Origin of the sequence: Streptosporangium sp. NPDC000396 (assembly GCF_042898655.1) — a bacterium.
GTDB lineage: Bacteria > Actinomycetota > Actinomycetes > Streptosporangiales > Streptosporangiaceae > Streptosporangium.
In genome coordinates this window covers 1-176,296 of sequence record NZ_JBIAZA010000021.1, presented here as the reverse complement: position 1 = coordinate 176,296, position 176,296 = coordinate 1, and the positions used below count along the sequence as shown (strand labels likewise).

Below are 176,296 nucleotides of genomic sequence, written 5' to 3'. Positions count from 1 at the left end.
GACCTTCACCTCCAGCGAGGAGCGGCCGCTGGGGAACGCCGTCGCGACGGAGGCGACCTTCACCCCCGAGCCGCGAAGCGCGTCGACCGCGACGGGCACCAGGTCGGGGTAGACGCACACCGCGGCCACCTGCGGCACCGACGGGTCGGTCGGGTCGGGGCGGAGCGCCTTGGCGCACATCGCGCGGACCTTGCCCGGCGTGTCGGCCCCTTCCAGGGTGGTCAGGTCGACCATGCGGATGGCCAGGTCGATGGCCTGTGCCTTGGCGGTCGTCTTGATCGATCGGGTACCGAGCGCCGCGGCTCGCTGGTCGGCGCCCACCCGGTCCACACCGGGCAGGCCATGGAGGAAGGCTCGCAACGTGGCGTTGGAGGCAGCCACGTCAGCGAACGAAGTCATAGTTGACACCTCTCCAGGATGCCTACTGGTGTGATTAGTTCCAAACTGGACACTGCCCAGCCCCGTCACTCGTTTTCGTCAACATTCGCCGAGCTCAGCGGCAGGGCAGGAGAAGCCGTCGCCGACTTGCCTCCCGCGATCACCCGCATCCGGGGCGCACCGGGCACACCGGCCCGCCCGGCAGGCACCGGCCGGGCCGTACAGGGCCCTGCGTCTAAGGCGGCCCACCGGCGCCCAGAGCCCTCGTCAAAGGCGGCTCACCAGCACGGACGCCACATACCTATGCCGCCGGAGAGCCGTAGGGCACCTGCCTAAGGCGGTGACCGGGACGACTTAGGCAGTCCTAGGGCGAAGGCCACCTCGCAGATAAGACATCCGCCTGATGTGGAGGCGGGGGCCTTAGGACGAACCTTAAGTGTGTAAGGAAATCGCACCTTGCAAGACCGCAACACCCAAGGAGGAACCCGAAATGGGTCCCGAGCTTCACTTCCAGATGATCATCAACCGCAGCGCCGAGCTTCGCGAGCAGGCCGCCGACCACCGCCGCGCCCGCGAGGTGGAGAAGGCCAGGAAGAGCCAGGCCGGTGGCGTACGCCGCCGGAGCCTCTTCGGCAAGATCAGCGCGGCATGACCCGTTCACGAGAGCCCGGCCGTCTCCTCCCGTCCGGCCGGGCCTCTCAGGGACCGTGAGACCGCTTTCGCCCAGCGATAAAGAGGGCGATATTCACCCATAAGGCATGACATGCTGGACGACATGATTGGTCGGGCAGTGAGCCCCGTCTTCGTGGGACGGGAGGCGGAACTAGCGAGCCTGACCGTGGCTTTCGAGCAGGCACGCAACAATGCCGCTGCGGCGGTCCTGCTCGGCGGCGAGGCCGGAGTCGGGAAATCCAGACTGATCGGCTGCTTCGCCGAACAAGCCGCCCGTGACGGGGCGCGTGTTCTCATCGGCGGCTGTGTGGAACTGTCCACCGAAGGTCTCGCCTACGCGCCGTTCACCGCGGCGATCCGCCAGCTCGTCCGGGAGTGGAGCGCCGACGAGGTCGCGGCCCTGCTGCCCGAAGGCGCGGCGCGCGACCTGGCCCGGCTGTTACCCGAGTTCGGCGAGCCGAGCGGCGACGTGGAGAACGAAACCGCCCGTGCGCGGCTCTTCGAGCAGATCCTCACCCTGCTGGAACGGCTGGCCGAACGCCATCCGGTGATCCTGGTCATCGAGGACATCCACTGGGCCGACCGCTCCAGCCGCGACCTGATCGCCTTCCTCAGCCGGAACCTGCGCACCGCGCCGGTTCTGATGATCCTCACCTACCGCTCCGACGACCTGCACCGCCAGCACCCGCTCCGGCCCGTGCTCGCCGAGCTGAGCCGGGTGGACGGGGTCCTCCGGCTGGACCTGCCCCGGCTCACCCAGGACGAGGTGGCCGCCCAGATGGCCGGAATCCTCGGCACCGCCCCCGAGTTCGCGCGAGTCAGCCAGGTCTTCCAGCGCAGCGAAGGCATCCCCCTGTTCGTCGAGGCATTGGTCGAGTCCGGGAGCGGAAACTCCTTCCCAGACTCCCTGCACGACCTGATCATCGGCTCCGTGGAGCAGCTTCCCGACGAGACCCAGCGAGTGCTGCGCATCGCCGCCGCCGGTGGGATCCGGGTCGGCCACGACCTGCTCGCCGCGGTCACCGGCCTGTCCGACGTGGATCTGGAGGGCGCGCTGCGGCCGGCCGTCGCGGCCAACGTGCTGCAGGTCGCCGACGGCCGCGCCTACGCCTTCCGGCACGCGCTGATCCGCGAGGCCGTACACGACGAGCTCCTGCCCGGCGAACACGTGCGGATGCACGCCCGCTTCGCCGAAGAGATCGGCAAGGATCGGACGCTGGTCCCGCCCGGCAGGGCCGCCATCGAGATCGCCCACCACTGGTACTCCGCACGCGACGACCTCTGGGCCCTCATCTCCGCCTGGGAGGCGGCGGGCAAGGCCGCCAAGACCTTCGCCTACAACGAGAAAGTCCAGCTCCTGGAGCGGGTCCTCACGCTGTGGAGCAAGGTCCCCGACGCCGCGGAGCGCATCGGCGTGGACCACACCACGGTCCTGGAGCATGCCTCGGAGGCGGCCAACGCCTGCGGCGAGCTCGACCGCGGCATGAAGTTCGTCAAGGCCGCGCTGGACGAGCTGGACGAGGAGGCCGAGCCCGCTCGGGTGGCCGAACTCCTGGTACGGCGGTCGCTGCTCAAGCAGTCCAAGCGGAGGCCCGGGGCGCTCGACGACCTCCGCTACGCCGAACGGCTCGTCCCCGAACCGGGGTTGGAACGCGCCTTCGTGCTGTCCAAGCTGGGCTCCTTCCTGATGTTCAGCGGCGAGGTGGCCGAGGGGACCGCGCTCACCGAGGAGGCGCTGGAAATCGCCCGCGAGCACGGGGACGAGTGCCTGGAGGCCGACCTGATGATCAATCTCGCCCTGGGCCACTCGATCGCCGGACATCTCGACGCCGCGATCGCCATCAACACCACCGCTCAGGAGATCGGCGAGCGGGTCGGCTCCGGCCGCATCATCCTTCGCGCCATGGCCAACAACGTCGACGCGCTGAACAACATGGGCCGCTCGGCCCATGCGGCCGAGCTGGCCCTCGAAGGCGAACGGCTGTCCAGAAAGTACGGCCGCTATCGCATCTCGGGCACGTTCATGGCCAACAACCGGGCCGAAGCGCTGGAGACACTGGGCCGCTTCGACGAGGCGGCCGAGGTGCTCGATCGGGCACTCGCCATGGACCCACCCCTGCGCACCCGGCATCACCTGCGCCGGATCCGGGCGGACGTGGCGATCGCGCGTGGCGAGGTGGATGTGATCAAGTCCGTCCTGAACGAGGTGAACGACTTCGCCATCCAGGAGGAGTTCACCCAGGAGTTGACGGCCAACGCCCGGCTCAAAATGGGCCTGCACCTGCTGAGCGGCGAGCCGCTGACCGCGCTGGAGGTGGCCGAGGAGGTCGTCCGCACGGCACGGATCACCAGCAAACCCATGCTGGGCTGGCGGATGCTCGCCCTGCTGGCGGGGGTATGCGAGATCGCCGGGGTGGTGGCGCCCGAGCGTGCCGCGGAGCTGCGCGACCAGATCGAGAGAACCGCGTCCGCGATGACCGTGAACAGCCCGGTCTCCGAGGCCTACCGGCTCTGCGTCAACCGTGACCACGACGCCGCGGCCATCGCATGGGAGCGGCTGGACCGTCCCTTCATGCGCGCCAAATCACTGCTCTACGCGGGGTGGGCGGCCGCCGCCGCGGGCAATCGCGACGGCGCCGCGGTACGGCTGCGCACGGCCTACCCGATCGCCCTCGCGCTGTCGGCCCGGCCGCTGGTCACCGAGATCGAGTCCCTGGCCCGCCGGGTCGGCGTCTCCCTGACGGAGGAGGAGACGCCCAGCGCCGAGCCCCTGCTGACCCCGCGCGAGCAGGAGGTGCTCCGGCTGGTCGCCCAGGGACGGTCCAACCGCGACATCGCCGCCGAGCTCTTCATCTCCGCCAAGACGGTCAGCGTTCACGTCTCGAACATCCTGGGCAAGCTGAACGTCGCCACCCGGGGCGAGGCCGCCGCGGCGGCCCACCGCCTCGCCCTGATCGGCTGACCTCCCGGACCATCCCGCGAGAAGACCCCTGTCCCCACTGAGAGGGAGGGCGGTGGCTCGCGGTGGGGAGGTCCGCGGGCTTCCCGGCCGGTCGCCGAAGAGAGCGGACACGGCGCGCCGTACCGGATGAGCTGGGCCGGAAATCCTCACGAAATCCACGGACATGTACGGATCGAAACCCCAAAACGATCCAGGGAGCCTTGATGAGGGTGACGCGTGGATGAGGAAGTCCGGACCCATTTCGAGGAGGTGTACCGAAACACCTACGAGCAGATTCTCGGCTACGTCATGAGACGATGCGCCTCTCCTGAGGACGCCGCCGACATCGTCGCCGAAACCTACATGGTCGCCTGGCGGCGGATAGGTGAGCTCCCGCGCGGAGAGCGGGCCAAGCTCTGGTTGTACGGCACGGCCCGCCGCGTCCTGGCCAATCACCGTCGCGGGGAACGACGCCGCGAAACCCATCACGCCGAGTTGCGGGCCGAGACCGAACGCCTGTACGCCATGACGGTCGCCGAAGCCGGCCCCGGCACGCAAGCCGTGAGCGAGGCCTTCGAGCGGCTCGGCGACGATGACCGCGAATTGCTCTCGCTGGCCATATGGGAAGACCTGAACCCCGGGGAGATCGCCGGGGTCCTGGGCTGCTCGCGCAACGCCGTCCGCATCCGCCTGTACCGGGCGCGCAAACGCCTGGCCCGGGCGCTGGAGGAAACCGGGGTGCGATCCAGCCGTGAATCGTCTCCGTCACGTATGCCGCTTCTCAAGGAGGAGTCGCCGTGAACACCAATGATCAGCTCATCGCGAACCTGGCGAGGGTTCAAGACGAGAATCTGTCCGGCCAGGCGTCCGGCGCGGGGGCCCGGACGCTGCTGGATGAGATCGTCGCGACCGGACCGGCCACGCAACAGCGCCGTCGCCGGTTCCTGCCCGGCCTGACCTCCCGGCGCCTCGTGATCGCCGCGGCCGTGACCATGGCCCTGGCGGGAACGTTCGTCGTCGCGCCGACCCTGTTCAAGGTCTCCGGCCAGGTGTACGCCAACCAGGCGGTGACAGTCGACCGCGACGGCGACGAGTACGTCTTCTACGTCACCGACACCAAACCGGAAGATCTTCAAAAGGCCTTCCGGGAGCTGGGACTGAACGTCTCAGTGACGGAGATGCCCGTTTCGCCGCAGGATGACAGAGACATCCTGGGAGTCGACAAAGACCCCGATGTCGGCAAGGTGAGCTTTGGCTCGACTGGCTGTGCCTATCGCGTCAAGGGGTGCACGAGCACATTCCGCGTCCCTGTGGACCTGAAGGGGCATGTGAAGTTCCAGGTGCCCCGGCCCGCCAAGCCCGGGGAGAAGTACGCCTATCCCGCCGACCCGAGCTGGCAGGGCGAGGCGATGGCCGGGGTGGACCTCACGGGCCGCTCCGTGGCCGAGGCCGTGAAGATGGTGCGCGACCGCGATCTTCGGGTGGCATACGAACTGGCCTGGCGTCTGCCCGAGGGCCAAGAGGGAGAGCGTTACGAACAGGACGTTCCCGAAACCCGGATCGATCCGGGCTGGAAGGTACAGAATGCGGGGACCTACAACGACGGTGTCATCATCTTGACCGTGACCCCCGGGCCCGGGGCCACGCCCCCGCCCGGTTACTGACGCTCCACCCGCAGGCAAGCTTCACCGCACCATGACCGTGGTGCCACCGGCCGACCGGTGGCACCACGGTCACCCCGTACGTCCTCGTCGAGCTGCGGTCCTACTGGCGCAGGGCCTCGACGAGGAGAATCACGCCGAAGAGGGCGAACGCGGCGGCGGCGCCGTACCGGATGAGCTTCTCGGGCAGGTGCTTGCCGAGCATCCTGCCGACCGCGATGGCCAGCGCGTCGGCGGCGACCATGCCGACCGTCGAGCCGAGCCAGGTGCCGAACCAGCCGTGCTGGGTGGCCAGCGTGATGGTGGCGAGCATGGTCTTGTCACCCAGCTCCGCGAGGAAGAAGGCGACGGTCACCGCGATGAGCGCCGACCGGGTCGTGCGCCGCGCCTTCTGCGCCTCCTCCTCGGTCAGCTCGTCCCCGCGCAGCGTCCACACGGCGAAGCCGAGGAACGCCAGGCCCGCGATGATCGTGATGGCCGTGGTGGGGAGGAGATCACCGGCCAGCCCGCCCACGGCGACGCTCACCAGGTGGACCACCGCGGTGGCCAGGGTGATGCCCGCGAGGACCGGCCACGGTTTGAACCGGGTCGCGAAGGTCATCGCCATGAGCTGGCTCTTGTCACCGAGCTCGGCGACGAAGATCACAGCGAGACTGATCCAGAACGCTTCCAACGAGATCGCCCTTCCGCACGCCATCGGGCCGGAAGGCGGCACCCGGGGAGTCGGGCACGGCTTCGGCCCGGCGGCATCGACGTATGCCTGCCAGGCCGAAGGTCTCGTCCGCCTGGATGCTTGGACTCCAGGCCCGCGCGACCGGGCGCCAGGGGCGCCAGTATGTCGATCACGCGATTGGGACTACTCCCCCTCGGGTGTTTCCACCTGACCTTAACAGCTGGAACCCACCCGTTGATTCCCCAGCACAGGACTTTCCCCGCACCGGGTTTCCCGGCTTCGGCCGGAAGCGGGCACCGACCACGGTGGCCCGGAAGTCAGAGGAGGGTGCCGACTATGACGGGTTCGTTGACGAGGGTGACACCGAACTTCTCCCGCACCCCGTCGCGAACCTCGCGCGCCAGATCGAGGAGGTCGGCGGTCGTCGCCGCCAGCTCGGGATTGGTCATGGCGAGGGTGTGCTTGGTGGAGATGCGTGCCGGACCGCGCCGGTAGCCCTTGGGGAATCCGGCGTTCTCGATCAGCCAGGCCGCCGGAACCTTGAAGGAGCCTCCGGGCATGTCCCAGCGCGGGAACCCGGGGACGCGCCGTTCCAGCTCGGCCGCCTCCTGCGCGGTGAGGATGGGGTTGGTGAAGAACGAGCCCGCGTTCCGGGTGTCCGGGTCGTCGGGGTCGAGGACCATCCCCTTGCTCCTGCGCAGCTCCAGCACCGTCGCGCGGGCCTCGGCCAGCGGCACCCGCTCGCCGAGGGCGACCCCCAGCCGGGTGGCCAGCTCCTTGTAGGCGATCGGACCGGACAGCCCGTCCTTGGCCAGCTCGTAGGTGACCGCCAGGACGACGCGCCGTCCGGGTTCCTCCTTGAACACGCTGTGCCGGTAGGCGAACCCGCACTCCCGGGCGGTCAGGTCACCCACCTCACCGGTCCTGCGGTCGTACACCCGCACCCCGATGATCGTCTGCGAGACGTCCTGCCCGTAGGCCCCGACGTTCTGGATCGGTGTGGACCCGACCAGCCCCGGGACCCCGGACAGGCACTCGATTCCCGACCACCCCTCCGTCACCGTCCGGGCGACGAGCGCGTCCCAGTCTTCCCCCGCCTGCACGGTGATCCGGTCACCGTCGACCTCGACCCCCCGCGAGGCGACCCGCACGACCAGCCCTTCGAAACCCTCGTCCGACACGACCAGGTTGCTGCCGCCGCCGAGCACGAGCACCGGCTCGCCCGCCCGGTCGGCCTCCGCCACCAGCTCGACGATCTCCTCCGCCGACTCCGCCGCCACGAACGCCCTGGCCGGTCCGCCCAGCCCCAACGTCGTGTACGGCGCCAGCCGTACACCTGCCACCCGATCAGTCATGCGCTTCCCTACAGCCCGGTGCGAACTCCGGCGACCACCCTATGTGGCGCGCAGCAGCCTCAGCACGCGGTCATAGGTCCTGCGGGACTCCCTGTCGCGATAGTCGGGGTCGACGTCGTGATAGCCGCGGTGCCGTTCCTGATGGACCGGGAGGTCCTTGCCGAAGGCGACAAGGGTGCCGGGGAGCAACAGGGAGAACTCCAGATCGGCGTTGCGGTAGTAGCGGGCGTCCTCGGGGAACCCGCCCACGGAGAGCGCGACGTCACGCCTGACCGCGAACAGGTGACCCAGCAGCCCCCGGACGTCGCCCGGCTCGGCATCCCGCCAGTCATGGCCGTCCTGGGTGGGGTTCATCCCCTTCCACCCCGCCGCGGCCACGTCGTCGGCCAGCGCCCTGACCAGCGGGGTGATCGCGTCACCGTCCATGACCATGGAGGTGTCCATCACGACGTGCACCTCGGAGGTGTCGAGCTTCAGCAGCTTGTTACGGCTCTCGCCCCAGCCCGCCGTCCCTCCCCGCCAGTGCGGGGTCTCGGCCACGTGCCAGGCCTCCACCTGGTGGGGATACTCCTGGGCCAGCTCGTGCAGAACGGCTCCGGCGCCGTCCATGTTTCCCAGATCCAGGCCCAGGACTTTGGCCCCGGTGCGGGCGACCAGGGCGCGCACGCACCTTCGCAGATCGTCGGGCCAGCCGTCCACCACGAGCCCGACCGTCACGGTCGGGGGCGGGACCGGCTCCTCGGCCTCGACCGGGGTGATCTCCTCGTCGAGTCGCGACACCGACAGGCTCGCGTCCCACAGCAGCTGGGAGAAGAGCATCCGTTCGGGAGTGCCCTCGATGTCGTCCGCCCGGCCGACGAGCTCGGAGCCCTTGGGCTCGGGCAGTGGCGCGGTCTCGGTGCGGGCGACCCGTTCGGCCTGCACGGGGTCGAGTCGCTCCGGCCCGGCGGCCGGTTCCGCGGCCTTGGCGACCTGCTCGGTGTCCGCCTGGACGTCACGCTTGGCGGGCTCGGAGCCCGCGACCGGCCCGGATGAGCCGGTGACCGGCCCGGACCATCGGGCGCCCGTTTCGGGCGGAGAGAGGGAGCTCACTGTGGGCCACACCTTGAAGGGTGGCCGTGGAACGAGCTCGAACCCGTCTCCGACGTCGCGGACGAGCCAGCCCTCGGCTTCGATCTCGTCGCGGAGCGCGTCGGCCCTGGCCTGGTCGCGGCCGGTTCGCGCCTCGGCCCGCTGCTCGGCGAGCACCTTCACGTGAGGTGGTACTTCGCTCATCCTCGGACGTTACCCACGGACCGGGGAGAGTATCAGTCCCCGGCCCGCGAGCTGCGCCTTAACACGCTCTGTGGATATTCGCTTACGGTGCGGATCTGCTCGGCGCCCCTAGCTGAGCTGGACCACCGCACGGGCCTTGGAGAGCACACGGGAGTCACCGGACCTGGCGGTCAGCGCGACCACCACCCGCTTGTCCTCAAGCTTCTCCTCGACGACACCGCTCACCGTGATGACGGCACCCTGGTCATCGTCCGGGACGACCACCATGGAGGAGAACCGCACCCCGTAGTCGACGACCGCTCCGGGGTCGCCGGCCCAGTCGGTGACGAACCTGCCGCCCTGAGCCATGGTGAACATTCCGTGCGCGATGACGTCGGGCAGGCCGACCGCCTTGGCGAAACGCTCGTTCCAGTGGATGGGGTTGAAGTCGCCCGAGGCCCCGGCGTACATCACCAGGTTGGCGCGGCGGACCGGGTAGTCGACGGCCGGGATCTCCTGGCCGGTCTCGACCTCGTCGTATTTGACAGTCGCGGCCATCAGCTCGCCCCTCCACGCTCGACGATGGTGTTGTAGGTCGTGCAGACGGGCTCACCCTCGACGGTCGTGACGTCGCTCCTGACGGTGATGAGCTCGTTGCGGCCGACGCTGCGGATGGCGGTCACGGTCGAGACGCTGACCAGCTCGTCACCGGCGTGGATCGGCCGGTGGTATTCGAAGCGCTGCTCGCCGTGGACCACCATGGCGAAGTTCAGGCCGAGCTCGGGGTCGGCGAGGATCGTCCCGCCCGCCAGGCTGAACACGATGGGGAAGGTCGGCGGGGCGATCACGTCGGGATACCCGGCGGCCTGGGCGGCCTCCCGGTCCCGGTAGATCGGGTTGTTGTCGCCGATCGCCGTCGCGAACTCCTTGATCTTCACGCGGCTGACCTCGTAGGGCGTGGAAGGCGCGGACGCCCGCCCGACGAAATCACGATTCAGAGCCATCGTGCTCCTTTGCGGATACCGAGCTGGTGAAGCCGACATTAACAGAACAATATTCGGGAGGCATTCCCCCCACCGGCCACCAGGAAACCGTAGCCCGGCACGCGTCCGGCACCGGCTGTCCGGCATGGTCAACGCCCGGACAAGAAACCTGTACAAACACAACAAACCGGCGCCCTAGAGAGGGGCGCCGGTCTGCGTTGAGTATGCGGGTCCTACTGAAGTACCCATCTCCCGCCAAGGGCCGGGAGGCTTCGCAGAGACTTAGCGGGTCTCGCGGTGCGCCCGGTGCGTCTTGCAGTTGGGGCAGTACTTCTTCAGCTCAAGCCGATCCGGGTCGTTACGCCGGTTCTTCCGCGTGATGTAGTTGCGGTGCTTGCACTCCTGGCAGGCCAGCGTGATCTTCGGCCTAACGTCGGTGGCAGCCACTTGGGAGTGCCTTTCTACGTTTGGGACTGTGGACAACCCGCACCGGCCCCCTTGAGAGGGGCCCGGAAGGGTAGTAGCGGAGGCCGGACTTGAACCGGCGACACAACGATTATGAGCCGTTTGCTCTGCCTGACTGAGCTACTCCGCCTTGGGGCCGGACAGAATCGACCGACCCCGCAAGGATACCCGACCCTTGGAGCGCCTGCGTACTTGCGCAGGTCAGGGCGGCCACTTCCGGGTTTCCCCAGTATGCCCGCGCTCGTGTCGGGAACCTTGAGTATTTCTGGTGGCCTCCACGGCCCACCCAAGCCGAAAGCCCTAACCGGATGGTTAGGGCCTTTGGCTATCGAGCCCCTTTACGGAATCGAACCGTAGACCTTCTCCTTACCATGGAGACGCTCTGCCGACTGAGCTAAAGGGGCCTGTCTGCTTTGCTCTCGCGCTGCGGACAGGTGTAACCATACACGGCTTGGGAGCGCGATGCGAAATCAATCAAGGACTGCCCGGATCGCGAGCTCACGGCGTGGGCAGTGCTCCGGACAGTGCGTCGGCGGGCTCGTCGGGCTTGGGGAAGTCTCCGTCGATGTCGAACCGGGTGAAGTACTTCTCCCCCCGCACCTTCTTCACCCTGCCAAGAGTGACCGTCGCGGTGTACGGCTCGGCCAGGCAGCCCGGCAGGCACCAGCTGCCGCGCAGCTTGCCCACGCCGACCGCCGTACGCGGCCCCCAGCGCCGCCAGGTGAGCCCGCCCAGCGAGCTGAACTCCGAGACGACCAGGTTCGACGGCCGCTGGTCGGCCCGCCCTTCCTCGGCGCCGTAGAAGTTGATCACATAGATCGGCTCCCGTGCCGTGGCGCAGGGCTCGGCGACGGCCGTCCCCGATCCCGCGGTCAGGACGACCGAACCGAGCACGGCCAGCGCGGCCACAGTGGTTCTTCGCACTCTTCCCCCATTTTTCGCTGTTTTCCCACTTGGCGACAGCTGCCCCGCTTCGATGAAACGATCGGTGGAGACCGTACGCCCGACCGAGGAGCACAATGCTGCAGGACCGTCGCAGAGACGCGATTCGCGCGCTCGACGAGAGCGACAGACCGCATTGGTACTGGCACGGCGTGGACGGCGACGGCCACGTGTGGCTGTTCGAGACCGTCATCGACGACGGCGGGGAATACTGGCCCATCAGGCACGCCGAACTGGGGCCGGACGGCCTGGCCCGCCGATACTCGTGGAGCCACATCGAGGACGAGCACGGCTTCCTGGCCGAGGGCCCGATCTATCCGGACGACTTCGGCCTGAATCCCCTGACCGCCGAGGAGTTCGCCACCCTGTGGGCCGCGCTCAGTCGATGAGGGTGCTCTCTTCGATGTTCCCCACCCGGCCATAGAGGACCCGTTCGTTGATCTCCAGGTTGTTGATCAGTTTGAGTGCCGCGGAGACGGCGTCGCCGACGCGCTCTCCGGCGATCTCGCCGTACCCGATCTGAAAGATCGTGTTGGCGGCCCGGTCGTCGCCGGCGATCCGCCGGGGGTCACGCCAGGTTCCCTCGGCGCCGAACTCGGTGGCCGCGCGGAGCACGAACGCGACGGCGTGGGCCTTGGCACGGGGCACCGTCAGGGTGAGCAGTTCGCGCTCGACCCGCGTCAGCCGTACCCCCTCCTCCTCACCGCCGAGCAGAAGCCCGTACAGCACGTCTTTGACCTCGCGCAGCAGGATCTCTCCCCGCGGCGAACGGTATTCGGCGGTGATGAGCGCGGCACCCTTGGGGGGAGGGTCGAGCAGATATCCCCTGGTTTCAAGGCCGAAACGATCCAGTGACAGATATCGCCCGACATAGCCGGACAGAGAATCCTCATCCAGGCTCAGCTTCCGTAGCCGGGCGACCCTGGCGGCACACTCCTTCGTCTCCTCGGGAGCCTCGGAGCTCTCGGAGAGCCCGGCCTGAGCCTGACCCACGATCTGCGTCACGTCCCGCACGCGAAACCCGCTTTCGGCCTGGAACCTGCTGCGACTATGGCATCCGGAGGGGGCCTCGACCAGAGAACCTTCCCGCCGATCGGCCCGCCTGTCCGATCTCGGACACGAGAAACAGGATGAACGAGCTTGAGAGCCGAAATGATCGAAACGTCGCCTGAAAGAAGACATGTGGTGGCATAACCTGCGCCCCTCGAAAACCGGCCTCAAAAACCAGCCGTCGAAACCCGGCCTGGGAAAGCGACCGGACTCGCCCCACCGGGTGGAGCTTGAAGTCCTTCCCCCGCTCCCTTGAGACTTGAGAACAGCCTGAAAGTCGGTGGGAGTCGATGGAAGAGGAGGCCGCCGCCAAGCGGGCCGCAGCCGGAGCCCGCGAAGAACGAGGAGGACCCATATCCATGAGCACCCCCATTCCAGAAATCGATCACGAGCTGATCCGCGCGGCGTCCGACGTCGCGAAGAGATACTGCCGCGGCGACAACCACACCGTGGCCGCCGCCGCGCGCGCGGCGAGCGGCGAGATCATCACCGGCGTGAACGTCTATCACTTCAGCGGCGGCCCCTGCGCCGAGCTGGTCGTCATCGGCGCCGCGGCCGGACGAGGCATCTATGACCTGGTCACCATGGTCGCGGTGGGAGACGGCGGCCGTGGAGTGATACCGCCCTGCGGGCGCTGCCGCCAGATGATGCTGGACTACTTCCCGGCCATCAGAGTGATCGTTGGATCGACCGAGTCCCCGCGCTCCCGCCCCATCACCGAGCTCCTCCCGGAGACCTACGTCTGGGCGCATCAGCAGTCCCACACCCAGTGATCCACGGCTCGTCGATCCACCGGCTCACGGCTGGGAGGCCGGCGGCGATCGGGCTCATCCGGACGGGGCCGGGAGCACCGGACCGGCTTCGGCGACTCACCTGGACGGGGCCGGGAGCGCCGGACCGGCTTCGATGACTCACCTGGACGGAGTCGGCAGCGCCGGACCGGCCTCGATGATGACCAGCGGTGCCTGGCCGTATTTCTTCGGCAGCTCCGCGGTCGCCCTCGCGACCTCGTGCGTGCCGACCTCGACGGCGGTGCCGTCCGGGCGGACGGCGACCGAGGTGATCGAAAGCCCCTGCCTCCGCCAGTCTTCGGCGTCGCCGCGAATGCGTTTGGCGAGCACCTCAAGCTCCCGGGCCGCGTACGGAGCGTCGCGCAACTCCACGGGGACGTCACCGAACCACTTGCGGAGGGCCGCGTCCAGGGCGGTGGAGGTGCGCCGATAGATGATCAGTGCGGGTCTGGCCGGGTCAAGCACGATTCCCGCGTAGTGGCCGGGAAAGCCCTGCCGCAGATAGGCGTCGATCTTTGTCGCCGCGGCGTCGAGTTCCGCCTGGCCGTACTGCCGGGAGTCACCGCTCCCGGTGGGGTCCGGGACGTCGTCGCCGGCCGTACCGGACGTGGCACAGGCCGCCATGGCGGTGAGGAGACAGCCGAGGAAGGCCGTGGCGAAGATGGCGGCCGCGGGATGCGTGCGAGCGGTCGGGTGCATGATGTCGCCTCCAGCTGTCGGGCTTACGCGGGCTTTTGCGGGCTTACGCGGGCTTGTGCTGGCTTCTGCGGGCTTAGGGGGATTGGGCGGGCTTATCGCTTGCCGACATAGGTGTGACGGATTCGGTCCGCGTTCTGTTCCGCCGGCGTGGAAGCCGGGTTTCGCGCCGAGGTGAGGCCGGCGCATCCGCGCCGGCCTCACCTGTCTTGCCAGATCGAGGTCCCGGTCCTGGACGCCGTGCCAGGACCGGGATTCAGCGTCCGGGATTCAGCGTCCGGGATGTCAGGCCGGGGCCCGGCGTCCCGGACGCCGGGCTCAGCCCAGGACGATCGCGATGCCGGGGAACGAGGCCACCGCGTTGCTCCACGGGGTGTAGTACATCCGCCACGCGCAGGTCCGGCCGGTGGTGACGTAGCCGGTGCACGGCACCGCGGTGCTCGTGTCGATGGCGGTGTTGACGCCCGCCGCGTACACCTGGCTCGTGTTGGAGGCGTTGATGACCTCAACCGAGCCGCCGCTGTCGCCCTGTCCCACGGCGTTGGTGTGCGCGGACTGCTCCGCCCGGACGGTGCCGGTGATCCAGTAGCCGACGTTGATGCTCACGCCGGTCTGCTGGACCTGGATGCTGCAGTTGGTGCCCGAGTAGGCGCCGGAGGTGCACACCCACAGGCCGACATAGCTGCCGGAGGTGCCGATGACCGGGTTGTTGAACTCGTTGGCGGTGTTGCCGATGGCGTTGTTGAAGACCCGGCCCTGGGATCCCGCGTTGATCAACAGCACGTCGCGGCCGTTGTCGTCCTGGGAGATGCCGCCGATGACCTGACCGGTCGGGTCGGTGGCCGTGTTGCCCACCGCCCCGCAGTGACCGGCGGAGAGCATCTTGGTCACGCCTCCGTGCGAGACGGCGAAACCGGTGGAGCAGCCGCCGCCACTGGTGTTCCGCCAGGCGCCTCCGCCCCACCACGGCGGGGAGTCGTCCCACCGGGTCGCCAGCGCCGGGCGGACGCCGGTTTCCACGGTGACCGGCACCGTCACATCGCTGACCGCGGCGCGGGCCGCCCTGGCGTCCGCACCGGTCACGGTCAGGCCGGAACCGTCGGGCTGGGGTGCGACCGAGGTGATCACACCGCCGGGCTTCCGAGTGATCCGGGCGACCTCGCGTTCCAGTTCGCGCGCCGAGTGCTTGGCCGGGAGAACGCTGATGGCGACGTCGCCGCGCAGTTCACCGATGAGACCGTCGATCGACTGGGGGGTGTTCCCTTTCCAGTAAACGCGCAGTTCGTGGTTCTCCGGCGCGGCGATGATGCCGGCGTAGCCGCTGGCGCCCTGCTTCTGGGCGGCCGCGGTGATGCGGTCCGCGGCACTGACCAGTCGCTCCTGGGTGGCCAGGAGTTCCTTCCATGAATCGAAGCCGCCCGGTACAGGACCGTTCTGCTCTATGGCCTGCGTGCGGGTGTCCTTGTCCGGATCCTGCGCGGAGGCGGCCTGCACGCCACCGATCGACGCGGCGATCAAGGTCGCACCCAGCGCGACCGCGAGGCGGCGGGTGAATCGGCTCGCGCCTTCGAGGGGTGGGGGGACTTTCACCGGGGTTTCCTCCTTGCCCGTGGTGAGCTGAGGAACCTGGTATTTCATGAAGCCATAGGCGGATCAATATATTGACATACACCTGTAAAGCCAGTAACACGCGATTAAACATCGCTCATATAATGCATTTCCAGCTTGCAGCTATTAGCCCGAAATAATTTCGCCCGGCGGCGCATCCAAGCCCCTCGCCTGCAAGGACGAGCCCCTCCGCGTCCGAATCAAGTCATTCGGACACAAGGGAATCGCTGTCCGCTTCCGGACGGGGAGTATGCGATCGTTCGAGACGATCGGTGATGATTCGACTACGGAAGGAGACTTTCCGAAACTCGTTCGGCTGGAAAGATCGCACACCCGACCACGGTCATCTCATCCGCGCGGAATTCCCGCGCGCAGAAATCAGGCGATCTTAAAAATGAATCACCGGCACCGGATCGAGCCGGAAGGACGAGCCGATTTCCCTCCCGGCAGCGGGCTGAACCCGCCAGGCGCACAGGACCATGAACGCGAAAGAAAATGGGCGTTACTGGTTGTCGAGGAAAGCCAGTACGGCGAGCACCCTGCGGTGGCCTCCGTCGGAGACCGGCAGGCCGAGCTTGGCGAAGATGTTGCCGATGTGCTTGTGCACGGCGTTGTCGGTGACCACCAGCCGCTGGCCGATCTCGGCGTTGCTGAGGCCCTGCGCCATCAGCGACAGCACCTCCCGTTCCCGGTTGGTGAGCGCGTCGAGGGCGTTCCCGCCGCCGCCTGTCATGAGCTGGGCGATGACCTCGGGGTCCATGACGGTGCCGCCTTCGGAGACCCGTAGCAGGTCGTCGATGAACTGCCCGACCCGGCCGACCCTGTCCTTGAGCAGGTAACCGACCCCTCCGGAGCCGTTGGCGAGCAGCTCGCGCGCGTAGAGCTTCTCGACGTACTGCGACAGGACCATGACCGGCAGGCCGGGATGCGCCTGCCGGATGGCCACGGCCGCCTTGATCCCCTCGTCGCGGAAGGACGGCGGCAGCCGCACGTCGGCGATCACGAGGTCGGGCCGATGCCGGTCCACGGCCTCCAGCAGGCCGGGTCCGTCGGTGACGATGGCGGCCACCTCGATGCCCCTGGTGCCCAGAAGCAGTTCCAGGCCCGCCGAGAGCAGGACGTTGTCCTCAGCGATCACGACGCGCACGGCAGCTCCACGGTGATGGCGGTCGGCCCGCCGACGGGGCTCTCGACCAGCACGGTGCCATCGAGCGCGGCCGCCCTCCTGCGGACGCCCCCGATGCCGGTGCCCCGGCTCTCGTCGATCCCGCCACGCCCGTCGTCGGCGATCTCGATCCGCAGCCTATCGTTCTGCCTGGCCAGCCGTACGGTGACCCGGGTGGCGCCGCTGTGCTTGGCGGCGTTGGTGATCGTCTCCGCCACGATGAAGTACGCGGCGGCCTCGACCGCCGCGGGTACCCGTCCCAGGTCGTCCAGCGTCACTTCGACGGGGACACCCGCCCGTGCGGCCACCGCGGTCACCGCGCCCGGCAGTCCCCGGTCGGCGAGGATGGGCGGGTACATCGTGCGGATCACGTCTCGCAGCTCGGTCATCGCCTCCTCGGCCCCCTCGTGCGCCTCCTTGAGCAGCTTGGCGAGCATCCCGGAGTCCTCGGGGATCGCCTCCCTGGCCACACCCAGCCGCATCGCGATGGCCACGAGCCTGGCCTGGGTGCCGTCGTGCAGATCGCGCTCGATCCGGCGCAGCTCGGCACCGTGGGCGTCGAGCACACCCGCCCTGCTTTCGGTCAGCTCGCCGACCCGCTCGGCGAGCTGATCCTCCGCGGACGGCTCCAGCGCCGCCAGGCACCCTCGCGCGTGCATGGGACCCAGCTTCGGCAGCGCCCACCAGCCGAGTGCCCCCGTAACGGCGATCTGCACGGCGCCGAGGCCGAGCGCGCTCACCCATCCGGTCACCGGGACGGCCAGCACCGTCAGCGGCTGCCCCGCGGGGAACAGCCACCAGAACGGGACCACGATCGTGGTGCTCACCAGCCCGCCGAGGGACACCAGCGCGATCAGCCCTGCGGGGATGCCGGTCACGACGTGCCGGAGCATCCACCACAGGTCGCGCCTGATCTCACGATCCTCCAGGACCTGCCGCCACTGCGCGCGAACCCCCTGGGGCAGGTGCGCCTCCCGCTCGGAGATCGCGACTCCCAGCAGCTCGGCCGCGCGCCGGCGATGCCATTCGGCCCACTGCCGCGTGCCCACCATCATGCGCGGGACCACCACCAGCCCCAGCCCGCCCAGCCCGGTGGACATCACACCGACGACCAGAAGCGGTAGGAGGATCATCGTCGCGATCGCCGTCATCAGGCCCACCAGGAGATAACGAGCATTGCGCCACAAATGTGTCAGCCGCACTTATCGGAGGATCTTTCTGGCGGGGAGTTCAACGGCAAGCCACACTACCAATGCCACCACCAGTACGGATGCCGGCGCCAGCCACAGCGGCCCGGCCGGAACAGAACGGCCGAGGAAGCCTATGCCGAGCAGGACCAGCGGCACGGCCGAGAGCACGAGCCCCGCCCCCGACGCCCCGGCGCCGATCATCGCCGCCTCCCAGCGGATCATCCGCCTCAGCTGGCCCGGCGTCGCGCCCAGCCACCGCAGCGCGTTCAGCTCATCGCGCCGGGCCGTGGTGGTCGCCACCAGCCGGTTCGCGACGGCCACCAGCACGTAGGCCAGCAGTACGGCGAGCACGGCCATGTTCACCATCGCCTGGGCCGAGGCCGAACCCGCCTGCGGGCCCTCCGGCCGGGTCGTGAGCTCGACCCCGGGCCATCTGCCGAGCAACGGGCCGAGCTCCGCGGGCCGGGCGAGGATCGCGGCGTCGAGACCGGTTGTGGTGTGAACCGCGGCCAGGTCGCGGGAGATCACGATCGGACCGAATCCGAGCCCTCGCCGATAGGTCGCGACCACCCGCGCCCGCACTCGCGCGCCGTCACCCATGGTCACGTCGAGGAACTGGCCGACCTGGCCCACCCGCTCGTCAAGCGCGATCGCGTCGCCCTTGAGCTCGCCCAGTCCGCCGCGCACCACCTCCAGATCGACCAGTCCTTCGGCGTCCGGTCCGAGCGCCATGGCGGGTCTGGACATGAGATGCGGATCGTCGCCGAACAGGAGCGGTCCGGTCACCACCGTGGTCGCCCCCACCCCGGCGGCCTTGGTGGTCGCCCGCACCTCGGCGAGCAGGCCGTGGGGAATGCCGCCCAGGCCAGGAGCGGTGATGGTGACGAGGCCTCGCATGCCCAGCGTGGCCTGATCCGACATGGCCGTGGTGATCGTGGTCTGGGTGAGCACCACGCTGAGGCCGAGCGTGACCGCCATGCCGAGGGCGGCGACCGCGCCCGCGGTCCTGAGCGCATGCCCGTGACAGTTGTTGACCGCGAGCCAGGCAGGACCCGAAAGCCGAGCCATGAGCCGCGACCCGGCCAATGCCCCCGCCGTCCACTGGACCAGCCGGGGGCCCGCCAGCGCCAGGCCGATCACGGCCAGGAGTGCGGCCGTGGCCGGGCCGATCGCGGCCGCCTCGGTCCGCACGAAGAGCGGCGCGGTGGCCAGCACCAGGGAGGCCAGCATGAGCAGCAGGCCGGCGTTCGTGCGTGCCCGCGAAGGGGGTCGCGCGTCGGCTATGCCGGAGACGACCGACATGCGCGAGACGCGAAGCGAGGCCGCCCACGACGCCACCCTCACGACGCCGAGCAGCAACAGCGCCGCCGCCACCGCGGGCAGCGGCCCGTACACCAGCGGCTGGTCGGCACGGAGTGCCCCGATGCGCACGAGCAGTTCGCCGAAGCGGGCGGCCAGGTGGTAACCCAGTGCCGCGCCAGGAGCCAGTGCCAGAACGGCGGCCACGGTGCCCTGGACGGCGACCATCCGGCGCACCTGGCGCGGAGTCGCTCCCGCCGCCCGCAGCAGGGCCAGCTCGCGGCGCTGCCTGTTGATCGAGAGCGACAACCCGCCACCCACCACGAAGCCGACGATCATCAGGCTGATGCCGCCGATCGAGCCGGGAAGCACCAGCAGCAGCCCTCGGCCCGCCGCCGCACCCGGTGATTCCGCATCGGCTCTGAACCGGCCGGTCGCGATCTCGTAGCGCTCGCCGAGGCGACCCTCGAGCCTCTCGGCGAGGGCTTCCGGGGCGACACCTGGCGCGGCCCGGACCGCGACGAGGTCGACGGTGCCCGCTCGCGCGCCCGCCGTCCGGCCCGCCAGCTCGGCGGCCCTGGCGTCGGCGAAGTAGAGGCCGGGGGCGTCGACCAGCGCCGTCACCCGGTAGGCCGCCGGCCTGCCGCCCGCCACGACTCGCACCTGCTGTCCGATCCGCCCGCCGTTCACGGCGATCTCGTTCGATGCGCGCGGGGCGCGCCCCGCCGTGAGCCGCCCGCTCAGCGCGAGCGAAGACCACCCGTGCCCCGCCGTCGCCGGATCGGCCGTACGGCTCGCCGTACCGGACAGGACGGCGGCGGGAAAGCTCAGGTCACCCACCGCGGCCGCCACCCCGGGAACACCGGAGACCGCACCGACCAGCGAACCCGGCACGGCCGCCCGCTCGGGCAGCGCCACCGGCAGATCCTCCTTGCGCGGGATCGACTGCCGCGCGGAGACCACCACATCCGCTCCGGCCAGCCGTACGGCCGGCTGCGAGCGAAAACCCGAGTCCACCAGCACCCCGGTCGCGGCCACCAGCGCCATCCCGCCGAGCACCGCCACGAACACCACCACGAGTCCGCCGACCCTGGCCATGGCCAGCGACATCCTGATCATGCGACGGACTCCCGGCTGAGCCGCGCGAGCCGTACCGCGAGATCTTCCGGGGACGGGGCATTGAGCACGTCGACCACTTTCCCGTCGGCCAGGACCAGGGTGTCGTGCGCGCAGGCGGCGGCGGCCGGGTCGTGTGTGACCATGACGACCGTCTGGCCGAGCTCGTCCACCAGCTCGCGCAGCAGTTCCAGCACCTGCGCGGCGCTGCGCAGGTCGAGAGCTCCGGTGGGCTCGTCGGCGAACACCACGTCGGGCCGCGCGGCCAGCGCGCGGACGATCGCCGCCCGCTGCTGCTGGCCTCCCGACAGCTCGGTGGGCTTGTGGCGCAGCCGCCCCCTCAGACCCACCCGGTCCACCAGCTCGCCGAGCCAGGCCCGATCCGGGCGAACGCCCGCCAACCGGAGCGGCAACGTGATGTTCTCCTCGACCGTGACGGTCGGCATCAGGTTGTAGGACTGGAAAACAAAGCCGACATGTTTCCTGCGCAGCTCCGTACGCCTGGTCTCGGACAACCGGCTGACATCGACGTCGCCGATCATCACCGAGCCCGAGGTGGGCGGGTCGAGCGCGGCCGCGCAGTGCAGCAACGTGCTCTTTCCCGAGCCCGACGGCCCCATCATCGCCACGAACCTGCCGCGCGGGAAGGCCAGCGTGACCTCATCCAGCGCGACGACCTCGCCGTAGGTCTTCGTGACCCGATCCAGGGTGACGACGGGAGTCACGAGCGACGCCGGCTGATGTAGTGCACGGCCAGGCCCACGGCGCTCGCGGCGCCGACCGCTCCGCCGGTCAGCCCGACCGGCGTGAGGTCACCCTTCATGGCGATGTTGGACACCAGGTTCACCGCCGCGCCCAGGACAAGCAGGATCCAGAGCGACGCGCGCAGCGCGGAACCACCGCGCTGCTTTTCAGGGGCGGACGGACGGGCAGCGGGATCAATTCGATACAGATCACTCATGACGACAACGCTAGAAAAGTGATCTATCCGGGAGAATCCCACTCGCTACCCACCGGAAGGTACAGCCTGCTGTAGTACGCGCCACGGGCCAACCGCGCCCCTGGAGGGGTCGCTTGGGAACCGGCGCGGATGACGCGGACGCGGGCCCTGGCAGGAGCGGGGCTCAGGCCGTTCCGCGCGGGTATCCGGCCAGGGTGTCCCTGTCTCGCAGCGCCTGCAGCTCGCCGCGCGACAATGCCGTGGTGAACAGGCCCGGGCCGGTTCCGGCCTGGCTCAGCCGCCTGCCGTCCGGATGCCAGACACCGCTGCCCCCGCATGACTCCCACCCCGGCCCCGTGCCGGCGTAGTTCGCGGCGACCGCGAACATGCGGTGGTCCATGGCCCGGGCCGCGAAGTGGACATCCAGGCGCCGTGCCTCCTCCCGCGTGTACAGGACGGACCCGGCGTACACCTCGGCGCCCTGGCGGGCCGCGTCCGCGGCGTGCGCCGGAACCCCGGCGTCGTAACAGATGGCCAGGGCGACACGCCAGCCACCGACGTCGAGCAGCCGGCCCTCACCACCGGGCTGGAAAAGGTCATGCTCCTTGCCGTGCAGGTTTCGTTTACCGTGCACCTGGATCTCCCCGTCGGGGCGCATCGCCAGTGAGGCGATCCAGGCCGTGCCGTCGGGCCCGCGGTACGCGGCGCCCACCACCGCGGTCACGCCGTACTCCTGGCCGGCCTGACGAACGGCGTCGAGCCTCGGATCGTCCTCGATGACCCAGGTCGACGGGTCGGTGAAGAGGGTCAGGTCGTAGCCCACGAGTGACAGCTCAGGGAACATGAGCAGCTTCGCGCCGGTGTCCGCCGCACGGGGTATCAGATCCGCGGCCGAACGGGCGTTCGCCCGCACGTCGCCAGGTTCGGCCGATATCTGGGCAACTGCCACGATCAACGTCTCTGGGAGCATTGCCGCATGGTATCGCCCGGCTTTCCGGCCGCCTGGAGGATGATCGCCCCGGAGAGGCCGGGCTTTGAGGCATGCCGTGCAGCGCTCGATCACTGCTTCTCCCCGGGATTGACGGTCCCGACGCCCGGCAGTCCGAACGGGGGATCCCTCGTCGTCCCGTCCTCGGGGCCGTCGCCGGGTCCCGTCCTCAGGATCGTGGCCAGGTCTCGTCGCCGGGACCATGGCCGGGTCCCGTCCTCAGAACCGTGGCCGGCCGCGTCACGACACGGCCGGTCGGCACGCTACCCCGGTATCCGGGCACGCAAGGCCTGGATGAACCAGTCCAACACCGGCGTCAGGCTTTCCGGGGCCGGCCAGCCGTTGATCACTGCGAGCAGCCGGAGGTAGAGCTCCCGGCGGGGGTCGTTCACGGCCTCCAGCTGGGCCAGCAGCCCGTGCCGGAGGCCGGCGTCGTCGGGGCGGCCCATGTCGTGCGCGTATTGAGCCATGACCGCTGCGACGACCGGATCGGCCTGGGACGAGGCCGGGTCGATGCCGGCCGTCAGGGCCGGGCCGACCTGGTCACGGACCATCGCGACGGCGTCGCGGCGCAGGCCCGTGGCCTCGCCCTGGGCACGCTCGACCGCATGCCGCTCGGCCGCATGCCGCTCGGCCATGCGCCGCACGCTGGCGCGAAAATCCGGATCCTGGGACAGCTCGGCCAGCTCCACCCACGCCTCGACCTGCTCGGCCTCGGGGTTGCCGGGCAGTTCGGGGGTCATCGAGCGCATGATTCCCGCGAATCCGGGGGTGGCGTCCAGGCCGCCGAAGGCGGCGTCGAGGAAGTCGCCGATCAGACGTCGGCGTTCGTCCTCGGAGAGCTTGGCCAGCTTGTGCATGAGATCCATCTCCTCAGGGGTGGACCCGCGCCTGGCCACCGCCGTGAGCACCGCGCGCCGCAGGCGCAGCGTTCGGATCTGCACCGCCAGTGCTTCGGCGTGCGCCGCGGCGACCTCGGGAAGCGAGATCTCCCGGTTCACGACTTTCCGGATCGTGGAGAGGCCCAGTCCCAGGTCGCGCAGCGTCCGCACGAGGTCCAGGCGTGCGACGGCGTCGATGTCGTAAAGGCGGTAACCAGCCGGGCTACGGTCGGTCGGCGGCACGATCCCGCGGTCGGAGTAGAACCGAATGACCTTGACCGTCAGCCCGGTCCGCCGGGCCAGGTCACCGATCGAATAGAGCGTGCCGCCGTCCATGCCCTCACCCTCGCGTCTCCCCCTGGCGGAGACTCAAGCCCATTCACCTGCCGTGGGCAAACCGCCCCCACCCACGAGTTTTCAACGATCCCTCAGCCGGCGGCCTTGGAGCCGACCCGAAATGGGCAGGGCCTGGCCTGGCAGTGAACGGTGTGAATGCCGACGTTCCGCCCTTCAGGAGGAGGGCGGCTGTTCGATACGGGTCGCCCAGCGGTTGGCCCAGTGCTCAAGTCGCATGAGGTCAGCGCTCAGACCCTGGCCGTCGGGGGTCAGGGCGTAGCCGCGGTCGGCGCGCTGGACGAGACCCGCCTCGCCGAGCTCCGCGAGTCGCTGGGTGAGCACGCTGGAAGAGATGCCGTCGCATCGCTGCTGGAGCTCGCGAAACGTGGGACCGGGGGCGTGGGTGAGCTCCCAGATGATGCGCAGCGCCCAGCGTCGGCCGAGCAGATCGAGCAGGGCCATGATCGGCCGCCCGGTCGTCGAGCCGCGGACCGGCCTGCCAGGGAGCGGCGTCGGCGAGTGGGTGTCTGAGTCGCGGGCCATCGATGTGTGTCCCCTTACGATCAAAGCGCTTCTATTTTCGAAGCACGCATGTTAGCGTCCCCGACATGCCTCGATTTTCAAAGCAAACGCTACCGCCGCGTCTCCAGCCTGTCGAACCTCCGTACGACGTCGAAACCGCCGAAGTCCTCAAGGCGCTGGGCGCACCGCTGACCCTGTTCCGGATCTTCGCCCGGCGGCCGGAACGGGCCCGCGGCATTCACGAGTGGGGGCGGTACTACATGGCACGCCGGTCGGCGCTGTCGTTACGCCACCGCGAGCTGGTGATCGACCGGACCACCGCACGCTGTGGAGCCGAGTACGAGTGGGGCGTCCACATCGCGGTCTTCGCGGAGAAGGCCGGTCTTGACGAGGACCAGGTTCGTTCCATCGTCGCGGGGAGCCCGGAAGACGCCTGCTGGGCCGAACCGGCCGACCGTGCGGTGCTCCGCGCCGTGGACGAACTGTGCGACACCAACGATCTGTCGGACCACCGGTGGCTGGAGCTCACCACCGCGGTCGGCGCCGAGGCCGCCGTGGACCTCCTGCTGGTGTGCGGGTGGTATCACGCGATCTCCTTCGTCGCGCGCGTCCTGCGCCTGCCCGCCGAACCCGGCACCCCCGCCTTCTCCGACTACCGGCACTGAGCCTGGGCGACCCGATGGAGTCACCCGGACTCCCGGCCTTCCCCGCCAAGAGCTTCCGACGAGATGAGGTGGTGCGTCCCCGGCCGGTCCGCTCCGGTCATCCACGTGGCACGCACATGATGCCGGCCCTCTTACTGGGTTGACCCCGTGGCTAATACATTGATCGTTTACCCCCACAATGGACCGAAAAAGTCCTAAAAGGGGGGATGTGGCCATGCCGGACCTCGCGTCCTTACGGCCTGGGGATCCCGAGCGGGTGCGGGAGTACCGAATCACCGCGCGGCTCGGCCAAGGCGGCCAGGGCACGGTCTATCTCGGTGTGTCACCCACGGGGACCCGGGTGGCGGTGAAACTGCTCCGCGCCGACCTCGCGCAGGACGAGGAGGCGCTGGAGCGCTTCGTCCGTGAGGTCAGCACCACCCGGCGGGTCGCGCCGTTCTGCACCGCCGCGGTGATCGACACCGGGGTCGACCGGCATCGGCCCTACATCGTCAGCGAGTACATCGACGGCCCGACGCTGGACGCCGTGGTGGCCGCCGAGGGACCGCGCGAGGGCGCGGCCCTGCACCGCCTGGCGATCGGCACGGTGACCGCGCTGGTCGCGATCCACCAGGCGGGGATCGTGCACCGCGACTTCAAGCCGTCCAACGTGCTGCTCGCCCCCGACGGCCCCCGGGTGATCGACTTCGGCATCGCCAAGGCGCTCGACCGCACCTCCACGCTGACCGCGACACCGATCGGCACGCCCTCCTACATGACTCCCGAGCAGCTGGCCGGGGAGACTGCCGGGTCGCCGGCGGACATGTTCGCCTGGGGCTGCACCATGGTCTTCGCGGCCACCGGCCGGCCGCCCTTCGGCACCGACAGTCTGCCCGCGGTCTTCAACCGGATCATGAATGTGGAGCCCGATCTGCGGGCGATCGCCGATCCGGCGCTGCGTGAGCTGGTCGGGCAGTGCCTGGCCAAGGATGCCGCCCTGCGGCCCGCGGCGGGGGAGGCGCTGTTGCGGCTGCTCGGCCACGCCGGCGGCGTGTCGGGCGTGTCGGCGCTCGGCGCGCCTCAGGGGATCCTCGCCGAGGGCTCGGCCGCCGCCGCACAGCAGACGGATTCCAGCACTCATTCCTCTTCCGGGCAGACCGGGCCGGGCAGTTCTTCCGGGCAGGCCGTGCCGGGCGGTCCGCAGGAGGAGTCGGACTCTCAGCAGACGGTTCCATATCTCCATGACGACCCCTCGTCCCGTCCCTCCCCGCTCCCCTCGCCGGAACCGGTGGAGGGAGCGGCCAGGCGCGGACGCGGGGTCCAGATCGCGATCGGAGCGGGACTCGCGGTCACGCTCGTCACGGCCGCCGGGATCGCGCTGGCGTCACGCGACACCAAGCCCGACCGGGTCGTGTCCGCCCAGACGACCGGCACCCCACAGGCCACCGCCTCCCAGCCGGGTAGCCCCACACCCACGGTCTCCGCCCTGCCTCAGGCGAGCAAGACGATCAAGCTTCCTGGCAGCTCGATCACGCTCCACGAGAGCGACGCCGACCCGATCAAGGTCAGCGCCTACACCCTGGACTGGGGCAACAAGCTCTACGTCCGCACTCCCGGCACCGACGAGTTCACCATGAGCGACAAATACCTCGATTACACGGTGAACGCCTCCGGCACCCACGCGCTGGCCACCGACAGGAGCCCCGACGACAGCTCCTACTCCCTTGTCTCCGTCGTCGACCGGATAACCGGCTCGGTAAGCAAGATCAAGATTGCCAAGGCGCCGGTCTACCCGTTCGAACCCCAGTGGTCTCCGGACGGCAGCCAGGGCCTGGTGACGCTGTACGAGGTGGGTGAGGACACCAGCAAGAAGGGCCAGTACACGTTCAAAAAGTACGGCTACGCGATCATCGACATCGCCGGGAAGAAGGCCGAGATCGTCAGGATGCATAAGAAAGACGAGAGCGACGGAGGGGCCTACTTCTGGAGAAGAGACGGCCAGGCGGTCGGCACCTGGGCGATGAGCGACACGACCCAGAACATTCGCTTCTACGACCTGCATGGCGCCGTACTGCGAACCCTGCCGAACGTCGGCGTCCCGCCCAGCGGGAATGGCGAGATCATCTCCCCGTCGGGCACGTTGCTCCTGACGCACTGCAAGGAAAACCCGGGGGAGATCTGCATCTGGTCAACCGACGGCGCCGCGCAGACCCGGATCAGGTTCTCGTTCGGGGCCGGTCAGTTCATCGGCTGGTACGACGACCAGCACATCGTCGGTTGGCGGCGCGAGGGTGACAAGTACGAGGCGGTAGTGATCGATTTTCAGGGGCAGGTGAAACGCGTGCTCGCCGTCGTCGACGCCGAGGAGTACGACAAGAATTCCCTGCGCTTCTCAAGAGGGCACTGAGGTGAGGGACTGGATTCACGCCTAGGTCGCGGGCCCCGGACGCGCCGATGCGTTCCTGGGGCACCGACCGGCACCACGGTTCCGGCTACGACGTACACAGTCACACGGAGCCCCTGGAACACGCTGCCGCCTCGACGCGGATCAACGGCGCCCTTTCGCCGAGCGTGCGAGGCGCAGTATGAACGTTCTCGTACGTGTCTACGCGAAACACCTCGACGGACACAAAGAAATCGCCAGCCAGTGGATCGGTGACGTGCTGACCATATGAGACTCACCGCGCACGACCAGGGTCCTGGACACCCTGGGACCCCGGCGTCTTCCCCACTCCTGGGCACCAAAGATCATCTCGCGTATATCCCGCGCACCTGATCCGCTACCTTGGTGATATGTCGGACGGCGAACGTCATCTATCCGCCGAGGAACAGGCCGTCATTCTGGCATTGCTCGCGCAGGACTTCCCCGGCGCAGAAGAATTCCGAGCTCAGGTGTCCTCGGCAGTCGTCGCCGGGCACTGCGGGTGCGGATGCGCAACCGTGGATCTTCACCCAGGAGCAGGACCTCTCGCTCTCGGCTCCTCCGTACAGAACGGCGTGCTGATCTCCGCCTCCACACGAGCACGCGGTGACGGTGTGCTGCTCTTCGTCGAAGACGGGCATCTCTCGTGCCTGGAGGTCTACACCACCGAAGACGAACCCGCCCCGCTCCCCCACCCTGAAGATCTCATCGTGGATCCGGCGGGTTCCTGGGAGTGATGTCCGCCAAGAAGACCTCGCGGGGAACCGGCGGACTAGAAGTGAATCGACACTCCTCTTTCGAAATGCATCGTCTCTTGAAATTCACTCGGCGAATGGTCAACCAATCGACACAAATGCGGTTCGCTGCTCTAGTATCTTAAGCACGCATGGATGAAGCGATTCAACTTGATCGGCATGATTTTCTCACCTCAATGGCTGGAACGCCTCCGTCACTGTGGTGAGCGTTTGCCCCCCTCCGCAGGGAACGACCAAGAGGAGAAGCGCGGTGAGTGTATTTGCGTGGACTGTGCTGGTGGTGCTTCTCGGGGCGGGCGCGATCTGGATTTGGGACATCGTGAAGTCCAAGGGCCGGCCCCGCCGTACACGGGTGTTCTCACGGCCGAGCCTCTGGACCGGTGCTTACCTCGATCAAGCCCATGGCAACGTCGAGGGGGTCATGCTCCTGGACCAGGAAGCCCGGCACGCTCGCGAACGCGAGACCAAGAACCCAGGGGATTGAACCCCTGATCATCGAGTGACGGCGGCAACCTGGCACCGAATCAACGCCGCCCCGACGACCGCCATGTGATGGCCGAAACCGCCGGATTAGGATGCGGGCATGGGTCACCACATCTGTGCTCTCGTCGTGGCCGGACAAGTCGACGCCGAGCGGGTCCACTCAGTGGGACTGCGTACCGAACTCGTGCACGACGGCGTCAGTGTGTTCCCGATCGATCACTACTTTTCGGCCTACTGGGCCGCGAGGCGGGGCAGTAGCGCGCAGCTTGACCTGCCCGACGGCCTTCCCACCACATTCCCGGGAGAAGCGGTACTACGTGACCTCGTTCGTGAGATGACCGGCACGGATGAGCCACGGTTCGCGATCATCCAGACAGAGTATTTCGCCGGTATCGGCGACCAGTGGGCTGTGGCGTTCGCCGGTGAAAGGCGACTGACGGCCGCTCAGGCATCGATCAACGACGCGCTTGCCGCACTTGGCGTGCGGGCGTCCGCTTCAGCGGACGAGTTCGACGTGATCGGTCTCGGCGAGTTCCGGAGCAACCCGGATTATCTTGACCACTACGTCGACCTGTGTGACGAACTCGGCGTCTAAGCAGCGGTTTGCCCGCGCGGAGCAACCGGATGAGCGGCGACGCAGAGGTCGGCGAGTATGTCCGGCGACGGCGGGCGTGACGGTCGGCGGACGGCCCGGGTCACCATCGGCCGGGTACGGCGATGCGGCGCGCCGCCTGATCGCCAGGCGTCTGGCGGGTGAGACCAATCGGCGAGGAGTGCCGCGGCCTCGGGAGCGAGAGGGCCCAAGGTCCCCGTCGGGGCGCACGAGGTTACCGAGAGACAAATCATCGCTTTGCGCCCGCAATCCGGTCACGGCTACTGTCTGCGAGCACGCGGAAAGACGACACCATCGGAGAAGACCGCTGACGCAGCGCATCAGACTTGCCGTGCGGCAAGACGCCTCGGCCCTGGCCAGAGTCCAGAGGGCGTCATGGCAGGCGGCCTTCCGCGGGCTTCTGTCGGACGAGTATTTGAACGACCTCGACCATGAGGTGCTGACGAAGACGTGGGAAGGTTTGCTGACCCGCTTCGAGGGGCCGTCGGCCGGCACCCTGATCATTGAGCATGCGGACCACGTCGTCGGATACTCGCGCTTCTACCCCACGGACGATGAGGACGACGACTCCACGCAGGTGGGCATGATCGGCTCGATCTACACGCTCCCCGACGTATGGAGCACTGGCGTGGGTAAAGCACTGATCACCGCAGCCCTCGACACTATGACATCGGCCGGATATGCCCAGGCAACCCTCTGGGTCCTGGAAGGCAACACCCGAGCACGCTCCTTCTATGAGCGAAACGGCTGGCATCACGACGGCGCGGTCGTCGTTGACCGCAGCGACATCCTGCCCATCACCAAGTTGCGCTACCGCAAGGACCTCAACCGCTGACCGACGGACGCACGACACACTGCCCGAATGCGGTGCTGTGAGCGGCGAGTCCGTTCGTTACGGCGTTGTGGGCGTACGGCGGGCGGCCCGGGGTCCTGCACACCGCCGGGACCGGCCCCAGGCCGCACGCTCGGAAATTCGCGCGGCAGAAGAAGCCTCGCGTTCAAATCTCATTCACATGGCTGCTACGGCTTGATGCCTTAGGCGGATCGGATGTCTGCATAGGCTGAGCCGACGATTTTACAGAGGACTGCGTTCCGAGTGACGACAGGGCTTCTGACCAGGGCAGGCGTACCTCTCCAGATTTTGACGACGAAAGATCACCCCACGCATATCCTGCGCAGCCGATTCGGTGAGCCTGTTCGAGCATGGCACTCCCCGACAACCACGTGCATGACTACTCAAGAAACCCAGATGAATGTCCCCACTTGAACTGCAAAAATCTCTGATTATGAGCATGAACCAGGTGGGCGAGAGCCTGAAGCGGGCACTACGATCCGGCAAGCCTGTCAGGGTCGGCCGCGGCATCAACCATGTCGACCGGCTCGACGCCTACGTGGTGGGCATCGGGCGAAAGTGGGTGATGCTCCATACCATCTCCGATGCAATACGTCTCGATGGCTATTCGGCCGTACGGCTCCGCGATGTCGCGCATGCGACGCGTTCCGGCTGGAAGGGTGCAGATGTCGCTCACCGCGCCCTCATTTTGCGCGGGGAGCATGCCCAGGCCTTGGCAGCTATTGACCTCGACACGACTGCCGGCCTGATCGACACGATGACCAAGGCGTTTCCACTGGTAGGCATCTATATCGAGGAGATCGATCCGGATGTCTGCTATATCGGCCGCCCCCGTGGGATCACCAGGAAGAAGAATCTGCGGCTCCAGGAGATCAGCCCCCGAGCAACCTGGGGAAATACCTGCTTCAAGAACCGGACGGCCGACATCACCAGGCTTGATGCCGGCAGCGGCTACCTCAATGCCCTGCATGCGGTCGGTGGAGATCCTCCAGAGCTCTGATGCTCGACAGCGGTAGTCGCCCAAGCCGCACGCCCCTTGCCGATCGCCCTGTTGCCGCCGGGCAACCTGAAGGGCAGGTGCACCGAAGCCGCAGGAGATTAGACGGAATACCCAGGCTGCAACCCTGAATCCGCGGATTAAAAGATCGACCTTGCGCTGTTCCGGATCGTTCAATGCAGCTCAGAGGGCGTACGAGGTCCATCTTGAACGGCTCTGAACGCCCCTGTACTGCAACAGGAAATGCAACTGCTCAACAGCCCGATCACTTCTCCCTCCTGGAGTCCGTAGCCGTGAAGTCGTTCTGAGGGGCAGCGCTTCGAAGCTCTTCGATCAGCGGCCACAGCGGGCTGTCCTTCTGACCGAAGGTGTCGACATCGATGCGCTGATCTTTGTCGATGATCTTTGCGTTCGATGCGTCGTCCTCCTCGACCAGCGTGGTGACTGATCGACTCATCTTCTCCGGGTCATCGCGGCGGGCCAGATGGACTCCGACCACGAGAATCAAAGCAATGCCCGAGACGGCCATCAGCCAATAACGCCATACCCGACCGGACCTGGACCGCAGCGGGTCTTCCATGATCACCCGTCTCCTCCAATACGCACGGACAAGTCTGGCGTTTCACGAACAAGGCCGCGAGAACAGTAAGGATCTGATGCCTTGTCGCCAGTTTGGAAGATCTCGGCGCATGATCCCGCGACCTGCTACGCCCAGGTCAGGGACAACTTCGTCTTGTCCGCGAGTCCCCGTGGCTCCCCCTTGATGACCCTCCTGACGGGCACGCAGGGGGGGTACGGGGTCAACGAGCCGACCTTCTCTTTATCAGCATGATCATTCAGAGTGTCCTACGGCTGCCGTCTAGTTTGGGACGCTGCTCGGCGATCGAGACTAACTGACAATGTTCGGGGATAACGATGTCACAGCTAACGTCCATGCTCTCGAATCGCTGCCTCGATTCGTAAGCCAACGCCGAGCACAGTAAAGATCAGCGTTCCTGTGAGAGCCTGGTCGGGCAGTTCGCCGTCGTTGGCGATAAGGAGCAAGAGGGCCAAGGCTGCCCCCAACGCGAAGGCCGCATTCCCGCAGCCTCTCACAGTCTCCACATCGTTCTTTGCCTTGCGGGGTGTGGTGTCCTCCGGCTCATTCACAGCGAAGATCATTCCACGTTGGCAGATTACAGCGAAAGAGCGAGAAGACGCCATCCGCACATTTCTCCCGCCGACTCTCAACCACTGCGAACCCGGTCCCTGCCCCTGGCGATCATTCCGGAGCCGGAGACTTCCACCGGAGGCAATAGACGGCGTGGGGATGGATCGGGCAGGCTTGATCGAAATCATCATCGAGATGCTGAGGACAGGGCCGGGTGGGCGAGTTGAGAGAACTGTTTGTGTGGCTGGGGGGAGTGCTTTCGTGGTTGTTCTCGCTGGCGGTGCTGTTCCTGGTGATCTATGGGGCGATACGGCTGGCGCTCAAGCATGATCGTCGGAGTCAGATTCCGCGTCCGCGGGAGGTGGCGGATGCGGAGCTGCGGGAGCGCGTGGCGGCGGAGAGAGCAGCGCAGAAGCGTGAGGCGGAGGAACGAGCGGCTCGACGGCGTGAGGCGGAAGAAGCTGACGACGTGTAGCGGCGGCGGGCCGGTGGTCGGCGCGTTCGTTGGGGACGGCGGGTGCGTGGTACGGGTACAACCCGGGCGCCACCGGCCGGGACCGGCGCCCACGCCGCATGCCCGGGCGGCGGGCGGCGGGCGGCGAAGGGCCGGGTACGGCGGCGCGGCGCGCCGCCGCTTGATACCTACGAGAACAACTCGGCAATACATCGGGACTGTCTTCGGTCCTGCTTCGATGCCTGGTCGACAAACATCTGGCGGGTGGGTCAATCGGCGAGGAGTGCCACGGCCTCTGGGGTGAGACGGCCGAAGGTTCCGCCGGGATGCACGAAGTTGCGGCAGCCGTCAAGCTCGACGTAACAACTCGGGGAGACCCACTCAAAGCCCGACACTGAAATGATCTTCGCCTGCACGATGAGTACCCTATCCCTGTGTGCACATACGCGATGGTCACCTACAAGGTCCACTACGTGTGCGTTGCTTGCCGCCAGAGCCACAAGCTGCCCTGGGACGGCACGGAACACCTCTGCACACGTTGCCGGGCACCGATGCTCTTCGCCGGCCATGACTTCGCCGCACCGCGCAAGACCAAAGACCGCCATTGGACGGCAGTCGAGGCCGTCCTGAGGGCGGGCCTCCGATACGAGGGATTCGAGACCTGCGGCTGCACCCGGGAGCCGAAGTACCGTCCCCGTACGGGCGCGCAGGTCCGGGCGCGGCGCAGAGTCGCAGCACGCGAAGAACTGACCGAAGCCGAAGCACTCGCGCTACGCGACCCTGCCGATGCGTAACACGCCCTGCAGGTAGTCAGCCTCTGACCGTCGGATTAGAAGTGAAGCGCATCCCATGCATCGTGAAGTGCTGTGGCCTAGGCTCTCCTACCCCTTTGATCGAGGTTGGTTGAGGTTATTCCGCACATGTTCCGGATCATTGTGAGGTGTGATTCGTCGCGAGTAAGGGCCGAGATGATCGGTTGATCCGACAAGACGGGGCGGGCGTAGCGCGGGTGTCTGGCCGGCTCACGCGTCCTGACGTATGTCGCGTGTGGGTCAGCGATACCCACCGTACAAAGAGACTCGCTCGTCTTTATCGTGGTCCACCTTCTCCGCCAGGAAAAGTTCGCGCCGCCATGACTCGTGAGCGATGTTGACGGTCCATTGTTCGTAGTACCACTGGGTGCTATAGCCGCTGAAGCGGAAGTTGGCCCGGTAACGCGCACGCTCTCCCAGGTGGAGCAGGAACACCCGGCTGGGGTGACGGTTGGTCGGATACGCGGCCCATATCGGGGTTCGCTCCACTTCGACCGCTGCTCCAGACAGCTGGAACCGCAGCCCGTTGAGCTGCGCTGGGAATGAATGACTGTCGACCGCAACGGTGGGCACGTATCCGATCTGTTCGTCGGCGAGAAGATCGTGGACGATCAGCGGCGCGTCGGGCATCGGCGGCAATTCGAACGCCGAGGGAATTTCGCGTCGACGCGTGGCCTCCTCGGCGCCACGCGCTTGCTTGGTCCACCGGATCACGATCCGCTGCACGACGCCGGATCGCAACTAAGACTGCAACTAAACCAGGGAGTGACCTCCTCACGATCGAGGCCCCGTCCACCATTCGCGATCCTGCGGATTAAAAGATCGCCCTTGGGCTGTTCCGGACGGTTCAATGCAGGTCGGAGGGTATGTGTGGTCCATCCTGAACGGCTCTGAACGCCCCTGTATTGCAGCCCGAAGTGCAGCCCAGCGGCTACCAGATCATCATTCTCTTCAGGCGGTGGCTCCCGTCCCTTTCCGCGGGGAAGAAATGCGCAGCCTCGGGGCCATGAAGACTGTCTTCGTCCAGCGGGACGGTGAGGATGGCTTCGCTGAAGTCGATGATGATGTGCTCATTGGGCTTGATGCTGACAGCTTGGACGGTTCGTCCAATGAGAGTGCACAGGGCGTCTCGTGATCCCGGCTCGGGGAAGATCCAAGTTTGGAGGCCGATCTGTATGTGGGGGTCCGTGAGCGCTGTGAGTTTTGGACCATTGAAGTGGAACTCGACGTAGTCCATCACGAACGCGACGATGTTCAGCTCCTCGCCGACGAGCCCGGTGGGGTCGTCTATGTCACAGGCCATCCGCTTATTCTTTCGCCACGGACCCCGTGCTGTCAGCGTGGAAGTCATCTGCTGATGTTGCGGTGCTGAGCTGTGAAAACAGATGTGTAGGTCAGAGCGGGGTGGTCGGCTGTGGATTCTCCTGGGCGACCGTGCTTCCCCGCCTGTTCTGGCATGTGATCAAGCTCGACGTCTGGAGACGATGAGCATGGAGCGGCGTCGACGGCGCGTGAAAGCTGACCGCAGGCAGACATCCGGGCGAAATCACCGATGGACGCAATCTGCAAGATCAGGCATGCTGGTTCCCCCTAGGTGGAGGATCAGATGGCGATCGGGCTCACCGAGATTCTGCTCTTGCTGGTGGTATGGGGCGTTCCGGCGGTGCTGTTGTTCTTCTTCCTTTACTGGGCGATCCGCCTGGCGATCAGACATGAGAAGCGGCGAGTTCCGGGTCCTCGCGAGATCCTGGATCAGAAGCGACGGGAACGTATGGCGGCGGAGCGCGCCGAGCACTATCGCACCAGAGGACGTCGACCCAACTGAACAAACATCCGAAGGCATTCTTGTTCCAGAGGACTACTTCAGAAGTCGGTTAAGGCTCAGGCTCGGGAAAAAATTCCTGACCTGAGCCTTCTCCCTTGGAACGGGCAATGGGAATCGATCCTGCGCTGTCAGCTTGGGAACCGGCTACTGATCTCACCGCTCTGAGCTGCGAGAACAGGGATAAAGGTCAGGACGGGGCGAGTGCCCGCGAGTCCCCCTGAGTGATCGTGGTTTCCCGCCTTTTCTGGCACGCATCTGGCACGTGATCAAGCTTCGGATCATGCGCGAACGCGCACACTTCTCCCATCGGATCTTCCCGTCTGCCTCGTCCCACCCCGGAGGGGCAACAGCTCGGGGACGGAGGGTCAAGGCCGTCTTCGCGTGTACGTCAGCCGGTAGGCGTTCCTCGGCCATTGGATGCCAACGGTCACAGACGGCCTTGATCCGGAGGAGTCGAGATGTTGAGTTTGCCTGGGACGTGGCAGACGGGAAGATCCGGCTTCCACCTCAGCCAACCACGGCTCCATGATCGGCAATCGCGATCATCCCGGAGCGGAGTCCCCCGCCGGAGGTGTCAGCTTCGAAAGAGCCGGATAAGCGCGATGGCTATCACCACGGGGATGGCGACTGCTGCTACGAGCATGAGAAGAGTGAAGATCGCGAATGGATAGAGGGTCATGGCCTGCTCCTGCCGACAGGTTGATCATATGCATGGCTAGGAAGCGGAGCGGCGACGGGCCGGTGGTCGGCGAGGGCATCGGTTACGGCGGGCGCGCGGGTCGGCGGACGGCCCGGGGCGCCGCCGGCCGGGGCCAGCGCCCACGCCGCGCGCCCGGTCGGCGGGCGGCAGAGGGCCGGGTACGGCGGCGCGGCGCGCCGCCGCTTGAGTACGCGGTGGAGTTGGACGAGCTGGCAGCCAATCCTCTGCACAAGGTCAGGTGGAAGCCGCCCAAGACCACCGAGACCGTTGACCCTCGCGTCGCGGTCGATCCGCGGCAGGCTCGGGAACTCCTGACCATGGTCACCTACGTCGGCGGGCGTGGCCGGGGCCGGCGGCTCATGGCGCTGTTCGCCTGCATGTACTACGCGGCATTGCGCCCCGCTGAGGCGATCGGCCTGCGGCTCCAAGACTGTCACCTGCCCGCCAAAGGCTGGGAACGGCTGACATCGACATCTCCCGACCCGAGGTCAACACGCAGTGGACCGACGGCGGGGACGCGCACGAGGAACGGGGCCTCAAACACCGGGGCCGTGCCGACGTGCGACCGGTGCCGATCCCGCCCGAACTGGTGAAGATCCTCCGGCAGCACATCGCCGAGTACGGGACCGGTGAGGACGGGCGCATCTTTCGAAGCGAGCGCGGCGGGGTGGTCGCTTCGACGGCCTACACCGAAGCCTGGCAGGAAGCTCGGGTCCTCGCCCTCACTCCTGCCCAGGTCGCCTCTCCCCTGGCACGCAGGCCGTACGACCTGAGGCACGCGGCGGTCTCCCTCTGGCTCAACGCAGGCGTCTCGGCTCCCGACGTGGCCGAGCGAGCAGGACACGGCGTAGATGTCCTCTTACGCGTATACGCCAAGTGCATCGACGGACACAAGGAGATCGCCAATCAGCGGATCAGTGACGCGCTGACCACATGAGACACACCCCGCACGATCAGGGTCCCGGACACCCCCGGGACCCTTTGGCGTTTCACTGTCGGCTCTCACTCGCGAACCGCTCCGAAAGCCCGACGCCACCTGGGAAAACGCCCTCAAGATTGCATGGCCCGAAAACGCAAAAGAGGCCCCGTAGGGCCTCTGAGCTGCCAGTTTGGCTGGTGGCAGGTGCAGGACTTGAACCTGCGTAGGCTGAGCCGACGGTTTTACAGACCGCTCCCTTTGACCACTCGGGCAACCTGCCGCGTCATCCGCTCGAAGCGGCGACAGGAAGAAGAATAGCGGACTTCCGGGCGTGACGTGACATCGAAGGAGATCGCCCGCCGTCAGCGTGCCGCATCAGGGCCTTCATGTTCTGTTTCCGCACGTCACACCGTTTTTCGGGGGAAGGCCGGGACGAGGACCGAAGGAGGGTCGGCGTTCATCTGTATGGGGAGCCACGGCTTTCCGGTTCGACGTCGAAGGGGGCGCACATGACCTTCGGAGCAGTCGTAGCGATCATTGTCTGACATCGGATGCGCGAGCCGATGCCGATCCATAGCATCTTCTCGTTCCCTTCAACACCATCATCTTGGTGTTGACGGTCACGTTCATCGTGAGCCGATAGACGAAGCGCTAGGGTCGACAAGAGAGCTAGAAAGGATAGTCGAGGCATGGCCGACAGCAGTTTTGACATCGTCAGCAAGATCGACCACCAGGAGGCCGACAACGCGCTGAACCAGACGGTCAAGGAGGTCGGGCACCGATTCGACTTCAAGGGCACCGGTGCGTCCATCTCCTGGACCGGTGGACAAAAGGCCGTCGAGATCAAGGCCAACAGCGAGGAGCGCGCCAACGCCGTCCTTGACGTGTTCAAGGACAAACTGATCAAGCGTGGGCTCTCGCTCAAGATTCTGGACGCGGATGAGCCCAAGCTGTCCGGCAAGGAGTACCGCCTCGTGGTCAACCTCAAGGAGGGCATCGACCAGGAGCACGCGAAGAAGATCTCGAAGATCATTCGTGATGAGGGGCCCAAGGGTGTGAAGGCCCAGATTCAGGGTGAGGAGCTGCGGGTGAGCTCCAAAAAGAGAGACGAACTGCAGGAGGTCATCGCCCTGCTCAAGGGCAAGGATCTGGAAATCGCCCTGCAGTTCACGAACTACCGCTAGCGGACGGGTGATCGAAGCCCCGGCCTGGGGTCAACGCCTTACTCCTTCGGGGGCACATCCGGGGCGTCCGGCCGGGGCAAGAGGTCTCCTGTGCCTCGGCCGGACGCCCCGGTGCCTCGGCCGGACGCCCGCTGACGAGACACTCCCCCGACGGAGCCGGTCATCCGCGAGGCGGGCGAGACGCGCTGCGGAAATAGGCGTTCGCCGCCGAGCTGAACATCAACGCCATGGCCGACAGGACAGCCGTGAGATGCACGATCCGGCTCCCGGCGAACACGAGCGTCATCGCGTCGGCGTCCGCGATGGCCTCGCCGACCGAATGCCCCTCAAGGAGCCACCGGATCGGGTCGATCACCAGCGAGAGGGTGCCGAAAACACCGAGGGTCAAAGCGAGAGCGATGCGCGCCCAGTTGCGGCCCTGGCGTAGGCGCACGGCCATGAAGATCGCCGCAGCGAAGACCGTCAGCCGGAAGCCCAGTCCCGCAGCGAGGCCGGTGAGGGAGGCCGACCCGTCGGCCAGCATGCCGGTAACGGCCAGCGCAGCCTCGAAGACGCCCGCTCCTACCGCGATGAACCAGAGTGCGGACGCGGTCTTGACGGTTTCGGGAATGGTTTCGGGAACGGTCAACGGACGGTTCGAGGGTTGCGGAGCGTACTGCGTTGACATGGATGACTCCCTGAGTAGCGGTGAGCGGTAATCCAGAGTCTTCACCGCACGCCGGGCCGGATCATGCCCGTCCGCACCCTGGTTTGAGGTAGGGCGGGCCTTACCGTCAGCCACTGCCGCTCAACCGCGAATCCGTCACAACTCAGGTCTGAGGGAACCGGCTCCGCCCGCGAGCGATCACCCCGGAAGTTCAGGCAACGGCCTCCTTGGACACGTGCCCGGCCTGGACAGCGTCATCGCTGCGTTTTCACAGGTCACCGCGTCGTTTCCCCAGCCTGTGGATGACGAGGTGCCTGGACGGACCATCACTGATCAGTGCAGTCTCCTCTGTCGCGCCAGGGGCCGCCCCGCGGAGGATGTGGCTGATTCGTGACACAACCTTTCGCATTCGAGCCGCATCTATCCGGATGACGAAAGGAACCTCAATGAAACCCCTGCGCGGATTCGCCGCACTCGCAGTCGCCGCAGCGGCTGCCACCATGATCGGAAGTCCGTCGGAGGCGAAGACGGGAGCCGCCTCCGACGACTCCGTCCGCTACGCATGGCTCAAGAGCTGCCCCAAGAAGGATTACACGATCCCCTGTGGCGACTGGACCTTGACCATGCGCAGCGGGAAGACCATCAAGCTGACCGACGCGCGGGTCTTCCCCAAGAAGGCCAACGGCAAGGTGGACAAGGAGACCAGCACCTCGCTGTCGGTCAGCGGCGACGGCCGTTTCGTGAGCTACCTCAGGGGCGACAAACTCGTCGTCCGCGATGTGAACAGCGGAAAGGTCCGCCCGCTCCCCGGTAAGGCCGCCAGCCTGCCCAAGCGGCTCGCTCAGGGTGCCCTGCACACCTTGTTCTCCCCCGACGGCTCGATCATCGTGATCGACTACTACGACGAGAACGACAAGCTTCCCACCCTGGTCGTCAACCTCAAGACCGGCAAAACGATCAAGCTGTCGTCGAAGAACAACGTGATGAGCTTCAGCCCGGATGGGGAGCACCTGCTGACCACCCGGGCCACCGATGACAACACCACCGTGTTCGCGGTCTTCGACGCCGAGGGCCATGAGACCGCGAGCCAGGTCGTTCCGCAGATCGTGTCCAACAACGCGCCGATCGCGCTGGCCGACGACGGGTCCACGGTGGCACTGATCGTCACCGGGGGGTCGAACAAGGCTCGCCTGCGCACCTACGACCTGTCCTCCGACACCGTCTCCGACGCGGTCCCGCTCAGCGTCCCCAAGGACGAGGGTCCGCAACAACTCGACTGGGATCCGGCCGGCACCCTCACGCTCTGGACCAACCGTGAGGGCTCGAAGGGCGATATCGCCTCCATCGTGAAGCGGACGGTGAACGCCGAGACCGGCGCCACCCACAAGCTGGACTCCTTCAGGGTCAAGAACGAGCCGTGGACCTGGTCACTGCCCGGCGCGTGACGACCATCTATCTTCCCTTCTATGGGGAAAATTCATGACAGGATCAACGACCGGCTGCGCACCTTCATCGAAGCGCAGCCGGTCTACTTCGTCGCCACCGCTCCCGAACAGGGTGGTCACGTCAACGTCTCCCCCAAGGGGTACGCCGACACCTTCGCCATTCTCGACGACACCACGGTCGCCTACCTCGATCTGGACGGCAGCGGCGTGGAGACCATCTCCCACCTCCGCCAGAACGGCCGCATCACGATCATGTTCTGCGCTTTCTCCGGTCCGCCCAACATCCTCCGCCTGTACGGCACCGGCCGGGTCGTGGTTCCGGAGAACCCCGACTTCCCTGAACTGATCAAGAAGTTCGGCTCGCATCCCGGCGTCCGATCGATCATCGTCGTCGAGTGCGACCGCATCTCCGACTCCTGTGGCTTCTCGGTGCCCTTCATGTCCTTCGACAAGGACCGGACCCTGCTGGACGAGTGGGCGGAACGCAAGGACGTCCAGCAGAAGCGCGCCTATCGCGCCAAGAACAACCGCGAGAGCATCGACGGCATCCCCGGGCTCTCCCCGGAAGAGACCAACCCGGTCGCGCAACATTCCTGACGATTCCCTGCGATCCCCGCGGAGGGTTCCAACCTCCCCGGCCCTCACCCGCGTTAAGACGTGTGAGAGGAGGCCGAATTGGATCGCTACGACGGCTTCCGTGAGTTCGTACACGCCCGCCAGCAGTCGCTGGTCCGGACCGCATACCTGCTCACGGGAGACGCCCACCTTGCCGAGGACCTGTTACAGAGCGTCCTGGTCAAGGTCGCCGGGCACTGGCCGAAGCTCCTGAAGCAGGGGAATCCCGAGGCTTACACCCGCAAAGCACTGATAAATCAATACATCTCCTGGCGGCGCCGTATCCGCAAGGAGTTTCCGAGCGCCGACCCACCCGAGCACGGGCACTCCCACGACGACTCCACGGTGAACCGGATCGTCCTGTGCCAGGCCCTCGCTCGCCTGACCCCCAAGCAGCGCGCCGTGATCGTCCTGCGCTTCTACGAAGACCGGAGCGAACGCGAGACCGCCGATCTGCTCGGCTGCTCGCTCGGCACGGTCAAAAGCCAGACCCACCATGCCCTCGGCCGTCTGCGCGTGCTCGCGCCCGAACTGGCCCATCTGCTCGACGAGGTCAAACCCCAGGAGGTGAACCGATGACCCGGCTACACGATGCACTGACCGAGATCGCAGGCGACGCCCCGATGGTGAACCTGGCCGACCGCGCGATCAGCGGGAGCAGGCGCAGGCGGCGGACGAACGCGATCCTGGCCGCCGCTGCCACGGCTCTCGTGGCCGTGCTCGGCACCGGAGTGGGCACCGGCCTGCTGCCGTCGCCCCTGTCCCGGTCCATCGCCGCTTCCCAGCACGGGCCGTACTGGTGGGAGATCGCATCCTCACCGCTACCGGACAGGGGCGTGACCTCGCTGAGCTACGCCTACCTCACCTCGTGCGAGTCAGCAGCCCCGCCGAAATGCAAGGGCCGCACGTGGCGGGTGGTCACCCGGGACGGCAAGACCTACGACGTGCCACAGGCGGCGGGGTCGTCCGGGTCCGCCACCGCCCCGCTGACGATCACCCCGGACGGCCGGACAATGGCCTACTACAGCCGCCAGGAGCAGACGTTCAAGGTGCGCGACCTGAAGAGCGGAAAGGAACTCACCGCTCCCATGAAGGTGCCACCGCGGCAACTGGACACCGAGACGTTCCTTCGGCTGTCGGACAACGGGCGCTACCTGGCGTTCACCGCGTTCAGAGGCGATAACCAGCCGGGCCTGCTGGTCGACATGCGCAACGGCGGAACCTCCACGCTCCCCGCCGGCTGGATGCCGGTGAGCATCGCCGACGACGGCGATCCCGCGGTGATGGTCAACTGGAAGGACACATCATCGCAGATCCTGCTCATGTCCCCTGGAAACAGGAAGCACACGGTCACCATCCCCCGCTGGAGCCAGGAGTTCAGCGCGCTCGCCCCTGACAAGCACACCATGGCCGAGATCGGAATGGACACGAAGACCAGGCCCATCAAGCAGGACGGCACGCTCCTCGTTTTCGACGCCGTGTCAGGCAAGGTCACGGCCAAGGTCGCGGCGCGTGGCCTGCCCGAGGACACCGTCATGCTCAGGCTGGGCAACTGGCTGAACGACACCGAGGTCGTGGTCCTGACCATACCGTCATCGGAGCCCCCCAGCCGGGAAGATTCCAGGACCGCCTACGCGATGAACATCAAGACCGGCCAGGTCCGCAAGCTGCAGACCTACCAGGTCCCCGGCGCTTACTTGACAGTCGTCCCGGGCATCGTCTGGTAACGGTACGGCCCGCCCCGGGCATCGCCAGGTGGCAGCATGACCCGCCCTCCGGGCATCACCAGGTGACGGTACGGCTCGCGCCCCGGCACGAGCCGTCTGCCGTTTCCTCCGGTCCACGGCCTGATGACACTCGCGGCGGCACCACGGACCAGGTGCCGGTGAGGCGTACAGTGGCCCGTAACCGATGGCCCCCCTGTCCGAGAGGGGGGTCTCGATGAGGTTGTTACGCTGGCCGGCTGCTCTCACCGGTGCGGCGGTCATGGTCGTGACTTCTTCGCTCCTCGAAAAGGACGGGTTCTCCCTTTCTCCGGTCGCGGCGGGGTCCTCGGTCACGATGAAGTCCCCGGTCACAGCGGGGACTCCCGTCACGACGGGGTCCCCGATCCCGGAGAGTCCTCCGGTCGCGGTGAAGGCCCCGATCACGGCGGGATCCCCGGTCGCGGCAGAGGCCGCGGTTCCGGCGGAGTCCCCGGTCGCCGTGAAGACCCCGATCGCGGCGGGATCCCCGAATGCGGTGGAGTCCCCGGTCGCGGCCGATGACGGGCAAGCCTCGCCTGTCTCGAACGCGAAAACGCTCTCGGAGCGGCGGTTCCCCCGCCGGGCGGCCCTGACGGCTCCCGCGCTGGATCTGCTGGAGGCCGGAGCTTCGGCGGTGGCTGGATGGTCTCCCGTCCGTTACGCGGGGCTGGCCGGATGCGTCTGCGCTCCATGGCGGCTCTGGACACAGGACGGCCGGATGGTCAGGCTCACCGACGCCCGGGTGTTCTCGAAGGGCAAGCAGCGGGTGCCGCTCGCCCTTTCCCCGGACGGGCAGCATGTCGCCTATTTCCTGCGGGAAGGCGGGGCCCTGGTCATCCGGGAGATGTCCACTGGGAAGGTACGCGAGGTGCCCGGGGTGACGTGGTCACCCGAGCTGCGCGGCACGCGGATCGATCTCGCTCCGGCCAGGCGCTACGTGGTCCTGGGCAGCGGGCGGGACAACACGGTCCTCGACGCCTACAGCGGCGAGGGCGCGGCGGTACCACCGGGGCTACGGCCGTGGAGTTTCAGCCCCGACGCCAGGTTCATGCTGGCCGTCGACGACGCCTTCAAGGCGGGGATCTACTCGACACCCGCCTTGATCGAGGTGGGACGCGTCCCGACAGGAGGCGCGCTCAGTCCGGGTGGCACGACCGTCGCCCATTTCACGAACGGCGACTCGGCCATCAGCCTGTGGGACGTGACCGACGGCGTCGCCGGGCGCGGGCCCATCGCGCTTCCCGCGAAGAAGACCCCGACCCGGCTGCGCTGGGACAGCAGCGGCAACCTCGACCTGCAGACGGTCGTTCCCCGCGCGACCGGGAACAGGCGCAGCGCCGTCTACGCGTGGTATCGGGTGGACCAGGAATCGGGCCGCCTCCAGAAGGCCGGCGCCTTCACCGTGCCCGGCTCCGTCTACAGCCCGATCGTCGCCGGGTTGAACCCCTGACCGGCGTCAACGGCGGTAGCCGGCCATCCGTTCCAGCCGGGCGACGCGGTCGGCGGTGGGCGGGTGGGTGGAGAACAACCGGCCGAGCCCGGCGCCCCGGAAGGGGTTGGCGATCATGAGGTGGGCGGCGGAGGCGATCCGGCCGTTCTCGGGGAGCGGCAGCTGCCGGGCGCCCATCTCGATCTTCCTCAGTGCCGAGGCGAGGGCGAGCGGATCGCCGGTCAGCCGAGCTCCGGATTCGTCCGCCTGGTACTCGCGCGATCGGGAGATGGCCATCTGGATCATCCCGGCGGCGACCGGGCCGAGCACCATCATGAGCAGGGCGCCGATGAAACCGGGCCCCTCGTCGTCATCCCCACCGCCGAAGAACAGGCCGACGTAGCCGAGATAGGTGATCATTGTGGCGAGCGCGCCCGCCACCGAGGAGATCAGGATGTCCCGGTTGTATACGTGGGACAGCTCGTGCCCGATGACCCCGCGCAGCTCTCGCGCGTCGAGGAGCTGGGTGATCCCGTAGGTCACGCAGACCGCGGCGTTACGGGGGTTGCGTCCGGTCGCGAAGGCGTTGGGCTGCATGGTCGGCGAGACATACAGCCGGGGCATGGGCTGGCGAGCCTCCGTGGAGAGCTCACGCACGATCCGGTAGAGGGTCGGCTGCTCGACCTCCCCCACCGGCCGGGCGCGCATGGCGGACAAAGCTATCCGGTCGGAGAAGAAGTAGGCGACACCGTTGGTGACCAGCGCGATCAGGATGGCGATCTGCATGCCGGCGCCACCCCCCAGCCATGCTCCCACCGCGATGATCACCGCGGACAGTGCGCCGAGAAGGACCGCGGTACGCAGACCGTTGTGGTGCACTGCACCCCCCTTTCGGTTGATGCCGATTCACCAATGCCAACGTCTCTGGCCAGGCTTGGCGTTCCCCAGAGTGTTCAGCCGGTAGCGATGAAGTCACCCGGCAGGAGGTCGAGCACCACCTGGGGGGCGATGGAGAACACCACCGCGACGACTCCCGCCAGCGCGATCGCCACGCCCACGGGCACCCACCCGGTACGGCTGCCGCCCGCCTCCGGGGTCACCCCGGTGCCCGCGACCGTCGGAACCGGAGTGAAGATCCGGGCGGTCCAGGCGATGTAGTAGTAGAGACCGATGACCGTGTTGACGGCCATCACCACGGCCAGCCACGCTCCGCCGCCGTCGACGATCTCGCGGAACACCACGATCTTGGCGAACAACCCGGCCAGGCCCGGCGGCAGGCCCGCCAGGCAGATCAGGAAGAAGGCCAGCGCCAGCCCGGCAGCCGGGCTGCGGAACACCAGCCCCCGGTAGTCGTCCAGCTCGCCCCGGACGCCGCGCCGCGACACCAGCATGACCACCGCGAACGCTCCGATGTTCATCGCCGCGTAGAACACCAGGTAGGCGATCGACGCGCGCATCGCCTCATCACTCCTGACCCCCAGGGGGGCGAGGATGTAGCCCGACTGCGCGACCGAGGACCAGGCGAGCAGGCGAACGGCATGGCGCTGGCGCAGAGCCAGGAGATTGCCGACGGTCATGGTCAGCGCGGCGATGATCGCGATCAGCGGAGCCCAGACGGCGGCCTGGCTCCGCAGAGCGTCCACCAGGATGAGGATCAGCCCGGCGAACCCGGCGGCCTTGGAGATCACCGAGAGCAGGGCCGCGACCGGAATCGGGGCGCCCTGGTAGACGTCGCCCGCCCACGCGTGGAACGGCACCGCCGCGACCTTGAAGGCGAATCCGGCGAGGACCAGGACCACGGCCACCGTGATCACGGGCGGCAGGTCATAGTCGATCGTGAGAGACGAGGCGTAGGCCTCGGAGGGTGCGCCGACTCCGAAGCTCGCCTGGTTCGGACCGGGGCCGCTGACGGACCAGGGAGTGCGCTCCCGCAGGACCTGGGCCAGCCGGTCGAGATAGACGGTCCCGGTCATGCCGTACAGGAGGGAGACCCCGAAGAGCATCACCGCGGTGGAGACCACGGAGACCAGGAAGAGCTTGACCGCGGCCTCCGAGCTCCGGCCGTCGTAGCGTTTGAGCGCGGTGAGCGCGAAGACCGGCAGGGAGACCAGTTCCAGCGCGACCACCAGCATGACCAGGTCTCGGGAGGCCGGCAGGGCGACCGCGCCGGCCAGCGTGCAGAGCAGCAGGAAGTACCACTCGCCGGCGGGGATGTCACCGGAGGAGAGCTCGGCCATCGACAGCAGCACCACGACGACCCCGGCGGCCAGCGCGAGCCCCGCCAGGACCAGTGTGAAGTCGTCGACCACGAACGAGCACGGAACCGCGGCCGTCCCGGCGCTCCCCGACGCGGGGGCCTTGAGGTCCGGCATGCCGTGCCCGGCGGGACTCAGCAGCCCGCCGGGCACGCAGAAGGTTCGTAGCGGATCTCCGGCCCGCATGGCCTGGGAGATCACCATCCCCAGGGCGCCGAGCACTCCGGCCATGGTGGCCGCGCCGAGCACGGGGCGGGTGGAGGGCCTTCGAGGCAGGAAGACGTCCAGAAGCAGCACGAGGCCCGCGGTGAGCGCGAGGATCACCAGCGGCGCGATCGCGTAGTAGTCGATCGACTGGATCACGGCGCCCCCATGAGGGTCTGGACCACCGGGTCGGTGACGAGGAGGAGCGCTTTCGGCCAGAGTCCGAACAACAGGATCAGCCCGACCAGCGGCACCCAGGCGGCCAGCTCGTAACCGGTGACATCTGGCATGCGCGCCGCCCCGGCACCCCGCTTGACCACCGGCCCGCTGCCTCCTCCCCCGCCCACCGCGGCGAGCACCGGGGCCTGGATGGTCTCGGTGGCCCGGCCATGGGTGACGCGGGAGAGCATCACCAGGAAGTAGGCGGCGGTCAGGACGGTGCCGAGACCTCCGACGGCCATGAAGGTCAGGTAGAGGGAGCGGGACAGGCCCTCGGCCGGCTGGAAAGCACCGAGGAGGGCGAGCATCTCGCCCCAGAAACCGGCCAGTCCGGGCAGCCCGAGGGAGGCGATGCAGGCGAAGGTGAGCAGGGAGCCGAGGTGGGGCAGGCGCGCCAGCATGCCGCCGCCGAGCGCGGGTATGTCGGCGGTGCCGTAGCGCTCCTTGATCGCTCCGACGATGAAGAACAGCAGGCCGGTGATCAGGCCGTGGGCGATGTTGCCGAACAGCGCGCCGTTCATCCCGACCGGGGTGAGCGTGGCGAAGCCCAGGAGGACGAAGCCCATATGGCCCACGGAGGAATAGGCGATCATCCGCTTGAGGTCGCGCTGGGCGAGGCAGGCGAGGGAGCCGTAGATGATGCCGATCACCGCGAAGGCGCCAAGCCAGGGAGCCACGGCCGCCGCACCGCCGGGCAGGATCGGGATGGCGATACGGGCGAAGCCGTAGGTGCCCATCTTGAGCAGGACACCCGCCAGGAGGACCGAGCCGACGGTGGGCGCCTCGGTGTGGGCGTCGGGCAGCCACGTGTGCAGTGGCCACATCGGGCTCTTGACCGCCAGGCCGAGGCCGACGGCCAGGAAGGCGGTGATCTGCACCGCACGGGACATGCCCGTTCCCTGACCCCGAGCAAGAGCGATCATGTCCAGGGTGCCGGTCTGCGCCCAGATGAGGAGCAGGCCGAGCAGAAGGACGACCGAGCCGAGCAGCGTGTAGAGAATGAACTTGATCGCCGCCGCCCGCCGGCCGCGTCCGCCCCAGATGGCGATCACGAAGTACATCGGGATGAGGACGACCTCGAAGAACACGAAGAACAGCAGCAGGTCCAGTGCGAGGAAGGTGCCGATCATGCCTACTTCGAGGATGAGCAGCGTGAACACCAGGGCCCGGGGACGGTTGCCGCCGGTCTTGGAGCACAGCAGCTGTCCCGGCCCGTCGGCGCGGCCCCAGCACAGGTAGACGAAGCAGAGGAAGGTCAGCAGCGTGGTCAGCACGACCAGAGGCAGCGAGATCCCGTCCACCCCGAGGTGGAATCTGAGATCCAGCCCGGTGGCCCAGGCCAGATCCGTCGAGAACTGCACCCGGGCCGCGGCGCCGTAGTCGAATCCGGCCGCCAGCACCACGGACAGCGCGAACGCGATCCCGGACACGGCCATGCCGTGGATCCGGAGCAGTCGCCCCCGCGCCGCGGCGTCCGGCTTGGACGGCGCGAGCAGCACGACGGCTCCGGCCAGTGGCACCGCGAGCAGCGCGATCAGCACCCAGTTCATGATCCGGCCACCTCACCCGGTGTCAGGGTCGTGATCCGGCCGGCCTCGTGCAACGCGATGAAGATCGCGTCGGCCGGCGCGTCACCGCGCGGCGTGACAGAGGTCGCGCGCATCGACGCGTCACCGCCGGACGGATCACCGGTGACATCGCGACGGCCGAGAACAGCGGCAGGGCTCATCCGAAGATCACCGCCCCGATCGCGATGAGCAGCACACCCGCGAAGAGACCGGTGAGGTAGAGCTGTGCGTTGCCGTTCTGCGCCAGGCGCGCCAAGCCCGCCAGGCCCACGGTCGCCCGGCCTGAGCCGCGCACCGCACCGTCCACCACCCTGTCGTCGGCGCGGACGACCAGGCGCGCGAGGCCCAGCACCGGCTGGACGAACAGCGTGCGGTAGACGGAGTCGACGTAGAAGGCCCGCTCGCAAGGGGTGCGGAAGGGGCCGAGCATACGGGCGGGGTCGCTCAGGGGGTCGCTGCGCCACACGGCGTAAACCGTGCCGGCACCCAGCAGCGCCACCACGACGCTGAGGGCGGCCGTGCCCCAGTGGACGTCGGCGATGCCGAGAAAGCCCAGGAGCAGGGCGGGCACGGCGAGAACCACGATCGGCCAGCGCATGGTGGCCGGAGCCTCGTGGGTGTCGATGACGTGGGCCGTGCCTGGCGCGGGCTCGGGGAGGGCGACGGCGGGACGCTCTCCGAAGAAGGTCAGCAGCCACGCGCGAGTGGCGTAGGCGCCGGTCGCCGCGACCGTGGCCAGCGCGCAGCCGTACAGCAGCAGCGCTGCCGCGTCGGTGAGCGGCCCGGCGGACAGAGCCCGCTCCATGGCCACCAGCACCTCGTCTTTGCTGAAGAAGCCACTGGCCGGGGGGAGCCCCATCAGGGCGGCCAGCCCGATTGTCATCGTGACGAAAGTGACGGGAAGCTCCCGGCGGAGACCCCCCATCTCTCTCATGAGGTTGGAGCCGACCGCGTGGATCACCGCTCCGGCGCAGAGGAAGAGCAGGGCTTTGAACGCACCGTGGGTGATCAGATGGAAGATCGCGGCGTTCCGGGAGCCTGCGGCCAGGGCTCCGGCCATGTAGGCGAGCTGGCTGATCGTGGAGTAGGCGAGGACGCGTTTGATGTCGTCTTGCGCCAGGGCGGCCAGGGCGGCCCCGAGCATGCCAAGTGCGGCGATGACCGCCAGCACGTCCAAAGTGGGGCGGGAGCCGAGAAAGACCGGGTAGAGGCGGGCGACGATGAAGATTCCGGCCGCGACCATGGTGGCCGCGTGGATGAGAGCGCTGATCGGGGTCGGGCCCGCCATCGCGTCGGGAAGCCAGGTGTGCAGCGGCACCTGGGCGCTCTTTCCGGCGACCCCGGCGAGCAGGAGCATGGTCGCGGCGATGATCGTGCCGGAGGACATCTCCGGGACCTTGGCGATGACGTCGGTGATCCGGAAGCTTCCGGCCGCCGTGCCGAGGACGAAGATGCCGAACAGGAAGCCGACGTCGCCGATCCGGGTGACCAGGAACGCCTTGACCGCCGCCCGGGAGTTGGCCCGGTCTTCCCACCAGTGCCCGATCAGCAGGTAGGAGCACAGGCCCATGATCTCCCAGCCCACGTAGAGGACGAGGAGGTCGGCCGCGTAGACGACCAAAAGCATGGCGCTGGTGAACAGGCTGATGAACGCGCTGTAGGACGGGTAACGCCGATCGCCGCTCAGATAACCGATCGAGTAGATCTGCACGGCCAGTGCGACCACGGTCACCAGCACCGCGACCGCGGCGGAAAGGCCGTCGACGAACAGCCCGACCGAGATCGGCACCGACCCCGTGTCGATCAGTGTCCAGGTGTCGGTGATCGCACCGTGGAGGAGACCGCCCTCGGAAGACGGGTTCGGCCCGGGAGACGGGTTCAGGGCGGCGGGCACGGAGCCGTCGGGGGAGGTGGGAACGCCTTGGCGAAGGAAGAACATCAGCCAGATCGTGAGCACCGTCGAGATCGCGGTGGGCACGACCGCGATCCAGGCGGCCCGGCGGTTCGCGGCCAGGTCGGCGGCTCCGCCCCGGAGACCTCGGGGGAACCGGGAGCCCAGAAGCCCGGCGACCGCCGCGGCGAACGGGAGCAGGATGACGAGTGCTGCCACAAGGATCATGGTGTGTCACCCGGCCCGGTCGCCGGTCCGGCCACGGCCTGGGCCGGGTCTGCGGTGGCATCGTGTGACCCGGCGGGGGCCGGATCCTGATCCTGATAGTCGCCGGTGGGTTCGGCCAGGGCACGGAGACGGTCGAGGTCGACGGTCTGGCGGTTGCGGTAGAGCGCGAGGATGATCGCGAGGCCGAGGCCGACCTCTGCCGCGGCGATCACGATGACGAACAGGGTGAGGACCTGGCCGCCGTGCAGCCGGTCACGCAGCCACACGTCGAACGCGACCAGGTTGAGGTTGACCGCGTTGAGCATGAGCTCGACGGACATCAGGACGAGGATCGTGTTGCGGCGGGCGAGCACGCCGTACACACCGATGGAGAACAGCAACGCGGAGACGATCGCCGGATAGACGACGTGCACGTCAGTCCCTCCCCCGGATGTCGGTGCGGGACAGGACGATGGCACCGATCAAGGCGGCCAGCAGGAGGACCGAGAGCGCCTCGAACGGCAGCACCCACGTGCGGAAGATGCTGGAGCCGAGCTCTCTGGCCGAGCCGTTGCCGGCTTCCAGATGGGCGTAGGCCGTGCGGAAGCCGTCGACGACCACAGTGATCAACACGACGGCGGTGGTGAGCGCCACGATCGCGGCGGCCGGCCGGTTACGGCTGTCGAGGTCGGCGGTCCTGCCGATCGGGGCGCGGGTGAGCATGATGCCGAACAGGAGCAGGACGATGACCGCGCCCACATAGATCAGCACCTGCACCCAGGCGACGAACTCGGCCGTCAGGACGAGGTAACACCCGGCGAGCGCGCCGAAGGAGACGACCAGCCAGAGGGCGGCGTGGACGAGTTGTTTGGTGGTCACCACCAGCAGCGCCGACCCGACGGCCACCGCGCCCAGCAGCAGAAAGACGATCTCCTGCCCGGTCGGTGACAGATAGGACGGCACTTCGGTCACTTCTCCTCCTCGGGCTCTCCGCTGGGCTCCGTGGAAGGAGTCTGCCCCGGCGGGCCTGCCGCCGGGGGCACGCCACCTTCACCTGTGGACAACTTTTCGACAGATGGCTTGCCTGTGGATGAGCCGTCGTCCTTCTTGGGAAGGGCGCCCGGTGGCCGGATGGCCCGCACGCTCGCGTGTCCCGCCGAGGCCCTTCGCTCCGGTCTCGGCGGCCTCCGGTCGGAAGGCGGCTCGGCCGCGCCGCCGGGCCTGCCGGTCACACCTCTCGCGCCTCCCGCCGCGGCGGCGCCCGGCGCGACATCGCCTCGCGCGGTGCCGCCCTCCGTGCTCTCCCCGGACGTGGTGCCGACCTCCCCGCGTTCCCCGGACATGGTGTCTCCGGGGGACGCGGTGTCTCCGGGTGTGGCGGGTGAGCCGGGGGCGGTGCCGGAAGAGGCCGGGGCCGGGCCGGTCGAGCCGGAGGGGGCGTCAGGCACCGGTTCCGGTGCGCCAGGCCCGCCTTGCCCGCCTTTCGTACGGCCCGCCGCGGCGCCAGCGGCCGGTGCGGAGGACGTGTCGGAACCCGGGACGGCCGGTGCGGAGGGCGCATCGGAATCCGGGACGGCCGGCGCAGAGGACGCGTCGGCGGACCCGCCCGAGGCCGGAGAAGCCGGACCCGCGTCCGCCGCACCCGCGCCGGGAACCGGACGAGTCACACCACGACCCGCCCCACCGGGCCCGGCCGCCGGACGAGTCACGTCGCGGCCCGCCCCGCCGTTGCCGGGACGGAGGGGGCGGGAGGCGGCCGCGAGTTCCTTGGGAGGGTCGGCGTTGGGCTCGTGGGCCGGAGGCGGGGGGACTGTCTGGGCCCAGGCGGCCAGCTTGTCCTTCTCATGGATGAGGTTACGGATGTCGCCTTCGGCGTACTCGAACTCCGGAGACCAGAACAGGGCGTCGAACGGGCAGACCTCGATGCAGATCCCGCAGTACATGCACAGGGAGAAGTCGATCGCGAAGCGGTCGAGCACGTTGCGGGCCCGAGGACGGCCGCCCTCGGGAGCGGGAAGGGTCTCCTTGTGGGAGTCGATGTATATGCACCAGTCGGGACACTCACGGGCGCAGAGCATGCACACCGTGCAGTTTTCCTCGACCAGACCGATCACTCCCCTGCTCCGAGGGGGCAGGTCCGGCCTGACCTCGGGATATTGCTGGGTCACCGACCTGCTCAGCATGTGGCGGAGGGTGACGGAAAGCCCCTTCGCCAACCCCACTCCTGGTATCCGTGCCACAACTCAACATCATGACGCATAGGGATGCGCTCGGGAATGCGGCGGTCCCGGGAACGTACGATCCCCAGACATCCCAAGTTATCCACAACAGTTATCCACAGTCTGTGTGTTCGACTACCGGGCCTCAACGGCGGAATCGATATGGAAGGAGACTGCAGGAGCCACAAGAAATACGTATTGTTCGCGACATGTCCCACCAGTACGGCCCGACCTGGCCCCCGCAACCGCCCTCACGATCCAACACGGGCTGGAGCGTGGTGTGGACATTGGTGCCCCTGTTCACCTGCGGCATCGGGACACCGTTCATCATGGCCCACGCCGCCCACCGGCTGCGGAGCCCGGCACTGGTCTTCGCGGCCGTCATCTACGGTCTCGGCATCGGGCTGTTCGTCGCCAGCACGGGAATCGACGAGAACATTCATCCGGTCCCGGTCTGGCTGGAGGCCACGTCGTCGATCGGGCTCTTCGGCAGCTGGCTCGGCGGGCTGGGCCACGCGCTGATCATCAGGGGAGCGGTGTTCCGGCAGCACACGCCCCCGGTCCCCGGCCCTCCGCCCATGCCGGTCCCGGCCCCGGCCCCGGCTCCGGCTCCGGCGATGCCGTACCCGGCCACCCCCACCATGCCCTCGCAGATGCACCTGCCCGCACCCCGGCCCCAGACCCACCACTCCCAGGCTCATCACGCTCAGATCCACCATGCTCAGATCAATCACGCCCAGACCCACCACACCCGGATCCAGCAGCACACCGGGATCCAGCACACCCAGTCCCCCCAGGGCTGGCTGGGGCCGTACCGGCTGATCGGCAACCTGGGCAAGGGCGGGCAGGGAACGGTTCATCTCGCGCTCACCCCTCAGGGCCAGAAGGTGGCCATCAAAGTCCTGCACGAGCATTTCAACCACAACCACGTGGTCCGGGAGCGGTTCCTGCGAGAGGTCGAGGCGACGCGCAGGGTGGCGACGTTCTCCACGGCCCGGGTGCTCGACGTGAACATCAACGATGACCAGGCATACATCGTCAGCGAGTATGTGGACGGCGTCTCCCTGGAGCAGCTGATCCGCGAGCGGGGCCCGCACAACGAGGACGGGCTGACCCGGCTGGCCCTGTCCACGGCGGGCGCGCTGGCCGCGATCCACCGAGCCGGCGTGGTGCACCGGGACTTCAAGCCCGCCAACGTTCTGATCGGCGCCGACGGGCCACGCGTGATCGACTTCGGCATCGCCCGCGCTCTCGACCAGGTCACCGCGACGTCGGGCAACATCATGGGCACCCCCGCCTACATGTCGCCGGAGCAGCTCGCCGGAAGCACCGTCGGCCCGGAGTCGGACGTGTTCAGCTGGGCCGCCACCATGATCTTCGCGGCTTCCGGCCGCGCGGCCTTCGGCGAGGACACCATCCCCGCGATCCTCAACCGCGTGCTCAACCATCACCCGGACCTGTCGGCGCTGCCCCAGTCACTGCGTCCGCTGGCCGCCGCCTGCCTGGACAAACAACCCGCCAACCGGCCCACGGCCGCCGACATCATGCTGCGGATCGTGCATTAGAACACCCCTGTCACGGCGTGCGGCGGCAGGTGGTGCAGATCCCCGCCCCGCGGGCCCTGCTAGGCGCTCAGCACCTTGCGGAGCAGCTCGCCGAACTCGGCGGGGTGTGTGCTGAGGCCCGTGTGCCCGCCGGGGAAGTGGACGAGCTCCGTGCCGAACCGCTCGGCCAGGAAGGCGGCGGGACGGTATGGCAGTTCGCCGCGCGAGTCCGCTCCGCCCGCGAGCACGAGCCGCTCCGACAGGGCCTTCAGGCGATCCACATCCGGGGCGTAGGCCATGAAGCTCGGCACGATACGCCCGAGAAAGTAGGGCATGTTCGCCATCGTCCGCTCAGCTCGCGCCGCCGCCTGCGGCGGCAGCTCGGTGGCTGCCCCGGCCTCGACGGGGTCTTCGGCGCCGGGGCGCCTGAGGCCCGCCGCGAACTCGGCCACCGCGGGCATCAGCCCGTCCCGGTGGAACGTGTCCTGGACGCGGGCAAGCAGCGCGCGATGCTCGGTGGCGTCTGGCAGCACCTCCACCACCGGCGGCTCGTGCGCCACGACGCGGGCGATCCGCTCGGGATGGGTGGTGAGCAGGTCCAGTGCGACGATCGCCCCTGAACTGCAGCCGACCACGTAGGCGGGCGTGTCCGGAGACAGCAGCTCCAGCAGCCGGAACGCGTCGTCGGCATGCTGCGCGACCCACTGTCGGGCCTGCGGGTCGTCCAACGGGCTGCGGGACAGGCCGCGCGGATCGTAGGACGCGACCGTGTGATCGACGGCCAGCTCGTCGGCGACACCGTCGAAGGAGGCCGCGTCGCCCGCGCCTCCAGGGATCAGCAGCAGGAGCGGGCCGCTTCCGCGCACCTCGTAGCGCAGGGTGGCGCCGTCCACACGCAAGCGGCCGATGGTCGGACTGGTCATGACGGGTCTCCTTCACGGGGTGTGGGCCAGCGCTCCAGGAGGGCGTGCAGGGCATCGAGGCAGCGGACCCACGAGTCCTCCACCGAGCGCGCGTGCGCGAACCCGCCCGCGGCCTCAAGGCTGATGAAGCCGTGGAGCATGCTGCGCACCAGCCGGGCCGCGTCGGTCAGGTCGGGCTCGTCCAGCGCGTAGGCGCGGAGCATGCTGTAGGTCAGCTCGACCGCGCGCCGTGGCCCGGACGCCCGGGCCACGAGCTCGGCATCGATCTCTATCGGGATCTGCGTCGCCGTGTATCGGCCCGGATGATCGTGGGCGTATGCCCGGTAGGCGTTCGCGAACGCCACCAGCGCATCCTTTCCGGCCCGCCCGGCAGTGGCCTCGGCGATGCGGATGGTCTTCTCGTCCGCCGCCAGCAGCGCGATCCGACCGCGCAGGTCCTCAAGGTTGCGGACGTGCGCATAAAGGCTCGCGTCTTTCACCCCGAGTCGTCGCGCCACCGCCGACATGGTCACGCGGTCAAGCCCGACCTCGTCCGCCAGTTCGGCACCGGCGAGCGTCACCCGGTCCGCCGTCAACCCGGCCCGCGCCATACGCGCACCGCCCTTCTCCTAGAGTCACTCAACTAAAACTAATACCATTAGATTATTCCTTAGGTCCTAAGGATCGCAAAACGAGTCGCACACTGAGCAAAGGGCCTGCCAGGCCGGACCGGGGCGCCCTCGGCATGCCTACCGGGGTGGTCCGATCGCCTTCGCCGCCCACCGCTACGGCGACCTCGGCCGGATATGACCAGCGCTCCCGGCAGGAGGGCGTTGGGTCGCGAAGAGTGCTACGGTGTCGGGCATAGATGTCGGATACGGATGAGAGGGAGGTGAGGTTTGATGATCGCGGTGAAGACCGCTGCCCTGTGCAGCGCCCGGACCATCCTCACGTCCCGGGCTCCGGTCTGACCCACTCCTGCCCTCCTGTCACGAGCCGCCCGGCTCACGGTGGGTGACGCCTGAGTCTTGCCGGGGTCCCTTCCCGCAAGGTATTTCACGTTGAAACCTTCCACGGATTTCTCCGTTTCCGCCGGTGTCGACCTGTCCTCGTACGGCTGGACGCCGGCGCTCGACGATGTCTTCGCCGGCCACCGCAGGGCCGGCCTGGTACCCGCCCGGATCGTGCGCGTGCATCGAGGCTCATGTGACGCGATCACCGCGCACGGCCCGGTCCGGGCCACCATGTCGACGCCGCATGCCACCGATCCCCTGGCCGCGCCGTGCACCGGCGATTGGGCGGCGCTACGCCCCGGCCGAGAGCCCGAACTGGTGGCCCTCCTCCCGCGGCACAGCACGATCGTGCGCTCGTCGGCGTCACGTACCTCCCACGGGCAGGTACTGGCCGCCAACGTCGACACCGTCGTCGTCGCGGTCTCCCTGGCCGCCCCCCTGAACGCCGCACGGCTGGAGCGCTTTCTCGCCCTCGCCTGGGCCAGCGGCGCGCAGCCGTTGATCGCCCTGACCAAGGCCGATCTGGCGGCCGACGCCGCCGCCGCGCACGCCGAGGTCAACGCGCTCGCCCCCGGTGTCGCCATCGTGGTCACCAGCGCGATCACCGGCCACAACGTCGACGTCCTGACCGCCCTGCTGGGCGACGGCACCACGGTTCTGCTCGGCCCCTCCGGTGCGGGCAAGTCCACGATCGGCAACGCCCTGCTGGGCCAAGAGCTGCTGGCCACCGGCACGGTACGGGCGCAGGACGGCAAGGGCCGTCACACCACCGTCCGCCGCGAGCTGGTTCCCCTGCCCGCCGGGGGTGTGCTCATCGACACCCCTGGGCTGCGCGCCCTCGGTCTCCATGACGCCGCCGACGGCCTGGAGCAGGTCTTCGCCGAGATCGAACGGCTCGCAGAGAGCTGCCGCTTCGGCGACTGCACCCACGACATCGAGCCCGGCTGCGCGGTACAGGCCGCCATCCAGGCGGGCGACCTGGCCGAACGCCGCCTGGCCAGCTACCGCAAACTCCAGCGCGAGACCGCCTGGCAGGCATCACGCACCGACGCCCGGCTGCGCGACGAGCGCGTCAACCGGCAGAAATCCATCACCAGCCATCTCCGCGCCACCTACAAGTTCCGGGACCGGCAGCTGTGAACGAGCGTAGCCACCCGAGCACGGGCTACTCCCCGGCCAGCCGACTCCCGACGACCGCAGAAACGGACTCCCGCACCATCATGACCACCCCTTGGATCACCCGTCCCGAGACCGACGCCGACCGTGATCGGATCCGCGAGGTCAACCTCGCCGCCTTCCCCACCCCGCATGAGGCCGGCCTGGTCGAGGCGCTGCGCACCGACCCGGCGGCCTGGCTGCCCGGCCTCTCGTGGATCGCGCAGCGGCCCAACGGTGCCATCGCCGGGTTCGCGCTGCTCACGCGCTGCCACGTCGACGGCTTCCCCGCCCTCACCCTGGGCCCGTGCGCCGTACAACCCGAGCACCAGCGGAGCGGCGCCGGTTCGGCGGCCATCCGCGCCGCCCTGGACGCGGCCCGGCAGCAGGGCGAGAACCTGGTCCTTGTGCTCGGCCACGCCGAGTACTACCCACGCTTCGGTTTCGTCCCGGCCTCGCGCCATGCCATCCGACCGCCTTTCGACGTCGAGGACCAGTACATGATGGCGCTCGTCTTCGACGACACCCGGCCCGTGCCGTCCGGCACCATCCGCTACCCGGCCGCGTTCGGAGTCTGATCCCGTCGGCCATACGGCGGGCGCCTGGCCAATGCCAAGGCCGGGCGCCCGCCCACGCCGGCCGGACTCGTCGTCGGCCAGTCGCTTACCGTCGATTACGGCCACGAAGCACTAAGACCTTGTCTTGGATGGCGTAGCAGCAGGAGGTGTTCTCCTCCATCGCGGTGACCAGGCCCGCCTCTGCGAGGCGGGCGGTGGCGGCGGTGACCTCTTCGGTGCTGACCACCTCGACGCCGAGGTGGTCCAGGCGGAACTGGACGACCCCGCCGGGCAAGGGGTGCAGGCCGTACGCCCGATCCGCGACGCGATCGAGGCCCGGGTCCGCACCCTGATCGCCAGCCTGACCTGACCGTGACGGCAAAATCCGGTCCGATCCTCCCCGAAGGCCAGTCTGTGAGATGTGCTGTGACGATACCGGGTAAGTGATCTTGAAATGTGGAGGCTGCGCCGATGAGAAGGGTGCTTCCCGGAAATCGAGCGATTACGAGCAGATCCGTTCGGCAGAGGAGGTCAGAACGCCGCCCACTGTGTCAGTGAGATCCGCCCGGCGGGCGGCTTGACCAGTGCTTGGACGGGTCTGCGATCAAGCCGGGCGCGCCTCGCCCGTCAAGCCTTCTCCCTCACCTTTCTTTTGGGTATCGCTCGGGTCTGGCCTTACGTTCCGACGTCGGCCGACCGGCAGGCACACCGCACTCGCCAGCCAATCACCCGCCAGCCGCGTACTTAACTTCACAGGACAGAACAGCTAGTGGATGACTCATCGAACTCGCCCTCCTCCAAACCCCATCGTGCTTCCCCCTCAACGAGCAGGCCTGCCGCGGGGCGGCGTAAGGCTCGGCGGAACCCGGCCACCTCTTTGGAGGCGCCGCCCCGAGTGAGCAGCACCAGCCAGCCGAACACTCTGACCACCAGCAGATACAGAAGGCGAAACAGCGCGAGAGCCGAGCCTAGAAGACCAGGTCAGCCCCTCATGGCCAGTTTCTGGCACCGGACAGGCTTTGCGAGTGCTTGGGCGGGTCTGCGGTCAAGCCGGGCGCGGCCCGCCCGCCGACCCTTCCGTCGGGCCCTTCGCTTGGACCTTCGGCGGGTCCGGCTTGGCCGGACCCAACCGACCGCGCAAACCGGTGCGTTTCGCCAATGCCGTTCGCCCGGTGGCGGCCCGAGAGCGAAGGAGATTTAGACCGTGATTTGATTGGTGATCGCTCGCTAGATCGATCATGGAAGCATTCCTAGATCGACTGGTTCCCGACGAGTTATGGGAGCTGTTTCAGCGCGTGATGCCACCGCCTCCGAAGCGGCCGCAAGGTGGTGGCCGACGGCGAGTCGACGACCGCCTGATCCTGGCAGCCATCGTGTTCGTGGCTACCACGGGCTGTACGTGGCGGCAGCTACCACCGGGCTTCGGCGCTTCCTGGCAGACGGTGCATCGCCGCTTCGCCGACTGGAGCAGGGCCCGGGTGTGGGCCAAGCTGTATCGGGTCATCCTGGATGAGCTCGGTTCCTGCGGCGAGTTGGACTGGTCGCGGTGCGTGATCGACTCGGCCAGTGTGCGGGCGGCCAAAGGGGGGGAGCTGACGGGTCCGAATCCTGTCGATCGCGGCAAGAAAGGGCCGAAGATCCACTTGATCACCGAACGGACCGGCCTGCCGATCTCTGTCGCGATCAGCGCGGCCAACACCCATGACAGCCTGGCGTTGGAGCCGCTGGTGTGCAGCATTCCGCCGATCCGCTCCAGGCGCGGGCCGAGGCGTCGCCGGCCGGGCAAGCTCCACCGGAGACAGGGGCTACGACTACCCCCATCTACGGGCCTTCCTGCGCGGCCGCGGCATCGTTCCGCGTATCGCCCGCCGAGGGATCGAGACCAGTCAGCGACTGGGCCGACACCGCTGGGTCGTCGAGCGGACCGTCTCCTGGCTGGCCGGTTGTCGCCGTCTACACCGCCGCTACGAGCGCCGGGCCGACCACTTCGGTTCCTTCGTCGCGATCGCCGCAGCCCTCATCTGCTACCGCCGACTCACCAAATGAGACGGCGTCTAAGGGACCGCGTCCTTCACCCGGGCCGTCAGATCGAGATACTCCCCGCGGCTCAACGTGCGGGTCTGGAGATCGAGCCCGTTCCGTACGGCGAAGCGGCCCACCTCCTCGGGATCCCAGCGCCCCGGCAGGTGGAACAGCCCGTCCCCGACGATCAGCCCGGTCATCCCGGGCTCCGCCGAGTAGAGCAGCAGCCTGGACGCGTCGATCTCGCGGGTCTTGCGCTCGGTCTCCAGCAGCAGCCGGCCATGGACCACCACCAGACGGCAGTGCGGTTTACCGTGCCGCCGCACCACCCGGTCGTCGGTGATTCGGTTGCGGGTGCGCCGCCGGCCGACCCCGATCATGACGACGGCTCCGGCGACGCTCACCGTGGCCAGGGCCAGGGCCGCGACCCCCAGCGGGCCCATGCCCCGGGTGACGTCGCCTCCGGAGCCCGTCATGTTGACGATCAGCAATGTCGCGAAGGCGATGCCGTAGACGAGCACCAGCCACATGAGCCCGTAGAGCAACTGCTCGCGCCACCAGATCCTCGGCGAGCCCACGGGCGGCCGCAAGCTCCTCACCCCCGGCACGCGAAGCCGCGGCAGCGCCGCGGGCGGCATACGCCAGGTCACCACGTGCCACCCCGGTGACCTGCGGGCGAGCGCGACCCTGGCCTCCTCCCCCGTGGCGAAGCTCCGGACCTCGAACTCCAGGCCGTTGTCCCGGGCGAAGGCCTCCACCTCGCCGCGCGAACGGGAACCGGGTGCCTCCATCATCACCAGGCCGGACTCGTCCAGCACCGCCAGGCCGTACCGCGTCCTGCCCCTTCCCGGATAACCGAAGAAGAGCAGCGTGCTCACCCGGTCCGGGCCGACGAGCGGCAGCCGTACCGGCGGATGCTCCGGCACCTCGACGACCAGATCGTCGTGGTCCACGGCAAGCGCGAGGGTCATACGTTCCGTCCTTGACCTGTGCTGTCACATAGGGGTATTCCTCCTTGCCCAGCGTGCACGCTTCGAACTTCGGACCGGCCCGCGAAACGAACGCGTGTCCCCAACCGGCCACGACCGTGCCCACCGGAGGTCAGGTGCGGATCGGGGGTCAGCCCATGAGGACCTTGACGACTCCCGTCAGCGCCAGCTGAAGCAGCGCCAGCGGCACCAGGCCCACCCAGGTGAGCTTCTGAAGCTGGTCCTCGCGGAGCCGGGGGTAGCTCACCCGGACCCAGATCACCACGAACACCAGGACGAACACTTTGATGAGCATCCACACGGGCCCGGGCAGGAACGGCCCGTGCCATCCGCCCAGGAACAGCACGCTGGTGAGCGCGGAGACCACGATGATCCCGGCGTACTCGGCCAGCATGAAAAGGGCGAACCTCATCCCGGTGTATTCGGTCATCGGACCCATGATGATCTCGGAGTCCGCGATCGGCATGTCGAACGGCGGGCGGCGCAGCTCGGCGAGCCCGGCCGTGAAGAAGACCACGCCGCCGATCGCCTGCCAGGGCAGCCACCACCACTGCCAGGCCTCCACGATGCCCGGCAGGGAGAGCGTGCCCGCCGCCATCGCCACGCTGGAGGCCGCCAGGACCAGGGGCAGCTCGTAGGCCATGAGCTGGGCCGCCGAGCGCATCCCGCCCAGGAGCGAGTATTTGTTCGCCGACGACCACCCGGCCATGATCGAGCCGAGCACGCCGACCCCCATCACGGCGAGGACGAAGAACAGGCCGACGTCCAGGTCCACGCCGACCAGCCCCGGACCGACCGGGATGACGACCATCACCAGGAGATAGGGGATCAGCGCCACCCAGGGCGCCAGGGCGAAGACCCGGCGGTCGGCGCTGGCCGGGATCACCGACTCCTTCTGGGCGAACTTGACCCCGTCGGCGATCAGCTGGGCCCAGCCGTGGAATCCCCCGGCGTACATGGGGCCGAGGCGCGCCTGCATGTGCGCCATGACCTTGTGCTCGGTCTGCCCGGCGACCAGCGGCAACACGAGAAAGACCGCGATGATCGCGGCGAGCCGGACAACGACGTCGAGCACCTCAGCCATCACGCCTCCCATCGGCGGGCCCCTCAGCCATCACGCTTCCCGGCCTGTGGACTCCTCAGCCATCACGCTTCCCAACCGGCGGCCCTCTCGGCCATCGCGTCCCCAGTCGGCGGGTCCCTCAGCCATCGCGTCCCCAGTCGGCGGGTACCCCGGGCGGGAGCGTCTTTCGGCGGCTGGGCGAGCCATGGTCGGACTCGCCGGGTTCCTTGGCCCCCGGCCAGGCCTTGGCGACCCGGGAGGCCAGCACGAAGTCCTTGCGCAGCGGGAAGCCCTCGAAGCCCTCGGGCAGCAGCAGCGGGACCAGGTTCGGGTGCCCCTCGAAGATCACGCCGAACATCTCGAAGGTCTCGCGCTCGTGCCAGTCGGCGCCCCGGAAGACACCGACCGCACTGGGCAGCCGGGGGTCGGCGCGCGGGACCCGGGTGCGCAGCAGGAGGTGTCCGCGCGAGGCGGGGGCGAACACGTGGGCGACGACCGAGAACTCGTCCGGCGGTTCGTCCACACCGGTCAGCCAGTCGAAGAACTCGTAGCCCTCGGAACGGGCGAACCCCAGCAGGTCGATCCAGTCGCCCGCCGGGACGTCCACCGTGATCTCGCCGAACGACTCCGACACCTGGGCGCGCGTGCCGTACCGCTCCTGGATCGCCTCGGAGATCGTCCTTCCCTCACCGCCGCTCATGGGCTCAGCTCCTCGCAAGGTCAGACATAGCGGTCGCTCAGGTTCTCGGCGGCGATCTTCTCCTGCAGCATCATGATGCCGTGGAGCAGGGCCTCCGGCCGGGGCGGGCAGCCGGGAACGTAGACGTCCACCGGGATGATCTGGTCGACGCCCTTGGTCACGCAGTAGGAGTCCCAGTACGGCCCGCCGGAGTTGGAGCAGGCGCCGAAGGAGATCACGTATTTCGGGTCGGGCATCTGCTCGTACAGCCGTTTGACCGCCGGGGCCATCTTGTCGGTCACCGTGCCCGAGACGATCATCAGGTCGGCCTGCCGGGGACCGTTGGCGAACGGGATGACCCCGAACCTGATGAAGTCGTGCCGGCTCATCGAGGTCGCGATGAACTCGATCGCGCAGCAGGCCAGCCCGAAGTTGAACGCCCACAGCGAGTAGCGCCGTCCCCAGTTGAGGATGAAGCGCATGGGCTTGGGAGCCAGGCGGGAGACCGGGCCCACGGTGGGCATCGGGAGATCAGCCATGACACGCATTCTCCCTTCAATGTCGATGGCCGCGCTCGCCGGGCCACCCGGGCCGTCAGGCCCAGGTGAGCACGCGCTTGCGCCAGGCGTACAGGATCCCGAGAGCGATGAAGCCCAGGAAGACGAACATCTCCACAAGGGTGGTCATCCCGAAGCCGGGAGCGGCGAAGATCGTCGCCCAGGGGAAGAGGAAGACCGCGTCCACGGCGAAGACCACGTAGAGATAGGTGAAGACGTAGTAGCGGATCTGGGACTGGGCCCAGCCCTCACCGACCGGGTCGACGCCGCACTCGTAGGTCAGCAGCTTCTCGGGAGTCGGGCGGGTGGGCCGGAGCATCCGGTTGACGAGCAGCGCCCCGGTGACGATCAGCATCCCGATCGCGAACAGCGCGAGGACCACCGCGTATGAGCCGAAGTAGCCGCCCATGGATCCCCTCCCGAAAGCCTCACCGCACGGAGCCCTCTGGCATCAGCTATAGCAGCATCGACCGTCCCCGTCACCCAGCGGTGGTCAAACCTTGTATAGCCAAAAGCTGCGCACCATTAACCCCAAAAAAAGGCAAATCAGCACATTACGCGCTTATTCTGACATTCATGCCCAAATCGTGGTTCGCCGGAGGGGTCGCGCTGATCGCCGCAAGCGCAGTCAGCTGCGGGGTGACCGCCTCCCCCGTCGCGGATGCTCTCGTCCCCTCGGAGCCCACGATGATCAACTACGTTGATCCCTCATGGGTCCACGGGCTGAGCACCCAGACCCTGAGCGAGGGCGACTCCGGCGACCGGCACGTGCACGTCGTCTACCCCTCGGTCGACGACGCCCCCCTTCTCACCGAGAAGCTCCGCCGGACGGTGACCGAACGGCTCGACCGGTTCATCAGGGACACCTCCATGAACAGCGCCGTGCGCCATCCGGAGTTCAACGTGGACTGGCAGCTCGCCGCCGCGTCGGACCAGGTGCTCGGGGTACGGCTGCGCATCGGCGAGTCCATCGGGTCCGGCTGGTCCGACTCGTTCACCACCATCTGGTACGACCGGATGGAGAAACGCTCCCTGGACGCCACCGACCTGCTCAGGGACGGCTCCTCACTGGCCACGCTGGCCCAGATCGTCAAGGAGGCGCTCGTCGCCCGGGGGCCGGAGGTGGATCCGTACGCGATCAAGCCGGACGCGAGGCACTTCGACTCCCTCGTCTTCAACCCGCACGGCGACCTCGTCGTGGAATTCGACGACTACCAGGTGGCGACGAAGTCCCTCGGCCGGGTGGCGGTGGCGGTGCCGGCCTCCGATGTGGAGCCGCTTCTGTCGGCCACCGGGCTGCGCGCGCAGCGGGCGGCCATGCGGAAGACGGACGCGCCGGCCTCGATGACGTCGGGCGAGTCGATGGCGGCGGCGACCACGGACAGGCCCCCGGCACGGAGTTCCAAGGCCGGCAGCGTGGACTGCGCGAAGGCCAAGTGCGTCGCGCTGACCTACGACGACGGTCCCGGCCCGGACACCAGGCGACTGCTGGACATCCTCGCCACGCAGCGCGCCCGGGCGACGTTCTTCACCGTCGGCTCCAACGCCTCCGCCCACCCCGAACTGCTGCGGCGCATGCGGCAGGAGGGGCATCTGGTGGCCAACCACACGTGGTCCCACCGCGATCTGACCGCCCTGCCCGGCAGCAGGGTCGCCGACCAGCTCACCCGCGCCCAGCGCACGATCATCCAGGCGATCGGGCAGGTCCCGGCCCTGATGCGCCCGCCGTACGGCGCGAGCAACGCCCAGGTCTCCTCCGTCGCGGGCAAACTGGGCCTGTCGGTGGTCCGGTGGAGCGTGGACACCGAGGACCGGCTCGACCCCAACCCCCGGGCCGTCGCCGACCGGGCCGTCTCCAGGGCCGAGCCCGGAGCGATCATCCTCATGCACGACGTCCACGGCCCGACCGTCGACGCGGCCCCCGAGATCCTGCGGCGCCTGAAGAAGCAGGGCTACACCTTCGTCACCGTCCCCGAGCTGTACGGCTCGAACGGGATGCAGCCCGGCAGGACCTATGATTCGGCTGACTCGAGCGGGTAGGCACGCGCGCCGGAGCCGGGGTAAACGCCATAACCAGGGGCTATGAGCACATAGCCGGAGGCGATGAGGCCGGTTTCGATGCGGGACATATAGTTAGGCATCGTGACCCTAACCGTCCTCTTCGGCCGCCTGCACGTGGATCTGTGCCGTCTTGCCGCCGGGCTGTGTCGGGCCAACTGTTCGCGATCGTGACTCCACGTCGGCCGTTCACGGCCGCTCCGCGCAACACCCACGCCCCCGCCGACTCTGCGGCCCGCCGAGGATCTGCGACGTAAGTCACTCCTCCGCCGAGTGGGCAACGCGAAAGACAACGCGTGACCCTGAGGGATCTAGCATGGAAATAAGAACGTGCCACCATCAACGGCGCCCAGTCGCGTCGAGGAGGACTGAGCTGTGACCAAACAGGTTCAGCAACTCGACCGCGTGATCATCCGGTTCGCCGGAGACTCCGGTGACGGCATGCAGCTGACCGGCGACCGCTTCACGTCGGAAACGGCGGAGTTCGGCAACGACCTGTCAACGCTTCCCAACTTCCCGGCCGAGATCCGCGCCCCTGCCGGGACCCTGCCCGGCGTGTCGAGCTTCCAGCTTCACTTCGCCGACCACGACATCCTCACCCCGGGCGACGCGCCCAACGTCCTGGTCGCGATGAACCCCGCCGCGCTGAAGGCCAACCTCGGCGACCTGCCGCGCGGGGCCGACATCATCGCCAACACCGACGAGTTCACCAAGCGCAACCTGCAGAAGGTGGGCTACGAGAGCAACCCTCTCGAAGACGACTCGCTCGCCGAGTGGCGGGTTCACCCGGTGCCGCTGACCGCGCTGACGGTCAAGGCGCTGGAGGGCTTCGACCTGTCCAAGAAGGACGCCGAGCGCTCCAAGAACATGTTCGCCCTCGGGCTGCTGAGCTGGCTCTACCACCGGCCGACCGAGGCGACGATCAAGTTCCTGGAGGGCAAGTTCGCCAAGAAGCCCGACATCGCCAAGGCCAACATCGCGGCCTTCCAGGCGGGCTGGAACTACGGCGAGACCACCGAGTCCTTCTCGGTCTCCTACGAGATCAAGCCGGCTCCGCTGCCCCCGGGCGTCTACCGCAACATCTCCGGCAACCAGGCGCTCGCCTACGGCCTGATCGCCGCCTCCGTGCAGGCGAAGCTGCCGCTGTTCCTCGGGTCCTACCCGATCACCCCGGCCAGCGACATCCTGCACGAGCTGTCCAAGCACAAGCGGTTCGGCATCCGCACCTTCCAGGCGGAGGACGAGATCGCGGGCGTCGGCGCGGCGCTCGGGGCCGCCTTCGGCGGGGCGCTGGGCGTCACCACCACCTCCGGGCCCGGCGTGGCGCTTAAGGCCGAGACCGTCGGCCTGGCGGTGACCACCGAGCTGCCGCTGATCATCGTGGACGTGCAGCGTGCGGGACCGAGCACCGGCATGCCCACCAAGACCGAGCAGACCGACCTCCTCATGGCCATGTACGGCCGTAACGGCGAGTCGCCGCTGCCGATCGTGGCGCCGTCCACCCCGTCCGACTGCTTCGACACGGCCATCGAGGCGGCCCGCCTCGCGGTGAAGTACCGCACGCCCGTCATGCTGCTGTCCGACGGTTACCTGGCCAATGGCTCCGAGCCGTGGAAGGTGCCCGGCAAGGCGGAGCTGCCGGACATCTCCACCGAGTTCGCCACCGAGCCGAACGGCGAGGACGGTGCGACCTTCCTGCCGTTCAAGCGCGACACCGAGACCCTCGCCCGGCCTTGGGCCATCCCGGGCACCGCCGGCCTGGAGCACAGGATCGGCGGCATCGAGAAGGCCGACGGCACCGGCAACATCTCCTACGACCCCGACAACCACGACCGGATGGTCCGGCTCCGCCAGGCCAAGATCGACGGCATCGCCCAGGACATCCCGCCGCTGGCGGTGGACGACCCCGACGGCGACGCCCGCGTGCTCGTCATCGGCTGGGGCTCCACCTACGGCCCGATCGCGGCGGCCGTACGGCGGATCAGGAAGTCCGGCGGCAAGGTCGCCCAGGCCCACCTGCGGCACCTCAACCCGCTTCCCGCCAACACCGGCGAGGTCCTCCGGTCCTACGACAAGGTGCTGCTCCCCGAGATCAACCTCGGCCAGCTCGCGCTGCTGCTGCGCGCCCGCTTCCTGGTCGACATCATCAGCTACAACCGTGTGCGCGGGCTTCCGTTCAAGGCCGAAGAACTGGCCGGCGTGATCCAGGACGTGATCGACAGTGACTGAACTCAGCAACGGCAGGGGGCTTTCCCTGGTCCCCAAGTCCGACACCAAGCTGGGCATGAAGGACTTCAAGTCCGACCAGGAGGTCCGCTGGTGCCCGGGTTGCGGTGACTACGCGATCCTGGCCGCGGTCCAGTCCTTCGTCCCCGAGCTCGGCCTCAAGCGCGAGAACATGGTGTTCGTCTCGGGCATCGGCTGCTCGTCCCGGTTCCCGTACTACATGAACACCTACGGGTTCCACTCGATCCACGGCCGCGCCCCGGCGATCGCGACAGGACTGGCCGCCTCGCGCCCCGACCTGTCGGTCTGGGTCATCACCGGTGACGGCGACGCGCTGTCCATCGGCGGCAACCACCTGATCCACGCGCTGCGCCGCAACGTCAACCTGAACATCCTGCTGTTCAACAACAGGATCTACGGTCTGACCAAGGGCCAGTACTCCCCCACGTCCGAGGTCGGCAAGATCACGAAGTCCACCCCGATGGGCTCGCTGGACAAGCCGTTCAACCCGGTCTCGCTGGCGCTCGGCGCCGAGGCCTCGTTCGTGGCCCGGACCATCGACTCCGACCGCAAGCACCTGCAGTCGGTGCTGCGCCAGGCCGCCGAGCACCGGGGCACCTCACTGGTCGAGATCTACCAGAACTGCAACATCTTCAACGACGGCGCCTTCGACCAGCTGAAAGACCCGGAGCAGCGTGACGACATCACGCTGCGTCTGGAGCACGGCCAGCCGATCGTCTCCGCCTCCAAGGCCGTACGGCGGGCGGCCGACGGCGGCATCGAGGTCGTCCCGCGGTCCGAGGTGAGCGAGGACGAGATCCTCCTCCACGACGCCCACCGCGCCGACCCGTCGCTGGCCTTCGCGCTGTCCCGGCTGGACGAGCCCGCCTTCGAGCACGTCCCGATCGGAGTCTTCCGCAACGTGGACCGCCCGTCCTACGACGAGCTGATGACCGCGCAGCTGGAGGAGGCCGCCGAGCAGCGCGGTCCGGGTGACCTGGACGACCTGCTGCTCTCCGGAGACACCTGGCGCATCGGCTGACGAGGCAGGACGCCGACGACGGGGCCGCTCACCCGAGCGGCCCCGTTGATTTTTTCCCCGAAACCGGCGCGCGTCGCCTCGTCTCGTCGGGCAAGGTGGAGATGCGCGGGGCGACCGGCTCCTCTGACCCGGCCACGCCCCCGAAGATCGAGATCATGAGCACGGCCTGAAGCGTCCCCCAAACTCGTCCCCCACGAGGAGAACGCCCATGCTCACCGTCCCGGCAGCTGGAGATCCACGCGCGTCGGAACAGGAAGATCCCCACTGGCACGGCTCACGCGTGCTGGTCACAGGGGCCACCGGATTCATCGGAGCCCACCTGGTGCGGCGCCTGAACTCACTCGGCGCCCAGGTGCACGCGGTCAGCCGCAAACCCCGGGAGAAGATCGACGGAGGTGAGAGCTGGCACGTCGCCGACGTCGGCGACGCGGGCGCGGTCGAGGACCTCGTCCGTTCCGTCCGCCCCGCCGTCGTGTTCCACCTCGCCAGCGAGGTCGCCGGCGCCAGGGACCCGCGACTCGTCCGGCCGATGCTGGACAGCAACCTCGCCAGCGTGGTCAATCTGCTGACGGCGGCCGCCGAGAGCCCGGGCACCCGGCTGGTGCTCGCGGGCTCGATAGAAGAACCTCGGCCGTATGAGGGTGAGTTGACGCCGTCCTCGCCCTACGCGGTCGCCAAGTGGGCCGCCAGCGGCTACGCGCGGATGTTCCACCACCTGTGGAACGTCCCCGTGACCACCCTGCGCGTCGGGATGGTCTACGGACCGGGCCAGCACGACACCAGGAAGCTGGTGCCCTACGTGACGCTCTCGCTGCTCCGCGGTGAGGAGCCCAGCCTCAGCAGCGGCACCCGCCTGCTGGACTGGATCTACGTCGACGACGTGGTCGACGCCTTCCTCGCCGCGGGCACGACCCCGGAGGCGGCCGGCCAGAGCTTCGACATCGGCACGGGCACGCGGACGTCCATCCGGGAGACCGTGGAACTGCTGAGCCGGATCACCGGCAGCTCACTGCGCCCCCGGTACGGCGCGCTCCCCGACCGTCCGCTGGACAGCGCCCGGATCGCCGACATCGCTCCCGCGGCCAAGCTGCTCCGGTGGCGCCCCACCGTCGGGTTGGAGGAGGGCCTCCGGCTGACCGTCGCCTGGTACGCGGACCGTCTCTGAAGCCGTCCCGGAGGGGCGTCTCCGGGGTCGCCTCCGGAGACGCCCTCCCGGGGTCGCCTGTAACGAAGAGCGACCGAACTCGATATCCACGCAGAGCCGGACATCGCGCACGGCGCCACTCCAGGGTCGGGGTGCTGGAGCAGAAATGAGGACGCTGGTGAATGCGGTCGTCAACCTCACGGTGCACGGCATCGGCCCGGCCGTCCGCCCGCTCGACCCCGGCGAGGACACGACCTGGGTCAGCGTCGAGCAGTTCGAGCAGGTGCTCGACGCGACGGTAGGCCGCCAGGACGTCCGCATCACCTTCGACGACGGCAACGCATCCGATGTGGAGATCGCCCTTCCGCGGCTGCTTGAGCGCGGCCTCACCGCGGAGTTCTTCGTGCTGGCCGGGCTTCTCGGCGAGCCGGGCAGGCTGGACGCCGACGGTGTGCGCGAGCTGGTGGCGGCGGGCATGCGGATCGGCTCGCACGGATGGGCGCATCGCGACTGGCGGCGGCTGGACGCCGAGCAGGCGAACCAGGAGATCACCGACGCCAACCGGCTCCTGTCCGAGCTCAGCGGGCAGCCGGTGTCGAGGGTCGCCGTCCCGTTCGGCTCCTACGACAGGCACGTGCTCGGCAGGCTGAGGCAGGCGAAGATGACACGCGTGTACACCAGCGACGGCGGGCCCGCCAGGCCCGGCTCCTGGCTCCAGCCGCGCAACAGCCTGCGCCATGACATCGACGCCACCTGGGCCCCGCGTGTCATGGACGGAACCCCCTCCCTGCCGCTTCGCCTCCGCCGGGCCGCCGCGCGAGCGTTCAAGCGCGCCCGTGGCTGAGTCCCGGAATCCTCACGGCGCTTTGGAACGTGGTAACGGCGCCCCCGACCCCGACGATGGCCCATATATGACTCCTGGTACCCCCCGGATCGCCATAGTGATCGTCACCTACAACAGCGCGGAAGTGCTCGAAGGTTGCCTGCGCTCTCTCGGCGACGGATCACGGGGCGTACACCTCGCCCACGTCGTCGTGGCAGACAACGCCTCGAAGGACGATTCGCTGAAAATCACCGGGGAAGTGACCGACCTTCCGCTTCAGACCGTCCAGGTCGGCCGGAACGCCGGCTACGCCGCGGCGGTCAACGCGGGTGTCAACGCGCTGGACATCCAGGATCTCGACGCCGTGTTCGTGATCAACCCCGACTGCAGGCTGCGTCCGGGCGCGCTCGCCCCGCTCGCCGCCGCGCTGCGAGAGCCCGGGCGCGGCATCGCCGTACCGCTTCTGATCAATCCGGACGGCAGCCTGCAGCCGTCGCTGCGCAGGATGCCGACCGTGCGCAGGGCGCTGGCCGAGGCGCTGATCGGCGGAGATCTCGCGGGCCGGATCGGCACCCTCGGCGAGCTGGTGACCGATCCGCGGGAGTACGAACGGCCCGGCGCCGCCGTGTGGGCGACCGGTGCGGCGATGCTCATCTCCACGGACGTCATCAGGGAGATCGGCCCATGGGACGAGTCCTTCCTGCTGTACAGCGAGGAGACCGAGTTCGCGCTGCGCGCCGCGGACCGAGGCTGGACGCTCTGGTACGAACCGGCTTCGGTGGTCGAGCACATCGGCGGCGACTCGGGCGTCAACCCCACCCTCGCCGCGCTGCTCATCGTCAACAAGGTGCGGCTGTTCCGCCGGCGCCGGAGCACGATGGCCTCGTTCGCCTACTACCTGACGGTCGTCTTCGGTGAGGCGGTGCGCGCGCTCGCGGGGCGCCGCACCTCAAAGGCGTCGGTCGTGGCGCTGCTGCGGCCGTCCCGCCGGATCCAGAAGCTCGCGGACTGATCCGGCCACCAAGGGAGGCGACGATGAGCATGTCCGCGAGCCAGGCGCCCAGCGGGCGAAGCGCACCCGGGCCCGCCCGGCCCGTGACGGTGCGGACGGTCGGCTTCGACGAGCTCACCACGGAGGAACTGGACGCCTGGCACCTGCTGCGGGCGGCCAACCCCCTGCTGGACAGCCCCTACTTCCACCCCGGCTTCGCCGCGGCCGTGCACGCCAGTGGCCGCGCGGTGCGGACGGCCGTGGGCAGGGACCGGTCGGGCGAGATCTGCGCCCTGCTGCCCCACCATCGCGAGCGATCGCTGATCATGCCCGCGGGCTGGCCGGCCGCCGATTTCCAGGGCCCCGTGCTCGCCTCCGGCTCCTCCTTCCCCCCGCTGGCCCTGCTCACCGGCGGAGCCCGCGGCTTCGAGTTCGACCATCTGGTCGAAAGCTGCGCGGATTTCGGGCCGTGGGTGGAGTCCCGGCGTCCGTCCCCGTTCGTCGACACCACAGGGGGTCTGGAGGGATACCTCGGCCGCGCGTCGCGCAGCGGTAAGGACAACATGGGGCAGGCCCGCCGCCGCGCCGCGAAGGCCGAGCGGACCTACGGCGCGGTGCGGTTCGTCGCCGACGCGGCCGACCCGGAGATCCTGGACCGGGTGGTGGAGCTCAAGCGCGCGCAGTACGCCGCCACCGGCGCCAAAGACTATTTCGCCGAGCCGGATCGCCATGATCTGCTGACCCGGCTGCTGCGCACTCGCGACTCCTCGTTCGGGGGCGTGCTGTCCACCCTGCACGCCGGCCCCCATCTGATCGCGGCGCACTTCGGAATGCGTTCGGGAAACGTGCTGCACTGGTGGTTTCCGGTCTACGACCCGGCTTTCGCCGGCCTGGCGCCCGGGTGGATGCTGCTGCGCGAGCTCGTCATCGCCGCTCCCGCCCTCGGCATCGCGCGCATCGACCTCGGCCGGGGCGACGACGAGTACAAACGTCGCGCCAAGACCGGCGAGACGCTGGTGTGCCAGGGGATCGTGACCAGGAGTTCGGCCCGGCGGGCGCTGCGGCGGGCCCGCGACTCTCTGGTGACCACGGCGAAGTCGTCCGCGCTCGGCCCCGGCCTGCAAAAACTCGTGCGGAAATTTCGCGCTTTCAAGGGATAACAGCATCCAGGCTTCCCGGCGAGAACCATCAGAAATCCAACTGAAGAGCAATCCGGACGAGGCTTGAAAAACGCCTCCCTCCTGCAGCGAACCGGCAAGTGACACCGATGGAGGCAGTACCCAATGAAAATCAGCGTGTTCGGGCTCGGCTATGTCGGTTGCGTCTCCGCGGCCTGTCTCGCCGCCGGCGGACACGAAGTGATCGGTGTCGACGTCAATCCCCTGAAGGTCGAGCTCATCTCCCGCGGCCAGGCGCCGGTCGTCGAGGAGCGGATCGGCGAGCTGACCTCCGAGGTCGTGCGGACCGGCGCGTTGCGGGCCACCACCGACGTCGCCGAGGCGATCGGCGCGACGGAGATCTCGCTGATCTGCGTGGGCACGCCGTCCGCCCCGAACGGCAGCCTTTCCACCACCTACCTGGAGCGGGTGGCCGAGCAGATCGGCTCGGCACTGGCCGGCAAGCCCGATCGGCACACGATCGTCTTCCGCAGCACCATGCTGCCCGGCACCTGCGCCGACCTGCTCATCCCGATCCTGGAACGGGCATCCGGCCTGGAGGCCGGAACCGGCTTCGGCGTGGCGGTCAACCCGGAGTTCCTCCGCGAGGGAACGAGCGTGCGTGACTTCTTCGAGCCGCCCAAGACCGTCATCGGCGAGTTCGACCGCGCGAGCGGTGACGCGGTCGCGGCGCTCTACGAGGGTCTCCCGGGGGAGATCTTCCGGGTGCCCATGGCGGTGGCCGAGATGACCAAATACGCCGACAACGCCTTCCACGGCTTGAAGATCAGCTTCGCCAACGAGATCGGCGCGATCTGCCAGGCGCTCGGGCTGGACTCGCACCAGGTCATGGACGTCTTCCTCGCCGACCGCAAGCTCAACATCAGCCCCGCCTACCTGCGACCGGGTTTCGCCTTCGGCGGCTCGTGCCTGCCCAAGGACCTCAGGGGCCTGGTCTACGCGGCCCGGCGGGCCGACGTCTCGGTGCCGCTGCTGTCGCACGTCCTGCCGTCCAACGAAGACCATCTGCGCCGCGCCTTCGAGCTGGTGGCCGGGGCCGGCAGCCGCCGCGTCGGGCTGTTCGGGCTGTCGTTCAAGCCCGGCACCGACGACCTGCGGGAGAGCCCGCTGGTCGAGCTGGCCGAACGCCTCCTCGGCAAGGGCTACGACCTGCGCATCTACGACGCCAACGTCTCACTTTCCCGCCTGATGGGGGCCAACCGCGACTACATCGAGAGCAGGCTGCCGCACCTGGGCGACCTGCTGACCAATTCCGCCGACGATGTGCTCTCGCACGCCGACGTCTGCGTCATAGGTTGCAAGGACCCCGCCGTACTGAGCGCGCTCGACCGCGCGGGGAGCCGCACGATCATCGATCTCGTCCGCCTTCCCGACGCCGAGGTGCGCCGGGCACATCCTGGATACGTGGGCCTTGGCTGGTAAAGCACTCATCCTCGTCGAGAACCTCTCCGTACCGTTCGACCGGCGGGTGTGGCAGGAGAGCACCACGCTGCGCGACGCCGGTTGGGACGTGCACGTCATCTGTCCCCGTGGCACCAAGCGGGACACCGAGCCGTACGTCGAGATAGACGGAGTGAAGATCCACCGCTACCCGCTACGGGCGGCGACCGGCGGCCCGCTCGGCTACCTGCAGGAGTACGGCACGGCGCTGTGGCACACCTTCCGGCTGGCGCGACGGATCGGACCGGTGGACGTGGTGCACGCCTGCAACCCACCGGACCTGCTGTTCCTCGTGGCGAGGATGCTCAAGCGGCGCGGCGCGCGGTTCGTGTTCGACCAGCACGACCTGGTCCCCGAGCTCTACCTGTCGCGCTTCGACCGCGGCGAGGACTTCCTCTACCGCGCCGTGTGCCGGCTCGAGCAGCTCACCTACCGGGCGGCCGACGTGGTCATCGCGACCAACGAGAGCTACCGCGAGGTCGCGATCGCCAGGGGCGGCAAGAAACCCGAAGACGTGTTCGTGGTGCGCAGCGCACCCGTGGTCGAGCGGTTCCACCAGGTTCCCGTCGAGGAGCCGCTCAAGCGCGGGAAGGCGCACCTGCTGTGCTATCTGGGCGTGATGGGCCCGCAGGACGGCGTGGACTACGCGCTGCGGTCGCTGGCCAGACTCCGCGACGACCTGGGCCGTACGGACTGGCACGCGGTGTTCCTCGGCTCCGGAGACACCTTCGAGGACATGGTCGCCCTCTCCCGCAAGCTGGGCCTCTCCGAGTGCGTCGAGTTCACCGGCCGCGTCCCCGACGAAGACCTGCTGCGCTACCTGTCCGCGGCCGATGTCTGCCTGTCGCCGGACCCGCTCAACCCTCTCAACGACGTGTCCACCATGAACAAGATCATGGAGTACATGGCAATGGCCCGCCCGATCGTCTCCTTCGACCTGCGCGAGGCGAAGGTCTCGGCCGGGGATGCCGCCGTCTACGCCCCCGCCAACGACGAGCCGGAGTTCGCCAAGCTGATCGCCCGCCTGCTCGACGATCCGGAGGAGCGCCGCCGGATGGGCGAAATCGGCAAGGCCCGCGTCAGCGGCCCGTTGTCCTGGGAGCACTCCAGGAGCGCGCTCCTGGCCGCCTACGAGGCCGCCTGTTCCTGATCCAGGCTTATCCCGGGCAAGAAAGGAAAAAGCACCATGAGCGTGCTTCTCGAAAGCGTGGCCACCGCGGAGATCACCCCCTTCATGGAAAGCGCCGCCGACATGGGCGCGGCGGTCGTGGGCGGACTGCTGGAGGGGCTTCGGCGCTCCTACAAGTGGCTGCGCCGTACCACCGGCCAGTTGCTGTTCGAGCGCCGGTACGGAGTGCGGACCGCGGAGGTCGTGAGCCTCGACGAGCTGGGGCTGGTCCACGAGGAGCGGGTCTACTACTCGGCGGCGAACTGGCGGACCCTGCGGCGCACGCTGCCGCGGCGCGATGTCGGCGAGCACGACGTGTTCATCGACCTCGGCTCCGGCATGGGACGGATGGTCCTGGAGGCCGCGTCCCAGTACCCGTTCAAAAAGGTGATCGGTGTCGAACTGTCCGAGCGGCTCACCGACATCGCCCGGAAGAACATCACCGGCACCCGCCTCCGCCTGCGCTGCAAGGACATCGACCTCGTCCGGTCGGATGTGCTCGAATACGAGATTCCCGACGACGTCACCGTGGTGTTCCTCAACAACCCCTTCAGGGGCGAGATCTTCACGACTGTGATCAAGAGACTGATCGCGACCGTGGACCGGAACCCGCGCCCGGTCACGGTGATCTACTTCAACCCGGTCGAGGAGGAGTTCCTCCTGAGCACCGGCCGCTTCCACCACCTGCGCACGGTGTCGCAGAGACGCAGAACCCCCCAGGACAGCCCGTTCGGCTCGATCCGGGTGTATGCGATCACCGAGCGGGCCGGTGCCTGACCGCACCGGCCACGGGGATCGCACCACCCGAGCGGACGGTACGGCGGGCGCGCGCGGGCTACCCGCGCGCCTCGGCCCGGCTGCCGGCGTCCGTGCCCCACTGGACCTCACCGCCGCGCGAGGCACGCACCCGGGTCAGTGTCCGGTCCATGAGCAGGACGGCGAGGTAGCAGCCCGCGTCGAACGGGCTCACCTTCCGTCTCTTCACGAGAGCGCCCAGGGAGCTCAGCCGCAGGCGCCCCTCGGCCGCCGACCGTCCCAGCACGGCGAGCTGCCGGTTGCCCAGCCGTACCCTCACCCGTCGTTTCAGGTGCGCCGAAACGGTCCTGGCCGGGCGCACCAGCGATCGGGCCTCGGGCACCACCGCGCGCTCGTGAGGCGCGAAGCTGCCGTGCACCCAGCCGTCGTCGGAGATGACGTCCGGCAGGGGGAAGACCCGGGCGTGTCCCTGCGCGGTGAGAACGTAGACCCCCACTCCGGCCAGCCCCCGAAACGGCGCGATCAGATGGTCGTGCACCCTGTGCATGCGGCGCGCGATCCAGCCGACACCGTCCAGATCCCACACCGGAACCGGGGCACAGGCCAGCACGCCGGGCCGCCCGGCGGCGCGGACGAGCGCGCGCACCGACTCCGCGTCCAGCTCGACGTCGGCGTCCAGATACACGCGGGGGAAGACCTCGCAGGTCTCGTCGCCGAGCCGCAGCGCGTTGGCCTTGCCCGGCACCGGCGTCTCCACGACGCGCACGCCGGCCTGCCTGGCGGCCTCCGCCGTACGGTCGGAGCACGCGTTCGCGACCACCACCACGTCGAACTCGCCGGGCGCCGTCCCGTCGAGCAGCCGGCGCAGGCCGCTCGCGACGACCGCCTCCTCGTTGTGCGCCGGCACCACGATGCTGACGATCGGCTGCCGTTCACCGGCTCGTCCGAGCCGTGGCGTAACGTCCTCGTTCCCAGCGTCGTCCACCGGAACGCCTCCCGATCGCCCTTGGAAAGGTTGACGTGATGAGAGTAGAACGAATGGGAATCGACGGGGCGTTGTTATTCGTTCCGACGCCGCACCGTGACGACCGGGGGCTGTTCACCAGGACCTTCGACAAGCTCACCGCGGAGAGGTTCGGGCTGGATCCCGCGGCCTTCGTGCAGGACAGCCAGTCCCGCTCCCGGCGGGGGACGATCCGCGGGATGCACGGCCGCTCCGGACGGGGCGAGGCCAAACTGGTGCGCTGCGCGCGCGGAGCGGTGCACGACGTGCTGGTCGACGCCCGCCCGCACTCGCCCACCTTCGGTGAGCAGGTCTCCGTGCTGCTCGACGACGAGACGTTCGCCACGCTCTACGTGCCCCCCGGGCTGCTGCACGGCTTCCAGGCACTGACCGAGCAGACCGACGTCTGCTACCGCATCGACCGGGAGCACGATCCGTCCGAGGACCTGTCCGTCCGCTACGACGATCCCGAGCTCCGGATCCACTGGCCGCTGCCGGTCTCCGCGATCAGCGACAGGGATCTTTCCGCGGGGTCGTGGGCACAATTGCGAGATCGGCTCTGTGGCCCGAACACCACTATCGGGGAGTGAACGACGATGCGATGGGTCCGTCTGCTCGCTGCCGCCTCGGCGGTCATCCTGACGTTCCTGGCAGGGTGCACCTCCTCACCGGCGGAGACTCCAGCGGACAGACCCACCGCCAAGGCGCCGACCGGTGCCGTCCGCCGCTGTCCGGGGCATCCGACCCCGGCGTGCACCGGCGTGCCGCCCGGCACGAAGCTGACGGCGAAGACCCTCAACGACGGCGGTGCGGCCTACCGGGTCAGGACTCCGGGAACCGTGCTGGACGGCGTGCACATCGCCGGTGACCTGGTGATCGACGCCGACGACGTCACGGTGAAGAACAGCCAGATCGACGGCCTGGTCATCAATGCCAACGGTCCGAGGACCTACCGGTTCACGATCACGGACTCGACCGTCGGCCCGGCCAAGGGCTGTCAGACGCTGCCGGGAATCGGTCAGGACAAATACACCGCGCTGCGCGTGCACATCCGCGGCCACGGTGACGGCTTCCGCGCCTCCGGCGACAACATCGTCATCCGCGACTCCTACGTCAACCTGTGCTCCAACCCCGGCGACCACTCCGACGGCATCCAGACCTACAACACCGGCAAAGGCCTGATCATCGACCACAACACCATCGACCAGCGCCACGCCACCGACATCACCGCACCGATCTTCCTCGTCGACAAGCAAATCGTCGACGCCACCATCACCAACAACCTGGTCATGGGCGGCACCTACAGCATCCAGCTCAGGAACGGACGCGGAAAACTGGTCATGCGCGGCAACAAACTCGTCAACAAATCCTGGGTTTACGGACCGGTCGATTCCCAATGCAAGGCCATCGACTGGGCCGACAACTCCCTGGTGACCATCGACGACGACTACCGCGTCACCTCCACCGTCGGTCCCCTGAACTGCGTAGGCTGATCTTTCTCGTTACCGGCGTATCGGGTGACGCGTCTTCATGATCAAAATGCCACGTGTCGCCATAGCCGGACAATCGTTAATTAATAACACTTATAGGCGAATACTCGCGAAACTGATGCGTATCTATGACCTCAGTCGCAACAATGGCCTCTGCGCGAGGACTAAACGGACACATTGTCGAGCCGACCGCAAATCGGCGCGGAGGTCAGAGAAATGTCCAGTACACGCTCCCCACGCCGGGGCGGAAACAGCGAGGGCGGATTACCTCCTCGCCGCCGGGTGCGACCGGCCGTGGTGGCGGCCCTGGTCGTGGCCGTCACGGCGACGACCGTCCCGGCCATCTGGATCATCACCCGCGATGACGTCGCCGTGAAGCAGGCGGCCGCGGCCCAGCCCGCGCCCACCCCCCAGCCCCGGAAGCCGAAGGAAACGAGCTTCTGGTCGAAGGGCACCGGGGTGAAGGCCACGCAGCACTCCGACCGCGCGCCCGTCGAGCTGGGCATGCGTTTCACCGCCGCGCAGAGCGGCTGGGTGACAGGAGTACGGTTCTACAAAGCCCAGGGCGACAGGGGCAGGCACGCCGGAAGCCTCTGGGACGCGAGTGGGCATCGGCTGGCACGCGTCACGTTCGCCGGAGAGAGCCCCTCCGGCTGGCAGGAGGCGCGTTTCGCCTCGCCCGTCCGTCTCAACGCCAAGCAGATCTACACGGTCTCCTACCACAGCACGAACGGCACCTACGTGGGCACCAAGGGCTTCGGCCCCGCCCGCTCCGGCCCACTGACCATGGCGCCCCGCAACGCGGGGGTGTTCGGGTACGGCGACAGCGCCTTCCCCCGGCAGTCGAACCCCAAGGGCTACAACTACTGGGTCGACGTCATCTTCCGCTGGCGTCACCACGTCCCGCCGGGGACCACGAAGTCGCCCGAACCGTCGGTGATACCGGACCCGGACGAGACACCGATCCCGAGCGAGAAGCCGAGCCCGAGCAGGACCGGCACCCCCGGCCCCAGCATCTCGATCGATCCAGACCCGGACGAGACGCCGCGCCCAAGCTCCACTTCGACCACCTCGACCGGCCCGGATCCGACCGAGACCCCGAGCAGAACGCCGAGCCCGGGCAGGACCGGCACCCCCGGCCCCAGCACGTCGGCCAGCGCGGAGCCGACCGAGACCCCGAGCCCCAGCGAGACCCCGAGCCCGAGCAGGACACCGCGCCCCACCAAGACCCCGACCCCGAGCTCCGTTCCCACCACTTCGGCCAGCCCAACCCCGAGCAAGACGCCGAGCCCGAGCAGGACGGCCGATCCCACCCCGACCGCCACCAGGAGCAGCACGCCCAGGCCCTCGCTGTCGCCGGAGCCGACGCTGACCTCCGACCCGGGTGGCGGTGGTTGCGCGGGTTACCCGACCCCGGCGTGCACCGGCGTGCCGCCCGGCACGAAGCTGACGGCGAAGACCCTCAACGAAGACGGTGCGGCCTACCGGGTCAGCACGCCGGGAACCGTGCTGAACGGCGTGCACATCACCGGTGACCTGCTCGTTCACGCGGACGATGTGCTCATCAAGAACAGCCAGATCGACGGGCGCGTCATCAACGCCGACGGTCCGAGGACCTACCGGTTCACGATCACCGACTCGACCGTCGGCCCGGCCAAGGGCTGCCAGACGCTGCCCGGGATCGGTCAGGACAAATACACCGCCCTGCGCGTGCACATCCGCGGCCACGGCGACGGCTTCCGCGCCTCCGGCGACAACATCGTCATCCGCGACTCCTACGTCAACCTGTGCTCCAACCCCGGCGACCACTCCGACGGCATCCAGACCTACAACACCGGCAAAGGCCTGATCATCGACCACAACACCATCGACCAGCGCCACGCCACCGACATCACCGCACCGATCTTCCTCGTCGACAAGCAAATCGTCGACGCCACCATCACCAACAACCTGGTCATGGGCGGCACCTACAGCATCCAGCTCAGGAACGGACGCGGAGAGCTGATCATGCGCGGCAACAAACTCGTCAACAAGTCCTGGGTTTACGGACCGGTGGAGGCCGACTGCGCCAAGATCAAATGGGCCGACAACTCCCTGGTGACCATCGACGACGACTACCGCATCACCTCCACCGTCGGCCCCCTGAACTGCAACGGTTGACGGCGGTCCGGCAGGACGGACGCCAGACCCCATGGATGTGCCCCGCGGGAGTGAACCCGCGGGGCACCGGTCTGTTCCGGTCTGCTCCGGGTCCGAACCGGCCAACCGGCCAAGGTGTCAGCCGCGCACCCCGCCGGGCCTGCGCAGCAGCTCTCTGGCCGCGTTGACGCGGGCGGGCCACCGCAGGGCGCCGAAATCGCGCGACTGCCGTACGGACGTCTCGATGGTGCTGCGCAACAGTGACCCGGCGGCTCCGATCAGGAGGAACGACAGGCCTGTGATGGTGGCGAAGGACAGCAGGTCGAAGGTCGCCGCCCCGATCAGCGGGACCACGAGGCAGGCGGCGAGGGTGAGACCGAGATCGCGCGTGCCGGGGTCGGTGCTCATATGACGGGCCCGGAGTGCGGAGTAGATCCCGCACGCGAACATCGCGATGATCGTCGCGATGCCGATCAACCCGGTCTCCACCGAGGACAGGAGGTATTGGTTGTCGAAGACCTGGTGTTTGGGGGCGTACCAGGTGCCGGCTCCGCGCCCCAGCCACAGGTGCTTGGCGATCTCGTAGGCGGCCACTTCGTAGTCGTGCGTGCGGTAGCGGACGCTGTCGTCGGTGCCGGCGTTCGCGAACAGGTTGTAGAACGCGCTGATGAGCCCCGGGACCGTGAGCCTCATCAGGACGAGGAACACAATCGTGACGACGATCGCCTGGATCCGCCGCCGGGCGGGCCAGCCGAGAAACATCACGCCGCCGACGCCCACCAGGCTCAGCACCGCCGACCGGGAGACCGAGAACATCAGGCCCATCCCGATCAGGCCGGAGCACACCCACCATCGCAGGGCGGCCTGCCCGCGTTCGCGGGCCTGGAACCCGTAGTGGACGGCGATCGGGAGGAGCATCGCGCACACGACGCCGAACTCGATGGGATGGCCGGTCGTCGCGGCGACCCGGCGGAAATCGGACCTCGCGCCGATGAATCCGTCCTCGGAGGTGTAGCGGAGGCCGGGCAGCTCCAGGTAGCGGGTGAGGTCCAGGTCCAGCAGGAACTGGCAGGCCCCGATCACCGCGATGATCGCCCCCGCCACCACGACGGTCTGGAGCACGAAGTCCAGGCGCTCGACGCCGCGGACCCCGTCGCACACCATGAGCGCGAGCCCGGCGTTGGCCACCAGCAGGATCAGGGCGTGGTCGGCGAGCTTGAGCTCGTCGGACGGCAGGTAACCGTAGGTGGCGTAGCCGAAAGTGGCCACCATCGCGGTCAGGAAGACGAACAGCGCGGTGCGCACCGGCGTACGGCCCTTCGCCATCCCCAACGTCAGGGTGAAGTGCGCGCACAGCCAGCACAGGGTGGCGAGGAGGGCGAGGAAGTTGGCCGGGGTGATCGACAGTGGCAGTCCCCGGAAGACCAGACGGGCAGGGACGATCATCAGGGCCAGGACGAAGAAGCAGACCAGGGTCGCGCCGTCGGCACGCTGGCGGCGCGGCGGGGGGAGGTCGGTCGTCACGGGTGTCAGTACCTCACAGCCGAGCCGTCGGCCGGTGACCGGCCGTTGAGAGAGGATCCCTCCAGCGGCGGCCTTCCCGTCTCCGCGGCCCCGCCACGGCCCGGGATCCCAGCCCCCTCCACGTCCTCGCCACGGTCCAGGGCCTCGCCGCGCTCCAGGGCCTCGGCACGGCGCCGGGCCCTGCGGGCGCGGGAGAAGCTCTCGGCCGCGAACGCGGCGCACAGGCTCGCCACCGCGCCGACGCCCACCGCCGCGGCGACGGCGCGCCACTTCCGGCCGCGCTGCGGGGCCGGGTTCGTCGGCGGCACCGCCTCATAGGTGGTGATGTAGGTCGCACGGGGGGCTTTCACCGCCCGCTGGCGGTTGACCAGTTCGAGCCTCGCCCGCTCGATGACCCGCGTCACGATGTCCCGGGCGCCCTGCGCCGAGGAGCTCTCACCCTCGATGAACAGATACGGACCCGTGGCCAGCGACTCCAGGTTGTTGCCACCGTTGGTGACCTTGAAGGAGGTGTCTCCCCCCTCCACCGCGCCGAGTTCCACCGCCATGTCCGGCGTCCCCATCACCGTGATGAGGATCGAGGCGGAGACGTTCAGCCCCTGGTCGAAGTTCAGCATGGGGTTGGTCAGCCCGTTGGGGACCCTCGGGTTGGTCGGCAGGCTCCCGCCGGTGGCCGGTGTCGTCAGGACGAGGACGGCGCTGGATATGTAGGTGGTGGGGATCGTGGAGTAGATCGCGGCCGCGGCGGCGACGGACAACGCGAACGTCGGCATGACGATGTACCAACGCCGGAACAGAACGAGGACTGTTCCCCAGAAGTCCATGCGCTTCCTCCCCGAACCGAACTACGGGTGACCGGACCGAGGCCCACTGACGGTCATCGCCCGGATCCGGGCGCGGTGTTACGTAAAAAAGGACTTATGGCCCCGGGGAAGTGCAAATCACGATGAATCACCCCATGCAAGGATGGTGGCTGCGAACGATCCGCGACCGCCGGGACACACGCTTCATTTCTCGTGGTCGTCTCGGCCTCCGGCGCGCATGAACACGATGGTGTCCGCACCCTGCTCGTCATGATGCGCGAACCGCTCCTCCTCATCGTCCACCACGACGACGAGCTGCACGGGTTCGTCTTGGAACGGTCCTTCGTCGGGCTCGCGCGTCTCCACTGCGGGATAGACGGTCATCACCGGCTCGTCCGCCACCGCTCCACCGTGGTCCGGTTCCCCGGCCCAACCCTTCCTCGCCGGCCGGGGATGGGATGGTCCGCCGCCGGCTCGCCCGTACTGCGTCACGCCGTACGCGATGCCGAAGCCGACGAAGAGCACGAGGAACATCGCCCCGCCCGCGGCCATCAGCTTGCCCGACATCTTGGCCTCGGGAGTGGACGAGGGCACCACGTCGACGATCGATATGAAGGTGGAGCGCGGAGCCCTGAGCGCCTGCTGACGTTTGCCCAGCTCATCGCGGATGCGCTGCTTGGCCCGGAGCACCACGTCCTGGGCCGCGGCGGCGGACCTGCTCCGGACCTCCACGTAGATGAACGGGCCGTTCGTACTGATGCCCAGCAGGTCCGGGTTGGTACGGCCGTCGTTGATCGTGAGCTGAGTGGGACCGTTCTCCACCACCCCCAGCTCGGCCGCGACCTCGGGGGTGTTCATGGACAGGATGAGGATGCCGGCGGTGACCCGGAGGCCGTCGCTGAACTGCAGCAGGGGGTTAGTCAGCCCGATCGGCCTGGTCGGGTCGGTTGAGAGCGTTCCACCGGTCGCCGGAGTGGTCAGCACCATGGAGGCGGTGGACACGTAGGAGGTGGGCACGAGGAAGAAGGCCAGGGCAGCGGCGACGAGCGAGAGAACGATCAAGGGAGGGCCAATGAGTCTCCGCCTCGCGAGGCTAAAAATGGCCTTCCAGAAGTCCATATGTTTCCGCCCCTATTTGTGGCGGGGCACTACCAAACCCCGAGACGATACAGTTACCAATCGAGATGCGCACGCTTCTCGTTACATCAGTCAGGTTGGAAACCAAACCGGTCGGCATCCACTCATGGGATGTTACGTCTGGCGACCATACAACGATAGACCCGTCGATAGGCCGAAGAGGGCAGTATGAGGGCCCGCACCGACCCGAGACGGGGATTGATCGGATGGAGTCCTCCGAAGAGAGCACGCGAGACGGCGCCGGGGCGCCCGCGGAGCGTGGCAGGCTGGGAGGGCTGGACGGAATCCGCGGCGTGGCCGCCCTGTTCGTCATGGTGCATCACTGCTGGCTGATGTCCTTCCCGGGCTACCCCGGCAACACCGGTCCCGGCTGGCTCGGCTGGCTGCTCTACGGGCACTTCGCGGTGGTCGTGTTCATCGTCCTGTCGGGCTTCTCGCTGGCAGTCTCCCCCGCCCGGTCAGGATGGCGGCTGGGTGGGATGCGCCGGTTCGCCCAGCGCCGCGCCTGGCGCATCCTCCCGCCCTACTGGGCCGCCCTGGCCTTCAGCCTGGCGATCGCCTGGGCCCTGGTCCCCCAGCCGGGAGAGGGCGCCCCCACGGCCAAGTCGGTCGTCGTCTACGGCCTGCTGCTCCAGGACCTCTTCGGCGCGCCGAGCCCCAACGGGGCCTTCTGGTCCATCGCCGTCGAGGCCCAGCTCTATCTGGTCTTCCCTCTCCTGCTACTGGTGCTGCGCAGGGCGGGCGCGGTCGTGATGCTCGGGGTCGTCACCGTGGTCGTGGCGGCGATCGGCCTGCTCGCGCCCGGCGTGCACCTGGTCGGCATGCTGATGCGGCTGACCCCCCAGTTCGCCGTGCTGTTCGCGGTGGGCGTGGTCGCCGCGGGCGTCATCGTCGCAGGTGAGCGAGTACGGCGGCTGCCCTGGCACTGGCTGGCCCTGCTCGCCGCCGTCCCGGTGTTCGCGGTGATCGTCGTGCGGGGCTCGGTCTGGACGGTGGAGCACTACTTCTGGATCGACCTCGCGCTCGGCCCCGCCGTGGGCCTGCTGCTGGCAGGGGTGGCGACGGGACGACCGGCGGTTCTGGTGCGGCTGCTGGACCTGCGACCGATCCGGAGCCTGGGTTCCTTCTCCTACACGCTCTACCTGATCCACGCCCCGATCGTCGTGGCGATCTACCAGTTGGTCATCGCTCCACGCGTGCCCGTCGGCCTGCCCGCGTTCTCGGCCGCCCTCGCGCTGGCCGTACCGGTGGCCCTGCTCGCGGCCCGGTCGTTCGCGGCGGTCTTCGAACTTCCGTTCCAGCGTCATCGCAGCTGGCCCGTGCTGCGGGTGGCGGCACGGGCCAGGTTGTCACGGTTGCGCGCGGCGGTACGGCCCGCGCCGTAAGCGGCGAACGACCGGGAAAACGGCGGGGTGAAAGCCTCGGGCCTCAGTTCACCCGGGCGAGCGCCTCGGCTTCGTACTCCAACGCCAGCTCCTCTGGCATCGGGTCGAGGTCGACGCAGCGCACGAAGTCGCGCAGGGTCGTCCCGGTGCACGCCGCGTCCACGTTCACCGCTCCCCGGCGAGCGCGCACGTCGTCGATGTGCACCGTACGGAAGTCGATGCTGAAGCGGGTCCTGCCCGAGGTGTTGGGGACCGTCGAGTGCAGTTGCGCGCCCGAGAAGATCATTACCCCGCCCGGCTCCGGCACCACCCGGACCTGCGGTTCGAGCTCCACCGGCTCATCCGGCCGGGGCTGTTCCCTGGTGTCGCTGCGCACGTGCTGGGCCGCGGTGAGCCGGCTGGTGCGGTTCCACTCGGCGTAGTCGTAGCGCGCGCTGCCGTTGCGCACGGGGTGGTCGAAATACCGGGGATGGAAGGCCATCACGTTCTCCGGCACCACCGGATAGATCGGGATCCACCAGTTGAGCTGGTTGAACGGCGCGGAGTACCAGCAGTCACGGTGCGGGTGGAAGGCGTAGGAGATGCCGGAGGTGAGGTAGTCGTGGGAGGTGGAGGTGCGCAGCCGGGGGACGTCGAAATAGGTCCGGTCAAGCGAGCAGCCGAGATCCTCCAGTACGGCGGGCAGCAGTTCCTTGCACCGGGGGTGATGGATGAACCGGGGCTTGAGCTCGGCGAGCAGGGCCGCGAACTCCTCGACCGGCATGTCGAACTGGGCGGTCTCCGGATCGTGGCCGCCGAACGCCTCGGCGATCAGCTCCTGGGCGAGGTGGACGAGTTCCTTGGAAGAGGGCGTCGCGGAGTAGGTGAACACCTTCCCCTCATAGAGAAGGCCACGCCTGGTCTCGTCATCCACCCCGCTGTTGGAAAAGACGGTGGTCATGCTGAACGCCCTCCTTGTTCACGATTGATGTGCTCGTCCGCGCACGGTGGTTCATGGTCAGCGTCCGGCCGTGGAACGCCCGGAGGCCCTGCCCGGCAGGAGCGGGCCGGTGGCCAGCCGCACGAGTTTGCGGCTGCGGTGGGAAAGGGTCCGCCGCTGACGGCGGGCGTACATCCGGTGCGCGGCGGCACGCGCGCGGCGGCGTTGCCCCTCGGTGAGGTCGGCGTCACGCAGCCAGCGCAGGATTTCGAGGTACTGCAGGGTCGAGGAGAAATGCGCCTGCCATGCGGGCACGCCGAGGCGGCGGCCGACCACCCCGATGCGCTCGTGTTTCCAGTGGCGGTGGGCGAGCACCTCGGGCACATGGCCCCACGGCCCGGCCAGCGCGAGCTTCGTGGCGAACACCTCGTCCTCGCGGAGCATGTTGCGCCGGGGGATGGTCATCACGGAAGCCCTGTGCATGAGGCCGTACAGGGGGTCGATCAGCAGGTGGCTCTCGTTGAGCATGCGCAGCATCTCGGCGAACCGGTCGACCGGGTCGTCCGACAGCAGCCCCGTGCCCTCATAAACACCGGTGCTGGTCGTCCCGTCGGGGTCGGTGTAGGACACCTGGGTGGTGACCAGAATGAGCCGCTCGTCCTCGGCGAAGGCTTGCAGGCACCGGGAGATGCAGTTGGGCTCCAGCGCGTCGTCGTCACCGACCCAGCGGAAGAACGTTCCACGGGCGATCCGTCCCGCGTGGATGAAGTTGTTGAGCAGCCCCACGTTCCGCGGCTGGCGATGGTAGGTGATCCGGCTGTCGGATCGCGCCAGGTCCCGGCAGAGCTCCTCGGTGTCGTCCGTGGAGGCGTTGTCGCAGATCACCAGCTCGACGTTCTGGTGATCCTGCGCCAGCACCGACCGGATCACCCCCTCCAGCCGCGCGGCGCCGTTGCGCACCGGCAGTCCGATGGACACCAGCGTGTCGGTTCCAGGCATCCGGTTCCCTTCTCGGTTCATCGGGAGCGTGCGGGGATCAGCTCGGTCACCCGGCCGCCCAGCTGCTTGAGCACGGCCTGCGGCACGACGACGAGGACGAAGACGAGCAGTCCCGTGCCGCCCGCCACGACCAGCTGAACGAGCGGAGCGCCGTCGACGACGTGTGCCAGCAACGTCATGACGACCCCCGCGAGCGCGCCCCCGAGCAGCGGGCGCACCAGGGCGGAGGCGATCGGGGCGAGGACCACTCCCGCCCTGTGCAGGGCCAGCGCCGCCAGCGGCAGGGCGACGACGACGGCGACCACCGCGTGCCCGATCGCCGCGCCGCGGATGCCGTCCACGCGTGCGCCGACCATCAACGCGGGCACCAGCGTCACCGCCCAGCCCAGGTTGAGCCACACTGTGGACTTGGTGGCGCCCAGCGCGGCCAGGATGTCGACCGCCAGGGCGGTCAGCATCCGCACGACCATCAGGATCGCCAGGAACCGCAGCACCTCGGCGGAGGGCGCCCAGCGCTCGCCGTACAGGAACACCACCACCGCCGGCGCGAGGGTCCCCAGGACCACGCCGAACGGCACCACGATGGAGAACAGCAGCGGCACCGCCCGCTGCACCCCCGCGGATATCGACTCCCGGCTCTCCTCGGCCAGCCGGGAGAAACTGGGCAGGGCGACATACCGTACGGCGGTGCCGACGAGACCGGGCACCCAGCTGGAGATGTTGAAGGCCAGCAGGTAGAAGCCGAGCAGGGTGAGGCCGAGGGCGTCACCGACGATGACGGAGTCGGCGTTCAGCAACACCCCCTCGATGCCGAGGCTCACGCAGAGCGGCAGCCCGAAGACCAGAAGTTTCCGGGCTGTCGCACGGTCCAGGCCGAACCCGATCCGCACCCTGGCGAAGGCGACCACCAGCACCCCGGTGACCGCGGCACCGCACAGTTGCCCCCAGGCGAAGCTGAAGGCCCCGGCGCCGTTTGCGGCGAGCACGATCGACACCGGGGCGTTCACCAGGAAGCCCACCAGGTTGGCCTTGGTGAGCTTGTCCTGCTCGAACCTGCGCAGGAGTGCCGCGCTGCGCACCGCGGTCAGGCCGTAGACGAGGTTGGTGGCGGTGAGGACGCGGATCACCCAGGTGGCGTTCTCGCTGCCGGACATCTGCGCGAAGAACGGCGCGATGATCCAGAACAACCCGTACAGGGCGGTGCTGGAGGCGATGGCCACGACCGTCGCCGTGGGTGCCATGTCCTCAAGTTTGCCCCGCCACTGCACGGTGGCCGCGATGATGCCCGCGTCGTTGATGTAGATGACGAACTGGCTCGCGGACAGTGCGATGGCGTAGACGCCGAAATCCTCCGGCACCAGCAGGCGGGCGAGGACCAGGCTCATGGCGAACGAGCCGACCTTCATCACCAGATTGCCCAGCACGCTCCAGCGGAGCCCGCGACCGGCCTGGCGGCCGATCTCCCCGACCTGGGAGGTGGCCTCGCCCGGTTGCCCGGCCTCCGCGTCCGCCACCGTCTCCGCGCCCTGTCTGTCTTCCATTGTCTTACCTTTCACCGTTCACCGGCCGGACCGCCGCCGCCCGTCGTGCCCTGATCCGGTCAGGCGGGTACCTCGACCCGCTCAAGCCAGATCTCCCGCCAGAACGGGATGAACTCCCGCGGGCAGCTGGCGGTGTACGCACCCGCGCAGACGATGCCCTCCAGGACGATGCAGGGGGACTTCATGCGGAGCATCTGGCCGCTCTTCTCGTCGATGCACCGATCGACCCTTGAGAGCACCCGTGCCGTCTGCCCGCAGTAACGCGCCATCTCCTCCTCGAACCCCATCCCGCGATTGAGCAGGTCCTGGTTGAGGGTTTTGACGATCTCCTCCTTGGACTTGATCCGGACGAGCTCTCCCGGCTGGAGGTCGAGGGTGCCGCTCGGCGTCGCACCGACGAGCCGGCCCTTGACGAACCCCCACCGGAGACCGCCCTTGATCCGCAGCCAGCTTGGCAGCACCCGCCTGCTGCGGTCCTGGAATCGGTTGAAGAGCCCGACGAGAAGGGCGCGGAACGCGAAGAACGTGCTCGCGTTGCCGGTGCGCACGTCCATGACGTACTGCCGGACGTCCTTGAGAGGCAGGCAGGTGGGCGCGGCCCGCAGCAGCTCGGTCGCCTGGCAGGAGAAGCGCTCCTCCCCGTCCGGACCGGGCTCCTTCCTGGCGGCCTTCTCAAGGATCGGCAGGAGGGGCCGGCCAGCCGCGAGACCGCGCGAGCCGTTCAGCGCCGGGTCAGGGCGTCCGCCGGAGGGCGTGGGCATCGGGGGCGCGCCGGGCTCGACCCTCTTGAGCCAGGCCTCCTTCCAGTAAAACTGGCAGGCCGTCTGGCAGCCGCCGTGCGCCTGCCCGTCGCAGCGGGCCCCGGTCAGATGTACGGCACGCTCCATCCGCCGCATCCCGCTGCGGCTGATCGTGTCGCAGAGCTTGTACGCCACCTTGTGCACGGTGAGCCGCTGCCCGCAGAAGGCCAGCATCTCCGGCATGAACGGCAGCTCGTCCAGTTCGCCTTTCTCATCCAGCGTGGCCCTGATCTCGGCCTCGCTGAGCACCTCCACCATCTCGCCAACCCGGAGGTTGAGCGTCCCGGGATCCGTGGCGGTCTGCAACCGCTTCATCTCACCTGTTCCTTGAGCAATCCCGCACCACGCAGGGCTTGTGCCGCATCCGCCACGGCGGCGAAGGGCAGGTCGGACCGTTCCGCGATGTCCAGCAGGCTGTGCTCTCCGTCGGAGAGGTTCAGCACCCACAACATCGCCATCTGCGCCTGTTTGGTGTCGCTGCGTCCTCCCAGCGACCCGTACAGGCCCCTCCTGCCCAGTTGCGGCTCGCCGTACGGGCTGAGGTTGACATAGCGGCGGTTGCGCTCCAGGACCTGCGTGATCTCCCAGCAGGTCTCCAGGGTGTCCGCCATCGCCTCCGGCGACACGAAATCCGGGTTGTCGGCCGAGGTGTGATACTCGGGGTAGCCGGCGTACGGCGTCCGGGTCAGGGAGCCGACGGCCAGGTTGAAGCCCGGTGAGCAGAACTGGCGCTCGTCGTAGCCGTACGGAGAGAAGTCCACGATCTCGTGCTCGCGCCCGGAGGCCCGCAGGACGTGTCTCGCCGCCCGGTCGATCTCGGCGTCCCCGCGCCTGCTGCGCTTGTAGGTCAGCGCGCCGCGGTCTCCCGCGCAGGCCAGCACGAGCCCGTGCCTGACGTTCCCGACGTGCTCCCGGTTACGCGCCAGCCAGGTGATCGCGCCGATGGTGCCCGGCATGAACAGGAACCGGTAGGTATACCAGGGGCGGGTCTCGGCCAGCCGCCGCGCGAGCCGGGTCGCCACCGCGATGCCCGCCAGGTTGTCGTTGGCCAGCGAGGGGTGGCACACGTGGCAGGAGATGATCACCTCGTCGGAGACCTGCCCCGGGATCACGTGCTCGCCGTAGGTCAGGTGGCCGTCGACGAGAGTCGAGTCGATCCGGACCTCGTAGCGGCCGTCCGGCAGGCTCGCCAGGGTGTTCTCGCGGAGGCAGAAGCCCCAGGTCTCCGCGTAGTAGCTGGTCCGGTACGGGATCAGGTCGGGCTGCTCGGGCAGCGTGTGCAGGTGCCCGCGCAGCTCGTCCAGTGTCATGGTGGCCGACACCGGAACGCTGTAGCCGACCACGTGGAGGTTGGACTCGGCGAAGTCGACCACGCGGGTGCCCGAGGCGTCCTTGATGTAGGCGTCGCGGATGTTCCACTCCTTGGGCACCGTCCAGTCGAGGACCTCGGTCCCCGTCGGCACCTCGTGGATCCGCAGCGGGACGGACTCCCCGACGATCTCCAGCGTGCGGCGCACCCCGTCGCCGGTGATGCTCCGGCACAGGGGGTAGAGGCGTTCGACCAGGGCGTGCATCTCACGTCCCGTGGTGTCACCCGTCACTGGCGACCACCTCGCGCGGCCGGAGCGCGTCGTCGACGGTGCCAGCCGTACGGCGGGCCGACAGTCGTGCGAGCCTGGTGAAGCGGTGCTGGAAGTCCCGCTCGGTCAGGCCGAACCGCCTGTACGCCTCCACCAGCTCGACCGCGCCCTCCTTGACCGTCCACCGCGGCTGGTAGCCGGGCAGCGCGGCGCGGACACGGGAGAAGTCCACCCGGTAGGAGCGCGGGTCCGCTCCGGCCTCACCGGTGATCACCAGCCGGGAGCCGGGAACCGCCTCGACGACCTCGGCGGCGATCTCCGCCACGGTCACGTTGTTCTGCTCGGTGCCCACGTTGAACGCCTTGGCGTGCACGGCCTCCCGGGGGGCGGCCAGCGCCATGACGAAGGCGTCCGCGATGTCCTCGGCGTGCACCAATGGCCGCCACGGAGTCCCGTCGGACATCACCCGCACCTCCCCCGACAGGAGCGCGTGCCCGACGAGGTTGTTCAGCACGATGTCCGCGCGCAACCGGGGCGAGAACCCGAAGGCGGTGGCGTTGCGCAGGAAGACCGGGGTGAAGTCGCCGTCCGCCAGCTCGGCCAGGTCGTCCTCGACCCGGACCTTGGACTCGGCGTAGGGGGTCACCGGGCGTAGCGGCGCGTCCTCGCCGACCAGGCCGTCACCACCGGAGGCGCCGTAGACCGAGCAGGTGGAGGCGTACAGGAACCGGCGCACGCCCGCCTCGCGGGCCAGCCGGGCCAGGCGTACCGAGGCGTGGTGGTTGATGTCGTAGGTCAGCTCGGGCGCCAGCGCGCCGAGCGGGTCGTTGGACAGCGCCGCGAGGTGCACCACGGCGTCCACGCCCGCCAGTTCGCCGGCGGTGACGTCTCGCAGGTCGACCGAGTGGCCGCGCGGGTCGTCGGGCGCGGGGCCCAGGACGCAGTCGGCGAACAGCCCGGAGTCCAGGCCGACCACCTCATGGCCCGCTTCGGCGAGCGCCGGGGCCATCACACTTCCCAGGTAACCCTGGTGCCCGGTGAGCAGCACGCGCATCCGGTTCATCCTCCAGCCAGATCGAGAGTCAACTTGTTCACGTGAAACGCCTCCGCGTAGCGCGCATGGCACTCGATTCCGCGGATGCGGGCCAGCCCGAGAAACGCCTCGCGGTCGTACCAGGGGCGCTGTCGTTGTGAGGGGTAATGCTGTTGGAGCAGGGTCACCTTCGCCTCGGCCACCTCGGGCGCGAGCGGCTGGTAGACCGGGGGCCGCCCGAGATCGCCGTCCCACTTGACGATCTCGTAGCCGAGCACCTGGTGGTCGCGGAAGGCCGTGGGGACCAACCGCGCCAGGCCCCGGTGGTCCTGGTGGGCGTCTCCGGGGTGCGGTGCGAACAGCAGATCGGGGTCGGTCCGGGCGCGCAGGTCCTCCACGGCGCCCTTCGCCTCGTCCCAGTGGGCGGGCAGCCTTCCGTCGGGCAGCTTCAGCACGGTGAGCCGCAGGTCGGCACCGGGGCAGAAGGCGGTCAGCGCCGCGTGTTCCTCCTCCTCCCGCTCGGTGCCGCCGCCGGAGAGCACCAGCGCGTCCACCTTCATGCCGGGATATGCGGAGCAGAGGGTCAGCAGGCTGCCGCCCGCGCCGATGGCGATGTCGTCGCAGTGGGCGGCGAGCAGCGCGACCCCCTTCGCGCTGGTCGGCCGAAATCCGATCATGCGGTCGGCACCGCCGGTTCGCGCTCCCACAGCGCCCACGGCCGCTCGCCGCGCGAGTACGCCTCATCGAGGGCGACCCGCTCCTTGACCGTGTCGGTCGGCCGCCAGTAGCCGCGGTGGGGGTAGGCGAGCATCCGGCCGCGCTTGGCGAGCTCGGCGCATCCGTCCGCGACGAGGTCTCCGCCCGGCGGGATGTGGTCGAAGATCTCCTGGCGGAGCACGAAGTATCCGCCGTTGACCCAGAGGGGCATCTGGCTGACCGGCGTGATCCCGCCGACCGTCCCGTTCTCGCCCAGTTCGACGCAGTGGAAGGTGTCCGAGGGCGGGACGACCATCATGGAGGCGCCCGCGTCGGACGCGGCGAAGCGGTCGATGATCTCCGGCAGCGGCGCGTCCGTGAGCACGTCGGCGTAGTTGGCCAGGAACATCTCGTCGCCGTCGAGGTGGTCGCGGACCCGGCGCAGCCGCTCGCCGATCGGCGACTCGATCCCGGTCTGCACGAACGAGATCGACCAGTCGGAGATGTCGGTGGACAGCAGCTCGACCTTGCCTCCGCGCAGGACGAAGTCGTTGGAGATCGTCTCCTGGTAGTTCAGGAAGAAGTCCTTGATGTGGTGCGCCCCGTAGCCCAGGCAGAGGACGAACTCCGTGTGGCCGAAATGCGCGTAGTAGCGCATGACATGCCAGATGAGCGGCCGAGGGCCGACGAGCTGCATCGGCTTGGGCGCGTCACCCGGGGTGCCGGTGCGCATGCGCGTTCCGTACCCCCCGCAGAAGAGGACGACTTTCACGGGTTCACCTCGACGATCTCCAGGCTGGGGATCGGGAAGACCAGGCGGCCTCCCCAGGCGTGGACGAAGGACAGCTGGCCGGTGAGCTCCTCGCGGAGGTTCCACGGCAGGACGAGCACGTAGTCGGGCCGGTCTTCGGCGATCCGCTCGGGCGGCAGGATCGGGATCCGCGTGCCCGGGGTGAACCTGCCGTGCTTGTAGGGGTTGCGATCCACCGTGTAGGACAGCAGGTCCGCGCGGATCCCGCAGTGGTTGAGCAGCGTGTTGCCCTTGCCCGGTGCCCCGTAGCCGACCACGGTCTTACCCTGCTCCGCGGCCTCGACGAGGAACTTCAGCAGGTCCCGCCGCACCCGGGCCACCCTCGCGGCGAACTCGGTGTATCCGGCCAGCTCGTGCAGGCCAGCGGCCTTCTCCGCGGCGAGCACCTCGTCCACCCGCCCGCCGGGCTCGCCCGCCACCTCCTCGGGTCGCGCCCACAGCCGGATCGAGCCCCCGTGGGTCGGCAGCAGCTCGACGTCCACGAGGGACAGGCCGCCGGCGGCCAGGGCGCGTCGCGCGGACGCGACCGTGTAGTACTGGAAGTGCTCGTGATAGATCGTGTCGTACTGGTTGTGCTCCATCAGGGTGAGCAGGTGCTGGACCTCGATGGAGACCCACCCGTCGTCCGCCACGAGCGCGCGAAGGCCCTTGGTGAACCCGATGACGTCGGGGATGTGCGCGTAGACGTTGTTGGCCACCACCAGGTCGGCGGGGCCGTGCTCCTGCCGTACCGTCAGGCCGGTCTCGGGACCGAGGAACGCCGTGACGGTCGGCACGCCCTTGTCTCTCGCCGCCTGACCGACGTTCTTCGACGGTTCGATGCCCAGGCACCGGATCCCCCGGTCGACCACGTGCTTGAGCAGGTATCCGTCGTTGCTGGCCACCTCGACCACGAACGAGCCGTCGTCCAGCCCCAGCCGCTCGACCGCACCGCCCACGAACTCCCGCGCGTGCTCCACCCACGACGTCGAGTAGGACGAGAAGTAGGCGTATTCGGTGAAGGTGTCTTCCGGGGTGATCAGCGGGGGGATCTGCGCCAGCCAGCAGCCGGTGCACACCCTCAGGTGCAACGGATAGGTGATCTCGGGCTCATCGAGCTGCTCAGCGGTGAGAAACCGCTCGCAGGGCGGTGTCGCCCCGAGATCGACGACGCTGGCCAGGCTCGCCGAGCCGCACAGCCGGCAGGTTGTCATCAATACACTCCCTCGCCGCGCAACGCGGCTCGACCGGTCTTTGACAAGATCAATTCATCGAGCGCGAACCCTAGGTTTTCGCCCGATCTTTCGGAGGTGTTACAAAGCACCGCTGTGGCATGCTTCGGCCCATGGAACCCCTGAGCATCGACGGAATGTGGTGTCACACACCACGCATCCACTCCGATCCACGCGGCGCGTTCTTGGAGAGCTACCGCTCCGCCGACCTGCGGGAATCGGTCGGGCATCGGCTGGATCTCGCCCAGGTCAACTGCTCGGTCTCCGGGCGCGGCGTCCTCCGGGGGATCCATTTCGCGGACGTGCCGCCCGGCCAGGCCAAATACGTCATGTGCGTGTCCGGCGCCATCCTCGACGTCGTCGTGGACATCCGCGTCGGCTCGCCCACCTTCGGCCACTGGGAGGCCGTGCGCCTGGACGACGAGTCCCGGCGCGGCCTCTACATCGCCGAAGGGCTCGGCCACGCCTTCATGGCGCTCAGCGAGCAGGCCACGATCGTCTACCTGTGCTCGCAGCCCTACGCCCCCGGACGCGAGCACGAGGTCCACCCGCTCGACCCGGCCATCGGGATCGAGTGGCCGGCCGGCCTCGTGCCCGTCCTGTCGGACAAGGACGCCGCCGCGCCCACCCTCAAAGAGGCGCTGGACGCGGGACTGCTGCCGGACTACCGCGCGTGTAAGGCCTACTACGACGGCCTCGCGGCCTCTAGCCGTTGACGAGCACATCGGATTCCCGCAACGCCTCTCGCCAGTCCCTCATCGGGGAAAGCCCCGCCCGGCTCCAGCGGTCGTGTCCCAGCACGCTGTAGGCCGGGCGCGGCGCCGGACGCGGGAACTCCTTGGAGGAGACCGGGCTGATCCGCTCCGGGTCCGCGCCGATCAGCGTGAAGATCTCCCTCGCGAAGCCGTACCAGCTCGTCTGGCCGGAGTTGGTCGCGTGGTAGACCCCCGGCGGGGCGTCGGCGCGCCCCAGCTCCGTGATCCAGCCGGCCAGGTCACCGACCCAGGTGGGCTGGCCCAGCTGGTCGTCGACGACGTCCAGGGTCTCCCTGGCCTTCTCGATGCCGGCGATCGTGCGGACGAAGTTCTTGCCGGTCGCGCCGTACAGCCAAGCGGTCCGCACGACGTAGCCGGTGTCCGGCAGCACCTCCAGCACGGCGCGCTCGCCCGCGAGCTTGGTGCGCCCGTAGGCGTTGACCGGACAGGTCGGCGCGTCCTCGGGGTACGGGTTCAGCGCGGTCCCGTCGAAGACGTAGTCGGTGGAGGGCTGGATCATCCGCGCGCCGAGGCGCCCGCACGCCTCGGCCAGTGCCCGCACCCCGTGCCCGTTGACGGCCAGCGCCTCGGCCTCACGCGTCTCGGCGTCGTCCACCGCCGTCCACGCCGCGCAGTTCACCACGATGTCCGGCCGGCACGCCGACACCAGATGGTGCACGGCCGGCGCGTCGCGAAGGTCGAGCTCGTCCCGGCCGAACGCGATGGCGGCCTCCCCCTCGGCCTTCAGGCGACCCAGCAGCTCGGTCGCGAGCATGCCGGAGGCACCGGTGATCAACCACCGGCTCATGCGGTCTCCCCGGCCCTCGGCGCGGTGCCCGCGTCCGCGAGCACGCCGTCCTCCCGCCGTCTCCCGCCTTCGGCCGCGGCCTTCCACCAGTCCGGGTTGTCGGCGTACCAGCGGACGGTGTCCGCCAGCCCCTGGTCGAACGGGACGCGCGGCCGGTAGCCGAGGGCCCGCAGCCGGGAGTCGTCGAGAGAGTAGCGGCGGTCGTGCCCCTTGCGGTCTTCGACGTGTTCGACCATGTCCCAGCCGGCGCCGCACGCCGCGAGCAGCCGGGTGGTCAGCTCGGTGTTGGTCAGCTCCGCCGTACCTGCGATGTGGTAGACCTCGCCGGGCTCACCCCGCTCGGCGACGAGCCGGATGCCCGCGCAGTGGTCGTCGACGTGGATCCAGTCGCGGATGTTGCCGCCGTCGCCGTAGAGCGGGACCTTGCGCCCCTGGAGGAGGTTGGTGACGAAGAGGGGGATCACCTTCTCCGGATACTGGTAGGGCCCGTAGTTGTTGCCACAGCGCGTGATGGACACCGGAAGGCCGTGGGTGATCGCGTAAGCGCGTGCGATCATGTCACCCCCCGCCTTGGACGCCGAGTACGGCGAGCGCGGCCGCAGCGGCGCGCTCTCGTCCCAGGAGCCGACGTCGATCGATCCGTACACCTCGTCGGTGGACACCTGCACCACCCGGGGGGTGCCCGCCTCCAGACAGGCCTGCATCAGGGTCTGCGTGCCCAGGACGTTGGTCCGCACGAACTCCCCGGCGCCCTCGATGGACCGGTCCACGTGGGACTCGGCCGCGAAGTTGACGACGACGTCGTGACCGGGCACCACCTCGGCCAGGAGCCCGGCGTCGCACATGTCACCGTGCACGAAGGTGTGGACGACCCCCTCCAGGTTCGCCGGGTTGCCGGCATAGGTGAGTTTGTCGAGAACCGTCACGGCGATGCCGTCCGCGACGAGCATGCGAACGTAGTGGGAGCCGATGAATCCGGCCCCACCGACGACCAAGACCTTCATGAACTGATCTGGACCTTGCTGTGATCGCCCAGCACGAGGCGGTGGGCTCTGGGGGTGTTGGGGGCGGGGGTGACCTCGACGTCGTGGCCGATGAGCGAGGCCTCGATCCGGGACACTCCGGAGATGGAGGACCGGGGCAGCACGATCGAGTATTCGATCTCGCTGTTGCTGATCGTGCAGCCGGCCGCGATCGAGGTGAAGGGGCCGATGTAGCTGTCCAGAATCCGGGCTCCGGCACCGATGATCACCGGGCCGACGATGCGAGAGCGCTCCACCGTGGCGCCCTCCTCGACGACCACCCGGCCGATCAGCTCGCTGACGCCGTCCACCCGGCCGTCCACGCGTCCGTCCAGGGACTCCAGGACCAGCCGGTTGACCTCAAGCATGTCGGTGACGTTCCCGGTGTCCTTCCAGTAGCCGGAGATGACGGTGGACTCGACCGGGTGGCCCGCCTCGATCAGCCACTGGATCGCGTCGGTGATCTCAAGCTCGCCCCGCCAGGACGGCTTGAGCTCGGCCACCGCCTCGTGGATCGCGGGGGTGAACAAGTAGACGCCGACGAGCGCGAGATCACTCTTGGGCTCGGCGGGCTTCTCCTCCAGGCCGACCACGCGGCCGGCGGGGTCGAGCTCCGCGACACCGAACTGCCGTGGGTCGCCGACCTGGGTGAGCATGATCTGAGCGGCCGGCCGGTCGCGGGTGAACCGCTCCACGATGTCGTTGATGCCGCCGACGATGAAGTTGTCGCCGAGGTACATGACGAAGTCGTCGTCACCGAGGTAGTCGCGGGCGATCAGCACCGCGTGGGCGAGCCCGAGCGGGGCCTGCTGGCGGAGATAGGTCACCTGCAGGCCCAGCGCGGAGCCGTCGCCGACGGCGGCCTGGATCTCGGCCTGCGTGTCGCCCACGACGATCCCGATCTCGCGGATCCCGGCGGCGGCGATGGCTTCGAGCCCGTAGAAGAGCACGGGCTTGTTGGCCACCGGGACGAGTTGCTTGGCGGAGGTGTGGGTGATCGGCCGCAGCCGGGTGCCCGATCCCCCGGCGAGCACGAGTGCTTTCACTGCTAGTAGGCCCCTTCTCCGCCGGTGACGGCGCTCCAGGTTTTCCAGAGGATCTGCAGGTCCAGGAAGAGCGACCAGTTCTCGACGTAACGCAGGTCCAGGCGGACCGACTCCTCCCAGCTCAGATCGGATCGGCCGCTCACCTGCCACAGGCCGGTCATGCCGGGTTTGACGACCAGGCGGCGGCGCACGTCCTCGCCGTATTGCTCGACCTCGTCGGGCAACGGTGGCCGCGGCCCGACGAGCGACATCTCCCCGCTGAGCACGTTGAGCAGCTGCGGCAGCTCGTCGAGGGAGTAGCGGCGGAGGAAGGAACCCACGCGGGTGATCCTTGGATCGTTCCTTATTTTGAAGAGCACGCCGTCGAACTCGTTCTGCCGCTGGAGGGTCGTCTTCAGCCGCTCGGCGTCGACGACCATGGTGCGGAACTTCACGACCTTGAACTCCCGGCCGCCCTTGCCGATTCTGACCTGCCGGAACAGCGCGGGACCCGGGCTGGTCGCGCGGATCAGCGCGCTGATGACCAGCATGGGCAGGGCCAGAACCAGCAGCGCCAGTGCCGCGCCGACCCGGTCGAAGAGGTTTTTGGCGAGCCGCTTCACACCGTTGAACTCGGGGTGCTCGACGTGCAGCAGCGGCATCCCGGCCACGGGGCTGATGCTGATGCGCGGACCGGCCACGTCCATGAGCGCGGGCGCCACGAACAGGTCGGTGCGGGCGTCCTCCAGGCCCCAGGCGAGCCTGCGCAGCGCCGCGCCGTCCAGCTCGGGACAGGCCAGTACGGCGACGGCGTCGGCGCTGACCTTGGTCACCACCTCGGCGACGTTAGAGAAGCTTCCGAGCACCGGGACCCCGTCGACGTCCAGCGTCTCCAGGTCCGACGGCAGGCACGCGGCGACCACGGTCATGCCGTGATGCGGTTGCCTGCGCAGCTGCATCACCAGGTCGAGCACCGACTCCCGGTGCCCGACGGCGACCACCTGGCGCATGTATTCGCCGAGGGACCGCCGCCGGTGGAGCCGCTTTCGCATCCTGTATCGGAAGACGACCGTGAGAAGAAGGGCGAGCGGGAACATCGCCATGACGAAACTACGGGCGATGGTCGTCTGGGTCGCGTAGGCCCCGATCGCGACGGCGGCCGTCAATCCGACCCCTCCATCGAAAACCGCCCGGAATTCCTCCGTTCCCTCGCCGTGCGCGCGCTTGCGGTAAGCGCCCGCCAGAGCCAGCGACAGTGGCCACGCCAGGGCGAAGCCGAGTCCCAGCAGTGCCTCCGTCCCGGGAATGTAGGCACCGAACCAGAGCCGGATACCCAGAACCGTCTCACAGGCGACCACCGCGCACGCGAGGTCTCCAGCCAGCAGAATCCGCGCATAGGACCGCGTCCAGATGCTCGGAGCGGTGCGCACCACACCATCGAGGAGCGCGACAGCGGGCTCCTCTGTCCCCACCCTCATACCACCCCACCCAGATGCCCCAGCATTAACAGATAACGAGACGCGCATCTCGTTTCATTGGTTGACAGCTTTCTCGAATGCACCAGGAGCGCGGATACACAGGGAAATCCTAGTGATCAAGATTCAGCAGGGGAATAGCGTCCTACTGTCCACTACTGGCCTAAGCAGGGCAGACAGAACATCTTGACGGAACGGTCCAAACATGTAGGTTTAACCGCCCTAAATCGCCGAAGAACCGCCGATTAGTCGTATTCAAAATCCGGCAGGGCGGACGGAGGTTCGGGACTGCGCCAGACGACGACATAATCGTCGCGCGCGACGTCCACTGCCGCGCCGAGCCTGTCGAGATCGAAGTCGGGGAGATATCGAAGACGGGCGAGGAAGCTGGTGTCGGTCGCCGACCTGGGCACCACACAGCCCTGGCCGTCACGATCTAGAAGAATGTACAGGATGTCCGAGTTGCTGTCTCCTACCACTCTCACCTCGACGACGTCCTCCCATGCGAGGGCGTCGACGCTGCCGTCCGCGTAGTGACGGGTCACGCCTTCTTCGGTGACATATACGTAGGAGTCCGGCACCGAGTTGCCCTGCATGGCCGCGATTCTGACGACTCCAGGGCATCCGGTGCAATAGAAACGCGCAAGTCGGGCGATCGACGCGTCTCGCGGCCGTGGTCGGCCGGCCCCGTCAGGGCTCGCCCCAGCCACGGTCGACCGGACCCGTCAGGGCTCGCCCCACCCGTGGTCCAGGTGCGCGGCGACGGCCCGCCTGGCGCTTTCCACCGGGCCGCGGCCGATCGTGTCGAGCAACTCCTCGTGCTCGGCCACCAGCACGTCCCGGTCGGCGTAGACGGAGCGCAGCCGCACCAGGCCGAGCCGCGTCTCAGCGGCCAGCGTGGAGTAGAGCCGCTCCAGCCGGGGACTGCCCACCGCGACGATCAGCGCCTCGTGCAGCGCCATGTGCTCGGCCACCACATCGGACCAGGGGGCGTCGCCGGGCAGCGCGGCCATCCGCGACAGGGCGTCATCGGCCTCCTTGACCCGCCGCCCGGCCAGAGCGGTGGCCATCAGGTCCTCCAGCGGGCGCCGGACGAACATCAGATCCTCGAGGTCGGCCACGGTCACCTCGGCCACCTGCGCGCTGCGGTGCCGTTCGCGCTTGAGCAGCCCCTCGTGCACGAGCACGGCCAGCGCCTCCCGGACGGTCGGCCGGGCCACGCCGTACTGGGCGGAGAGTTCCTGTTCGGGCAGCGCGGTGCCGGGGGCCATCTCGCCGGAGAGGACCCGCCGGCGCAGGGCGTCGGCGAGGGCGTTGACGGCGGAGACGGGACGGAGCGGGATGGTCACACCGACGACTCTATTGCCGCGGTGGCGCTCACCGCCCGCCGCTCGGGGAGGGCCACCGTGGCCAGGCTCGCGCCGATCAGCACCAGCCCGGCGACCGAGAGGGGCGTGAGCCGCTCGCCGAGCACCACGACACCGAGCAGGGCCGCGACCGCGGGCTCGGCGAGTGCGAGGGTGGAGGCGGTCGCGACGGGGGTGGTGCGCAGGCCCCTGCCGTACAGGACATAGGCCAGCGCGGTGGTGGCGCAGCCGAGATAGAGGGCGGCGACCATGCCTCGGGGCTCGGCGAGCCAGGACACGTCCGTCCACAGCAGGACCGGCAGCATGACGATCGCGGCCCCGCCGAATATCGCGCCCATCACCGCGTTGGAGGGGGCTCCGGCGCCGATCACCCGGGACGCCGTCACCGCGTAGAAGGCGTAGATCAGGCCGCCGAGGAGCGCGAGCAGGATCCCGTCCGCCCGCGCCTCGCCTCCCCCGCCGGTCAGTACGGCACAGCCCGCGATCGCCGCCGCGGTCGCCCCGGCCCAGCGCCGGCTGGGCGGCACCCGATCGAGCAGCCAGGACAGCAGGCCGGTGAAGACGGGACCGCTGCCGATGGCGACGACGGTGCCGATGGCCACGCCGGTCCGGCTGACCGCGGCGAAGTAGCAGAGCTGGTAGGCGGCCGCGGCCAGCGCCGCGGCCAGCAGCAGGTCCCGGCGAGGCAGCAGCCGCATCGCCGGGCCCACGGCGACCGCGAGCACCAGGCCGCCGACCACCATGCGGGCGGCGGCCAGGGAGATCGGGTCGACTCCCGCGACGAGCAGTCCGGCGGTGCCGGCGGTACCCCAGAGCACGGCGGCTCCGACGACGGCAAGCTTCATGGCCACATTGTCTGACAACTAGACAATGTGCGTCAAACGCTTACCCCGAGACGGTCACCAGGCCCTACGACGTGATCCGGGCCACGCCCGTCGACACCTCCTTCCCGCTCGCCCTGCTCCTGGCCGACCGGGCCGTTGCCACGCAGTGAGCACAAAAACCCCCATTCCGGCCCTCAGGACAGGTGCAGTGCCATCGCAGGACTCCGTCGACGGCCCGAAGCTCCACGCACGCGGCGCCGTCGTCCACCTCCGCGATGACCAGTGACGGGCTGAACCGGACCAGCTGGACCGCCCTCGACCTCACCAGCTCGTCTCCACGGGCCAGCGCCTCCTGCGCCGCGCGGCCCACCTCCTGCTCGACCAGATCCGCGACCCTCAACATGGGCGCCTCCCTATTCATGACATGGAAGACGCACCCCACAGGACAGAGGTTCCCAAATACCGTTAAAGGCTTTCTTAATATGAATCGCCCATATCTCTGGTCGCCGATCACCGGCGTTGCTAGGGTTTCGCCACTGCTAATCGCGCATATCTGCAGTGCGAGGTACCATGGCCGGCCGCAAACACTCGATCAAGGTCAAGATTTTCACCCTCCTGCTTGTCCCACTTGTCTCACTTGTAGCTATTTGGGCGTTTGCGGCGACTCTCACCGTTCAAAGCGGCCTGGACCTGCTCAGCGCCAGCAACGGCTATGAAAGCGGGATCCTCCCCACCAGAGCGGTGACCACCGCGCTCCAGCACGAGCGGCTCCTGTCCCTGTCCGTCCTGGGCGGTTCCGCAGCCGCCCGCACGTCTCTGGACGCCCAGCGAATCCAGACGAACGCCGCGCGGGCGGAGCTGGAACGGCGCGTTCCCGCGCTCCGGGCGAACACGACTTCGGCTGTCTGGGACCACCTGGTTCAGCTGTTGAACGCGATGGACCGGCTCACCGAGATCCGCAGCGGGGTGGACACCCGCGCGGCCGGCCGGCTGCAGACCCTCGACGCCTACAACTCGATAATCGGGGTGGCCTTCGAGGTCTACGGAAAGATCCGGATGACGTCGGACATCGACCTGCACGACCAGACCCGCGCCGTCGTCATGGTCGGGCGGAGCCGCGAGATGCTCAGCCAGCAGGCCGCGCTGATCTCCGGCGCCGTGGCCGCGGGAACCATGAACGCCGAGGATCGCGCCAGGTTCGGCGAGCTGGTCACCGGTCGCAGGCTGCTGTACTCCACGGGGTTCACCCAGCTCGACGAGGAGCTGCAGACGCCCTACGGCGAGCTGCAGGGCTCCGCCACCTACACCTCCTTCGAGCAGATCGAAGACGCCATCACCGCGGGCGGCAAACCGAACGCCTCCTGGGCGACGGTCGCGGCGAAGCTCTCCGACGCGTTCGACAAGCTCGGCGGGGACGCCGGCAAGCGCATCACCGAACGGTCCATGCCGGTCGCGGCCGGCATCCTGGTCAGGATCGGCGTCGCCGGCGGGCTCGGCCTGATCGCGGTCGCGGTGTCCATCTTCGTCTCGGTGCGGTTCGGCCGCCGGATAGGCGCCGAGCTCGTCGGCCTCCAGCAGGCGGCCCTGGACCTGGCGCACCGCCGGCTTCCGGACGTGGTCGAGCGGCTCCGCCGGGGCGAGGACGTCTGTTCCGAGGCCGGCGAGCTGAACCACGGCACCACCACCGAGATCGTGAGCGTCGGGGAGGCGTTCTCCTCGGTCCAGAAGACCGCCGTCGAGGCGGCCGTCGGCCAGGCCCAGATGCGTAAGAACGTCAACAAGGTCTTCGTGAACCTGGCCAGGCGCAGCCAGTCTCTCCTCCACCGGCAGCTCGCCATGCTGGAGGCGATGGAGCAGCGCGCCACCGACCCGGACACCCTCGACGACCTGTTCGGCCTCGACCATCTGACCACCCGCATGCGCCGCCACTCCGAGGGACTGATCATCCTGTCCGGCGCGGTTCCCGGCCGAGGCTGGCGGGTACCGGTCGCGATCTACGACGTGGTCCGCGCCGCCATCGAGGAGGTCGAGGACTACCAGCGCGTGACGGTGAACGTGCCCCCCGGCCCCGCCGTCATCGGCACGGTGGTCACCGACGTGATCCACCTCCTGGCCGAGCTTGTGGAGAACGCCGCCATCTTCTCGCCTCCGCACACCACGGTGCAGGTCAACGGCGAGGCGGTGGCCAAGGGCTACGCCATCGAGGTCGAGGACCGCGGGCTCGGCATCACCTCCGCCGAAATGGCCCAGCTCAACGAACGGCTGGCCAGTCCCCCGGAATTCGACCTGGCCGACAGCGACCGGCTCGGCCTGTTCGTCGTCACGCAGCTCGCCTCCCGGCACGGCATCCGCGTCTCCCTGCGCCCGTCCCCCTTCGGCGGAACCACGGCGATCGTGCTCCTGCCGAGCGAGCTGGTGGTCGATTCGTCCGGGCCCCAGGTCACCCACACGGCCGAGCTCGAACAGGCCACCACCGACATCGGGCTTCCCAAGCGGGTACGGCAGGCCGTACCCGAGCGGCGGACCGCGACGGACGACGCGCCGGAATCGGCTTCGAGCGCCATGCTGGCCGCTTTCCAGAGCGGATGGCGCCGCGGGGAGCAGGAGAGGGGAGCGGAATGACCGAGCGCTGGCTCGACCAGGACGCCGGGCCCATCGTCCGCCCCTACACGCTCACCCGGGGCCGAACCCGGGCCCCCGGGGCGCAGTTCGACCTGGTCGCCACGGTGGTGGTGGCCAACCCCCCTCGGGCGGACCTGCCTCCCGAACATACTCTGATCGTCAATGCCTGCCGTACGCCCGTCTCCGTCGCCGAGCTGGCCTCGGAGACCGGCCTTCCCATCGGGGTGCTCCGGGTGCTGCTCGGCGATCTGCGCGACTCCGGCCTGATCACCATCCGGCTTCCCGTGCCCACCGTCTCGCTCCCGCGCGAAAGCCTGCTCCGCGACGTGCTCGCCGGGCTCAAAGCCCTGTGACCTCGTTCCCCTCACCACCCGCGCGGCAGAGGACACCCCATCGAGGGTGCCGCTGACACGCGATCGGTCAGCCGGTCAGTCGGTGGCCAGGCGGGCGTGCCGCTCCACGTCGTACCGCACGCCCTCGTAGCACAGCTTGGCCCGCTCGATCCCCTCGGGCAGGAACCCCGCTCTGGTCGCCACCGCGCACGAGGCCGGGTTGTTGAGCCGGTGACCCAGCTCAAGACGGAACAGCCCCCGCTCGCGGAACGCCCAGTCCGCCAGCTTCCGTGCCGCGGCCACGGCCACTCCCCGCCCCCTGGCGTGCGGTGACGTCCAGTAGGACACCCAGCCGTTGCCGTGCGCGTCGATGTTGCTCACCGCGACGTTCCCCACGACCTGGCCGCCCGCCACCACGGCGAACGCCTGCGCGTCGTCCCGGAACCCCCACACCCCCATCCACTCCAGCGCCGCCTCGGGCGTCTCGATCGGCCGTGCCGCCTGCTGCGCCATGTCCGGGGATCTGAAGGCGTCGAGCACGGCGTGCGCGTCATCGGGCCGCCAGGCGCGCAGTTCCACATCAATCATGCGAAGCAGACTATTGCTCCGGCAGGCAGCCGTGAAGAGATGATCATGCTGCCCATCGCCGCCCGGGGTCGCCGCGTCGCGAGCGCGCGAAGCACGAGTTCATCCGACGCGCAGCGCCTCCAGCATCCGCGACAGGGCGATCATGGTGTCGGTCAGGTCTTCGGGATTCTCCGACCCCGCCAGCCACAGAGCCGCCTCGTTCATCGCGCCCGACAGCAGGCGGGTCAGCGGCGCGACCGGCTGCCGGGCGATCACTCCCCCCTCGATCAGGGTGGTGAGGGCCTCGGCCAGATGCCGGGCCGAGGCGGCCTCGTCCAGCGCGCGCCATTCGTTCCAGCCCAGTACGGCGGGGCCGTCGACGAGCATGATCCGCTGAACGTCCGGGTCGGTGCTGGCGGTGAGGAACGCCCGGCATCCGGCGGTGAAGCTCTCCCACGGATCGTCCTGGGCCTCGGCGGTCGCGGCCACCGTCCGGGCGACCTGCTGCTGCACCTCCGAAAGGACGGCGCGGAACAGGGCGGCCTTGCTGTCGAAGTGGTGGTAGAGCGCACCCTTGGTGACCCCGGCGGCGCGGACGATCTCCGACAGGCCCACCGCGCCGTAGCCCAGGGTCGCGAACAGGCGCCTGCTCTCACGCAGGAGGGCCTGCCTGGTCCGCTCTTTCTGCTGCGCCCTGCCGACGTTCGTCATCGCACCTCGCCTGTTGACATACCGATGGTACGCCAATACGTTACCTTCGCATACCGACGGTATGTGAAGGAGTTCGCATGAAACTGACCAGCTTCTATCCGGTTGTCTGCACCTCACGGCTCCAGGAGTCCCGCGACTTCTACACCGGGCTGCTGGGGTTCGAGACGACGTTCGAGGCCGACTGGTACGTCAGCCTGCGGCGGCCGGGGGCGTCGCCGTACGAGCTCGCCCTTCTCGACCACGACCACCCGACACTGCCCGAGGCGTATCGCGCTCCCGTGCGGGGCCTGCTGCTCAACTTCGAGGTGGAGGACGTGGACGCGGAGTGGGAGCGGCTCGTCGTCCGCGGGGGACTGCGGGCCGAGCTGGAGCTGCGGAGCGAGGACTTCGGGCAGCGGCACTTCATCGTGGCCGATCCCAACGGGGTCCTGATCGACGTGATCACGCCCATCGCACCTTCCGCGGCGTACACCGACCAGTACGTCAATCCGTGACACCGAACCGGTCGCCGGCCCCCGTATCGTCTGCGCTCATGGCCTGATCCTTTTACATATTGGCCATCAGGCCACTGTCGATCGACATCCGGTCTCGGCATGCTTTCCGGCATGACTGGAACGACGATGCGTGCGATCAGCCAAGACGTCCTGGGCGGCCCCGAAGTGCTGAAGGAGACAGCGCTGGAGCGGCCCGCACCGGGCCCGACCGAGGTGCTGGTGCGGGTGCACGCGGCCGGGGTCAACCCGACCGACTGGAAACATCGCGCCACGGGCGGCTCGCTGGGGCGGCCGCCCTTCGTCCTCGGCTGGGACGTCTCCGGTGTCGTCGAGGCCGTCGGGCTCGGGACGGCGCTGTACAAGCCGGGCGACGAGGTGTTCGGCATGCTGCGTTATCCGTACGGCCACGGCGCGTTCGCCGAATACGTCGTGGCACCCGCCCGCACGTTCGCCCGCAAGCCCGCGAGCGTCGACCACGTGCGGGCGGCGGCTCTCCCGCTGGCCGCGCTGACCGCGTGGCAGGCGCTGGTGGACACCGCGAAGGTGGAGGCGGGGCAGCGGGTGCTCGTCCATGCCGCCGCGGGCGGGGTGGGTCACCTCGCGGTGCAGATCGCCAAGGCCCGAGGGGCTCACGTCATCGGTACGGCGAGCAGCGCCAAGCACGAGTTCCTGCGCGGCCTGGGAGCGGACGAACTCGTCGACTACCGGAGCGTGGACTTCGCCGAGGCGGTCAGGGACGTCGACGTGGTGATCGACACCATGGGCGGCGACTACGGGCCGCGCTCGCTGCGCACGCTACGCAAGGGCGGCGTCATCGTGTCGCTCGTGCTGTCCAATCTGGCCGAAGGGCTCACCGCCCAGGCCGGGGAACTGGGCATCCGCGCGGAGTCCATGCTTGTCGAACCGGACTACGCCGCCATGGAGGCGATCGCCGCGCTGGTCGAGGCGGGCAGGCTGCGCGTCGAGATCGACACGGTGCTGCCGCTGGAACAGGCGGCCAGGGCGCACGAGCGCGGCGAGACGGGCCGCACCACCGGCAAGATCGTGCTCACCGTGGGAACCTCCACGGGAGAATGAAAGCCGTCGTGCCCCCATGACCCCTACCGGGCACGGTGACGCTCGCGCGCGCACCCCGGCCGGATCACACGGGTGACACCTCGATGTCGCCCGAGTCGACGGTGACATGGATCGACCGCGGTGCCGCGGGGTCGTTGTCGACCCTGATCTTCTTGACCCCACTGTCGGTCCTGGCGGTGACCTTGTAGGCGGCTTTCGGCAGCCGCACGACCCCGTTACCCGAATCGATCTTCACCTCGACGTCGTCGGGCTGCCCGGCGAACGTCAGTTTCACGTCTCCGGAATCGGCTTCGGCGACAACCCTCTTACCCGCCAGCTCGCCGCCCTCGATGTCGCCGGAGTCGGTCACCGCCTCCACCGGCCCCGACAGCGCCCGCAAGGTCACCGTCCCCGAATCGACGGCGACCTTCACCCGGAGACCGCGCGGCACCTCCACCCGGTAGTTCACACCGCATTTCGAGCCGCCCCACACGCTGTTGCCACGCGGGCAGTCGTAGGTCACGACCAGTTCGTCACCGTTGACGACGTGCCTCGTCGCGGGCTTGCTCTTCCGCCACGTGAGATCTTCCGTGACATGAATCCCCTGTCTGTCGGATTCGGTCACCACGACGTCGCCGTCGTCGCCTTGCACCTTGAGCGCGACCACTTTCTGGGACACGTCGTATGACGTCTTCTCGTGCTCCTCCGGGCCGCCCAGTCCGCACCCGGCGAGCACGAGAACGGACCCGGCCAGAGCCGCGGCGATGGTCGTCTTCTTCGTTCGCACGCCGTCAAGTCTTCAGCAGGCCGTACCGCCGCCGCCTCCGGCATGCCCCTGAGACAACCCCGAAACGACCATGAGAGACCGTCTGGGCGACCGCGGCCAGGCCGGGACGATCAGTCACGACATCAATTATATGAGTTGACAGATGATATACGTATATAGATCGTGTGCATGAGCTTATCAATTGCTAGGAGCCGCTCATGGACATACGGGAGCTGAACAGGCGCGCGGTGCACGCGAGCATGGAGCTGGTCGCCAAGGCGACGGCCGAGGACCTCGGCAGGCCGACGCCGTGCGCCGGCTGGACCCTGGCCGACCTGCTCGCCCACATGATCGCCCAGCACCGCGGGTTCGCCGCCGCGGCGCAGGGCGCCGGAGCCGATCCGGAGGCGTGGCAGGTTCCGCCGGTCGGCGACGACGCCGTCTCGGTCTACACCACGGCCGCCGAACACGTGCTGGCGGCGTTCGCGGAAGACGGCGTGCTGGATCGCGAGTTCGCGCTTCCCGAGTTCGGCAGGGGCTTGACGTTCCCCGCGACGACCGCCATCGGCTTTCACTTCATCGACTATCTGGTGCACTCCTGGGACGTCGCCCAGTCGCTCGGCGTCGCGTTCACGGCGGAGCCGGCGCTGGTGGAGGCCGCCTGGCCGATCGCCCAGGCGGTCCCGGACGACGAGCGACGCCGCAGGCCGGGCGCCGCGTTCCAGCCGAGCGTGACCGCCCCCGAGGAGGCGACCCGCTTCGACCAGATCCTCGCCCTGCTCGGCCGCTCCCCCTCATGACACACGACACGCTCCCCCTCATACGCCGGGCCGTGCCCGGCGACGCGGACCGGATCACGGAGGTCTTCCTGGCCGCCCGCGGCCGGATGGCCTACCTGCCGCGCCTGCACACCGACGAGGAGACCGCGGCCTGGATCACCGGCGTCGTGATCCCCCGTCACGAGGTGTGGGTCGCCGAACCGCACGGCCGCGTCGCCGGGTTCGCCGCGCTGAGCGACGAATGGCTGGAACACCTGTACGTCGCGCCGGACGCCCAGGGCCTCGGCCTCGGCTCAGCCCTGCTCGCCCAGGCCAAGAAGGTACGGCCCAGCCTGCTCAGCCTGTATGTGTTCCAGCAGAACACCGGCGCCCGCCGCTTCTACGAACGGCACGGTTTCGTCCTGACGGCGCTGGGAGACGGCGGTGACAACGAGGAGAGACTTCCCGACGCCCGCTACCGGTGGCGAGCCGCCGACGAGCTCTGACGGCCAGTCCGATCCCCCCGCGAACTAAATATGGATCTTCTTCGTCGAAGCCGGTGATACACCGCAAAGGGGGGCAAGTGATCTATATCGGTTCAGACGGGCGGATCGGGCGGTCAGCGGAGATCGAGCGGGTGGTGGAGGCGCTGACCTCGAGAGAGAACGATATGGGTTTCGGCCGTGTGAATCGGGTGGGCTTTCAGCTCGCCGTACGGCGAACCGGCCACGAAACGGCCGCCCTTACTCCGAGATCGTTCGCTGGGCGTCCTGGAGCTTCGGCACCGCCGCCCTCGCCGCCTGCTTGCTCAGGTCAGGATCGAACGTGGCGAAGAAGCCGTCGCTCACCAGCAGCATGACGGTGTTCTTGACTCTGATGAGCACAACGTCCACCGCGTGGATCGGCTCAGGATTCATCTCGGGGATCGTCTTGTCGTACCTGATCCCGTATGCCCAGTCCCCGAGCTTACCGACGGAGAGCCTGGTGATGGTCTCCTCAGTGTCATCCGTACTCGCGTCGACCTTGGCGCAGTCACGCACCATGACCTTGCCCACCTGCTGCCAGGAGGCCAACTCGGCGGGGGCGCCGCTTATGACGAACTGCTTGACGCCCGACGGCTTGTCCTCCTTGTCGATGAAGACCGCCGTCTTACTCCGGAGAAGGGGCCTCAGCGCCTTGACGGCCTTCGCGCACTTCTTTGTGTGGGCCGACCCGGAGTCCAGTGCCTCGCGGTTGCGCTTCTCGTTGAAGGTGAAATCCTCGCCCAGGTCCTCGGGAGCGAGAAGGGCCTCGCGCAGCTGGGCTGGAGTCAGGGGCTTGACGGGGGCTGCGGCCAGGGCGGGAGCGGCGGAGGCCAGCAGGAGGGTGGCGGCGAAGCCGCCTAAGATCGCGGAACGCATGAAACGGCATCCTAAAGTTCCACAGCTCTAATGATCAATAAGCGCGAACGCCGGGCGCCTCATCGATCACTCAGGTCGGCACGCCCGATGAGGAACGTCTCGACCACGCGGCGGACCCTGTCCCCGGCGTCCTTGTCGCCGAGCCGGAACGCGGTGTTGGCGGCGCAGAGCACCGCGTCGATCTGGAAGGCGGCGAGGCCGGCGTCCAGATCGGCGATCTCCCCCGCGTCGGCGGCGTGGCGCAGTTCGCCGGCGACGAGGTCGAGCCAGTCGCGCCGATGCCGGAAGAGCGCGTCGTGGACCCGTCCCGGCCTGCTGTCGAAGTCGGCCTGGTTCGCCGCCCAGAAGCAGCCACCTGAAAACAGCGGCGTCTCGGCGTAGGCGGTCCACCGTTCGATCAGCGCGCGCAGCCGGGCGGCACCGCGGGACACGGCCAGCGCGGGGCGGATGACCGCGTCGGTGAACGCTTCACGCGCGCACTCGACGGCGGCGACCTGCAGGTTCTCCTTCGTCCCGAACAGCGTCTGGACACCGCTCTTGCTCAGCCCGAGGTCCGCGGCCAGCCGGCCGAAGCTGAGCCCGTTGAGCCCTTCCAGCGAGGCCACGTCGACGGCATGGCGGGTGATCATCCGCCTGGCCCGCGCACCACGCAGGAGGCGCTGGTCGGACACCACCGCGTCTGCCGGATCGGGCGCGCGGCCGTCCGCGTCCAGGCCTGATCTCTGCGCGATCTCGCTCATCGACACCATCCTGCCACACCCCACATTGCACAATACGTACGGTCGACCGTATGTTTACTTCGTGACTGCGAACACGACCTTCCCCACGGAGGAATCCGACCCCTTCTGCCTGTCACCGGCGAGCGCGACGCGTCTGCTGGCCGGCGCACCCTGGCGACGCTTCGCCTCGATCGGCGACAGCCTCGCGGCCGGTACGGGGGACCCCGCCCCGGGCTACGCGAACATGGGCTGGACCGACCGGCTCGCCGGCATCCTTCGCCGCGTACACCCCGAACCGGCGTACCTGAACGCCGCGAAGATCGGGGCGACGGCCGCGAAGACGCTGGAAAGGCATGTGAGCCCGGTCCTCGAATTCGGCCCCGACCTGATCCACATCTCCTGTGGCGCGAACGACATCTGACGGCCGGAGCCCGACCTCGCCCAAGTCCAGCGGACCATGCGGCGGATATTCGAGCTGGCTGCGGGGACCGGAGCCCAGCTGACGACGTTCACGCTCGGCAGGGCCTTCGTCGTGCCGACGTTCCCGGACTGGCACGACCGGGTGCGCGCACTCAATGACATCACCCGCGAACTGGCCGCCGACCACGCCGCCGTGCTCGTCGACATGTGGGGTCACCCGGTCAATTCCCGGCCGGACCTGTTGAGCGCCGACCGTGTCCATTTCTCGGCCTCGGGCCAGGCCGTGATGGCGTCCGAGCTGATCAGGGGACTCGCGCGCGTGCTCGGGCACGCACCGCGCGACGAGTGACCGCGCCGAAAACAACCACCGAGGGCGTGAGATCGCTGCCGAGGCATGCACCGTCTCCGTCTCGGTGAACGGAATCAAGGAGATATCCGCATGACAAGCATCGACGGATCCCCCCAGACGCGAAGCGCCGAACCGCCGGCCTCGTCCCGCACGCCGTGGCGCGCGGTATCGGTCGTGATGGCCGGCACGTTCATGGCGACCCTCGACTCGTTCATCGTTGTCGTCGCCGGACCGGCGATCCAGACCGACCTCGGCGCGTCCGGCGGCGAGCTCCAGTGGATCCTGGCGGGCTACCAGCTCACCTACGCGGTGTTCCTCATCACCGGGGGCCGCCTCGGCGACCTGCACGGGCGCAAACGGGTCTTCATCCTGGGGATGGCGCTCTTCACGGCGTCATCGATCGCCTGCGCCCTGTCCGGCACGGCGATCAGCCTCATCGCCGCGCGGCTCGTCCAAGGTCTGGGCGCCGCGTTGATGGTCCCGCAGGTCTTCGCCGTCATCACGTTGCTGGTCCCCGATAAGGGCCGTCACCGCGCCTTCGGCGTCCTCGGCGTGGCGATGGGACTGGCCTCCATCGGCGGCCAGCTCATCGGCGGCCTGCTGGTCGGAGCCGACCTGTTCGGTTCCGGGTGGCGGCCGGTGTTCTGGATCAACGTCCCGATCGGGCTCGCCACCATCCTGCTGACCACCCGGTTCATCCCCGAGTCGCGGGCGGCGTCCGCGCGCGAGATCGACGTCGCCGGAGTGGTGGCCCTCACCGTCGCGTTGTTCCTGCTGGTCTTCCCGCTCATCCAAGGTCACGAGGCCGGATGGCCCTGGTGGACGTGGGCCGGCCTTGCCGCGAGCAGGCTCGTGCCGAAGTACGGCCGCCGCGTGCTGGAGGCCGGGGCGATCGTGCTCGCCGTCGGGTACGCGTCGACAGCGGTCATCCTGATGTCGGGACTCCGGTTCACGCCGGGACTGATCATCCCGACTCTCATGCTGCAAAGCGTCGGCGGAGGCCTGCTCATCACGCCCTCGCTCAACGCGGTCCTGGCGCGGATCAACCCCGACGACGTCGGCGTCGCCTCCGGGGCGCTCTCCACCGCCCAGCAGGTCGGCGGCGCGCTCGGCGTCGCGATCATCGGAAGCGTGTTCTTCAACGCCTTCCCCGCCTCCACCGGCGGCGGAGCCGAGGCCGCGGCGCACGCGCTGGCGATGTCCTCGATATTCACCCTCGTCACCGCGATCGTGGCGACACTGCTGGTGTATTTGCTGCCCACCGGCCGGCGCGCGTAGGCGAGTTCAGGCGACCGGCGCCGTCACCGCGGCCTCGACGTGTGTCCGCCGGGTGTGCTGGTGGCGTTGCGCCCAGCGGACGGCAAGTGGTGCCGCCAGACCCGTCAGGGCGAACAGCGCTCCTACGACGTACCACCCGGGGCGGCCCCAGGTGATGCAGAGCGAGATGAGCAGGCCTGGCCCGAGCGCCTCGGCCAGGCCGGCGCCCAAGCCGAACACGCCCAGATACTGGCCGGTGGCGTGCTCCGGGGCGAGGGCGAAGGACACCTCGAAGCCCGCGGCGGAGTGCCACAGCTCTCCCACCGTATGGATCACCACCGCGGTCGCGAGCAGCGTCACGGCAGCCCAAGCCGGCACCCCTGCGGACAGCGAGAGCAGCGCGCAGGAGACGAGGAAGGCCACGCCTGATCGGCGGTAGGCGCCTCCCCCAGCCGTAGGAGAGTCGATGTTACGGCTGGCTCGCACCTGAAACGCGATGACGATGACGGTGTTGATGAGCATGGTGCCCGAAATGAGCCAGCGCGGGGCGGTCGTGGCCTCGACCAGCCAGAGCGGAATGGCCACGGTGAGCACCTTGAACTGGATGGCCATGATGCCGTCGATGGCGGTGATCAGCAGGTAGGGCCGGTCCCGCAGGGCGATCCAGCGGGGGCCGTCGGCGGCGGGCCCTGGCGTGACCGGCGGCAGGAGAACCAGGATCGCCGCGGAAGCCCCGAAGGAGATCGCGTTGCCGATGACCAGAAGCTGGTAGGCGGTGTGGGTGTCCACCTGGACGGCCCAGCCCGCCAGCAGGGCGCCGAAGGAGACGCCGATGTTGGTCACGGCACGGAGATAGGCGCGGAATTCCTGGGGCCGGTCCCCTCCGTAACACCTGATGATCGGGCTGCGTGCAGCCTGTCCGGCCGCGTGCGCCCCGGTGGCCGCGCATACCGCGAGGACGAACGGCCAGAAGCTGTCCGCCAGCATGAAGCCGGCCGTCGCCAGCCCTCGGACGACAAGGGTGGCCGCGTAGACGCCACGTGCTCCGCGTGTGTCCGCGAGGCGGCCTACGGCGATGCCCGCGGCGAGCGAGACGAATCCGGCGATGCCGAGCCCGAGACCCACCTCGGTCGCGGGAAGGTGAGCCGCCTGGGTGAAGTACAGCACCCCGGCGGTCAGGTAGAGGCCGCTGCCGATGGTGTTGACGAAGTTCGAGGCGGCGACGACGCGCTGTGGTCCGGTGTCGGGAATCAGGTGGGGCATGGCGTGGCTCCACGTCCTGGGCGGGGGGTAAGGGGTACGGGTATCTTGTTGCAACTAATTCGCAATAGCAAGAGGCTTGCAACTATAGCCCTGGCCCGGCTTCACTGTGTGGTGACGTTGAAGTGCGGGACGAGGAATGCCTGATGAGGTCGCCGATATGGGCGGCAACCGGTGCCCATCGGGCGCCGGCCAACCGCGGGACGACATCGGTGCAGAGGCACTGACCACCAGAAATCCTTACCTCTGCCTCGGCTGCCAGAAGCAGAAGTCAGCTGGGCCCCTACCGGAGGAAAGCATGGTTGAGCACGTAGACCGGAACGGGTCCCCGCTGCGCCAAATACTCACGCTCGCCGTACCCGCGCTCGGCGTCCTGGCCGCCGAGCCGCTCTACCTGCTCGTCAACACCGCCGTGGTCGGCCATCTCGGCGCGGTGCCGCTCGCGGGGCTCTCGGTCGGCGGGATCGTGCTGGCACAGATCGCGACCCAGATGACGTTCCTGTCCTTCGGCACGACCGCACGCACGGCCCGGCTGCACGGCGCGGGCCGCCGGGCCGACGCCGTGGCCGAGGGCGTGCAGGCGACCTGGCTCGCCGCGATCGTCGGCCTGGTGCTGACGGTGGCCGGGCAACTGCTCGCCGCGCCGGTCGCCGGCCTGCTCGCCGGTGACGACCGGGTCGCCGGCGCCGCGGTGAGCTGGCTGCGGATCGCCCTGCTCGGCGCCCCGATGATCTTGATCACGATGGCCGGCAACGGCTGGATGCGCGGCGTGCAGGACATGCGACGCCCGCTGCGTTACGTGCTCGTGGGCAACGGGATCTCCGCGGTGCTGTGCCCGGTGCTGGTGCACGGTCTCGGCTGGGGGATCAACGGCTCGGCGGTCGCCAACGTGGTCGCGCAGCTGATCTCCGCGGGCCTGTTCGTGCGGGCGCTGCTGGCCGAGGGCGTGCCGCTCGCTCCGGTCCCGGCCGCGATGCGCGCCCAACTCGGCCTCGCGCGCGACCTGGTGCTGCTGGGCCTGGCCTTCCAGGCGTGCTGGGTGTCGGCGACCGCGGTGGCCGCGCACACCTCCGCCGCGGCGTCCGGCGCCCACCAGGTGGTGTTCCAGCTGTGGATGTTCCTGGCCTTCGTGCTCGACGCACTGGCCATCGCCGCCCAGGCGCTGGTCGGGGCCGCGCTCGGCGCGAACGACGCGGAGCGGGCGCGCCGGCTGGCCTGGCAGGTGACCGGCTGCGGGTTGATCTTCGGGACCCTGCTCGGCCTGGTGTTCGCGGCACTGGCCGGCACCCTGCCCCACGCCTTCACTACAGATGCGACGGTGCTGGCCGAGATACCCGACGCCTGGTGGTTCTTCGTCGCGCTACAGCCGATCGGCGGCGTCGTGTTCGCCCTGGACGGAGTGCTGCTCGGCGCCGGGGACGCGGCATACCTGCGCACCGCGACGGCGGGCGGGGCGGTGCTGGGGTTCTTGCCCGTGGTGTGGGCATCGCTGAGCTTTGACTGGGGGCTGGTGGGGATCTGGTCGGGGTTGTCGGTCTTCCTGCTGATTCGGATGATCACTCTGCTGGCCAGGCTGCGGTCCGGCCGCTGGGCGGTGCTCGGCGCCGTGCGATGATCCGGCCACGGCCTCCCCGCCGCAAACCACGACGATCAGACAGCGCCGGATCTTGGTGTTCACAGTGATGTTCCGATATGTCAGAGGAGGCGGCGGTGGCCGCTGTCGTCCGGTGAGAGGCGGAGCTTGGCGAAGATGCCGCCGATGTGTTTGTGGACGGCGCTCTCGGTGATGACGAGCCGGGGCGTCCTGAGCGATCGCGGCGACGTCGAAGCCCTTGGCGGTCAGCAGGAGTTCCAGCCCGCTGGAAAGCAGGACGTTGTCCTCGGCGATCACGACCCGCACGGCAGGCTCACAGTGATCGTGGTCGGGCCGCCGGCGGGGCTGTGAATGTGGACGGTGCCGTCCAGCGCCAGGACGCGGCGGCGGATTCCGGCGATGCCGGTGCCCAGCGTCTCGTCGGCGCCGCCGATCCCGTCGTCGGCGACCTCGATCGACAGCCGGTCACTGTCGCGTGCGACGCGGACGGTGGTCCGGGTGGCCTGGCTGTGCTTGGCAGCGTTGGTGAGCGCCTCGGCGATCGTGAAATAGGCCACGGTCTCGACTGCGGCGGGAACGGTCCCGAGATCGCCGATATCAAGCCTTGGGGCGATTGCCGATTGGGTTCCCAGCGCCGCCAGCGCTCCGGCGAGGCCGCGGTCGGCGAGGATCGGCGGGTAGATCGTCCGGATCACCTCTCGAAGCTCTACCATGGCTTCCTCGGTACCCTCGTGCGCCTCCCGCAGGAGTCTGGCCACCATCTCAGGGTCCTCGTCCAGCGACTCACGGGCCGCGCCCAGCCGCATCGCGATGGCCACCAGCCGGGCTTGGGTGCCGTCGTGCAGGTCGCGTTCGATCCGGCGGAGTTCCGCGCCGTGCGCGTTCATGGCGCCGGCCCGCGTCTCGGTCAGGGTCTCCACACGCTGCGCCAACCGCTCCGCAGCCGAGGGGGACAGCAACACAACACAGATCCGGGCGTGCAGGCGTGCCAGCAGTGGAGCCAGCCAGTAGGTCAGGGCCGCGAAGATGATGATTTGTACGGTCCCCAGGGTCAACGCCGTACCCCACCCGGACAGTGGAACACCGGCGGCGAAGCCGCCCGCGCGGGTGCCGGCGGGCAACGCCCACCACAAGGGCACCGTGATGGCCGTGGTCACTGCGTTGCCCGCGCACACCACCACGACGAGTCCGAACGCCAGACTGGTCACGATGTATGTGCACAGCCACCCGAGAACACGCCACGTACCGACACGGACGGGACCAGAACGCGGAGAAAGCAGCAACCGGTCGGCGCGGCGACGCTGCCAGGACGCCCACGCGCGGGCCATCGTCGGGACGATGAGTACAGGCAGCACAAACAGGGCAGCCGCAGCGGTGAACAGGCTTCCCAGCAGATAACCCAGACCGCACCACATCGCCGAAAGCCGGCTGGCCCCATGGTGGTTCATCTGCACAAGTCTGAGCCATGGCGACCGAGCCTGGCACTACAGCCCACTACCCCTTTTTCTCACTAGTGAGCTGTATCGTCCGTCTCCCCCGCCAGACCTAGCGTCAACACCCATGACGAGTTCACCGACTTATTCACCGCGGCGGCGCGGCCGATCCATCCGACGGAACCTGGCCTTGGCCGCTGTCGTGGCCGGCATCCTCTCTACCAGCGTGCCCGGCGCGAGCGCCGCCGGCCGGCACGACGACCGGGCCCAGCTTCGGCGCGACGCCGACGCGATCACCGCACTCGGCGTGACGGGCGTCCAGGCCCGCCTGATCACCCCTGACGGCCGAAACCTGACCGCCACCAGCGGCGTCGCCGACCTGACGAGCCGGCGGCCGGTCTCCCCGAACGGCTACTTCCGGATCGCCAGCGTCACCAAGACGTTCGTAGCCACCGTGATCCTGCAACTCGCCGGTGACGGCAGGCTTTCCCTGGACGACACGGTCGAGCAATGGCTGCCCGGCGTGGTGTCCGGAAACGGCAACGACGGCCGCGCGATCACCATCCGCCAACTGCTCCAGCACACCAGTGGCATCCACGACGTCTACCCCGACTACACCTCGGCGAAGGACTTCTACCGGCACCGATACGACACCTACACACCCGAGCAGACCGTCGCCCGGACGATGCGCCACCAGCCGGACTCCCAGCCCGGCAAGGACTGGAGTTACTCCAACACCGGCTACGTCCTGCTCGGCATGATCATCCAGCGCGTCACCGGGCACCCCTGGCACGAGGAGGTACGGGATCGGATCGCCCGGCCGCTCGGCCTCCGTCACACCTTCTGGCCGGGTACTTCACCCAAGCTGCCCCAGCCACACGCCGAGACCTACCAGAGGTTCCATCCCGGCAAACCACTCGTGGACGTCACCGAGCAGGTCGGATCCGGCACCAACGGAGAGGCCGGACTCATCTCCACCACCGCCGATCTCAACCGATTCTTCCGTGCCCTGCTCGGCGGCCGACTCCTGCCCCCGACGCAGCTGGCGCAGATGAAACAGACCATCCCGGTAGGCAAGAAGTTCGAACCGCTCATGCCGGGCGCCCGTGACGGGCTGGGGCTCTTCTCACGCCCACTGTCGTGCGGCGGCACGTACTGGGGCCATGAGGGCGGCGATTCCGGCTGGATCAGCTCCGTCGGCGTCACCGCCGACGGCCGCCGCAGCATCACGGTCTCGTTGTCGGGCGCGGTCGCCGAATCGGCGGACCACGTCCTGCGCATTACACAGGCCGAGAGCAAGCTGATCGACGACGCGCTCTGCACGACCCCGAACGCCGGCCGCAGGCGGCGTTGAGATTCTCCACGCGGAGCCGGTACGGGACATCTGCGCAGCGGGTCTGGTTCTCCGCGCGGGTCATGCGCCGGAGGCCGGCCCTGGCCGCCGCGAGGCTGTACAGCGCACGGCCACCAGCGCTCCGTCGGCCGCCAGGCGGCACGCGACGGCTCGTCCGATACCCCTCGAGGCTCCTGTCACCAGCGCCGTTCTGCCCATCAGGCCCGTCATTGCGTTACTCCACGATGATCCTGGTTCTGCCGGCTCCAGGATCGGCGTGGGCGACCACCCGAACAACGACAAAGAACGCAGCGCAGCATCAACCGGGGAGTTGACGCGAGGGGGCCATGGAGCTTCGCGACATCGAGATCTTCCTGAAGCTCGCCGAGGAACTGCGCTTCGGCCGCACCGCCGAACGGCTCCACGTCTCCCCCGCCCGGATCACTCAAGCCATCAAGAAGCAGGAACGCCAGATCGGCACCCTGCTGTTCGACAGGACCAGCCGGACCGTACGGCTGACGCCGGTCGGCGAACAGTTACGCGACGACCTGCTACCCCTCTACGCCGGATTGAAGGACGAGCTGCTCTCTTTCGTCAGCCTCGGCGAGACTGTCAACCTGCTCCCCGGCCACTCCGCCCGCTACTGGTCCGTCCCGACATCGTCTGATTGCCCATCACCGACATGGAACCCCTGGCCTACGGCATCGTGTGGCGCACTGAGACGGAGAACGATCTCATCCGCGCCTTCGTTCAAGTCGTCCGCGACCTCGGCAGCCGTACCTTCTGAGATCACGCCTTCGCCCGGCACGCACACCGCAGGAGGCGGGTCGTGGAAGGTGATCGTCGTCACCAGCGGCACAGCGGACGATCAGCTCGGTGATACCCAGCGGACGGGACCGGCCGAGGCGATAGAGGACGTCCAGGTCGGCCGGTGTGGGCCGACCTGGACGCCACGATCACACGAGGTCGAACCGGTCGAGGTCCATGACCTTGTTCCACGCCGCGACGAAGTCGTTCACGAACTTCTCCTTCGCGTCATCGCTCGCGTAGACCTCCGCGAGTGCGCGCAGCTCGGAGTTCGACCCGAAGACGAGGTCGGCACGGCTGCCGGTCCACTTGACCTCGCCCGTGGCGGCGTCGCGACCCTCGAACGTGTTCGCGTCCTCGGACGTCGCCTTCCACGTCGTGCCCAGGTCGAGCAGGTTGACGAAGAAGTCGTTGGTCAGAGACCCGGGGGTCGTGGTGAGGACGCCGAGCGACGACTGCTGGTAGTTCGCGCCCAGGACGCGGAGGCCACCGACGAGGACCGTCAGCTCGGGGGCGCTCAGGGTCAGCAGGTTCGCCCGGTCGATCAGCAGGTACTCGGCCGGCAGCCGGTTGCCCTTCCCGAGGTAGTTGCGGAACCCGTCGGCGACCGGCTCAAGCGCGGCGAACGACTCCACGTCGGTCTGCTCCTGCGACGCGTCCACGCGGCCCGGCGTGAAGGGGACCTCCACGTCGAAGCCGGCGTCCTTGGCGGCCTGCTCGACGGCCGCACCACCGGCGAGCACGATCAGGTCGGCGAGCGAGACCTGCTTGCCACCGGCCTGGGCGGCGTTGAAGGCCTTCTGGATCTCCTCCAGGGCGCGCAGCACCGTCGCCAGCTGGTCGGGGTCGTTGGCCTCCCACCCGCTCTGCGGCTCAAGGCGGATGCGCGCACCGTTGGCGCCGCCGCGCTTGTCGCTGCCGCGGAAGGACGAGGCCGACGCCCACGCGGTGGACACGAGCTGGGACACCGACAGGCCCGAGGCGAGGACCTGGCCCTTGAGGGAGGCGATGTCCTCAGCGTCGACGAGCTCGTGCGTCACCGCGGGGAGGGGGTCCTGCCACAGCAGCGTCTCGGCCGGGACCTCCGAGCCGAGGTAACGCGCGACCGGGCCCATGTCGCGGTGGGTCAGCTTGAACCACGCCCGGGCGAAGGCGTCCGCGAACTCGTCGGGGTTCTCAAGGAAGCGCCGCGAGATCTTCTCGTAGACCGGGTCGAACCGGAGCGAGAGGTCGGTCGTCAGCATCGTCGGGGCGTGGCTCTTCGACGCGTCGTGGGCGTCGGGAACGGTGCCGGCACCGGCGCCGTCCTTCGGCCGCCACTGGTGCGCGCCGGCGGGGCTCTTGAACAGCTCCCACTCGTAGCCGAACAGGATCTCGAAGAAGCTGTTGTCCCAGGTGATCGGGGTGTTCGTCCAGATACCCTCGAGACCGCTGGTGATCGTGTCGCCACCCTTGCCGGTGCCGAAGGTGTTCTTCCAGCCGAAGCCCTGCTCCTCGATCGAGGCGGCCTCGGGGTCGGCGCCGACGTGGTCCGCCGGGCCCGCGCCGTGGGTCTTGCCGAAGGTGTGACCACCCGCGACCAGGGCGACCGTCTCCTCGTCGTTCATCGCCATCCGGCGGAACGTCTCGCGGATGTCACGAGCCGCGGCGAGCGGGTCCGGGTTGCCGTTCGGGCCCTCCGGGTTGACGTAGATGAGGCCCATCTGGACCGCGCCGAGGGGGTTCTCAAGCTCCCGGTCACCGGTGTAGCGCTCGTCGCCGAGCCAGGTGGTCTCGGGGCCCCAGTAGACGTCCTCGTCGGGCTCCCAGACGTCCGCGCGGCCGCCGGCGAAGCCGAAGGTCTTGAAGCCCATCGACTCCAGGGCGACGTTGCCGGCGAGGATCATGAGGTCGGCCCACGAGAGCTTCTGGCCGTACTTCTTCTTGACCGGCCACAGCAGACGGCGAGCCTTGTCGAGGTTGCCGTTGTCCGGCCAGCTGTTGAGGGGGGCGAAGCGCTGCTGACCGGCCCCGGCGCCGCCGCGGCCGTCGCTGATCCGGTAGGTGCCGGCACTGTGCCAGGCCATCCGGACCATGAACGGGCCGTAGTGGCCGAAGTCGGCCGGCCACCAGTCCTGCGAGGTCGTCAGCACCTCCGCGATGTCCTGCTTCACGGCCGGAAGGTCGAGGCTCTTGAACGCCTCGGCGTAGTCGAACTCTTCACCGAGGGGGTTGGCCACGGCGGGGTTCTTGGCGAGGATCTTCAGGTTGAGCCGCTCCGGCCACCACTGGCGGTTTCCACCACCCTGGGTGGGGTGCAGGGCGCGCCCGTGCGCGACCGGGCAACCGCCTTCGCCCTCCGACTTCGCGTCTGTGACGATTGCGTCGTGGTTCTCAGACATGGGGGAATCCTTCCGGACTAACGGGGATCATCGTGCTCAGGAGCTGCGGGCAGTGGAACAGGCGGGGCACAGGCCCCAGTAGATGACCTCGGCCTCGTCGATCGAGAAGCCATGGTCGTCGGACGCGATCAGGCAGGGTGCATGGCCGACCGCGCAGTCGACGTCGATGACGGAACCGCATGACCGGCACACGAGGTGGTGGTGGTTGTCCCCCACGCGTCCCTCGAACAGGGCAGGGCTGCCGGGCGGTTCGATGCGGCGCACGAGTCCCGCCGCGGTGAGCGCGTGGAGAGCTTCGTACACGGCTTGAAGGGATATGTGGCCCACGCGATCGCGCACCCCGGAGGCGAGCGCCTCGACGTCGAGGTGGCCACCGCCCCGGACGGTCTCGAGCAGTGCGACGCGGGCGGCCGTCACCCGCAGGCCGGCACCGCGTAGCTCCTCGGCGGTCGTCGGAGTCCTGGGTGCGGTCATGGCGCCAACCTACCTTCACAAACACGAACATTTCAAGACAATGAACGATCCAAGTTTAATGTCGCGCTAGGTGACGTTTCCCCTGCTAGAGGCGTTAAGTCCGGATGGCGAGCCTGAGGGTGCGTCGCGGCCAGGCCGCCCTGACGGCAGGACGAGTGCGCGTACGCGAGATCGACGAGAAGCAGCGGCCGCCCCGGATCATCCGCCGTCATGCGTGAGCCTGACGACAGCGCTGACGACCGCGCTGACGACGACGTCGGCCACCACGAGCGCACGGCGGCAGCCGTACGGCACCGCCGGCCTCGGGACGGGAAGAGAACCAGGGTGATCGCTCCACCCGAAAGCGAAAGGCCGGCGGTTCGATCCTGACCACATCATCCGAGCAGGAAAAGCCGGATACGAAGCGGTGGCCGGCCGCAAGATTCACACAAGATCTAAACAAGAAATTCCCGATACATTCCACCGCAAGCGCCATGTCACAAGACCTGGCAATCTCCGCATTTTCTAACAGGAGGCGAAGAATGAGATTCGGAAAGATCATGAACTCGGTCGGCGACCGGATGTTGAGCCAGCTGCTGCCACAGGACACGGCGGCCGCGGACGACTGCACCTACGAGCAGAAGTGCGAATTCAATTTCAGGCATTGTCTGCATACGGCGTACCGCACCAAGTACGAGCGCGTGGTGTGCGCCGGCAACTCCGGGCCGAGCTATGGGCAGTGGGAGAGGATCGGCTGCTGCTAGCCCCCAGCAGGAGCATAGAAATACCTTAAAGACACGGCCGCATATCGGAAATCGGAAATTCACCCTTCCGGTTCAGCCTCGCATCCCGGGTGCGTGATTGATATGCGGCCGTGTCGACATTCGCGGGCGCCTTTTCGGGCTCTCGGCAGGTTGCGGTTTATGGAGGATCCGGCGATGCCCTACGTGGCGCCGGCACTACGGCTCACGCTCGCGGGCGTTTTTCTCGTGTCCGGTCGTCGTGGCGCGCGCCCGGCTGAGCCGATGACCAGCATCGATAAGGATGAATCAACAAGCCACTCAAAATCATTATTGGACAGGGGTGCCTGGACTGCGGTGTCCTCTGCCATGTGGAAGAAGTTAGAGAATGGCGGCGATCCTTGCCGGAAACAGTTCTACTGGTGCTCGGCAGCCTGGGCTTCGTGCTCTCCGGAGGGGCGCTCGAACTAGGAATCATTGAATTCGAGGGCTACGGCCAACGGGTGACGAGGCCCATAGGATGGGCGTCCGCGCTCTTCTTCCTGCCGGCCCTGGTTCAGTGGACACGCAGGCTGTTTCTCGGATCCTCGGTCGTCATCCGAGTCGGCGAAAAGGGGATCCGCGACAGCCGGCTCCCTCGCGAAACGATTTCATTCCGTGCCCTCGCAGTGCTGACCATGCTGGCCGGGACCTTGGTGGTGGTCACCCCGGCTTCGGCGCAGGCGGCAGACGCGGGTCTGGTGGCCGCCTACGGAATGGAGGAAGGGGCGGGCAACACGGTGCGCGACCTGTCCGGCAACGGCCACGACGGAACGGTCCGCGACCCGCTCTGGGTCCAGGGCAAGATCGGTAAGGCGCTCCGCTTCGAATCGGCCGAGGAAGTCGACAGGATCCTGACCGTTCCCGACGCGCCGACCCTGCGCCCGAGCTCCGCGCTGACCGTCGAGGCGTGGGTCAAGGCGGAGACGGAAGGCGACGGCTGCGACATGTGGTCCAAGCTCCTCGACAGCCGGGACGCCTCCCAGGACGTCTCTTACAGCGTCGGTACAACCCATTTCAGGACCAGGATGGGCGGCGTCGACCATGTCGACAACAGCTACGCCGCTCCTGGCGAATGGTTCCATCACGCCCTCACCTACGACGGCGAGACCATCAGGTTCTACGGCAACGGCGAGCTGTGGCAGGAGACACCCGCCACCGGCACGATCGACTACGGCACCGGCCCGCTGCTGATCGGCGGGGGCGTGGACGGCTGCTTCCGAGGCATCATCGACGAGGTCCGCGTCTACGGCAGCGCCCTCAGCGCCGATGGGATCCAGCGGGACATGGTCACGGCCGTCGCATCGGACTCGCCTCCCTCCGCTCCCGGCGGCCTCGCGGTGGACGTCAGCTCGGGCACCGCCCGGTTGTCATGGGACGCGGCGACCGACGACAACGGCATCACCGGGTACGAGATTCACCGCGGCGACTCCGCGGACTTCGTCCCCTCCGAGCGGACGAAGGTCGCCACGGTGACCGAGCGCACGTACACCGAGGGCTGCGTCGAACGAGGCACGTACTTCTACCGCGTCGTGGCACTGGACACGCTTCCCCAGACCGGCCGCGCCACTGACGCGGTCTCAGCCGACATCACCAAGCCCGACTGCCCGCCGACCGCGCCCACGGTGGCCGTCCAGCCGCGCACCGGCTGGGCCTGGCTCACGTTCGGCGAGGCCCAGGACGAACGGGGTGTGAAGGAGATTCAGATCCATCGCTCGACGAGGATCGGCTTCACACCTTCCGACGAAACACTCCTCGCGAAGGTCGGCCCGACGGTCCGGGAGTACGCCGACAACGTGCCTGACTCAGCGACCTACTATTACCGGACCGTCGCCGTGGACACCGCCTCCCACATCAGCGAACCCTCACCCGCCGTAGACGCTTACATCAAGGCACCGCCGGACCTTGGGACGTCGCTGGTCGCCGCGTACGGACTCGATGAGGGCAGCGGGACGACAGCGGCCAATGCCAAAAACGGCGCCTACTATCCCGGCAAGGTGACCAACCCCTCGTGGGTGCCGGGGAAATACGGCAGTGCCCTGGCTTTCTGGCAAGGCTCATCGGTCCGCGTGGCCGGGTTGCAGTCCTTCGGCAACGCGACGATTTCCGCATGGGTGAAGCCGAAGCCGACAGCGGCCAATGACGATCCCGCTGGTATCTCCCTCTGGGCCGACGGATCCCAGAAGGCTCTCAGCCTGTGGGCTCACGACAGGTTCTACGGCGGGCCCGTCATCAAGCACGGTTATTCCACGTTGTACGGCCACGCGGCACTGACTGGCGACAGGTGGGTTCATCTAGCGGCCACATACGACGGCGACCAGAACGTCACGTGCCTCTATGTCGACGGTGAGCTCTTTCGTTGCGTCCCCGATGGCAACGGTCTGCGGGGCACCGCCGACCTCTCGGCCGGTGGCGAGGGGTGGAACTCCACCAACGGCACGGTCATCGACGAGATACGTGCGTATGACGCCGCTCTGACGCCACAGCAGATCAGGACCATCATGAACACCCCGATCGGCTGAGAGTTCACGCCCGCCGCGCTCACCGCACAGGACCCCAGCCGAAGTGCGGTGAGCACACTCGCGGGTCCTCACCGGCACCGTCGAATTGGCCACGCACTCCCGGTCGCAAGACGGACATTTAGCTCCAGTCCGGGGAAAACGGCCTGCGGGTGAGAGGAGGTGTCCTATTGTCGCGACATGGGGGTAAATGGGGTAAATGGGGTAAATAACATGGCGAAAAAGTTGGACGCCAAGGATGCCTTCTGGCCGGCGTCCTTCGCGTTCCCATCGTCCATGGGCCATCGGCCCCGTATCCGGATGTACGCCAACGCGCTGACGGTACTTGTCATCGAGTACGCCGTCCTTGCTGCGTTCGACGCCTTTTACTGGGCAGACAGCAATTGGCCCCGGGACCGTTCCATGAGCCGGCTGGTGGTTTCACTCATGGCCCCGCAAATCCTGCTCATGTGCACGGCTCTCACCAGTGCCGCAGTTCTTGGGCGAATCCAGGTCCATCACCTGGCCGCTCCACGGATCCGGATCCTCCACCTGGTCCTGGCCACCCTTGCTTGGGTGTCGGTGGTGACCGCGAACCCACTTGTACTGTTGACGATGTACGCAAGCGGAGCCGATCTGTGCGACTCCGTGGCGCCTCCCGTTCCGTGGTACCTGCATCCAGTGCTGCTGGTTCCTATCGGGATCGTGACTCCTCCACCCCGTAAACGGGGTGGCTTCTCGCTACGCCGCGAGGGCGTCGCGGAGGACCAGCCCGGCCCTCTTGATATTGCTCGCCGCGACCACGTCCGCGTTGGCGGCGTACCCGCACGTGAGACAGACGAAGCCGACCTGGGTGGTGCGATTCTCCCCTGACACGTGCCCGCATTCGGGGCAGGTGCGGGAGGTGTTGCGGGGATCCACCGCGATCACGTCCCGACCGGCGCTTTCAGCCTTGTTCGTCAGGATCGTGAGGAACACCCCCCAACCCGCGTCCAGAATGCTCTTGTTCAACCCAGCCTTCGCCGCCGACCCGTTGGGCAGGAATCGGCCCGCCTGCTCCGGGTCAGGCTTCACCGCGGGGGTCTTGGTCATGTTCGCGATGCGCAGGTCCTCGACCGCGATCACGTCGGCCGCGCGGACCAGGCCAAGCGCGGTCTTGTGCGCGTGGTCGGTGCGCTGCCGGGCCACCCTGCGGTGGATCTGCCCGATCTTCTTGGCAGCCCTCTTCCTGCGGGTGCTGCCGCGCCTGGCGCGGGCGTAGGCCCGCTGCGCGGCGGCCAGTTCCTCCCCCACGGTCTTGAGGTAGCGAGGGTTGGAGATATGCCCGCCCTCGTCGGTGACGCCGTCGATCGGCTCGCTCACGGTCGCGAAGTGCGCGATGCCCATGTCCACCCCAACCTCGCGGCCGGTCGCAGGCAACGGCACGGCAGGCACGCTGTCGCAAGCGCAGATCACATACCAGCGGGAGCCCTCCCGTTTGATCTCGATCTGCTTGACGCGCCCGGCGATCGGCCGGTGCTGGTGCACCCGCAGGTGCCCGACGCCCTGCACGCGGAGGTAGGTCGCGGTCGGGTGGTGCGGCTGGGAGTCCCATCTCGCGCCGTCGCCCTCGACCAGGGTGACGGTGTCGAACCAGCCCCTGCCCTTGAACCGGGGATAGCCAGGTGTCTCGCCGGCTCTGACCCGGCGGAAGAACGCCTCGAACGCCTTGTTCAGCCGCCGCAGGGTCTGTTGCTGGCTGGTGAACGACCAGCGGCCCTGACCTTCGGGGTCAGCGTCACGGATCTCCTTCAACTGGGCGGACTGATCGCCGTATCGGATCGAGACCTTGGACCGCCGCCACGCTTGCCGGCGTTCCTCCAGCGCGGCGTTGTACAACGCCCGGTGATCGTCCAGCATCGCCGTCAGAGCGATCTGCTGGTGCCGGGTCGGCCGCAGCAGGAACTTGAACGGCCTACGCATCCTCGCTTCCGCTCTTGGCCTTGGGGACGCGCTCGTACTGGGTCTCGATGTACCGCTGGACCGTGGCCGCGCTGACTGCGCCCACACTTGCCACAAAGTATGAGCGCGACCACAGAGTCGGCAGCTGGGAGCGCAGGTGCGGGAATTCGGCCCGCAGGTGGTGGGAGGTGTAGCCCTTGAACTGGTTGGCCACGTACGACGGGGAGTTCTTCGGGTGCGGCTTGACGAACAGATGCACGTGGTCGGGCGTCACCTCCAAGGCGATGATCTCCCAGTCGTGCTCAGCGGCCTTGGCGCGCAGCAGTTCCTCCAGCCGGGTCTTGACGCGGCCGCTCAGGACAGGCCGCCGGTACTTGGGGCACCACACCACGTGGTAGCCCAAGTCGTAGGCCGCACCGGGGGAAGTACGCACCTGACGAGACACACGATCAGTATAACAATGATGTTCTTATAACATCGGTGTTCGCCGGAACCCGCACGGGCCCGCGGCTCAAGGCACGCTCGGGCGCTAAAGCGCCTTCCCGCTCGGCATTCTCCCGCTCCCTGAAGGGAGCGGTCCCCTGCCTTCGACCTGATGGCCTGGTCGCTGACGCGACCGCGGGCAGGAGAGGAGATACGGCCGTGCCTGGTACGGCTGGCCTGCGTGCTCTAAGGTGCAGCGCCGCAGACCCGGGGCCGCGGCGCTGCGCCACGATCAGCCGGTGTAGGACGGCCTGACGACGGCGGGCTCCTTCGGACCCGCCGTCGGCTTGACCACGGGCCGCTTGTCGGCCGGCGCAGGGGCGGGCGAGGCGGACGGCTTCGTGGAATCGGCCGTGGCCGTGCCCGAGAAGCCTGCGAGGCCCGCGGTCAGGGCCAGCGCCGCGCTGATGCCGATAAGCATGGCTTTGATCTTCATATGGTTCCCCTGTTCATTCAAGTCGGGCCTCAGCCCTGTACGACGACCGGAGTACCGATCGCCAGGTTGTTCGCCATCCAGGTGATGTCGTCGTTGCTGATCCGGACGCAGCCGTGGCTGGCCCGCGTGCCGATGGCGGAAGGCTTGTTCGTCCCGTGGATCGCCAGCTGGCCTGGGCCGCCGGCGAAGCTCTTCAGCACCGGCGAGAAACCGCTCAGCCCGAAGGCGTAGGCGCCGTAGGCCCCGCCCTGGTCGGCGGGCTTCACCAGCTCGGTGAAGAAGTAACGACCCGGAGGTGTCGGCGTGCCCGCTTCGCCCGTCGCGACCCTGCCCGTCCTGACGGGCCTGTTGCCGTCATAGACCGTGAACCTGAACGCCCCGCGATCGATCTCCACCCGGTAGGAGGTCTCCGCGAGCGTCACGTCGGCGGCCTTGATCCAGCCCTTGCTGCCGTTCGGCCGGATCGGCAGCAGCACCTGGAGCCACTCGCCCTCGTCACGCTCCACCAGGAAGACACGCGCCGCGCCGTAGTCGTTGGGGCTCGTGATCGTCCTCTGCGCCACCCCCTCCTTGTTTCCGTAGACCGTGATCCGAGATCCCTTGACGGTCGCGATCGTCGAACTGGCGCCGGTCGCCGGCTCGCGCCGTACGGCGCTGCTCGCGGAACTGGCGCTGTTCGCCGGCTCGCGCCGTACGGCGCTGCTCGCGCTGCTCGCGCAGCCGGTCAGCAGGAAGGCGAGTGTCGCCGCAGCAGCCGTACGAAGCAGATTGGTTCTCACCTGCCGCAGCCTGGCGGCAGAATGTGTGAAACCTGTTTAGTTGTCATGCGGATCCCATGTGCACCCCTGACATGGGCATAGCCTCAGCTCATGTGCGCGTACGTGCTGGTCGCCGAGGATGATCCCAAGCAGGCCGAACTGCTCCGGCGATACCTGGAGCGGGAGGGCCATGAGGTCTTCGTCGTGCACGACGGGCGTTCCGCGATCGACGAGGCGCGGCGAGCGGACCCCGACCTCGTGGTGCTCGACGTGATGATGCCGAAGGCCGACGGGTTGGACGTCTGCCGGGTGCTGCGTGCCGAGTCCGACCTGCCGATCCTGATGCTGACCGCCAGGTCCACCGAGGACGATCTGCTGCTGGGGCTCGACCTCGGCGCTGACGACTATGTCGCCAAGCCGTACAGCCCCCGTGAGCTGATGGCCCGCGTGCGGACCCTGCTGCGCCGTACCAGGAAGTCCCAGGACACCGATCGGCAGGTGTTCCAGGCGGGCGATCTCCTCGTGGACCCGGTCAGGCACACCGTCACCGCGGCGGACACGCCGGTGGACTGCACGCTCGCGGAATTCCGGATCATCGAGACGCTGGCTGCCGAGCCGGAGCGGGTGTTCACCAGGAAGCAGTTGCTGGAGCGCATCCACGGCTTCGACAGGTTCATCACCGAACGCACGGTCGACGTGCACGTGATGAACCTGCGCAAGAAGATCGAGCCTGATCCGCGCCGCCCGGTCCGGCTGCTGACCGTGTACGGCGTCGGCTACAAACTGACCCGCGCATGAGGTCGTTGTTCGTCAGGTTGCTCACGAGTTCGGCTGTCGTGGCGGTCTGCTCGATCACGGCGACCGCGTGGCTGGCTGCCAGCAGCACCTCCGGCGCCATCCAGCGCGAGCAGGGCCAGACGCTGGCCAGCGACGCCCGGATCAACAACAGCCTGCTCGGCTACGCCTCCCGCCACTCGAACTGGTCGGACGTCGCCGCCACTCTGCGCGATCTCGCCGCCCAGAACAGCCGCCGCATCGCGCTGGCCACCGAGAGCGGCGCCCTCATCGCGGACTCGGCGACCGCCGGGACCCCGCTGCCCGCCAAGGTGTCGGCCGTCGTCGACCCGCTGGCCGTGGACGTGACCCTGGTGCCGGGGACGGCCAGGGACCGTATCGATCCACGTGCGGTGGGTCCCTTCCTGCTGTCCGCCCGCGATCGCACCCGGCTGAGGAAGGCCGCCGACACCTACGCCGTCTGTGCGAGCCGCACCGGGCAGGCCGTACAGGTGACCGTCTCGAACACCGGAAGGCCCCTCGTCACAACGCCCAGCCAGGGGGTCAGTCGGGAGCCGAGCCCGGTGCCGAGCCCGATGCCGAGCCCGATGCGGACCGTGTCCCCCGTCGTGGTGAGCAGCTGCGACGCCGCCACCTTCAGCACGCCGACGCGCACCGAGAAAGCCGCGTTGAGACAACTCAACCTCCTGGTCAGCAGGTGCCTCAAGGGCAAGGGCGCGGGAAGGGGCTCGGTCGGCCTCGACTTCACCTGGGTCTCCAAGGAGAAACAGCCGATGCCGCCGGTCGCCGAACCCGATCAGGTGATCTCCTCCTGCATCGTCACGGCCCGCAAAGAACAACTCGATCCCTACGTCGCCCCCGCGGCGTACCTGTACATCGGCTCCCCCGTCGAGGCCACCGGCCAGCGCATCCCGCTGCCCTCGATCGCCGGTGCCGCTCTCCTCGTGCTCGTGCTGACCGTGGGCGTGAGCGTCATGGCGGCCAGGCGCCTGGTCAGGCCCGTCAACGCGCTCACCCACGCCGCACAGCGCATGCGCGACGGGGACAGCTCCGCCCGCGTCACGGTCAGGACCACCGGCGAGATCAGCGAGCTCGCCACGGCGTTCAACGAGATGTCGGAACACCTCCAGCGCATGGAGGAGCAGCGCAAGGCCATGGTCAGCGACGTCTCCCACGAACTGCGCACACCGCTGAGCAACCTCAGGGGCTGGCTGGAGGCCGCCCAGGACGGCGTCGCCGAGTTGGACCCCGCGCTGATCGCCTCGCTGGTCGAGGAGATCCTGCTGCTGCAGCACATCGTCGACGACCTTCAGGAGCTCGCCCTCGCCGACGCGGGCAAGCTCCGTCTGCACGTCGAACCCATCCACCTCGGCGACCTTCTCGACCAGGTGACCACCGCTCACCGAGGCCGGGCCGAAGCCGCAGGTCTCACGCTGACCACCGTGGTTACCGACGACCCCCCGCTGACCGCGGATCCGGTACGGCTCCGCCAGGCCATCGGCAACCTGGTGACCAACTCCTTGCGCTACACGCCACGCGGCGGGCACATCACGCTGGACGCCCGCCAGGATGGCGACCAGGTCGTCATCGAGGTGACCGACACGGGGATCGGGATCCCCGCCGAGTACCTCCCCCACGTCTTCGACCGGTTCTGGCGGGCGGAGAAGTCCCGCAACCGCCAGACCGGCGGCAGCGGGCTCGGGCTCGCCATCGTGCGCAACCTGGCCGAGGCGCACGGCGGCACAGCCACGGTCGCCAGCGTGCCAGGCGTCCGCACGACGTTCACCCTGCGTCTTCCGTCGTAGTGGCCCGCCGTGCCGCCAAAGCAGTCGAGGGCTCCCGAACCTGACAGCAGGACGGCTCACGCCCAGGTGCTGAGCGCGAGCCGTACAGCCGACCCGGGGCGATCCAGTGGCTGACTCGCATCGTCAGATCATCAAGGCAGAACCGGAGCTCACGTAGCAGGCGGTCTGACCTCGACCTGCTTGAGCCGATCTGGCGAGAGGACGGAGAACCAAGCCGTTCCCTCCGGCATCAAACTCTTCATGATCGGCGTGACACTTTCCTTGCTGTTGGCCCTGTCCCCGGTGACGGTGCCCGAGATACCGAAGAACTTCCTGCTCACCGAACACGACGCGCGCAGGCACCTAACCCCCGAGGAGGCAGAGGAACAGGGCTACGAGATCAGCGACAAGCTCACCGAGCCGTTGGAGCTGAACCCGTGCGGGCATCGGCACGCCGTCGACCGCGACCGGGTGGCAGCCCGCACGATCACGCACTGGACCAGCGCACCCAGCGGCTCCTCCGAACAACTCGTCATCTACAAGAGCCCCCGTGCCGCCCATTCCGCGCTCACCCGTCTGCGCACCGAGGTCAAGCGGTGCGCGCGTAAGGGCGACCCGTCGGCGCCCGAACTCAAGTTCCGGTGGCGGACGAGTAAGGCCAAGGCGGGAGACGAGGCCATGGGCATGGGTTATCAGACCTGGCAGGACGGCAGCGTGAACGAGACGGTCACCGGTATCGCCGCGCGCAGAGGCAGCGCGCTGATGATCTACACGACCGACGAGGGAGCCTACGACCCCGGCCGACTGACCAAAAACGCCAAGAAGATGGCCGCCAGAGTGTGTAAGGTTCCCGGCGTTTGCTAGCGGATTCGAAGTCACTCTGAGCCCAGGACGTCCAAAACGTCCGCCGCGTCCCCAAGAAGACTGTCGCCCCTTGAACAAGGGGCGACAGTCTTCTTACTTACCTCATCAAATCGCCGATCACAGCCGGACTTCTACGGACGCAACCGGACGCACACCCAAGAGCCCGTCGTCCCCTCGCAGCAAGACCGCAGCACTCGGCGAATCACCGCAAGGCGGATACACGAATCCAGGCAAACACATCCCACGACCACCGATGACCCGTCGGATAGACCCGGCCCGACAGCAGGTGTCTGCACAGAGCGCGCCATCCACCTTCTCGCCGCGGAACCTGTCAATTTGATCAGGGCAGTTGAGCTGGGCTAATTCTGTGTCGACTTCTCTGTGGTGTCCTCTTCGGTCATGGGCTTGTTGATCCAGGCGGGGCCGGGGCGAGGCTTTGGCGATTCTTGCGGTACCAGGTCGCCTGCGCCACTCCGGCCACCGCGCACGCGTTGCGCCGCCCGAGCAGCGGGGCCAGTCGGCGATCGCCTCGGCCTGGGCGGCCTGGAGGGCCTCGGTCACTGCTCGCCCCGATCCTGCGGCGTCTCGCTGCTGGTGGCGAGCTGATTCAGCAGCGCGAAGAGCTTTCCCTGCACCTCGATCACCTGGCGGGTCTTGCCGAGCTCGGCACGCAGCCGCTCGACCTCCGCCTGCAGCGTCCAGCCGGTCGTACTCCTCCAGGATCCGGGCCTTGTAAGCCGTGCTGTAGCGGCGGGCGCCGGCCCGCTCGAGTACCTGGGGTCAGGGATCGGTGGATCCTGTTTGCTTGCTCCCACGAAGGGATGACTCCTTCTCCTCCCTCAGTGCAGAGTTTCATGCCTGTTTGTTACCTCTGTCTATTTTGACAGGGAGGGGAGCGATCAACCAGATAATCGTCTCAAGGTGCGAGTCGTGCCGGGTCAGCCACCCCCACGCCAGGAACGCCCTTCCAGGTCAACAAGAGTGTTATGCAGCTTAAAGATCACAAACTCCTTGCCCGCCAACTCCTCCCAGGCAGACGCTCCCACGAATCCTGCGCTTTGAGAGTCAACCGAGGCTCGTCCAGTTATGCCCGCGACCGTCCAAGGGCGTTCAGAGATTCCATGAATGACTCACGGTGGCCACGGCGGAGTAGGCCACCCCCTATGAGTTGTCAGTGAGTAGCAATATCATAACTGACGGTAGTATTGCCGTCGGCAAACCTCTATCGTTTATCGACGAGTGCGCGTATGCTGGCAAGGGAGTCAAAGTTACAAGAATCGGACAAATTTCACAAAGTGATACAAATGCATAAATGAATTAGATATCCAGATTGGACGATAACAATTTAGGTGGCTTGCGGAGAATTTGTAGTAGCTGCAGCCATTGCTAGCTAATGTCCATGACATGGGTCAGTCAGATCAGGACTACGTGCGCCGAGGGGCATGCCAATGCGGACCGTCTCCAGATGCATGCGTAGTGGACGATGAAATGCTGACTCACCATACGAAGAGTGCGGGCGAGTTTCTTAACGCACCCCGCATCGAGACCGAACGTGAAGTGTCCCTCCTCCGAGGCAAACTCACCGTCGAAGAGGCCACGCACTACCGCTTCAGACGAGGTAGCGCCGCGGCCATACAGGCCGCCGTCGATAGAGCAGGTGTCCGCCACACCACGGCTGGTCAGCTACGAAAAGCGGGCTTCGCAGTGGTACATACACCGGGAAGGATGATCAATGGCCCCCCACGTTTCAGTGGTATGGCCGGCTGACGACCCGTTGGATAGGCAAGACATCCCTTGGCCTGATGACGTGGCTGCAAGGTTCGCTGACTGTTTTGTTGGGCATGATTAGACGTGAGGTGGTTACGGTGAATCTTGACTCCTTGGTGAAGCAAGGCCGTCTGCCATGGCGTCCAAACGCTCAGTCAAAGGACTTAGAGGTCTTCCATCAGTACGAGATTCCACTTACCGGCATCTTCTGGATGGGGCAAGCGGCGGTTCTCTTCACGATGGCCTTCGAGGGGGACGGAGATCTATCAGTCTGGTCTTACGTCGAGCTAGATGAGGAGGTAGCCGCAGGTCTACCTGCCTTGACCTTCGAGTCTCTCGAGATGCTGGACGATTGGGTCGACAGCCAGTTCCTGGGACGGGAAGCCGTCTTCGCAATCGTTCGAGAAGACAGAATCGGATCTCGTTGGACACGGATTCATGTGGAGTCCGGTCTGCTAGAGGCAACAGACGCATTTCTTACTGCTGTCATCCAGAGTTTAGATCAAGTCGAAGATACCGCTAGCAGAATCCGCGCCAAGATAGCAGGACTTGATGCCGCTCGGTCCGAGCTTCCCGATAGTCCCGAACTCCTAAAAATCTGAGCTAGTGCGGGTCCAGAATGTAGTCGGTTGAAGCTCTCGGCCGGGCGACGAGCCACGATTTTCACAGGACGTTTTGGTGCATGTTTATGGGCAGCCAACCACTGCGAATACGGCAGGTTAGTGCGCTCGGCGGGAATCGGGCATGTTAATTTGCGTCTTTGGGCTGTCCACAAAATGGCCGAGTCGATGCGCACCACGATCTCTCTCGTGCTTAAGTGAGCCTAGCCCGTCCAGCATGAACCGGTTCAGCTAGGCCCAAGCCTAAGCTGTGCCCCCTTCGGCAGCGTGGTGGCCAGTAGCGACAGCACTCCGGCATCAGCATGTCCGGTTATGAGTGCCGCCATCGCTGCGGTTGTAGCCGGGCGCTCATGGTGGCCGACGTTGTCGTCACCGCTGTCGTTATCAACGCCATGCCGACAGTTATGGAGTCAGCTGAGAAATGCTCCTGCTGGTTGGGGACGGACAGGCATGGACGAGGTGTAGACACCGGCCAGCGCCCTGCCGAGCTGTCATGCTCAGCGCCACGCCCACCTTCTGCACGACGTCGATCAGCGCCATGCCACCTCATCCGGCTGTTTGAACACCATCCGGCCGCATAGAAGGTCTCCACGGTTTCAGGGGATTGCCAGTCAGTGGCTCATCAGGAATCAGAGGGTTACCCGGACCAGGGATCAGGCCCCTGCTTCAGGATGTGGATGTCGGCTACTTCCTCGGTGGCCCACATCTCGACGCGGTACTCGAAGTGGTCGCCCTGCTCGGCGTCGTTAGTGTCTGGGTGGACGTACGTCGTCGGCAGGTACGAGATTCGTACCCGGTACGTGCCAGGTGGGAGGGCGATCACTTCTTCAGTTCCGAGCTCTTGGTCGCATCCGTAGACGCTGAGTCGTCCCGTTGGCAGGTCGAGGTCGGCCTCCACCACGTGATCGGCCTCGTCAAGGAGCTCGGCCAGTGGAGGCGACTCATGCACGCGGAGCATCATCAGGATCCAGTCCTGGCGGGCCGTGCCCACGGCGATTGAGGAAGTCTCCACCCCGATTCTCACCAATTGGGCGGATTCCTCGGTCCAGGGGTCCCCGTCGGCGTCACCGTCCTCGATGGCACGCCCGTACGTTTCGACGTCTTGAAGATAGAACTGGAAGTGACCGGCATGGAGGAAGAAACGCCGAATCTCGGCCGGGGGTGAGTGCATAGCCCGCAACGCTATCGGCCCAACAAAGGGATCTTGCTAACGCCGTTGCCAACAACGTCCCTGGACGCCGATGGACACCTTCAGAAGAGGATCACGCAAAAAGTAGCTCTGAGCAGGCGCTTCTGTCAGCCATAGACATCGACGGACGATCTCGAACTGGCCATGGATCAGACGCTCCGCTACCGAGTTGAGCCGACGAGCACGCGCAACCACCAAGTATGAGCTTCTGAGTGGTGCCAAGTGCTCGCATAGGAGTGCTCCGGCGGGTCCGACTGGACATGCTTGTGGATCTGGAACGTCCCACCGACAGTGATCAACTCGTAGACGATTACCTACCAGGAGTCATCCGGGAACTCCTGGCCCGTTCCTCCCCCATTCTCGGCGACTGCCGATCTCGCGTCCTGGCTAAAGCTCGGTTCCGCTCTAGCGCGTCCCCACGCACGCGATGCAGCGTTGCCCCACAGCGTGCATTGGCGGAGACGACGCTGAGCAAGGGACACCAGCACGTCAGGCAGTCGAGGACGGAGGAGGAACCATCAGCGTCGCCAGAAACCGTCGATGGGAGCGGAGTCGCCGGCGCCAATGCGAATCACCCCGAAGGGGCCGCGAAGCGATTGGGGCCGGTGGTCGGAGCGGCGGAAAGCAAGAAACACGCCGTTACTCACTCCAAGGGTTATCCGGCGGGGATTGCCGAACAGTTCTTCAGCCGGGTAGGTCTTCGGCAGAACGTGTTGAGCACGCACTGAGCCTTTTCCTCCTCATCAGCCCGTCTATCAGGAGCTTCTTTACGTCATTAGGCGAACGCCGCACCCCCGATCATGATGCGACCGGACAGACCGTCGCCCGGGGGCGAAAAGATTCATTACGCAACAGCGTTGAGGCCGCTATGGTCTCGATCATGAAAAGGGCGCTCGGCTGTTCGCTGATGGTGGTCGCGAGCTTCTTAGCAGTGGCCGGCCTCGTCGCCGCCCCCCTGATCGGTGGGAGCGGGGAACATCGGAGGGTCTGCGGCGAGAACTACGATCGCATCGAAGCGGCCTTGGCGTCGTTCGACGCCCTGAACGCCATCCCGGCCGGAAAGCCCGACCGCTCATGCACCGACACCGACGATCATCACGCCACCATCAGCCGCTCCTATTACCTTCCGGAACAGCACGGCTCACCCAAGGATGTTGGGTCCCTCTACCGAGACCTCGCCCTGCGCAACGGCTGGAAGCTCCTCCCCACCGAGGGCTCCACCGAGGGTTCCGCTGGCGAGCCGAGGTGCATGGTCAAGGAGGTCGAAGGCGTAGAGGTCAACCTCGAAGTCTGGTCCGCTTCGAAGTCGAAGGATACCTACGAGGTGAGTGCGTCCACCTGGCCCTGCTGAGGGGATCACGGTCAGGTCATCGACGCCGAAAATGATCATTGAGCCTAATGAGTAGGTTGCGTGCTCCGTTGCTCGGTGGGCCGGTGCTGAGGCACGAAGCGCCGGACCGTCGATCGCCCCCAGCCTCGTGCGGAGATCGGCCACCCTTGGGCGATCGTCAGGGCGTCACCCATCGTCTAGATGATCATGAATGTGGGATGCCCGGTGCCTCGTGGACAGGTCGAGGATCGAAGCGGCCTTGGCGGCAGTGCGCTGACGGTCGGCGCGGTGTTCGGCTGCGGCGGACGGCCTGGTGCGGCGGGCGGCGGGGTCTGCCCGTTCGCGCGGCGCGGGCGCGGGCCGGGACCGGCCGCCAGAGCCGCATGCCCGGTCCCGAATGTCCGCGCGGCGCGGACGGGCACGCCCCGCCGTGCGGCGGCGCGGAGCGCTGCCGCCTTGACCATGTAGTGAAACTCCTCCCCGGAAACGGCTCTGGCCCAAGATCGACACCGGATGAACCGGGCGAGCTCGGGCCAGGAGTCGGCTATTTCCGCAGGTCTACGCCTCGCCGGAGGTCAGGCCGACCGGACACGAGACGCCGGTGCCGCCGATCCCGCAGTAGCCTCCGGGATTCTTAAAAAGATATTGCTGGTGATATTCCTCGGCGTAGAAGTAGTCGCCGACCGGGGCTATCTCGGTGGTGACCTGGCCGTAGCCGGACTCGGTGAGCACCTTCTGGTAAGCGTCGCGCGAGGCCAGGGCCGCCTTCTCCTGTTCGGGCGAGTGGAAGTAGATGGCCGAGCGGTACTGGGTGCCGATGTCGTTGCCCTGGCGCATGCCCTGGGTGGGGTTGTGCGCCTCCCAGAAGACGCGGAGCAGCTCCTCGTAGGACACCCTGGACGGGTCGAAGACCACGCGGACGACCTCGGTGTGGCCGGTCAGGCCGGTGCAGACCTCTTCGTAGGTGGGGTTCGGGGTGTAGCCGCCCGCGTAGCCCACCGAGGTGGACACCACGCCGGGAGTCTGCCAGAACTTACGCTCGGCGCCCCAGAAACAGCCGAGGCCGAAGTCGGCGATCTCGCTTCCCTCGGGGTACGGCGGAGCCAGCGGGGCGTCGAGAACCGCGTGGCGCTCGGGCACCGGCATCCGTGTGGCGCGACCGGGGAGCGCGTTCTCCGCGGACACCATGGAAGTCTTGTCCTTGCCGAACAGCCAACCCATCGGGAACCTCCTCTGACACGTTCTCACAGGAGGCAACCGTTCAGCTGCCTCACGTGTTCCCGTAAGAGACCCTTAACATTGGACCAAGAACCACTAATTTGTGTTAAATATCGTAAGCAGTCAAAATAGGTGACATGCCTGAATCGCGACGTGGGGTCCTGTACGGCATCGCCGCCTACACCATGTGGGGTCTGTTCCCGCTGTACTGGCCGCTCCTGAAGCCCTCCGGGGCCCTGGAGATCCTGGCCCACCGTATCGCGTGGTCCCTCGTCGCCGTCATCGCCATCCTTGCAGTCCGGCGGCACTGGTCCTGGTTCCGCGAGCTTCTGCGCACCCCCAAGAAGCTCGGTCTCCTCGTCCTGGCCGCGGCGATCATCACGGTCAACTGGGGTGTCTACATCTACTCCGTGAACACCGGGCACGTGGTCGAGAGCGCGCTCGGATACTTCATCAACCCACTGGTCAGCGTGCTCTTCGGGGTCTTCCTCCTCAGGGAGCGTCTGCGGCCGTGGCAGTGGGCCGCGGTCGGGATGGGCGCCCTCGCCGTTCTCGTCCTGACCATCGACTACGGCCGCCTGCCGTGGATCGCGCTGGTCCTGGCCGTCAGCTTCGGCACCTACGGCCTGGTCAAGAAGATGGCGCAGGTCGGCGCCGCCGAAAGCATGACCATCGAGACGCTGGCGCTGCTGTCGCCCGCGCTCGGCTATCTGATCTACCTGCAGCAGCAGGGCGCCGGCACCTTCGGGACCATGGGCGCGAGCCATGCCCTGCTGCTGGCCGGATCCGGTGTGATCACGGCCGTTCCGCTGCTCTGCTTCACCGCCGCCGCGATCCGGGTGCCGCTCACCACGATCGGCCTGCTGCAGTACATCGCCCCGACGCTGCAGTTCCTCTGCGGCGTGTTCATTCTCCACGAGATCATGCCGCCCAGCCGCTGGGCCGGGTTCGCCATCGTCTGGCTGGCACTGTCGATCTTCACCTGGGACAGCCTCCGCGCTGTCCGGGTTGCCCGCCGTACCGCGCTGGAGACCGCGACCGTCTGAGGTCCCGAACCGTCGCGGCGAGCGGCGTGAGCGCCCGGCCCGGTCGGCTCCGGGCCGAGGGAGATCGCCCCCGGCCCGGCGCACCTTACGGGTCCACGAGAGGCCTGGCGCGTCCACGAGAGGCCTTGAGGGCCTGCCAAGGGCCAGGGGGCCCTCAAGGCTCCAGAACTCCGGGGATCCGGCGCGCCAGGGCTCCGTGAGGCCTTCCTCGCCCCGGAGGGCCTGGCAAGAGGCAGATCAGCCGGAGCGCTCGATGACGTAGTCGCACAGAGCGAGATAGGCGGTGCGGGCGGGGATGTCCGGAAGATCGGAGATGTCCTTACGCGCCCGGTCGACCCAGGCGACCAGCTCCTCGCGAGCCCGCGCCATGGCCGGATTCACCCGCAGCAGGCCGAGGGTCTCCTCGACGTGCTCCTCGGCCACCGGACCGGCCAGCAGCTCGCGCAGGCGGGTGTCCTCGGGCGCGTCGGACGACAGGACGTACAGCACCGGCAACGTCCGGACGCCCTCGCGCAGGTCGGTGCCGGGCGTCTTGCCGGACTCGACCGACTCGGAGGCGACGTCGAGCAGGTCGTCGCTGAGCTGCCAGGCCACCCCGATGGCCTCGCAGGCCCGGGTCAGCCGGTCGACGATCTCAGGTGAGGCCCCGCTCAGCATGGCGCCGAACCGGCCGGAGGTGGCGATCAGGGAGCCGGTCTTGTCGGCCAGGACGTCGATGTAGTGGGCCACGGGGTCCTCGCCGGAGCGGGGACCGATGGTCTCGCGGATCTGGCCGCGCACCAGGCGGGAGAAGGTCTGGGCCTGGATGCGGATGACGTCGGCGCCGAGGTCGGCGAGGATCTCCGAAGCCTGGGCGAACAGGTAGTCGCCCGTCAGGATGGCCACGGTGTTGTCCCAGCGGGCGTTGGCCGACGGGGAGCCTCTGCGGACCGGGGCCTCGTCCATGACGTCGTCGTGGTAGAGCGTCGCCAGGTGGGTCAGTTCGATCACCACGGCCCCGGGCACCACCCCCGGGGCCTCCGGCGAACCGAACTGGGCGGCGAGCAGCACGAGCATGGCCCGGAACCGCTTGCCACCGGCCTCGATGAGGTGCTTGGACGCCTCCGTGATGAAGGCGTCCTCACTCTCCACCGAGGAGCGGAGCAGGCTTTCGACCTCGGCCAATCCCGTAGCCAGGTCCTGCGCCAGCCGCTCGTCGACAAAGGGAAGATCAACAACGGGTGGCGCAGCCATGAAGCCCTACTCCTCTAACGAATGAACAGCGCGGACGCAGCCTGGTCCGCAAGGTCGAGCACCGGCTGCGGGAAAATCCCCAGCACTACCGTAGCCGCTGCCGCCAGGGCGACCACAGCCGAGGTCCCCACCGTGGGCGCGGCGATGCTCGGCCCGTCGGCCGCGGGCTCGCTGAAGAACATCAGCACGATCACGCGGACGTAGAAGAACGCGGCGATCGCCGAGGTCACCACACCCACGACGACCAGCGGCAGTGCGCCGCCGGAGATCGCCGCCGCGAACACGGCGTACTTCCCGAAGAAACCACTCGTGAGCGGGATGCCCGCGAAGGCCAGCAGGAAGAAGGCGAAGATGCCCGCCAGGATCGGAGACCGCTTGCCCAGTCCGGCCCACCGGGACAGGTGCCCGGCCTCGCCGCCCGCGTCACGGACCATGGTGACCACCGCGAAGGCGCCGACCGTGGTGAAACCGTACGCGGCCAGGTAGAACAGGATGGCCGACAGGGCCTGCGTGTTCTGCGCGAAGGTGCCGACCGCGATCACGCCGGTGAGCAGAAAGCCCGCGTGCGCGACCGAGGAGTAGGCCAGCATGCGCTTGATGTCGGTCTGGGTGATGGCCAGGATCGCACCGACGATCATGGTCAGGATCGCGACACCCCACATGACCGGCTGCCAGTTCCACTCCAGACCGCCCAGGGCGACCCAGAAGACGCGCAGCACGGCGCCGAAGGCCGCCACCATCACGGTGGAGGCCATCAGGGCGGTGACCGCGGTGGGCGCGCCCTGGTAGACGTCGGGCTTCCACGCCTGGAAGGGCGCGGCACCGATCTTGAACAGCAGGCCGACAGCGAGCATCGCGGCGCCGACGAGCAGCAACGTCTCCTGACCGGCGACCGAGCTGAGGGCATCGCTGATGGCCTTCAGGTCGACCGAGCCGGCGTAGCCGTACACCAGGGCCATGCCGTACAGGAAGAAGGCCGAGGAGAAGGCACCGAGCAGGAAGTACTTGACCGAGGCCTCCTGCGAGAGCAGGCGACGACGACGGGCCAGGCCGCACAGCAGGTACAGCGGCAGGGACATGACCTCAAGGGCCACGAACATCATCAGCAGGTCGTTGGCCGCCGGGAAGAGCAGCATGCCGCCGACCGCGAAGAGCAGCAGCGGGTAGACCTCCGTCTGGACGAACCCGCTGCGGACCGCCTCCTCCTCGTCGGCGCTTCCCGGTACGGCCGCCGCCTGCGCGACGAACTGCTCGTCGTCGTTGATCAGCAGCGCGCTGATGAAGGCCAGGATGAGGATGATGCCCCAGATGAACAGGGAGGGCCCGTCGATCGCGACCGCGCCCATGGCGGCGGCCTTGTCCGGCAGGCCGTTCGCGGCCGTCACGATGGTGGTGACGAACGCGCCGAACAACGCGAGCAGCGTGAGCGGCACGTGGATCGACTTGCGTAGGTAGCGAGGCGCGAACGCCTCGACCAGCACACCGATGATCGCCGCGCCGAACACGATCAGCATCGGGGAGAGCAGCGCGTATTCGATCGTCGGAGCTTGGATGGTGCCGTTCACTGCCCGGCCCCCTTCTTCTCAGCGACGGTCGGGGTGAACTTGTCCACATGGACGCTCGACAGCGTCTTGTCCACCGCGGGGTTGATCACGTCGAGCACCGGCTTGGGGAAGAAGCCGAGGGCGATGATCACCGCGATCAGCGGGGCCACCACCAGCTTCTCCCGGATGTCAAGGTCGGTGAAGCCCTTGACCGAGTCGGCCGAAGGGCCGGTCATCATGCGCTGGTACATCCACAGGATGTAGATGGCCGCCAGGATCACGCCGGTCGCGGCGATGATCGCGGGAACCTTGTAGCGCTCGTAGGTGCCCATCAGGACCATGAACTCGCTGACGAACGACGACAGGCCCGGCAGCGAGAGGCCGGACAGACCGGCGATCAGGAAGGTGCCGGCCAGGACCGGTGCGACCTTCTGCACGCCGCCGTAGTCGGCGATCTGACTGGAACCCCGGCGGTAGATCAGGAATCCGGCGATCAGGAACAGCGCGCCGGTCGAGAAGCCGTGGTTGACCATGTAGAGCGTGGCGCCCGCACCGGCGTCGGCGGTCATCGCGAAGACGCCCAGCGCGATGAAGCCGAAGTGCGAGATCGAGGTGTAGGCGATCAGGCGCTTGATGTCGCTCTGGCCGATGGCCACGATCGCGCCGTAGATGATGCCGACGACCGCGAGAACGATCACCAGCGGGGTGAAGAACTTCGCCGCGTCCGGGAACAGCTCCAGGCAGAAGCGGAGCATGCCGTAGGTGCCGACCTTGTCCAGCACGCCGACCAGCAGCACGGCGGCGCCGGCCGGGGCCTGCGCGGCCGCGTCGGGCAGCCAGGTGTGGAACGGCCAGAGCGGCGCCTTGACCGCGAAGGCGATGAAGAAGCCGAGGAACAGCCACTTCTGCGTGTTCGGGTCCTGAATGACCCCGATCAGCTCGGGGAACATGAACGTGCTCTTGCCGGCGATCACGTAGAGCGCGATCACCGCGACCAGCATGAGCAGGCCGCCGAAGAGCGAGTAGAGCAGGAACTTCACGGCCGCGTAGGACCGCTGGGCGCCGCCGTACGACCCGATCATGAAGTACATCGGGATCAGCATGGCTTCGAAGAACACGTAGAAGAGGAAGATGTCGGTCGCCGCGAAGACGCCGATCATCATCGCTTCCAGCACCAGCAGCAGCGCGAAGTAGGTCTTCACCGACCGCTTGGGCGGGGCCGCGGCCCCGGTCCCGTCGGCGTCGTGCCAGGAGGCGAGGACCACGATCGGAACGAGCACCGCCGACAGCGCGATCAGCACCAGGGCGATGCCGTCCACGCCGAGGCCGTAGTGCACGCCGAAGCGGGGAATCCAGTTGTAGACCTCGGTGAGCTGGAAGCGCTCCGTCGAGGAAGGGTTGAACTGGGCCGCCACAACACCGGTCAGCACCAGCACGACCAGCGAGACCACCAGGGCCACTTGCTTGGCGAGCTTGTCACTCTTGGTGAGGGAGACCCCGACCGCGCCCAGCACGGGCACGGCCATCAGGATCGAGAGCCAGGGCATCACATGTTCCCTACGTAGAGCAGCGCGCCAACGACCACGGCGGCACCGAAGAGAATGGACAACGCGTAGGACCGTACGTAGCCGGTCTGGATGCGGCGCAACCGCCCGGATGTCCCGCCGATCGTCGCGGCCAGCCCGTTGACCAGGCCGTCGATGCCGCGGTTGTCAAAGAACACCGCGATCCGGGTCAGCCACTGGCCGGGGCGCATGAGCAGCGTCTCGTTCAGGGCGTCGCCGTAAAGGTCACGACGGGCGAAGGTGGTGAGGAACGAGCCGCGCGGGGCGAGCTTGGGCACCTCGGCGGCGCCGTACCGGAACCAGGCGAACGCGGCGCCGGCGGCGACCAGCGCGAGTGTGGCGAGGCCAGGGACGCTGGCGAAGTGGAACGTCGGCAGTTCCTCCGGAAGGCCGACGGCCGGGGCGATGAACTTCATGAACCGGTTGTCCAGGATCAGGAAGGCGCCGAGGAAGATCGAGCCGATCGACAGGATGATCAGCGGCCAGGTCATCACCGCGGGCGACTCGTGCGGGTGAGCGTCCTCGGCCCAGCGCTTCTTGCCGAAGAAGGTCATGAAGACCATCCGCGACATGTAGAAGCCGGTGATGCCGGCGCCCACGACCGCGAGCCAGCCCAGGACCGGGCTGTGCTCCATGGCCGTCTCGATGATGCCGTCCTTGGTGAAGTAACCGGACAGCAGCGGGAAGCCGATGATCGCCAGGTAACCGATGATGAAGGTGATCGCGGTGATCTTCATCACCGAGTACAGCGCGCCGTACCGGCGCATGTCGACCTCGTCGTTCATGCCGTGCATGACCGAGCCCGCGCCGAGGAACAGGTTGGCCTTGAAGAAGCCGTGCGTGATCAGGTGCGCGATGGCGAACGCGTAGCCCGCCGGGCCGAGGCCCGCGCCGAGCATCATGTAGCCGATCTGCGACATCGTCGAACCGGCCAGGCCCTTCTTGATGTCGTCCTTGGCACAACCGATGATCGCACCGGCGAGGAGCGTGGCCACGCCCACAACGGTGACGGCGATCTGCGCGGGCGAGCCCATGATGTAGAACGCGCCCGACCGGACGACCAGGTAGACACCGGCGGTGACCATGGTCGCGGCGTGGATGAGGGCCGAGACCGGGGTCGGGCCCTCCATCGCGTCCAGAAGCCACGACTGCAGCGGCAGCTGGGCCGACTTTCCGCAGGCGCCCAGGAGCAGCAGCAGGCCGATCGCGGTCACCGTGCCCTGGGAGGCCTGGCCGACCTTGCCGAAGACGTCGGCGAAGGCGAAGGAGCCGAACGTGGTCCAGATCGTGAACATCGCGATCAGCAGGCCGAAGTCACCGACGCGGTTGACGATGAAGGCCTTCTTGGCCGCGACCGCCGCGGAGGGCTTGAACTGCCAGAACCCGATCAGCAGGTAGGACGCCAGACCCACGCCCTCCCAGCCGATGAACAGGGCGACGTAGTTGTCGGCCAGCACCAGCAGGAGCATCGCCGAGACGAACAGGTTCAGGTAGGAGAAGAACCTGCGCCGCTCGGGGTCGTGCGACATGTAGCCGATCGAGTAGATGTGGATGAGCGAACCCACACCGGTGATCAGCAGGGCGAAGCTGATCGACAGCGGGTCGATCAGCAGCCCCATATTCGCGACGCCCGGGATGAACTCGTAGAGCGCGACGCCCATGCGGCGCTCCGCCTCGGGCAGGCCCAGCATCTCGGCGAAGGACGCGACGGCCACCACGAAGGCGCCCAGCGACATGGCGACGCCGAGGAAGTGGCCCCAGCGGTCGGTACGGCGGCCGCCCAGCAGCAGGATCGTGGCACCGAGCAGCGGCAGCGCGATCATCAGCCAGGAGACCCCGATCACTCCACCGGAGTGCGGGACGATCTCAACGGGAGATTGCACCTGCCACCTCTTAGTACTTCAGCAGGTTGGCGTCGTCTACCGACGCGGACCTGCGGGTCCGGAAGATCATCACGATGATGGCAAGGCCGACCACGACCTCGGCCGCGGCCACCACCATCACGAAGAACGCGATGAGTTGGCCGTCCAGGTTGCCGTGCTGCCTGGCGAAGGTGACGAACGCGAGGTTGCAGGCGTTGAGCATGAGCTCCACGCACATGAACACCACGATCGCGTTACGCCGCGTCAGCACGCCGACGCCACCGATCGCGAACAGCAGCGCGGAGAGCACCAGGTAGTGAGTGGTCACTTGCCGTCCTCCTGGTGAGTCGTTTCCTTCACGCCGCCGTCGGTGTCGACGGTGTCCTTCACGACGTCTTCGCCGTCGGCGTTCTTGCCGGCGCCGTCCTTCTCGATGACCTTCCTGATGAGGGCGGCCTTCGCGGGGTCGGTCGGCCTGACGCCGTTCTCCTCGTCGTGCCGGGCGAGCACCCGGTTGATCGACTTGGCAGAGAGCGAGCCGTCGGGCAGCAGGGCCGGCATGTCGATGGCGTTGTGCTGGGCGTAGGTGCCGGGGCCGGGAAGCGGCGACGGCTGCGGGCCGGTGAACCGGGCGCGGGCCAGGTCACGCTGGGTGGCCTTGGGCCGGATCCGCTCGCGGTGGGCCAGGACCATCGCGCCCAGCGCCGCGGTGATCAGCAGCGCCGAGGTGACCTCGAAGGCGAAGACGTGCCTGGTGAAGATCAGCTGAGCCAGGGCCGGGACGTTGCCGCCCGCCGGCTGGGTGGCGCGGTCGACGCCCACCGCCGTGCCGAACACCATGTTGCCGACCGCCAGGGCGAGCAGGGCGGCGAAGCCCACGCCCGCGATGGTCGCCCAGAAGCGCTGCCCCTTGATCGTCTCGACCAGCGAGTCCGACGAGTCCACGCCGACGAGCATCAGCACGAACAGGAAGAGCATCATGACCGCGCCGGTGTAGACGATGATCTGCACGGCGGCGAGGAAGGGGGCGCCCTGAACCGCGTAGAGCACCGCGAGGGACAGCATGACCATGCCCAGCATCAGGGCCGAGTAGACCGCTTTGCGGCTGAAGACGAGGCCGAGAGCCGCGGACACCGAGACGACCGCCAGCACCCAGAACGTGATGGTCTCACCCATTGTTGCGTCCCAGCCGGTAGTAGTCCTCTTCGGTCTCGCCCAGACGCATGGGGTGCGGCGGAAGCTCCATGCCGGGGCCGAGCGGTGCGAGCAGCATCTCCTTGGTGTAGATGAGGCTCTCACGGCTTGAGTCGGCGAGCTCGTACTCGTTGGTCATGGTCAGCGCGCGAGTCGGGCAAGCCTCGATGCACAGGCCGCACAGGATGCACCGCAGATAGTTGATCTGGTAGGTGCGCCCGTAGCGCTCGCCCGGCGAGTATCGCTCCTCGTCGGTGTTGTCCGCGCCCTCGACGAAGATCGCGTCGGCCGGACAGGCCCAGGCGCAGAGCTCACAGCCGACGCACTTCTCCAGGCCGTCGGGCCAGCGGTTGAGCTGGTGCCGGCCGTGGAAGCGCGGAGCCGTGGGCCGCTTCTCCTCGGGGTAGTTGACTGTCTCGACCTTCTTGAACATGGTGTGGAAGGTCACGCCGAACCCCTTGATGGGGTTCAGCCAATCAGTTGCTCCCACTGGGAACCTCCTTGCGCTCTACCCCGTGGTAGTGCGGCAGGTCGAGCGGCGGCACAGGGAAACCACCCGCGGACGGTTCGGCTTCGAGCTGCTCGAACTCCGCCTCGACCTGGGCGGCCTTGGCCTCCTTGCGCCTCTGCAGGACGGTGTCGAAGCGCCAGTAGACCCCGAGGCAGCCGACCAGCACGATCGAGGCCAGGATCATCACGACCGACCTGTTGACACCCTCGATCTGGAAGGCCCTGACGGTGGCGACCAGCAGGATCCAGCCGAGGTTGATCGGGATGAGGACCTTCCAGCCGAGAGCCATGAGCTGGTCGTAGCGGACTCGCGGCAGCGAGGCGCGGCACCAGATGAAGAAGGCGAAGACCAGCACCATCTTCAGGAAGAACCACAGCAGCGGCCACCAGCCGGTGTTCGCCCCGTCCCACAGGGAGATCGGGAACGGAGCCCGCCAGCCGCCCATGAACAGGGTGATCGACACGGCGGACACCACGAAGACGTTGACGTACTCGGCGAGCATGATGACGGCGAACTTCAGCGAGTTGGAGTACTCGGTCTGGAAGCCGCCGACCAGCTCGCCCTCACCCTCGGGCAGGTCGAAGGGGACCCGGTTGGTCTCGCCCAGCATCGTGACGATGTAGATCAGGAAGGACGGGATCAGCAGGATCATGTACCACGAGGGCAGCGGGACGGTGAGGCCGCCCAGCGTGAACGACCCGCCGGACGCCTGCGCGCTGACGATCTCCGAGGTGGACAGCGTCCCGGCGAACAGGAACACGCCCACGAACGACAGACCCATCGCGATCTCGTAGGAGACCACCTGGGCGCTGGCCCGCAGACCGCCCAGCACCGCGTACGGCGAGCGCGATCCCCAACCGGCGAGCACGATGCCGTACACGCCGATCGAGGCCATCGCCAGCACCAGCAGCACCGCGACCGGCAGGTCGGTGAGCTGCAGCGGCGTCTCGACGCCGAACATCGACACCATCGGGCCCATGGGGATGACCGAGAAGGCCATGAAGGCCGGGACCGAGAGGACGACCGGGGCGATGAAGTAGATCACCTTGTCCACGGTCCGGGGCATCAGGTCTTCCTTGAGACCCATCTTCAGACCGTCGGCCACCGACTGGAGCAGACCGAACTTGCCGGCCCGGTTGGGGCCGTACCGGTTCTGCATGCGGGAGATCAGCTTGCGCTCGAACCACACGCCGAAGAGCACGCCCAGCATCAGGACGATGAAGATGACGACGGCCTTGATGATGCTGATCCAGAGCGGGTCCTTGCCGAAGTCGGCGAGGGTCGGATCGGCCGCTAGAAGAGTCCGCGCATTCATTAGTCGCTCACCGCTCCTCATTCGCTTCGCGGGCGGCTCGTGCCTCGCCGACCACTCCGCTCATTGCGTCGGGTTCGCTTCCGAAGGCATTCCCGATCTTGACGATGTCACCGGCCGTGGCGCGCAGGTCGCGGGTCACCGAACGGCCTGCCGAGTTCGACGGCAGCCACACCACCCTGTCGGGCATCTCGGCGATCCGCACCGGCAGGCTCAGCGAGCCGCCCGCGGTGGTGACGGTGATCTTGTCGCCGTCGGCGACGCCGGACTCGGCCGCGGTTGCCGCCGACACCAGCGCCTCACCCGTGCGGGCGGTGCCCGCCAGGTACGGCTCTCCGGCCTGCAAGCGGCCGTCGTCGAGCAGCAGGTGCCAGGTGGCGAGGATCGCCTCTCCCGCCTGCGGGGCGGCGGCGGCCCGGCCGCTCACGCTCGGGGCGTCGGCCCGGGTGCCGCGCCACGCGCCGATCGAGCCGAGCTCGCGGCGGGCGGCGGCGGCGTCCGGCAGGCCGAGGTGCACGTCCATGTAGTCGGCGATCGCGGTGACGGCCCGCAGGTCGCTCATGACTCCGGGGACCCGGAGCGCCTCCTCGAAGGTACGGCCGCGTCCCTCCCAGTTGACGAACGTGCCGGACTTCTCGGCCGCCGCGGCGACCGGCAGCACCACGTCGGCGCGGTCGGTGACCGCGCTGACGCGCTGCTCCAAGCTCACGATGAACGGCGTGTTCTCCAGGGCCGCCAGGGCGGCCTCGGGGTCGGCCAGGTCGTAGGGGTCGACACCGGCGACGACGAGCGCGTCGAGCTCCCCGTCCAGCGCCGCCGCCAGGATGGCGGAGGTGTCACGGCCCGGGGCCGCGGGAAGGGAGGCGACGTTCCACGCCCGGGCCACTTCGGCGCGGGCGGTCTCGTCCTCGACCGGGCGGCCGATGGGCAGCAGGTTCGGCAGCGCTCCGGCCTCGATCGCACCGCGCTCACCGGCGCGGCGCGGGATCCAGGCCAGGCGGGCGCCGCTCGCGGCGGCCAGCCGCACGAGCGCGGAGAGCGCGCCCGGCACGGTGGCGAGCCGCTCACCGGCGAGGATGACCGCACCCGGCTGCCTGATCGCCTCGGCGGCCGGCGAGTCGCCGGAGACGAGCTCTCCGAGCATCTCGGCCTCGGCGCCGGGCAGCGTCTCCACCAGCGTGCCGCTCATCTTGGCCAGCCCCTCGCTGGCGACCGGCGCGATCGAGAAGACCTTCAGGCCCTTCTTCCGCCACGCCTTGCGCAGGCGCAGGAAGACGATCGGCGACTCCTCCTCGGGCTCGAAGCCGGCCAGCAGCACGGCCGGAGCCTTCTCCAGGTCGGAGTAGCGGATCTCGATGCCCTTGCCCGCGACGGTGTGCGCGAGGAACTGCGCCTCCTCCGCGGAGTGGGGCCTGGCACGGAAGTCGATGTCGTTGGTGCCGAGCGCGATCCGGGCGAACTTGGCGTAGCCGTAGGCCTCCTCGACGGTGACGCGGCCACCGACGAGCACGCCCGCACGTCCGCGGGCGGCCGACAGGCCCTTGGCCGCGGCGGCGAGCGCCTCGGGCCAGGAGACCGGGATCAGGTGGCCCTCCTCGTCACGGACGAGGGGGGTCTTCAGCCGGTCGGGCTGGGTCGTGTAGGTGAAGGCCCAGCGACCCTTGTCGCAGTTCCACTCCTCGTTGACCTCCGGGTCGTCCCCGGCCAGGCGGCGGGTGACCTTGCCGCGGCGGTGGTCGGTGCGCAGCGAGCAGCCGCTGGCGCAGTGCTCACACGCGGTGGGCGTGGAGACCAGGTCGAACGGTCGGGCCTGGAACCGGTAGGCGGCGCCGGTCAGCGCACCCACCGGGCAGATCTGGACGGTGTTGCCCGAGAAGTAGGACTCGAACGGCTCGCCGTCGGCGGTGCCGACCTGCTCCTTGGCCCCGCGCTCGAAGAAGTCGATGAGCGGGTCACCGGCGATCTCATCGGAGAAGCGGATGCAGCGGGCGCACTGGACGCAGCGCTCGCGGTCGAGCAGCACCTCGCTGGAGAGCGCGACCGGCTTCTCGAAGGTGCGCTTCTTCTCCTGGAAACGGCTCTCGCCCTGGCCGTTGGACATGGCCTGGTTCTGCAGCGGGCACTCGCCGCCCTTGTCGCAGACCGGGCAGTCGAGCGGGTGGTTCAGGAGCAGCAGCTCCATGACACCGCGCTGGGCCTTCTCGGCGACCGGGGAGGTGAGCTGGGTCTGCACGACCATGCCCGGGGCGACCTCGATGGCGCAGGAGGGTTGCGGCTTCGGGAAACCGCGGCCGTTGCCCGCGTCCGGAATGTCCACCAGGCACTGGCGGCAGTTGGCTGCCGGGTCCAGCAGCGGGTGGTCACAGAACCGGGGGATCTGGATGCCCAGCAGCTCGGCCGCGCGGATGATCAACGTCCCCTTGGGAACGCTCACCTCGAAGCCGTCGATCGTCAGGGTCACCAGTTCTACCGGCGTCTGGGCCGGGGTGGTCGCTTCGACTGTCATGCGGTCCCCCACACCGTGGACGGAGCGTGATCGAACGGGCAGCCGCCGATCTCGAAGTGCTTGAGATACTCGTCGCGGAAGTACTTCACCGACGAGTGGATGGGGCTGGTGGCGCCGTCACCCAGGGCGCAGAAGGAGCGACCCAGGATGTTGTCGGCGATGTCGGTGATCGTGGTCAGGTCCTTCTCGGTGCCCTGACCCTTCTCCAGCCGCTTGAGAACCTGCTTGAGCCAGTAGGTGCCCTCCCGACAGGGGGTGCACTTGCCACAGGACTCGTGCGCGTAGAACTCGGTCCACCGCAGTACGGCGCGCACCACGCAGGTGGTCTCGTCGAAGATCTGCAGGGCCCGGGTGCCGAGCATCGACCCCTTGGCCCCGACCGACTCGAAGTCGAGCGGGACGTCCAGGTGCTCGTCGGTGAAGATCGGGGTGCTCGACCCGCCGGGGGTCCAGAACTTGAGCCGGTGACCCGCGCGGATCCCGCCCGCCATGTCGAGCAGCTCGCGCAGCGTGATGCCGAGCGGGGCCTCGTACTGGCCGGGGCGGGTGACGTGGCCGCTCAGCGAGAAGATGCCGAAGCCCTTGGACTTCTCGGTGCCCATTCCCGCGAACCAGTCGGCCCCGTTGGCGATGATTGAGGGAACACTGGCCACGGATTCAACGTTGTTCACAACAGTCGGCGAGGCGTAGAGGCCCGCCACGGCCGGGAAGGGGGGCTTGAGCCGAGGTTGACCGCGATAGCCCTCCAGCGAGTCCAGCAGCGCCGTCTCCTCGCCGCAGATGTAGGCGCCCGCTCCGCTGTGGACGACGAGCTCCAGGTCGAAACCGGAGCCGAAGATGTCCTTGCCGAGCAGGCCCTTGGCGTAGGCCTCGGCCACGGCCGCCTGCAGGCGGCGGATGACGTGCAGCACCTCGCCGCGCACGTAGATGAAGGCGTGGTTGGCGCGGATCGCGTAGGACGTGATGATGATGCCCTCGACCAGCGAGTGCGGGTTGGCCATCATCAGCGGGATGTCCTTGCACGTGCCCGGCTCGGACTCGTCGGCGTTGACCACCAGATAGTGGGGCTTGCCGTCACCCTGGGGGATGAAGCCCCACTTCATGCCGGTGGGGAAGCCCGCGCCGCCACGGCCGCGAAGGCCGGAGTCCTTGACCGCCTGGATGACGGCGTCGGGGTCCATGCCCAGCGCCTTCTTGGCCGCCGCGTAGTCGCCGTACCCCTCCAGGGTGAACGAGTTCGGCTGGTCCCAGTTGGCGGTCAGGACCGGAGTGAGGGTTGTGCTCATGCCTCAGGGGCCTTCCATCCGTTGGCCTTGGCGACCTTCAGACCCTCCAGCGAGGCGCCGGCGGCCGAGGGGCCGTCCGCGGCCAGGTCGTCGGGCAGGCCGGACAGCACCCGCGAGGCCTCCTTGAAGGTGCAGAGCTTCTTCGGGCCGCGGGTGGGCGAGACATCCTTGCCGTCCCGCAGGTCGTCGACGAGCTGCTTGGCCGAGGCGGGGGTCTGGTTGTCGAAGAACTCCCAGTTCACCATCATCACCGGGGCGAAGTCACAGGCGGCGTTGCACTCCAGCCGCTCCAGCGAGACCTTCCCGTCCGGGGTCGCCTCGTCGTGGCCGACGCCGACGTGCTCGGAGAGCTCGTCCCAGATCTGGTCGCCGCCCATGACCGCGCACAGCGTGTTGATGCACACGCCGACGTGATAGTCGCCCATCGGCTTGCGCTTGTACATCGTGTAGAACGTGGACACGCCCACGACCTCGGCCTTGCTCAGGCCGAGCATCTCGGCGCAGAACTCGTGGCCGTCGTCGGAGACGTAGCCGTCCTCCGACTGCACCAGGTGCAGCAGGGGAAGCAGGGCCGACCTCGGCTTGGGGTAGCGGCCGATGATTTCCTTGGCGTCTCGTTCCAGACGCTCGCGGACTTCCGGTGTATACGTCACCGGTCCACACCTCCCATGACCGGGTCGATCGAAGCCACTGCCGAGATGACGTCAGCGACCATGCCGCCCTCACACGTGGCGGGTACGGCCTGCAGGTTCGTGAAGGACGGGTCGCGGAAGTGTACGCGGTAGGGCCGAGTGCCGCCGTCGCTGACCACGTGGGCGCCGAGCTCGCCGCGGGGCGACTCGACCGAGGCGTAGGCCTGCCCGGCCGGAACCCGGAAGCCCTCGGTCACCAGCTTGAAGTGGTGGATCAGCGCCTCCATCGAGCCGCTCATGATGTGCGCGATGTGGTCGGGCGAGTTGCCGAGGCCGTCGGGGCCGAGGGCGAGCTGCGCGGGCCAGCCGATCTTCTTGTCGTCCACCATCACGCGGCCGCCCTTGAGCGGGCCGGACAGACGGTCGAGAGCCTGCTCGATGATCTTGAGCGACTCTTCCATCTCGGCCATGCGCACGAGGTAACGGCCGTAGACGTCGGCGGTCTTCTCGGTCGGGACGTCGAACTCGTAGGTCTCATAGCCGCAGTAGGGCTGCGACTTGCGCAGGTCCCACGGCAGGCCCGCGGCCCGCAGCATCGGGCCGGTGATCCCCAGGGCCATGCAGCCGGTGAGGTCGAGGTAGGCGACGTCCTTGGTGCGGGCCAGGTAGACCGGGTTGGCGTCGAGCATCTTGCGGATGTCGTTGATGCGCCCCGGCATGACCTTGAGCAGCTCGCCGACCTTGTCCACGGCACCGGCCGGAAGGTCGACCGAGACGCCGCCGGGCCGGATGTAGGCCATGTTCATCCGCAGGCCGGTGATGTACTCCATCACGTCGAGCACCATCTCGCGCTCACGGGACCCGAAGAGGAACGGGGTGGTCGCGCCCAGCTCCATTCCGAAGGTGCCGATGGCCACCATGTGCGAGGAGATGCGGGTGAGCTCCATCATCATCACGCGGATGGCCTGAGCCCGCTCGGGGATCCGGTCGGTGATGCCGAGCAGCTTCTCGACGCCCAGGCAGTAGGCGGTCTCGTTGAAGATCGGCGAGAGGTAGTCCATGCGAGTGACGAACGTGGTCCCCTGGGTCCACGTCCGGAACTCCATGTTCTTCTCGATACCGGTGTGCAGGTAGCCGATGACCGTGCGGGCCTCGGTGACCGTCTCGCCGTCCAGGTTCAGGATCAGGCGGAGCACGCCGTGCGTGGACGGGTGCTGCGGGCCCATGTTGACGACGAGCTGCTCGTCCTGCTGGCCTGTGAGGGTCTCGACCAGTTCCGTCCAGTCGTTGCCGGAGACGGTGTAGATCTTGCCCTCGGTGGCCTCGTCGTAGGAAGCGCTCACGAGTAGGACCTCCTCTGGTCCGGCGCGGGAATCTCGGCGCCGCGGTACTCGACCGGGATACCGCCGAGCGGGTAGTCCTTGCGCTGGGGGTGTCCGTCCCAGTCGTCAGGCATCATGATGCGGGTCAGCCCCGGGTGGCCGTCGAAGATGATCCCGAAGAAGTCCCAGGTTTCCCGCTCGTGCCAGTCATGAGTCGGGTAGACCGAAACGGTGGAGGGGATGTGCGGGTCCGTGTCGGGGCAGGACACCTCAAGCCGCAGGCGCCGGTTGTGCGTGATCGAGCACAGGTGGATCACCGCGTGCAGTTCCTCACCGTGCAGGTGGGGATAGTGCACGCCGGAGACGCCGAGCGAGAGCTCGAAACGCAGGGCGGGGTCGTCCCGCAGGGTCCTGGCGACCTCGACCAGGCGCTCGCGCTTCACGTGGAAGGTCAGCTCGCCGCGGTCCACGACCACGCGCTCGATCGCGTCGCCCAGGTCACCGCCCAGGGCGCGCTCCAGCTCGTCGGCGACGGTGTCGAAGTAACCGCCGTAGGGGCGAGCGGTGGGCAGCTCGGGCTTGCGCCGTACGACCAGGCGGCCGTAGCCGGAGGTGTCACCGGAGTCCGAGGCTCCGAACATGCCCCGGCGGGCGATCGGCTCCTCCTGGACCTCGGGGAGGTTGTCGCTGCTCATTTGGCGGTTCCCTGGTCGATCAGCGGCAGCGTCCGCAGCGCCTGCAGTTCGAGCTCGTCGATCTGCTTGGCGCGATGCGCGCCGAACTTCATGTTCTGGATCTTGTCGTGCAGTTTCACGATCGCGTCGATGAGCATCTCGGGGCGCGGGGGGCAGCCGGGCAGGTAGATGTCGACCGGAACGACGTGGTCCACGCCCTGCACGATGGCGTAGTTGTTGAACATGCCACCGCTGGAGGCGCAGACGCCCATGGCGATGACCCACTTGGGCTCGGCCATCTGGTCGTAGATCTGGCGCAGGACCGGGGCCATCTTCTGGGACAGCCGGCCCGCCACGATCATCAGGTCGGCCTGGCGCGGAGACGCCGAAGCGCGCTCCATGCCGAAGCGCGCCAGGTCGTGCTTGGGACCGCCGGTGGACATCAGCTCGATGGCGCAGCAGGCGAGACCGAAGGTCGCCGGCCAGACGGAGTTCTTACGCGCCCAGCCGGCCACCTGCTCGACCGTGCTGAGCATGAACCCGCTCGGAAGTTTCTCTTCAAGACCCATATCTAGTCCCAGTCCAGACCCTTGCGGCGCCACACATACGCGTAGGCCACGAGCACGGTGACGATGAACAGCACCATTTCGACCAACCCGAAGACCCCGAGCTGGTCGAACGCGACCGCCCACGGGTAGAGGAAGATGATCTCAATGTCGAACACGATGAAGAGCATCGCGGTGATCATGTACTTCAGCGGGAAGCGACCGCCACCGACCGGCTGGGGCGTCGGCTCGATACCGCATTCGTAGGCGTCGAGTTTCGCGCGGTTCCAGCGCTTGGGGCCGGTGAAGGGCGCGATCGTCACCGAGAAGATCGCGAAACCCGCCGCGAGAACGGCGAGCACCAGGATGGGTACGTACAGTTCCATCGCTACGCCTCCTCTCCCATCTCCACGCGTGCCCGCGCGTAGCTCGTCATGTCGTTTCGTTTTGCAAGTTTAGGCTCGGCGATCATCGCTCTTGGTTCCGAGTGCCGGATGTTTGACGAGGTCATGCCGGTGGCGCGACCTTCGACAGAGCATTGATGATGCGGTCCGACGCGTCGCCTCGTCGATCGGTGAGGTTAGCAAGGAGTTTGAGTGCAAAGCGCATCAGGCGGGGGTGCGGCAGCGCGTGACGCGTGGCGAAGTTCATCACCCCGCGGTGCCCGATGAGCTCCACGAACCCTCTGCCCAGGGTGAAATAGCCACCATAGGCGTCTTTCAACATCTGTGGATAGGCCCGCAGCACGCGCTCGCGCTGTGCGGAGGTCGTTCTTCCCAGCGCCTGGACGATCACTTCGGCCGCGATCTGCCCGGTCTCCATGGCGTAGGCGATGCCCTCCCCGTTGAAGGGGTTGATCATCCCGCCCGCGTCGCCGACCAAAACCAGGCCCCGCGTGTAGTGCGGCTGGCGGTTGAAGGCCATCGGCAGCGCCGCGCCCCGGATCGGGGTGGTCATGTTCTCCTCGACGTAGCCCCACTCCGCCGGCATGCCCTTGACCCAGCGCTTGAGCAGGTCGCGGTAGTCCATGCCCTTGAAGGCGTCGCTGGTGTTCAGCAACCCGAGGCCCACGTTGGAGGTGCCGTCGCCGACGCCGAAGATCCAGCCGTAGCCGGGCAGCAGGGTGTCGCCGTCCCACAGCTCCAGCCAGGTCTCCAGATAGTCGTCGTCGTGACGCGGGCTCTCGAAATACGTCCGTACGGCGACGCCCATCGGACGGTCCTCGCGCTTGTGCAGCCCCATCGCCAGGGAGATCCGGGTGGAGTTGCCGTCGGCGGCGACCACCAGGCGGGACCGGTAGGAGACCTCTTCGCCGTCCTTCTTCGCGGTCACGCCGACGACGTGGCCGCTGCGCTCGTCGAGGATGGGGCCGGTGACGTTGACCCCCTGCATCAGGCGGGCACCGCCGCGCGCCGCGTTGGCCGCCAGGATCTCGTCGAAGTCCTGCCGGGTGCGCACCAGGCCGAAGTCCGGATAACTGGACAGCTCGGGCCAGTCGAGCTCGAAACGCATCCCGCCGCCGACCACGCGCAGGCCCTTGTTCCTGACCCAGCCTGGGGCGTCGATGTCGATTCCCATGGCGATGAGCTGCTTGACCGCTCGGGGCGTCAGCCCGTCGCCGCAGACCTTCTCGCGGGGGAATGTGGTTTTCTCGAGCAACAGGACGTCAAGCCCGGCCTGTGCGAGATAAAAAGCGGTTGTCGAACCGGCGGGCCCGGCGCCGACGACGATGACGTCGGCGTCAGCCTCAGCGGCACGCCGCTGTGGGGCGGCTGGCACGGTCACGGGACCTGTCCTGTCCTACACGCTTTGACGGCCTCGGGGTAAGGGGCCTTTCGTTCCTTTGTGAAGAGCTTCACAAACTTGTCGGCCCGAAGTCTAACCCCTTTACGGTGCGAAGTGTCAGTCGGGTACTGCTATCGCCTGTCAATCTTCTATGCGGGCTTATATGCACGATGAATCGCCACGATACCCAGGGCGAGATTACGCCAGGCGACCCGCTCCCAGCCCGCCCCCTGGATGATCTTCGCCAGGCCCGCCTGGTCCGGCCAGTCCCTGATCGACTCCGCCAGATACTCGTAGGAGTCGTCGTTGGAGCCGAACAGCTTGGCCGCCAGCGGCATCAACCTCATGAGGTACTGCGAGTAGACGAGGTCGAAGGACTTGATCGTCGGGTGGGAGAACTCAAGGATCACCAGACGCGCCCCCGGCTTGGCCACGCGGAGCATCTCGCGCAGCGCCTGGCCGGTGTCGTGGACGTTGCGCAGCGCGGTCGAGATCGTCACCGCGTCGAAGACCTCGTCGGCGAAGGGCAACTTCAGCGCGTCGCCCGCGACGAAGGTGACGCCCCGCACCCCACCGCCGGAAAGACCCGAACCGCCCCGGCGCTTCACGCCGGTGCGCAGCATGCCGAGCGAGAAGTCGGAGGCGATCGCGCGGGCACCCAGCGAGGTGAACGCGTCGGTGGAGGTGCCGGTGCCCGCACCGAGGTCGAGAACCAGCTCACCGGGCCCGGCATCGACGGCCGCCGCGGTCGCCTTGCGCCACAGCCGAACCTGCCCAAGAGAGATAACGTCGTTGACCAGGTCATATCGCCGGGCCGTGCGATCGAACATCGCGGCGACCTCGTGCGGTTGCTTGTCCAGCGAAGCGCGCGTCATGGGAACAAGCCTAGGCCCGCTCGGACAATCCACGGAAAGTAGCGACCCGATTACCAAGAGTCTGCTAGAAATTGCCGAATGTTTGCCAGAACCACTTCCGTGCTGGCCACGGCAGTCATGATCCTGGTTCCGACCGGGATCGCCGCCGCCGGCACGACGGAGCACAACAAGGTCGTCTCGGCCGACCCGGTGAACACCACGCCACACGTGCTCGACGGGATCGTCAACGCCATCGCGCTCGTGGGCGGCACGGTGGTGGTCGGCGGCTCGTTCGGCGAGGTGCGCGAGGCTCGGAGCACGACGACTCTGGAACGCGCCAACATCTTCGCCTACGACCTGGCCACCGGGCGGATCCTTCCCGGCTTCGAGCCGTACCTCGACCGCCCGGTCAACGCGCTGGCCGCGGGCACCGACGGCACCGTGTACGTCGGCGGCGAGTTCGCGGTGACCGGCCGCGAGCGGGCCCGGGGCCTGGCCCGCCTGCGGCTGTCGGACGGCTCACCGGTGACCGGCTTCGACGCCCAGGTCTACGGGGGCGTGGTCACCAGCCTGGCCCGGCAGGGCGCCCAGCTCTACGTGGGCGGCGACTTCACCCGGGTGGGCCGCGTCCCCCGCACGGCCCTCGCCCGGCTGGACGCCGCGACCGGCGTCGTGGACCCCGATTTCGCGGTCGAGCCGGGCATGCCGCGCGGCAGTCGGGCCAAGGTCAACGCGCTCGCCCTCGGCAAGGACCGGCTGGCGGTCGACGGCGACTTCACCACCCTCGACGGGCTGTCACGGCCGCAACTGGGCCTGATCGACGTCGGCATCCGGCCCGCGAGGGTCGCCGACTGGCGGACCGACGCCTATGCCGCGAAATGCCTGGACGTCTTTCCCAGCTATGTGCGAGGCCTGGACTTCGCCCCTGACGGCAGCTATTTCGCGGTCGTCACGACCGGTGGCCCGGACAAACCCGAAAAACTATGCGACAGCGCCGCGCGCTTTGAAACCTACGCCCGGGGCACGGTGCGGCCGACGTGGGTGAACCACACCGGCGGCGACTCGCTCTACTCGGTGGCGGTGACGGGGGCGGCCGTCTATGTGGGCGGCCATCAGCGCTGGCTGGACAACCCCCACGGCCGCGACTCGGCGGGGCCGGGAGCGGTGGAGCGGCCGGGCATCGGAGCGATCCATCCTCGAACCGGGAAGGCCCTCACATGGAATCCGACCAGGGAGCGCGGAATCGGAGTCAAGGCATTCCTCGCCCATCGCGGAGGGCTACTCGTAGGTAGTGACACAACGCGGCTTGGTCACGAGTACCATGCCCGAGTCGGCATGTTCCCGTTGCCGTGATCACCCCTGTTTCTTCTTGGCGATTCGCTCGCTCACGGCGTCGCGCTGCTTTGACAGCAGAACGTAACTGGCCACACCGCTGACCAGCAATGCGACGACCAGCAGGACGAAGGGCTGGCGCAGGCCGAGAAGGTAGAGCACGCCGAGGCTCACGAGCAGCAGGCCCAGCCGGGAGGCGGTGTAAACGATGACGGGATGCACACTGTCGAGGTTACGCCACTCTGCCTGCGCAACCACGAGCACGAAGACAGAGCGGACGCTCTTCGCATCAGGCGCGAGCGCTGCTAGTGTGCCCAACAGTTCAGTTTTGTAAAGAAACACCCACGAGAGTCCCAAAGAGGCTCTATCATATAACAATCGGGCAGTCAGTCGATAACAACCCGTGATCTTTGTTGAAAAGCACGGATAAATCAGACTTCGCTCGGCACACTGGTTACCTGTCCGCCCGCTGGCAGGAAGCGGGATGCGAGGGGGAGAGATTGTGGAGAGTAGCAGCGAGCGTCTGCTGACACCCGGAGAGGTTGCCGCCCTCTTCAGGGTTGACCCAAAGACGGTTACACGCTGGGCCGCGGCAGGCCGCATCAGCAGCATCCGTACCCCCGGAGGGCACCGGCGTTTCCGTGAGTCGGAAGTGCACGCCCTTCTGCGCGGAGAGGACGTACTGACGGCCGAACGGCCGGCAGGCGAGTCCCCGCGCGTTTGACGACTGATGACGTCGCATCATCGGTGATCCTGCGCGCCTTACCCGGAAGCCGCAGGATTACCGATGGAGTCGTTTGACCTGCTCCTCGCCATGAATGACGAGGATTCCCGAACCGGCTGAAGCGGCCTGAGTGCCTGGCGCTCCACAGACAGGGCGCCCCCGAGGTCTCCACGCCCTGAGACGACCGGCCCGGCCGCCCCGCCGATCTCGCGGACGACTTGACCAGCGCTCACCCGTTCGGTCGCGACAGACTGTGGTCGAGTCGATGCGATCGGGCGAGCCATTCCACGAAGGCCCCTCGCGCTCCGGCCTGTCCCGGAAGACCCGCGCGCGTTCCCGCTAACTGTCCTGTTCGGCCTTGAAGGCCAGGAACTCCCGCTCCAGCTCATCGTTCTCATCGAGCCAGCGCTGCCGCCGCTCGGCGAACTCCTTCTCCGTGAGCGCCTCGGGCAGCCAGCGGTCGTAGTCCGGATCACCCGGTGAGAGCTCCACATACGCGTTGCCGATCAAGCGCCCGTCGTCGCTGGACAGGCTCTGCGGCACCCGCAAGGTTCCATCAGCGAGCAGGATGACGTACATCCCAGATCACCTAGATTCCGTAACGCCGGTTGAAGAACAACATGACATTGAGCGCCATCCGCGTGTCACCGCCGAGCATGTCCACCAGGGCCGGACGCTGCCGGGACGCGATGGCGGCGAAGGCGTCGGCGAAGAACTCCCGGCGGCCCAGGTCCCCCGCCTGCCGGTGGAAACCCGAGGCCAGCACGGGAAGGCACCGGGCGTAGAGGGCGACGAACTCCGGGGAGTCCGAGACCCAGTCTCCGTGGGGTGCGTCGACGTCGTCCAGGGCGTGGCCGACCTCGTGCATCATCACGTCGGGGGTGGGCGAGGGCCGGTCCCCCACCACGATCTTGCGATCGCCGTACGCTCCGGCGCAGATGTCCCATGTGGCCCGGCCCGAGGGCAGCGGCGCTCCGCGCAGGTAGCCCATGTCGTCCAGATCGGGCACCCCGCCCTCGCCGACGTAGATGCCGTCGAGGCCTTCGGCCAGCTTGTCCTTCAGCCCGTCCGGCAGCCTGGCGAGGCTCTCCACGGCCCGTACGATCTCCGGGGACGGGGGTCCCTGCCAGGAGTCCCACTGGCGGTGCAGGATGCGTTCCAGGCGCCCGCAGTGCAGCAGACCGTCCCCCAGGTTGGGGGCGTCGGGAGCGTTGGGCCGAGCCCTGGGCCGCTCGTCCTCCAGCTCGAAGTCCCGCCATGTGTACTGCGGGCGATCCACCACCGGCGCCGTCACGGTGCCCGTCCTCCGCTCGGGTTCGAGCGGGACCTCACGCGCCGTTCGCCTGGCGGCACCCTCCGCGCGCCGACCCGGATCCCGTTGCCACCAGCGCCGCCGATGACGGCCCTTGTCCGCCGAACTAGCCATCACGCACCCCCACGGGAAGTGGCAACAGTCTCCACCGTACGACGTGGATCTTCGCCAGTCATCCGAAACGGGGGCCTTACCGCACCCGGGCCCCGAATGGCTTACAGTGCGGACATGCCCCTGCTTGTCGCTCTGGCACTGCTCGCCTTCTGGCTCTACTGCTTGTTCGACGCCATCACCACGCCGGACGAGGAGGCCAGAAATCTGCCCAAGCTCCTGTGGGTGATCATCGTTGTGCTGCTGCCGCTCGGCGGCGGCCTGCTCTGGCTGCTGCTCGGCCGTCCGGTCGGGCCCCGCGCACCCCACGCGCTCTCACCCGGCGACAGGCCGTCGAGTCCCGGAGCCCCGAAGGGCCCCGACGACGACCCCGACTTCCTCAGAGACCTCGACCGGCGGCTGCGCGACGAGGATTAGCGCGCGGGCACGCCGTCACGACCAGCGTCATCACGATCAGCGCCGTCATAACCAGCGCCGTCACGGTCAGCGCCGTCACGATCAGCCCGGAACCTCCGCGTAGGAGTGCAGGCCGCCGACGAAAATGTTCACCCCGACCAGGTTGAACAGCAGGCAGGCGAAGGCGATGAGCTGCACGATCATCGCGGCCCTGCCCTTCCACCCGGCCGTGGCACGGGCGTGCAGGTAGGCGGCGTAGACGATCCAGGTGATGAAGGCCCAGATCTCCTTGGGGTCCCAGCCCCAGTAACGGCCCCAGGCCTTGTCGGCCCAGAGCGCGCCGGCGATGACGGCGAAGGTCCAGATCGGGAAACCGATGACGATCGCGCGGTGCGCGAGGCGATCGAGGTCCGCCCGAGACGGCAGGCGGATCGCGGTGTCCTTCCTGACCAGGTAGAGGATGCCGCAGACCCCGGCCATGATGAACAGACCGCTGGCGATGATCGCCGCCGAGACGTGGATCGCCACCCAGTAGGAGTTCAGCGCGGGCACCACCGGCCCGGCCTGCACGTGCAGATACCGTACGGCGAAGCCGAGCCCCAGGGCGGCCGTGACCGTGACGAACGCGCCGAGGAAACGGATCGGGTAGCGGATCTGCATGAACAGGAACGCGCTCACCGCGGCGAAGCAGATCGCGACCACGAACTCGTACATGTTGCCCCACGGCCACCGCCCCACGGCCAGGCCACGGGTGAGGATGGACGCCAGGTTCGTGGCCCAGCCGAGCCAGGTCAGCCCGACCGCGACCGGACCGGCCCACACCGTCCAGGCCGGGGGCGCCTTGTCCACATGGCCCTCGCCCTGCGCGGGGGCGGGCGGGGCGGCGGCCGTGCCACCGCCGACCGTGACGAGCGCCGGCTCGGCCTTCGCCTTCGCCTTGGATCGGCCGAAGCCGAGGTCGAGGGCGTAACCGACCATCGCGAAGATGTAGAGCAGCACCGTCGCCAAGATGAGCTGATCGCTCAGCGTGGCGAGGCCGGTGTCGACCTCAGCGGGCATCCTTCACTCCTGGATTCAAAGTGGAGACGATCTCGGCGAACTCCTCGCTGAAATCGCTGCCTTCGGTGCGCGTCAGGCCGCCCACCTCAACGTGTTTACGGTCGTGCTCGCCGGCCCCCTCCGGTCCCCGCCCGCTCGCGTCCTCGATCCGCACCCACACCCGGCGACGGCGAACGGTCAGGGACAGCACCAGGCCGACGACGGCCAGGGCCGCGGCGACGAGGGCGGGCGTCCGGCCCGGGTCGTAGGCGATCTGGAGGGCGATCCACTCCTTGACGCCGGTGAACTCGATCGAGCCCGCGCCGTTCGGCAGGTCGAGCTTCTTGCCGACGGCCAGCGGATCGGCCTTCATGACCAGCGGCCTCATCTTCTTCAGGCTCGCCGGGTCGAGCTGGTAGACCGACTGGGGCCGGCCGTTCTTCAGGCCGAGGTCGCCGGCGAACGCGCCGTACACCTGGGCGGTGGGATTGGCCGCGCCGGGGAAGATCGACACCCACTGGCCGTTCATCGGCACGGTGGTCGGCAGGAAGGCCACGAGAAGGCCGAGTTGCTCGGGCTGGGCGTCGGGGACCTTGACGACGCATTCGGAGGTGAACGTGGCCGGCTGGGCCACCAGGCACGGCACCGGACCGTCGAAGGCGACCTGGCCCTTACCATCGGTGATCTTGAACGTGGGCGCGTAGCCGTGGTCGATCAGGTAGGTCAGCGTGCCGTTGACGTCCAGCGGCTCGTTGACCTTGAGGGCGTAGTCCCGCTCGGGGGCTCCGGGGGCGTCGGCGACCTTGAGCCTCGCCTCGAAGTCCAGGGGCTGCCCACGCCGCTCGCCCTTGGCGATGTAGGTGGCCTGGAAGTCGTCGAGGGTGAAGGAGAACGGCTCCAGCGACTCGGCGCTCACCTGCTGGCCGGGCATGTAGCGGTCGTAGGCCGCGACCGTGTTGGCGAACCCTTCCCCCTCCACGACCAGCACGTTGCCGCGATAGCCGTACAGCGTGCCCACCCCGACCGCGAGCAGCAGCCCGAGCAGGGCGATGTGGAACACCAGGTTGCCGGTCTCGCGCAGGTAGCCCTTCTCGGCCGCGACCCAGCCGGAGCCCGTGGTCACCCGGAACCGCCTGGCGCGCAGCCGCGCGGCCACCTCCTCGACGGTCAGGTCGCCGTCGAACGAGGCGTACTGGGGCAGCCGGACCAGGTTGCGCGGCGGCGCGGGCGGCTTCTTACGCAGCTCGCGCAGGTGGGTCATGCTCCGCGGGAGCACGCAGCCGATCAGCGAGAGGAACAGCAGCAGGTAGATCGCGGCGAACCACGGCGCCCTGAACACATCGAACAGCCAGAACCGGTCGAGCCACTCGGCGAGTTGCGGGCTGTCGTCGAAGTACTGCGCGACCCTGGCGTCGGAGACACCGCGCTGCGGCCAGAGCGACCCCGGAATCGAGGCCAGGGCGAACAGGAACAGCAGGATCAGCGCGGTCCGCATCGAGGTGAGCGTGCGCCAGAACCAGCGCGCCCACGCGACGACGCCGAACCTCGCGGGCTGCGCATCGAGCTTTTCCTCGGTCAGAGTCGTGTTCACGCTCGCACTCGCTGGGCTACTCGTTGGCTCCGGACTTGCTTGGCTCACCGCTCCCGCCTTCGCGGCCTGCTCGACTTCCTCCATCAGATCACCGGCTCGAATCCGCCGATCCATCCCTGCAACGTCACGATGAGCTGCCCCCAGAGCCCGGTGACGAGCAGCAGGCCGACCGCGACCAGCATGGCCCCGCCCACCCGTGTGATCAGCTGTGAATGGCGGCGGACCGCCTTGAACGTGCGCAGGGCCTTGCTGTAGGCCAGTCCGGCCGCCACGAACGGCAGGCCCAGACCGAGAGCATAGGCGAAGGCGAGCAGCGCGCCCCGCCCGGCGCTGCCCTCGTTGAGGCCGAGGGTGAGCACGACGCCGAGGGTGGGGCCGATGCAGGGGGTCCAGCCGAGGCCGAACACCACACCGAGCAGAGGCGCCCCGGCCAGACCGGCGGCCGGGACCCGGTGGATGCGGAAATCGCGCTGGAGACCGGGAACGACCCCCATGAAGGCCAGGCCCAGCACGACGGTGAGCGCGCCCAGCACCCGCGTGATGATCTCGGCGCTGCCGAGCAGCGCCGCGCCGAGCCCGCCGAAGAGCGCCCCGCCCGCCACGAACACCGCGGCGAACCCGAGGACGAACAGCGCGGTGCCCGCGACCATGTGTCCTCGCCTGGGGGCGGCGCTCATCCCGGTCACATACGACAGATAGCCGGGGACCAGCGGGAGCACGCACGGCGACAGGAACGACACCAGGCCCGCCGCGACCGCGATCGGCAGCGCGAGGGCGAGCGATCCGCCCGCCACCGTGCCGGCCAGATCAGCGCTCATCGCGAGTCCATCCACCGCTCGGGGTCACTTCTCATCGCCGATCTTGGTGACCGTGTCGAGGAGGTCGTTGTATTTGACCGCGCCGAGCGCCCTGGCGGCGATGCGGCCCTGGCGGTCGATGATCAACGTCGAGGGGATGGCCGCGGGCGGGACCGTGCCCTGGAAGGAGAGCGCGACCTTGCCCGGCTGGTCGAAGATGCTCGGGTAGCCGGGCTGCTGACCGCGTTCGAAGGCCTGCGCGTCGGCCTTGCGGTCCTTGAAGTCGATGCCGAGGAACTCCACGCCGCCGGCCTTGGTCTTGGCGGCGATGTCCTTGAGCACCGGGGCCTCGGCCCGGCAGGGCCCGCACCAGGAGGCCCAGAAGTTCAGCACCACGACCTTGCCCTTGTGCGTGGCGAGCGCCGCGGTGCTTCCGTCGAGGGTCTCCCCCTCGACCGCGGGGGCGGGCTTGCGGTCGGCGGCCTTGAAAAGGGTGAGCTTGCCATCACCCGCCACGAAGCGGGTGTCCCCAGCCTGCGGCTGCGATCCCTGATTACCGGCGCATCCGGACACGGCGATAAGGAGCGCGACTGCGACGAAGGGTTTTGCGCGCATAAGAGGCAGGGTCTCCCTGTACTACAACCGGTAGAGCAGTCACTCTACCGGCGGAGTCACGCGCCCGGCACAGTGGGGCGCTTGGCGAGCGCGCCCGCCGGCTCGCTGTAACCCACGCTGATCAACCGGTCTCCCTCGAAGGAGAAACTGGTGAGGCTGGCGAGACCGCACTGCCTGCGGCGGGGGTCGTGCGGGAGCCGCCTGCCCTCGGCCGCGAGCCTGATGATCCAGATCGGGAGCTGGTGGCTGACCATCACCGCCTCGTGGCCGCGCGCCTCGTCGCGGGCGGTGTCGATCGCGCTCTTCATCCGCTGGACCACGTCGGTGTAGCGCTCACCCCAGGAGGGGCGCATCGGGTTCCACAGGTAGCGGTAGCGGCGGGGGCTGCGGAAGATTCCCTCGCCGTTGCCCAGCGTGAGGCCCTCGAAGACGTTCTCCGCCTCGATGAGCCGGTCGTCGAGCACGACCTCCAGGCCGAAGGTCGCGGCCAGCGGCGCCGCGGTCTCCTGCGCCCGCTCCAGCGGGGAGGAGAACAGGGCGACGACGTCTCGCCCGGCGACCGCCGTGGCGACCGTCTCGGCCATCTTCCTGCCGGTCTCCGAGAGGTGGTAGCCGGGCAGCCTGCCGTACAGGACGTTAGCGGGGTTGTGTACCTCACCGTGGCGCAGCAGGTGAACAACAGTGGTCTCAGCCATGGTGCCGCCAGCCTACCGAGTGGTACGGGTGAGTGGCGTGTGGAGGACCCCCTCTGCCTTCGCCACGGGCATGGGATTAGGGTCGAAGGCGGTTGCGCCTAGGGTTCCGCGTTCCGGCGGTCTGGTCCGAGCGGCGCCGACGTCTCCGCGGGAGACGTACAGCTGACGGGACAAAAGCCTGGAGGCTCCTGTCCGATCCATGCGGAAAGGAGCTCTTCTTGAGCCTGTTCGCCCTGGTCCTCGTCCTGTCCTCGGCTGTCGCCCACGCCAGCTGGAACCTGCTGAGCAAGCAGGCCGCCAGAGCCGACGGCGTCGTCTTCATCTGGCTGGTGGCCGCCGCGTCCACGGTGCTCTGGAGCCCCGCCGCGCTCGGTTACCTGGCCCTCACCGGCACCCGCCTCTCCTGGACCGGCATCGGGGTGATCGCCGGGAGCACCGCCCTGCACCTGGGGTATTTCATGCTGCTCCAGCGCGGCTACCGGCACGGCGACCTGTCGGTGGTCTATCCGATCGCGCGCGGCACCGGACCGCTGCTGGCCAGCCTGGTCGCCATCCTGTTCTTCGACGAGCACCCCGGCCCCGCCGGGATCGCGGGGATCCTGCTGGTGGGAGCAGGTGTCTTCCTGCTCGGCACGGCCCGCAGGCCCAGCCGTGAGGATCTGACCGGGATCGGGTTCGGGCTGGCCACAGGGCTGTTCATCGCGGCCTACACCATCTGGGACAAGCAGGTCGTGAGCACCTTCGCGGTCGCACCGATCCTGCTCAACTACGGCGGCGAGCTCGGCCGCGCCCTCGCTCTCGCCCCGGCGGCGCTCACCGCCCGCCGCCGGAACCTGATCCGGCCGACCTGGCAGGAGCACCGGACACGGGTGCTGGGCGCGGCGGTGCTGGTGCCGCTCTCCTATCTCCTGGTGCTGATCGCGTTCACGTTCTCACCGGTCAGCACGGTCGCCCCGGTGCGGGAGATCGGCGTGCTCGTCGCGGTGGTGCTCGGTGGCAGGCTCCTCGCCGAAGGCGACCTGACCCGCAGGCTGCTCGCCGCCGCCGTCATCGTCGGCGGCGTGGTGACGATCGCCCTCAGCTGAGCCCCTTCCCGGAATCCCCTCCAGGGAAGGCTCCCGGTCGCCCTCGTCGAGGACCTGGTTGATGAGCTCCGTGGCCAGGAGCAGCATCCGGCACTCCACCGGGGAGAACGCCCGGGTCATCGCCCGGGCCAGCCAGGCGTCGGAGTCTCGCACGTGACCGGCGAGGACCGTGGCGCCCAGCTCGGTGAGGCCGATGTGGTGCCGGCGGCGGTCATCCGGGTTGCGAGACCGGCTGATCAGCCCCTTCTGCTCAAGCGAGGCGAGCACGCGGGTCACCGACTGGGGCTGCAGCCGCTCGGCGTCGGCCAGGTCGCCCGCGGTCATCGGCCCGCCGCGATACAGGTGGCCGAGCAGGGCGAACCCGAGCCTGCCCGGACCGCCCGGCGGGCGTTCCGCGCGCAGCCGCAGGCTGAGCCTCGTCGTCGCCCGCCGGAGCGCGACGGCCGCAGCGTGGAGCTCTTCATCGTCCATATTTATTACGCTACCACTTACTAATATCCTTCATCCAATTAAGCCGACCTCTCTTTAGCGTCGGAGATATCCCCATTAATTAGGCTTAATCCCTAGAGGAATGCCGAGTGAAGATGTTACACATGGCTTAGAAAATGATCGAAATGAGCGGCCGGCCGGCTCTCATCGCACGGTCACGCACGACACGAGCCAGGAGGTGCCACGTGCAGGCCGGAGAGATCCCGCGGCCACAGGGCGAATCGTCCGTACGGCCCACGTCCGCCCGCGGGCCCGGAGCCACGGCGAGATCGGCGCTCCGGGACGCGAGACGCTGGTCGCGCGACACACCGGTCCCTTCGAGCCAGATCATCGGCGCCGCGGCGGGCCTCGGCGGGCCGGTCGCCTGCGGGGTCGTCACGGCCCACACGGTGGCGGGCATGCTGGCCGCGCTCGGCGCGCTGGCGGCCGGCGGCATCACGGCGACCGGTGTCACGGCGACCGGTGTCACGCGACTGGCGGGCGCGGCGGCGACAGCGGTCGCCGCCGGATTCACCGGTGTGTCCATCGCGGGCCGGGGGTGGGTCACGGCGGTGGCGGTCGTGGTGACCGCCGCCGTGGTGCCGGTGCTCGGCGGGTTCAGCCGGCCCGCCGCCGAGATCAGCACTCGGTTCGTCACGTTTGTCGTCATCACCACAGGCCTGGGACCCGTCGGCGACCCCCTCGGCGTGACGTCGGCATTCGCGGTGGGAGCCGGCTGGTCCATGCTCGTCGCGCTGCTCATCGCCTTCGCGGGCCGCCTCGCCGTCCGGCGCGGGCACGCGCCCCCGGCCCAGGAGACGCCCTCGCCACCGCTCAAAGCCCTGCTGCGCCGCTGGCGGGCATCGCTGCGCGCGCCGCACGGATGGCAGTACGCGCTGCGGCTCGCCCTGTGCCTGGCGATCGCCGAGACGATCGAGGTGCTCTGGCGCCAGCCCAAGGCGTACTGGATCGCCGTCACGGTGGTGATCGTCGTGCAGCGCGGACTCGACCAGGCCGTGGTCCGGGTCGTCCAGCGGGCCGCCGGGACCGTCGCCGGTGTGGTGGTGGGCTCCGTGGTCCTGCTGTGGGTCCTGCCGCCGTGGCTGCTGGTGCCGATCGTGGCCGCGCTGGCCGCCCTGCGGCCGTTGCTGAGGGCCCGCAACTACGCGCTGTACGCGACGGCGATGACGCCGCTGGTCGTGTTGCTGATGGACGGCGGCCAGGGCACGCCGCCGTCCACGATCGCCTATCGGGTGGTGGACACCGTGCTCGGATGCGCCATCGCCATCGGCGCCGGTTACCTGCCCTGGACGCGCCTTCGCCCGGCTCCGCGGCAGCCCGCCGGGAACAGGACGCCAGATGGGAAGAGCCCATGACGTCGTGGACCGGCCACGCGAGGGCCGGGCGCGGCCGTCCCGGGCGAGGGCGGCTACTGGCGGTCGGCTGAGACCGCCTTGAGCGCCTCCACGGCCGCCCGGATCGCCGGACGGCGGGCCGCGTCGCTCCGCCACAACGTGTAGATCCTGCGGATCGGTCGCGGCCGGATCGGGATGACCCGCACCCCCTCGGGAACGAAGTCACGGCCGAGACGGGGGATGATGGCGCATCCCTGCCCGGCCGCCACCAGGGCGAGCTGGGTCGGATATTCGTCCGCCATGCAGGTGATGTCCGGCTCCAGCTCCGCCGAGCGCAGCGTGTAGACCAGCCAGTCGTGGCAGACCGTGCCGGGCGAGGAGCTGATCCACTGCTCCCCCGACAGCTCGGCCAGCTCGATCTCGGACCGGGCGGCCAGAGGGTGGGACGCGGGCAGGATCACGTCCGCGATGTCGTCGAAGAGGGGCGCCCGGGACAGCCCCTCGGGGATGGCCATCGGCCGGTTGACCCAGTCCTGGATCACCGCGAGGTCGAGCTCGCCCCGGGCCACCTCGCGGATCTGCCGTTCGGGCTCCCGTTCGAGAAGCTGGAGCCGGAGGTCGGGATGACGCTCCCGCAGCCGGGTCAGCGCTTCGGGCAGCAGCCCCCGGGCCGCCGTGGGGAAGGCTCCGATGCTCAGCCGCCCCACGACCTGCCCGCGCAGCGCCTCGAAGTCGGCTTCGGCGGTCTCCACCAGCGCGAGGATGCGCTCGGCGTGGTCGGCGAGCAACCCGGCCGCGTCGGTCAGCCGCACCCCTCGCCCGTTCCGCTCCAGCAGCGTCGCACCGGTCTCCCGCTCCAGCTTGGCGAGCTGCTGCGAGACCGCGGACGCGGTCACCATGAGTGCGTCGGCCGCCGCCCCCACCGATCCGTAGACGGACACGGCGTGCAGGGCCTTGAGACGGTTAAGGTCTAACATATAAGCGATTCTAAACAACAGTGCTAAGAAATTCTCGCTTGTGCTGAATTGTTAGCGCGAACGAGGATGAGTAGATGCGAACCAGGCATCTCTTCCTGGCCATCGGCCTCGCCGCCGTCTGGGGTTTCAACTTCGTCGTCATGGAGGCGGGACTTCGCCACTTCCCGCCGCTGCTCTACGTGGCGCTACGTTTCGTCCTGGCCGCCTTCCCCGCGCTGCTGTTCGTCGGCGGCCCAGGGGTGCCGTGGCGGCGGGTGCTCGTCGCCGGGGCCACACTCGGCGTCACGCAGTACAGCCTGCTGCTCCTCGGCATGCGCGCGGGCATGCCCGCCGGCCTGACCTCGCTCGTCGTCCAGGTCCAGGCGGTCTTCACCGTGATCCTCGCGGTGTTCCTGCTCAAGGAGCGGATCACCGCCCGCCGCGTCACCGGCATGGGGATCGCGTTCGCCGGACTGGTCCTGATCGCCGTGGAGATGGGCGGCGGGGGCCCGGTCGGCGCGTTCGTCCTGGTCCTCGGCTCCGCACTCGGCTGGGCCGCGGGCAACATCGCGGTCAGGAAGGCCTCACCCCCGGACTCGTTCCGCTTCATGGTGTGGCTGAGCGCGATGGCGGCCCTGCCCATGCTCGGCCTCTCCCTGCTGGTCGAAGGCGTGCCCCGGCTGGAGTTCTCCGTGGAGGGCAGCCTGTCGGTGCTCTACGTGGCGCTGATCTCCACCCTGGGCGGCTTCGGCGTCTGGGGCTTCCTGCTGAAGCACTACGACGCCTCGATCGTCGCCCCCTACAGCCTGCTCGTCCCCGTCTTCGGCATGTCCTCGGCCGCCCTGTTCACCGGCGAGCCGATCTCCACCGTGAAACTCGCCGCCGCCGCACTCATCATCTCCGGCGTCCTGTACGCCAGCACCCGCCCCCGCCGTACGGCCCCCGCCCGCGAAGAGGCATCGGACAGGAAACGACCGGAAAACGCCCTGTCGACTTAGAGGTCGCGCAGACAGGTGCGGTGGTGGCCGGTAACCTCACCGCGCTCAGGTCAGCGCGGAAAGAGCGGCGTCCGCGTCGGCCTCGGTGGTGTAGAGGTGAAAGGCGACTCGTGATCCGCCGTTGCGTACCGACGCCCGGATGCCAGCCGCTGCGAGGCGCTCGGCAGAGCCCGGTTTGGAGACGGTGACGATCGCGCTGTCGCCGGGCGCCATGCCGAGCCCGGTACGAAACCGGTTGGCCAGCCGCACATCATGCTCGTGGATCGGGCCGATGCCGATGTCCAGCAGCAACTCCAGCGTCGGCGCAGCCGCAACGTAGGAGAACCACGGGAGAGCGATGTCGAAGCGCCGGGCGTCCTTGGCCAGCCGGAGCGGCGGGCCGTAGGACGCATCGCCCTCACCCGCGTACCAGTTGGCCGCGATCGGGCGGATCCGGTCTCGGACAGCCGGACTCAGGTAGCCGAACGCGGTGCCGCGCGGGCACATCAGCCACTTGTAGGCCGAGACCACAAGAACATCGAAGCGGGTCGCATCCACCGGGAGCCAGCCCACCGCCTGGGTCGCATCGGCGACGAGCAGCGCACCGTGCGCGCGGGCGGCGGCCACGATGTCGTCGATCGGCGCGACCTCACCGGTGGCCGACTGGACGAGGCTGAAGGCGACGGCGGCCGTTCGCTCATTGATGGCGGCGGCCAGATCGGCGGGCGGCACCGTCTGGACGTCGAAGTCATGCACCAGCCAGGGGAACAGGTTCGAGGTTTGCTCGATGTCGGGGACGACGACACGGGATCCGGGCGGCAGCGAGGCCGCCACCGGAGCCAGTACCTGCGATGCGGATGCGCCCAAGGCGATGTCTCCGGGCATGGCACCGACCAGGAGAGCGAACGCGGCACGCGCACGGCCCGTCGCCTCGTCCCACTTGTCCCAGCCATTGGCCCCACGACGCCACTCGTCGAGGGGACCCTGCAACGCCTCGAAAGCCAGACGCGGCGGTACCCCGTAGCTCGCCGTGTTCAGCCATCCCGGCTCTGGTTCCCATAGCTTCACCGCATCGACAAATTGCATTTCGTCACACTAACCGGTGGGCCCTGCGTCCCAGAGCTGCGGATCCGCGTAAGAGATCGTGCGGGTGGACGTGGGTCTGCCGAGGTGCCACCACCGCACCTATCTGCGCGACCCCTTAGGGCGTGCCCCACGGACCACCGACCGCTTCAGAATGATCTACGAAGTCGCTCGGCGACCCGGCGCGTACAGGCGAGGCCTGATCCGCGGGCAACGCCACGGCAGGGCCGGGCCGTCACGGCTTCAGTCTGTCGGCCTCCCGGACGTCGTGGAGGTGGATGAGGCCGTCGAAGGAGCGGGCGGTCGCGATGTCGGCGAGCGGGTAGGGGTACTGCGTGCCGATGTTGCGCGTGGGGCGGGCGACGTCCAGCCAGGCGCGCGCCGCGGCCGGGGCTTTGCGGGTGTCGAGGTAGTAGTCCCGGTAACGGACCTTGTCGAGGGTGTATTCGTTCATGCCGGGCTCGGCCGCGCCCACGGTGAACTTCTTCCAGTCGCCACCGAGAGCGGTGTCCTTCGACAGGAAGGAGCCCCGGTTGAAGGTGAAGCCGATGGAGAGGTACTTCTTCCCCAGTGTGTCGCGCAGGTACGACCCTTGCGTCTTGGGATACAGCGCGGGATCGCCGGCCACGTATCCAACGTGGTCGTTCTGCGCCGACAGCAGCATCTTGTCGCCGGTGCGCCGCTGCCACCAGGCGGTGTTCTCGGCCATCACCTGGTCGCGGTAGCGCTGCGCGACGGGCAGCCGGGTCTTGTCGGTGAGGTCGAAGGCGAGGAACGTGGCCGTCTGGGAGATGGACCGGGCGTTCTGGACCGCAAGCTCGAACTCGTCTTCGTCCGTGCCCTTCTGGCCGCTGATCAGATCCAGGGCCTGCTGCGCCTTGGCGGCGAGCCGCTGCCGTTCCGCGAGGGGCTTGCCCAGATAGGCGAACACGTCGTCGATCGGACGCAAACCGGTGTAGAGCTCCGTGAGGTGCGGCAGCGACTCCGGGTGGGTCCGCCGCACGTAATCGGTCACACGGTCGAAGAAGTCGTCGCTCAGCTTGGGAGCGCCGATGTCGTTGCCCGTGAAGTGGACCGTGCGGCCGGGGTGGCGGCGGTTGTAGTCCCGCATCCACTCGATGAGGCTCACGAACTCCTCCCGGTCCCACGGCGAGTTGGCCAGCGCCTCTTTCGCGACCTTGCGCGCGTCCCCCTTGCCGGTCTGAAGGTAGTCGTCGATCTGGAGGCCCGCGGACCAGCTCAGCTCCAAGGCGAAGGTGGTGAAGCCCTTCTCCTCGACGAGATAGCGGAAGACCCGCTCCTTCATGGTGAAGAACTCGTGCGAGCCGTGGGTGGCCTCACCCAGGCCGACCACCTCGGCGTCGCCGATCATCGTGCCCAGGGCTCGCAGGTCGGCCGTACTCCTCCCGGGCTCGGTCGAGCGCAGCGGGTGCGCCGCCTGCTCCAGTGCGCGGACCGGGTTCTGCTCCCCGCCGGCCGTGTCGGCCAGGACGGCCGGGGCCGCCACGGGGGCGAGGGCCGCTCCCATCGCGATCACCGCCGTCGCCAGCACTCCCAGCCGACTGATGCGCTTCCGGTCCCTAGCCATGCCGCTTACCTCTTAACTCGCGTATTGCCACTTGAGAGGGATCAGACCTCACGGTGAGATCCACACGTCGACGAGAGTAGGGCCGCGCGAGCGCACCTCCCATGGCGCTGACCAGCATCTTTGGGGTGAGGCACGCTGGTGCGTCAGGGTAGGGCGGACCCTACCCCGGGCCGCTACGGGCCGGCCCGGCGCCGAGTGCGCCGCGAAAGCGCCGGCCGCAGCTACTGCTTGATCGAGAACAACGACGGCGACCCTGTCGTCTACGGCTACGAGCTCGATCCCGCCACCGGTGCGTACGGTCTCACCGGCATCCACCACGGGCGGCTGACCGTCCCGGTCCCCTTCCCCGTCGACATCGATCTGGACAAGCCGCCCCGCTAGAAGGGCCTTCTCAGGCGTCTTCACCGGTACGGCCCAGCAGGCGGGGGTGCGGCCGTACCAGCGGTGGAAGGCGCGGCGCAGCGCTCGCACGTCGATGTAGCCGACGCGGGCGGCGATCGTGTCGATGTGAGTCCGGTGTCGCGGAGAAGGCGGGTGGCCTCGGCCTCGCGGACCTTCTCCACCTCCTCGCGCCAGCTGGTGCCCTCCTCGTGCAGCCTGCACTGAAAGGTGCGGGAGCTCATGGCCATCCGCTTGGCGGCCCTGTCGAGCGCCGGCGGTCCGTCGGCGAAGCTCGCGGCGATCTCGGCGTGCATCTTGTCCAGCCAGCCCAGGATCAGCCTGGCGTTGGCGACCGTATGGACAGCATGGTCGCGCACGATGGCCGCCAGGGCGGGGTAGGCGCCGGGCAGCGGCGCGGTCGCGTCGGGGGCGGAGAAGGTGATCGATGAGACCGGTGCGTTGAACTGGACGTCCGGCGTGCCGTACATGTCGAGGAGATCGCTGCGCGATCGCGGTGGCTCACCGGCGACGGTGGCGACGGGCGTGACTGGGCGGCCCAGCGCCGTGCCGGCCTGCTGGATCAGCAGGCCCAGGACGAACTCGCCGATCAGTTCGCCGACGCGGCCGAAGGTGGAGACCGGCCGGGTGGCGACGGTCAGGCGGCCCGCCGGGTCTTACTGGACGATGAACGCGCTGTCGGGGTCGGTGACGGCGGAAATGTGCTGTGCCGCGAGTTCGAACGCCTCGGTCAGGTCGCGGGAGAGGGCGGCACCAACGCGACGCCATGCGCGCGCATCGCGGTCGCATAGCCGAAATATCAACCGTGGCGGCGAAGCTCATCTCACCCCAACCGAGACGACCGAGACGAAGGAAACACCATGGAAGCCCGGATGAAGAACCCCGCCACGATCATCCCCGCCGCCCAGAAGCCGA

At 68.2% G+C, this 176,296-nt stretch carries 172 protein-coding genes, 3 tRNA genes and 7 pseudogenes; 71 read left to right on the top strand and 111 right to left on the bottom strand.

Annotated elements, in window-relative coordinates; genetic code table 11:
* Positions 1-399, bottom strand: a pseudogene (locus ACFY2X_RS30925) (deoxyribose-phosphate aldolase); the annotation flags it as partial.
* Between the two features lie 469 nt (positions 400-868).
* Here ACFY2X_RS30925 and ACFY2X_RS30920 point away from each other — a divergent pair.
* The 4 genes from ACFY2X_RS30920 to ACFY2X_RS30905 all read left to right on the top strand — a co-directional run bounded on the left by ACFY2X_RS30920 (position 869) and on the right by ACFY2X_RS30905 (position 5,655).
* Complete coding sequence (locus tag ACFY2X_RS30920) at positions 869-1,030, top strand: hypothetical protein (RefSeq protein ID WP_389945048.1); 162 nt, start codon at positions 869-871, stop codon at positions 1,028-1,030.
* Positions 1,031-1,153: 123 nt separating this feature from the next.
* The gene (locus ACFY2X_RS30915) at positions 1,154-4,012 is read left to right on the top strand and encodes a helix-turn-helix transcriptional regulator (RefSeq protein WP_389945045.1); all 2,859 of its coding nucleotides are present in this window, start codon (positions 1,154-1,156) and stop codon (positions 4,010-4,012) included.
* 216 nt (positions 4,013-4,228) lie between these two features.
* Positions 4,229-4,792, top strand: a complete 564-nt coding sequence (locus ACFY2X_RS30910; RefSeq protein WP_389945042.1) for an RNA polymerase sigma factor — start codon at positions 4,229-4,231, stop codon at positions 4,790-4,792.
* Positions 4,789-5,655, top strand: a complete 867-nt coding sequence (locus ACFY2X_RS30905) for a hypothetical protein (protein WP_389945039.1) — start codon at positions 4,789-4,791, stop codon at positions 5,653-5,655. Before ACFY2X_RS30910 ends, ACFY2X_RS30905 begins: the two co-directional genes overlap by 4 nt.
* Before the next feature lie 100 nt (positions 5,656-5,755).
* Here the strand turns inward: ACFY2X_RS30905 and ACFY2X_RS30900 are convergent, their stop codons facing one another.
* The 9 genes from ACFY2X_RS30900 to ACFY2X_RS30860 all read right to left on the bottom strand — a co-directional run bounded on the left by ACFY2X_RS30900 (position 5,756) and on the right by ACFY2X_RS30860 (position 11,306).
* Positions 5,756-6,325 carry a TMEM165/GDT1 family protein gene (locus ACFY2X_RS30900; RefSeq protein WP_389945036.1) on the bottom strand — a complete coding sequence of 190 codons (570 nt, stop codon included), beginning with the start codon at positions 6,323-6,325 and terminating at the stop codon, positions 5,756-5,758.
* 317 nt (positions 6,326-6,642) lie between these two features.
* The gene (locus tag ACFY2X_RS30895; RefSeq protein WP_389945032.1) at positions 6,643-7,680 is read right to left on the bottom strand and encodes a UDP-N-acetylmuramate dehydrogenase; all 1,038 of its coding nucleotides are present in this window, start codon (positions 7,678-7,680) and stop codon (positions 6,643-6,645) included.
* Between the two features lie 39 nt (positions 7,681-7,719).
* Positions 7,720-8,955, bottom strand: a complete 1,236-nt coding sequence (locus tag ACFY2X_RS30890) for a hypothetical protein (protein ID WP_389945029.1) — start codon at positions 8,953-8,955, stop codon at positions 7,720-7,722.
* A gap of 108 nt (positions 8,956-9,063) precedes the next feature.
* Positions 9,064-9,492, bottom strand: coding sequence for a MaoC family dehydratase (locus tag ACFY2X_RS30885; RefSeq protein ID WP_389945026.1), 429 nt, complete (start codon positions 9,490-9,492; stop codon positions 9,064-9,066).
* The gene (locus ACFY2X_RS30880) at positions 9,492-9,938 is read right to left on the bottom strand and encodes a MaoC family dehydratase N-terminal domain-containing protein (RefSeq protein WP_389945023.1); all 447 of its coding nucleotides are present in this window, start codon (positions 9,936-9,938) and stop codon (positions 9,492-9,494) included. Before ACFY2X_RS30880 ends, ACFY2X_RS30885 begins: the two co-directional genes overlap by 1 nt.
* 261 nt (positions 9,939-10,199) lie before the next feature.
* Positions 10,200-10,364, bottom strand: a complete 165-nt coding sequence (rpmG, locus tag ACFY2X_RS30875) for a 50S ribosomal protein L33 (RefSeq protein WP_036325591.1) — start codon at positions 10,362-10,364, stop codon at positions 10,200-10,202.
* 74 nt (positions 10,365-10,438) lie between these two features.
* Positions 10,439-10,512, bottom strand: a tRNA-Met gene (locus ACFY2X_RS30870).
* Positions 10,513-10,713: 201 nt separating this feature from the next.
* Positions 10,714-10,786: transfer RNA gene (locus tag ACFY2X_RS30865), tRNA-Thr, on the bottom strand.
* A gap of 94 nt (positions 10,787-10,880) precedes the next feature.
* Complete coding sequence (locus tag ACFY2X_RS30860) at positions 10,881-11,306, bottom strand: hypothetical protein (protein ID WP_389945020.1); 426 nt, start codon at positions 11,304-11,306, stop codon at positions 10,881-10,883.
* A 95-nt stretch (positions 11,307-11,401) separates the two neighbouring features.
* Between ACFY2X_RS30860 and ACFY2X_RS30855 the strand changes: the two genes are divergently transcribed.
* The gene (locus tag ACFY2X_RS30855) at positions 11,402-11,713 is read left to right on the top strand and encodes a hypothetical protein (RefSeq protein ID WP_389945017.1); all 312 of its coding nucleotides are present in this window, start codon (positions 11,402-11,404) and stop codon (positions 11,711-11,713) included.
* On the opposite strand, the gene ACFY2X_RS30850 is transcribed toward ACFY2X_RS30855, so the two are convergent.
* Entirely contained in the window at positions 11,703-12,329 is a 627-nt protein-coding gene (locus tag ACFY2X_RS30850) for a hypothetical protein (protein ID WP_389945015.1), read from the bottom strand. The two genes, ACFY2X_RS30855 and ACFY2X_RS30850, sit on opposite strands and share 11 nt — an antisense overlap.
* Before the next feature lie 404 nt (positions 12,330-12,733).
* On the opposite strand from ACFY2X_RS30850, the gene ACFY2X_RS30845 reads away from it, so the two are divergent.
* Complete coding sequence (locus tag ACFY2X_RS30845) at positions 12,734-13,147, top strand: cytidine deaminase family protein (protein ID WP_389945013.1); 414 nt, start codon at positions 12,734-12,736, stop codon at positions 13,145-13,147.
* Between the two features lie 138 nt (positions 13,148-13,285).
* Here ACFY2X_RS30845 and ACFY2X_RS30840 read toward each other — a convergent pair whose 3' ends face one another.
* From ACFY2X_RS30840 to ACFY2X_RS30795, 10 genes are all read right to left on the bottom strand, one after another.
* Entirely contained in the window at positions 13,286-13,864 is a 579-nt protein-coding gene (locus ACFY2X_RS30840) for a hypothetical protein (protein WP_389945011.1), read from the bottom strand.
* Positions 13,865-14,179: 315 nt separating this feature from the next.
* Positions 14,180-15,451 carry a hypothetical protein gene (locus ACFY2X_RS30835; protein ID WP_389945008.1) on the bottom strand — a complete coding sequence of 424 codons (1,272 nt, stop codon included), beginning with the start codon at positions 15,449-15,451 and terminating at the stop codon, positions 14,180-14,182.
* Positions 15,452-15,971: 520 nt separating this feature from the next.
* The gene (locus ACFY2X_RS30830) at positions 15,972-16,616 is read right to left on the bottom strand and encodes a response regulator (RefSeq protein ID WP_389945005.1); all 645 of its coding nucleotides are present in this window, start codon (positions 16,614-16,616) and stop codon (positions 15,972-15,974) included.
* A complete protein-coding gene (locus ACFY2X_RS30825; protein WP_389945002.1) occupies positions 16,604-17,836 on the bottom strand; it encodes a sensor histidine kinase in 1,233 nt (410 codons plus the stop codon). Before ACFY2X_RS30825 ends, ACFY2X_RS30830 begins: the two co-directional genes overlap by 13 nt.
* Positions 17,837-20,242 (bottom strand): FtsX-like permease family protein, encoded by a 2,406-nt coding sequence (locus ACFY2X_RS30820; protein ID WP_389944999.1) that lies wholly within the window; start codon positions 20,240-20,242, stop codon positions 17,837-17,839.
* On the bottom strand, positions 20,239-20,964 hold the full coding sequence (locus ACFY2X_RS30815; RefSeq protein ID WP_389944996.1) for an ABC transporter ATP-binding protein: 726 nt from the start codon (positions 20,962-20,964) through the stop codon (positions 20,239-20,241). The genes ACFY2X_RS30820 and ACFY2X_RS30815 overlap by 4 nt, the downstream gene beginning before the upstream one ends.
* Positions 20,961-21,200, bottom strand: coding sequence for a hypothetical protein (locus ACFY2X_RS30810; protein WP_389944993.1), 240 nt, complete (start codon positions 21,198-21,200; stop codon positions 20,961-20,963). The genes ACFY2X_RS30815 and ACFY2X_RS30810 overlap by 4 nt, the downstream gene beginning before the upstream one ends.
* A gap of 163 nt (positions 21,201-21,363) precedes the next feature.
* On the bottom strand, positions 21,364-22,149 hold the full coding sequence (locus ACFY2X_RS30805; RefSeq protein ID WP_389944990.1) for a carbon-nitrogen hydrolase family protein: 786 nt from the start codon (positions 22,147-22,149) through the stop codon (positions 21,364-21,366).
* 281 nt (positions 22,150-22,430) lie between these two features.
* Positions 22,431-23,384, bottom strand: coding sequence for a MerR family transcriptional regulator (locus tag ACFY2X_RS30800; protein WP_389944987.1), 954 nt, complete (start codon positions 23,382-23,384; stop codon positions 22,431-22,433).
* A gap of 174 nt (positions 23,385-23,558) precedes the next feature.
* Positions 23,559-23,927: a winged helix-turn-helix transcriptional regulator gene (locus tag ACFY2X_RS30795; RefSeq protein WP_389944984.1), complete on the bottom strand. Its 369-nt coding sequence runs from the start codon at positions 23,925-23,927 to the stop codon at positions 23,559-23,561.
* 65 nt (positions 23,928-23,992) lie between these two features.
* Here ACFY2X_RS30795 and ACFY2X_RS30790 point away from each other — a divergent pair, with 65 nt between their 5' ends.
* The 7 genes from ACFY2X_RS30790 (at position 23,993) to ACFY2X_RS30760 (ending at position 30,676) form a co-directional block, all read left to right on the top strand.
* A complete protein-coding gene (locus ACFY2X_RS30790) occupies positions 23,993-24,571 on the top strand; it encodes a carboxymuconolactone decarboxylase family protein (RefSeq protein ID WP_389944982.1) in 579 nt (192 codons plus the stop codon).
* Between the two features lie 214 nt (positions 24,572-24,785).
* Complete coding sequence (locus ACFY2X_RS30785; protein ID WP_389944980.1) at positions 24,786-26,957, top strand: serine/threonine protein kinase; 2,172 nt, start codon at positions 24,786-24,788, stop codon at positions 26,955-26,957.
* Positions 26,958-27,490: 533 nt separating this feature from the next.
* Complete coding sequence (locus ACFY2X_RS30780) at positions 27,491-27,709, top strand: hypothetical protein (RefSeq protein WP_389944977.1); 219 nt, start codon at positions 27,491-27,493, stop codon at positions 27,707-27,709.
* A 268-nt stretch (positions 27,710-27,977) separates the two neighbouring features.
* A complete protein-coding gene (locus tag ACFY2X_RS30775; protein ID WP_389944975.1) occupies positions 27,978-28,211 on the top strand; it encodes a hypothetical protein in 234 nt (77 codons plus the stop codon).
* 99 nt (positions 28,212-28,310) lie between these two features.
* On the top strand, positions 28,311-28,805 hold the full coding sequence (locus ACFY2X_RS30770) for a hypothetical protein (protein WP_389944972.1): 495 nt from the start codon (positions 28,311-28,313) through the stop codon (positions 28,803-28,805).
* Positions 28,806-29,238: 433 nt separating this feature from the next.
* Entirely contained in the window at positions 29,239-29,658 is a 420-nt protein-coding gene (locus ACFY2X_RS30765; protein WP_389944969.1) for a GNAT family N-acetyltransferase, read from the top strand.
* Between the two features lie 457 nt (positions 29,659-30,115).
* Positions 30,116-30,676: a hypothetical protein gene (locus tag ACFY2X_RS30760; protein ID WP_389944966.1), complete on the top strand. Its 561-nt coding sequence runs from the start codon at positions 30,116-30,118 to the stop codon at positions 30,674-30,676.
* 262 nt (positions 30,677-30,938) lie between these two features.
* On the opposite strand, the gene ACFY2X_RS30755 is transcribed toward ACFY2X_RS30760, so the two are convergent.
* Positions 30,939-31,253: a hypothetical protein gene (locus tag ACFY2X_RS30755; RefSeq protein ID WP_389944963.1), complete on the bottom strand. Its 315-nt coding sequence runs from the start codon at positions 31,251-31,253 to the stop codon at positions 30,939-30,941.
* A gap of 344 nt (positions 31,254-31,597) precedes the next feature.
* Positions 31,598-31,834 carry a hypothetical protein gene (locus ACFY2X_RS30750; RefSeq protein ID WP_389944960.1) on the bottom strand — a complete coding sequence of 79 codons (237 nt, stop codon included), beginning with the start codon at positions 31,832-31,834 and terminating at the stop codon, positions 31,598-31,600.
* 203 nt (positions 31,835-32,037) lie between these two features.
* Here ACFY2X_RS30750 and ACFY2X_RS30745 point away from each other — a divergent pair, with 203 nt between their 5' ends.
* Complete coding sequence (locus tag ACFY2X_RS30745) at positions 32,038-32,298, top strand: hypothetical protein (protein WP_389944957.1); 261 nt, start codon at positions 32,038-32,040, stop codon at positions 32,296-32,298.
* Positions 32,299-32,546: 248 nt separating this feature from the next.
* On the opposite strand, the gene ACFY2X_RS30740 is transcribed toward ACFY2X_RS30745, so the two are convergent.
* Complete coding sequence (locus ACFY2X_RS30740) at positions 32,547-32,693, bottom strand: hypothetical protein (RefSeq protein WP_389944954.1); 147 nt, start codon at positions 32,691-32,693, stop codon at positions 32,547-32,549.
* Between the two features lie 18 nt (positions 32,694-32,711).
* On the opposite strand from ACFY2X_RS30740, the gene ACFY2X_RS30735 reads away from it, so the two are divergent.
* A complete protein-coding gene (locus ACFY2X_RS30735) occupies positions 32,712-33,071 on the top strand; it encodes a hypothetical protein (protein ID WP_389944951.1) in 360 nt (119 codons plus the stop codon).
* A 258-nt stretch (positions 33,072-33,329) separates the two neighbouring features.
* On the opposite strand, the gene ACFY2X_RS30730 is transcribed toward ACFY2X_RS30735, so the two are convergent.
* Together ACFY2X_RS30730 and ACFY2X_RS30725 are read right to left on the bottom strand one after the other, a co-directional pair.
* Positions 33,330-33,815, bottom strand: a complete 486-nt coding sequence (locus ACFY2X_RS30730; protein ID WP_389944949.1) for a hypothetical protein — start codon at positions 33,813-33,815, stop codon at positions 33,330-33,332.
* A gap of 205 nt (positions 33,816-34,020) precedes the next feature.
* Positions 34,021-34,440, bottom strand: a complete 420-nt coding sequence (locus ACFY2X_RS30725) for a hypothetical protein (RefSeq protein ID WP_389944946.1) — start codon at positions 34,438-34,440, stop codon at positions 34,021-34,023.
* Positions 34,441-34,695: 255 nt separating this feature from the next.
* Here ACFY2X_RS30725 and ACFY2X_RS30720 point away from each other — a divergent pair, with 255 nt between their 5' ends.
* The 3 genes from ACFY2X_RS30720 to ACFY2X_RS30710 all read left to right on the top strand — a co-directional run bounded on the left by ACFY2X_RS30720 (position 34,696) and on the right by ACFY2X_RS30710 (position 36,551).
* Entirely contained in the window at positions 34,696-34,914 is a 219-nt protein-coding gene (locus ACFY2X_RS30720; RefSeq protein ID WP_389944943.1) for a hypothetical protein, read from the top strand.
* A gap of 711 nt (positions 34,915-35,625) precedes the next feature.
* The gene (locus tag ACFY2X_RS30715; RefSeq protein ID WP_389944940.1) at positions 35,626-36,207 is read left to right on the top strand and encodes a hypothetical protein; all 582 of its coding nucleotides are present in this window, start codon (positions 35,626-35,628) and stop codon (positions 36,205-36,207) included.
* Positions 36,183-36,551, top strand: coding sequence for a hypothetical protein (locus ACFY2X_RS30710; RefSeq protein WP_389944937.1), 369 nt, complete (start codon positions 36,183-36,185; stop codon positions 36,549-36,551). Before ACFY2X_RS30715 ends, ACFY2X_RS30710 begins: the two co-directional genes overlap by 25 nt.
* A 177-nt stretch (positions 36,552-36,728) precedes the next feature.
* Here the strand turns inward: ACFY2X_RS30710 and ACFY2X_RS30705 are convergent.
* A tRNA-Tyr gene (locus ACFY2X_RS30705) sits at positions 36,729-36,813 on the bottom strand.
* Between the two features lie 409 nt (positions 36,814-37,222).
* On the opposite strand from ACFY2X_RS30705, the gene ACFY2X_RS30700 reads away from it, so the two are divergent.
* A complete protein-coding gene (locus ACFY2X_RS30700; protein WP_389944934.1) occupies positions 37,223-37,717 on the top strand; it encodes a YajQ family cyclic di-GMP-binding protein in 495 nt (164 codons plus the stop codon).
* Positions 37,718-37,877: 160 nt separating this feature from the next.
* Here the strand turns inward: ACFY2X_RS30700 and ACFY2X_RS30695 are convergent, their stop codons facing one another.
* A complete protein-coding gene (locus ACFY2X_RS30695; protein WP_389944932.1) occupies positions 37,878-38,384 on the bottom strand; it encodes a hypothetical protein in 507 nt (168 codons plus the stop codon).
* A gap of 425 nt (positions 38,385-38,809) precedes the next feature.
* Here ACFY2X_RS30695 and ACFY2X_RS30690 point away from each other — a divergent pair, with 425 nt between their 5' ends.
* The 5 genes from ACFY2X_RS30690 to ACFY2X_RS30670 all read left to right on the top strand — a co-directional run bounded on the left by ACFY2X_RS30690 (position 38,810) and on the right by ACFY2X_RS30670 (position 43,618).
* Complete coding sequence (locus ACFY2X_RS30690) at positions 38,810-39,808, top strand: hypothetical protein (RefSeq protein WP_389944929.1); 999 nt, start codon at positions 38,810-38,812, stop codon at positions 39,806-39,808.
* Positions 39,809-39,829: 21 nt separating this feature from the next.
* On the top strand, positions 39,830-40,405 hold the full coding sequence (locus ACFY2X_RS30685; RefSeq protein WP_389944927.1) for a pyridoxamine 5'-phosphate oxidase family protein: 576 nt from the start codon (positions 39,830-39,832) through the stop codon (positions 40,403-40,405).
* 78 nt (positions 40,406-40,483) lie between these two features.
* A complete protein-coding gene (locus ACFY2X_RS30680; protein ID WP_389944925.1) occupies positions 40,484-41,002 on the top strand; it encodes a SigE family RNA polymerase sigma factor in 519 nt (172 codons plus the stop codon).
* The gene (locus ACFY2X_RS30675; protein ID WP_389944922.1) at positions 40,999-42,150 is read left to right on the top strand and encodes a hypothetical protein; all 1,152 of its coding nucleotides are present in this window, start codon (positions 40,999-41,001) and stop codon (positions 42,148-42,150) included. The genes ACFY2X_RS30680 and ACFY2X_RS30675 overlap by 4 nt, the downstream gene beginning before the upstream one ends.
* A gap of 214 nt (positions 42,151-42,364) precedes the next feature.
* Positions 42,365-43,618: a hypothetical protein gene (locus ACFY2X_RS30670; RefSeq protein ID WP_389944919.1), complete on the top strand. Its 1,254-nt coding sequence runs from the start codon at positions 42,365-42,367 to the stop codon at positions 43,616-43,618.
* Positions 43,619-43,624: 6 nt separating this feature from the next.
* Here the strand turns inward: ACFY2X_RS30670 and htpX are convergent, their stop codons facing one another.
* The 8 genes and pseudogenes from htpX to ACFY2X_RS30630 all read right to left on the bottom strand — a co-directional run bounded on the left by htpX (position 43,625) and on the right by ACFY2X_RS30630 (position 52,124).
* On the bottom strand, positions 43,625-44,476 hold the full coding sequence (gene htpX, locus ACFY2X_RS30665; protein ID WP_389944916.1) for a zinc metalloprotease HtpX: 852 nt from the start codon (positions 44,474-44,476) through the stop codon (positions 43,625-43,627).
* 74 nt (positions 44,477-44,550) lie between these two features.
* Complete coding sequence (locus ACFY2X_RS30660; RefSeq protein WP_389944913.1) at positions 44,551-46,215, bottom strand: NADH-quinone oxidoreductase subunit N; 1,665 nt, start codon at positions 46,213-46,215, stop codon at positions 44,551-44,553.
* Complete coding sequence (locus ACFY2X_RS30655) at positions 46,212-47,825, bottom strand: NuoM family protein (RefSeq protein WP_389944910.1); 1,614 nt, start codon at positions 47,823-47,825, stop codon at positions 46,212-46,214. Before ACFY2X_RS30655 ends, ACFY2X_RS30660 begins: the two co-directional genes overlap by 4 nt.
* Positions 47,822-48,004, bottom strand: a complete 183-nt coding sequence (locus tag ACFY2X_RS30650; RefSeq protein ID WP_389944908.1) for a hypothetical protein — start codon at positions 48,002-48,004, stop codon at positions 47,822-47,824. The genes ACFY2X_RS30655 and ACFY2X_RS30650 overlap by 4 nt, the downstream gene beginning before the upstream one ends.
* Entirely contained in the window at positions 48,001-49,962 is a 1,962-nt protein-coding gene (locus ACFY2X_RS30645; RefSeq protein ID WP_389944905.1) for an NADH-quinone oxidoreductase subunit L, read from the bottom strand. Before ACFY2X_RS30645 ends, ACFY2X_RS30650 begins: the two co-directional genes overlap by 4 nt.
* Before the next feature lie 116 nt (positions 49,963-50,078).
* Positions 50,079-50,375, bottom strand: a pseudogene (gene nuoK / locus ACFY2X_RS30640) (NADH-quinone oxidoreductase subunit NuoK); the annotation flags it as partial.
* Between the two features lies 1 nt (position 50,376).
* Positions 50,377-50,913 (bottom strand): NADH-quinone oxidoreductase subunit J, encoded by a 537-nt coding sequence (locus tag ACFY2X_RS30635; RefSeq protein ID WP_389944902.1) that lies wholly within the window; start codon positions 50,911-50,913, stop codon positions 50,377-50,379.
* Entirely contained in the window at positions 50,910-52,124 is a 1,215-nt protein-coding gene (locus ACFY2X_RS30630; RefSeq protein WP_389944899.1) for a 4Fe-4S binding protein, read from the bottom strand. The genes ACFY2X_RS30635 and ACFY2X_RS30630 overlap by 4 nt, the downstream gene beginning before the upstream one ends.
* A gap of 245 nt (positions 52,125-52,369) precedes the next feature.
* Between ACFY2X_RS30630 and ACFY2X_RS30625 the strand changes: the two genes are divergently transcribed.
* Complete coding sequence (locus ACFY2X_RS30625) at positions 52,370-53,725, top strand: serine/threonine-protein kinase (protein WP_389944896.1); 1,356 nt, start codon at positions 52,370-52,372, stop codon at positions 53,723-53,725.
* Between the two features lie 59 nt (positions 53,726-53,784).
* On the opposite strand, the gene ACFY2X_RS30620 is transcribed toward ACFY2X_RS30625, so the two are convergent.
* On the bottom strand, positions 53,785-54,627 hold the full coding sequence (locus ACFY2X_RS30620; protein WP_389944893.1) for an alpha/beta fold hydrolase: 843 nt from the start codon (positions 54,625-54,627) through the stop codon (positions 53,785-53,787).
* Entirely contained in the window at positions 54,624-55,217 is a 594-nt protein-coding gene (locus ACFY2X_RS30615) for a TetR/AcrR family transcriptional regulator (RefSeq protein ID WP_389944890.1), read from the bottom strand. The genes ACFY2X_RS30620 and ACFY2X_RS30615 overlap by 4 nt, the downstream gene beginning before the upstream one ends.
* Positions 55,218-55,667: 450 nt before the next feature.
* Here ACFY2X_RS30615 and rsgA point away from each other — a divergent pair, with 450 nt between their 5' ends.
* The 4 genes and pseudogenes from rsgA to ACFY2X_RS30595 all read left to right on the top strand — a co-directional run bounded on the left by rsgA (position 55,668) and on the right by ACFY2X_RS30595 (position 59,377).
* Complete coding sequence (gene rsgA, locus ACFY2X_RS30610; protein ID WP_389944887.1) at positions 55,668-56,759, top strand: ribosome small subunit-dependent GTPase A; 1,092 nt, start codon at positions 55,668-55,670, stop codon at positions 56,757-56,759.
* A gap of 80 nt (positions 56,760-56,839) precedes the next feature.
* Complete coding sequence (locus ACFY2X_RS30605; RefSeq protein ID WP_389944884.1) at positions 56,840-57,352, top strand: GNAT family N-acetyltransferase; 513 nt, start codon at positions 56,840-56,842, stop codon at positions 57,350-57,352.
* 250 nt (positions 57,353-57,602) lie between these two features.
* Positions 57,603-57,701: pseudogene (locus ACFY2X_RS30600) on the top strand (heat-shock protein HtpX); the annotation flags it as partial.
* Positions 57,702-58,569: 868 nt separating this feature from the next.
* Positions 58,570-59,377, top strand: a protein-coding gene (locus ACFY2X_RS30595) for an IS5 family transposase (protein ID WP_389944881.1) whose coding sequence is annotated in 2 segments (ribosomal slippage) — positions 58,570-59,124 and positions 59,126-59,377 — 807 coding nt in all. Because the reading frame shifts where the segments join, the coding sequence is not laid out codon by codon here.
* An 8-nt stretch (positions 59,378-59,385) separates the two neighbouring features.
* Here ACFY2X_RS30595 and ACFY2X_RS30590 read toward each other — a convergent pair.
* The 5 genes from ACFY2X_RS30590 to ACFY2X_RS30570 all read right to left on the bottom strand — a co-directional run bounded on the left by ACFY2X_RS30590 (position 59,386) and on the right by ACFY2X_RS30570 (position 63,050).
* On the bottom strand, positions 59,386-60,324 hold the full coding sequence (locus tag ACFY2X_RS30590; protein ID WP_389944878.1) for a hypothetical protein: 939 nt from the start codon (positions 60,322-60,324) through the stop codon (positions 59,386-59,388).
* Between the two features lie 148 nt (positions 60,325-60,472).
* Complete coding sequence (nuoH, locus tag ACFY2X_RS30585; RefSeq protein ID WP_389944875.1) at positions 60,473-61,426, bottom strand: NADH-quinone oxidoreductase subunit NuoH; 954 nt, start codon at positions 61,424-61,426, stop codon at positions 60,473-60,475.
* Between the two features lie 118 nt (positions 61,427-61,544).
* A complete protein-coding gene (locus ACFY2X_RS30580) occupies positions 61,545-62,105 on the bottom strand; it encodes an NADH-quinone oxidoreductase subunit C (protein ID WP_389944872.1) in 561 nt (186 codons plus the stop codon).
* 20 nt (positions 62,106-62,125) lie between these two features.
* A complete protein-coding gene (locus tag ACFY2X_RS30575) occupies positions 62,126-62,608 on the bottom strand; it encodes an NADH-quinone oxidoreductase subunit B (protein WP_221465986.1) in 483 nt (160 codons plus the stop codon).
* 70 nt (positions 62,609-62,678) lie between these two features.
* Positions 62,679-63,050: an NADH-quinone oxidoreductase subunit A gene (locus tag ACFY2X_RS30570; RefSeq protein WP_389944870.1), complete on the bottom strand. Its 372-nt coding sequence runs from the start codon at positions 63,048-63,050 to the stop codon at positions 62,679-62,681.
* A 167-nt stretch (positions 63,051-63,217) separates the two neighbouring features.
* On the opposite strand from ACFY2X_RS30570, the gene ACFY2X_RS30565 reads away from it, so the two are divergent.
* From ACFY2X_RS30565 to ACFY2X_RS30515, 11 genes are all read left to right on the top strand, one after another.
* Complete coding sequence (locus tag ACFY2X_RS30565) at positions 63,218-64,681, top strand: polysaccharide deacetylase family protein (RefSeq protein ID WP_389944867.1); 1,464 nt, start codon at positions 63,218-63,220, stop codon at positions 64,679-64,681.
* A 102-nt stretch (positions 64,682-64,783) separates the two neighbouring features.
* Entirely contained in the window at positions 64,784-64,873 is a 90-nt protein-coding gene (locus ACFY2X_RS30560) for a putative leader peptide (protein WP_389944864.1), read from the top strand.
* Between the two features lie 201 nt (positions 64,874-65,074).
* Positions 65,075-66,928 (top strand): 2-oxoacid:acceptor oxidoreductase subunit alpha, encoded by a 1,854-nt coding sequence (locus ACFY2X_RS30555; RefSeq protein WP_389944861.1) that lies wholly within the window; start codon positions 65,075-65,077, stop codon positions 66,926-66,928.
* Positions 66,921-67,967, top strand: coding sequence for a 2-oxoacid:ferredoxin oxidoreductase subunit beta (locus ACFY2X_RS30550; RefSeq protein WP_389944858.1), 1,047 nt, complete (start codon positions 66,921-66,923; stop codon positions 67,965-67,967). Before ACFY2X_RS30555 ends, ACFY2X_RS30550 begins: the two co-directional genes overlap by 8 nt.
* Positions 67,968-68,175: 208 nt before the next feature.
* Positions 68,176-69,132, top strand: coding sequence for an NAD-dependent epimerase/dehydratase family protein (locus tag ACFY2X_RS30545; RefSeq protein ID WP_389944856.1), 957 nt, complete (start codon positions 68,176-68,178; stop codon positions 69,130-69,132).
* 145 nt (positions 69,133-69,277) lie between these two features.
* On the top strand, positions 69,278-69,955 hold the full coding sequence (locus tag ACFY2X_RS30540) for a polysaccharide deacetylase family protein (protein ID WP_389944853.1): 678 nt from the start codon (positions 69,278-69,280) through the stop codon (positions 69,953-69,955).
* A gap of 67 nt (positions 69,956-70,022) precedes the next feature.
* Positions 70,023-70,946 (top strand): glycosyltransferase family 2 protein, encoded by a 924-nt coding sequence (locus tag ACFY2X_RS30535; protein WP_389944851.1) that lies wholly within the window; start codon positions 70,023-70,025, stop codon positions 70,944-70,946.
* A 23-nt stretch (positions 70,947-70,969) separates the two neighbouring features.
* Positions 70,970-72,085 (top strand): GNAT family N-acetyltransferase, encoded by a 1,116-nt coding sequence (locus ACFY2X_RS30530; RefSeq protein WP_389944848.1) that lies wholly within the window; start codon positions 70,970-70,972, stop codon positions 72,083-72,085.
* A 123-nt stretch (positions 72,086-72,208) separates the two neighbouring features.
* On the top strand, positions 72,209-73,525 hold the full coding sequence (locus ACFY2X_RS30525; protein ID WP_389944845.1) for a nucleotide sugar dehydrogenase: 1,317 nt from the start codon (positions 72,209-72,211) through the stop codon (positions 73,523-73,525).
* On the top strand, positions 73,515-74,693 hold the full coding sequence (locus tag ACFY2X_RS30520; protein WP_389944842.1) for a glycosyltransferase family 4 protein: 1,179 nt from the start codon (positions 73,515-73,517) through the stop codon (positions 74,691-74,693). The genes ACFY2X_RS30525 and ACFY2X_RS30520 overlap by 11 nt, the downstream gene beginning before the upstream one ends.
* Positions 74,694-74,729: 36 nt before the next feature.
* Positions 74,730-75,488 carry a methyltransferase domain-containing protein gene (locus ACFY2X_RS30515; protein ID WP_389944839.1) on the top strand — a complete coding sequence of 253 codons (759 nt, stop codon included), beginning with the start codon at positions 74,730-74,732 and terminating at the stop codon, positions 75,486-75,488.
* Between the two features lie 58 nt (positions 75,489-75,546).
* Here the strand turns inward: ACFY2X_RS30515 and ACFY2X_RS30510 are convergent, their stop codons facing one another.
* A complete protein-coding gene (locus tag ACFY2X_RS30510) occupies positions 75,547-76,452 on the bottom strand; it encodes a glycosyltransferase (protein WP_389944836.1) in 906 nt (301 codons plus the stop codon).
* 38 nt (positions 76,453-76,490) lie between these two features.
* Here ACFY2X_RS30510 and ACFY2X_RS30505 point away from each other — a divergent pair, with 38 nt between their 5' ends.
* The 3 genes from ACFY2X_RS30505 (at position 76,491) to ACFY2X_RS30495 (ending at position 80,120) form a co-directional block, all read left to right on the top strand.
* Positions 76,491-77,060, top strand: coding sequence for a dTDP-4-dehydrorhamnose 3,5-epimerase family protein (locus ACFY2X_RS30505; protein WP_389944833.1), 570 nt, complete (start codon positions 76,491-76,493; stop codon positions 77,058-77,060).
* A 6-nt stretch (positions 77,061-77,066) separates the two neighbouring features.
* Positions 77,067-77,963, top strand: coding sequence for a hypothetical protein (locus tag ACFY2X_RS30500; protein ID WP_389944830.1), 897 nt, complete (start codon positions 77,067-77,069; stop codon positions 77,961-77,963).
* A 213-nt stretch (positions 77,964-78,176) separates the two neighbouring features.
* A complete protein-coding gene (locus tag ACFY2X_RS30495) occupies positions 78,177-80,120 on the top strand; it encodes a DUF4082 domain-containing protein (protein ID WP_389944827.1) in 1,944 nt (647 codons plus the stop codon).
* 117 nt (positions 80,121-80,237) lie between these two features.
* On the opposite strand, the gene ACFY2X_RS30490 is transcribed toward ACFY2X_RS30495, so the two are convergent.
* The 3 genes from ACFY2X_RS30490 to ACFY2X_RS30480 form a co-directional block, all read right to left on the bottom strand.
* The gene (locus ACFY2X_RS30490; protein ID WP_389944825.1) at positions 80,238-81,623 is read right to left on the bottom strand and encodes an O-antigen ligase family protein; all 1,386 of its coding nucleotides are present in this window, start codon (positions 81,621-81,623) and stop codon (positions 80,238-80,240) included.
* 5 nt (positions 81,624-81,628) lie between these two features.
* Positions 81,629-82,447, bottom strand: coding sequence for a hypothetical protein (locus tag ACFY2X_RS30485; RefSeq protein WP_389944822.1), 819 nt, complete (start codon positions 82,445-82,447; stop codon positions 81,629-81,631).
* Positions 82,448-82,630: 183 nt separating this feature from the next.
* Entirely contained in the window at positions 82,631-83,488 is an 858-nt protein-coding gene (locus ACFY2X_RS30480) for a hypothetical protein (protein ID WP_389944819.1), read from the bottom strand.
* Positions 83,489-83,769: 281 nt separating this feature from the next.
* Between ACFY2X_RS30480 and ACFY2X_RS30475 the strand changes: the two genes are divergently transcribed.
* A complete protein-coding gene (locus ACFY2X_RS30475) occupies positions 83,770-84,948 on the top strand; it encodes an acyltransferase family protein (protein WP_389944816.1) in 1,179 nt (392 codons plus the stop codon).
* Positions 84,949-84,991: 43 nt separating this feature from the next.
* On the opposite strand, the gene ACFY2X_RS30470 is transcribed toward ACFY2X_RS30475, so the two are convergent.
* The 9 genes from ACFY2X_RS30470 to ACFY2X_RS30430 are packed head-to-tail and all read right to left on the bottom strand — an operon-like array spanning position 84,992 to position 94,520.
* Positions 84,992-85,888: a hypothetical protein gene (locus ACFY2X_RS30470; protein ID WP_389944813.1), complete on the bottom strand. Its 897-nt coding sequence runs from the start codon at positions 85,886-85,888 to the stop codon at positions 84,992-84,994.
* Positions 85,889-85,945: 57 nt separating this feature from the next.
* On the bottom strand, positions 85,946-86,866 hold the full coding sequence (locus tag ACFY2X_RS30465; protein WP_389944810.1) for a glycosyltransferase family 2 protein: 921 nt from the start codon (positions 86,864-86,866) through the stop codon (positions 85,946-85,948).
* A 17-nt stretch (positions 86,867-86,883) separates the two neighbouring features.
* Positions 86,884-88,407, bottom strand: coding sequence for an oligosaccharide flippase family protein (locus ACFY2X_RS30460; protein ID WP_389944807.1), 1,524 nt, complete (start codon positions 88,405-88,407; stop codon positions 86,884-86,886).
* Between the two features lie 59 nt (positions 88,408-88,466).
* Positions 88,467-89,522 (bottom strand): hypothetical protein, encoded by a 1,056-nt coding sequence (locus ACFY2X_RS30455; protein WP_389944804.1) that lies wholly within the window; start codon positions 89,520-89,522, stop codon positions 88,467-88,469.
* On the bottom strand, positions 89,519-90,808 hold the full coding sequence (locus ACFY2X_RS30450) for a DUF4910 domain-containing protein (RefSeq protein ID WP_389944802.1): 1,290 nt from the start codon (positions 90,806-90,808) through the stop codon (positions 89,519-89,521). The genes ACFY2X_RS30455 and ACFY2X_RS30450 overlap by 4 nt, the downstream gene beginning before the upstream one ends.
* The gene (locus ACFY2X_RS30445; RefSeq protein ID WP_389944799.1) at positions 90,798-91,841 is read right to left on the bottom strand and encodes an NAD-dependent epimerase/dehydratase family protein; all 1,044 of its coding nucleotides are present in this window, start codon (positions 91,839-91,841) and stop codon (positions 90,798-90,800) included. The genes ACFY2X_RS30450 and ACFY2X_RS30445 overlap by 11 nt, the downstream gene beginning before the upstream one ends.
* Positions 91,842-91,846: 5 nt before the next feature.
* Positions 91,847-92,497, bottom strand: a complete 651-nt coding sequence (locus ACFY2X_RS30440; protein WP_389944796.1) for a PIG-L deacetylase family protein — start codon at positions 92,495-92,497, stop codon at positions 91,847-91,849.
* On the bottom strand, positions 92,494-93,288 hold the full coding sequence (locus tag ACFY2X_RS30435) for a sugar phosphate nucleotidyltransferase (protein ID WP_389944793.1): 795 nt from the start codon (positions 93,286-93,288) through the stop codon (positions 92,494-92,496). Before ACFY2X_RS30435 ends, ACFY2X_RS30440 begins: the two co-directional genes overlap by 4 nt.
* Entirely contained in the window at positions 93,285-94,520 is a 1,236-nt protein-coding gene (locus ACFY2X_RS30430) for a class I SAM-dependent methyltransferase (protein ID WP_389944790.1), read from the bottom strand. The genes ACFY2X_RS30435 and ACFY2X_RS30430 overlap by 4 nt, the downstream gene beginning before the upstream one ends.
* Before the next feature lie 131 nt (positions 94,521-94,651).
* Between ACFY2X_RS30430 and rfbC the strand changes: the two genes are divergently transcribed.
* Positions 94,652-95,254, top strand: coding sequence for a dTDP-4-dehydrorhamnose 3,5-epimerase (rfbC, locus tag ACFY2X_RS30425; protein ID WP_389944787.1), 603 nt, complete (start codon positions 94,652-94,654; stop codon positions 95,252-95,254).
* On the opposite strand, the gene rfbD is transcribed toward rfbC, so the two are convergent.
* The 8 genes from rfbD to ACFY2X_RS30385 form a co-directional block, all read right to left on the bottom strand.
* The gene (rfbD, locus tag ACFY2X_RS30420; RefSeq protein WP_389944784.1) at positions 95,244-96,101 is read right to left on the bottom strand and encodes a dTDP-4-dehydrorhamnose reductase; all 858 of its coding nucleotides are present in this window, start codon (positions 96,099-96,101) and stop codon (positions 95,244-95,246) included. The genes rfbC and rfbD overlap by 11 nt on opposite strands.
* A complete protein-coding gene (rfbB, locus tag ACFY2X_RS30415; protein WP_389944781.1) occupies positions 96,098-97,105 on the bottom strand; it encodes a dTDP-glucose 4,6-dehydratase in 1,008 nt (335 codons plus the stop codon). Before rfbB ends, rfbD begins: the two co-directional genes overlap by 4 nt.
* On the bottom strand, positions 97,102-98,169 hold the full coding sequence (locus ACFY2X_RS30410) for a glucose-1-phosphate thymidylyltransferase (RefSeq protein WP_389944778.1): 1,068 nt from the start codon (positions 98,167-98,169) through the stop codon (positions 97,102-97,104). Before ACFY2X_RS30410 ends, rfbB begins: the two co-directional genes overlap by 4 nt.
* A gap of 2 nt (positions 98,170-98,171) precedes the next feature.
* Positions 98,172-99,626 (bottom strand): sugar transferase, encoded by a 1,455-nt coding sequence (locus ACFY2X_RS30405; RefSeq protein WP_389944775.1) that lies wholly within the window; start codon positions 99,624-99,626, stop codon positions 98,172-98,174.
* A 242-nt stretch (positions 99,627-99,868) separates the two neighbouring features.
* Positions 99,869-100,219, bottom strand: a complete 351-nt coding sequence (locus ACFY2X_RS30400; protein ID WP_389944772.1) for a hypothetical protein — start codon at positions 100,217-100,219, stop codon at positions 99,869-99,871.
* 129 nt (positions 100,220-100,348) lie between these two features.
* Positions 100,349-100,972 (bottom strand): GntR family transcriptional regulator, encoded by a 624-nt coding sequence (locus ACFY2X_RS30395; protein ID WP_389944769.1) that lies wholly within the window; start codon positions 100,970-100,972, stop codon positions 100,349-100,351.
* On the bottom strand, positions 100,969-101,835 hold the full coding sequence (locus ACFY2X_RS30390; RefSeq protein WP_389944766.1) for a DMT family transporter: 867 nt from the start codon (positions 101,833-101,835) through the stop codon (positions 100,969-100,971). Before ACFY2X_RS30390 ends, ACFY2X_RS30395 begins: the two co-directional genes overlap by 4 nt.
* 64 nt (positions 101,836-101,899) lie before the next feature.
* A complete protein-coding gene (locus tag ACFY2X_RS30385) occupies positions 101,900-102,217 on the bottom strand; it encodes a hypothetical protein (RefSeq protein WP_389944764.1) in 318 nt (105 codons plus the stop codon).
* 167 nt (positions 102,218-102,384) lie between these two features.
* On the opposite strand from ACFY2X_RS30385, the gene ACFY2X_RS30380 reads away from it, so the two are divergent.
* Positions 102,385-104,436, top strand: a complete 2,052-nt coding sequence (locus ACFY2X_RS30380; RefSeq protein WP_389944761.1) for a nitrate- and nitrite sensing domain-containing protein — start codon at positions 102,385-102,387, stop codon at positions 104,434-104,436.
* A complete protein-coding gene (locus tag ACFY2X_RS30375) occupies positions 104,433-104,789 on the top strand; it encodes a DUF742 domain-containing protein (RefSeq protein ID WP_389944758.1) in 357 nt (118 codons plus the stop codon). Before ACFY2X_RS30380 ends, ACFY2X_RS30375 begins: the two co-directional genes overlap by 4 nt.
* A 75-nt stretch (positions 104,790-104,864) precedes the next feature.
* On the opposite strand, the gene ACFY2X_RS30370 is transcribed toward ACFY2X_RS30375, so the two are convergent.
* Complete coding sequence (locus ACFY2X_RS30370; RefSeq protein ID WP_389944755.1) at positions 104,865-105,356, bottom strand: GNAT family N-acetyltransferase; 492 nt, start codon at positions 105,354-105,356, stop codon at positions 104,865-104,867.
* A gap of 99 nt (positions 105,357-105,455) precedes the next feature.
* Positions 105,456-106,046, bottom strand: coding sequence for a TetR/AcrR family transcriptional regulator (locus ACFY2X_RS30365; protein WP_389944752.1), 591 nt, complete (start codon positions 106,044-106,046; stop codon positions 105,456-105,458).
* 77 nt (positions 106,047-106,123) lie between these two features.
* Here ACFY2X_RS30365 and ACFY2X_RS30360 point away from each other — a divergent pair, with 77 nt between their 5' ends.
* Positions 106,124-106,540 (top strand): VOC family protein, encoded by a 417-nt coding sequence (locus ACFY2X_RS30360; protein ID WP_389944749.1) that lies wholly within the window; start codon positions 106,124-106,126, stop codon positions 106,538-106,540.
* A 111-nt stretch (positions 106,541-106,651) separates the two neighbouring features.
* Positions 106,652-107,617 (top strand): NADP-dependent oxidoreductase, encoded by a 966-nt coding sequence (locus ACFY2X_RS30355; RefSeq protein WP_389944746.1) that lies wholly within the window; start codon positions 106,652-106,654, stop codon positions 107,615-107,617.
* 64 nt (positions 107,618-107,681) lie between these two features.
* On the opposite strand, the gene ACFY2X_RS30350 is transcribed toward ACFY2X_RS30355, so the two are convergent.
* Positions 107,682-108,383, bottom strand: a complete 702-nt coding sequence (locus ACFY2X_RS30350; protein WP_389944743.1) for a DUF4097 family beta strand repeat-containing protein — start codon at positions 108,381-108,383, stop codon at positions 107,682-107,684.
* A gap of 197 nt (positions 108,384-108,580) precedes the next feature.
* On the opposite strand from ACFY2X_RS30350, the gene ACFY2X_RS30345 reads away from it, so the two are divergent.
* A complete protein-coding gene (locus ACFY2X_RS30345; protein ID WP_389944740.1) occupies positions 108,581-109,162 on the top strand; it encodes a TIGR03086 family metal-binding protein in 582 nt (193 codons plus the stop codon).
* Positions 109,159-109,626 (top strand): GNAT family N-acetyltransferase, encoded by a 468-nt coding sequence (locus ACFY2X_RS30340; RefSeq protein ID WP_389944737.1) that lies wholly within the window; start codon positions 109,159-109,161, stop codon positions 109,624-109,626. The genes ACFY2X_RS30345 and ACFY2X_RS30340 overlap by 4 nt, the downstream gene beginning before the upstream one ends.
* Before the next feature lie 237 nt (positions 109,627-109,863).
* Here ACFY2X_RS30340 and ACFY2X_RS30335 read toward each other — a convergent pair whose 3' ends face one another.
* Positions 109,864-110,520 (bottom strand): hypothetical protein, encoded by a 657-nt coding sequence (locus ACFY2X_RS30335; RefSeq protein WP_389944734.1) that lies wholly within the window; start codon positions 110,518-110,520, stop codon positions 109,864-109,866.
* Between the two features lie 59 nt (positions 110,521-110,579).
* Positions 110,580-111,260 (bottom strand): TetR/AcrR family transcriptional regulator, encoded by a 681-nt coding sequence (locus ACFY2X_RS30330; RefSeq protein ID WP_389944731.1) that lies wholly within the window; start codon positions 111,258-111,260, stop codon positions 110,580-110,582.
* Between ACFY2X_RS30330 and ACFY2X_RS30325 the strand changes: the two are divergent.
* Both ACFY2X_RS30325 and ACFY2X_RS30320 read left to right on the top strand, forming a co-directional pair.
* Positions 111,142-112,008, top strand: a pseudogene (locus ACFY2X_RS30325) (SGNH/GDSL hydrolase family protein). The gene ACFY2X_RS30330 and the pseudogene ACFY2X_RS30325 overlap by 119 nt on opposite strands.
* Before the next feature lie 90 nt (positions 112,009-112,098).
* Positions 112,099-113,286, top strand: coding sequence for an MFS transporter (locus ACFY2X_RS30320; RefSeq protein WP_389944728.1), 1,188 nt, complete (start codon positions 112,099-112,101; stop codon positions 113,284-113,286).
* A 6-nt stretch (positions 113,287-113,292) separates the two neighbouring features.
* On the opposite strand, the gene ACFY2X_RS30315 is transcribed toward ACFY2X_RS30320, so the two are convergent.
* Positions 113,293-114,528 (bottom strand): MFS transporter, encoded by a 1,236-nt coding sequence (locus ACFY2X_RS30315; RefSeq protein WP_389944724.1) that lies wholly within the window; start codon positions 114,526-114,528, stop codon positions 113,293-113,295.
* Positions 114,529-114,823: 295 nt separating this feature from the next.
* On the opposite strand from ACFY2X_RS30315, the gene ACFY2X_RS30310 reads away from it, so the two are divergent.
* Complete coding sequence (locus ACFY2X_RS30310; RefSeq protein ID WP_389944722.1) at positions 114,824-116,140, top strand: MATE family efflux transporter; 1,317 nt, start codon at positions 114,824-114,826, stop codon at positions 116,138-116,140.
* 272 nt (positions 116,141-116,412) lie between these two features.
* Here ACFY2X_RS30310 and ACFY2X_RS30305 read toward each other — a convergent pair whose 3' ends face one another.
* The gene (locus ACFY2X_RS30305) at positions 116,413-117,567 is read right to left on the bottom strand and encodes a histidine kinase (RefSeq protein ID WP_389944719.1); all 1,155 of its coding nucleotides are present in this window, start codon (positions 117,565-117,567) and stop codon (positions 116,413-116,415) included.
* Positions 117,568-117,742: 175 nt separating this feature from the next.
* Between ACFY2X_RS30305 and ACFY2X_RS30300 the strand changes: the two genes are divergently transcribed.
* Positions 117,743-118,906 (top strand): serine hydrolase domain-containing protein, encoded by a 1,164-nt coding sequence (locus ACFY2X_RS30300; protein WP_389944716.1) that lies wholly within the window; start codon positions 117,743-117,745, stop codon positions 118,904-118,906.
* A gap of 60 nt (positions 118,907-118,966) precedes the next feature.
* Here ACFY2X_RS30300 and ACFY2X_RS30295 read toward each other — a convergent pair whose 3' ends face one another.
* Positions 118,967-119,104 carry an SDR family NAD(P)-dependent oxidoreductase gene (locus ACFY2X_RS30295; RefSeq protein WP_389945054.1) on the bottom strand — a complete coding sequence of 46 codons (138 nt, stop codon included), beginning with the start codon at positions 119,102-119,104 and terminating at the stop codon, positions 118,967-118,969.
* Between the two features lie 128 nt (positions 119,105-119,232).
* On the opposite strand from ACFY2X_RS30295, the pseudogene ACFY2X_RS30290 reads away from it, so the two are divergent.
* A pseudogene (locus ACFY2X_RS30290) lies at positions 119,233-119,358 on the top strand (LysR family transcriptional regulator); the annotation flags it as partial.
* Between the two features lie 483 nt (positions 119,359-119,841).
* On the opposite strand, the gene katG reads toward ACFY2X_RS30290, so the two are convergent.
* Both katG and ACFY2X_RS30280 read right to left on the bottom strand, forming a co-directional pair.
* Positions 119,842-122,073, bottom strand: a complete 2,232-nt coding sequence (gene katG, locus ACFY2X_RS30285) for a catalase/peroxidase HPI (RefSeq protein WP_389944713.1) — start codon at positions 122,071-122,073, stop codon at positions 119,842-119,844.
* A gap of 36 nt (positions 122,074-122,109) precedes the next feature.
* Entirely contained in the window at positions 122,110-122,547 is a 438-nt protein-coding gene (locus tag ACFY2X_RS30280; protein WP_389944710.1) for a Fur family transcriptional regulator, read from the bottom strand.
* A gap of 521 nt (positions 122,548-123,068) precedes the next feature.
* Here ACFY2X_RS30280 and ACFY2X_RS30275 point away from each other — a divergent pair.
* The gene (locus tag ACFY2X_RS30275) at positions 123,069-123,290 is read left to right on the top strand and encodes a hypothetical protein (RefSeq protein WP_389944707.1); all 222 of its coding nucleotides are present in this window, start codon (positions 123,069-123,071) and stop codon (positions 123,288-123,290) included.
* 377 nt (positions 123,291-123,667) lie between these two features.
* On the top strand, positions 123,668-125,827 hold the full coding sequence (locus ACFY2X_RS30270) for a LamG-like jellyroll fold domain-containing protein (RefSeq protein ID WP_389944704.1): 2,160 nt from the start codon (positions 123,668-123,670) through the stop codon (positions 125,825-125,827).
* Between the two features lie 717 nt (positions 125,828-126,544).
* Here the strand turns inward: ACFY2X_RS30270 and ACFY2X_RS30265 are convergent.
* The 4 genes from ACFY2X_RS30265 to ACFY2X_RS30250 all read right to left on the bottom strand — a co-directional run bounded on the left by ACFY2X_RS30265 (position 126,545) and on the right by ACFY2X_RS30250 (position 129,442).
* Positions 126,545-127,765: an RNA-guided endonuclease InsQ/TnpB family protein gene (locus ACFY2X_RS30265; protein ID WP_389944701.1), complete on the bottom strand. Its 1,221-nt coding sequence runs from the start codon at positions 127,763-127,765 to the stop codon at positions 126,545-126,547.
* Positions 127,758-128,189 (bottom strand): IS200/IS605 family transposase, encoded by a 432-nt coding sequence (tnpA, locus tag ACFY2X_RS30260; RefSeq protein WP_389944698.1) that lies wholly within the window; start codon positions 128,187-128,189, stop codon positions 127,758-127,760. The genes ACFY2X_RS30265 and tnpA overlap by 8 nt, the downstream gene beginning before the upstream one ends.
* A gap of 270 nt (positions 128,190-128,459) precedes the next feature.
* On the bottom strand, positions 128,460-128,663 hold the full coding sequence (locus tag ACFY2X_RS30255; protein ID WP_389944695.1) for a hypothetical protein: 204 nt from the start codon (positions 128,661-128,663) through the stop codon (positions 128,460-128,462).
* A gap of 29 nt (positions 128,664-128,692) precedes the next feature.
* Positions 128,693-129,442 (bottom strand): L,D-transpeptidase, encoded by a 750-nt coding sequence (locus tag ACFY2X_RS30250; protein ID WP_389944692.1) that lies wholly within the window; start codon positions 129,440-129,442, stop codon positions 128,693-128,695.
* Between the two features lie 90 nt (positions 129,443-129,532).
* Between ACFY2X_RS30250 and ACFY2X_RS30245 the strand changes: the two genes are divergently transcribed.
* The 3 genes from ACFY2X_RS30245 (at position 129,533) to ACFY2X_RS30235 (ending at position 132,864) form a co-directional block, all read left to right on the top strand.
* Positions 129,533-130,219, top strand: coding sequence for a response regulator transcription factor (locus ACFY2X_RS30245; protein ID WP_389944689.1), 687 nt, complete (start codon positions 129,533-129,535; stop codon positions 130,217-130,219).
* Positions 130,216-132,021 carry a sensor histidine kinase gene (locus tag ACFY2X_RS30240; RefSeq protein ID WP_389944686.1) on the top strand — a complete coding sequence of 602 codons (1,806 nt, stop codon included), beginning with the start codon at positions 130,216-130,218 and terminating at the stop codon, positions 132,019-132,021. The genes ACFY2X_RS30245 and ACFY2X_RS30240 overlap by 4 nt, the downstream gene beginning before the upstream one ends.
* A 249-nt stretch (positions 132,022-132,270) precedes the next feature.
* Positions 132,271-132,864, top strand: a complete 594-nt coding sequence (locus ACFY2X_RS30235) for a hypothetical protein (protein WP_389944683.1) — start codon at positions 132,271-132,273, stop codon at positions 132,862-132,864.
* Between the two features lie 557 nt (positions 132,865-133,421).
* Here the strand turns inward: ACFY2X_RS30235 and ACFY2X_RS30230 are convergent.
* Complete coding sequence (locus tag ACFY2X_RS30230) at positions 133,422-133,679, bottom strand: hypothetical protein (RefSeq protein WP_389944680.1); 258 nt, start codon at positions 133,677-133,679, stop codon at positions 133,422-133,424.
* 987 nt (positions 133,680-134,666) lie between these two features.
* Between ACFY2X_RS30230 and ACFY2X_RS30225 the strand changes: the two genes are divergently transcribed.
* Positions 134,667-135,233 carry a hypothetical protein gene (locus tag ACFY2X_RS30225; protein WP_389944677.1) on the top strand — a complete coding sequence of 189 codons (567 nt, stop codon included), beginning with the start codon at positions 134,667-134,669 and terminating at the stop codon, positions 135,231-135,233.
* A 655-nt stretch (positions 135,234-135,888) separates the two neighbouring features.
* On the opposite strand, the gene ACFY2X_RS30220 is transcribed toward ACFY2X_RS30225, so the two are convergent.
* Positions 135,889-136,422 carry a hypothetical protein gene (locus tag ACFY2X_RS30220; RefSeq protein ID WP_389944675.1) on the bottom strand — a complete coding sequence of 178 codons (534 nt, stop codon included), beginning with the start codon at positions 136,420-136,422 and terminating at the stop codon, positions 135,889-135,891.
* Positions 136,423-137,320: 898 nt separating this feature from the next.
* Here ACFY2X_RS30220 and ACFY2X_RS30215 point away from each other — a divergent pair.
* Positions 137,321-137,791, top strand: coding sequence for a hypothetical protein (locus tag ACFY2X_RS30215; protein WP_389944673.1), 471 nt, complete (start codon positions 137,321-137,323; stop codon positions 137,789-137,791).
* 537 nt (positions 137,792-138,328) lie between these two features.
* Here ACFY2X_RS30215 and msrA read toward each other — a convergent pair.
* Positions 138,329-138,991, bottom strand: a complete 663-nt coding sequence (gene msrA, locus ACFY2X_RS30210; protein ID WP_389944670.1) for a peptide-methionine (S)-S-oxide reductase MsrA — start codon at positions 138,989-138,991, stop codon at positions 138,329-138,331.
* A gap of 134 nt (positions 138,992-139,125) precedes the next feature.
* Here msrA and rarD point away from each other — a divergent pair, with 134 nt between their 5' ends.
* The gene (gene rarD, locus ACFY2X_RS30205; protein ID WP_389944667.1) at positions 139,126-140,034 is read left to right on the top strand and encodes an EamA family transporter RarD; all 909 of its coding nucleotides are present in this window, start codon (positions 139,126-139,128) and stop codon (positions 140,032-140,034) included.
* 237 nt (positions 140,035-140,271) lie between these two features.
* On the opposite strand, the gene ACFY2X_RS30200 is transcribed toward rarD, so the two are convergent.
* The 17 genes from ACFY2X_RS30200 to ACFY2X_RS30120 all read right to left on the bottom strand — a co-directional run bounded on the left by ACFY2X_RS30200 (position 140,272) and on the right by ACFY2X_RS30120 (position 158,880).
* On the bottom strand, positions 140,272-141,267 hold the full coding sequence (locus ACFY2X_RS30200) for a polyprenyl synthetase family protein (RefSeq protein ID WP_389944664.1): 996 nt from the start codon (positions 141,265-141,267) through the stop codon (positions 140,272-140,274).
* Between the two features lie 14 nt (positions 141,268-141,281).
* The gene (gene nuoN, locus ACFY2X_RS30195; protein WP_389944661.1) at positions 141,282-142,832 is read right to left on the bottom strand and encodes an NADH-quinone oxidoreductase subunit NuoN; all 1,551 of its coding nucleotides are present in this window, start codon (positions 142,830-142,832) and stop codon (positions 141,282-141,284) included.
* Positions 142,829-144,358 carry an NADH-quinone oxidoreductase subunit M gene (locus ACFY2X_RS30190; RefSeq protein ID WP_389944658.1) on the bottom strand — a complete coding sequence of 510 codons (1,530 nt, stop codon included), beginning with the start codon at positions 144,356-144,358 and terminating at the stop codon, positions 142,829-142,831. The genes nuoN and ACFY2X_RS30190 overlap by 4 nt, the downstream gene beginning before the upstream one ends.
* Entirely contained in the window at positions 144,358-146,199 is a 1,842-nt protein-coding gene (gene nuoL, locus ACFY2X_RS30185; protein ID WP_389945051.1) for an NADH-quinone oxidoreductase subunit L, read from the bottom strand. Before nuoL ends, ACFY2X_RS30190 begins: the two co-directional genes overlap by 1 nt.
* A 70-nt stretch (positions 146,200-146,269) precedes the next feature.
* A complete protein-coding gene (gene nuoK, locus ACFY2X_RS30180) occupies positions 146,270-146,566 on the bottom strand; it encodes an NADH-quinone oxidoreductase subunit NuoK (protein WP_389944655.1) in 297 nt (98 codons plus the stop codon).
* Entirely contained in the window at positions 146,563-147,414 is an 852-nt protein-coding gene (locus ACFY2X_RS30175; RefSeq protein ID WP_389944652.1) for an NADH-quinone oxidoreductase subunit J, read from the bottom strand. The genes nuoK (ACFY2X_RS30180) and ACFY2X_RS30175 overlap by 4 nt, the downstream gene beginning before the upstream one ends.
* The gene (gene nuoI / locus ACFY2X_RS30170; RefSeq protein ID WP_389944649.1) at positions 147,407-147,922 is read right to left on the bottom strand and encodes an NADH-quinone oxidoreductase subunit NuoI; all 516 of its coding nucleotides are present in this window, start codon (positions 147,920-147,922) and stop codon (positions 147,407-147,409) included. The genes ACFY2X_RS30175 and nuoI overlap by 8 nt, the downstream gene beginning before the upstream one ends.
* Positions 147,909-149,258 (bottom strand): NADH-quinone oxidoreductase subunit NuoH, encoded by a 1,350-nt coding sequence (gene nuoH, locus ACFY2X_RS30165; protein WP_389944647.1) that lies wholly within the window; start codon positions 149,256-149,258, stop codon positions 147,909-147,911. Before nuoH (ACFY2X_RS30165) ends, nuoI begins: the two co-directional genes overlap by 14 nt.
* A gap of 7 nt (positions 149,259-149,265) precedes the next feature.
* Positions 149,266-151,761, bottom strand: coding sequence for an NADH-quinone oxidoreductase subunit G (locus ACFY2X_RS30160; RefSeq protein ID WP_389944644.1), 2,496 nt, complete (start codon positions 151,759-151,761; stop codon positions 149,266-149,268).
* Positions 151,758-153,047 carry an NADH-quinone oxidoreductase subunit NuoF gene (gene nuoF / locus ACFY2X_RS30155; RefSeq protein WP_389944641.1) on the bottom strand — a complete coding sequence of 430 codons (1,290 nt, stop codon included), beginning with the start codon at positions 153,045-153,047 and terminating at the stop codon, positions 151,758-151,760. The genes ACFY2X_RS30160 and nuoF overlap by 4 nt, the downstream gene beginning before the upstream one ends.
* Positions 153,044-153,700 (bottom strand): NADH-quinone oxidoreductase subunit NuoE, encoded by a 657-nt coding sequence (gene nuoE / locus ACFY2X_RS30150; RefSeq protein WP_389944638.1) that lies wholly within the window; start codon positions 153,698-153,700, stop codon positions 153,044-153,046. Before nuoE ends, nuoF begins: the two co-directional genes overlap by 4 nt.
* The gene (locus ACFY2X_RS30145; RefSeq protein WP_389944636.1) at positions 153,697-155,022 is read right to left on the bottom strand and encodes an NADH-quinone oxidoreductase subunit D; all 1,326 of its coding nucleotides are present in this window, start codon (positions 155,020-155,022) and stop codon (positions 153,697-153,699) included. Before ACFY2X_RS30145 ends, nuoE begins: the two co-directional genes overlap by 4 nt.
* Positions 155,019-155,696: an NADH-quinone oxidoreductase subunit C gene (locus ACFY2X_RS30140; protein WP_389944634.1), complete on the bottom strand. Its 678-nt coding sequence runs from the start codon at positions 155,694-155,696 to the stop codon at positions 155,019-155,021. The genes ACFY2X_RS30145 and ACFY2X_RS30140 overlap by 4 nt, the downstream gene beginning before the upstream one ends.
* Entirely contained in the window at positions 155,693-156,244 is a 552-nt protein-coding gene (locus ACFY2X_RS30135) for an NADH-quinone oxidoreductase subunit B family protein (RefSeq protein WP_184755084.1), read from the bottom strand. The genes ACFY2X_RS30140 and ACFY2X_RS30135 overlap by 4 nt, the downstream gene beginning before the upstream one ends.
* 2 nt (positions 156,245-156,246) lie before the next feature.
* Positions 156,247-156,606 carry an NADH-quinone oxidoreductase subunit A gene (locus ACFY2X_RS30130; RefSeq protein WP_389944630.1) on the bottom strand — a complete coding sequence of 120 codons (360 nt, stop codon included), beginning with the start codon at positions 156,604-156,606 and terminating at the stop codon, positions 156,247-156,249.
* A gap of 121 nt (positions 156,607-156,727) precedes the next feature.
* Positions 156,728-158,005: a geranylgeranyl reductase family protein gene (locus ACFY2X_RS30125; protein ID WP_389944627.1), complete on the bottom strand. Its 1,278-nt coding sequence runs from the start codon at positions 158,003-158,005 to the stop codon at positions 156,728-156,730.
* A gap of 149 nt (positions 158,006-158,154) precedes the next feature.
* On the bottom strand, positions 158,155-158,880 hold the full coding sequence (locus ACFY2X_RS30120) for a demethylmenaquinone methyltransferase (RefSeq protein ID WP_389944625.1): 726 nt from the start codon (positions 158,878-158,880) through the stop codon (positions 158,155-158,157).
* A 78-nt stretch (positions 158,881-158,958) separates the two neighbouring features.
* Between ACFY2X_RS30120 and ACFY2X_RS30115 the strand changes: the two genes are divergently transcribed.
* Positions 158,959-160,212, top strand: coding sequence for a hypothetical protein (locus ACFY2X_RS30115; protein WP_389944623.1), 1,254 nt, complete (start codon positions 158,959-158,961; stop codon positions 160,210-160,212).
* Here the strand turns inward: ACFY2X_RS30115 and ACFY2X_RS30110 are convergent, their stop codons facing one another.
* Positions 160,213-160,413, bottom strand: coding sequence for a DUF4229 domain-containing protein (locus ACFY2X_RS30110; protein WP_389944620.1), 201 nt, complete (start codon positions 160,411-160,413; stop codon positions 160,213-160,215). It abuts the gene before it with no gap.
* A gap of 262 nt (positions 160,414-160,675) precedes the next feature.
* Here ACFY2X_RS30110 and ACFY2X_RS30105 point away from each other — a divergent pair, with 262 nt between their 5' ends.
* Entirely contained in the window at positions 160,676-160,915 is a 240-nt protein-coding gene (locus ACFY2X_RS30105; RefSeq protein WP_012887349.1) for a BldC family transcriptional regulator, read from the top strand.
* Between the two features lie 339 nt (positions 160,916-161,254).
* Here the strand turns inward: ACFY2X_RS30105 and ACFY2X_RS30100 are convergent, their stop codons facing one another.
* Together ACFY2X_RS30100 and ACFY2X_RS30095 are read right to left on the bottom strand one after the other, a co-directional pair.
* Entirely contained in the window at positions 161,255-161,494 is a 240-nt protein-coding gene (locus tag ACFY2X_RS30100) for a hypothetical protein (RefSeq protein ID WP_389944617.1), read from the bottom strand.
* A 10-nt stretch (positions 161,495-161,504) separates the two neighbouring features.
* Entirely contained in the window at positions 161,505-162,209 is a 705-nt protein-coding gene (locus tag ACFY2X_RS30095; RefSeq protein WP_389944614.1) for a hypothetical protein, read from the bottom strand.
* 246 nt (positions 162,210-162,455) lie between these two features.
* On the opposite strand from ACFY2X_RS30095, the gene ACFY2X_RS30090 reads away from it, so the two are divergent.
* Positions 162,456-162,755, top strand: coding sequence for a PLDc N-terminal domain-containing protein (locus ACFY2X_RS30090; RefSeq protein WP_389944611.1), 300 nt, complete (start codon positions 162,456-162,458; stop codon positions 162,753-162,755).
* An 81-nt stretch (positions 162,756-162,836) separates the two neighbouring features.
* On the opposite strand, the gene ccsB is transcribed toward ACFY2X_RS30090, so the two are convergent.
* From ccsB to ACFY2X_RS30065, 5 genes are all read right to left on the bottom strand, one after another.
* Complete coding sequence (ccsB, locus tag ACFY2X_RS30085; protein WP_389944608.1) at positions 162,837-163,793, bottom strand: c-type cytochrome biogenesis protein CcsB; 957 nt, start codon at positions 163,791-163,793, stop codon at positions 162,837-162,839.
* Positions 163,783-165,363 (bottom strand): cytochrome c biogenesis protein ResB, encoded by a 1,581-nt coding sequence (locus ACFY2X_RS30080; RefSeq protein ID WP_389944605.1) that lies wholly within the window; start codon positions 165,361-165,363, stop codon positions 163,783-163,785. The genes ccsB and ACFY2X_RS30080 overlap by 11 nt, the downstream gene beginning before the upstream one ends.
* Before the next feature lie 83 nt (positions 165,364-165,446).
* On the bottom strand, positions 165,447-166,181 hold the full coding sequence (locus ACFY2X_RS30075) for a cytochrome c biogenesis CcdA family protein (protein ID WP_389944602.1): 735 nt from the start codon (positions 166,179-166,181) through the stop codon (positions 165,447-165,449).
* A 24-nt stretch (positions 166,182-166,205) separates the two neighbouring features.
* Complete coding sequence (locus ACFY2X_RS30070; RefSeq protein ID WP_389944599.1) at positions 166,206-166,775, bottom strand: TlpA family protein disulfide reductase; 570 nt, start codon at positions 166,773-166,775, stop codon at positions 166,206-166,208.
* A 56-nt stretch (positions 166,776-166,831) separates the two neighbouring features.
* Positions 166,832-167,470: a histidine phosphatase family protein gene (locus ACFY2X_RS30065; RefSeq protein ID WP_389944596.1), complete on the bottom strand. Its 639-nt coding sequence runs from the start codon at positions 167,468-167,470 to the stop codon at positions 166,832-166,834.
* A gap of 218 nt (positions 167,471-167,688) precedes the next feature.
* On the opposite strand from ACFY2X_RS30065, the gene ACFY2X_RS30060 reads away from it, so the two are divergent.
* Positions 167,689-168,555: an EamA family transporter gene (locus ACFY2X_RS30060; protein WP_389944594.1), complete on the top strand. Its 867-nt coding sequence runs from the start codon at positions 167,689-167,691 to the stop codon at positions 168,553-168,555.
* A gap of 186 nt (positions 168,556-168,741) precedes the next feature.
* Here the strand turns inward: ACFY2X_RS30060 and ACFY2X_RS30055 are convergent.
* Positions 168,742-169,026: pseudogene (locus ACFY2X_RS30055) on the bottom strand (MarR family winged helix-turn-helix transcriptional regulator); the annotation flags it as partial.
* Positions 169,027-169,229: 203 nt separating this feature from the next.
* Between ACFY2X_RS30055 and ACFY2X_RS30050 the strand changes: the two are divergent.
* Positions 169,230-170,399: an FUSC family protein gene (locus ACFY2X_RS30050; protein WP_389944591.1), complete on the top strand. Its 1,170-nt coding sequence runs from the start codon at positions 169,230-169,232 to the stop codon at positions 170,397-170,399.
* Positions 170,400-170,452: 53 nt separating this feature from the next.
* On the opposite strand, the gene ACFY2X_RS30045 is transcribed toward ACFY2X_RS30050, so the two are convergent.
* The gene (locus ACFY2X_RS30045; RefSeq protein WP_389944590.1) at positions 170,453-171,355 is read right to left on the bottom strand and encodes a LysR family transcriptional regulator; all 903 of its coding nucleotides are present in this window, start codon (positions 171,353-171,355) and stop codon (positions 170,453-170,455) included.
* Between the two features lie 74 nt (positions 171,356-171,429).
* Between ACFY2X_RS30045 and ACFY2X_RS30040 the strand changes: the two genes are divergently transcribed.
* Positions 171,430-172,332 (top strand): EamA family transporter, encoded by a 903-nt coding sequence (locus tag ACFY2X_RS30040; RefSeq protein ID WP_389944587.1) that lies wholly within the window; start codon positions 171,430-171,432, stop codon positions 172,330-172,332.
* A 45-nt stretch (positions 172,333-172,377) separates the two neighbouring features.
* On the opposite strand, the gene ACFY2X_RS30035 is transcribed toward ACFY2X_RS30040, so the two are convergent.
* Together ACFY2X_RS30035 and ACFY2X_RS30030 are read right to left on the bottom strand one after the other, a co-directional pair.
* The gene (locus ACFY2X_RS30035; protein WP_389944584.1) at positions 172,378-173,397 is read right to left on the bottom strand and encodes an aminotransferase class V-fold PLP-dependent enzyme; all 1,020 of its coding nucleotides are present in this window, start codon (positions 173,395-173,397) and stop codon (positions 172,378-172,380) included.
* Between the two features lie 232 nt (positions 173,398-173,629).
* Positions 173,630-174,982 carry an erythromycin esterase family protein gene (locus ACFY2X_RS30030; protein WP_389944581.1) on the bottom strand — a complete coding sequence of 451 codons (1,353 nt, stop codon included), beginning with the start codon at positions 174,980-174,982 and terminating at the stop codon, positions 173,630-173,632.
* A 231-nt stretch (positions 174,983-175,213) separates the two neighbouring features.
* Between ACFY2X_RS30030 and ACFY2X_RS30025 the strand changes: the two are divergent.
* Positions 175,214-175,363: pseudogene (locus ACFY2X_RS30025) on the top strand (Uma2 family endonuclease); the annotation flags it as partial.
* 20 nt (positions 175,364-175,383) lie between these two features.
* On the opposite strand, the gene ACFY2X_RS30020 reads toward ACFY2X_RS30025, so the two are convergent.
* Entirely contained in the window at positions 175,384-175,851 is a 468-nt protein-coding gene (locus ACFY2X_RS30020; protein WP_389944578.1) for a hypothetical protein, read from the bottom strand.
* Positions 175,852-176,296 lie beyond the last annotated feature (445 nt).

Coding starts and splice junctions, on each gene's coding strand:
- ACFY2X_RS30920 (WP_389945048.1), top strand. CDS start 869: ATGGGTCCCGAGCTTCACTTCCAGATGATCATCAACCGCAGCGCCGAG.
- ACFY2X_RS30915 (WP_389945045.1), top strand. CDS start 1,154: ATGATTGGTCGGGCAGTGAGCCCCGTCTTCGTGGGACGGGAGGCGGAA.
- ACFY2X_RS30895 (WP_389945032.1), bottom strand. CDS start 7,680: ATGACTGATCGGGTGGCAGGTGTACGGCTGGCGCCGTACACGACGTTG.
- ACFY2X_RS30890 (WP_389945029.1), bottom strand. CDS start 8,955: ATGAGCGAAGTACCACCTCACGTGAAGGTGCTCGCCGAGCAGCGGGCC.
- ACFY2X_RS30885 (WP_389945026.1), bottom strand. CDS start 9,492: ATGGCCGCGACTGTCAAATACGACGAGGTCGAGACCGGCCAGGAGATC.
- ACFY2X_RS30880 (WP_389945023.1), bottom strand. CDS start 9,938: ATGGCTCTGAATCGTGATTTCGTCGGGCGGGCGTCCGCGCCTTCCACG.
- ACFY2X_RS30855 (WP_389945017.1), top strand. CDS start 11,402: ATGCTGCAGGACCGTCGCAGAGACGCGATTCGCGCGCTCGACGAGAGC.
- ACFY2X_RS30845 (WP_389945013.1), top strand. CDS start 12,734: ATGAGCACCCCCATTCCAGAAATCGATCACGAGCTGATCCGCGCGGCG.
- ACFY2X_RS30840 (WP_389945011.1), bottom strand. CDS start 13,864: ATGCACCCGACCGCTCGCACGCATCCCGCGGCCGCCATCTTCGCCACG.
- ACFY2X_RS30820 (WP_389944999.1), bottom strand. CDS start 20,242: ATGATCAGGATGTCGCTGGCCATGGCCAGGGTCGGCGGACTCGTGGTG.
- ACFY2X_RS30810 (WP_389944993.1), bottom strand. CDS start 21,200: ATGAGTGATCTGTATCGAATTGATCCCGCTGCCCGTCCGTCCGCCCCT.
- ACFY2X_RS30805 (WP_389944990.1), bottom strand. CDS start 22,149: ATGCTCCCAGAGACGTTGATCGTGGCAGTTGCCCAGATATCGGCCGAA.
- ACFY2X_RS30800 (WP_389944987.1), bottom strand. CDS start 23,384: ATGGACGGCGGCACGCTCTATTCGATCGGTGACCTGGCCCGGCGGACC.
- ACFY2X_RS30795 (WP_389944984.1), bottom strand. CDS start 23,927: ATGGCCCGCGACTCAGACACCCACTCGCCGACGCCGCTCCCTGGCAGG.
- ACFY2X_RS30790 (WP_389944982.1), top strand. CDS start 23,993: ATGCCTCGATTTTCAAAGCAAACGCTACCGCCGCGTCTCCAGCCTGTC.
- ACFY2X_RS30785 (WP_389944980.1), top strand. CDS start 24,786: ATGCCGGACCTCGCGTCCTTACGGCCTGGGGATCCCGAGCGGGTGCGG.
- ACFY2X_RS30770 (WP_389944972.1), top strand. CDS start 28,311: ATGGGTCACCACATCTGTGCTCTCGTCGTGGCCGGACAAGTCGACGCC.
- ACFY2X_RS30760 (WP_389944966.1), top strand. CDS start 30,116: ATGAACCAGGTGGGCGAGAGCCTGAAGCGGGCACTACGATCCGGCAAG.
- ACFY2X_RS30755 (WP_389944963.1), bottom strand. CDS start 31,253: ATGGAAGACCCGCTGCGGTCCAGGTCCGGTCGGGTATGGCGTTATTGG.
- ACFY2X_RS30750 (WP_389944960.1), bottom strand. CDS start 31,834: ATGATCTTCGCTGTGAATGAGCCGGAGGACACCACACCCCGCAAGGCA.
- ACFY2X_RS30725 (WP_389944946.1), bottom strand. CDS start 34,440: ATGACTTCCACGCTGACAGCACGGGGTCCGTGGCGAAAGAATAAGCGG.
- ACFY2X_RS30720 (WP_389944943.1), top strand. CDS start 34,696: ATGGCGATCGGGCTCACCGAGATTCTGCTCTTGCTGGTGGTATGGGGC.
- ACFY2X_RS30715 (WP_389944940.1), top strand. CDS start 35,626: ATGGCTAGGAAGCGGAGCGGCGACGGGCCGGTGGTCGGCGAGGGCATC.
- ACFY2X_RS30700 (WP_389944934.1), top strand. CDS start 37,223: ATGGCCGACAGCAGTTTTGACATCGTCAGCAAGATCGACCACCAGGAG.
- ACFY2X_RS30695 (WP_389944932.1), bottom strand. CDS start 38,384: ATGTCAACGCAGTACGCTCCGCAACCCTCGAACCGTCCGTTGACCGTT.
- ACFY2X_RS30690 (WP_389944929.1), top strand. CDS start 38,810: ATGAAACCCCTGCGCGGATTCGCCGCACTCGCAGTCGCCGCAGCGGCT.
- ACFY2X_RS30685 (WP_389944927.1), top strand. CDS start 39,830: ATGGGGAAAATTCATGACAGGATCAACGACCGGCTGCGCACCTTCATC.
- ACFY2X_RS30675 (WP_389944922.1), top strand. CDS start 40,999: ATGACCCGGCTACACGATGCACTGACCGAGATCGCAGGCGACGCCCCG.
- ACFY2X_RS30670 (WP_389944919.1), top strand. CDS start 42,365: ATGAGGTTGTTACGCTGGCCGGCTGCTCTCACCGGTGCGGCGGTCATG.
- ACFY2X_RS30655 (WP_389944910.1), bottom strand. CDS start 47,825: ATGAACTGGGTGCTGATCGCGCTGCTCGCGGTGCCACTGGCCGGAGCC.
- ACFY2X_RS30650 (WP_389944908.1), bottom strand. CDS start 48,004: ATGAGCCCTGCCGCTGTTCTCGGCCGTCGCGATGTCACCGGTGATCCG.
- ACFY2X_RS30645 (WP_389944905.1), bottom strand. CDS start 49,962: ATGATCCTTGTGGCAGCACTCGTCATCCTGCTCCCGTTCGCCGCGGCG.
- ACFY2X_RS30630 (WP_389944899.1), bottom strand. CDS start 52,124: ATGCTGAGCAGGTCGGTGACCCAGCAATATCCCGAGGTCAGGCCGGAC.
- ACFY2X_RS30625 (WP_389944896.1), top strand. CDS start 52,370: ATGTCCCACCAGTACGGCCCGACCTGGCCCCCGCAACCGCCCTCACGA.
- ACFY2X_RS30620 (WP_389944893.1), bottom strand. CDS start 54,627: ATGACCAGTCCGACCATCGGCCGCTTGCGTGTGGACGGCGCCACCCTG.
- ACFY2X_RS30615 (WP_389944890.1), bottom strand. CDS start 55,217: ATGGCGCGGGCCGGGTTGACGGCGGACCGGGTGACGCTCGCCGGTGCC.
- ACFY2X_RS30605 (WP_389944884.1), top strand. CDS start 56,840: ATGACCACCCCTTGGATCACCCGTCCCGAGACCGACGCCGACCGTGAT.
- ACFY2X_RS30590 (WP_389944878.1), bottom strand. CDS start 60,324: ATGACCCTCGCGCTTGCCGTGGACCACGACGATCTGGTCGTCGAGGTG.
- nuoH (WP_389944875.1), bottom strand. CDS start 61,426: ATGGCTGAGGTGCTCGACGTCGTTGTCCGGCTCGCCGCGATCATCGCG.
- ACFY2X_RS30580 (WP_389944872.1), bottom strand. CDS start 62,105: ATGAGCGGCGGTGAGGGAAGGACGATCTCCGAGGCGATCCAGGAGCGG.
- ACFY2X_RS30575 (WP_221465986.1), bottom strand. CDS start 62,608: ATGCCCACCGTGGGCCCGGTCTCCCGCCTGGCTCCCAAGCCCATGCGC.
- ACFY2X_RS30570 (WP_389944870.1), bottom strand. CDS start 63,050: ATGGGCGGCTACTTCGGCTCATACGCGGTGGTCCTCGCGCTGTTCGCG.
- ACFY2X_RS30565 (WP_389944867.1), top strand. CDS start 63,218: ATGCCCAAATCGTGGTTCGCCGGAGGGGTCGCGCTGATCGCCGCAAGC.
- ACFY2X_RS30545 (WP_389944856.1), top strand. CDS start 68,176: ATGCTCACCGTCCCGGCAGCTGGAGATCCACGCGCGTCGGAACAGGAA.
- ACFY2X_RS30540 (WP_389944853.1), top strand. CDS start 69,278: ATGAGGACGCTGGTGAATGCGGTCGTCAACCTCACGGTGCACGGCATC.
- ACFY2X_RS30535 (WP_389944851.1), top strand. CDS start 70,023: ATGACTCCTGGTACCCCCCGGATCGCCATAGTGATCGTCACCTACAAC.
- ACFY2X_RS30530 (WP_389944848.1), top strand. CDS start 70,970: ATGAGCATGTCCGCGAGCCAGGCGCCCAGCGGGCGAAGCGCACCCGGG.
- ACFY2X_RS30525 (WP_389944845.1), top strand. CDS start 72,209: ATGAAAATCAGCGTGTTCGGGCTCGGCTATGTCGGTTGCGTCTCCGCG.
- ACFY2X_RS30515 (WP_389944839.1), top strand. CDS start 74,730: ATGAGCGTGCTTCTCGAAAGCGTGGCCACCGCGGAGATCACCCCCTTC.
- ACFY2X_RS30505 (WP_389944833.1), top strand. CDS start 76,491: ATGAGAGTAGAACGAATGGGAATCGACGGGGCGTTGTTATTCGTTCCG.
- ACFY2X_RS30500 (WP_389944830.1), top strand. CDS start 77,067: ATGCGATGGGTCCGTCTGCTCGCTGCCGCCTCGGCGGTCATCCTGACG.
- ACFY2X_RS30495 (WP_389944827.1), top strand. CDS start 78,177: ATGTCCAGTACACGCTCCCCACGCCGGGGCGGAAACAGCGAGGGCGGA.
- ACFY2X_RS30485 (WP_389944822.1), bottom strand. CDS start 82,447: ATGGACTTCTGGGGAACAGTCCTCGTTCTGTTCCGGCGTTGGTACATC.
- ACFY2X_RS30475 (WP_389944816.1), top strand. CDS start 83,770: ATGGAGTCCTCCGAAGAGAGCACGCGAGACGGCGCCGGGGCGCCCGCG.
- ACFY2X_RS30470 (WP_389944813.1), bottom strand. CDS start 85,888: ATGACCACCGTCTTTTCCAACAGCGGGGTGGATGACGAGACCAGGCGT.
- ACFY2X_RS30465 (WP_389944810.1), bottom strand. CDS start 86,866: ATGCCTGGAACCGACACGCTGGTGTCCATCGGACTGCCGGTGCGCAAC.
- ACFY2X_RS30460 (WP_389944807.1), bottom strand. CDS start 88,407: ATGGAAGACAGACAGGGCGCGGAGACGGTGGCGGACGCGGAGGCCGGG.
- ACFY2X_RS30455 (WP_389944804.1), bottom strand. CDS start 89,522: ATGAAGCGGTTGCAGACCGCCACGGATCCCGGGACGCTCAACCTCCGG.
- ACFY2X_RS30445 (WP_389944799.1), bottom strand. CDS start 91,841: ATGCGCGTGCTGCTCACCGGGCACCAGGGTTACCTGGGAAGTGTGATG.
- ACFY2X_RS30440 (WP_389944796.1), bottom strand. CDS start 92,497: ATGATCGGATTTCGGCCGACCAGCGCGAAGGGGGTCGCGCTGCTCGCC.
- ACFY2X_RS30430 (WP_389944790.1), bottom strand. CDS start 94,520: ATGACAACCTGCCGGCTGTGCGGCTCGGCGAGCCTGGCCAGCGTCGTC.
- rfbC (WP_389944787.1), top strand. CDS start 94,652: ATGGAACCCCTGAGCATCGACGGAATGTGGTGTCACACACCACGCATC.
- rfbD (WP_389944784.1), bottom strand. CDS start 96,101: ATGAGCCGGTGGTTGATCACCGGTGCCTCCGGCATGCTCGCGACCGAG.
- rfbB (WP_389944781.1), bottom strand. CDS start 97,105: ATGAAGGTCTTGGTCGTCGGTGGGGCCGGATTCATCGGCTCCCACTAC.
- ACFY2X_RS30405 (WP_389944775.1), bottom strand. CDS start 99,626: ATGAGGGTGGGGACAGAGGAGCCCGCTGTCGCGCTCCTCGATGGTGTG.
- ACFY2X_RS30400 (WP_389944772.1), bottom strand. CDS start 100,219: ATGCAGGGCAACTCGGTGCCGGACTCCTACGTATATGTCACCGAAGAA.
- ACFY2X_RS30390 (WP_389944766.1), bottom strand. CDS start 101,835: ATGAAGCTTGCCGTCGTCGGAGCCGCCGTGCTCTGGGGTACCGCCGGC.
- ACFY2X_RS30385 (WP_389944764.1), bottom strand. CDS start 102,217: ATGTTGAGGGTCGCGGATCTGGTCGAGCAGGAGGTGGGCCGCGCGGCG.
- ACFY2X_RS30380 (WP_389944761.1), top strand. CDS start 102,385: ATGGCCGGCCGCAAACACTCGATCAAGGTCAAGATTTTCACCCTCCTG.
- ACFY2X_RS30375 (WP_389944758.1), top strand. CDS start 104,433: ATGACCGAGCGCTGGCTCGACCAGGACGCCGGGCCCATCGTCCGCCCC.
- ACFY2X_RS30370 (WP_389944755.1), bottom strand. CDS start 105,356: ATGATTGATGTGGAACTGCGCGCCTGGCGGCCCGATGACGCGCACGCC.
- ACFY2X_RS30365 (WP_389944752.1), bottom strand. CDS start 106,046: ATGACGAACGTCGGCAGGGCGCAGCAGAAAGAGCGGACCAGGCAGGCC.
- ACFY2X_RS30360 (WP_389944749.1), top strand. CDS start 106,124: ATGAAACTGACCAGCTTCTATCCGGTTGTCTGCACCTCACGGCTCCAG.
- ACFY2X_RS30355 (WP_389944746.1), top strand. CDS start 106,652: ATGACTGGAACGACGATGCGTGCGATCAGCCAAGACGTCCTGGGCGGC.
- ACFY2X_RS30345 (WP_389944740.1), top strand. CDS start 108,581: ATGGACATACGGGAGCTGAACAGGCGCGCGGTGCACGCGAGCATGGAG.
- ACFY2X_RS30340 (WP_389944737.1), top strand. CDS start 109,159: ATGACACACGACACGCTCCCCCTCATACGCCGGGCCGTGCCCGGCGAC.
- ACFY2X_RS30335 (WP_389944734.1), bottom strand. CDS start 110,520: ATGCGTTCCGCGATCTTAGGCGGCTTCGCCGCCACCCTCCTGCTGGCC.
- ACFY2X_RS30330 (WP_389944731.1), bottom strand. CDS start 111,260: ATGAGCGAGATCGCGCAGAGATCAGGCCTGGACGCGGACGGCCGCGCG.
- ACFY2X_RS30320 (WP_389944728.1), top strand. CDS start 112,099: ATGACAAGCATCGACGGATCCCCCCAGACGCGAAGCGCCGAACCGCCG.
- ACFY2X_RS30315 (WP_389944724.1), bottom strand. CDS start 114,528: ATGCCCCACCTGATTCCCGACACCGGACCACAGCGCGTCGTCGCCGCC.
- ACFY2X_RS30310 (WP_389944722.1), top strand. CDS start 114,824: ATGGTTGAGCACGTAGACCGGAACGGGTCCCCGCTGCGCCAAATACTC.
- ACFY2X_RS30305 (WP_389944719.1), bottom strand. CDS start 117,567: ATGAACCACCATGGGGCCAGCCGGCTTTCGGCGATGTGGTGCGGTCTG.
- ACFY2X_RS30295 (WP_389945054.1), bottom strand. CDS start 119,104: ATGGGCAGAACGGCGCTGGTGACAGGAGCCTCGAGGGGTATCGGACGA.
- katG (WP_389944713.1), bottom strand. CDS start 122,073: ATGTCTGAGAACCACGACGCAATCGTCACAGACGCGAAGTCGGAGGGC.
- ACFY2X_RS30280 (WP_389944710.1), bottom strand. CDS start 122,547: ATGACCGCACCCAGGACTCCGACGACCGCCGAGGAGCTACGCGGTGCC.
- ACFY2X_RS30275 (WP_389944707.1), top strand. CDS start 123,069: ATGAGATTCGGAAAGATCATGAACTCGGTCGGCGACCGGATGTTGAGC.
- ACFY2X_RS30265 (WP_389944701.1), bottom strand. CDS start 127,765: ATGCGTAGGCCGTTCAAGTTCCTGCTGCGGCCGACCCGGCACCAGCAG.
- ACFY2X_RS30255 (WP_389944695.1), bottom strand. CDS start 128,663: ATGAAGATCAAAGCCATGCTTATCGGCATCAGCGCGGCGCTGGCCCTG.
- ACFY2X_RS30245 (WP_389944689.1), top strand. CDS start 129,533: ATGTGCGCGTACGTGCTGGTCGCCGAGGATGATCCCAAGCAGGCCGAA.
- ACFY2X_RS30240 (WP_389944686.1), top strand. CDS start 130,216: ATGAGGTCGTTGTTCGTCAGGTTGCTCACGAGTTCGGCTGTCGTGGCG.
- ACFY2X_RS30225 (WP_389944677.1), top strand. CDS start 134,667: ATGACGTGGCTGCAAGGTTCGCTGACTGTTTTGTTGGGCATGATTAGA.
- ACFY2X_RS30220 (WP_389944675.1), bottom strand. CDS start 136,422: ATGCACTCACCCCCGGCCGAGATTCGGCGTTTCTTCCTCCATGCCGGT.
- ACFY2X_RS30215 (WP_389944673.1), top strand. CDS start 137,321: ATGAAAAGGGCGCTCGGCTGTTCGCTGATGGTGGTCGCGAGCTTCTTA.
- msrA (WP_389944670.1), bottom strand. CDS start 138,991: ATGGGTTGGCTGTTCGGCAAGGACAAGACTTCCATGGTGTCCGCGGAG.
- rarD (WP_389944667.1), top strand. CDS start 139,126: ATGCCTGAATCGCGACGTGGGGTCCTGTACGGCATCGCCGCCTACACC.
- ACFY2X_RS30200 (WP_389944664.1), bottom strand. CDS start 141,267: ATGGCTGCGCCACCCGTTGTTGATCTTCCCTTTGTCGACGAGCGGCTG.
- ACFY2X_RS30190 (WP_389944658.1), bottom strand. CDS start 144,358: ATGCCCTGGCTCTCGATCCTGATGGCCGTGCCCGTGCTGGGCGCGGTC.
- nuoL (WP_389945051.1), bottom strand. CDS start 146,199: ATGATCGCGCTGCCGCTGCTCGGTGCCACGATCCTGCTGCTGGGCGGC.
- ACFY2X_RS30175 (WP_389944652.1), bottom strand. CDS start 147,414: ATGGGTGAGACCATCACGTTCTGGGTGCTGGCGGTCGTCTCGGTGTCC.
- nuoH (WP_389944647.1), bottom strand. CDS start 149,258: ATGAATGCGCGGACTCTTCTAGCGGCCGATCCGACCCTCGCCGACTTC.
- ACFY2X_RS30160 (WP_389944644.1), bottom strand. CDS start 151,761: ATGACAGTCGAAGCGACCACCCCGGCCCAGACGCCGGTAGAACTGGTG.
- nuoF (WP_389944641.1), bottom strand. CDS start 153,047: ATGAGCACAACCCTCACTCCGGTCCTGACCGCCAACTGGGACCAGCCG.
- ACFY2X_RS30140 (WP_389944634.1), bottom strand. CDS start 155,696: ATGAGCAGCGACAACCTCCCCGAGGTCCAGGAGGAGCCGATCGCCCGC.
- ACFY2X_RS30135 (WP_184755084.1), bottom strand. CDS start 156,244: ATGGGTCTTGAAGAGAAACTTCCGAGCGGGTTCATGCTCAGCACGGTC.
- ACFY2X_RS30130 (WP_389944630.1), bottom strand. CDS start 156,606: ATGGAACTGTACGTACCCATCCTGGTGCTCGCCGTTCTCGCGGCGGGT.
- ACFY2X_RS30120 (WP_389944625.1), bottom strand. CDS start 158,880: ATGACGCGCGCTTCGCTGGACAAGCAACCGCACGAGGTCGCCGCGATG.
- ACFY2X_RS30115 (WP_389944623.1), top strand. CDS start 158,959: ATGTTTGCCAGAACCACTTCCGTGCTGGCCACGGCAGTCATGATCCTG.
- ACFY2X_RS30105 (WP_012887349.1), top strand. CDS start 160,676: ATGCGAGGGGGAGAGATTGTGGAGAGTAGCAGCGAGCGTCTGCTGACA.
- ACFY2X_RS30100 (WP_389944617.1), bottom strand. CDS start 161,494: ATGTACGTCATCCTGCTCGCTGATGGAACCTTGCGGGTGCCGCAGAGC.
- ACFY2X_RS30090 (WP_389944611.1), top strand. CDS start 162,456: ATGCCCCTGCTTGTCGCTCTGGCACTGCTCGCCTTCTGGCTCTACTGC.
- ccsB (WP_389944608.1), bottom strand. CDS start 163,793: ATGCCCGCTGAGGTCGACACCGGCCTCGCCACGCTGAGCGATCAGCTC.
- ACFY2X_RS30075 (WP_389944602.1), bottom strand. CDS start 166,181: ATGAGCGCTGATCTGGCCGGCACGGTGGCGGGCGGATCGCTCGCCCTC.
- ACFY2X_RS30070 (WP_389944599.1), bottom strand. CDS start 166,775: ATGCGCGCAAAACCCTTCGTCGCAGTCGCGCTCCTTATCGCCGTGTCC.
- ACFY2X_RS30065 (WP_389944596.1), bottom strand. CDS start 167,470: ATGGCTGAGACCACTGTTGTTCACCTGCTGCGCCACGGTGAGGTACAC.
- ACFY2X_RS30045 (WP_389944590.1), bottom strand. CDS start 171,355: ATGTTAGACCTTAACCGTCTCAAGGCCCTGCACGCCGTGTCCGTCTAC.
- ACFY2X_RS30040 (WP_389944587.1), top strand. CDS start 171,430: ATGCGAACCAGGCATCTCTTCCTGGCCATCGGCCTCGCCGCCGTCTGG.
- ACFY2X_RS30035 (WP_389944584.1), bottom strand. CDS start 173,397: ATGCAATTTGTCGATGCGGTGAAGCTATGGGAACCAGAGCCGGGATGG.
- ACFY2X_RS30030 (WP_389944581.1), bottom strand. CDS start 174,982: ATGGCTAGGGACCGGAAGCGCATCAGTCGGCTGGGAGTGCTGGCGACG.
- ACFY2X_RS30020 (WP_389944578.1), bottom strand. CDS start 175,851: ATGTACGGCACGCCGGACGTCCAGTTCAACGCACCGGTCTCATCGATC.